The sequence below is a fragment of the Pseudomonas sp. fls2-241-R2A-110 genome, from assembly GCF_030209165.1.
Classification (GTDB): domain Bacteria; phylum Pseudomonadota; class Gammaproteobacteria; order Pseudomonadales; family Pseudomonadaceae; genus Aquipseudomonas.
Genome location: NZ_JARVSN010000003.1, coordinates 1 through 186,879, shown reverse-complemented (window position 1 = coordinate 186,879; position 186,879 = coordinate 1). Strand labels below are relative to the sequence as shown.

At 58.5% G+C, this 186,879-nt stretch carries 154 protein-coding genes and 3 pseudogenes; 65 read left to right on the top strand and 92 right to left on the bottom strand.

Annotated elements, in window-relative coordinates; translation table 11 throughout:
* Positions 1 to 232 precede the first annotated feature (232 nt).
* The 20 genes and pseudogenes from QRN31_RS02100 to QRN31_RS31510 form a co-directional block, all read right to left on the bottom strand.
* Entirely contained in the window at positions 233 to 1,732 is a 1,500-nt protein-coding gene (locus tag QRN31_RS02100) for an MltF family protein (RefSeq protein WP_285429891.1), read from the bottom strand.
* Positions 1,733 to 1,889: 157 nt separating this feature from the next.
* Complete coding sequence (locus tag QRN31_RS02095; RefSeq protein ID WP_285429890.1) at positions 1,890 to 3,542, bottom strand: arylsulfatase; 1,653 nt, start codon at positions 3,540 to 3,542, stop codon at positions 1,890 to 1,892.
* A 226-nt stretch (positions 3,543 to 3,768) separates the two neighbouring features.
* Complete coding sequence (locus QRN31_RS02090; protein ID WP_285429889.1) at positions 3,769 to 4,569, bottom strand: endonuclease/exonuclease/phosphatase family protein; 801 nt, start codon at positions 4,567 to 4,569, stop codon at positions 3,769 to 3,771.
* A gap of 216 nt (positions 4,570 to 4,785) precedes the next feature.
* Positions 4,786 to 5,544, bottom strand: a complete 759-nt coding sequence (locus QRN31_RS02085) for a PIG-L deacetylase family protein (protein WP_285429888.1) — start codon at positions 5,542 to 5,544, stop codon at positions 4,786 to 4,788.
* A 125-nt stretch (positions 5,545 to 5,669) separates the two neighbouring features.
* Entirely contained in the window at positions 5,670 to 6,329 is a 660-nt protein-coding gene (locus QRN31_RS02080) for a glycosyltransferase family 2 protein (RefSeq protein WP_285429886.1), read from the bottom strand.
* Complete coding sequence (locus QRN31_RS02075) at positions 6,326 to 6,925, bottom strand: SAM-dependent methyltransferase (protein WP_285429884.1); 600 nt, start codon at positions 6,923 to 6,925, stop codon at positions 6,326 to 6,328. The genes QRN31_RS02080 and QRN31_RS02075 overlap by 4 nt, the downstream gene beginning before the upstream one ends.
* Complete coding sequence (locus QRN31_RS02070; protein WP_285429882.1) at positions 6,922 to 7,680, bottom strand: PIG-L deacetylase family protein; 759 nt, start codon at positions 7,678 to 7,680, stop codon at positions 6,922 to 6,924. The genes QRN31_RS02075 and QRN31_RS02070 overlap by 4 nt, the downstream gene beginning before the upstream one ends.
* Positions 7,677 to 8,666 (bottom strand): acyl-CoA dehydrogenase family protein, encoded by a 990-nt coding sequence (locus QRN31_RS02065; protein ID WP_285429881.1) that lies wholly within the window; start codon positions 8,664 to 8,666, stop codon positions 7,677 to 7,679. The genes QRN31_RS02070 and QRN31_RS02065 overlap by 4 nt, the downstream gene beginning before the upstream one ends.
* 1 nt (position 8,667) lies before the next feature.
* Positions 8,668 to 10,827 (bottom strand): glycogen debranching protein GlgX, encoded by a 2,160-nt coding sequence (gene glgX / locus QRN31_RS02060; RefSeq protein ID WP_285429880.1) that lies wholly within the window; start codon positions 10,825 to 10,827, stop codon positions 8,668 to 8,670.
* 114 nt (positions 10,828 to 10,941) lie between these two features.
* Positions 10,942 to 11,268, bottom strand: coding sequence for a DUF2934 domain-containing protein (locus QRN31_RS02055; protein WP_285429878.1), 327 nt, complete (start codon positions 11,266 to 11,268; stop codon positions 10,942 to 10,944).
* A 21-nt stretch (positions 11,269 to 11,289) separates the two neighbouring features.
* Positions 11,290 to 14,067 carry a malto-oligosyltrehalose synthase gene (locus tag QRN31_RS02050; protein ID WP_285429877.1) on the bottom strand — a complete coding sequence of 926 codons (2,778 nt, stop codon included), beginning with the start codon at positions 14,065 to 14,067 and terminating at the stop codon, positions 11,290 to 11,292.
* Positions 14,064 to 16,142, bottom strand: a complete 2,079-nt coding sequence (gene malQ, locus QRN31_RS02045) for a 4-alpha-glucanotransferase (RefSeq protein ID WP_285429876.1) — start codon at positions 16,140 to 16,142, stop codon at positions 14,064 to 14,066. The genes QRN31_RS02050 and malQ overlap by 4 nt, the downstream gene beginning before the upstream one ends.
* Complete coding sequence (gene treZ, locus QRN31_RS02040; protein ID WP_285429874.1) at positions 16,139 to 17,935, bottom strand: malto-oligosyltrehalose trehalohydrolase; 1,797 nt, start codon at positions 17,933 to 17,935, stop codon at positions 16,139 to 16,141. Before treZ ends, malQ begins: the two co-directional genes overlap by 4 nt.
* Positions 17,936 to 17,950: 15 nt before the next feature.
* Positions 17,951 to 19,537 (bottom strand): glycogen synthase GlgA, encoded by a 1,587-nt coding sequence (gene glgA, locus QRN31_RS02035; protein ID WP_285429873.1) that lies wholly within the window; start codon positions 19,535 to 19,537, stop codon positions 17,951 to 17,953.
* 589 nt (positions 19,538 to 20,126) lie between these two features.
* Positions 20,127 to 21,080: a D-2-hydroxyacid dehydrogenase family protein gene (locus QRN31_RS02030; protein ID WP_285429872.1), complete on the bottom strand. Its 954-nt coding sequence runs from the start codon at positions 21,078 to 21,080 to the stop codon at positions 20,127 to 20,129.
* 13 nt (positions 21,081 to 21,093) lie between these two features.
* Positions 21,094 to 22,119 (bottom strand): alpha/beta fold hydrolase, encoded by a 1,026-nt coding sequence (locus QRN31_RS02025; RefSeq protein WP_285429870.1) that lies wholly within the window; start codon positions 22,117 to 22,119, stop codon positions 21,094 to 21,096.
* Between the two features lie 85 nt (positions 22,120 to 22,204).
* Positions 22,205 to 22,639: a YqaA family protein gene (locus QRN31_RS02020; protein ID WP_285429868.1), complete on the bottom strand. Its 435-nt coding sequence runs from the start codon at positions 22,637 to 22,639 to the stop codon at positions 22,205 to 22,207.
* On the bottom strand, positions 22,639 to 23,085 hold the full coding sequence (locus tag QRN31_RS02015; RefSeq protein WP_285429865.1) for a DUF411 domain-containing protein: 447 nt from the start codon (positions 23,083 to 23,085) through the stop codon (positions 22,639 to 22,641). Before QRN31_RS02015 ends, QRN31_RS02020 begins: the two co-directional genes overlap by 1 nt.
* A 209-nt stretch (positions 23,086 to 23,294) precedes the next feature.
* A pseudogene (locus QRN31_RS31515) lies at positions 23,295 to 23,822 on the bottom strand (methyl-accepting chemotaxis protein); the annotation flags it as partial.
* Positions 23,823 to 24,158: 336 nt separating this feature from the next.
* Positions 24,159 to 25,286: pseudogene (locus tag QRN31_RS31510) on the bottom strand (HAMP domain-containing protein); the annotation flags it as partial.
* 390 nt (positions 25,287 to 25,676) lie between these two features.
* Here QRN31_RS31510 and QRN31_RS02005 point away from each other — a divergent pair.
* Positions 25,677 to 26,207 carry a hypothetical protein gene (locus QRN31_RS02005; protein ID WP_285429863.1) on the top strand — a complete coding sequence of 177 codons (531 nt, stop codon included), beginning with the start codon at positions 25,677 to 25,679 and terminating at the stop codon, positions 26,205 to 26,207.
* Between the two features lie 43 nt (positions 26,208 to 26,250).
* Here QRN31_RS02005 and QRN31_RS02000 read toward each other — a convergent pair whose 3' ends face one another.
* Positions 26,251 to 27,246 (bottom strand): aldo/keto reductase, encoded by a 996-nt coding sequence (locus tag QRN31_RS02000; RefSeq protein WP_285429862.1) that lies wholly within the window; start codon positions 27,244 to 27,246, stop codon positions 26,251 to 26,253.
* Positions 27,247 to 27,364: 118 nt separating this feature from the next.
* Between QRN31_RS02000 and QRN31_RS01995 the strand changes: the two genes are divergently transcribed.
* Positions 27,365 to 28,291, top strand: a complete 927-nt coding sequence (locus QRN31_RS01995; RefSeq protein WP_285429861.1) for a LysR family transcriptional regulator — start codon at positions 27,365 to 27,367, stop codon at positions 28,289 to 28,291.
* Here QRN31_RS01995 and QRN31_RS01990 read toward each other — a convergent pair.
* From QRN31_RS01990 to QRN31_RS01965, 6 genes are all read right to left on the bottom strand, one after another.
* Complete coding sequence (locus QRN31_RS01990; protein ID WP_285429859.1) at positions 28,280 to 29,215, bottom strand: GNAT family N-acetyltransferase; 936 nt, start codon at positions 29,213 to 29,215, stop codon at positions 28,280 to 28,282. The genes QRN31_RS01995 and QRN31_RS01990 overlap by 12 nt on opposite strands.
* The gene (locus QRN31_RS01985) at positions 29,215 to 30,504 is read right to left on the bottom strand and encodes an AMP-binding protein (RefSeq protein WP_285429857.1); all 1,290 of its coding nucleotides are present in this window, start codon (positions 30,502 to 30,504) and stop codon (positions 29,215 to 29,217) included. The genes QRN31_RS01990 and QRN31_RS01985 overlap by 1 nt, the downstream gene beginning before the upstream one ends.
* A gap of 53 nt (positions 30,505 to 30,557) precedes the next feature.
* The gene (locus QRN31_RS01980; protein ID WP_285429855.1) at positions 30,558 to 32,960 is read right to left on the bottom strand and encodes an acyl-CoA reductase; all 2,403 of its coding nucleotides are present in this window, start codon (positions 32,958 to 32,960) and stop codon (positions 30,558 to 30,560) included.
* A gap of 1 nt (position 32,961) precedes the next feature.
* Positions 32,962 to 34,092 carry a LuxE/PaaK family acyltransferase gene (locus tag QRN31_RS01975; RefSeq protein WP_285429853.1) on the bottom strand — a complete coding sequence of 377 codons (1,131 nt, stop codon included), beginning with the start codon at positions 34,090 to 34,092 and terminating at the stop codon, positions 32,962 to 32,964.
* A 21-nt stretch (positions 34,093 to 34,113) separates the two neighbouring features.
* Positions 34,114 to 35,355 carry an MFS transporter gene (locus QRN31_RS01970; RefSeq protein ID WP_285429852.1) on the bottom strand — a complete coding sequence of 414 codons (1,242 nt, stop codon included), beginning with the start codon at positions 35,353 to 35,355 and terminating at the stop codon, positions 34,114 to 34,116.
* A gap of 264 nt (positions 35,356 to 35,619) precedes the next feature.
* Entirely contained in the window at positions 35,620 to 35,757 is a 138-nt protein-coding gene (locus tag QRN31_RS01965; protein ID WP_165557409.1) for a hypothetical protein, read from the bottom strand.
* Positions 35,758 to 35,914: 157 nt separating this feature from the next.
* On the opposite strand from QRN31_RS01965, the gene QRN31_RS01960 reads away from it, so the two are divergent.
* Positions 35,915 to 36,103 (top strand): hypothetical protein, encoded by a 189-nt coding sequence (locus QRN31_RS01960; protein ID WP_008024801.1) that lies wholly within the window; start codon positions 35,915 to 35,917, stop codon positions 36,101 to 36,103.
* Positions 36,104 to 36,120: 17 nt separating this feature from the next.
* Here the strand turns inward: QRN31_RS01960 and QRN31_RS01955 are convergent, their stop codons facing one another.
* The 3 genes from QRN31_RS01955 to QRN31_RS01945 all read right to left on the bottom strand — a co-directional run bounded on the left by QRN31_RS01955 (position 36,121) and on the right by QRN31_RS01945 (position 42,714).
* Positions 36,121 to 36,492, bottom strand: coding sequence for a fe2+ zn2+ uptake regulation protein (locus QRN31_RS01955; protein WP_285429849.1), 372 nt, complete (start codon positions 36,490 to 36,492; stop codon positions 36,121 to 36,123).
* Positions 36,493 to 36,759: 267 nt separating this feature from the next.
* Entirely contained in the window at positions 36,760 to 37,761 is a 1,002-nt protein-coding gene (locus QRN31_RS01950; protein WP_285429847.1) for a FecR family protein, read from the bottom strand.
* A gap of 96 nt (positions 37,762 to 37,857) precedes the next feature.
* Entirely contained in the window at positions 37,858 to 42,714 is a 4,857-nt protein-coding gene (locus tag QRN31_RS01945; protein ID WP_285429845.1) for a dermonecrotic toxin domain-containing protein, read from the bottom strand.
* Positions 42,715 to 42,941: 227 nt separating this feature from the next.
* On the opposite strand from QRN31_RS01945, the gene QRN31_RS01940 reads away from it, so the two are divergent.
* On the top strand, positions 42,942 to 43,982 hold the full coding sequence (locus QRN31_RS01940) for an Ldh family oxidoreductase (RefSeq protein WP_285429843.1): 1,041 nt from the start codon (positions 42,942 to 42,944) through the stop codon (positions 43,980 to 43,982).
* 78 nt (positions 43,983 to 44,060) lie between these two features.
* Here QRN31_RS01940 and QRN31_RS01935 read toward each other — a convergent pair whose 3' ends face one another.
* A complete protein-coding gene (locus QRN31_RS01935) occupies positions 44,061 to 44,378 on the bottom strand; it encodes an ElaB/YgaM/YqjD family protein (RefSeq protein ID WP_285429842.1) in 318 nt (105 codons plus the stop codon).
* 165 nt (positions 44,379 to 44,543) lie between these two features.
* On the opposite strand from QRN31_RS01935, the gene QRN31_RS01930 reads away from it, so the two are divergent.
* Positions 44,544 to 44,795 (top strand): hypothetical protein, encoded by a 252-nt coding sequence (locus tag QRN31_RS01930; RefSeq protein ID WP_008155229.1) that lies wholly within the window; start codon positions 44,544 to 44,546, stop codon positions 44,793 to 44,795.
* Positions 44,796 to 44,804: 9 nt separating this feature from the next.
* Here QRN31_RS01930 and QRN31_RS01925 read toward each other — a convergent pair whose 3' ends face one another.
* The gene (locus QRN31_RS01925) at positions 44,805 to 45,713 is read right to left on the bottom strand and encodes a LysR family transcriptional regulator (protein ID WP_285429836.1); all 909 of its coding nucleotides are present in this window, start codon (positions 45,711 to 45,713) and stop codon (positions 44,805 to 44,807) included.
* A gap of 85 nt (positions 45,714 to 45,798) precedes the next feature.
* Between QRN31_RS01925 and QRN31_RS01920 the strand changes: the two genes are divergently transcribed.
* Complete coding sequence (locus QRN31_RS01920) at positions 45,799 to 46,722, top strand: carbon-nitrogen hydrolase family protein (RefSeq protein ID WP_285429835.1); 924 nt, start codon at positions 45,799 to 45,801, stop codon at positions 46,720 to 46,722.
* A gap of 127 nt (positions 46,723 to 46,849) precedes the next feature.
* Here the strand turns inward: QRN31_RS01920 and QRN31_RS01915 are convergent, their stop codons facing one another.
* The 3 genes from QRN31_RS01915 to QRN31_RS01905 form a co-directional block, all read right to left on the bottom strand.
* Complete coding sequence (locus tag QRN31_RS01915) at positions 46,850 to 47,323, bottom strand: LEA/WHy family protein (protein ID WP_285429833.1); 474 nt, start codon at positions 47,321 to 47,323, stop codon at positions 46,850 to 46,852.
* Between the two features lie 58 nt (positions 47,324 to 47,381).
* A complete protein-coding gene (locus QRN31_RS01910) occupies positions 47,382 to 48,854 on the bottom strand; it encodes a nucleobase:cation symporter-2 family protein (RefSeq protein WP_285429831.1) in 1,473 nt (490 codons plus the stop codon).
* Positions 48,855 to 48,978: 124 nt separating this feature from the next.
* The gene (locus QRN31_RS01905) at positions 48,979 to 49,872 is read right to left on the bottom strand and encodes a LysR family transcriptional regulator (protein ID WP_285429829.1); all 894 of its coding nucleotides are present in this window, start codon (positions 49,870 to 49,872) and stop codon (positions 48,979 to 48,981) included.
* A 101-nt stretch (positions 49,873 to 49,973) separates the two neighbouring features.
* Here QRN31_RS01905 and QRN31_RS01900 point away from each other — a divergent pair, with 101 nt between their 5' ends.
* Both QRN31_RS01900 and speB read left to right on the top strand, forming a co-directional pair.
* A complete protein-coding gene (locus QRN31_RS01900; RefSeq protein ID WP_285429828.1) occupies positions 49,974 to 51,065 on the top strand; it encodes a polyamine ABC transporter substrate-binding protein in 1,092 nt (363 codons plus the stop codon).
* 13 nt (positions 51,066 to 51,078) lie between these two features.
* The gene (gene speB, locus QRN31_RS01895) at positions 51,079 to 52,038 is read left to right on the top strand and encodes an agmatinase (protein WP_285429826.1); all 960 of its coding nucleotides are present in this window, start codon (positions 51,079 to 51,081) and stop codon (positions 52,036 to 52,038) included.
* Between the two features lie 90 nt (positions 52,039 to 52,128).
* Here speB and QRN31_RS01890 read toward each other — a convergent pair whose 3' ends face one another.
* Entirely contained in the window at positions 52,129 to 53,181 is a 1,053-nt protein-coding gene (locus QRN31_RS01890) for an aldo/keto reductase (protein ID WP_285429824.1), read from the bottom strand.
* 203 nt (positions 53,182 to 53,384) lie between these two features.
* Here QRN31_RS01890 and QRN31_RS01885 point away from each other — a divergent pair, with 203 nt between their 5' ends.
* The 5 genes from QRN31_RS01885 (at position 53,385) to QRN31_RS01865 (ending at position 56,834) form a co-directional block, all read left to right on the top strand.
* Entirely contained in the window at positions 53,385 to 54,101 is a 717-nt protein-coding gene (locus QRN31_RS01885) for a helix-turn-helix transcriptional regulator (protein WP_222587002.1), read from the top strand.
* Between the two features lie 52 nt (positions 54,102 to 54,153).
* Positions 54,154 to 54,495, top strand: a complete 342-nt coding sequence (locus QRN31_RS01880) for a nuclear transport factor 2 family protein (protein ID WP_222587001.1) — start codon at positions 54,154 to 54,156, stop codon at positions 54,493 to 54,495.
* 26 nt (positions 54,496 to 54,521) lie between these two features.
* On the top strand, positions 54,522 to 55,640 hold the full coding sequence (zapE, locus tag QRN31_RS01875) for a cell division protein ZapE (RefSeq protein ID WP_285429821.1): 1,119 nt from the start codon (positions 54,522 to 54,524) through the stop codon (positions 55,638 to 55,640).
* An 18-nt stretch (positions 55,641 to 55,658) separates the two neighbouring features.
* On the top strand, positions 55,659 to 56,240 hold the full coding sequence (locus QRN31_RS01870) for a DinB family protein (RefSeq protein ID WP_285429819.1): 582 nt from the start codon (positions 55,659 to 55,661) through the stop codon (positions 56,238 to 56,240).
* A gap of 102 nt (positions 56,241 to 56,342) precedes the next feature.
* Positions 56,343 to 56,834 carry a GNAT family N-acetyltransferase gene (locus QRN31_RS01865; protein WP_285429901.1) on the top strand — a complete coding sequence of 164 codons (492 nt, stop codon included), beginning with the start codon at positions 56,343 to 56,345 and terminating at the stop codon, positions 56,832 to 56,834.
* 58 nt (positions 56,835 to 56,892) lie between these two features.
* Here the strand turns inward: QRN31_RS01865 and QRN31_RS01860 are convergent, their stop codons facing one another.
* The 3 genes from QRN31_RS01860 to QRN31_RS01850 all read right to left on the bottom strand — a co-directional run bounded on the left by QRN31_RS01860 (position 56,893) and on the right by QRN31_RS01850 (position 59,424).
* Entirely contained in the window at positions 56,893 to 57,102 is a 210-nt protein-coding gene (locus QRN31_RS01860; RefSeq protein ID WP_285429817.1) for a hypothetical protein, read from the bottom strand.
* 199 nt (positions 57,103 to 57,301) lie between these two features.
* A complete protein-coding gene (locus QRN31_RS01855) occupies positions 57,302 to 59,047 on the bottom strand; it encodes a phosphoethanolamine transferase CptA (RefSeq protein WP_285429816.1) in 1,746 nt (581 codons plus the stop codon).
* A gap of 194 nt (positions 59,048 to 59,241) precedes the next feature.
* Positions 59,242 to 59,424, bottom strand: a complete 183-nt coding sequence (locus tag QRN31_RS01850) for a DUF6026 family protein (protein ID WP_222586996.1) — start codon at positions 59,422 to 59,424, stop codon at positions 59,242 to 59,244.
* A 270-nt stretch (positions 59,425 to 59,694) separates the two neighbouring features.
* On the opposite strand from QRN31_RS01850, the gene gnd reads away from it, so the two are divergent.
* From gnd to QRN31_RS01835, 3 genes are read left to right on the top strand one after another with little or no spacing between them, the layout of a single operon-like run.
* Positions 59,695 to 60,675: a phosphogluconate dehydrogenase (NAD(+)-dependent, decarboxylating) gene (gene gnd, locus QRN31_RS01845; protein WP_285429815.1), complete on the top strand. Its 981-nt coding sequence runs from the start codon at positions 59,695 to 59,697 to the stop codon at positions 60,673 to 60,675.
* Positions 60,672 to 62,195, top strand: coding sequence for a glucose-6-phosphate dehydrogenase (gene zwf, locus QRN31_RS01840; protein ID WP_285429814.1), 1,524 nt, complete (start codon positions 60,672 to 60,674; stop codon positions 62,193 to 62,195). Before gnd ends, zwf begins: the two co-directional genes overlap by 4 nt.
* The gene (locus QRN31_RS01835; protein WP_285429813.1) at positions 62,192 to 63,022 is read left to right on the top strand and encodes an HAD family hydrolase; all 831 of its coding nucleotides are present in this window, start codon (positions 62,192 to 62,194) and stop codon (positions 63,020 to 63,022) included. Before zwf ends, QRN31_RS01835 begins: the two co-directional genes overlap by 4 nt.
* A 109-nt stretch (positions 63,023 to 63,131) precedes the next feature.
* On the opposite strand, the gene nhaB is transcribed toward QRN31_RS01835, so the two are convergent.
* From nhaB to QRN31_RS01820, 3 genes are all read right to left on the bottom strand, one after another.
* Complete coding sequence (gene nhaB / locus QRN31_RS01830; RefSeq protein ID WP_285429811.1) at positions 63,132 to 64,634, bottom strand: sodium/proton antiporter NhaB; 1,503 nt, start codon at positions 64,632 to 64,634, stop codon at positions 63,132 to 63,134.
* A 77-nt stretch (positions 64,635 to 64,711) separates the two neighbouring features.
* Positions 64,712 to 66,001: an NHL repeat-containing protein gene (locus QRN31_RS01825; RefSeq protein ID WP_285429809.1), complete on the bottom strand. Its 1,290-nt coding sequence runs from the start codon at positions 65,999 to 66,001 to the stop codon at positions 64,712 to 64,714.
* 236 nt (positions 66,002 to 66,237) lie between these two features.
* Positions 66,238 to 66,504, bottom strand: coding sequence for a hypothetical protein (locus QRN31_RS01820; protein ID WP_285429808.1), 267 nt, complete (start codon positions 66,502 to 66,504; stop codon positions 66,238 to 66,240).
* A 342-nt stretch (positions 66,505 to 66,846) separates the two neighbouring features.
* Here QRN31_RS01820 and QRN31_RS01815 point away from each other — a divergent pair, with 342 nt between their 5' ends.
* Positions 66,847 to 68,172 (top strand): sigma-54 dependent transcriptional regulator, encoded by a 1,326-nt coding sequence (locus tag QRN31_RS01815; protein WP_285429806.1) that lies wholly within the window; start codon positions 66,847 to 66,849, stop codon positions 68,170 to 68,172.
* Positions 68,173 to 68,271: 99 nt separating this feature from the next.
* On the opposite strand, the gene fapF is transcribed toward QRN31_RS01815, so the two are convergent.
* The 9 genes from fapF to QRN31_RS01770 all read right to left on the bottom strand — a co-directional run bounded on the left by fapF (position 68,272) and on the right by QRN31_RS01770 (position 76,622).
* The gene (gene fapF / locus QRN31_RS01810) at positions 68,272 to 69,552 is read right to left on the bottom strand and encodes a fibril amyloid transporter FapF (RefSeq protein ID WP_285429804.1); all 1,281 of its coding nucleotides are present in this window, start codon (positions 69,550 to 69,552) and stop codon (positions 68,272 to 68,274) included.
* Positions 69,553 to 69,598: 46 nt separating this feature from the next.
* A complete protein-coding gene (gene fapE, locus QRN31_RS01805) occupies positions 69,599 to 70,351 on the bottom strand; it encodes a fibril amyloid subunit FapE (RefSeq protein ID WP_285429802.1) in 753 nt (250 codons plus the stop codon).
* A gap of 32 nt (positions 70,352 to 70,383) precedes the next feature.
* Positions 70,384 to 71,064: a fibril amyloid maturation endopeptidase FapD gene (gene fapD, locus QRN31_RS01800; protein ID WP_285429801.1), complete on the bottom strand. Its 681-nt coding sequence runs from the start codon at positions 71,062 to 71,064 to the stop codon at positions 70,384 to 70,386.
* Between the two features lie 63 nt (positions 71,065 to 71,127).
* Positions 71,128 to 72,408 (bottom strand): amyloid-like fimbrin subunit FapC, encoded by a 1,281-nt coding sequence (gene fapC / locus QRN31_RS01795; RefSeq protein ID WP_285429800.1) that lies wholly within the window; start codon positions 72,406 to 72,408, stop codon positions 71,128 to 71,130.
* A gap of 51 nt (positions 72,409 to 72,459) precedes the next feature.
* Positions 72,460 to 73,032 carry a fibril amyloid subunit FapB gene (gene fapB, locus QRN31_RS01790; RefSeq protein ID WP_285429798.1) on the bottom strand — a complete coding sequence of 191 codons (573 nt, stop codon included), beginning with the start codon at positions 73,030 to 73,032 and terminating at the stop codon, positions 72,460 to 72,462.
* A 1-nt stretch (position 73,033) separates the two neighbouring features.
* Complete coding sequence (fapA, locus tag QRN31_RS01785) at positions 73,034 to 73,471, bottom strand: functional amyloid chaperone FapA (RefSeq protein WP_285429797.1); 438 nt, start codon at positions 73,469 to 73,471, stop codon at positions 73,034 to 73,036.
* 330 nt (positions 73,472 to 73,801) lie between these two features.
* Positions 73,802 to 74,326, bottom strand: a complete 525-nt coding sequence (locus tag QRN31_RS01780) for an AAA family ATPase (RefSeq protein ID WP_285429899.1) — start codon at positions 74,324 to 74,326, stop codon at positions 73,802 to 73,804.
* Positions 74,323 to 74,886, bottom strand: a complete 564-nt coding sequence (gene pnuC / locus QRN31_RS01775; protein ID WP_285429795.1) for a nicotinamide riboside transporter PnuC — start codon at positions 74,884 to 74,886, stop codon at positions 74,323 to 74,325. Before pnuC ends, QRN31_RS01780 begins: the two co-directional genes overlap by 4 nt.
* 101 nt (positions 74,887 to 74,987) lie before the next feature.
* The gene (locus QRN31_RS01770; protein WP_285429793.1) at positions 74,988 to 76,622 is read right to left on the bottom strand and encodes a methyl-accepting chemotaxis protein; all 1,635 of its coding nucleotides are present in this window, start codon (positions 76,620 to 76,622) and stop codon (positions 74,988 to 74,990) included.
* Positions 76,623 to 76,909: 287 nt separating this feature from the next.
* Between QRN31_RS01770 and QRN31_RS01765 the strand changes: the two genes are divergently transcribed.
* Both QRN31_RS01765 and QRN31_RS01760 read left to right on the top strand, forming a co-directional pair.
* Positions 76,910 to 77,740: an undecaprenyl-diphosphate phosphatase gene (locus QRN31_RS01765; protein ID WP_222586980.1), complete on the top strand. Its 831-nt coding sequence runs from the start codon at positions 76,910 to 76,912 to the stop codon at positions 77,738 to 77,740.
* Entirely contained in the window at positions 77,737 to 78,168 is a 432-nt protein-coding gene (locus tag QRN31_RS01760) for a DUF1294 domain-containing protein (protein ID WP_285429791.1), read from the top strand. Before QRN31_RS01765 ends, QRN31_RS01760 begins: the two co-directional genes overlap by 4 nt.
* 11 nt (positions 78,169 to 78,179) lie before the next feature.
* On the opposite strand, the gene QRN31_RS01755 is transcribed toward QRN31_RS01760, so the two are convergent.
* Both QRN31_RS01755 and QRN31_RS01750 read right to left on the bottom strand, forming a co-directional pair.
* Entirely contained in the window at positions 78,180 to 78,539 is a 360-nt protein-coding gene (locus tag QRN31_RS01755) for an MmcQ/YjbR family DNA-binding protein (RefSeq protein WP_285429789.1), read from the bottom strand.
* The gene (locus tag QRN31_RS01750; protein WP_285429788.1) at positions 78,536 to 79,444 is read right to left on the bottom strand and encodes a LysR substrate-binding domain-containing protein; all 909 of its coding nucleotides are present in this window, start codon (positions 79,442 to 79,444) and stop codon (positions 78,536 to 78,538) included. The genes QRN31_RS01755 and QRN31_RS01750 overlap by 4 nt, the downstream gene beginning before the upstream one ends.
* A 129-nt stretch (positions 79,445 to 79,573) precedes the next feature.
* Between QRN31_RS01750 and QRN31_RS01745 the strand changes: the two genes are divergently transcribed.
* Together QRN31_RS01745 and QRN31_RS01740 are read left to right on the top strand one after the other, a co-directional pair.
* The gene (locus QRN31_RS01745; RefSeq protein ID WP_285429787.1) at positions 79,574 to 80,185 is read left to right on the top strand and encodes an FMN-dependent NADH-azoreductase; all 612 of its coding nucleotides are present in this window, start codon (positions 79,574 to 79,576) and stop codon (positions 80,183 to 80,185) included.
* A 247-nt stretch (positions 80,186 to 80,432) separates the two neighbouring features.
* On the top strand, positions 80,433 to 81,470 hold the full coding sequence (locus tag QRN31_RS01740; RefSeq protein ID WP_285429786.1) for an alpha/beta hydrolase family protein: 1,038 nt from the start codon (positions 80,433 to 80,435) through the stop codon (positions 81,468 to 81,470).
* Positions 81,471 to 81,490: 20 nt separating this feature from the next.
* Here the strand turns inward: QRN31_RS01740 and QRN31_RS01735 are convergent, their stop codons facing one another.
* Complete coding sequence (locus tag QRN31_RS01735) at positions 81,491 to 82,678, bottom strand: MFS transporter (protein ID WP_285429784.1); 1,188 nt, start codon at positions 82,676 to 82,678, stop codon at positions 81,491 to 81,493.
* Between the two features lie 260 nt (positions 82,679 to 82,938).
* Entirely contained in the window at positions 82,939 to 84,528 is a 1,590-nt protein-coding gene (locus QRN31_RS01730) for an ABC-F family ATPase (RefSeq protein ID WP_080943075.1), read from the bottom strand.
* 495 nt (positions 84,529 to 85,023) lie between these two features.
* On the opposite strand from QRN31_RS01730, the gene lpxO reads away from it, so the two are divergent.
* Positions 85,024 to 85,923, top strand: a complete 900-nt coding sequence (gene lpxO / locus QRN31_RS01725; protein WP_285429781.1) for a lipid A hydroxylase LpxO — start codon at positions 85,024 to 85,026, stop codon at positions 85,921 to 85,923.
* 115 nt (positions 85,924 to 86,038) lie between these two features.
* Here lpxO and ku read toward each other — a convergent pair whose 3' ends face one another.
* The gene (ku, locus tag QRN31_RS01720) at positions 86,039 to 86,899 is read right to left on the bottom strand and encodes a non-homologous end joining protein Ku (protein ID WP_285429780.1); all 861 of its coding nucleotides are present in this window, start codon (positions 86,897 to 86,899) and stop codon (positions 86,039 to 86,041) included.
* 193 nt (positions 86,900 to 87,092) lie between these two features.
* Here ku and QRN31_RS01715 point away from each other — a divergent pair, with 193 nt between their 5' ends.
* Together QRN31_RS01715 and QRN31_RS01710 are read left to right on the top strand one after the other, a co-directional pair.
* Complete coding sequence (locus QRN31_RS01715) at positions 87,093 to 87,440, top strand: hypothetical protein (protein WP_285429779.1); 348 nt, start codon at positions 87,093 to 87,095, stop codon at positions 87,438 to 87,440.
* Positions 87,441 to 87,491: 51 nt separating this feature from the next.
* The gene (locus tag QRN31_RS01710) at positions 87,492 to 88,643 is read left to right on the top strand and encodes a PQQ-dependent sugar dehydrogenase (RefSeq protein ID WP_285429778.1); all 1,152 of its coding nucleotides are present in this window, start codon (positions 87,492 to 87,494) and stop codon (positions 88,641 to 88,643) included.
* A 27-nt stretch (positions 88,644 to 88,670) separates the two neighbouring features.
* On the opposite strand, the gene rimI is transcribed toward QRN31_RS01710, so the two are convergent.
* Positions 88,671 to 89,768, bottom strand: coding sequence for a ribosomal protein S18-alanine N-acetyltransferase (rimI, locus tag QRN31_RS01705; RefSeq protein WP_285429777.1), 1,098 nt, complete (start codon positions 89,766 to 89,768; stop codon positions 88,671 to 88,673).
* Between the two features lie 92 nt (positions 89,769 to 89,860).
* Between rimI and QRN31_RS01700 the strand changes: the two genes are divergently transcribed.
* The 3 genes and pseudogenes from QRN31_RS01700 to ilvA all read left to right on the top strand — a co-directional run.
* Complete coding sequence (locus QRN31_RS01700) at positions 89,861 to 91,435, top strand: RimK family ATP-grasp domain-containing protein (protein ID WP_285429776.1); 1,575 nt, start codon at positions 89,861 to 89,863, stop codon at positions 91,433 to 91,435.
* Between the two features lie 7 nt (positions 91,436 to 91,442).
* Positions 91,443 to 92,366 carry a magnesium transporter CorA family protein gene (locus tag QRN31_RS01695; RefSeq protein WP_285429774.1) on the top strand — a complete coding sequence of 308 codons (924 nt, stop codon included), beginning with the start codon at positions 91,443 to 91,445 and terminating at the stop codon, positions 92,364 to 92,366.
* Between the two features lie 325 nt (positions 92,367 to 92,691).
* A pseudogene (gene ilvA, locus QRN31_RS01690) lies at positions 92,692 to 93,687 on the top strand (threonine ammonia-lyase, biosynthetic); the annotation flags it as partial.
* Between the two features lie 30 nt (positions 93,688 to 93,717).
* Here the strand turns inward: ilvA and eco are convergent.
* Complete coding sequence (gene eco / locus QRN31_RS01685) at positions 93,718 to 94,200, bottom strand: serine protease inhibitor ecotin (protein WP_285429773.1); 483 nt, start codon at positions 94,198 to 94,200, stop codon at positions 93,718 to 93,720.
* A gap of 382 nt (positions 94,201 to 94,582) precedes the next feature.
* On the opposite strand from eco, the gene QRN31_RS01680 reads away from it, so the two are divergent.
* On the top strand, positions 94,583 to 94,855 hold the full coding sequence (locus QRN31_RS01680) for a DUF1652 domain-containing protein (RefSeq protein ID WP_285429772.1): 273 nt from the start codon (positions 94,583 to 94,585) through the stop codon (positions 94,853 to 94,855).
* Here the strand turns inward: QRN31_RS01680 and QRN31_RS01675 are convergent.
* Together QRN31_RS01675 and QRN31_RS01670 are read right to left on the bottom strand one after the other, a co-directional pair.
* Positions 94,852 to 95,247: a hypothetical protein gene (locus QRN31_RS01675; RefSeq protein WP_259157106.1), complete on the bottom strand. Its 396-nt coding sequence runs from the start codon at positions 95,245 to 95,247 to the stop codon at positions 94,852 to 94,854. The genes QRN31_RS01680 and QRN31_RS01675 overlap by 4 nt on opposite strands.
* A gap of 90 nt (positions 95,248 to 95,337) precedes the next feature.
* Positions 95,338 to 95,604: a DUF2790 domain-containing protein gene (locus QRN31_RS01670; protein ID WP_090184357.1), complete on the bottom strand. Its 267-nt coding sequence runs from the start codon at positions 95,602 to 95,604 to the stop codon at positions 95,338 to 95,340.
* Positions 95,605 to 96,110: 506 nt separating this feature from the next.
* Here QRN31_RS01670 and QRN31_RS01665 point away from each other — a divergent pair.
* Positions 96,111 to 96,407: a hypothetical protein gene (locus QRN31_RS01665; protein WP_208668412.1), complete on the top strand. Its 297-nt coding sequence runs from the start codon at positions 96,111 to 96,113 to the stop codon at positions 96,405 to 96,407.
* 73 nt (positions 96,408 to 96,480) lie between these two features.
* On the opposite strand, the gene QRN31_RS01660 is transcribed toward QRN31_RS01665, so the two are convergent.
* The 5 genes from QRN31_RS01660 to QRN31_RS01640 are packed head-to-tail and all read right to left on the bottom strand — an operon-like array spanning position 96,481 to position 103,167.
* Positions 96,481 to 98,610 (bottom strand): lipase family protein, encoded by a 2,130-nt coding sequence (locus QRN31_RS01660; RefSeq protein ID WP_285429766.1) that lies wholly within the window; start codon positions 98,608 to 98,610, stop codon positions 96,481 to 96,483.
* Between the two features lie 11 nt (positions 98,611 to 98,621).
* A complete protein-coding gene (locus QRN31_RS01655; RefSeq protein WP_285429764.1) occupies positions 98,622 to 99,416 on the bottom strand; it encodes a hypothetical protein in 795 nt (264 codons plus the stop codon).
* 1 nt (position 99,417) lies between these two features.
* Positions 99,418 to 100,278, bottom strand: a complete 861-nt coding sequence (locus tag QRN31_RS01650) for a hypothetical protein (protein WP_285429763.1) — start codon at positions 100,276 to 100,278, stop codon at positions 99,418 to 99,420.
* Positions 100,247 to 101,098 carry a DUF4123 domain-containing protein gene (locus QRN31_RS01645; protein WP_285429762.1) on the bottom strand — a complete coding sequence of 284 codons (852 nt, stop codon included), beginning with the start codon at positions 101,096 to 101,098 and terminating at the stop codon, positions 100,247 to 100,249. The genes QRN31_RS01650 and QRN31_RS01645 overlap by 32 nt, the downstream gene beginning before the upstream one ends.
* Positions 101,095 to 103,167 (bottom strand): type VI secretion system Vgr family protein, encoded by a 2,073-nt coding sequence (locus QRN31_RS01640; RefSeq protein ID WP_285429760.1) that lies wholly within the window; start codon positions 103,165 to 103,167, stop codon positions 101,095 to 101,097. Before QRN31_RS01640 ends, QRN31_RS01645 begins: the two co-directional genes overlap by 4 nt.
* 375 nt (positions 103,168 to 103,542) lie before the next feature.
* On the opposite strand from QRN31_RS01640, the gene QRN31_RS01635 reads away from it, so the two are divergent.
* On the top strand, positions 103,543 to 104,844 hold the full coding sequence (locus QRN31_RS01635; RefSeq protein ID WP_285429758.1) for an OprD family porin: 1,302 nt from the start codon (positions 103,543 to 103,545) through the stop codon (positions 104,842 to 104,844).
* A gap of 123 nt (positions 104,845 to 104,967) precedes the next feature.
* Here QRN31_RS01635 and QRN31_RS01630 read toward each other — a convergent pair whose 3' ends face one another.
* From QRN31_RS01630 to QRN31_RS01580, 11 genes are all read right to left on the bottom strand, one after another.
* Positions 104,968 to 105,906: a carbohydrate kinase family protein gene (locus QRN31_RS01630; protein ID WP_285429756.1), complete on the bottom strand. Its 939-nt coding sequence runs from the start codon at positions 105,904 to 105,906 to the stop codon at positions 104,968 to 104,970.
* Positions 105,907 to 105,919: 13 nt separating this feature from the next.
* Positions 105,920 to 107,416 carry a xylulokinase gene (gene xylB / locus QRN31_RS01625; RefSeq protein ID WP_285429755.1) on the bottom strand — a complete coding sequence of 499 codons (1,497 nt, stop codon included), beginning with the start codon at positions 107,414 to 107,416 and terminating at the stop codon, positions 105,920 to 105,922.
* A gap of 123 nt (positions 107,417 to 107,539) precedes the next feature.
* On the bottom strand, positions 107,540 to 109,015 hold the full coding sequence (locus tag QRN31_RS01620; RefSeq protein ID WP_285429753.1) for a mannitol dehydrogenase family protein: 1,476 nt from the start codon (positions 109,013 to 109,015) through the stop codon (positions 107,540 to 107,542).
* Between the two features lie 16 nt (positions 109,016 to 109,031).
* The gene (locus tag QRN31_RS01615; protein ID WP_285429751.1) at positions 109,032 to 110,135 is read right to left on the bottom strand and encodes an ABC transporter ATP-binding protein; all 1,104 of its coding nucleotides are present in this window, start codon (positions 110,133 to 110,135) and stop codon (positions 109,032 to 109,034) included.
* Between the two features lie 33 nt (positions 110,136 to 110,168).
* Positions 110,169 to 110,999, bottom strand: a complete 831-nt coding sequence (locus QRN31_RS01610) for a carbohydrate ABC transporter permease (RefSeq protein ID WP_007936731.1) — start codon at positions 110,997 to 110,999, stop codon at positions 110,169 to 110,171.
* A gap of 10 nt (positions 111,000 to 111,009) precedes the next feature.
* On the bottom strand, positions 111,010 to 111,936 hold the full coding sequence (locus QRN31_RS01605; RefSeq protein ID WP_414922281.1) for a carbohydrate ABC transporter permease: 927 nt from the start codon (positions 111,934 to 111,936) through the stop codon (positions 111,010 to 111,012).
* Between the two features lie 146 nt (positions 111,937 to 112,082).
* Complete coding sequence (locus QRN31_RS01600; protein WP_285429742.1) at positions 112,083 to 113,393, bottom strand: ABC transporter substrate-binding protein; 1,311 nt, start codon at positions 113,391 to 113,393, stop codon at positions 112,083 to 112,085.
* Between the two features lie 218 nt (positions 113,394 to 113,611).
* Entirely contained in the window at positions 113,612 to 114,517 is a 906-nt protein-coding gene (locus QRN31_RS01595; RefSeq protein WP_285429741.1) for an AraC family transcriptional regulator, read from the bottom strand.
* A gap of 293 nt (positions 114,518 to 114,810) precedes the next feature.
* Positions 114,811 to 115,677, bottom strand: coding sequence for a phosphatidylinositol-specific phospholipase C domain-containing protein (locus QRN31_RS01590; protein ID WP_285429740.1), 867 nt, complete (start codon positions 115,675 to 115,677; stop codon positions 114,811 to 114,813).
* A gap of 145 nt (positions 115,678 to 115,822) precedes the next feature.
* A complete protein-coding gene (locus tag QRN31_RS01585; RefSeq protein WP_285429739.1) occupies positions 115,823 to 117,118 on the bottom strand; it encodes a glycosyltransferase in 1,296 nt (431 codons plus the stop codon).
* A 97-nt stretch (positions 117,119 to 117,215) separates the two neighbouring features.
* Positions 117,216 to 117,572: a response regulator gene (locus QRN31_RS01580; protein WP_285429737.1), complete on the bottom strand. Its 357-nt coding sequence runs from the start codon at positions 117,570 to 117,572 to the stop codon at positions 117,216 to 117,218.
* A 261-nt stretch (positions 117,573 to 117,833) separates the two neighbouring features.
* On the opposite strand from QRN31_RS01580, the gene QRN31_RS01575 reads away from it, so the two are divergent.
* The 5 genes from QRN31_RS01575 to QRN31_RS01555 all read left to right on the top strand — a co-directional run bounded on the left by QRN31_RS01575 (position 117,834) and on the right by QRN31_RS01555 (position 124,379).
* Positions 117,834 to 121,325, top strand: coding sequence for a response regulator (locus tag QRN31_RS01575; RefSeq protein ID WP_285429735.1), 3,492 nt, complete (start codon positions 117,834 to 117,836; stop codon positions 121,323 to 121,325).
* On the top strand, positions 121,326 to 122,159 hold the full coding sequence (locus tag QRN31_RS01570) for a CheR family methyltransferase (protein WP_285429734.1): 834 nt from the start codon (positions 121,326 to 121,328) through the stop codon (positions 122,157 to 122,159).
* Entirely contained in the window at positions 122,156 to 122,749 is a 594-nt protein-coding gene (locus QRN31_RS01565) for a chemotaxis protein CheB (protein ID WP_285429733.1), read from the top strand. Before QRN31_RS01570 ends, QRN31_RS01565 begins: the two co-directional genes overlap by 4 nt.
* Positions 122,743 to 123,924 carry a hybrid sensor histidine kinase/response regulator gene (locus QRN31_RS01560; RefSeq protein ID WP_285429732.1) on the top strand — a complete coding sequence of 394 codons (1,182 nt, stop codon included), beginning with the start codon at positions 122,743 to 122,745 and terminating at the stop codon, positions 123,922 to 123,924. Before QRN31_RS01565 ends, QRN31_RS01560 begins: the two co-directional genes overlap by 7 nt.
* 77 nt (positions 123,925 to 124,001) lie before the next feature.
* Complete coding sequence (locus QRN31_RS01555) at positions 124,002 to 124,379, top strand: response regulator (protein WP_034146554.1); 378 nt, start codon at positions 124,002 to 124,004, stop codon at positions 124,377 to 124,379.
* Between the two features lie 30 nt (positions 124,380 to 124,409).
* Here QRN31_RS01555 and QRN31_RS01550 read toward each other — a convergent pair whose 3' ends face one another.
* The 3 genes from QRN31_RS01550 to QRN31_RS01540 form a co-directional block, all read right to left on the bottom strand.
* Positions 124,410 to 126,080: an ATP-binding protein gene (locus tag QRN31_RS01550; protein ID WP_285429729.1), complete on the bottom strand. Its 1,671-nt coding sequence runs from the start codon at positions 126,078 to 126,080 to the stop codon at positions 124,410 to 124,412.
* The gene (locus tag QRN31_RS01545; RefSeq protein ID WP_285429727.1) at positions 126,077 to 127,579 is read right to left on the bottom strand and encodes an ATPase domain-containing protein; all 1,503 of its coding nucleotides are present in this window, start codon (positions 127,577 to 127,579) and stop codon (positions 126,077 to 126,079) included. Before QRN31_RS01545 ends, QRN31_RS01550 begins: the two co-directional genes overlap by 4 nt.
* Positions 127,580 to 127,717: 138 nt before the next feature.
* Complete coding sequence (locus tag QRN31_RS01540) at positions 127,718 to 128,773, bottom strand: tetratricopeptide repeat protein (RefSeq protein ID WP_285429726.1); 1,056 nt, start codon at positions 128,771 to 128,773, stop codon at positions 127,718 to 127,720.
* A 183-nt stretch (positions 128,774 to 128,956) separates the two neighbouring features.
* Here QRN31_RS01540 and QRN31_RS01535 point away from each other — a divergent pair, with 183 nt between their 5' ends.
* The 3 genes from QRN31_RS01535 to QRN31_RS01525 are packed head-to-tail and all read left to right on the top strand — an operon-like array spanning position 128,957 to position 132,252.
* Positions 128,957 to 131,092, top strand: a complete 2,136-nt coding sequence (locus tag QRN31_RS01535; RefSeq protein WP_285429724.1) for an FUSC family protein — start codon at positions 128,957 to 128,959, stop codon at positions 131,090 to 131,092.
* Complete coding sequence (locus tag QRN31_RS01530; RefSeq protein WP_285429723.1) at positions 131,082 to 131,282, top strand: DUF1656 domain-containing protein; 201 nt, start codon at positions 131,082 to 131,084, stop codon at positions 131,280 to 131,282. Before QRN31_RS01535 ends, QRN31_RS01530 begins: the two co-directional genes overlap by 11 nt.
* A 4-nt stretch (positions 131,283 to 131,286) precedes the next feature.
* Positions 131,287 to 132,252: an HlyD family secretion protein gene (locus tag QRN31_RS01525; protein ID WP_285429721.1), complete on the top strand. Its 966-nt coding sequence runs from the start codon at positions 131,287 to 131,289 to the stop codon at positions 132,250 to 132,252.
* Between the two features lie 45 nt (positions 132,253 to 132,297).
* Here QRN31_RS01525 and QRN31_RS01520 read toward each other — a convergent pair whose 3' ends face one another.
* The 4 genes from QRN31_RS01520 to mexE form a co-directional block, all read right to left on the bottom strand.
* Positions 132,298 to 133,737, bottom strand: coding sequence for an ArnT family glycosyltransferase (locus QRN31_RS01520; protein WP_285429719.1), 1,440 nt, complete (start codon positions 133,735 to 133,737; stop codon positions 132,298 to 132,300).
* A gap of 352 nt (positions 133,738 to 134,089) precedes the next feature.
* On the bottom strand, positions 134,090 to 135,511 hold the full coding sequence (locus QRN31_RS01515; RefSeq protein WP_285429717.1) for an efflux transporter outer membrane subunit: 1,422 nt from the start codon (positions 135,509 to 135,511) through the stop codon (positions 134,090 to 134,092).
* The gene (locus tag QRN31_RS01510) at positions 135,508 to 138,699 is read right to left on the bottom strand and encodes an efflux RND transporter permease subunit (RefSeq protein WP_090184262.1); all 3,192 of its coding nucleotides are present in this window, start codon (positions 138,697 to 138,699) and stop codon (positions 135,508 to 135,510) included. The genes QRN31_RS01515 and QRN31_RS01510 overlap by 4 nt, the downstream gene beginning before the upstream one ends.
* Positions 138,700 to 138,714: 15 nt before the next feature.
* Positions 138,715 to 139,968 carry a multidrug efflux RND transporter periplasmic adaptor subunit MexE gene (gene mexE, locus QRN31_RS01505; protein WP_285429714.1) on the bottom strand — a complete coding sequence of 418 codons (1,254 nt, stop codon included), beginning with the start codon at positions 139,966 to 139,968 and terminating at the stop codon, positions 138,715 to 138,717.
* Between the two features lie 351 nt (positions 139,969 to 140,319).
* On the opposite strand from mexE, the gene QRN31_RS01500 reads away from it, so the two are divergent.
* The 3 genes from QRN31_RS01500 to QRN31_RS01490 all read left to right on the top strand — a co-directional run bounded on the left by QRN31_RS01500 (position 140,320) and on the right by QRN31_RS01490 (position 144,312).
* Complete coding sequence (locus QRN31_RS01500) at positions 140,320 to 141,267, top strand: GlxA family transcriptional regulator (RefSeq protein ID WP_285429713.1); 948 nt, start codon at positions 140,320 to 140,322, stop codon at positions 141,265 to 141,267.
* A gap of 267 nt (positions 141,268 to 141,534) precedes the next feature.
* Positions 141,535 to 142,746, top strand: coding sequence for a creatinase (gene creA, locus QRN31_RS01495; RefSeq protein WP_285429712.1), 1,212 nt, complete (start codon positions 141,535 to 141,537; stop codon positions 142,744 to 142,746).
* A 225-nt stretch (positions 142,747 to 142,971) separates the two neighbouring features.
* The gene (locus QRN31_RS01490) at positions 142,972 to 144,312 is read left to right on the top strand and encodes an MFS transporter (protein WP_285429711.1); all 1,341 of its coding nucleotides are present in this window, start codon (positions 142,972 to 142,974) and stop codon (positions 144,310 to 144,312) included.
* Between the two features lie 148 nt (positions 144,313 to 144,460).
* On the opposite strand, the gene cahR is transcribed toward QRN31_RS01490, so the two are convergent.
* The 3 genes from cahR to QRN31_RS01475 form a co-directional block, all read right to left on the bottom strand.
* Positions 144,461 to 145,477: a transcriptional regulator CahA gene (gene cahR, locus QRN31_RS01485; RefSeq protein ID WP_285429897.1), complete on the bottom strand. Its 1,017-nt coding sequence runs from the start codon at positions 145,475 to 145,477 to the stop codon at positions 144,461 to 144,463.
* A gap of 264 nt (positions 145,478 to 145,741) precedes the next feature.
* On the bottom strand, positions 145,742 to 147,121 hold the full coding sequence (gene gabP, locus QRN31_RS01480) for a GABA permease (protein ID WP_285429710.1): 1,380 nt from the start codon (positions 147,119 to 147,121) through the stop codon (positions 145,742 to 145,744).
* A 71-nt stretch (positions 147,122 to 147,192) separates the two neighbouring features.
* Positions 147,193 to 147,975, bottom strand: a complete 783-nt coding sequence (locus tag QRN31_RS01475; protein ID WP_285429709.1) for a creatininase — start codon at positions 147,973 to 147,975, stop codon at positions 147,193 to 147,195.
* Positions 147,976 to 148,390: 415 nt separating this feature from the next.
* Between QRN31_RS01475 and QRN31_RS01470 the strand changes: the two genes are divergently transcribed.
* Genes QRN31_RS01470 through QRN31_RS01455 form a run of 4 tightly spaced genes read left to right on the top strand, consistent with a single transcriptional unit; the run spans position 148,391 to position 152,386 of the window.
* Entirely contained in the window at positions 148,391 to 149,518 is a 1,128-nt protein-coding gene (locus QRN31_RS01470) for an extracellular solute-binding protein (protein ID WP_285429708.1), read from the top strand.
* A gap of 23 nt (positions 149,519 to 149,541) precedes the next feature.
* On the top strand, positions 149,542 to 150,471 hold the full coding sequence (locus tag QRN31_RS01465) for an ABC transporter permease (RefSeq protein WP_285429706.1): 930 nt from the start codon (positions 149,542 to 149,544) through the stop codon (positions 150,469 to 150,471).
* On the top strand, positions 150,468 to 151,265 hold the full coding sequence (locus QRN31_RS01460) for an ABC transporter permease (RefSeq protein ID WP_285429704.1): 798 nt from the start codon (positions 150,468 to 150,470) through the stop codon (positions 151,263 to 151,265). The genes QRN31_RS01465 and QRN31_RS01460 overlap by 4 nt, the downstream gene beginning before the upstream one ends.
* A gap of 32 nt (positions 151,266 to 151,297) precedes the next feature.
* Positions 151,298 to 152,386, top strand: coding sequence for an ABC transporter ATP-binding protein (locus QRN31_RS01455; protein ID WP_285429703.1), 1,089 nt, complete (start codon positions 151,298 to 151,300; stop codon positions 152,384 to 152,386).
* An 88-nt stretch (positions 152,387 to 152,474) separates the two neighbouring features.
* Here the strand turns inward: QRN31_RS01455 and QRN31_RS01450 are convergent, their stop codons facing one another.
* Positions 152,475 to 153,392, bottom strand: coding sequence for a LysR family transcriptional regulator (locus QRN31_RS01450; RefSeq protein ID WP_008156370.1), 918 nt, complete (start codon positions 153,390 to 153,392; stop codon positions 152,475 to 152,477).
* 269 nt (positions 153,393 to 153,661) lie between these two features.
* On the opposite strand from QRN31_RS01450, the gene QRN31_RS01445 reads away from it, so the two are divergent.
* From QRN31_RS01445 to pgm, 4 genes are all read left to right on the top strand, one after another.
* The gene (locus tag QRN31_RS01445; protein WP_222586895.1) at positions 153,662 to 154,684 is read left to right on the top strand and encodes a zinc-dependent alcohol dehydrogenase family protein; all 1,023 of its coding nucleotides are present in this window, start codon (positions 153,662 to 153,664) and stop codon (positions 154,682 to 154,684) included.
* 559 nt (positions 154,685 to 155,243) lie between these two features.
* Positions 155,244 to 156,722: a hypothetical protein gene (locus tag QRN31_RS01440; protein ID WP_285429693.1), complete on the top strand. Its 1,479-nt coding sequence runs from the start codon at positions 155,244 to 155,246 to the stop codon at positions 156,720 to 156,722.
* Positions 156,723 to 156,789: 67 nt separating this feature from the next.
* Entirely contained in the window at positions 156,790 to 158,190 is a 1,401-nt protein-coding gene (locus tag QRN31_RS01435; protein WP_285429691.1) for an aminotransferase-like domain-containing protein, read from the top strand.
* A 132-nt stretch (positions 158,191 to 158,322) separates the two neighbouring features.
* Positions 158,323 to 159,969, top strand: a complete 1,647-nt coding sequence (pgm, locus tag QRN31_RS01430; RefSeq protein WP_285429690.1) for a phosphoglucomutase (alpha-D-glucose-1,6-bisphosphate-dependent) — start codon at positions 158,323 to 158,325, stop codon at positions 159,967 to 159,969.
* Positions 159,970 to 160,108: 139 nt separating this feature from the next.
* Here pgm and QRN31_RS01425 read toward each other — a convergent pair whose 3' ends face one another.
* Positions 160,109 to 160,804, bottom strand: coding sequence for a pirin family protein (locus tag QRN31_RS01425; RefSeq protein WP_285429689.1), 696 nt, complete (start codon positions 160,802 to 160,804; stop codon positions 160,109 to 160,111).
* 279 nt (positions 160,805 to 161,083) lie between these two features.
* Between QRN31_RS01425 and QRN31_RS31505 the strand changes: the two genes are divergently transcribed.
* Positions 161,084 to 163,558, top strand: a complete 2,475-nt coding sequence (locus QRN31_RS31505) for a UvrD-helicase domain-containing protein (RefSeq protein WP_285429688.1) — start codon at positions 161,084 to 161,086, stop codon at positions 163,556 to 163,558.
* Between the two features lie 55 nt (positions 163,559 to 163,613).
* On the opposite strand, the gene QRN31_RS01415 is transcribed toward QRN31_RS31505, so the two are convergent.
* Positions 163,614 to 163,889, bottom strand: a complete 276-nt coding sequence (locus tag QRN31_RS01415; protein ID WP_027923219.1) for a DUF1652 domain-containing protein — start codon at positions 163,887 to 163,889, stop codon at positions 163,614 to 163,616.
* A 260-nt stretch (positions 163,890 to 164,149) separates the two neighbouring features.
* Between QRN31_RS01415 and QRN31_RS01410 the strand changes: the two genes are divergently transcribed.
* The 10 genes from QRN31_RS01410 (at position 164,150) to QRN31_RS01365 (ending at position 177,002) form a co-directional block, all read left to right on the top strand.
* On the top strand, positions 164,150 to 164,965 hold the full coding sequence (locus QRN31_RS01410; protein WP_285429687.1) for a nuclear transport factor 2 family protein: 816 nt from the start codon (positions 164,150 to 164,152) through the stop codon (positions 164,963 to 164,965).
* Between the two features lie 50 nt (positions 164,966 to 165,015).
* On the top strand, positions 165,016 to 166,422 hold the full coding sequence (locus QRN31_RS01405; RefSeq protein WP_285429686.1) for an NAD(P)/FAD-dependent oxidoreductase: 1,407 nt from the start codon (positions 165,016 to 165,018) through the stop codon (positions 166,420 to 166,422).
* Positions 166,423 to 166,452: 30 nt separating this feature from the next.
* On the top strand, positions 166,453 to 166,794 hold the full coding sequence (locus QRN31_RS01400; protein ID WP_285429684.1) for a cupin domain-containing protein: 342 nt from the start codon (positions 166,453 to 166,455) through the stop codon (positions 166,792 to 166,794).
* A 69-nt stretch (positions 166,795 to 166,863) separates the two neighbouring features.
* A complete protein-coding gene (locus QRN31_RS01395) occupies positions 166,864 to 167,949 on the top strand; it encodes a polyamine ABC transporter substrate-binding protein (protein WP_285429683.1) in 1,086 nt (361 codons plus the stop codon).
* A gap of 466 nt (positions 167,950 to 168,415) precedes the next feature.
* Positions 168,416 to 169,864 carry a serralysin family metalloprotease gene (locus QRN31_RS01390; protein ID WP_285429682.1) on the top strand — a complete coding sequence of 483 codons (1,449 nt, stop codon included), beginning with the start codon at positions 168,416 to 168,418 and terminating at the stop codon, positions 169,862 to 169,864.
* A 75-nt stretch (positions 169,865 to 169,939) separates the two neighbouring features.
* Positions 169,940 to 170,365, top strand: coding sequence for an AprI/Inh family metalloprotease inhibitor (locus tag QRN31_RS01385; protein WP_285429681.1), 426 nt, complete (start codon positions 169,940 to 169,942; stop codon positions 170,363 to 170,365).
* Positions 170,366 to 170,523: 158 nt separating this feature from the next.
* Positions 170,524 to 172,299 carry a type I secretion system permease/ATPase gene (locus QRN31_RS01380; protein ID WP_285429680.1) on the top strand — a complete coding sequence of 592 codons (1,776 nt, stop codon included), beginning with the start codon at positions 170,524 to 170,526 and terminating at the stop codon, positions 172,297 to 172,299.
* Positions 172,296 to 173,645 (top strand): HlyD family type I secretion periplasmic adaptor subunit, encoded by a 1,350-nt coding sequence (locus tag QRN31_RS01375; protein WP_285429678.1) that lies wholly within the window; start codon positions 172,296 to 172,298, stop codon positions 173,643 to 173,645. Before QRN31_RS01380 ends, QRN31_RS01375 begins: the two co-directional genes overlap by 4 nt.
* Before the next feature lie 2 nt (positions 173,646 to 173,647).
* The gene (locus QRN31_RS01370; RefSeq protein ID WP_285429676.1) at positions 173,648 to 175,012 is read left to right on the top strand and encodes a TolC family outer membrane protein; all 1,365 of its coding nucleotides are present in this window, start codon (positions 173,648 to 173,650) and stop codon (positions 175,010 to 175,012) included.
* Between the two features lie 136 nt (positions 175,013 to 175,148).
* Positions 175,149 to 177,002 (top strand): polyurethane esterase, encoded by a 1,854-nt coding sequence (locus QRN31_RS01365; RefSeq protein ID WP_285429675.1) that lies wholly within the window; start codon positions 175,149 to 175,151, stop codon positions 177,000 to 177,002.
* Positions 177,003 to 177,116: 114 nt separating this feature from the next.
* Here QRN31_RS01365 and QRN31_RS01360 read toward each other — a convergent pair whose 3' ends face one another.
* Entirely contained in the window at positions 177,117 to 177,341 is a 225-nt protein-coding gene (locus QRN31_RS01360; protein ID WP_285429674.1) for a YgdI/YgdR family lipoprotein, read from the bottom strand.
* Between the two features lie 236 nt (positions 177,342 to 177,577).
* On the opposite strand from QRN31_RS01360, the gene QRN31_RS01355 reads away from it, so the two are divergent.
* The 3 genes from QRN31_RS01355 (at position 177,578) to QRN31_RS01345 (ending at position 182,488) form a co-directional block, all read left to right on the top strand.
* Entirely contained in the window at positions 177,578 to 179,182 is a 1,605-nt protein-coding gene (locus QRN31_RS01355) for a VRR-NUC domain-containing protein (protein ID WP_285429892.1), read from the top strand.
* Entirely contained in the window at positions 179,179 to 181,458 is a 2,280-nt protein-coding gene (locus QRN31_RS01350; protein ID WP_285429673.1) for an ATP-dependent DNA helicase, read from the top strand. The genes QRN31_RS01355 and QRN31_RS01350 overlap by 4 nt, the downstream gene beginning before the upstream one ends.
* Positions 181,459 to 181,585: 127 nt before the next feature.
* Positions 181,586 to 182,488: a zeta toxin family protein gene (locus QRN31_RS01345; RefSeq protein WP_285429672.1), complete on the top strand. Its 903-nt coding sequence runs from the start codon at positions 181,586 to 181,588 to the stop codon at positions 182,486 to 182,488.
* Here QRN31_RS01345 and QRN31_RS01340 read toward each other — a convergent pair.
* Positions 182,469 to 183,224, bottom strand: coding sequence for a DJ-1/PfpI family protein (locus tag QRN31_RS01340; protein WP_285429671.1), 756 nt, complete (start codon positions 183,222 to 183,224; stop codon positions 182,469 to 182,471). The genes QRN31_RS01345 and QRN31_RS01340 overlap by 20 nt on opposite strands.
* A 146-nt stretch (positions 183,225 to 183,370) precedes the next feature.
* Between QRN31_RS01340 and QRN31_RS01335 the strand changes: the two genes are divergently transcribed.
* Positions 183,371 to 185,293, top strand: coding sequence for a hybrid sensor histidine kinase/response regulator (locus QRN31_RS01335; protein WP_285429669.1), 1,923 nt, complete (start codon positions 183,371 to 183,373; stop codon positions 185,291 to 185,293).
* A 111-nt stretch (positions 185,294 to 185,404) separates the two neighbouring features.
* Positions 185,405 to 185,941 carry a hypothetical protein gene (locus QRN31_RS01330; protein ID WP_285429668.1) on the top strand — a complete coding sequence of 179 codons (537 nt, stop codon included), beginning with the start codon at positions 185,405 to 185,407 and terminating at the stop codon, positions 185,939 to 185,941.
* Positions 185,942 to 185,996: 55 nt separating this feature from the next.
* On the opposite strand, the gene QRN31_RS01325 is transcribed toward QRN31_RS01330, so the two are convergent.
* A complete protein-coding gene (locus QRN31_RS01325; RefSeq protein ID WP_285429667.1) occupies positions 185,997 to 186,473 on the bottom strand; it encodes a PA2171 family ribosome-binding persister protein in 477 nt (158 codons plus the stop codon).
* Between the last annotated feature and the right edge of the window lie 406 nt (positions 186,474 to 186,879).

Sequence of the window (186,879 nt, the reverse complement as noted above, 5' to 3'; positions counted from 1 at the left end):
GGTTACTTGGCGCTTCTCCAAGTGACCCGCTGTAAAAGCGGAACCAATAGCCGCCGTCACCCCAAAAACGGATATGTACCCAACCCCAACCCCAACCCCAACTCCAAAACGATCTGAAGTAAACCGCATCACACGATTGGACATACTTAGCCCGGATCAGTTTTTTCAGTTCTCCAAGTTATACGCCGCTGTTGAAAGGGCTTAATACCTATCGCGCAGCAGCCACCTGCCATCATTGAACCGCTTTACCCGCCACAGAGGCTGATTTTTCTTCTACAAGTTTGTACGCCACGTAGTACTTGTAGATGTTGCCAACGTAATCCACCGTTTCCCGGCCCACCACCTGCGCCGCGGACTGCTCGACATTGCCAAACCAGATGTTCTTGTCCAGCCCGGATTTTTCGGCCAGCGCCCGAAACTTGCGCAGGTTGCCGGGACCGGCGTTATAGGCGGCGAAGGTCATCAGGGTTTTGTTCATCTGCGACAGTTGCGGGTCGTTCAGGTACTTGTCCGCGAGCAGGCGCATGTACTTGCTGCCAGCCTCGATGTTCTTATCAGCGCTCTTATCAATGCCGCCGATCCCCACGGTGGGGTCGTTGGCGGTTTTGGGCAGCAATTGCATCACGCCGACTGCGCCTCTCGGGCTATGGGCCGTCTGATCGAGTTGTGATTCCTGAAACCCCTGCGCCATCAGCATCAGGTGATCAAAACCATAGGTACTGGCGTGGCGGTTGAAGATCTCGACCATTTCCTGAAACTTCTTCATTTGCGCTTCGGACGTCGCGTTGAGCACCCGTTTGCTGCTGTTGGTCACGTATTTGGTGCGCAGGCTATTGCCGAACGTGGTGCCGACCTTGTGGGTTTTAACGAATTCGTCCAGTTGTTTTTTCAGTTGCGGGCTGTCTTTGCGAATAGCCCAGGCAAATTCTGAATTGTCGTGCACCTTGATGTTTTCGTGAATCTTCATGTCCGTGTACAGAGGTTTCCAGATAACAGCGATGTAGCGGTCAACCACGGTGGCCTTGAGCAATCCGGCATTGACCATTTGCAGCAGGTCTTCGGACTCCAGGTTTTCGTCGGCTGCCTTGAGGTCAATGGGTGCCAGGCCCTTTTCCTTGAAGGTGGCATTCAGCGCCTCAAGGTGCTCGTAATAGCTGCTCGATGCCCGAACGGTAATTTCCTGACCGGACAAATCTTCAATCTTTTCGAACGCCTGACTGCCGGGGCCGGTGACCAGCACCTCTGGAATACTGACGGCAAAGGGGTCGGAAAAATCCACCGTCTGCAGTCGGCCCTCTGTCACGGTGAGCCCACCAACAGCGATGTCGCCGACGCCTTTGATCAGCTTCGGCATCAGCTCATTACGGGCTGTCGGTATAAACATCACCCGCCATTGCATCGACTTTTTCGCATAAGGCTGGGTTTTGTTCAGCCAGGCTTCGAGGCCCTTGCCCAACTCATAGCTGAGGCCACGCTGGCGACCGCGATCGAGTTCGAAAAAGGTTTTGCTGTACGGCACCAGGACCCGCACCAGCCGGCGTTGACGCATGCCTTCGAAGTCACCGACCCAGTCTTCGGGCACCGGCAATACCAGGCTTTGCACTTCGGCTTCTTCGGCCGGGGTGAGTTCAGGGGCGGGCAGTTCGGTCAGGGTCGTGGCGAAGGATGTGCTGAGGCAGCAAAGAAACAGGTAAACAACCAGAGGCTGAAAAGCACAACGGCGAATGTTCATGTTGGCTTACCGAAGGCAGGGAATCAGGTCTAGATGAGTATGGCTTCAACTACGTTTTTTTCACGCCAGCGATAGCCAAGGGCGGTCGGTTGCATGGAGGTCAACGCACCCTGAATCCAGGAAAAAGCGGCAGCCCCGAAAGGCTGCCGCTGCATCGCTAGTTAGGGATTGGAAGGATAATGCCTTCTTTCTCCAGGTCTTCGCGCACCGACTGGAATTTCTGGTACTTGGACAATTCTATCGGGCCGTCATAGCTCATGCTTTGCAGTTTGCGCGGTGGATACTGAGCATAGGTTTTCATCAGCTTCGCAATCGCTGTGCTGATAGGAACCATCGTCCACGTATGCTCGGTGAAGTTGTTCATGAAGATGTCGTAGCGCTCCTGCGGGTCCTGAAGCAAGTCGAAGACTTGCGGCACGGTGGCCACGTACTTGGTGGGACCCTTCCAGCCCTGGTTGGTGTCGACGGCCAGGCCGCCTGTCGAGGCGCCATTGTCGCCACGCAGGTTGAACACCGCCTTGTAGTTGCCAACCCGGGCGGCGCCTGGCGACAACTCGTTTTCGGTGAAGTAGAACCATTCCTTGCGTGGGTCCGGGCCGGTTCCGAGCAGCACGGGTGTCATGTCGTAACTGTCGAAGATGATGGGCTTACCTTCGCGGTCTTTATCCGGCAGTTTGATCCCAGCCACGGAAGCGAATGTTGCCATCAGGTCGAGACCGCCGATGATGTCGTGGTTTTTGGCATTGGGTTTGATTTTGCCCGGCCAGGCCATGATCGCCGGCACCCGGTTGCCACCTTCACGCACCGTGCCTTTGGTGCCACGGAACGGCGTGTAGCCCGCATCCGGGTAAACGTCCTGCCACGCTCCGTTGTCGGTGGTGTAGACCACCAGGGTGTTTTTATCCATTCCCAGCGCTTTCAACTTGTCCATGATGCGGCCAATGCGCGTATCGAGTTCGACGATGGAGTCGGCGTATCTGGTCTTGGATATCGACTTGTGCACGAACTCCGGTGCCGGCATGTTCGGCTGGTGCACCTTCATGAAGTTGACGTTGATAAAAAATGGTTTATTGGATTTTGACGCGGTGTCGAGAAACTCCATCGTGGCTTTTTCGACATAGTTGTCGAAGAACGGAATACCGACCACACCGGGTTTGCCATCAATCACCGGCGTGTCCAAGTACTGTCCGTTGATCTTAAATTCTTCGACCGGTTTTTCCCCGGCTTTGGCCGACAGTGCGCCCCGCGTCACTTTGGTGAACATCGCCCGGGTTTCATCGTCCATGTCCGGGAACCAAGTAGGGTCCGCGTAGGTGTAGGCGTTCAGGTGATACAGGCCGACGTATTTCATCACGTCGTAACCTTGAGCATTGGGCAGTGCGTAATCGTCTTCACCCAAGTGCCACTTGCCGGTGAAGTAGGTGTCGTAACCTCCGGTCTTGAGGACGGAGGCCAGTGTCCATTCCGCTGCTGGCAAGCCACCCCCCTGACCCTGGAAGGCGACGGTGGTCATGCCGCTGCGGTTGGGGATGCGCCCGGTTTGCATCGCAGCCCGGCCTGGTGTGCAACTGGGTTGAGCATAAAACGAGTAAAACGTCGTGCCTTCAGCGGCCAGTTCATCGATGCTCGGCGTCGGCATGCCTCGGCCAACACCACCGCCGTAGGGGCCCAAGTCGCCATAGCCGGTGTCATCGGAGACGATGAAAAGGATATTGGGTTTTTCTGTTTGTGCTGCGTGGGCAACACCGTTGAGCGCGATCAGTAATGAACACGCGACGAAAAAACGAGTGCGGTGAGAGAGCCTTTTCATAGCTGGTTTCCTTTCTCGACGTTGATCCTTGCCACTCTTTAATAACAGTCTGAGTGCAAGACAAGGGTCTGAGGGTCCCCCAACTTCTAGCCCGGAAAGTGTTGGAAAGCTGCGAGTGTCTGGGAAGAATTCCCACTACTATTCGAGGCTAATGAGCAAGCCTAGTAGGGTTTTTTAAAGTGACAGGCCTTAGCTAGCGCTTTACGCGGCCATTCGTCGGCGATGCTCAGAGGTGCACTTCGACCGCCAACGGCAAATGATCCGACAAATGCGTCCAGGGCTTGCTGCCAAGAATGCGCGGATTATGGCTACTTGCGTTGCGCAGGTAGATCCGGTCGAGGCGCAGCAGTGGAAACCGCGCCGGATAAGTTTTCGCCGGTCGGCCATTGTGGCGTTCGAACGCTTCGTGCAGGTAATCGCGACGGGCGAGGGCGGTGTTGCCGTGCAACTGCCAGTCGTTGAAGTCGCCGGCGATGATCACCGGCGCGTCGGCGGGCAGGGATTCGAGCAGTTGGCAGAGCAGTTGGAGCTGTAACTGGCGATGGCTTTCCAGCAGGCTCAGATGAACGCAGATGGCATGCACTTCAGCGTGTCCCGGCACATCGAGGATGCAGTGCAACAACCCGCGTCGTTCGGGGCCGGTGATCGAGACATCGAGGTTGCGATGTTCGTGGATCGGGTATTTGGACAGCAACGCGTTGCCGTGATGCCCGTTGGGGTAAACGGCGTTGCGCCCATAGGCGAAATCGCTCCACATGCTGTCGGCCAGGAACTCGTATTGCGAAGTCTGTGGCCAGTCGTTGTAGCGGGACGAATGGCGCTCGTGTTCACCGACCACTTCCTGCAGGAACACCAGGTCCGCCGAGGTACTGCGCACGGCTTCACGCAGTTCGGGCAGGATGAAACGCCGGTTGAGGGCGGTAAATCCCTTGTGGGTGTTGACCGTCAGCACCCTCAATCGATGAATCGCCGGGGGCGTGTTCAAGGACTCGGATTTGACGGCGCGCTGCTCGGAATCGCTGGTCACGGTCACTCCTCTGAATCTGGGCTGCATCTCTATGCGACTGATGCAGCGCCAGGCAGTTCAGTTTGAGCGACACCCGAACTAATGTGGGAGCGAGCCTGCTCGCGATGAGGCCGTCAGCTTCAACATCTCTGTTGGCTGTCAGTCCGCCATCGCGAGCAGGCTCGCTCCCACAGTGGGGCAGTGGGGCAGTGGGGCAGTGGTGAATGGGGAATCGGGTCAGACGAAGACGATTTCGTAAGGCAAGCGCATGCGTTCAAGAATAACCCGGGGCAGCAGCGGCGCAATGCCAAGGGCGGGTTCGCCGCCGAGCTGACTGGCGTATGCATGGGTTGCGTGGCTTTTACGCGCGACGGTCCAGGTGTCGAGGCGCACTTTGCGGGCCCGGTGCCACGGCATCAGTCCTTGATCGCGACTTGGCCAGTGCCAGGCCCAGACCGGTACTTCGTTGAACGTCGCGCCGACCATGCTTGCCGCATTGGCGCTGGCGCGGCCGACGGCATCATGGTCACTGGTGCCGTCTTCGCGCCAGGTGCTGAACACCGCGTCGCCGGGACGCAGATAACGGGCGATGAACTGGGTCAGTTGAGTCTCCCGCTCGGCCAGGGCGTTATCGGTGAAGCCGCCGCGAATCCATTTCAGGCTGTGCATCGGCAAGCCGAGGCGGCGCAAGGCTTCGACGCTTTCCTGGCCGCGAAACACGCTCAGGCGCTTCTCCGACCATTGTTGCGAACCGGGGTGGCTGGCGCTGCCGTCGGTGATGGAGATCAATTGCAGGGGGTGTCCAAGGGTGGACAACAGTTGTAGCAGGCCGCCGCACATGACCACTTCATCGCCGGGGTGCGGCGCGATGACAACGGCGCGTGCGCCGGCGGGAATGAGGGTCTGGGTGTTGATGACGGGGATGTTGTCCAGTTGCAGGGCACTGTTCCAGATCTGTCCTGGCAGGCTGCTTTCGATGATGGAAACGGATTTCATCGGGCTACGTCCTTGTTCTGTTTAAAAACGATGTGCCGCGCTCCATACCCTGGATTGCCGCGCAGTGAGTATTGCTCAAGTCGCGCTATTCGTCGCCTCGCTGTTTCATCCGAGGCCGATTTTTTTTAATCGGCTTGTACCAGATCTCGCAAATAATCACCGAAACCACCGCGGGCACGACTGTCCAGGCGCGCGCTGGTGAGCACTTGCGGGCGGTGACTCCAGGCAATGTTGGCGCCGCAGCGTTCAAGTTGTCGCACCAGTTGCACATCTTCATCACAGGCCAGGGGCTCGAATCCACCGGCACGCTGATAAGCCTCGGCGCTGATGCCCAGGTTAGCGCCGTGAATGTGCCGATGGCCGTCGCGGGCCTGATAGTGCTGGTGATACCGAATCTGTGCCGACTCATCGAACGACTCGTGCCACGCCTCGACCGTCACCGTGCCACAGACCGCGTCGACATCCAGCGCCAGTTGCGCCACCAGCCAGTCATGGGCGACACGGCTGTCGGCGTCGGAGCAGGAAATCCAGCGCGCACCACGTTGGAGCAAAAAATGCGCCCCAGCGGCACGGGCCTGACCGACATTGCGCGCCTCGATTGCCAGACAGTGCACGGGATAAGTACTGACGATCTCTGATGAGCGGTCAGTGCAACTGTCGAGCACCACCAGTATCTCCACGGTTTCGCCGTCCAGCCGTTCGTGTTGCGCGGCGAGCAGCGCCGCTTGCAGACAGTCTTCGAGCAGGTCTTCTTCGTTATGCGCCGGGATCAGGATGCCAATCATCGCAAGCCCTCCAGCGCCGCCACAGAACGAGGTTCGCGACTCCAGAGTTCGAGCAGGAAATCCGCTTCCTGGTGCAGGACCAGACGCGGCAAATGCAGATGTTCGTGGAGCATGTCATGGACTTGCCGCGCATTGAGCGGGCAGCCGTCGATAGGCGGACGCCAGTGGCAGGCCAGGAGCTGGCCGTCAGCGGTCAATGATTGTTCGGCCTGTACGATCAGCTTTTTCAAGTCCTCGGCGTCGAGGTAATAGCCAATTTCGCTGATCACGATCAGGTCGAATTTTTCGTTTGGCCAATCCTCGGGCAATCGGCTTTGGCGAACCTCTGCGTGGTCGAACGGCCCGAGCCGCGTACGGGCGAGCGCTACGGCCGCCGCGGCCGTGTCGCAGCACAGCAAGCGATCGCAGCGGCTGGCCAGTTCAACGCTCAGCTCGGCGTTGGCGCAGCCGGGCTCGAAGATCGCGCGGTAGCGGGGGCGAGGCAGGGCGGCGAGGGTGATGGCGCGTTTGCGTTGTTCATACCAGCGTTGACGGAATGACCACGGATCATCGTTACCGGCAAACAAACCGTCGAAATAGCGATCCTCGACGCTCATAGAAACACCACTTCGAACGGTTGCAGCAATCGCTCCAGCACAAAAGGCGCCAGCACCGGCGGCAAGCCGATGTGCGGGTCGCCTTCCAGTTGGCTGGCGAAGGCCTGGATGGCGTGGCGTTTGCGAGCGACCAGCGCCGGGTCGAGGAAGATTTTGCGTGCGCGGTGCCACGGTACGAAGCTGTCTTCGGGCGCGGCCCAATGCCAGGTCCACACGGGCAATTCATGCAGGGTCGCACCGACGCGCATTGCCGCTGCGGCGCTGGCGCGGCCCACCGCCTCATGGTCACAATGACCGTCTTCGCGCCAGGTGGTAAAGACCACATCGTTGGGCCGCAGATGCCGTTCGATGAAGGCGCTCAGCTCGGCTTCGCGGGCGGCCACGTGGCTGTCAGAGAAGCCTGCGCGCAACCATTTCAGGTTGTGCAGTGGCAGGCCTAGGCGGCGCAAGGCTTCGGCTGATTCCTGCGGCCGGACCGTGCTCAGTCGTTCCACCGGCCAGCGCTTTGAGCCAGGGTGACTGGCGCTGCCATCGGTGACGGAGATCAGTTGCAAGGGGCGACCGGCAGCGGCGAGCAATTGCAGCAATCCACCGCAGCCGAGCACTTCGTCATCCGGGTGCGGAGCGATGATGACGGCACGGGCGCCTACGGGCACCAGGTCGAGAATGTCGATCACCGGCAGTTGCGCCAAGTGATGGGAGGTTTGCCATAAATACAGGGGCGTGCCCTGGCCGACAATGGGGTTTGCTTTCATAACGTCCATGTTCCGTTGAGGACCTGTTTGCCAAGCGCGGCGAGATCTCGCTCAGCGTGGCTTTGACGCAGGAACACCGGTAAATCAGCGATCAGTCGCGCGAACTGTCGGTCCTTGCAATACGGTCCGGCACCCAAGGCGTGACCGACGTGCTGGATGACCTGTTCGACCGCGTGCTCCACCACTGCGCGAACGCGCCGGGCGAGTATTTCAGCATCGTCCAGTGGCGCGGCGTCGATGGTCAGCGCGCTGACCCGCAACACCTCGGCTGCAGCGTGCAGCGCGCTGTCGACTGCACCCAGGTGGGCGAGGGCATGGGGTTCTTCATGTTGAGCACAATGCGTTCGCAGGCGTTCGGCGAGGCTCTGTGCCGCACCGTACCAGCAGGCGGCGATGCCGATGCCGCCGTGCCAGAAACCGGGTCGTTGCAGGTAGTCGCCGGGGTTGCCGATGGCTTGCGCCTCGGCACCGTCGAACGTCACCTCGACGCTGCCGGTGGCGCCCATGCCGACCGCTTGCCAGCCGACATCGGTGACAGTCACACCGGGTTGATCCAGTGCCACAGTGACCAATTGCTGGCGATCTTGCTCATCCCAGGCGGTGAGCAGCGCATGACTCAACACGGCCGCACCTGAACACCAGGCCTTGCGCCCGTTCAGCGCCACCATTTGGCCCTGAGGGCTGACCCGAACCTTTGCTTGCGGCGGTTCGGCGGCCCACATGCCCCATGTGCTGCCCGGCGTTGGCGAACCACCGAGTTGCTGGATGATCGCCAGCGCATCGGTATGGCCTTCGTACAATTTGCACAACCCCAAATCGTGGGCGCCAACCTCGGCCAGGCGCTGGAACCGCTCCAGCGTCCGGCCGCTACCCGGCAGCGGGAGCTGATCGAGACGTGCCTCGACCAGCGCCCGCAAGCACCGGCCTAACGCCCGAGTATCGGCGTAGTCCGGTGGCTGGCGACTGAGAAACGCCTGTAGGTCCATTTCACTCTTCTTCCTCGTGTTGCAATTCGAACAGCAGCAGCGAACGGCCGGTGACGGAATATTCGGCACCGAAATCGAAGCGTTCCTGGCCGCGAATCGACGGTTGGTTGGTGTCGATCATGCAGGTCCAGTGACCGCCATCAGGCACTTGCGGCAAGGTGAAGTTGACGATGTCGTGGTGCGCGTTGACCACCAGCAACAGGGTCGCGTCACCGCCCTTGCGGCGGATGCCGGTTTCCTGGGCGCGACCGTCAAGCAGCATGCCGAGGCATTTGCCGTGGGCTTCTTCCCATTGTTCGGAGGACATTTCACTGCCATCCGGCGCGAGCCAGGTGACGTCCTTGACGCCGATGTCCTCGTTGTAATTGCCCACCAGGAAGCGTCCGCGACGCAGGATCGGATAGGCCAGGCGCAGCTTGATCAGGCGCTTGACGAACTTGAGCAGGGCCTTGCCGTCTTCGCTCAGGTCCCAATTGACCCAGCCGATTTCACTGTCCTGGCAATAGGCGTTGTTGTTGCCTCCCTGGGTCCGGGCAAATTCGTCACCGGCCACCAGCATTGGCGTGCCTTGGGACAGCAGCAACGTGGCGAAGAAATTGCGCATCTGCCGCTGGCGCAGTTCGTTGATCTCGGGATCGTCGGTCGGGCCTTCGACGCCGTGGTTCCAGGACAGGTTGTTGTTGCTGCCGTCCTGATTGTTTTCGTCGTTGGCTTCGTTGTGCTTGTCGTTGTACGACACGAGGTCATTGAGGGTGAAACCGTCGTGCGCGGTGATGAAGTTCATCGATGCATACGGGCGACGGCCACGCTGGTTGAACATTTCGCCGGAGGCGGTCATGCGGCTGGCGAAGTCGGCCAGTTGACCCTCATCGCCTTTCCAGAAGGCACGCACGGTGTCGCGGAATTTGTCGTTCCACTCGACCCAGCCCGGTGGAAAGCCACCGACCTGATAACCGCCGGGACCGCAATCCCACGGCTCGGCAATCATTTTCACCTGACGCAAGACCGGGTCCTGACGACAGGCGACGAGGAAGCTGTGACGTTCGTCGAAGCCCTCGTGGTAACGGCCGAGGATGGTTGCCAGGTCGAAGCGGAAACCGTCCACGTGCATTTCCGTGGCCCAGTAGCGCAGGGAGTCGGTGACCATTTGCAACACGCACGGGTGGCTCAGGTCCAGGGTGTTGCCAGTGCCGGAATCGTTGATGTAGTAGCGTTTGTCGTCTGGCATCAAGCGATAGTACGAAGCGTTGTCGATGCCGCGCATGGACAGGGTCGGGCCTTGCTCGTTGCCCTCGGCGGTGTGGTTGTAGACCACATCGAGGATCACTTCCAGATTGGCTTCGTGCAGGTGCGCGACCATCTCCTTGAACTCGGCGATCTTGCCGCTGGCCAGGTAGCGCGGGTCCGGGGCGAAGAACGCGATGCTGTTGTAGCCCCAGTAATTGGTCATGCCTTTGTGCAGCAGATGCTGGTCGTTGACGAAGGCGTGAATCGGCAGCAATTCCACCGACGACACGCCGAGCTTGCGGATGTGTTCCAGCACGTCGTCGACCATCAGCCCGCCGAAGGTGCCACGCAGGTTCTCGGGGACGGAAGGGTGACGCATGCTGATGCCGCGCACGTGGGTCTCATAGATGATCGTCTTGTCCCACGGCACGCTGACGCGCTGGTCATTGCCCCAGGTGTGAGCCGGGTCGATCACCTTGCACTTGGGCACGAACGGCGCGCTGTCGCGTTCATCGAAGCTGAGGTCGGCGTCGGGGTGGCCGATGGTGTAGCCGAACAAGGCTTCGGACCATTTCAATTGGCCGACCAGTTGCTTGGCGTAGGGGTCGATCAGCAGTTTGTTGTGGTTGAAGCGATGACCGTTGGCCGGGTCATAGGCGCCATAGACGCGGTAGCCGTAGATCAATCCAGGATGGGCGTCGGGCAAGTAACCGTGGTAGATCTCGTCGGTGTATTCAGGCAGTTCGATACGCTCGAGTTCCACCTCGCCGGCATCGTCGAAGATGCACAGCTCGACCTTGGTCGCGTTGGCGGAAAACAAGGCAAAGTTGACCCCCAGACCGTCCCAGGTCGCGCCCAGCGGGAAGGGCAGGCCTTCACGAATTCGCGAGGCCTCGGCGTGAGGTTCTGGCGCGTCTTTTTTTGGACTGGTCATACAGGCTCCTGCTTAAAGGTAAGAATTCCGGGCTCTGATGTTTTTCGAGGACGAGCGCGTCCTCGGTGGCGAGCGGGCTCGCCACGAGGTCAATCAGAAATCGGTTAGGGCGCGTCAGACCGCAGGCGGTTTACGCGTCGCCTTAGGCTTTTTTTCCGTGGCTTTTTCGCCCGGCGGAATCACTTTGGAGGCGGCGGCAGGCTTGGCTTTGGCGCTGGCCTTTGGCTGCGCAGCCTTGCCATTGGCGCTTTTGGCCACAGGGGACTTGGCGCTCGCTGTTTTGCTGCCAGTGGCCTTCGGCGATTTGCTCGGGGCCAAGGCTTCTGCTTCAGCCAGTTTGCGAGCCATTTCCCAATGCCGGGTTTCCTGGCCCTCGGGTTTTCCTTCCGACTCCCAGATCTGATAGGCAAATTCGCGGATGCGTTTATCTTCGGTACTCATCGCAATACTCCTGAACTGAACTCAAGCTTGGGTAAACGTTTGAATAAAGAGATTGACCGGGAAATCCCCCAGCGCGGCGCTGATGTTCAGCTCCTTGTGGTGTGTGACTGCGGTGCTGGAAAAAAGTCCCTTCAAATTTTCGTCAGACGTGGCGAACGGTAATTTGACCCGCGTATCGCCCCAGCGCAGCGCTTCAACCTGAGGTTCTGCACTGTTTTCCAGCAACGCGGCGCAACGTATCGGGACGATCACGATGGCGCGTTTTCCCTCATGTTCTCGAGCAAAGGCCAACACCCGGTGAGCCTGACTGCCGACCACCTCAAGGGCTTGATACGTCCCTCGCTGAAACAGCTCGGCGTGTTCGGCCCGCAGGTTCAATGTCTGGGCGATCAAGGATTGCTTGATGCGCCCGTCACGCCAGCGGGTCAGCAGATCGGGCAGATTCACCGGTGCCTGCATGGCCTGTTGGCGGCTGGCGTAATCCACTGGCCGGCGGTTGTCCGGATCGACCAGCGAGAAGTCCCAGTACTCATTGCCCTGATACAGGTCCGGCACCCCTGGCACGGTCATTCGCAGCAAGGTTTGCGCCAAACCATTGAGGGCGCCAGGGACGGCGATGGTCTTCGCTGCGGTGCTCAGTGCTGTGCGCAGCGGTTGACCTTCGGGTGCTTGCAGCAGGCGTTGCAGGAATTGCTGAACGGCTTGTTCGTAAACCTCGTTCGGTGCACTCCAGCTGCTTTGCAGCTTGGCTTCGCGCAAGGCTTTTTGTTGCCACTGCCACACACGCTGAGCGTAGTCCTGCAGCGCCGACGGATCGTCGTCGCGCAAGTCCAGCGGCCAACTGCCGAGGATCGCTTGATACAAAATCAACTCATCGCCCGCCGACGGCATCTGCTCATCGTCACGCAAGGGGCTGGCGAGGGTTCGCCAGTGCGGAACCTGTTCGGTGTACCAGGCGCTGCGTTCGCTCAGCACCGCAAGCCGCGCCCGGGTGTCTTCGCCGCGCTTGTGGTCGTGGGTCGCGGTCGCCAGCAGGTTGTCTGGAAATTCGGCGAGACGGTTGGCGCAGACAGCATGAAAATCTGCAACGGGGGCGCTGAACTGCTCGGTGCTGAAGCCCACGTCATTGCGCGACAGCAGAACCGCCGAGCGATAGAACGCGGTGTCTTCCACGGCCTTGGCGGCGGCGGGTGAGGTCAATTGCTGGAAACGCACGCAGGCATGCTTGAGCATCTTGCGCGGGCGGCCCATCGGCCGGTTGCGCCACGGTTCACCGCCGAGCCATCTGGCCAGGCAGTCAAGCACCGGCCAATCGGCTTCGCTGAGGGCTTGCCGGGCACCTTCCATGGCCTGCTGGAAAAACACATCGTCTTCGCCAGAGCGACCGCGCGCACTGATGTAGGTGCGGTACACCGGGAAATGCACGATCAGTTCCTGCAACGCCCGGCGGATCGCACCGAGGGTCAGGTCGCGGGTCATCAGGTCATCGCGGGCCACTTGCAGCAACGCCTGGGCAACGCTTTCGAAATCCCCGGCGAGCGAGCCGTTAAGGATTTGCTGGCGTGCCAGTTGTGCTTCCTGACGGAAGTCGGCGGGCCGTTCGCTGTAGAGATTCCACAGGTTGCCCAGATTTTCGGCGCCTTGCGGGTCATGCTGCAACAGCGACAATTGGTTCATGAATTCATAACCGGTGGTGCCGTCCACCGACCAGTCGCGGTGCAGGGTTTCGCCTTCGCCGAGGATCTTCTCGACGAAGATCGGCAGGTGCCGGTCCGGCGACAACGTATCGACCCGACGCCGCAGTTTGCGGCAATAGCCGCGCGGATCGGCGAGGCCGTCGATGTGGTCGATGCGCAGACCGTCGACCAGGCCTTGCGCCACCAGCTCGAAGATTTTTGCATGCGTCGCTTCGAACACCGCCGGCCGCTCGACCCGCAGGCCCCCCAGTTCATTGATGTCGAAAAAGCGCCGCCAGTTGATGTCATCGGCGGCCGTGCGCCAGCTCGCCAGACGATAGCTCTGGCGTTCAAGCAGGTGGTGAAGGCGCTGGAAACCCTCGGGCATCAGCGAGTCGAATTGGCCGAGATTGTCCTGGATGCACTGGAGGATCGCGGGGTTGCTGGCGAGTTCGCGCAGCTCGGCTTTGAGCGGTATTGCCAGGCCATAAGCGTCCGTCTGGTAGCTCAAGGCGCTGAAACGGTCCGCAAGAAACTTCAGCGCTTCGTCTTCGGTTTTGAGCAGTTCGCCATAACTGGACGGACAGATCGGGAAGTGATGCTCGTAGTGCTCGACATAAAAGGCACCGCGTTGCGCATCGAAGCGCAAGGGCAGGGTGCCGTCCTGCAAGGCGACGCCGTAATCGCTGCCGAGGAAGGGCAGCAGCAACTGGCCTTCCATCAACGGGTCGGGCGAGTGCCATTGAATGTCGAAGAACTCGCCGTAAGGGCTCAGGCGTCCCCATTCCAGCAAGTCCAGCCACCAGGGATTGTCACTGCCGCCGACGGCCATGTGGTTGGACACGATGTCGAGGATCAGCCCCATCTTGTGCTCGCGCAAGGCAGCTACCAGACGGTGCAAGGCCGCTTCGCCACCCAACTCGGGGTTGACGGTGGTGGGGTCCACCACGTCGTAGCCATGCATGGAACCGGCACGGGCCGCGAGCAGCGGCGAGGCGTAGAGATGGCTGATGCCCAGGCTGGCAAAGTACGGGACCAGCGGGACGGCCTGGTCCAGTGTGAAACCTTTATGAAATTGCAGCCGCAGGGTCGCCCGTAGCGGTTGGAGGTCCGAATGAATCATTGGTCACGCTCGCCGGCCTGAAGTCGCGCGCAGGCAAGTAATTCCAGGCGCCGGGCGGCGTCCGGGTCATCCAGCAACGCCTCGCTGGCACCGGGCAGGCGCCGTGACCAGTTGGGATGCGTGTCGATGGTGCCGGGCAGGTTGGCCTGTTGTTCGACGCCCAAGGCATCTTCCAGCGGCAACAAGACCAGTGGCGCCCGGGTATGACCGAGGAAACGGATGGCTGCGTCGAGCACCTGATCGGTTTCATGGGATTCTTCGCGAAAGTTTTGCGGGTCCTCGCTCAACGCACGGCGCAGGCCTTCACGCTCGCGCTCACGGTGCTGGCGCCATTCGATTTCACTCGTGGCGTCGACCAGGCCCAGTCGGGCGTTCCAGTCGATATCACGGCCATGCCACCAGCCGTTGAGCGTCGGCAGGTCGTGGGTGCTGGTGGTCGCCAAGGCATTGTCCGGCCAGTCCAGTATCGGCTTGAAGTGCGTGTTGTCCTGTTCAAACAACAGCACACGCATGCCGAGGATCGAACGGGCAATGAGTTTTTCCCGCAGGCCTTCCGCCACGGTCCCGAGGTCTTCGCCCAGCACAATCGCCTGATGGCGATGGGATTCCAGGGCAAGCAACCGCAGCAGGTCGTCTACCGGGTAATAAAGGTAGGCGCCGTCGGCTGGCGGTGAGCCGTTGGGGATCACCCAAAGCCGTTGCAGACCCATGACGTGATCGATGCGCAAACCGCCGGCGTGGGCAAAGTTGGCGCGCAGCATTTCGATGAATGCGCGAAAGCCGTTACGCACCAGACCTTCTGGGGAAAACGCCGAAATGCCCCAGCCCTGGCCAGCGCGATTAAGGATGTCGGGCGGCGCACCGACCGTCAGCGAGGCAAGCAGTTCGTCCTGGCGACTCCAGGCCTGACTGCCACCGCCATCGGCCCCTACCGCCAAATCGGCGATCAGCCCAATGCTCATGCCCGCGCGGCGAGCGGCGGTTTGCGCACGTTCCAGGCAGCGGGCGATCAGCCATTGGCAAAAGGCGAAGAAGCCGATGCGTCCGGCGTTCTCTTCGGCAAAGTCGGCGAGGGCGGCGCTACGCGGGTTGCGCCATTGCTCCGGCCACTCGCGCCAGTCGAGGCTTTCGCCCTTGGCCAGGCGCGCTTCCTGAATGGCTTCGAAGCGGCAGTGATTTTCCAGGGCTTCACCCCCAGCGTGGCGGAAACTGCTGAAGTCTGCGTGCAGCGGGTGTTCGCCTTGCACAAACCCTTCGTACAGGGCTTGCAGCAAGCGGTGCTTGGCGGCGGCAGCCACGGGCCAGTTGATCAGCGCCTGTTCTTCCAGCTGTTGCAGCTCGCCGGCCAGGCCGGTGGCATCAATCGCGGCGCGCCATGCGCGTTCGCCGAGAATAGCGCCCGGGGCGGCGTACAGGCTGTTGAGGAACAAGCGGCTGGACGGCGAATACGGGCTGTAACGCTGGGTGTCGCTGCCGAACATGGCGTGCAACGGACTGATCGCCAAGGCTTCGGCGCCCCGTTCACCGGCGACCCGGGCGAGGTCTTCCAACGCCTGGGTATCACCGAAACCGCCATCACCGGGACGACGCAGCGAATACAGCTGGACGCTGAGGCCCCATGTTCGCGGGATCGGAGTGTCGACCGCATCGCCGACGCTGTAGCAGCGCTCGGGTGCTACCGCCAGGGTGAATGACTGTCCATCGATGCTGACATGCTGATAGCCGACCGGGATCAGTCCCGGCAGAACCGCCTGTGCATCGAGCTTGAGATTCAGCCGAGAGCCGTCTTCAAGGTGGACTTCGCAAGGGGTTTCGGGCTCGAAGTAATGCGCCAGGTCGAGGCCGACACCGACATCGCAGGTGAGCAGCGGCGGCAGGTGACGGGTCTGCTGCACTGCTTGCAGTTGCAACAGGCTGGCGTCGATTTCCTGAGCCGTGCTGGCCGGGTGGCCGAGGCCGGTAAGGACGGCGCGTAACACCGACGGGGCGACTTTTTGCGGGCGACCGTTGGCATCGATCCAGTCAACGGCCAGGCCTGCACGGCCGGCCAGTATTTCAAGTTGCGCGTCGCTCATTGGCGCTCTCCATCAGAGGGTAGCAAAGGGGCTGCAGCGGTAAGGCTGACTAGCGCGCAATACGGGGCAAGCGTGCCCTGGTCCAACAGGTCGGCAGACTGCGGCGGGTATTCGAACAGCAACGCAGCGCTGACCTGTGGGGTGTGGACCACAGGCGTGTTGCTGAGGTTCAGGTCAATACGCAGCTCACTGCCATCACCCAGACGCCAGCGTGCGCTGACCGCGCCTTTGCCCAGGACGTCGGCCCCCAGGGCTTGGGCCCCTGGCAGGCGCGGGATGATGTACTGGTGGCGCAAGTGCAGCAGCCGGCGATACAGCGCATACACCGACGATTGCTCCTGCGTTGACAGCGTTGGCCGCGATGCTTCAAACGTCTGGGGCGCGTTCGGGTCGGGAATCTGCTCGCGCTTGTGCGGGTCGGCAAAGGCACTGAATGCGGCAAACTCGCTGCGTCGACCTTCGCGCACCAGTTCCGCCAGTTCACCGTTATGACTGGTGAAGAACAGGAACGGCTCCTCGGCGGCGAATTCATCGCCCATGAACATCAGTGGGATCATCGGCGAGAGCAGCAGCAACACGGTGGCGGCTTTCAAGGCATCGGGCGGGGCCAGTTGATGCAGGCGTTCGCCGAACGCGCGGTTGCCGATCTGGTCGTGATTTTGCAGAAACAGCACGAACGCGCTGGGCGGCAAGTGCCCGCTGGGCTCGCCTCGAGGCGTGCCGTGGCGCGTCATATGGCCCTGAAACACGAACCCCTGGCTCAGGCATCGCGCCAGTTGTTCGGTCGGTTGTTCGGCATAGTCGGCGTAGTAGGCGTCGGTTTCGCCGGTCAGCAGAACGTGCAGGGCATTGTGGCCGTCGTCGTTCCACTGCGCGTCGAACCCTTCCTCCAGCAGGCTGGCCTGGTTGTGCTCGTTCTCGACCATGAGCCAGACATTTCGCACCGGGTCGGTCTGCTGACGCACCCGTTGGGCCAGTTCCTGGAGAAAGTCCGGGCTCTCGATGGCGTGCACGGCGTCCAGGCGCAGACCGTCGAAGCGGTACTCCAGCAGCCACATCAGCGCGTTGTCGATGAAGAAGTCACGGACCTCGCGCCGTCGGAAGTCGATCGCCGCGCCCCACGGGGTGTGCTTGTCTTCGCGAAAGAAGCCTTTGGCGTAGTGATGCAGGTAATTACCATCGGGGCCGAAGTGGTTGTAGACCACGTCGAGAATCACCGCCAGGCCCAGGCCGTGCGCGGTGTCGATCAAGTGCTTGAGTTGTTCCGGGGAACCGTAGGAGGCCTGGGGCGCATAGGGCAGCACCCCGTCATAACCCCAGTTCCGTTCACCGGGGAACTGCGCCAGCGGCATCAGTTCGATCGCGGTGATGCCCATCTCGATCAGTCGCGCCAGGTGCTCCTCGACGCCACTGAAGCCGCCGAGCGTGCCGACGTGCAGTTCGTAGATGACGGCCTCGTTCCAGGGGCGGCCTGTCCAGGCACTGTTTTGCCATTGATAGGCGAGGGGATCGACGACCACGCTGTGGCCGCCGATATCACCCGCCTGCGCGCGGGAGGCCGGGTCCGGCACCTCCAGCTCGCCATCAATGTTGTAACGGTAACGCGTACCCGCGGGGCAGCGAGTGTTGATCACGAACCAGCCATCGGCCTGAGGCAGTAGCGGCAAGGATTGTCCATCTTCCAGTTCGACACTGACATAAAACGCATCTGGCGCCCACAAGGCAAAACGCGTGTGTTCTGCGTCCAGCATAATTGCGCCGTGGGGCCAGGTCTCAAGGGTCCGTAACGGCATCTTTGAAAGCCTCTTTTACTGTTTCCCCGATTTTCCCAGGGCTTTGGCGACAAGTTGTTCGTAGAGCTCAGCGTAGGGTTCGACGGCTTTGCACCAGTTGAAAGGCGCGGCCATGGCGCGGCAACGCATGGCATTGAGCAGGCCCGGGAATGCAAATACCTTGAACGCGCGGCTCAGGGCTTCCTGGTAACTCTCGACCGTGGATTCGTCGAACAGGAAACCGGTCACGCCGTTCTCGATGGTGTCGGCCAGGCCGCCGGTATTGCGTGCGACTGGCAACGAACCGAAGCGCTGGGCGTACATCTGGCTCAGGCCGCAAGGCTCGTAACGCGACGGCATCAACAGGAAATCGCTGCCGGCGAACATGCGCCGGGCGTCGGTTTCATTGAAGCCAATGCGCACGCCGATCTGCCCCGGGAAGCGCAGGGCCAGCTCACGCATGGCTTGCTCTTCTTCCGGCTCGCCCCGGCCGATGATCGCGATCTGGCCACCGTTGTTGACGATGTATTCGGAGACCGCTTCGGTCAGGTCCAGGCCTTTCTGATAGACCAAGCGCGACACCACGGCAAACAGCGGGCCTTCGGACTCTTCCAGACCGAACAAGTCACGCACGTGGGCGGCGTTGACGGCTTTGCCTTCCCAATCACCGATGGTGAACGGGCAGAACAGGTGCGGGTCGGTGGCGGCGTCCCAGCTTTCATCGATGCCGTTGGGAATGCCACTGAGCAAACCTTGCTGGGTCTTGGCGGCCAGAAAACCGTCGAGGCCGCAGCCAAAGGCTGGCGTGGTGATTTCCTGGGCGTAAGTGGCACTGACCGTGGTGATGTGGCTCGAGTAGGCCATGCCGGCCTTGAGGAACGACATCTTGCCGTAGAACTCCATGCCTTCCTGTTGCAAGGCGTGCATGGGAATACCGAGTTCAGGGCACGAGCCAAGGCTGGTGACGCCTTGGTACGCCAGGTTATGGATGGTGAATAACGTCGGGGTGCGCTGTCCACGCCAGTGCATATAAGCAGGGGCGAGACCGGCAGGCCAGTCATGGGCATGCACCAGGTCCGGGCACCAGTGAATTTGTGCAAGGTTGGCAGCGATATCGGCGGCGGCAAGGCCCAGGCGGGCGAAACGAATATGGTTGTCCGGCCAATCGCGGCCGTTGTTGGCGCCGTAAGGCGAACCTTCGCGCTCGTAGAGTTCAGGGCAGATCAACACGTAAATGACCAGGCCGTCCGGCATGTCCATGCGGCCGATCTTGCAGGGCGGCAATGCAGCGTGCCCACCCAGTTCCCCAATGATGTGGATCGGATTTTCGCTGTGCAGCACTTGCGGATAGCCCGGGATCAGCACCCGCACATCGTGCAGTTGAGCCATGGCCCGTGGCAATGCGGCGGACACGTCACCCAAACCACCGGTTTTTACCAGGTCGGCAATCTCGGAGGTGACGAATAACACTTTCTTTCTATTCGGATTCTGACTGGCAGCCGGTGTCAGCGTTTTGGTCCCTGGTACGCTGACCGATTGAGCGCTCGGAGCAACCACGGCGCTCGATTCGCCGACCTGCTGATGAGCACGCTCTCCCTGAATATCTAAAGCCGCACTAATCATATGAATCTCCCGTGTTGTTGATCTAATTCTTAGGTCTGGCACAAACGGTGTCGTGGCCTAATCCTGTGGCCGGGCGCAAACGCGCGACGCATAGGTGAGCAAGTGCTGCCCAATGCGTTGAAGCAAAATGGGTGGAGGGGCCGTTGCAAGGAATGCACCAGTCGCTTTTGCCCTACCTTTAACCTGACCCATGGTCACGACCGAAAGTTTCGAGTTTCTTACCGCCAGATGACCGACCGGTTTTACCTCGCGAAAATGAGTCTAGGCCAGATCCTAGAGCGGGGCAGGTCATGTGGTGAAATTGTTCGACAATTGGTTGGAAGAGGGTAAAAGAACACGGCGGGAAGGGGGAGACGCACCGACGAAGTGCAGGTTTATTTTTTTTAGTGAGTCAAAACGGGACTGGTGAGTCACCGAAATGGGCGGGTTTGGCGGAGTGGCGCACCATTTAGGTGCGGGCGGAACGGGGATTGGTGTAGGTTTCAAGGCCCATCGCGGGCAAGCCCGCTCCCACAGGTGACCGCATTCTTATAGTAGGAACGCGATTCATGTGGGAGCGGGCCTGCCCGCGAAGAACGATGACTCGGTATCAGATCAGTAATCGAATCGGTTCTCCCGCCGACCAGGCCTGAATGTCCTCGATCATCTGCGAAAAGAACTGATGATAATTCTGCTGGCTGACATAGCCGACATGCGGCGTCGCCAGGACATTTTCCAGCGTGCGGAACGGATGATTCACGGGCAACGGCTCCACATCGAACACGTCCAGCGCAGCTCCGGCGAGCCGGTTTTTCTGCAGCGCCTTGATCAGCGCGGCCTCATCGACAATCGGCCCGCGGGCGGTGTTGACCAGCAGCGCCGAAGGTTTCATCCAGCCCAGCGCCTGGGCATCGACCAGTCCCCGGCTGCGCTCGCTGAGCACCAGATGCACCGACAGCACATCGGCTTGCTCGAACAATTCCTGCTTGCTGACATAGGTCACGCCCGCTTCTGCGGCGCGTTCGGGCGTGAGGTTTTCGCTCCAGGCAATCACCCGCATGCCGAACACCTGGCCGAACTGGGCGACGCGTTTACCGATGCTGCCAAGGCCAAGGATGGCCAGGGTCTTGCCGTGCAGGTCGCCGCCCAGGCCTTGCTGCCATTTGCCGGCGCGCAAGGCATTGGCTTCAACCACCAGATTGCGGGTCGCGGCCATGATCAACGCCCAGGTCAGTTCCGGCGCCGCGTGTTTGTAGCTGTCGGTGCCGCAGACTTGAATGCCGAGTTCGGCAGCGGCTTTGAGGTCCAGCGCGGCATTGCGCATGCCGCCAGTGACCAGCAGTTTGAGCTTGGGCAGTTGGCGCAGCAGGTCAGCATCGAATCGGGTGCGCTCGCGCATCACGCAGATCACCTCGAATGCGCCCAGGCGCTTTGCCAGGGTTTCGTTGTCGGCCGGGTAGTCGTGAACAAAGCTGACCTCGCCGATGCTGTCCAGCGCGGACCAGTCGACCACGTCACGGGCCACGTCCTGCCAATCATCGATCACCGCTATCTGCACTGCCATCAGCCTTGCCTCCTCAACGAACGGGATTGGTTTTGTTCAGCCATTCGAGCAGCGCCTGGTGGAACTTCGCCGGCTCTTCCATTTGCGGCGCGTGGCCCAGGCCAGGGAATTCGACCAGTGTCGACTGTGGAATCAGCTTCGCCACTTGCTTGCCAAGAACGTCGTAGTGACCGAGCTTCGCCTTGACCTCCGGTGACGCGATATCGCTGCCGATGGCCGTGGTGTCGGACGTGCCGATCAGCAACAGCGTGGGCATCTTCAAGTCCTTGAACTCGTAATATACCGGCTGAGTGAAGATCATGTCGTAGATCAGCGCCGAGTTCCACGCCACTTGCGTGTGCCCCGGGCCCTTGTTCAGACCGGCGAGCATGTCGACCCAGCGATCGAATTCGGGCTTCCAGCGACCGCCGTAATAGGTGTTGCGTTCATAGGTGCGGATGCCATCGGCGCTGAGTTTGAGCTCGCGTTCATACCATTGATCGACGCTGCGATACGGCACGCCAAGGGCTTTCCAGTCTTCCAGGCCAATGGGATTGACCAGCGCCAGTTGCTCGACTTGATCGGGGTATTGCAGCGCATACCGTGTGGCGAGCATGCCGCCGGTGGAATGCCCCAGCACGCTGGCCTTCTGGATGCCCAGGGCCTTGAGCAGTTGCTGGGTATTGGTCGCCAGTTGCTGGAACGAGTACTGGTAATGGTCCGGCTTGCTGGAGGTACAGAAGCCGATCTGGTCCGGCGCGATCACCCGGTAACCGGCTTCGCTCAATGCTTTTATTGAACTGTCCCAAGTGGCGCCGCAGAAGTTTTTGCCGTGCATCAACACCACGCTGCGCCCGTTGGGCTTGCCGTGGGCGGCGACGTCCATGTAACCCATTTGCAGGGATTGACCCTGGGACTTGAAGTCGAAATGTTTGACCGTGTAGGGGTAGGCGAACCCTTGCAGTTGTGGCCCGTATTCCGGGCCTTCGGCGTGGGCCAGGACAGGCAAGGCCGCCATCAGGAACAGGCCGGGCAGCCAGCGGGAGAGGGCAAGTGACATGGATGAACTCCGTAGAAAACCCGCCGATGCTGGATCGGCATGATTAGGGCGACATTAAGCACTGGCATTCCGCGCTCGTGATCGTTCAACCGATCCAGCCCAGTGTGGCCAGCGCGAGCACACCGTAACGCGCGCCCTTGGCGAGGGTGACGATCAACAGGAATCGCCCGAATGGTTCGCGCATCACGCCGGCCACCAGCGTCAGGGGATCGCCGATGATCGGCACCCAGCTCAGCAACAATGACCAATGGCCGTAGCGTTGATAATGCTGTCGGGCTTTTTCAAGATGGCGCGGGCTGACCGGAAACCAGCGCCGGTGGCGAAACCGCTCAATGCCGCGTCCCAGCCACCAATTGACCACCGAGCCGAGAACGTTGCCCAGCGTCGCGACGGCCAGCAACGACCACAGCCAGTATTGACCATTGAGCAGCAGCCCGACGAGCAGCGCTTCGGACTGCAATGGCAACAACGTGGCGGCGCCGAATGCCGCGAAGAACAGCCCGATGTAAGCGCCGGACATCAATGGGCGGGGTAGTCCGCCACCACGACATCGGTGCCATCCTTTTTCAGGCCGATGACTTGATAGGCATCGCTCATGCCATCCATTTCCATCCCGGGCGAACCCATTGGCATGCCAGGCGCGGCAACACCCAGCAAATCATCGCGTTTGCTCAAGGCCAGCACCTGATCAGCCGGCACATGGCCTTCGACGAACTTGCCATTGATCAGAGCGGTGTGACAGGACCCCAGGCGCGGTGGCACGCCGTGTTGTTGCTTGAAATGGCTCATGTCTGATTCGACGTGATCTTCGACCTTGAAGCCATTGGCTTCGAGGTGGCTGATCCATTTTTTGCAGCAACCGCAATTGGCATCGCGGTGGACTTCGATAGGGATCAGCTCGGCGGCCTGGGCCAGGGAGGAGATGAACAGGGCGCTCAGGGCGACCAGACGCAGGTGGTTTCGCATGGGGGATCTCGTCTCCGATGGCGGTCAAAAAGAGGCATTTTGAACACTTTAGCCATTAAAACGGAGCGAGATTGTTTCGAAGTAATTCGGAAACGCTGCAGTACCCCCTGTGAGAGCGAGCTTGCTCGCGAATGCGGTGTGTCAGGCAACATTAATGTCAAATGACACACCGCTTTCGCGAGCAAGCCCGCTCCCACAGGTTCGAATCATCAGCGAACCTTGAACCGGCCCATGATCGAGCTGACGCGCGCATTGGCTTCCAGCAGTTGGTGCGTATTGAGCTCGCTGGCCTGGCCGCTTTTGACCAGTTCATCGACCATGTGACGGATCTGCACCATGCTGCGATTGATCTCCTCCGTGACCGCGCTTTGCTGCTCGGCGGCCGTGGCGATCTGGGTGCTCAGGCTGTTGATGTGGCTGACCGAGCCGGCCATTTCATCCAGGCCCGAGTTGACCCGCGCCGTCGCATCGGCGGCGGACTGACAACTGGCCTGGGTGTTCTCCATGGCGCTGACCGAGGAACTCACGCCTTGAGTCAGGCGCTTGAGCATTTCATTGATTTCCGAGGTGCTGGCCTGAGTACGGGCGGCGAGGGCGCGTACTTCATCGGCCACCACCGCGAAGCCGCGGCCTTGCTCACCGGCCCGGGCCGCTTCGATAGCCGCGTTGAGTGCCAGCAAGTTGGTCTGGCCGGCAATGGCGCCAATCACCCCGAGAATCTCGGTGATGCGTTGCGCGTCCTGTTGCATGCTTTCGACTTTGTGCGTGGCGCTGGCGACTTCGTCAATCAACGCGATGACGCTGTTGGACGCCTCGCCGACCACTACCCGCGAACGGTCGGCGTTTTCATTGGCGCGCTGGGTGAACGCGGCGGTTTCAGCCGCGTTCTGCGCGACGCTTTCGGCGGTCGAGCTCATCTCGGTGATCGCGGTGACGGTCTGGTCGGTCTCCGAGGCATGACGCACCAGAATCTGACTGGTGTGGGCGGAGGTGCGCTGCAGGTTGTCCAGACTGGACGCCATGGCGCCGGTGGCCTGGGTGACTTCGCCGATCATGTTCTGCAAGTAGATGATGAACGCGTTGACCGAATGGCCAATGGCGCCCAGTTCATCTTCGGCACGGATGGTGATGCGTTTGGTCAGGTCGGCGTCGCCAGCGGACAGCGCGTCGATGTTGGCCTTGAGGGTTTTCATGCGCTGGATCAGTTGGCGAATCGCATAGATCTGCAGCAGCACCAGCAGAATCACCATCGGAATTTGCAGCAGGCTCAAGGTGCTGAGCACGTCATCGCGCTGGGCGGTAATCAGTTTGGTTGGCAGGGCGGTAGCGAGGAACCACGGCGTGCCTTCGATCGGCCGCATGAAAAAGGTGCTGGCCTCGCCGTTGTTGTCGAATTCGACCCGCTGCGCTTGATCACGGTTTTGCAGGCCTGCCTTCACTTGGCTGGCGAAGGGCGAGTTGCCGGCCAGCTCACTGATGTTCTTCAGCACAATCGGCCCGCTGATCCGCGAGCTGTTGCTGATGATCTTGCCATCGGCTTCGACGATCAGCATTTCTGCGCCGAGGTCTTTTTCCTTGCGTGCGATCAGGTCATTGAAGAAGCCCAGGGTCACGTCGATGGTCGACACACCGTACGCGGCGCCATTTTTCTGAATGGCCATGGCGCAGTTGGTGCGCGGCTCGGCGCTGGCGTCATCTTTATAGGCGGCAGCCCAGGCACATTGGCCGCGCGGCGTTTGCATGCCGCCCTTGTACCAGCTCTGGTCGTAATAGTTGGGGGCGGCGTCGCTGTTCCAGAAGGTGTTGACAGCCAACTTGCCCGAAGCATCGCGGTGCCAGAAGGTGCTGAATTTGTTGCGCCCGGCCTCACGCTGGCCAGGCAATGGCCAGATCCCGCCGCCAAAGACTTTCAACTCACCGTACTGATCAACCAGGCCCGGCAACACCGTATCGATCGCCGCACTGTCGAGCAGGGGAATGGTCTGGGTGATGCTGCGCTGTTGCGCCTGCACCTTGTTCAATTCGCCCTGGATTTGCTCGGCGACTTCGGCAATGCGGTTGAGGGCCACCTGTTCTTCAGTGTGGCGAAGTTTCGGGGCGACCAACTGGCTGATGCCGACGACTGTCAGCACGGACAGCAGAAGGATGAACAGGACCAGAAACAGGGTGTAGCGAGCCTGGATGGTGCGGAATGCGGGCATGGGACCGGTCCTTGTGCAGCGTTCTTATTGTGGTTTTCGCTTTGAAAATAGGCGCTTCGTAGGGGCTATCGGCCTGCTGATGGTGAGCTTTAGGTACGAACGTGCAAGAAGGAGGGGAGGTGACGGACGGTGCGTGTCTGGCGGGTATCGATCTTGATACAAATAAACTAACCAAGACGTACAAACTGCGGAATTAGTTGGCTATGCCAATTTCCTTAAGTTGGCATAGACCAATGAAACAGGGCCGTTTCGGCTTTGTATCTGAATTGTACGAGAATTGTAAAAAACACAAATACTTGTAGGTGTGGCTAGTTGCCAGCCTGATACTCGCCTGCACTAAAAGGTGGTTAAACAAGGAGTTTTTATGGTCACGCAGTCGGGAGTTCGTTCATGACTATCGGCTTAACCGGGGGCTGGACGGCCAAGGCAGGATTGCTGGTTCAGAACACGGGCGGCGGCAAAGTTGTCACGCAAAGCGCCCGAGTCAGGGAAATGCTGGCGCTGGTGGGCAATAATCCAAACGTGCTGAATACGGCGAAAATGGATGAGCTGAAAATCCACCGAAACGTAAAAGGTTTCGACCCGGAAAATGTATCGTCCAGACAATTGGGCAATCTCAGTGCCTTCCTGAGAGATAGAGGGCTGATTTCTGACATTACAGCGATGACGCTGATGAATGCCGGTGACAAGTTCGACCGCTTCGGCGTGCAGAGTGACCCGGATGCCAAGTTTAATGCCCTGGCGTATTTCGCCACGCAACTCGACACCATCCAGAGCAACAGTCTCAAGGGCGACAAGTACGCTGCCGGGTTGATCCCGGAATACAAGAAGGCCATCTACGTCCTGCAAAACCTGCAAACTTACGGCAAGGGCAACGGTACGACAGTGCCGACTGACAAAGGCGTCAAAGGCAAGGCCTGACGCTGCACTGGCCCACTCGGGTTACGGGTGGGCCAGATCGCAGTTAGCGGTCGAGCAACTTCATGACTTCCTCGGGATAACGCAAGCCTGCGGTGGCATGTGCGGGAAATATCGCTTCCAGCGCGTGCAACTCGTCAGGGCTTAACTTGACGTCCAGTGCGGCGACGTTTTCTTCAAGGTATTTACGCTGCTTGGTCCCTGGAATCGGGATCAGGTAGTCACCCTGCGCCAACACCCATGCCAACGCCAGCTGCCCGGCGGTCACGCCTTTGTCTGCGGCAAGGGCTTGCACCTGCCGCACCAGCAGCAGATTTTTGGCGAAATTTTCCCCTTGAAAGCGTGGGCTGAAGCGACGGTAATCGTCAGCGGCAAAGTCGTCCGGACTTTTCAGTGCCCCGGTCAAAAAGCCACGCCCCAACGGGCTGTAAGGGACAAAAGCAATGCCCAGGCGCTGACACGCGGCCAGGCAACCGTTTTCTTCCTGGTCGCGGCTCCACAGCGAATATTCACTTTGCAGTGCGCTGATCGGATGCACCTTGTGGGCGCGCTCCAGCGTGGTCGCCGACGCTTCGCTCAGCCCCAGATAACGCACCTTGCCAGCCTTCACCAGTTCGGCCATCGCCCCGACGGTTTCCTCGATGGCCACCTGTGGATCGATCCGGTGTTGGTAATACAAATCCAGGGTTTCAACACCCAGACGCTTCAACGTGCCGTCGATTGCTGCGCGAATGTACTCCGGCCGGCCATTGACGCCGCGTGCATCGGGGTTCGACGGATCGCGGACGATCCCGAACTTGCTGGCCAGAAATACCTGGTCGCGTTTGCCGACAATGGCTTTGCCAATCAACGTTTCGTTGGTGTGCGGGCCATACATGTCGGCGGTGTCGAGCAGGTTGATGCCCAGCTCCAGCGCACGGTGCAAGGTGGCGATGGCTTCGCGGGTGTCGACGCCGGTGGTGTAGAAATCGGTCATGCCCATGCAGCCCAACCCGATAGCGGAGACTTGCGGACCGTTTTTGCCTAATTGACGTGTTTGCATGAAATCAACTCCCTGTGGTGAAGACCCCTAGTGTTGACCTCGACAGAACCAAGATAAACCGGCTAAAACTGCTATCACTATTCGTAATTTCTAAATAAACAGCAGGATCGCCAGAGCAATGGATCGTTTTAACGCCATGCGCGTCTTTACCCGAATCGTCGAGTTGGGCGGTTTCGCCAAAGCGGCGGACAGCCTGCAATTACCCCGTGCCTCCGTCACTGTCCTGATCAAACAGCTTGAAGCTCATCTTGGCGTGCAACTGCTGCAACGCACCACGCGGCACATCAGCCTGACCCTCGATGGCGCGGCTTATTACCCCCGGTGCGTTCGCTTGCTGGCGGATCTGGAAGAGACCGAAGCGGTGTTCAGCGCGGCCCGTCACAATCCCAAAGGGTTGCTGCGCATCGACATGCCGTCCGGGATCGGGCGACTGTTGGTGATTCCGGCCTTGCCGCAATTTACCCGCCGCTATCCGTTGATCGAGTTGGACATCGGCTTGAATGATCGGCCCGTCGACCTGATTCGCGAGGGCGTCGATTGCGTGCTTCGCGGCGGTTCGGCGCTGGACGATTCACTGGTGGCCCGGCCGCTGGTGATGCTGGATCAGGTCACCTGCGCCAGCCCCGACTACGTGCAACGCCACGGCGCGCCACGCACTTTGGCGGAGCTTGAGGGGCATCAAATGGTCGAGTACTTCTCCAGTACGACTGGCAAGCGATTCGGGCTGGAGTTCATGGTCGATGATCAGGTCCAGGTAATTGACCTGCCCCGACACGTGTCGGTGAACAGCTCCGATGGCTACCTGGCGGCGTGTGAAGCGGGATATGGCCTGGTGCAGGCACCTTACTACCACGTCGCGCGTCAGTTGAAGGAAGGGCGATTGTGCGAAGTGCTTGAAGCGGTGCCGCCACCGGGAATGCCGTTGACGGCGTTGTATCCACCACACCGCCAGTTGTCACGGCGGGTGAGGGTGTTTGTCGACTGGTTGATAGAGCTTTGCGCACAGCCGGGTAATGACTTTCATCGAAAAGCCTCAGGCCGCTGAACGAGCGCTGCGCAGAGGTTGAGCGTTGCGTTGCAAGTCGTTGTGCAACTGTTGCATGTGAGGGCAATGCAGGCTCAGGGATCGAGGCTGCGCGCCGCGATGAAACAGGGCAAACCATCCATGGCTCCCGGGCGTGGGCGTCAGCCCGGTGAAGGCGAATCCGAGCATCGTCAAACTGTGCAAGGCTTCGGCAAAGTGCGCCGACAACTCGACCCTTGCCGAGATCAGCCAATGGCCGGGCAACTGCCGGATTTGCTCCAGCAAACGTTTATTCAAACGCTGGATGACGATTTCGAAGCGGTGATGATGCTGCGTGATCTGCAACGGTAGCGAAGACAGCGATGGCACATCGGCCTGCGTTCCGAACACCGAACACAAATGCTCCATGAAACCTCTGCAGCTCTCTGGCCATGCAATGTCTGGAAGCGGTCGAGTGTGCCCTTCGGCCAGGTAACAGCCCATCACGATCGTTTCCGCGAGCGGCTCGGCGAAGGGCGAGGGGACGTAATCGGGTAGCACTCCGGTGCTCTGGAAACCGATGGTGGCCGCCATGCGCTGGGTGTAAGGATGGTGAGTGACTTGCTTGATCACGACACTCGTTGACCCCAGCGTACCTGCCTGCTCCAGCAGTTCTCGCGACAGGCGGGTCGCGATGCTTTGCCCCTGCGCGGCGGGATGCACCACGCTGAGGGCCAGTTCCGTGGTGCCAGAAGGCAGGTCATGACACAGCGCCGCGTGCCCTAGCAGGTGATGATCGTCTACCGCCAGCATGGATATCCAGCGACCATTGGCATTGTGCTGGCTGATCATGTTCGGCAGGTAAACATCCGGCTGGACATAGAGATCGCCGTAGACCTCACGAAACAAATGGCTCACGGCCCGAGCGTCCGAGGAATGAAAGCGACGAAAAATCAGCCCGGTCATCACGCGGACTCCGGAGATGGGGTGTCATAGGTGCGCAAATCCAGCACACGCATCTGTTTGCCGGAGCGAGGGTGAAGCTTCAACTCCGTAACGGCGCAAGACAGGACTCGCAACTCCAGCAGGCCCTCTCGCGTCAGGTGCTCGATGGCGGGGTAGTGGGCCACGAGCGCTTCGTGTAACGCGCTGGATACCGCAACGGTGTTCACGTCCTGATCGCAAGGCACCCACTTCACGCTCACGATGTCCTTGAACCCCAGCTGCTCGATCCGTAATTGCCATTGGTCGCTGCCGGCTACAGTGCGGACCATGTGCAGCACTTCGTCGATCAGCAACGAAAACATCCCCACCCGAACCCGTTGGCTGTGGGCGCTACGTCCCTTGAGGGCAAATTTTCGCATGGGCGTGGCGCTGGGCTCTCGCCAGCAAGCAAGATCTCCCACCGGATAACGCAGCAGCGGCATGAGCCGACGGGTGAGGTTGGTCACCACCAGCATCCCGGTTCGGTCACATTCCTCGATGACTTCGCCGGTCAGCTCATCGACGATCTCAAGTACTGTCTGTGGTTCAAACATCCGGTGTTCGCCGAGCGCGCAATCACGGCTGGTCGCACCGATGAGACCCGCATCGACGCTGGCATAGCCGATGGAAGAAATGCGCACGTTGGGCAGAACCTCGCGCAGCAGGTCCAACTGCGATGCAAACAGGCTTTCGCCACCGTACAGCAAGGTGTCGACCCTAGGCAGAACTCGCTTTTGCTCCTTCAGGTAGGCGGCGAGTTGCAGCAGCTGCGCGGGTACTCCGACGAGCACGTTGATTCGGTGTCGGTCAATCGCATCGGCCAGAACGTCCATGCCGACCTGACCGGTAAAGGGAAACTCGCAGATCGAGCGTTTGACGTGCGCCAGTGCGTCATGGATGAACACAAAACTGGCATACAGATCACCGCAAAAGAACAGGTTGGCGATTCTGTCGCCGTTTTTCAGTTGACAGGAAACACTGTCACCGAAAGTACTGACCAGTGTTTGCCATTCACTAACGGTATACACCGACAACTTGCCATCACTGGTCGATCCGCCCGTTTTAAATACGACACCGTCGCTGACTTCAGCCGTCAGCACTGGCCAGCGATCCAGATCGCTACTGTCAGCCCAATAGTTGGCCACAGAAGTCAGCGGAAGATCTTTTAATGTCAGGGTTTCAGGTGGTACGTGTTGCAGGTGTTCCCGATAAAAGTTTGAATGTTTGCGTAGGTAAGGCACGAGTTGTTCAAGCGAGTAAGTTGATTTCACAAGGTTATTTTCCTGCCAGGCGTTCACGGTTATAAGTGTTGGCAATATTATTTTTATATTCTTTTATCAATGACCAGAGGCGTTTTGCCGCTGTGATTATTTCGTGCAAATCCGGATTCGGCGCACTGTTGAACTTCCACGGTTAACAGCTTTGCGTTCACGGCATTGGCAACGGGGGCGTGGGTCAAAAGTTGATCCAGTGCGCTGCTGGTCGTCGAGTTCGTTAACACCAGCATCCGCTCCCTGCCATCGGGGGCATGATCCAGTACGATTTGAACAGGCCCGCCGACGGCGTCCTGAAGCGCCGACGGTGAAACGAACTCGGTGCCAACTCGCAGCAGCTTGCCGTGGCGTTGCAGCAATTCGAATCGCGGTGAATCGAGCCCGCAAGGGCAGGCGCCGGGTATCCAGCGACCGGTGTCGCCCACCTCGTATCGGCGCACTGCCTGGCCCTGACGTGCTCTTGATGTGAACAACAAACGGCCGATTCCGGTGGCCTCAACCGGCAGATCCTCTTCGAGATGGACGATTTCCAGATGCTGCGTATCGCACATCAAATGAAACACGCCGTCCGCCGTTGCCGAGCAGGCATGCCCCAGCGGGCCGGCGTCGACCGAGCCATAGATCGCGGAGCGGACCAGCGAGACGCCGCAGCTTTCCATCAGGCGTATCGTTGCTTCTCCCGGATGTTCGCCGCCAAGGAACACTTTGGTGATACCGGCGTACTGGCGAAGAAGGGTTTGCTCGTTGAAAAACAGGCGGTGCAGCGTACTTGGCATGCCGATCAGCACGGACACGCGATGGTCCACGATCATCCGGGCAATTTCGCTGAAATCATCGTTGTGTGGCGCCCCCATGGGCAGGTGCGTTACGCCCATCTGTTCCAGCACTTTGGTGAAGCTCGAGAAGCCGCCATACAGGCCACCTCCATAAAACAGGTTCATCACCCGATCCGTCGAGGGATCAAGGCCAGCGGCGAACATGCCGTCTGCCGCGGCGCGCATTTGCCGCTCAAAGTCGCGATAGCTGAACCCGGACAGTGCCGGTGTGCCGCTGCTGCCCCCAGAGCGGAAATATAACTGTGCGGTGGCGCTCATCGGCTGGGTCATGAACGCGTTTTTGTCCATGATCGGGTCATGACCCGCAGCAGGGGCTGCAGGCGGCGCGTCGAGCGTCCCCCGACCACGTACCGCTTGCGCCGGCAGGCTCACCGAGAGACGGCGACTCAAGCGCGACAGGGCATAGACGCCGTCATGGGGTTCTCCGGGATAACCGTCGTGAATCAGCTCGCACGGTGCAATTCGCGTGACGCCGGCGTTGACCAGCGTGCGCGCCAGCCCAGGCGTTTGAGCCGCCGAGCAGATCAATGCACAGCTTTGCAGGACCGTGCGCCATGGCAAAAGCGTCTCGGCGAGCAGCTCCTGCGGCACGGGTTTGAGCAGCAATGTACGAAACAATGGCGACGGCGCGAGCGTTTGATGGTGATCCCAGATAATCCGCCACCCGGGACCGGCCCAGACCTGACCCGCCTGATTCGCAAAACAATGATCGAGTCGTGCCATGGCGACGCGGGTGGTGATCTCCGAAGCCTCTTGATCGGTAGGCGCCAGTGCCGGCCACCGTGAGGCTCGACGTGTGAACGACTCGGCCAGGCGTTCGCCCAGGTCCCGCAGGACAGCTGGATCGTTGCTGTCCACCAGTAACCATTGCGGGCTGGAACACGCTTGCTGGTCCAGGCTGCACACTTGATCCACCAGCGCATCGAGCGCCGACGGGTCGGCGGCTTCTGGCGTCAGGTAGGCAAAACTGATCTTGTGCCCCCAATCGATCCAGCGACATCCTGCCGGCAGGTGCTGGCGGATCGCTTTAAGGGCATTGACCCCGCCCCACGCGGCCACGCCATCGGCTTGCACGCAGAGTCGAGGAATCTGATCTGTGCTGACCGGCAGCACCGCGATGAAGTCGGCGAGCTTGCCGCTGGCGTCGCACTGCACAAGCGCTGCCAACAAGCGTGCGGTCAGGCCTTCATCGCTGGAACTGGGACGAAGCCAATTGATGTTGCCGGCCAGCAGGCTTTCGAGCACGGCACAAAACGCTAACATCGGCGCATTGCCGGGTGTCACGTGCACCACCAGTCCCAGAGGGTGCCAACTTTCAAAGCAGGCTTGCTGGTAGTCGATGCGGCGCAGCGAACGCGGTTGTACGCCCAGTTCGCGCTCGATTTTTGTGTGCAGAGTGCTGCGTGAACAGAAGTCGATGAGCCCTTGGCGTTGGTCGTCGTCCAGGGGCAGGTCGAGTCGGCGAGCGTGCAGTTGCAGGCTGAAACGAGCGGCGGCCTCGATGACGATTTCGCTGTCGACGGGTGCGTTCAGTAGATGCGGCAACTGTTCGTGAAGCTGTTCCAGCGCGGTCTCGAGGGTCACATCATCGCGTAATTGGCCATTGATCAAATACATGTCATACCCCTCCCAACAATTCTGATGCCGCCATCGCACAGCTTCGGCTGGCGGTGGTGCCGGCACGTCCATGCAGTTCGAACCAATCGGTTGCAAGGCCACACCCGCAGGCAGTGCCGGGGTGCAGCGTCGCCAGGTCGCCCATCACCACGGCATGTGCCGGGCTGGACGAAATGTAGGGCGACACGAACTCAAGCAAACCGGGCCGGCCATAGGGTTGAACTGTGAAGTCGGATGGATTGCGCACGAAGACCTTCGAGTACACCGGGACATGGAAATGCTGGTGGGCACATTGGATATAGGGCACTGCATGCTCGACGGCGCCATAGCCGTCGCGACAGCGAGACAGGTCAATGCCCAACTGGCGATTGATCCGTCCATACAATTGCGCCAGGGGAATCTCCTGCGCCGCCTGGGTTTTCCAGCCGCCGCCGAGAAAAACCAGGGATTGATCCGGCAACTGCAGATCCGCGACATCGGTGTCTTCCATGTGCTGCAACGCATGGGAAAGAAATGCCGGGAAGCCGAGAATGCGCACCGGCAAACCTTCTTCGGCAAATTCTTGCAATGCGCGAACCACTCCGAACACGTCGAACTCATGACCCGTGCCGGTCAGGCGCAATCCGTAGGCGACGCGGTTGACCGGCGCATAACGACACAAAAACTGATCGGTGTAGGCTGTGCCCAGGGTGATCGCAGCCTTGGGCTCGTAACTCAGGAGCAAGTAATTGCAGGGGCTGTCAGGGGTGTCCCAACCGTAATGGCGAAAAATATGACTCACCATCCCTTGCGCCGCGGCCATGCTGCGCGAGTCGTAACGCATTCGACTCTTCTGGCCACTGGTGCCCGATGACGTCAGTTCCAGCGCGCCTTCGCCCGTGGGCCCGAACAACAAGTGACGCTTGAAGAAATTGGCGAAGATCGGTGGCAATCTCGACCAGTCGTCCAGCGTCTCCAGGTCTTGCGTTCCGAGGCCATTGGCGTTCAACCAGCGTTCATAGCCGGGCGTGTGCTGGCAATGATAGAGGCTGATTTCCCTCATGGCCTGATCGAACAAGCCTTCGGGCACGGCCTCCAGGCAATAGGGTTGCGCTAACGCGCAAAGCGCATCGGTATGGGGTAAATGGATCATTGAGAAACCTATGGTGTTGTGTCAGACAGCAGGCACGGAGTGAGGGCTGCGCAGAAACAGTCGCAAGGGCAGCAGGCACATAAGCCCTGCGATGCCGGCCATGAGCGCGAAGGACTCGTGATTGTCACCGGCGCCAGCGGCTGCGATCAGCGATCCGCCGCCACCCATGACGGCGATCGACAGCATGCCGATCATGGCCGAAACCAGCCCCTTGCTGTCCTCGCTTGTAAACAGCGCAAGGCGATACAGCGCGGCATTGCTCATGCCAAGGCCGATGGCGTAGAGACTCAGGCAGATGATCAGCAAGGGTGTAGAGGCCGTGCTGAAACTGATGACGATCAAGGCGATGAGTCCGGCGCAAAACGGCCAGAGCGCGTAGCGGATCAGTTGTGGCAGTTCCGTGTGGGCAATCAATCGGTTGAGAATCAAATTACCGATGATGACGGCAGCAAATACCGGGATTTGCCAAAGGCCGTACTGCAAGGGTGTAAGGCCCTGATTGTGGATCAGCAAGAGCGGCGCCAGGCCGATCCAGGCAATCAATGGCAGGCTCATGACACCCAGTGCGACAGTGGCGCTCAGGAAGCGCGGGTTGGTGAGCAACGCCGCATAGCGCCGCATCGTGCCACCCCATTGAAATGGCACGGCCGCCAGCCGCTGACCGTCCTGGCGCACGGTCCCCACGGTTTCCGGCATGAACACATACAGCCCGAGCCAGACCACCACTGCGCCGATACCCAGCAGTAAAAACAGTTCTCTCCAGGAGAACCACTCCAGCAGCAGACTGCCAAGTAGCGGTCCCAGCAGCGGAGAAAGGAGCGCAATGTTTCCCAGCAACGCCATGATTTTTACCGCATCGACTTCGCTGAACACTTCCTGCAAGGCGGGATAGCTGACGGCGATGACAAATCCCAAACCGAGACCCTGAATCAATCGCAGGCCATTGAAGGCATAGATATGTTGCACGTTGAAGGCTGCTGCACTGGCGATGGCGAAGACCGCACAACCGATCAGCAAGAGTTTGCGTCGTCCGAAATGATCCGACAGCGGACCGATAAGCCATTGCAGAAGAATGCCGCCTGCCAGATAAAGATTGAAGGCATGGGGAACATGACTTGCACTGGCATCAAGATCTTGGGTGACGGTTAACATCGCGGGCATAATCAGGTCGCTGGCCATATAGGTCAGCAGTTCGAACAGTGTTATTGCAAGGCAAAAACCGAGCAGGTGGAAAGAACTGATGTGTATTAAAGGTTTGTGCATGACATTCCGGCTTTGTTGCTCACGGTTTAATAACGAGTTTGAAACGAGGCGCGCAGATTAAACGTCACAGATGGACAGTTCCAATCAACTATTGAGACTTAATGCTTCAATAATGTTCGTTATGTTTCGAGGAACAACAAGTGGCGGGAATAAAGTGTATTTGCGTGTAGGAAAAATGCCCGCAACAGGCGGGCATTTTTTAGTGAGGTGAGGAATTGGAAATAAACGAATAACTGTTAATGAATGATCCTTCCCGGCCCAACGTTACCGGTGTTGGTAATAACCGGGGCCGCCCCGGTCGTAATGGTGATCGCCGTGCCAGCCGCCGTGGGGGAAAACGATGCAGCCGCTAAGGGTCAGGAGAGCGAGAAGGGGAATCAGCAGTGTGATTCGACGAAACATTTTTAAATCCTCATGGTTATCGCCGTCATGAAGCCAAAACTCTTCATCGGCTGTAACATGAGACCCCGCTTGTAGCGTTCCATCCCCGCGAAAAGGTAGGCGCTTGGTATGCTTTCGGATACAAACCGGATACATTTTTCAGATTCAGGAACTCGCAATGACTCAGTCGCAACGTTTGAAATATTCGATTCTGATCTCCCTGGTGGTGCTGGGGATCATGTTCGGCCTTTCGTATCTGCAAAACGCAGGCGTCATCAGCGAGAAGCTGTTTCAGTACATCGCCATCGGTGTGGCGGTGATCGTGGTGGTCATCAATGGCGTGATGCGCCGCAAGGTCAAGCCTTGAGCGACGCCTTGGGCTGATTATTCGCCGCGAAGCATGGCTGCAGCGTGCGGATGCAGGCTGTAGCTCTTGTCCGGATTGAGAATGATCACGCCTTCGCTGCACAAGCGTTTCAACACTTCGCGCACGCTGAGAAAGGACAGGGGAATATCCAGGTCCAGCAAATATCCGTGCACGCCTCGTACTCCCAGGCTGCGCTCGCTTTCGGCGGCGGTCAGCAAGGCGTCGATGACTTTCAGGCGAATCAGGCTGGTTCGCAGGCCAAAGCTCTTGAGCAGCAATCTGATCCGCTCATTGCCATTGCGTTCGCCCCGTTGACTGAACATGCCGGAGCCCGCGCAAGCGTCTGTTGGCGCAAGGTTACCGTCCGTTGGCAGTTGCGAGTTGTACATGCAAAAACTCCTTTTCGGAACCGGCCAGGAAATGTGATGGGGGCTCTCAGTCATTAATACGAACGAGTACGACAAATCATGAAGGCCTGAATGTAGAAAATTTGTCGCCTGCGCGTGAGCGGCATGTAAGAAACCCGCGAAGAGTGTCTTTGGGCGGCTAAATTTTTGTCTTTCGTTTCGTTCCTGACGATCTGCGAGCAGGATGAAAGGCAGGGAAGGTCGCAGCGCAATAAACAATGAAGGCCGCACCCGGCAGGGTGGCGGCCTTCAGCTTTTCGGGACTTGCTGCGGGATTGAATTGAGGACGGGATTGCCCTTTTTATTGCGGGTCAGATAGACCGGCAACATTTTGGGCAGGGACGCCACCAGAGCGTTGAGTTCCTTGATGTTGTAGATGCCGCCCAGGCGAATCGAGCCCGTGTTCTGATCGGCCAACATCACCGGTTTGCTCAGGTAACGATTGATCAACGGCAGCGCGTCGTTCAATTCCAGATTATCGAGTACCAATTTGCCGCTGCGCCAGGCAAGTGAATTGTCATTGGCGTAGGTCTGGCTGATTTGGGGCGCGAAGTCACCACGTTTATAACGTGCCTGCATCGCTGGCCCCAGGCGCATGCCAGCCCCTGTAAGGTCATCGTTGCTGCTGAGCAGCACCGACCCTTCGATCAGATTGACGCGCACCTGGTCCTCATACATCCAGACATTGAACCGGGTTCCAGAGGCCCGAATCCTTCCGTCTGCGGCCCTGAGGATAAACGGATGGCCAGCGTCATGGCTGACGCTGAAGAAGGCTTCACCTTTTTCCAGCGTGACCCGTCGTTGATCCTTGTAATTGCTGAACGTGAGTTCGCTGCCAAGGTTCAATTCCACCTGGCTGCCATCGCTGAGGGTGACCTGACGGACAGTGTCGCGCGCTTCAAAATGCTGATACGAATTGGGTAGCCAGCCCATGTTCCAGCCACCGTACAGCGCCAGCGGCGCCGCGATGGCGCAAACGGCGGCAGCGATGCCGAGCGTGCGCCAAGGCATGACCGGACGGCTGTAGGCAATAGGCTCGACGGCGTCGTGACGAGGCAAATCCCCCGCGACTTCCCAGATCTCCAGCATGGCCTCGTACTCGAACGCATGCAGCGGATGAGCATCACGCCAGTGTTCGAAGGCGATCCGCTCTTGAGCGGTGCAGTCGATGGCGTGCAGACGCATGCACCAGTGCGCGGCGGAGTCGGCGATCGCGTCATATTCGGCTTGCGAGAGAGAATTGTCGGTCATTGACTCATCCTGAAGTCCCGCATTCTAACCTTGAGAGAAAGTCTGCGAGAACAACCGTCATGGCAATTACCCATCAACTGAGCACTATTTTTCTGGTCAAGGGGTATCGACGTGCAGTTGCCGCCCCAGATGACTGATCAGCCAGGCAACGCTGTCGGCGTTTGCCAGTTGCACGTTCAGCCTGATCAGTGCATCTCGCCTGAAAATGTGACGGGCACCGCTCAGGTTTTCGGCCCCGGTCAATGCCAGAACGCGCTGTTTTATCTTGCGGGTATCTTCAAAAAAAGTGCTGCCCAGGTCCTCCCACTCGCCGGTATCAGGGTCGAAGTTCATGAACAGTTGAGTCAGGGGTGTCTTGATCGACAGTGCTGTTTCCTGAGTGGTGGACAAGGCGTTCTTGAGTTCCGTGGCAATCGGGGTCGCTGTACCGATCAGCTCGACGAACGGCCTGCCGGGATCAAGGTAGGTAATGTCAATGGTGTCACAGGCAATATGCGAAATTTCATGAATAAGGGTGGTCGCTCGGGCATGGGCGCTGATCGGGAAGTGCGGATCAGAAAGATGCTGGCGGTAATGATTGAACCTGGGCGTAAAGAACCGTTCGGCCAGATAAATTTTGCGTTTGATGTCCGTCGGCACGGTGAAACCGAAAACGTTTTCGGTGTCCTGGATCGAGCCACCTATCACTAGCCGGTCGGAGTCCGGCTTTCTGAGCGTAGGGTCCAGCAGCGCTGCAAAAATTTCCTCGACGACTTTTTCAATCTTTTCCACATGGATGGACTCCACGTGCGTCACGCCCATGAAATCCATGATGATCTGATGCACCGGGGTGACTGTGCCTTTAGAAGTCTTGAGCAGTTGCAGGTTGCGAAAACTGTTCCAGGCGTAGGTCGTTGCCAGGTCCAGCGATTCGTCAATTTGACGGGCTTTGTGCGGAAAGAACTGACGGATCTCTCTCATCCCGCGAGCATCGACGTTCATGCCCTCCCAAACCGATAGCGCGGTACGCACGCGTTTGAGCAAGCTGAAGCGAGGGGCCGGTTTTTCCTCGGCCAGCACCCATTGCCTGGCAACGTTCTGTGCAAGCTTCGGTCCCCGTATGCCGGGGGCCGCGATGCGCCACTGAATGCCACGTTTGGCCACCGCATAGACCTTGCCCTCGACCGGAGCGTAGTGCTTTTTACTGACCGGGTGGGTGTAAAGCCCCTGCGCCGTATCGTGTGTCATGGACCCCAGGTCCAGATCAGTGCATTCGTGACGGCTCAATTGCGTGCGCTCTGGCGCGGTGATGTCGACGTGATGCAAGTCAAAGCGGCTGGCGGAGGTTTGCGCAGTGGGCACGGCCGGCGTCAAAGACAGGGACGTTTGCTCACCCAGCGATTGGCGCAACGCGGCCAGTTGTGAGATGCCGCTGATAAATTCTCTGATGGCGGCGGCCCATTTGTGGGTTTGAAGGTCCTCGGCAGATTGCTTGATATCGCGGTAACTGCGCCACACGGTCAGGGGGTACGCCAGCTTGCCCATGCAAAACGAAAAGGCCTCGTGCAGATCTTCGCCCAACACCTGCTTGATGATTGTCCACTCGCTGTGTTTTTTATCGTCGGACTGGCAGCCGAGCAATCGGGACAACAGCGCGGCGTTGTCATTGAAGAGGTGTTTGAACAGGTGGCCCGTCAGGGGGCTGGACACCAGTTTGACCTCGGCGGGGCGAGTGTCCGAATTCGTTGACGCGGCCCTGGCAACACGCTGAGGGTTGAGCATCATTCGGTATTCCAGGTGCATCCGCTCGGGCTGTGGCAGGTTCATGAGCACCCAGTCGAGCAACGGGCCTCGGCTTTTCAGCTCCGCCAGCAGCTGTGCTTCATTTTTGTATTCCTTCACGCTGTGCCGAGGACTGTGCGGGGCAATAAGCACCAGCGGTGCTGCGCTGTTGGTGGTCGAGCCGATCAGATAAACGCCGGGCACTTTGAGGGTCTGTGCCTGCTTGATACCGAACAACTCGAGCGGGCGGATGATCGCCTCAGCACCGTTGACCGCGGCGCGGGCGATGGCATCGGGCATGTTCATGACTTGCCGGATCAGTTCGAACCCTGTTTGGCTCAGTCGCTCCTGCAGTCGTTCCTCGTGGGCGTAGTGCATCAGTTGCCAGGGTAATTGAGTGTAAAAGCGCTTCCTGCGCTCAGCGTTCAGTGGGGTGTCTGCGAGGGCGTCGTTCAGTACTTGCTGCTGATGCTCCCCCGGTTTCAGGTCGCGGATCAGGTCTTTGATGTAGCGCTCATTCATCTCCTCGGGGACCGAGGTGGTATCCAGGGAAGCCAGTTTGAAACGGGCGTGCTCCAGATCCTTGATGTGCACCAATGCAAAATCAGTCAGGGTCTGGGTGCTGGCAGCCGACGTCGGGCGCGCGCTGATCTGGACCTGGACCTTGTCTGGATCAATGTTGAAATCGTCTGCCTTGAGTTGTTTCTCAAGCTCGTGGTGAGTGGTGCGTTGCAGCGAGCGGATGCCCGTGAGGTAGTCCTGATCGTTGTTGACGTTATCAAGGTATTGCTGAAGCAGCTCGCCATGCAGCATCAGGTCTTCGATGGGCGCTTTGGCCAGCCATGCCGGCAATTTTTGTTGCGTCGTCAGAGACTGTGCAATGTCCATCACGCGGTGCAGTCCGGTCTTGGGCTCACGCAGCGTCACCAGATTCAAGAGACTGGCGAGCGGCGCAGTAGGCAGCGTTGTTGCCAGCGCGTGGTTAAGGCTCGCCAGGTCCAGATGAATATGGGGTTTTTGCAGGTGCTCGAGAAAATGCCCTTGGATTCGGTGCAGCGGCGCCAACGTGGGCGTCTTGTCGGGGACGCGGTCGCTGCGGCCCAGGTTCTCCAGAAGCGTCGAGCGATGCTCGTAGTCGGCGAGGCGCGCCTCTAGCTCGGTCTGCAACAGGGGCAAGGTCTTGAAGGACTCGAATCCGCAGGCAGGTGTCCACAAGATCGCCTTCCCGGAATGCACGGGGTCCAGGCCACCTCGTTCGGTCAGCACGAAACAACTGGCCAGTTTCACCGGGTCGGCCACGCCGGCAATCTTCAATGCCAGGGAGAATACGTCCGGCAAAAAACCATTCAATGCCGCTCGCTGCAGATGGACAGGGGAATCGAGCACGGTCTTGATGATCGCCTGTTCGGTCGTGCCCAGCGTTCGCGAGACGGTGCGCAGCTTCAGTTCACTGCGCAGCGCCGTTGACAGGGTATGCGTAAAGCTCGATTGCAAGCTTGCCACGGAGGCGTCAACGAGCCTGAGTGCTTCGGTGGAGGAGCGGGTCGTAGCGGGAATGGCCGGGTGTTTGTCACGCAGTTGATCGAGCGCCTGCGCGACGGAATCGAGCGAGGCCAGCGCCTCTTTGGCCGACTCGGCACGCACGGTCGCCGGTTGCGCAATCCAGCGTTGATCCACCCGAGTGCTCCAGCGTCCCGCTGCTTGTGCAGACAACAGTCGGTCATCAATCAGCCCCCGGACATCCAGCGCTTTATCGAGCAGGGCGTGAGGGTCCAGCGTACCTTCGCTTTCACGGTAGCGGCTCAGTGCATGGCTCAGATTGTCCTTCTGCTTGTCCAGGATGTCGGACATCAATTGTTCGAACACATTGCCGATGATCGGGTGACCGACAATCACTCGCTCATCGTGCTTGAACGCCAGGAACCGAGCCCGTTCCACCAGGGACATGAAATTGAGCAACGCATCCTCATGCCCTTCACTGGCCATCATTTGCAGCACGACTTTCTTGAGGGCGGGCAGACTGCTTGTCGCCTCAATGCCTCTGGATTGGGTGTACAGAAAACCCAGGGTGTTGGCGCTGCCGATCATCAAGGTCGAGGCGAGCTCTGCGAAGTGCTCGAAGGGCGCGGTAACCCGCACCTTTTCAATACGAAGCGGGTCGTCAGGATTCGGCGCGAGGCTGACATTCATCAGCCGCACGTATTCCTGCGTCGTCAAGATGCCTTGCTGGCGATGGTGCAAAAGCCTCGTGTGGAAAGTATCGCGCAAGCTTTCGGCAAAGAACTTCAAGCGTGACAACCCGTTGTTCACGGGCGTATTCCAGAAGGTATCGAGCAGGCTGTGCAAGTGCGGCGTGAAGCTTTGTGCCGTTTCTTTCAAGGCGCTTTCCCACGCCTGGTTATCGGCATCGCTGCTGACGCTGTGCTCGGGGTGGGCAAAGACTCTGGAAACGCCGGCAGGCCATTGATTGGTGAGGTAAACGTGCAACAGGGCTTCACTCAATGACATCGCCGATATCGTGTGGTGATGGTCGCTCCCGTCAAAAGCTGAAATCGTACTGACAAAACTTTTCATCCGGGTGAGGCGCTGGTCCAGTTTGGGGAATGTCTTGTGCAGCGCATGTTTGAGGGTGTCGTCCAGCATCGATTGCAAGGTGGGCAGCTTGGCCAGCTCGCCGATCATTGTCTCGATGTTCTGTGCCTGATTGCCATCGAGGGTCAGTTGCTGGGCCTGGAATACCGCACCGTCAATGGTTTTGGTGGAGATTTCGAGGGCGGTGGCAGGGGGCAAAGCGCTGCGCTGTTCGATGGCAAGAAAGCGTAAAAGCTCCCGCTTCCCGGTGGCCCGGGCCAGCCAGTCCTTAAGCTTGCTTTTAAGGTCGGCCATGTCGGCAAACTTGATCAAGCCTTTCCACGGCGTGAAAAGCATGACCTCGGCGTCGTCGGGTCGGCTCATGGTAAATGCGCCGGCCAGTGGAATCTCCTGCATGCCGGTCGCACTGAGCATCAATTGGTCGACATGCATGGGGTTGGTTGGCGCGATGCGGGCCGTATGAGTGGCCAGGTAAACGTTCTTCAGCCACTTCAGGTCATCCATTGTGAAGTTCAGCGCTTTTTCGCGGTCGCCAGGCTGCCTGGCATTGGCTGCACGTTCTGCCTCGTCGAAAAAGTAGGGGAGGTCGGGCTCAGTCACGGTGTTTCCTCATGTGCTGCGATCAGTTGCCATCGCAGGCTGTCGGTTGAGGAAAAACTGTAAGACCCCGGAAGGTCTTCAGTGCGGTACATATTGCTTGCCCCGAACTGGCAGTCGAGACTTGACAGGACGCCGGTAGAACAGCGCTTAATCGACGTCTGCTGTGGGTTGCCATGCAACCTCGTTTCCCCTGGTGCCCGTACTTAATAATAAAACTGGAGCTTCAGATGACCGCAACGCCCGAAGTGGCCGTCAGTTCGACCACCCAATCGCTTGATTTCGACGCGCTCGTTCAATTGCTTGAGCAGGTTTTTCTGCGTCACGGTACGTCTGCCGACGTCGCCAAAACCCTGGCGCTCAATTGCGCCGGCGCTGAACGCGACGGCGCGCACAGCCACGGCGTATTTCGCATCCCCGGCTATGTCTCGACGCTCAAGAGCGGCTGGGTCAACGGCCAGGCAGTGCCGGTGGTCGAGGACGTTGCCTCAGGTTTTGTCCGGGTCGATGCCGGCAATGGTTTTGCCCAGCCAGCGCTCGCCGCCGCCCGTGCACTGCTGGTGGAAAAAGCCCGCAGCGCTGGCATCGCGGTGTTGGCGATCCGCAATTCCCACCACTTTGCGGCGCTGTGGCCGGATGTGGAGCCGTTTGCCTATGAAGGACTGGTGGCGCTCAGTGTGGTCAACAGCATGACCTGCGTAGTGCCGCACGGTGCCGATCGTCCACTGTTCGGCACCAACCCGATCGCCTTCGCCGCGCCTCGGGCTGACGGTGAGCCGATTGTCTTTGACCTGGCCACCAGCGCCATCGCCCACGGCGATGTGCAGATCGCCGCGCGAAAAGGTGAGCGCTTGCCGGTCGGTATGGGCGTGGACAGCCTTGGCCAGCCGACTCAGGACCCGAAAGCGATTCTGGAAGGCGGCGCGTTGCTGCCGTTCGGCGGCCACAAAGGTTCGGCACTGTCGATGATGGTCGAGTTGTTGGCGGCGGCGTTGACAGGCGGTAACTTTTCGTTCGAGTTCGACTGGTCGAATCATCCGGGTGCCAAGACACCGTGGACCGGTCAGTTACTGATCGTGATTGACCCAAGCAAGGCAGCGGGGCAGAACTTTGCCGAGCGCAGTCAGGAACTGGTCCGGCAGATGCATGGAGTGGGTCTCAAGCGTTTGCCAGGTGATCGGCGTCATCATCAACGGGCCAAGTCGGCTACCCAAGGTATCGAGCTGGACGCTCAGACCCTGGCCGATTTGCGAGCGTTGGCCGGGCAATGACGCCGACGTAATACGCAGGCATGCAAAAGGCGAGCACCAGGCTCGCCTTTTTTACGCGGTCGCTTGAAGCCAGAGCGCTTAACGACGGCCCAGCAACAACCCTACCACCAGGCCGAAACCGGCGGAGATGGCCACGGTTTGCCACGGGTGACCACCGATGTAGGTTTCGGTCGCGTCGACCACAGGTTTGGTACGGTCACGCACACTGCTGACCGAATCCCGAGCCTGCTGGAGCTTCTGTACGATTTGCCCGCGCAGGGTCTCAGCTTCCTCACCGACCAGTGAAGCGCTGCTTTTGAGCAGTTTTTCCGACTCTTCGATCAGGGACTGAAGTTCGCTGAATGCCTGATCCTTGATTTGGTCTTCGGCTATTTGTGCGGCGGTTTTCCGGGCCATTGGGTTACTCCTTGCAGATAAATGGGCAGTGAACAATGGAGTCTGTCACTGGCGAAAAAGTTGCACTCGATTTTCGCGTCGCGCCAACCCGGAACAAAAATCCCGGGTCGGACATTTCCTCCTACAGTGTAAGATGTCGCCTATTTTATGCAGCAGGTAACTCCCATGAGCTTCAATCTGGCCGACAAACCCCTTGCCGAGCGCGCGGCGCTTGAAGATGAAAAATCCCGTCTGTTCGACCTTTGGCAAAGCAACCTTGGCAAATCCAAGGGCGAAGCCGCGCGCTTGTTTGGCGAGCGCGCCAAACGTAAAGGCAAATGGGCTGAATGGGTTCGGGCCGAACTCGACGGCATGTCACCGCCGGAATTCGCGAACATGGTGCGCAGTGAAGTCAATCGGCTGATGGCTGCCAAGTAAACGCAGCCCTCAGGCAAAACTCTCGACAATGGCTTCACGTACTTTCAGCACCACCGGGTCGAGCTGAGTGCTGGTGCGCCAGCCCAGTTCGATCGGGTAGCGCGGTAATGCCAAGGGGCAGGGCAGCAGTGCCAGCCCGCTGAGCGCCGCGATACTTTGCGCGGCGTGCGCCGGAATGGTCGCGACCGCCTGGCTGCCCTTGAGCAGGTACGGCAACGCCGCAAAATGTGTTGTCGACGCACACACCCGCCGACTCAGTCCCAGTGCCGCCAGCCCTTCATCGGTGATCCCGATAAAACCGCCCGACGACACCAGAATGTGCTCGCGGACCACGAACTCTTGCAGGCTGATCGCCTGTTGTCCGGGCGCCAGGCTGCGCGGATCGGCAAGGCACAAGTAGCCGCCTTCCCCCAATACCTGACGACTGAGCAACCGCTCGGTGAACCCGCCCGCGGTGATCGCCAGATCAATGCTGCGCTCCATCAGCGCTTGAGCGACGATCTGGCTGTGGGTTTGCCGGAAGATCAGCCGCAACTTTGGCGCACTGACGGCAATGTGCTCGATCAATCGCCGCCCGTAGGCAATTTCGAAGTCATCCGACAGGCCCAGCGTGACCGAGCGTCCGTCGTAATGGTGGGCTGCCGGATCGACCATTGCCAGGCTCTGGCGGCACTTGTTCAACGCCTCGCTCACCACTGGTTTCAACTGGTTGGCCTTGAGCGTCGGCGCGAGGCCACGACCGGTGCGCACGAACAACTGATCGCCATACACCTCGCGAAGCCTTCGCAGCGCGGCGCTGACGGCTGATTGCGTCACCCCCAGACGCAACGCCGCACGACTGGCGCTGGACTCTTCATGCAGCGCTTCAAAGACTTTGAGCAGGTTCAGGTCGACGTCGGCGATATTCATTTGGCTCATATCAGTTAGCAGCGAACAGGGCTTTATTCATGATTGCGTGGCGCCTGAGAATGAGCAACACCTCATTGCTTTCGGAGTTACCGACATGCCCAAGTCAATCGTTGCTGCACTGCAAATCGGCGCCTTGCCCGGTGGCAAGGCGGAGACGCTGGAGCAGATTCTCGCCTGGGAAAACGCCATTACCGACTCCGGCGCCGAGTTGGTGGTCATGCCCGAAGCCTTGCTCGGTGGCTATCCCAAAGGCGAAGGCTTTGGCACTCAACTGGGCTTCCGATTGCCGGAAGGTCGTGAAGCCTTCGCCCGCTATTTCGCCAACGCCATTGACGTGCCCGGCATCGAGACCGAAGCGCTGGCCGGGTTGTCGGCGCGCACGGGTGCGAATCTGGTCATCGGCGTCATCGAGCGCGCCGGCAGTACGTTGTATTGCACGGCGTTGTATTTCGATCCGCAGGCCGGACTGGTCGGCAAACACCGCAAATTGATGCCCACCGGCACCGAACGATTGATCTGGGGCAAAGGCGATGGCTCGACACTGCCGGTAATCGACAGCCAGGTCGGGCGGATCGGCGCGGTGGTGTGCTGGGAAAACATGATGCCGTTGCTGCGCACCGCGATGTACGCCAAAGGCATAGAGGTGTGGTGCGCGCCGACGGTGGATGAGCGTGAAATGTGGCAAGTCAGCATGCGCCACATCGCCCATGAAGGACGCTGCTTTGTGGTCAGCGCTTGTCAGGTTCAGGACTCGCCGCAGGCCTTGGGCATGGACATCGCTAACTGGCCGGCAGAGCGGCCGCTGATTGCCGGCGGCAGTGTGATCGTCGGACCGATGGGCGACATTTTGGCGGGGCCGTTGCGCGGCGAGGCGGGATTATTGACCGCCGAAATCGATACCGACGATCTGGTTCGCGCCCGTTACGACTACGACGTCGTCGGGCATTACGCGCGCCCGGATGTGTTTGAGTTGATAGTCGATGAGCGCGCCAAACCGGGTGTCCGCTTCAATGCGTAAAGCCCTGTGGGAGCGAGCTTGCTCGCGATAGCGGTGGATCAGGCAACTGATTTGTTGAATGTGCCGCCGTCATCGCGAGCAAGCTCGCTCCCACAAGGGAAATTCATCGTTGCCAAGCTCTCCGGGTTTACCAAGTGCCAGTCGTAGACCCCGGCAAGCTCAGTTTGCCCGTATCTACAAAACGCATCGTGCCAAACAATCCGCCGGCCAGTTTGCCACGCAGCACGTAGGGAAGATTGTTCAATGTCTGGGTCCGGCCCAGGCCCAGCGTCTGGCGTATCACCGAGAAGGCCGAAACGCTTACCGGCACTGTCAGCACGGTTTCGGAAAAGCGTGCAATCGACCCCGATTGATCGCTGACGCCGGAGGCCAGCGGCTGGCCATTGACCTCCAGATCCAGTGCCACGCCGTTGTAGTCAATCGGCGTTTCGTTGGGGTTTTGCACGCGGATCTTTACCGCAAACCGTACTTCCATGTCCTGGCTTTGCAGCGGTTCGATGCCGACCACATTGATGTTCAACGGGTCGCGATGGGGGAAGAGGGCGCAGGCGCTCAGGGAGAGCAAGAGCAGGGAAAGGATGACGGCGTGGACGCGGCGCATGGACAGGCTCTCGTTCAGAAAAAGGGCTGAACCGCCAACGGCTCGGCCCTTGAGCCTTTTAGCGGGTCAACTGTGCGACCGTCGCAGGCGTTGCGGGTTCACCCTTGGCCGGGACATCGGGATTCTCCATGACCTGCAGAATCGAGGCTTCCGGATCGAAATCGTCTTCTTCCAGCTCGATGAATTCCTCGGGCAGGAAGATGTTCAGCACGATAGCGCACAACGCGCCCACGGTGATCGGCGATTCGAAGATGTTGTGCAACGCCAGGGGCAGCTCACGCAACACCTGCGGCACGGCCGCGACACCCAGGCCCATGCCGAGGGAAATCGCCACGATCAGCATGTTGCGTCGATGCAGGCCGGCTTCGGCGAGGATCTTGATCCCGGCCACCGCCACCGTGCCGAACATCACCAGCTCGGCGCCGCCGAGGACCGGTTTGGGCATCAATTGCAGCACCGCGCCGATCATCGGGAACAGCCCGAGCAGCACCAGCAGACCGGCAATGAAAAACGCCACGTAGCGGCTGGCCACGCCAGTGAGCTGGATCACGCCGTTGTTCTGCGCGAAGGTCACCATCGGCATGCTGTTGAACACCGCCGCCATGGCCGAGTTGAGGCCGTCAGCGAGCAGACCGGACTTGATCCGACGGATGTACACCGGGCCTTTGACCGGTTGCCGGGAAATCATCGAGTTGGCGGTCAAGTCGCCAGCCGCTTCCAGTGGCGACACCAGGAAAATCACCGCCACCGGCACGAACGCCACCCAATCGAAATTGAAACCGTACTTGAACGGCACCGGTACGCTCATCAGCGGCACGTCGGGCAGGCTGGCGAAATTGACGTCGCCCAACAACCAGGCCACGACGTACCCCAACGTCAGGCCAATCACAATCGCCCCGAGGCGCAGGAACGGCACGTCGACCCGGTTCAATACCACGATGGTTCCCAGCACCAACGCCGCCAACGCCAGATGACTGGCCGCGCCGAGGTCTGCGGCGCCGAAGCCGCCCGCGATGTCGGTCATGGCGACTTTGATCAGCGACAGGCCCATCAACGTAATGATGGTGCCAGTGACCACGGGCGTGATCAGCATGCGCAGCTTGCCAATGAACTGGCTCAACACCACTTCGATGAACGCCGCGAAAAAGCACACGCCGAAGATGGTCGAGAGGATTTCATCGGTGCCACCGCCCCGGGCCTTGACCATGAACCCGGCGCTGAGGATCACGCTGATAAACGAAAAACTGGTGCCTTGCAGGCACAACAAACCAGAACCCACCGGACCAAACCGCTGCGCCTGGACAAAAGTGCCCAGGCCGGACACGAACAACGCCATGCTGATCAGGTACGGCACTTCGCTTTGCAGTCCGAGGGCGCCGCCCATGATCAGGGTCGGGGTGATGATGCCGACAAAACTGGCCAGCACGTGTTGCAGGGCGGCGAAGACCGTGGCGGTGAGGTGCGGGCGGTCGTCGAGGCCGTAGATCAGGTCGGAACGGGGCTGGGGTTTTGCGTGTTCGGATGAGGTCACGAGGAAAGCGCCAGGGCCAGGTCAAAAAATGGAGGCGCAGGATGCCAGAAAGACTATTTTGTGGCGAGCGATGAGCCCGCCCCCTGACGAAAACCCTGTGGGAGTGAGTTTGCTCTCACAGGAATCAGCTGAATGCCGCCAGCAAATCCTCTTCGAACGCCTTCTGCGCATCCCCCGGCACTTGCGCACGATGACGCGCCAGGTGAAATGCCACATCGAAACTCATGTCGTCTCGACGCACAGCCCTGAGCAACCCTTTGTCTTCCCAACTGCGGGCAAAGTGATCGGGCAAATAGCCGACGTGTTTACCGGAAAGAATGAAGGCGAGGGTGCCTTCGACTTGCTCCGACCTTGCCGAACACCGTTGCCCCTGGAAGGGCTCATCGGCCCGCAGGAAACGGTAGGGATGATCGACCCGGTCACACGCCTGCAACGCTTGGTCGTGCGGCGCATCGTCGGTGAACAGCGGATGCCCGGGGGCGCAATACAGGTGTTGGGTTTCCGTAAACAACTGGCGGTAGTCAAACGCACGCTGCACCTGTGAGAAATAACCAATGGCCAGGTCCAGCCGTTGTTGCAGTAGCAGCCGTTCCATTTCCCCGGGCATGGCGCTGATCAATTCGATGCGCACCGATTCGTCGCGCTCACGAAAACGGCGGATCGCATCGGCCACGCGTTGCAGCACCGATTGATCCAGGGCTTCGGACAAACCGAGGCGCACTTCGCCGATCAAGCGACCGGCCACACCGTTGGATTGGTGGCGGAAGGTTTCGATGGATTCAAACAGGACACGCGTCGCTGTCAGCAGTTGTTCACCTTTGGGCGTGATCTTGAATCCGCCTTTGCCGCGACTGCATAACCGATAGCCGAGCCGGGTTTCGAGCTTGGCCATTTGCTGGCTGATGCTCGATTGACTCAACCCCAGCTCGCCCTGTGCCGCACTGAAACCACCGCACTCGACCACCCGGACAAACAAGCGCAGCAGCTGCAAGTCGAGGTCATGGAGTTGACCGAGCATCAAACATTACTCCGCAATAAAGTCAGGTTAACAAACTTGATATTTCGACAATGTATCGGAGCGCGCACGCTGCAACCACTTCCTCTGGTCAGGTGTTCGTCATGGCTCCCATGTTCAAGCTGTGTTTACCCGCGTTGTTCCTCGCCGTGGCCGTGTCGGCCCAGGCCGAGGAAAAGACCCTCAACCTCTACAGTTGGGCCGATTACGTAGCGCCCGAGACCTTGCAGCGTTTCGAACAGGAAACCGGGATTCACGTGCGTTACGACACGTTCGATGCGCCGGAAGTGCTCGAAACCAAACTGCTCACCGGTGGCAGCGGTTACGACGTGGTGGTGCCGTCGTCCAGTGTGCTGGCTCGCGGCTTGGCGGCCGGTGCGTTGAAAACCATTCCTCACGAAGGCTTGAAGGGCTACGCCAACCTCGACCCGGACCTGTTGGAAAAGCTCGCCGCCGTGGACCCCGGCAACCTCTACGGTGTGCCCTACACCTGGGGCACGCTGGGGCTGGGGATGAACGTCGAAGCGGTGCAGAAACGCTTGCCGAACAGGCCGCTCAACAGCCTGGATTTGCTGTTCAAGCCCGAGTACGCCGGCAAGCTGAAGGACTGTGGCATCGCGATCATCGATTCGCCCCAGGAAGTCATCGGTCTGGCGTTGCACTACCTGGGTAAAGATCCCTACAGCACCGACAAGAACGATCTCGACGCGGCGCAGACCGTGTTGCATCAATTGCAGCCAAACGTGCTGTACGTCGCCAGCGGTCGGCAGATCAACGATCTGGCCAATGGCAGTGTCTGCCTGGCGCTGACCTACAACGGTGACGCCAGCATGGCTGCCGATCAGGCGCGCAAGGCCAAAAAGTCCTACGAAATCGCCTACCGGATTCCCAAGGAAGGCACCCTCGTCTGGCAGGACAACCTGGCGATTCCCAAGGATGCGCCACATCCCGAAGCGGCCCGCCAGTTCATCGAATTCATGTTGCGCCCTGAATCCGTCGCTGCTCTGACCAACACGTTGTTCTTCGCCTCCGCCAACCAGGCTGCGACGCCGCTGGTGGATGAGGCGGTGCGCACCGATCCGGACATTTACCCGCCCGCCGACGTTCGCGGTCTGCTGTATGCCGACCGCACCATGAGCCTCAAGGACATGCGTCAGCGCACCCGCGTGTGGACCACTTTCCGTAGCCGCCAATAATAAGGAACCCGAGATGGACGTCCCTGTGCAAAACGATCAGGCCATGACCCGCGACAGTCTTTACGGCACAGCCGCCGAAAGCACCTACGCCGGCATCACCAGCTTCATGCGTCGACGCTACAGCCGTGACTTGCGCGGTGTCGATGTCGCGGTCAGCGGTGTCCCGTTCGACACCGCCACCAGCAACCGCCCCGGTGCGCGTTTCGGGCCGCGAGGCATTCGCGCGGCGTCCACCGGGATCGCCTGGGAACGCCACTGGCCGTGGACGTTTGATCCATTCGATCATTTGGCCGTTATCGACTACGGCGATTGCGACTTCGATTACGGCTCGCCGCACTCGGTGCCGGAAAGCATCGAGGCGCATGCCGAGCATATTCTCAACGCCGGCAGCGCGATGTTGACGTTCGGTGGCGATCACTTCATTACCTATCCGCTGCTCAAGGCCCATGCCCGCAAACATGGTCCGCTGTCGCTGATTCACTTCGATGCGCACAGCGACACCTGGCCGGACGAGGCGGGCAAGCGTGTCGACCATGGCACCATGTTCTGGCACGCGGCCAGGGAAGGGCTGGTCGATCCATCGCGTTCGGTGCAGATCGGCTTGCGCACCACCAATGACGATCACCAGGGCTTTCAGGTGCTGGATGCGCGGCAGGTGCACCGGCAAGGGTGCGAGGCGATTGTCGAGGCGATTCGTGCGCGGGTCGGCGATAACCCGGTGTACCTGACGTTCGACATCGATTGCCTCGACCCGGCCTTCGCACCGGGCACCGGAACTCCGGTGTGCGGCGGATTGAGCACGGTGCAGGCGCTGGAGATTCTCGGCGGTTTGCGCGGGATCAATCTGGTGGGGATGGACGTGGTGGAAGTGGCGCCGGCCTACGACAACGCGGACATAACCTCATTGGCGGCCGCGACATTGGCCATGGAAATGCTCTGCCTTTATGCGGCCAAACATAAAGTGGACCGGTAGTTCTATGATTCGCTGACGCCATCGCGGGCAAGCCCGCTCCCACAAGTACAGCGCAACACCTGTGGGAGCGAGCTTGCCCGCGATGCTTTTTCAGGCGACCGGGATTTTCGGAACGTCCAATGTTTCAGCCCCGGTAAATCGCGAATACGACCCGGCAATGGTTTCATGCGGCACACCCATCGCCACAGCGCTGACCTCATCCAGTCGCGACATTTGTTCGGCACTCAATTGCACCGTCAAGGCACCCAATGTCGCATCCAGTTGCTCACGCGTGCGCGAACCCAGGATCGGTATCAGCGCAGTCGTTGAACGCTTGGCCTTTTCTCGCAACCAGGCAATGGCGACGTGAGTCGGGCTGGCCGCCAGCTCTTCTGCGACGGCGAGCAAGGTGTCGAGCAGGGCGGTGTCCCGTGCGCTTGTTTCGGCATGGATCAGCACGCCAAGTTTAGCGGCGCGGTTGTCGCCGTCATTGCTGCGGTACTTGCCGGTGAGAAAACCGCCACCCAACGGCGACCATAACGTCGCGGCCAGGCCCAGGGCTTCGGCCATCGGCAGCTGCTCACGGTCAGCGCTGCGTTCGGCCAGGCTGTACTCGATCTGAATCGCGGCAATCGGCGCAAAACCGCGCACTTCGGCCAGCACGTCCGCCCGGGCGATGCGCCAGGCCGGGAAGTTCGACAGTCCGGCGTAGTGAATTTTTCCGGCACGCACCAGGTCGTCAAAGCCACGCAGGATTTCTTCCATCGGCGTCACGCCGTCACTCATGTGCGCCCAAAACAGGTCGATGTGATCGGTGTTGAGGCGTTTCAGGCTTTCTTCCACGGCGCGAACCATGTTCTTGCGGCTGTTGCCGGTGTGGGAAATACCGGCGGCGGGCGTGGTGCCCAGGGTGTATTTGGTGGCGATGACCAGGCGATCCCGTTCTGCGGCAATGAACTCGCTGAGCATGGCTTCCGATTGCCCGCCCTGATAGCCGTTGGCGGTGTCGATGAAATTGCCGCCGGCCTCCAGGTAGCCATCGAATATGCGCTTGGCTTCTTCACGTTCTGCGCCATGGCCCCAACCGGTGCCGAAATTGCCGGCGCCCAATGCCAGTTCCGAGACCCGCAACCCGGTTTTACGGCCGAAGACTTTGTAATGCATGAGATGACTCCTGAGGAACCGATGCGGTGAATTAGTTAAATGTTTGGCGACATGCATTGAATATTATGCGAGTAATATTTTACGTCAATCGGCTTTTTGATTTATCGCAAAAGGCCCGATTGACGGGGGACATTGCTACTGCCAGTTTCTGACAGCAGCCTCTGCTAAGCTCCGTCGACTTCTCAGGAAAGAGACTACGGATCGTGTCGCGTACCACACGTTTACTCACGTTGTTGCAGGTGTTGCGGGGCAAAAGTCGTCCGGTTACGGCGGCAACGCTGGCCAGCGAACTGGAGATCTCCGAACGCACGCTGTACCGCGACATCGCCGAACTGACCGCGCTGGGCGCGCCGATTTTCGGTGAGGCGGGGATCGGTTACGTATTGCGCAGCGGTTTGTTCCTGCCGCCCTTGATGCTCAATGCCGATGAAACCGAAGCCATCGTGCTGGGGTTGCGTTACGTCGATCAGCGCGGCGACGAGGTATTGAGCAAAGCCGCGGCGGATGCGCTGGCCAAGATTGCCGCCGTGCTGGCCCCCGAAGCCCAGGATGCATTGCGCAACCCGACGGTGCTGCCGGGCCCGCCCGGTTATGGCTATCCGCAAAACGCGGTGCCGCTGAATGTGTTTCGCCAGGCCATACGTGATCAATCCAAGCTCAACATCGACTATGCAGATGCCAATCAGGTGCCCAGTCAACGGATGATCTGGCCCCTGGCACTTGGGTTTCTCAATGAAGTGCGGATCATCGTTGCCTGGTGTGAACTGCGCGGTGCCTACCGTACCTTTCGCACCGACCGGATCTCGGCCGCCAGCGAGCAGGGCGAGCGTTATCCGGGGCGGCGCAGCGACCTGCTGCGCACCTGGCGCAAGCAGATGCAACTGGATGAAGCGGGGCGTTTCACTCCTGACAAGAACTGACACAGGCGTGTTCTAGGATGGCTCCAGAACCAACAAACAAGGAGCCGTAAACATGTCCAATCCAGCCTCTTCACTGGCACCCGCCATTGCCGCCTACATTGCCGCCGCCAATGCTCGCGACACCTCGCGGGTCGGCAGTTTTTTTGCTGAGGATGCCAACGTGTTCGATGAAGGACATCACCGGACCGGCACGCAAGCTATCGCCCAATGGATGCAAGACACCGCACAGCGCTACGAACCCCGGGTCGAAGTGCTCGGCGTGCAACAGCGCACCGGTAAAGTGCTGGTACACAACCGGATCTCCGGGACCTTTCCCGGCAGTCCCCTGGAACTGCGTTACATGTTCCGCCTTAACGAACAGGGCAAGATCGCCCGGCTTGACATCTCCTTGTAGCGCGAGTGCGTGGCATACTGCCGCGCATGAATGTCGACTCTCCCCTAAGCGCCTGGCAACACGCCATCGAACAAAAGGGCTTCGTCCAGGACGAAGCCCAGGAACATGCCGTGTGGGCGCTGCAAAAATGCCACGAAGCCTTGCACGAAGGGCGCACGCCGGTCACCGGGGTTTACCTCTGGGGCCCGGTAGGGCGCGGCAAGACCTGGTTGATGGACCAGTTCTATCAAACCCTCAAGGTCCCGGCCCGTCGACAACACTTTCATCACTTCATGGGCTGGGTGCACCAGCGCTCATTCCAGCTGACCGGCACCGCCGACCCGCTGAAGGCGCTGGCCCGTGAGCTGAGCGAGGAAGTGCGGGTGCTGTGCTTTGATGAGCTGTTCGTCAATGACATTGGCGATGCGATCATTCTCGGACGGTTGTTTCAGGTGATGTTCGAGCAAGGCGTGGTGGTGGTCTGCACCTCCAATCAACCGCCGGATCAGCTGTACGCCGACGGCTTCAACCGCGACCGTTTTGTGCCCGCCATCGAAGCGATCAAGAAACACATGCAGGTGATCGCGGTGGATGGCGGCGAAGACCATCGCCTGCACCCGGGCGCTGGCCTGCAACGTTATTGGGTGGCAACCGCCGGACAGCCCAGCGCACTGGCAGAAGTGTTCAAGGCATTGACCGTTGGCCAGTCGGTGTCCAGCGAGCCGATCACGGTCGGTTATCGCTCGGTCAACGTCGTGCAGGCCAGCAACAAGGTGCTCTGGTGTCGTTATGCCGATCTGTGCGAACAACCGTTTGCCGCCATGGACTTCATGGCGCTGTGCGACACCTTCAGCGCTATTCTGTTGAGTGAGGTGCCCAACCTGAGCGCACAAAAGCGTGCAGGACGCATCGCCCGAGGCACCGAAGACGCTGCCGAGCGTGTGGTGGCCGGCGATCGCGAGCTGCCGCAATTGTCGGTGCACGACGACGGTGTCCGGCGTTTCATCGCGTTGGTGGACGAATGCTACGACCGCAAGGTGCCGCTGTACCTCGAAGCGCAAGTGCCGATGGCGGCGTTGTACACCGAGGGTTACCTTGAATTCCCGTTTCGCCGCACATTGAGCCGTCTACAGGAAATGCAGCTGCAACGTTTCGCTGAAGCCTAATTGCACGGAGCCGCGAACATGAATCAGCCCCTGTCTCATCATTTGCTGACCATGGCTTATCAGAACGCCTGGGCCAATCACCGACTCGCCAAGGCCTGGGGCCAATTGAGCGCTACCGAACTGGTGGCGCCGCGTGTCAGCTTCTTCCCCAGCATCAGGGCCACCCTCAATCATATCCTGACGTGCGACTGGTTCTACATGGATGCGCTGGAGCGCGAGCTGCGCGGTGATGAGCCGCACCCTGATTGTTATGTGTTCTTCGCCCTGGACGAGCCGTTCACCTCGGGCCCTGACCTGCAGTGTGAGCAAGCCCACGTGGACCGTCGACTGATTGCCTACTGCGAACAGTTGCGCGATGCGGACCTAGGGCGAATGGTGACCATCGCCCGGGAAACGCCGCAGCATGACAGTCGTTTGCGCATGCTTTCCCATCTGTTCGAACACCAGATTCATCACCGTGGCCAGGTGCACGCCATGCTCAGCGGCACATCGGTCAAGCCGCCGCAGCTGGACGAATTTTTCTGCGCCGGAGAGTCAGATTTGAGGGCCGCTGATTTTGCCGAGCTGGGGTGGACTGAAACGCTGATCTGGGGCGTTTGAGGCTGGTTCGGGTTGTCGACGATTGCGTCTCGCGATAATGTCCGTCGACCTCCCGGCGCGAGAGACGCGTCGGGGCAACCAGATGGGATGTTGACGATGGAAATGGAAGCCCCAGAAGTACTTGTCCTTCAAGCCAGCTACACCAATCCGGTGCACGCCGAAGCGATCGGTGTCGTGCTCAATGCTTACGCCCAGGACCCGATGGGCGGCGGGCACGCCTTGCCCGAGGACATTGTGCTGCGATTGCCAGGTGAACTGGCCAAGCGTCCCCACGCCTTCAGTGTGCTGGCTTTTGTCGATGGCGAGCCGGCCGGGCTGGTCAATTGCTTTGAAGGGTTCTCGACCTTTGCCTGTCGGCCTTTGGTCAATGTGCACGATGTGTCGGTGGTGCCGAAGTTTCGCGGCCTGGGGCTGAGTCAGAAGATGCTGCGAAAAGTCGAGGACATCACCCGCCAGCGCGGTGGCTGCAAGATCACCCTGGAAGTCCTTGAAGGCAATACCGTCGCGCAGGCGTCCTACGGCAAGTTCGGTTTTGCCCCCGGCATGTTCGACCCGGCCCATGGCCGAATGCTGTTCTGGACCAAGGACCTTTAACCTCGCTTCTATCGAGCACAAAAAAAGGGCGTCCATCAGGACGCCCGTCTGCCATCGTTTATTTCGGCCTATAGGTTTCGGTGACCTGTGCGGTTTGATCGTCCGGAACCCTCAGCTCAATCACTTTGCGCTGGATGCCATTGGCCTGCTCTTGTTTAAAACGCAGGCTCTCGAAGTAATACCTCATGCGCTCGGCGCCACCTTCAGCCAAAGCAGCGGCCGAACCGAACATCAACAGACTGGCGAGGATCAGCGTTATACGTTTCATGGTGTGCCTCCCACTACGGATATCGGGTGCGTGTCTTCCATGAGTCAATGTCGCCGGGACATTATCCGCCGAATCGGTGAGTTGGGAATTAACCGCCGCAAAGCTTGCAGTCCAGGCTAACGAGAATTATTGATATTTTAGAATGTGTCCTGCCTGGCAGCGGACACAAAAAAGGGGCCGGAACCGGCCCCTGAAAGGATTACTGCTTGGCGACTGCCGGATCGGCCGGCGCGGCCTTGGGTTTCATCAGGCTGAAGTCGATCAGCGGACGCACTTGACGCTCGTAAGGGTTACCGATCATCAATGGTCGCGGCTTGAAACTGTCGCTGACCAGGCTTTTGCTGCGGTCCAGTTCATCAAAACTCAGGCCCGCCAGATCGGCCCAGGTATGGATCAGTTGCGAGCTGCTGTAAGGCCGCCCCAGGTCACCGGCCAGATTCCAGTCGTGGGTCTCACGCCATTTCGGCGAGGCCCATGCCATGAACGGAATGGTGTACATCGGTGCGGTCGGTTTGTTTTCGTTGCGGCCCAGTGTGCTGTGACCCGCTGAGTCGAATACGTCTTCACCGTGATCGGAGAGGTACAACAGGAAGCCGTTCGGATCGGACTTGGCGTAGTCCTTGATCAGGCTTGAGACCACGAAGTCGTTGTACAGCACCGCGTTGTCATAACTGTTGTACGTCGGCACTTGATCGTCACGCACACCGTCCGGCACACCTTTGCGGTCGGTGAACTTGTCGAAGGCAGGCGGATAACGGTATTGATAGCTCATGTGCGTGCCGAGCAAATGCACCACGATCAGCTTGCGCGGCGCGGCGTCTGCCAGGGCCTTGTTGAACGGCTCGATCACGTCGCCATCGTACTGGGCGGCGTTCTGGTTGCGGTTATTGTTCAGGTACACCTGCTCGTCAGCCTGTTCGGAGAAGGTGGTGAGCATGGTGTTGCGCTTGGTCATGGTCTGCTGGTTGGTGATCCAGAAGGTTTTGTAGCCTGCCTGTTTCATCATGCTGACCAGCGATGGCGTGGTCAGGTAGAGGTCCGGGTTTTCCTCATCGGCGAAGGTCAACACCTGTTGCAACGCCTCGATGGTGTAAGGGCGCGGGGTGATGACGTTGTTGAAGACCGCCAGTTGATCCTTGAGCTTGTCCAGTTCCGGCGTGGTTTCACGCGGATAGCCGTAGAGGCTCATGCGCTGACGGTTGGTCGATTCGCCAATCACCAGCACCAGGGTGGCGGGCTGGTTGGCCATCGTGTCCGTGAGGTTTTTGAGCGGCGCAATCTTGCTCGCGCTGTTGAGCATGTCTTGCATGCCGGCGAGCGTCTGGAGGTAACGGTGATAGGCCACGGCCATCTGCCACGGCACCGCCGGCTCTACGCGGGTCTCGAATTTATCGAAACCATCGGCGAAGCTGCCCGTGCGCGCGGTTTGTTTGACCAGCGGATAACCCACCACGGCTACCAGAATAGCGGTAGAGGCGACCCAGGCCTGCCAGCGCGGCAGGTACACCGGGCGCAAGCGCGTCCACAGGAAATAGGCGAACAGGGTGTGGGCGAGGAACGCCGCCACCATCCACCAGGCGAAATACTGGGTCATGTATTCGCCCGCTTCAGCAATGTTCGATTCGAACATGATGAAGATGACGCTTTGGGAGAATTCCTGCTGATAGATGAAGAAGTAACCGAGGCTGGCCATCGAGCAGGCCCACAACACTACGCCGATCACTGCAGCCATTACCCGTGTTTGCCGAGGGAACAGCAGCATCGGTGCGAGCCAGATGGCGCTCATCACGAAGGCCTGGCGGAACCCGCTGAAACCCGAGGTGCCCGTCAGTTGAATCAATAGTTGGGTGATGCCGGAAAAATACCAGAAGAACAGGAATAACCAGAGAAAACCGGTCCAATCAAAACCTTTCGCAGTCGTATTGCTGCGGTTAAACAAAGCCATTCAGCGCTCCAGCCAAGTATTCACTTCGACCGTCGAGCCTCCCTGCTATCGACGAGCGGAAGCCGCGCGCATACCGCGCGGCCATAGGGCGGCGGAGTATCAACAGGTAAATGTGAAAAATTCGTGAGTTTAAGGCTTGGCGGGTGCGTTGCATCGGAAACAGCAGGGCACTGTTTCCGATTCAGGCGAGCGGATCAGGCGTGGGGAGCACGCTGGGTGACGGGAAAATTCTGGGCGGGGGAGCTTTGTGTGAGTAAGCGCAGCTGCGCGAGCTCCTGCTTCAGCAGGTCGCGCTCTTCTTTCAACTGGCGCAATTCATCACGACGGATCGTGACATAGAGGGTTTGTGCTGGCCGTGCTGCTTGTACTGTGCCCATTGCTCACCTCGCAAATGGCTATCTCAACTGTAAATCCGCCCCGACGTCGGTGCTTATTTACTATCGGCCGTGATTTTGATTTCTTTTGCCCATGAATGGAACTTTTTTATTTTTCATGGTCGGTGTGTCTTCGGCGCGATTACCGACGTTATCAATCAGGATCGGGCACAATGCCCGGAAACTTAGCGCCAATGCTCTGGACTAACCCACATTGGTCGCGTTGGGCTATAACCTTTGACACACATTATTTGTAGTAGGGAGCATCAGCACATGCAACTCGGGATTATTGGACTGGGCCGCATGGGCGGCAATATTGCGCGTCGCCTGATGCTCAACGGGCACACCACCGTTGTCTATGACCGCAATACCGCCTTCGTCGACACCCTGGCAGCGGAAGGCGCCAAGGGCGTCATCGACCTGCCGGCGCTGGTCGCAGGCCTGGCCAAGCCACGTGCCGTGTGGGTCATGCTGCCCGCTGGCGCGCCGACCGAAGACACCATCACCGCCCTGAGCACCTTGCTCGAAGCCGGCGACACCATCATTGACGGCGGCAACACCTTCTATAAGGACGACATCCGCCGCGCGAAAATCCTGTCGGAGAAAGGCCTGCACTACATCGACGTCGGCACCTCCGGCGGCGTCTGGGGCCTGGAACGTGGTTACTGCATGATGATTGGCGGCGAAGCCGAGGTGGTGAAACGCCTTGATCCGCTGTTCGACAGCCTGGCGCCTGGCATGGGTGATATCCCGCGCACCAAGGACCGCAAATCGGACGACGATCGCGCCGAACGCGGTTACATCCATGCCGGCCCCGCAGGCTCGGGCCATTTCGTGAAGATGATCCATAACGGCATTGAATACGGAATGATGCAGGCCTTCGCCGAGGGCTTCGACATCCTCAAGACCAAGGCCAGTGAGCAACTGCCGGAAGATCAGCGTTTCGACCTGAACGTGGCCGACATCGCCGAAGTCTGGCGTCGTGGCAGCGTTGTGTCGTCCTGGTTGCTCGACCTGACCGCCGACGCACTCGCCAGCGATCCGAAGCTCGACGGTTACTCAGGTTCGGTGGCTGACAGCGGCGAAGGTCGCTGGACCATCGAAGCGGCCATGGAGCAATCGGTACCGGTTCCTGTTCTGTCGAACTCGCTGTTCTCGCGTTACCGCTCCCGTGGGCAAGGCACTTTTGGCGACAAGATTCTCTCTGCCCAGCGCTTCGGCTTTGGCGGCCATGTGGAGACTTCGAAAAAATGACTCGCTTGATCCGCAATAAATCCAAGGCAGAACCCGCTCCACCGACCACGCTGTTTTTATTCGGTGCCCATGGTGACCTGGTCAAGCGTCTGCTGATGCCGGCGCTGTACAACCTGAGTCGCGACGGTCTGCTCGGCGATGGTTTGCGGATCATCGGCGTTGACCACAACGCCATCAGCGACGAAGCCTTTGCGCAAAAGCTCGAAGATTTCATTCGCGCGGAAGTGGCGGCCAAGGTCGGCAAGGGCGATCAAGTCCTTGACCCGGAGTTGTGGGCCAAATTGGCCAAAGGCATCAGCTACGTCCAGGGCGACTTCCTGGACGACAGCACTTATCAAGCGCTGGCGGAAAAAATCGCCGCCAGCGGCACCGGCAACGCGGTGTTCTACCTGGCCACCGCGCCACGTTTCTTCAGCGAAGTGGTGCGTCGTCTCGGCGCCGCCAATTTGCTGCAAGAGACGCCTGAAGCCTTCAGGAGGGTGGTGATCGAAAAACCGTTCGGCTCCGATCTGCCAACAGCCGAAGCCTTGAACGCCTGCTTGCTCAAGGTCATGTCGGAAAACCAGATCTACCGGATCGACCATTACCTGGGCAAGGAAACCGTTCAGAACATTCTGATCAGCCGGTTCTCCAACAGCCTGTTCGAAGCGTTCTGGAACAACCATTACATCGACCACGTGCAGATCACCGCCGCCGAAACCGTCGGCGTGGAAACCCGTGGCAGTTTTTATGAACACACCGGCGCCCTGCGGGACATGGTGCCCAATCACCTGTTCCAGTTGTTGGCGATGGTGGCAATGGAGCCGCCGGCAGCCTTTGGTGCCGATGCGGTGCGCGGCGAGAAAGCCAAAGTGGTGGGCGCGATTCGTCCTTGGTCCACCGAGGAAGCCCGGGCCAACTCGGTGCGTGGGCAATACACCGCCGGCGAAGTCAACGGCAAGCGGTTGCCGGGTTATCGCGAGGAAAACAACGTCGCGCCTGACAGCAACACCGAAACCTACGTCGCGCTCAAAGTCATGATCGACAACTGGCGTTGGGTTGGCGTGCCGTTTTACCTGCGCACCGGCAAGCGCATGAGCGTGCGCGACACCGAGATTGTCATTTGCTTCAAGCCTGCGCCGTACGCGCAGTTTCGCGATACCGAAGTGGATGAACTGCAACCGACCTATTTGCGGATTCAGATTCAGCCCAATGAAGGCATGTGGTTCGACCTGCTGGCGAAGCGCCCTGGCCCGGCGCTGAAAATGGCCAATATCGAACTGGGTTTTGCCTACAAGGATTTCTTTGAAATGCAGCCGTCCACCGGCTACGAAACCCTGATCTACGACTGCCTGACGGGCGATCAGACGCTGTTTCAGCGCGCCGACAACATCGAGAACGGCTGGCGCGCCGTGCAGCCCTTCCTGGATGCCTGGCAGCAGGACGCGAGCGTGGAGCGCTATGCGGCTGGCGAAAACGGTCCGAAGGCCGGCGATGACCTGTTGACTCGCGACGGTCGCGTCTGGCACGGCCTCGGATGAGTGACGTCACGCCACAATCCATCCGTTTTCTGCTCAGCGACATGGACGGCACGTTGTTGCTGCCCGATCACAGCCTCAGCCAACGCACGATAGAGGCGGTTCGTTCATTGCGCGAGGCTGGCGTGCTGTTCAGCCTGGCCACGGGCCGCCCACCCAAAGCCATGTTGCAGCAGATTGAAGCCTTGGGTGTCGACCTGCCGACGGCGGCGTTCAACGGTGGCACCCTCGTCAATCCCGATGGCAGTGTGCTGGTCGCGCATTATTTGCCGGCCACGGCTGCGCTGACGGCGTTGGCATTGTTTGCCGATCTGCCGGACATCGAGGTCTGGGTGTTCAGCGGGGGCGACTGGCTGCTCAAAGATCCACACCGTCCAATGGTTCCCCGGGAACAACATGGCCTGGGCTATCCGCCCGTGGTGGTCGAGAGTTTCGAGCCGTACCTTGAGCGTATCGACAAGATCGTTGCGGCCAGTAACAACGCTGAGCTGTTGATCGAGTTGGAAGCGCAATTGTTGCCGAAGGTCGAGGGGCAGGCGCAGGTCTCGCGCTCACAGCCGATCTATCTGGACGTGACCGCGATGCAAGCCAACAAGGGCGCGGCGTTGGCGACACTGGCCGCGTTTCTCGGTGTCTCGCTGGAGCAGACTGCCGCGATGGGCGATGGCGGCAATGACCCGGCGATGTTTCATCGTGCCGGATTGTCGATTGCCATGGGGCAGGCGGAAGAGGCGGTCAAGCTTCAGGCCGATGTGGTGACGGGCGCCAATACCGAAGATGGCGCCGCGCAGGCGATCGAGCGCTATATTCTCCCTCGCCAGTTCACCTGAAAACCCATGTGGGAGTGAGCCTGCTCGCGATAGCGGTGTGTCATTCAACATCAATTTTGACTGACACAGCCTCATCGCGAGCAGGCTCGCTCCCACAGTGGGTCGGTGTTTACAGCCAGTAACTCACTGCGTACCAGCCAAGAACCCCCATTACGACGGTGTAAGGCAATGCCATCCACACCATCCGCCCGTACGACAGGCGGATCAGCGGTGCAATCGCCGACGTCAGCAGAAACAGAAACGCCGCCTGACCATTGGGTGTCGCCACGCTCGGTAGATTCGTCCCGGTATTGATCGCAATCGCCAGCGTTTCGAAGTGCTCACGGCTCATGTGGCCGGAGATGAACGCCTGTTTCACTTCGGTGATGTAGATGGTTGCCACAAACACGTTGTCGCTGATCGCCGACAGCAAGCCGTTGGCGATGAACAACATGCCGGGCTGTTGATCGGCCGGCAGCGCCAGCACCCACTGGATCAGCGGCGTAAACAGCTGCTGATCGTGAATCACCGCGACCACTGCGAAAAACACCACCAGCAATGCGGTAAACGGCATGGCGTCCTTGAATGCATTGCCGATGCGATGCTCTTCGGTAATCCCGGTGAATGCGGTGATCAACACAATCACCATCAACCCGATCAGCCCGACTTCAGCAATATGAAAAGCCAACCCGGCGATCAGGATCAACGCCGCCGCGCCTTGGACCAACAGGGCGGCGCGCTGACGTGAAGTGCGTTGTGCGTTGTCTTCGTCGGCGTAGTTGGCCAGCACCGTGCGCACGTTGTCCGGCAGCAGCGTGCCGTAACCGAACCAGCGCAGCTTCTCCAGCAGCACACAGGTCACCAGACCTGCAGCCAGCACCGGGAGCGACACCGGGGCAATCTTCAGAAAGAACTCGGAAAAGTGCCAGCCCATTTCGTGGCCGATCAGCAGGTTTTGCGGTTCGCCGACCAACGTGCAGACACCACCCAACGCCGTGCCCACGGCGCCGTGCATCAGCAGGCTGCGAAGGAACGCGCGAAATTGATCAAGGTCACCATGATGGAGTGTGGGCAGGTGCTGGTCATCGCCGAACTCGCTGTCCTGGCGCGGGTCATTGCCCGAGGCGACGCGGTGATACACCGAATAAAAGCCAACGGCGGCACTGATGATCACTGCCGTCACCGTCAAGGCATCGAGGAACGCCGACAGAAACGCCGAGAGAAAGCAGAACATCAAGGCCAGCAGCGCTTTTGAGCGCACGCCCAGCAACAGGCGCGAGAACAGAAACAGCAGCAGGTCTTTCATGAAGTAGATGCCCGCCACCATGAACATCAGCAGCAAGATCACCGGAAAGTTGTGCACCAGTTCATCGTAAAGTGCCTGCGCCGTGGTCATTTTCAGCAGCAGCGCTTCAATCAGCAGCAAACCACCAGGCATCAGCGGATAACACTTGAGCGCCATGGCCAGTGTGAAAATGAACTCCAGCACCAACAGCCAACCGGCCGCCACTGGCCCGACTGTCCATAACACCAATGCATTGATTATCAGGAAGCTGACAATGCTTGCTTTGTACCAGCGGGGAGAGTGGCCGAGAAAGTTGTGCGCGAAGGCCTGAGCCATTGAGCCGGACATCGGCTACTCCTTGTCTTAAGAAGCGCGCAAGTTGCCGGAAGCGACAGGGAAGATCAAGTGTGTAACAACAAGTTGGCTCAACTGAGATAACGAACGACAACCGCTCGGTAATTGCCGTCCAGCGAATAGCCGCCGACAACAATACCTCCGTCAGTTTGAACGGCCACGGAGGTGGCCATGTCCAGGCTAAGACCAAGAGGGGTACGGACCCAACAGGTGCCTTCGGCAAAGCCGGGGTCCGGCTGTCCAGCGGGTAGATACCGGGCCAGCAAAAAGCCGGCTTCAACCCCGTCGAGGGTGCCACCGACCGCCAGCACCCGGCCATCTGGCTGCAACTGGGCGGCGTTCCATTGGCTGGGGTTGCGGCCAATGTGCAGCAAGTGTGGCTGGCCATTGTTGCAATGGATATCCGGACGGCCGTTGCTGTGCACTTTCAGCGCCAGGCAATGCATCGGTTCGCGGCTGCTGCCAAAACACTGCAAATCGCCATTCTCCAGTTGCACGATCTGGCTGATGTGCGCGCTTTTACCTTGGATATCGAAGGTCATCAGACCATCGACGGCGAAGCGCTCATCCAGGCTGCCGTCGGGCAGATAGCGCGCCAGCAAGGCTTGTTCGGGGAAACTGATCGATCCGCCCACCATGATTCGGCCGTCCGCCTGCAGCATCAGACTGCTGAGCCAGGAATTCATCAGCAAATGCCTGACCATGACAAAGCCGCGGCCATTGAAGGTCGTGTCCGGTTCGCCCACGGCGTTGAGGCGTATCAACAGGCCAGCGTGATCGGCTTGTTCAAAATAGTGATTGGCCAGCAACAGGATCGCGCCGTCAGCTTGCACCTTCACAGCACAGGTCTCAGCCCCCGGTCTGCCAAAAGGCCCAGAGGCATCGCGCCGGCCTTGGGACAGATTCCCTGGTAGACGTATGACGCTGTAACCCTTGTCGCCAAAACCGTGGACCGGGCGGCCTTGTTCGTCGAAGAGTGCCAGGGCAGGCAGTGTTCGATGGGCATCTTCATAGTGCAGGCCGGCCAACAGGATGTTGCCGTTGGCCAGGACCTGAACGCTGCCCGCCATAGCTTCATGACCGCGCTGAAATGGCCCGATAACGCTCCCGTGAGCGCCAAAAGACAGGTCCGCCGAGCCGTCGGCCAGCAAACGGGCCAGGCCGAAGTAATGACCACTGCGAGTGCCGACTTTCGCCGCCACCAGCACACGACCCTGTGCATCAATCGCCACGCTGTTGGCGATGCTGTAAGTGCTGCCGGCGAAATACACTTGGGTTTTGCCAGTGCAGGCGAAGCGCTTGTCGAGTTGGCCGGCAGTGTAAGGCGATGCAGGCAGGGCAACAGCAGTCTGGTGTGGCATGCGCGCACCTCCTTGCGAGCTGACCTACTCCCGGGGGCGGGAGGGGAATGGCCAGTGCAAAACATTCAATCCTTGAATGATCGATAGCACAACGGTCACAACTAACTGGTGGAGGGTCGTTATGTGCCAGAACAGTGTCTTTTCGAACCAGTGGCAAGCCTGCCAAGTAATAAAGCAAAAAAGATCGTCCCGGCGCGGCCTGGACGATCTTTTTTTAAAGCATTAACACACGTTGTTTAGTGTGGCATCGACCACGATTGCAGTATGTAACCTTCCTGGCTCAGTTCGGTACGAGCCTCTTCAAGAAGGTGTTCCAATTGCGTCGGGTCGGTGTAGGCGCTGCTCGGGATCTGTGTGCGGCCCAGTGGGGTGCTGGTGCGATCGATCACCGTCAGGCTGAGTTCGCCGTTACCGTCTTGTGGCGCCCAGGCTACGCATTTAAAGGGCTTAAATGCGCGGTCGGCAATCAAAAGAGCTTCGTTGATACGGAGCGGGGCGGTCATGGGATCTTCTCTCTCTATGCCCAATCAGGTGACAGGCCGTCGGTTGGGCTTACCGTTCGGCTGGTTACTTGTACTGATGCCCGCAACCGGGGGGCAGGTCACACAGATTCGGCAGAAATTTCAACTTTCTTTCATATACTCATTGAGTGAGGCGTTTTTGAAAGCTTAATGAAAGGTTGAACTCGTTAGGCAACTAACAAAGCGCCTTCTTATAACTAATTAACTAACAACCCTATAGACAAACGGTACAAGGCACCGTCAAATTCTTGCTAATGTTACAGCCAGGCCCGCCAAACGACTGTTTTTAATAATATTTCTCAAATTTGGCGCCAAGGAACAGTCATGATCGAAACGCCCGCGTTGCGACGTCTGTTAGTAGTGGACCCGTGTGACGACTGCCATCGTCTGTTGCCGGGTTTACGCTCTGTCGGTTGGGATGTTGATAGCTGCACCTTGGAGAACGCGGCCGAGCGCACCTGCGACGTTGGCCTGTTGCGATTACAACCTTTTCATCTGGAACACCCGGAAGCCGTCAAAGAGCTGATCAGCCACAGCGGCACCGAGTGGATCGCCGTGCTCAATCAAGAAGTCCTGCGGCTGCAGAATGTCGGCGACTTTGTTTGCGAATGGTTTTTCGACTTCCATACCTTGCCGTTTGACGTTTCGCGGGTACAAGTCACGCTGGGACGAGCGTTCGGCATGGCGCGCCTGCGAGGGCAGGGTACGATTCATATCGATCAGCCCGAACACGAGTTGCTTGGCGACAGCAAGCCGATTCGCGAACTGCGCAAACTGCTCAGCAAATTGGCGCCTACCGAATCCCCGGTATTGATCCGCGGCGAGAGCGGCACTGGTAAGGAGTTAGTGGCCCGCACCCTGCACCGACAGTCCCAGCGCCACAACAAACCGTTCGTGGCGATCAATTGCGGTGCAATCCCCGAACACTTGATCCAGTCCGAATTGTTTGGCCACGAAAAGGGCGCGTTTACTGGCGCCCATCAACGCAAGGTCGGACGCATCGAAGCAGCGAACGGCGGTACATTGTTTCTCGATGAAATCGGTGACTTGCCCCTGGAACTCCAAGCCAATCTGCTGCGCTTCCTCCAGGAAAAACACATCGAGCATGTCGGCGGCAGCCAGCCGATTCCGGTGGATGTGCGGGTATTGGCGGCGACTCACGTTGACCTTGAGGCGGCGATCGAGAAAAAACGCTTTCGTGAAGACTTGTACTACCGCCTGAACGTGCTGCAAGTCGTCACCGCGCCATTACGTGAGCGCCATGGTGATTTATCGATGCTGGCCAACCACTTTTCCCATTTCTACAGCCATGAAACCGGCCGCCGCCCACGCAGCTTCAGCGACGACGCCTTGATTGCCATGGGCAAACATGACTGGCCGGGCAATGTTCGCGAGCTGGCCAATCGGGTTCGTCGCGGGTTGGTACTGGCCGAGGGCCGGCAGATCGAAGCCCGGGATCTGGGGCTGATCAGCCAGCACGCCATTCCCGCACCGATGGGCACGCTGGAGGACTACAAGACCCGCGCAGAACGCCAGGCCCTGTGCGACGTGCTTAACCGCCACAGCGATAATCTGAGTATTGCCGCCAAGGTACTCGGGATTTCCAGGCCGACGTTCTACCGTTTGCTGCACAAACACCAGATACGTTGAGTGGCCATTTTTAGTGAAAAGTTGTTGGTAAATGCTTTTTAACCCGTGTAGCGAGCAACAAAAAACCCGCCGAAAAGCGGGTTTTTTGTGGGCGCCGTATCAGAAGTAGTACGGGAATTTAAGGCTGAAGGAAAAGTCTGGCGAGTCTTCCGTCAGGCCAATGGCCAGGTTGGGAACAATCGTCAGCTTGTCGGTGGCGGCCAGTGTCATGCCGATGTTGAAGTTAGCCGAGTTGTAGTCGCTGTTGGTGATCGATTGCCACTCGCCACCGTTCGGTTTGATTTTGCTCTTGCGAGCGAACTGGTCGGTGAACGAAAAAGACATACTCATCTTCTCGTTCAAGGCGAACGCAATACCGGCGCCGACCTGCCAGGAATCGCCCAGTTTCACATCCCCAGGCACCTTGGAGTTGACCTGAGGGCTGATGTCGCTGAAAGAGTCCTGGATGTTGTAGGTATAGGCCAGGCTGCCGAACAGCACCGCCGGATCGAAGGTCTTGACCAGCGAGATTCCCGGAGTGACCGACCAGACACCATTGCCGGTAGGCAAGCTCTGGGGCACCGAAAGGTTATCGTTATTAGGGTCATTGACCAGCTTGATGCCGTAAGGGTCGTTACCGGTTGGTGCCTTGACGCGCAGTGTCACGACCGCGTCGGGCAGGTTGACCGACTCATCGAGAAACTTGTAAGCCACGCCGACGTTGACGTCACCGATGGTGGGGTCGCGGGTCACGGTTGCGTCAGACGTCACCGGGCCTGCACCACCAGCGCCACCGGAGGAATACGTCGATTCGCGATACACCACGGGAACGTTAATGTCGAACTGCCAACGTTGTGCCACGTTATAGCGAGCCGTCAGGTCCAGGGTCCAGTTGTCCGCCTTGATACGGTCAAGGTTGATGTTGCCGAGGAAAATCGAGTCCAGCGCCAGGAAGCCATTGAGCGTCAAGGCACGGGTGTCGTAGTGGGTGTAGGTCACGCCGGTTTCGAAACTGAACTTGCCACCCCCGAAGAAGCCGCTGGCTTCGTCATACAGGTTGGACACGCTTTGTGCAGGTTCAGAGTCGTCCTTGAGCGCCTGTCCATATGAACTGCCTGTGGTTCCCGGCGCACCGGTCGCCACCGTCTGACCGCCCTTGACCTTTTCGGCAGGGGATTTGGTCAGACGTTTGGGCGGTGGTGTCGCTGGTGTTTCTTCGACTTGGCGAACGCGCTGTTCAAGGACCATCAGCGCGTTCTGTTGTGCTTCGTAACGCTGTTTCAACTCCATGAGTTCTTGTTTTAATAATTCGACCTGAGGGTCCGGTGCTGCGTAAAGCAGTGTTGCCGGGGTCAGGCTACTTAAACAGACTATAGCTCTGAGCGTTAGCGATCGATGCATGGGTTAGCCGTCCCTTCAAATGACTTCCGATGAGACTGAGCGTAGATCAGAATCCGAGCGCGCGAAGACCTTTGAGTTGATCGAGATTGCCGCTCACCGATCCGGCTGACGGCACGTTGTCACGCAATACGACATTGAATGAGGTTAGATTACGGACCTGGTTGCTGCTACCCAGCAATGTGGTGTTCTGCATCAGGCCACCTTGGGCCAGGCGTTGAATGGTATTGCCCTGATTGTTATTGGCCACGATGTTGAGTTGCACACCCGAGCCGGTTGAGGAAACGCTCAGCGAACCCGCGCCGTTGGTGCCGGATAACGTCGAGCCTGCGGCCAATGCCTGGCCCTGTTGTTGCGTTACTGGCGCCTGGTTAGCCTTTGAGACGTTGATATCAACGTTGTTGTAGGCCGTGTTGTTGTCGCCGGCAGCGCGTACGACTTGAGTGACGCCTTCGGTGCTGTTGAGGCCGCTGCCGCCCGTGACGCTACCGGTACCGGTACCGGAGCTTTGTGAGTGCGTTGAACCACTGCCTTTTTCATTGATCATTGATACATAAAACTGTGGCTTGATGGTTGATTGTTGGATTTGCATCGATGAAGTAGCGCCGATTACTTCACCGTTGGCATTTTGCCAACTACTGGTCATGACGATGCCGAAACTGACGATTCTTCCCGGCATGACAAAGCGGCCGCGCAGGGTGGCCAGTTCCTGATCCTTCAGTTCGATGGGTTTGAAAGGTTGTGCCTGGGTTGGCAGGCTGGCGGCCAGACAGGCAACGGCCAGCCAGATTGGAGTCTTCATTGGATGCTCCCGGAGCTTCATGCTCCTTATCATTAGAAGAAATCGCTTTGGATGAATCCGAAGTCCATCAACTCGGCATCCGGCACCGGGCTGAAAGCGTTGATGCGGTTCTTGGCGGTCAGTGGCAGGGGTGGGTCGAGCAACGCATTGGCTTTGTCATAGCCCTGACCGATAACGGCAAATACGATGCCGTTCCAGCCTTTGATAAAGTCGTCAAGTTTGTAACGTTTATGACCCAGTACCGGATCTCCGATATAGACCCAGTCGTCATGAACTCTTTGCAAGACCACAAAATGTTTGTAGCCGCGGATATCCATGAGAACCACAACGGGGATTTTGATTTCGCTCAACGTTTCATTGGCTACCCGGTAGCCGCGGGCACGCATGCCGATACTTTCCACGTAATGCTTCATGTCGAGCATGGAGAAGCCCTGGACGCGGACAAGGTTTTGATCGGAGTGTGCCAACATGCCTTCGATGATCTGTTCTTCATTCACGTCCAGCCAATAGGCCTGGCGCAAAATGGTCGCGAGCGCAGCGGCACCGCAACTGAAGTCGGTTTTTTGTTGCACCAGGTCGGCAAATTTACGCTCACGTATGCTCTGGACCGGTTTGTACACCACCGCGCCGCCCGGCAGGACGGAAAGTGGCATTTGTGCAGCCTCGCTCACACTGGCTACGCAAAGCAAAAATGCCAAGATGATAATGCGCATGGTGGGGTGCCTTCAGGTTGTGGCTGAAAAAGGCCCCCGTAAGGGGGCCTCCACCGTCAGCAGTTAGAACGAGTTGTTGGAAATGGCCAGCGAGTTGCTTTGTTGGTTGCCCACACCGGCAGCTACGTTGACGCCGAGGTTGCCGCTGCCGCCATTCACCGAACCGCTCAGGGTTGCAGTGTTGGTCACAGGGTTGGCCCAGCCAGTTGGAGTCAGCACTTGATAAGAGTAGGTTTTGCTCAAATCATACGAGCTGCTTTCACTGAAGCTTTTCGATTTATCGTACTGGGACTCTTTCGATTTGCTGCCCGATTTTTCGAAGGAAGAGTTGAACGATTTCTCAAACGATTTTTCGTGAGATTTGTCGTACGACTTATCGACCGATACGTTGAGCGAGGCATCGAGCGATGCAGTCAGCGAAGCGTCAGAAGACGAGCTGCTGCTGCCCGAATGGTGATGGCCATAATCCCACGAAGCATTTTTCGACGCTTCGACCGCAGCGTCCAGAGTAGCGCTCAAGGAAGCGTTCAAAGAAGCGCTCGAGGAACCGCTTGCATGAGAGGAGCTAGAGCCACTGGCATCGAAGCTCTTCGAACCACTCACGTCAAAGCTCGAAGAAGAGCTGTTGCTTCCTTTTGCCTCAAACGACTTGTCCTTGGAGAAACTGCCGCTGGCTGTTTGGGTAACGGTCAGCGTATCTACACGGTAAGTCCGATCAGCGTTGTTTTCCACAACGAGGCCAGGGCCTTGTTGGTCGGCGGAGGCGGTAGCAGTTGCGTTACCCAGTGGAGCATTGGTATTGGCAATTGCCATGGTGTTTTTCTGTTGGTTCAGGTCGCCGCCAGCAATGTTGATACCCATGTTGCCGCTGCCGCTGTTGCCCGATCCACTCATGTTGGCAGAGGCAGTGCTGCCGTAGTTGTATACCTTGTTGCCGTTGCTGTATTGCTTGACGCTTGCGGTAGCGGAGGCGGTGCCGAACACGAAGCTGTTATCGGTAGCAGCGGCTGCGGCGTTAGCAATGGCGGCGGCGTTGTCTTGTTGGTTGCCGTCGCCGGCAGCCACGTTGACGCCGACGTTGCCGCTGGTGCCTGTGGCAGAACTGCTCATGCTGGCGTCGTTGACAGTCCCTTCGTTACGGATGCGATTGTTGGTACTGCTTTGGTTATCCCACGCATTCGCCGTCGCGTAGACCGGGATTTTGGTTGGAGGAGGGGTGTGATGACCATTATTGTGGCCATTGTGGCCATGATGGTGGTCATCAGTCTGTCCAGCTTGTACAGCAACAGCCATGACCGCAGCAATTGCGAAAACCAGAGGCTTGATTGCCATCGAAGGTTTCATGGTGATTCTCCGTACTTATTTTAGGTTAAGTGTTGTTTCTACCTGTTTGGGTCAATCCGCGACCCGTACGCTGAGGGTGTTTGCCATTCGATTACCCACCCCCGCGCTCTGATTCAACTGAATCACCCCACGGCTACCGGTGAAGGCCTGATCGCTGGTAGCGACCTGGCGATAGCCGGGTGCAGAGTCAGTTGCATCGGAGTTGTTGATCAGCGCCACGTTCTGTTGCTTGAGGACACTGTCGTCGATACTTTGCGGCTGCGTACCAATGCTGATGCGCAGTGCGTTGGCTTGCTGGTTGCTGGCGCCCGCGCTCTGGTTCACGCCCAGTGCGCCGTTGCCGTGGCTGAAGGAGTTGCCCTGGATGCTGGACTGAGCATCGATCCTGGGATCGACCACAGAGCGCAGCCGTTGGCGAATTTGTGTGGTCGCGTTGGCATCATGACCAATGGCAAAAGCACGGGCATTGGCCTGTTGCTGCTGGTCGCCCGCAGCCTGGTTGACCGTGAAGTTGCCTTGGTACTGAGCGCCCGATCCGTCGATGTCGGCGTTGTTGATGACAGGAGGTTGGGCGAATGTCGATGCACTGCAAAACATGGCGATAATCAGCAGCGAACGATTCATCTCAACGGTCTCCCGTTATGATTTTCAGAGCACCCAGGCCCTGCTGGACGTTTGAATTGACCATGTTGGCGATGCCGCTGCCCGAGTTTCCCGAACGTCCGGCAGGGAGGTTCGAAAGCTGACTCTGACTGCTGATATTGCCGCCCAGATTGTTGGTGTTTTGAGTGACCAGGCGGGAGATGCCTGCACCACTGGCGACATTGGCAAAGTCGCCGTCGCTCAGCTCGTTCGTTTGGCTGAGGATTTGTTTGGACGGGTTGGCGTTGACGGTTGTGGGGCTCGGGTCGGGGATCAATGGAGGAACGGTTGCGTTGCGGGGCTGGACATCACGTTTGATGGTGATGATGCCGTTGTCAGCCTGTACGGGCAGGCAGACACTTGAGCCCAGTGCGCATCCGATCAGCAAGAGGCTAAAGATGCTGTTATCAAATTTCCCCACGGCGGCAATTCCTTCTGTAATTGGACGCTGGCCCTTTTCAGCGTTGCGAGGTAGAGAGCAGAAGGTGTGCCGGTTTTTACTTTTCTTTTAAAAACAGCGGGTTGGGTTTAATTATCGAGACAGTCAAAAAAAATGTGTAAAGCCGCTGAAACAGAGCCACGCAAAAGCGCCGTCAATACTGGCGGCGCTGCTCGCTAAGGGCTTTGAATGCAGGTTGTATCAGCGGCTTAACATTTTTTTGCTGGCGTGAAGGGGCCGCTTTAAATCGCGGGTTTGCGCAAGCAGAGGTGTTTCAAAAATGGACAGTTGCGATAAGGCGGGCAAGCCCTGTCAGGCGTTGAGCAAATGCGTTACCGCCTCGAATGACGCTTGCTGTCGCTGTTTCCAGTCACCTTCCACTACCCGGCAAGGCTGGCGGTGCTGGTCAAGCCATTGGCGGCTGGCCTGGAAAAACGCCTGGCGTTCTGCCAATTGCGGTTGGCAACGCTGCCCGTCGTCATACCAGGCAACGGTTTCAGGACTGAGCAGCAAATGCAGGTCGTAACGCCGCGCCAGCAACGCTTGCTCAATCCACGGCGGGCAAGCGCCAAACAGCGTGTGACTCCAGAGGATATTGCTCAACAGGTGCGTGTCGAGAATCAACAGTGACGGTTGTCGGGCGCGAGCTTCATCCTCCCAGGTCAGTTGGCCATGAGCTATCACCGAGATGTCATCGTAGCGGGTTTCTCGGGCTTCGCTGTCGATAAAGTGCCTAACGTACTCACTGACCAATATGCCGCCAAACTTGGCGTGAATCTCGCTCGAAAGCCAACTTTTGCCGCTGGATTCCGGACCTGTAAGCACCAGCACTTTCATGTGCGCAACGCCGGGTCGGCGCGCCATTCACGCCAGCCTTGCACAGCCAGGAGCAGGAAAAGGGCGTAGAGCGAGGCGGTCAAGTACATGCCTTTATAGATGAACAGTGCGACGAAAATCACATCGACGGTGATCCACAGTGGCCAGCACTGCACGCGTTTTTGCGCCATCCACAGTTGCGCCACGAGGCTGAATCCGGTCAGTGCAGCGTCAAGCCAAGGCTGCGCGGCATCGGTCCAGTGCGCCATGGCAGCACCCAGCAGCAGGCTGCCGATGGCGCCGACCGCAAGGCCCGAGGCGATTGATTTTGCGTCGAGTCGACTGACTTGCCGACCGGCATTCGCCTCACCCGCGCGGGTCCACTGCCACCAGCCATAGAGCTGCAGCGCGGCATAGATCACTTGCAGGAGCATGTCCGAATACAGCTTCACTTCAAAAAAGATCCAGCTGTAAAGCAGCACCATGACCAGGCCAATCGGCCAGCACCAGGGGTTCTGTTTGACCGTCAACCAGACGGCGATCACGCCGAGGGCGGCGGCAAACAGTTCAAGCCCGGACATGGGGGTTCCTTGGGGAAATCGAAGAGGGGGCGGATTGTACCGGCAGGCGCTGCCAAGTAGAACCGCCTGTAGCAGCTGCGGCAGCTGCTACAGGGGCATTGCTACACGCGAAACTGCTTGAGCAATTCGTTCAACTGCTCGCTCAAGTCCTTGAGCCGAACGCTGGCCATACTCGATTGCTCGGCCGCCAACGCCGTGCTGTGGGACAACCCCGCAGCCTGCGTGACGTTCTGATTGATGTCTTCCACCACATGGGCTTGCTGCAACGTCGCACTGGCAATCGAGGCATTCAGTCCATTGAGATTGCGCAAGGCTTGCCCGATCGCATTCAGGCTGGCCCCGGCCAGGCCTGCCTGTTCAATGGTCAGTTGCGAGGCGCGGCTGCTGTCGCCGATCACTTTGACCGCTGCTTCGGAATGGTTTTGCAGGCGTTCGATCATCGACTGGATCTCTGCCGTGGACTTTTGGGTACGCTGGGCCAGCAGGCGCACTTCATCGGCCACCACCGCAAAGCCACGGCCTTGCTCACCGGCCCGTGCCGCTTCGATCGCCGCGTTGAGCGCCAACAGGTTGGTTTGCTCGGCGATGGAGCGGATGACCTCCAGGACACTCCCGATCTGCGTGCTTTCAGCGGCCAGGGTGCGGATCACCTCGACGGCTTGATCGATGGTGCCGGACAGTTTGTCGATCTGCTGCAAGCTGCCATCAATGTTGATTTGTCCCTGTTGTGCCTGAGATTCGGCATCGCGCATTTCGCTGGCCGCATGCTCGGCGTTCTTGGCCACATCCTGCACGCCATAAGTGACTTCGTTGATCGCGGTCGCCACGAGCTCCATTTGCTGGGATTGTTGCTGACTGCGTTGCTGGGCCTGAGCCGCGTCGTTGCCCAAGTCGCTCGACGACTGGCCCAGCGCGCTGGCGGAGACTTGCAGTTGACTGATCACCCCTCGCAGCTTGGCGGTGAACGCATTGAAGTGGCGAGCCAGTTGAGTGACTTCATCGCGGCCGTGGGTGTCGAGGCTGCGGGTCAGGTCGCTCTCGCCGCTGGCGATATTGGCCATGGCGTTTACGGTGTCCTGGAGCGGGCGCACGATGCTGCGCGCAATCATGATCACCAGCAACGCCATGATCAGCGCAATCACCAGGCCGACGACAGAAGCCTGCCACACCTGGCCATAGAACTCGGCCTGCATGTCATCGATGTAGACACCAGAACCAATCACCCAACCCCATGGTTCGAACAGTTTGACGTAGGAGGTTTTCTCGACCGGGGCGCTGGCACCCGGCTTTGGCCAGCGGTAGTTGATCGTGCCGGCGCCCTTGGCCTTGGCGACGGCCACCATTTCGTTGAACAGCGCAAAACCGTCCGGGTCGCGGATCGCCGAAAGGTTCTGGCCATCCAGTTTTGGGTTGGCCGGATGCATGATCATCACAGGCGTCAAATCGTTGATCCAGAAATAGTCATTCTGGTCATAACGCAACCCGCGAACGGCCGACAGCGCTTGCTTCTGTGCAGCTTCGCGGGTCAGCGTGCCGGCCGTTTCCAGGTCATGGAAGTAGCTTAAAATGCCGCTGGCAGTCTGTACCACATGCTGGGTTTTCTGAGCCTTGCCCTGATAAAGGTCGTCGTGGATCTGCTTGAGCATCAGCACGCCCAACGTCAATAGCATCACCACCGAGACGATCAGGATGAGCCACAAACGTCGGCTGATCGACACATTGCGCAAGCTGTTCATAACGCTGTCACTCCGGTTCTTGTTCTTGTAATAAACGATGGCCAGCATCCAACCACGCTTTGGCCTATCGGGCATATGCGACCCAAGTCTCATGACGCGGCAGCGTTATCGTGGCTTGTCTGATAGGATTTCGGCCCCGCGCGAAGAAACCTGAATCCAAGTTGATTTTTCACGGGATTTTTACCGGAGTGTCTGGATCCTCAGCGCGCGGACTTCAGCTACGCTTGGCGCAGTCAACGCTTAAAAAATTTATGGGGCACGCCTTTTCGCATGCCTTTGGGGGATTGATGGATCTGTGGACCGCCTTTCAGGCATTGATTCTTGGGGTTGTAGAAGGGCTGACTGAGTTTTTGCCCATTTCCAGTACTGGCCACCAAATCATCGTGGCGGATTTGCTCGACTTTGGCGGTGAACGGGCCATTGCGTTCAACATCATTATCCAGCTGGGGGCAATCCTGGCGGTGGTATGGGAGTTTCGCCGCAAGATCCTCGACGTGGTGACCGGTTTGCCGACGCAGCCCAGCGCTCGCCGGTTTACTGCCAACCTGCTGATCGCCTTTATGCCGGCCGTGGTGTTGGGCGTACTCTTTTCCAACCTGATTCATGAATACCTGTTCAACCCGATTACCGTCGCAACGGCGTTGGTCGTGGGCGGGATCATCATGTTGTGGGCCGAGCAGCGTCAGCATGAAGTACACGCTGAAACCGTGGACGAGATCACCTGGAAAGATGCATTGAAAGTCGGCTTCGCCCAGTGCCTGGCGATGATTCCCGGCACTTCGCGTTCCGGCTCGACCATCATCGGTGGCTTGTTGTTCGGACTGTCGCGCAAGACCGCAACCGAGTTCTCGTTTTTCCTGGCCATGCCGACCATGGTCGCGGCGGCGGTGTACTCGGGCTTTAAATACCGTCACCTGTTTGTGCCGGCGGATTTGCCGGTGTTCGCCATCGGCTTCGTGACCGCGTTCATCTTCGCGATGATTGCCGTCAAAGCCTTGCTCAAGTTCATCGCCAGCCACAGCTATGCCGCGTTCGCCTGGTATCGCATCGTGTTCGGACTGCTCATCCTGGCCACCTGGCAGTTCGGTTGGGTCGACTGGGCCGCGGCGCGCCCATGAGTGACTCCAGCGCGCGCAACAACCCCGGACGCCGGTCCGGGGGAGAGCGGGTCCAGTATCCGCGGTTGAAACTGCTGGTATTGGTGATCCTGTGCGCGCTGCCGCTGACCGGCTCGGTGCGGTTATGGTTGCGTGGGGTTTCGCTGATTCCCCTGGCGGCCTACGGCATCGTCAGCGTGCTGGCGTTCTTTCTGTACTGGAGTGACAAGCGCAAGGCGCGTGCCGACAGTTGGCGCACCCCGGAAAACGTCTTGCACGCGGTGGAACTGGCGGGCGGCTGGCCGGGCGCCTTGCTGGCACAGCAAGTGTTTCGGCACAAGACCCGCAAGGTCTCGTTTCAACTGGTGTTCTGGCTCATCGTGCTGATGCACCAGGTCTTCTGGATCGACCAACTGTTCCTCGGTGCGAACTTGTTTGCCCTGGGCTGAAAGAGCGGGCCTTACAGCAGCAACCCGATTTGGGTGCGCTTGGGCAGTTTGCTCACCACCAATTGGTGGGAACGTTGCAGCAACCCTTGCAGCTCTTCGCTAGCCAGCGGGTAGGGCGTTTGCATGATGATCCACTGCGCCCGCGCCAGATACGGCGCCGGGTGAATCCCCGGACGGTCGCAGTGCCCCAGGAACAGGTCCTTGTCGACCTTGAACGCCAGGGATTCGCCGCGCAGGTTCTGCAAGGCGAACATCTTGTTGCCTGCAATCGAAAACACCCGAACGCCTCCCCACTTGTAGTCTTCCCGAGCGCCGGGCAGCGCGAGACAGAATTGCGCGACATCCTCTTCGCTCATGCGTCCAGCCTTCATATCAGTCGGTCCCCACACATATTGAATGATTCGATCAAATGGTCGATCCAGGCGCGTACCGCCGGCATCACCCCGCGCCGATGAGGGTAGACCGCTTGCAGCCAGCCGCCAGGCAGCGACCAATCGGGCAGTAACTGCACCAGTGCGCCGTTTTCCAGCTCCTGCTCGCAATACATCATCGGCAGCATGGTGAAACCCTGGCCTGCGAGGGTACAGGCTTTGCGCACGATGAAATCGTCGATACCCAATCGCGCCTCCAGACTCAATTCAACACTTTTGCCCTGTTGATCGAGCATGCGGATGTGCACCAGGCGGTCGGCTTCCAGCGCGCCGAGCACGGGCAGGGTTTTCAGGTCATCGGGGTGGTTGATCGCGCGCCCATGCAGGAAGGCCGGGCTGGCGACCATCGCCATCTGCGCCTGGCGCAAACGCCGCGTCACCAGCAACGGATCCTCATCGCCCAGTTCGCGCACCCGCAGTGCGACATCGACGCCTTCGTTCACCAGGTCGACGCGGCGATTGAGCAGCATCACTTCCAGTTGGACCTGAGGGTACTTTTCCAGGAACTTGCTGATTACCGATGGCAGCATCTCGTGGGCCAGTCCGACCGGGCAGGACACGCGCAAGCGTCCACGGGGTTCGCTGGACATACTGGCCACGGCTTCATCGGCCATCTCGGCCTCCAGCAGCATGGCCTGGCAGTGGCGCAGGTAACGTTCTCCCACGGCGGTCAGCTTCAGTTGCCGGGTGGTGCGTTGCAGCAGGCGCGCGCCGAGGCGTTCTTCCAGCTCGGCGATACGACGCGATAACCGGGACTTGGGAATCCCCAGCAGTCGCCCGGCGGCAGCAAAGCCACCGGCTTCGACCACTTTGGCAAAATAGTAGAGGTCATTGAGGTCTTGCATGGATGGCGTCCGATTGTTCTATCAGTGAGACGAACTATCGCATTATTGCGGGCTAATCAGCTATTGGTTTCACCTGTAGGATCAACCCCATCAGATCGCCCCGTGGCGATCCTCACCTGGAGATCCCACATGAAATTGTTGCATATCGATTCGAGCATTCTTGGTGACAACTCGGCATCCCGTCAGTTGAGCGCCGAAGTTGTTAAAGCCTGGCAAGCCGCGGAACCTACTGCTGTCGTGACTTACCGCGACCTGGCCGCTGATGCCATCAGCCATTTCTCCGCCACGACCCTAGTCGCGGCAGGCACCACTGCTGAACTGCGCAACGCCGCCCAACAGCACGAAGCCGAGCTGAGCGCCACCACCCTGGCCGAATTCCTGGCTGCCGATGCCGTCGTCATTGCCGCGCCGATGTACAACTTCACCATCCCGACCCAACTCAAGGCCTGGATCGATCGCATTGCCGTTGCCGGTCAGACTTTCCGTTACACCGAAGCCGGCCCTGAAGGCCTGTGCGGTGGCAAAAAAGTCGTGATTGTCTCCACTTCCGGCGGCTTGCATGTCGGCCAGGCAAGTGGCGTTGCCCACGAAGACTACCTGAAGGTGTTGTTCGGCTTCATCGGGATCACCGACATCGAGTTCGTTCGTGCCCACGGCCTGGCTTACGGTGATGAAGTGCGCACCAAAGCCATGAGCGACGCTCACACGCAAATCAGCGAGCAATTGTTCGCCGCCGCGTAAAGCTTGCGTAAAGACGACAAACAGCTCAGGCAACCCCCAAAAAACTCTGTATTCTGATCACGCAAGTGTCAGATACGGAGTTTTTTGTTTCTGGCCGTTTCAGGTTGTGGCCCAGGTTATGCAGTCGAGGGTTAACGTCCCCGTTCTGTAACGTCCTTGGTAACTGCAATCGCGGGTTCAAGGCCGCTTTCTCGCTGTTTCGAGAAGAACGGGCTTTCCGGTCAAGTAACAAAGGGTAGGGCATCCAATGGTGCGTCTTTGTGCAACGTTACTGATTTGCCTGCTCAGCAGCCTGAATTCAGTGCACGCCGCGCCTGCGCCGCATCCTCACTGGAGCGTCGGTTTCCATGAGATGACTTTTCTCGACCCTCTGGATTTGCAGCCGATGCGCGCCATCGCGTTCTATCCCTCGAGCGACAGGGAACACTCCAGCCTGCTTGAGGGGTACACCGTCGAAGCCGGCGAAGACACCCGAGTTGCCATCGGGCGTTTCCCGATGCTGATGCTGTCCCACGGCAACACCGGAACCCCGCTGGCCCTTCACGACCTCGCGACCTCGCTGGCGCGCAAAGGGTTTGTGGTGGTGGCGGTGATCCATCCTGGCGACAACTCCAAAGACCATAGCCGTCTCGGTACGTTAAGCAATCTGTACGGCCGGCCTATCCAGATCTCCGAAGCCATTACCGCGACCCTCGGCGACCGGATGCTCTCGCCTTTCGTCAATGCCGACCAAGTGGGCGTGATCGGATACTCGGCGGGTGGCGAGACGGCGTTGATCCTGTCCGGCGCCACGCCTGACCTGGACCGTCTTCGCCGCTATTGCCAGGAACGTCCGGACGACCGCGATGCCTGTAACACTAAAGGTGAGCTGATCGTCGATCGCGATGACTTGCGGCCGGTGGCCGATCCACGCGTCCATGCATTGTTGTTGATGGCGCCGCTGAGTTTGAAATTCGGCCGCCAGACCTTGGCCGACGTGCATGTGCCCGTGCTGCTTTACAGTGGCGATGGCGACAAACTGGTGGCCTACGACAAAAACGCCGCGGCGCTGGCGCGCAAACTGCCAATCGCGCCCGACTTCAAATTGCTGGCCGGGGCAGGGCACTTCGTGTTCCTGGCGCCATGCAATGAAGAACAAATCATCGCCATGCCGGCCTTGTGCACCGATGCTGACGGCGTCGACCGCAAAGACATCCACCGCAACATGGTGTCCGAAGCCGATCGATTCTTCTCACATGCTCTCGGCAAGCCAAGCCGCGCCGGCATGCAAACCGCCGATCAATAGTTGTCGGGACCCCTATGGGGTCAGGTCATTGCGCGGCGTTTGAGCAATAGGGTCAATCCCAGGCCTGTCACTGACAGTAGCGCCGCGCTGAAGAAGATCCACGAATACCCCAGGTTCAAGGCCACCGCGCCCATCAGCGGCCCGGCAATCGCCAGCGCCAGATCAAAAAACACCGCATAGGCACTCAAGCCCGCGCCGCGACTGGCGTTGGGCACTTGCTTGATTGCCTCGACACCCAGTGCTGGATAGACCAGCGACAAACCAAACCCGGTCAGGCCGGCGCCGATCAACGCATAACCGGTCGTGGGCGCGAGCCACAGCAGCGCCAGGCCCAGGGTTTCGATGGTCATGCAGGCGATGGCCGAGGTGAAGCCGCCGAAGCGGCTGATGCTGGAGATGAACAGCAGCCGCGCCAGAATGAAGCAAACACCAAACACCGTGAGGCAATAAGCGGCGCCGGCCCAGCCGCGACTTACGTAATAAAGCGTAATAAAGGTGGTCAGGGTGCCGTAACCGATCGAAGCCAGGCTCAGGCTCGCACCAAACGGAGCGATCCGCCCGAACACCGCCCAGAACGGCAGGCGCTCACCACGAATCACCGGCACTGAAGGTTTGTTGCGGATCAGCAGCAACGCCGCCAGGGCCAACAGTGACAGCACAATCCCCAGGCTGGCGAAGCCATATTCACTGACCATCACCACGCCCAAAGGCGCGCCAATGGCGATGGCACCGTAGGACGCGATGCCGTTCCACGAAATCGACCGGGCCGTGTGTTCGGCGCCGACCTGGCCCATGCACCAACTGATTGTGCCCACGCCGATCAATCCTTGTGCGATCCCCAGCAACAAGCGACCGGCAATGAGGATCAACAAACTTGGCAACGGATAGCTTTGCAGCAACGTTGAAATCAGCGTCAGAACGCCGCTCAGCACGATCCCCGACAACCCGTAGACAATCGCCCGTTTGGTGCCGATGGTGTCCGACATGCGCCCGGCCATCGGGCGACTGAGCAGGGTGGCCAGGTACTGCGAGCCAATGGTCAAGCCCGCGATGATCGCGCTGAAACCCAACTGCTCATGGACGTAACCCGGCAACACCGCAATCGGCAGGCCGATGCAGAGGAACGCAATAAAGGTATAGAAAACGATAGAGACGATCTGCAGGGTGATCGCCATGGAGCTTTGCGGGGGCAGTTGCTGCGCAGACATGAGGGCTCGTTCGCGGGCGGCGGTGGGAGAACTGCATCATGGCGTGGGCCTGAAACAAAAGAAAGCAGGCTAACTATTATTTATTGGCTTGAGGGCCTCATTGCGAGCAGGCTCGCTCCCACAGGGGAACGCGGTCAACTGTGGGAGAGAGCTGGCTCCGGGCGGCGTTCCGACGATGGTTTCAGCACCAGAAAAACTGTCGATCCTGAAATGCAAAAAGCCCCGTCACATGGACAGGGCTTTTCAGTTTCAGCAGCTATTTAGAACACAACGCCCTGGCTACGCAGGTAGTCGTCATAGGTGCCGCTGAAGTCGATCACGCCGCTAGGGCTGAGCTCGATGATGCGGGTGGCCAGGGACGATACGAACTCACGGTCGTGGCTGACGAAGATCAGCGTGCCCGGGTAGTTCTCCAGCGCCAGGTTCAGCGCCTCGATGGATTCCATGTCCAAGTGGTTGGTCGGTTCGTCCATGATCAATACGTTTGGCTTTTGCAGGATCAGCTTGCCGAACAGCATGCGACCTTGCTCACCACCGGAGATGACCTTGACCGACTTGAGGATCTCGTCGTTGGAGAACAGCATGCGGCCGAGGGTGCCACGAACGATTTGCTCGCCGCCCTGGGTCCATTGGCCCATCCAGTCGAACAGGTTGCAGTCGTCTTCGAAGTCATGCGCGTGGTCTTGGGCGTAGTAGCCCAGTTCCGCGGCGTCGGTCCACTTCACGGTGCCGGCATCCGGGGTCAGTTCGTTGACCAGGGTGCGCAGCAGGGTGGTCTTGCCGATACCGTTCGGGCCGATGATTGCCACGCGTTCGCCGGCTTCAACCTGGAAGCTGAAGTCCTTGAACAGCGTCTTGCCATCGAAGCCTTTGGCCATGCGCTCGACGATAACTGCCTGACGGTGCAGCTTCTTGGTTTGTTCGAAACGGATGAACGGGCTCACACGGCTCGAAGGCTTGACCTCGGCCAGCTGGATCTTGTCGATCGCCTTGGCGCGGGAGGTCGCTTGCTTGGCTTTCGAGGCGTTGGCCGAGAAGCGGCTGACGAACGATTGCAGTTCCGAGATCTGAGCTTTCTTCTTGGCGTTGTCCGACAGCAGCTGCTCGCGGGACTGGGTCGCCACGGTCATGTACTCGTCGTAGTTGCCCGGGAACAGGCGCAACTCGCCGTAATCCAGGTCAGCCATGTGGGTGCACACGCTGTTCAGGAAGTGACGGTCGTGAGAGATGATGATCATCAGGCTGGAGCGCTGGGTCAGAATGTTTTCCAGCCAGCGAATGGTGTTGATGTCCAGGTGGTTGGTCGGTTCGTCGAGCAACAGCACTTCAGGATCGGAGAACAGCGCCTGGGCCAGCAAAACGCGCAGTTTCCAGCCCGGGGACACTTCACTCATCGGGCCAAAGTGCTGCTCGATGCCGATACCCAGGCCCAGCAGCAGTTCGCCGGCACGGGATTCGGCGGTGTAGCCGTCCATTTCGGCGAACTCGGTTTCCAGTTCGGCCACGGCCATGCCGTCTTCTTCGGTCATTTCCGGCAGCGAGTAGATGCGGTCGCGCTCGGCCTTGACCTTCCACAGCTCTTCGTGACCCATGATCACGGTGTCGATGACGGTGAATTCTTCGTAGGCGAACTGGTCCTGGCGCAATTTACCCAGACGCACGTTCGGCTCGAGCATGACCTGCCCGCCGGATGGCTCAAGGTCGCCGCCGAGGATTTTCATGAACGTCGACTTGCCGCAACCGTTGGCACCGATCAGGCCGTAGCGGTTGCCCGCGCCGAATTTGACCGAAACGTTTTCGAATAGCGGCTTGGCGCCGAACTGCATCGTGATGTTAGCTGTAGAGATCAAAGGTTTTTCCTGCGAAGCATTCAGAATAGCTAAGGGTGCGGCAGTACCGATTCAGTACCCGTTTCCGGTTTTCGAACCACAGGAAATGCATCCCGGTCAGAAGCGGAAGGTCCATCTGGCAATAAGTGGACAGCAGCAATGGAGCGCTTGGCCCGAGTCGAAGTGCGCTGAGACGGGGTTCATTCCCGTCATCAACCAAGGGGGGCGCGTAATGTTTGGCGGCGATTGTACTGGTCTGGCTCTTTAAACGATAGGGCGTTAAGACTCCGCGGGCACTTTGGTGGCATCAGCGGACAGATTTTCACATTTGCAAGCTAACTATTTGTTACAAATAGTGGCTAAAATGCCACCTATCGAGCTTTTGCCGACAGTCGGCGCAGGCTCAAGAACGCATCATTGAGACCGCTGTTGTGTATTCAGACGCTGCACACAACCCCAGGGGCGCGAGGCCACCCGGGGACGCAGTTTGTTTACTTCTGACGTGTGACGATTTCCGTGAAACTGATAATTGGCTTTATATATGTTGTCTCCATTGCGTACGTCCACCTGCGCGGTCGGGTGCGCCATAAACTGGGTCGTCAACTGAGCGATCACTCGACGTTTCTGGCGCCGATCAATTGCTTCCTCTACTTGTTCTCGAAAATCCCCAACAAGCCTTACCTCAATCCGGCCGATTTTCCTGATCTGAGTCCGTTGCAGGATCATTGGGAAGAAATCCGCGCCGAAGGCCAGAACCTGCTCCAGAACGGCGAAATCAAGCGTTCGAACCAATATGACGATGTCGGCTTCAACTCGTTTTTCAAGACTGGCTGGAAGCGTTTCTACCTGAAGTGGTACGGCGACAGCCATCCTTCAGCCATGAAACTCTGCCCGCGTACCACTGAACTGGTGCAGGGTATTGGCTCGATCAAAGCAGCGATGTTCGCCGAACTGCCGCCAGGCTCCAAACTCGTCCGTCATCGCGACCCGTATGCAGGCTCGTATCGTTACCATCTGGGCCTGAACACGCCAAACGACCCCGGTTGCTACATCAATGTCGACGGCCAGAACTACCACTGGCGCGACGGCGAGGCGGTGATGTTCGACGAGACGTTCATTCATTACGCCGAAAACACCACGCAGCAGAACCGCATCATTTTGTTCTGCGACGTTGAGCGACCGATGAAATACCGCTGGGCAGCCGCCTTCAACGCCTGGTTCAGCCGTAATGTAATGTCGGCCGCCGGTGCGCCGAACGATGCAGGGGACAAGACCGGCGGGATCAATCGGTTGTTCACCAAAATCTACAAGATCCGCTTGCGGGGCAAGGCGCTGAAGAAGACTAATCGCAAGCTGTATTACTTGGAGAAGTGGGCGCTTTTTGGTGGGTTGCTGGCGGTTATTGTGCTGATCTGAGAGATGCATGCGGCTTGCCATGCTTTCGCGAGCAGGCTCGCTCCCACATTGGATTGCGTTTAATTGTGGGAGCCAGCCTGCCGGTGAAGAGGCCCTGACATTCGCCGCAAAACTATTAGCCACGAGAAGTCTTCGTGGCTTTTTTCTGCGCAGTCGGTTTAGTCGCCGGCTTGGCCTTGCCGGCACTCTTGCCGCCCAGGCTACGTTTGAGCAATTCAGTCAAATCGATGACATCAGCGGTTTTACGTTCCTCTTCCCCGGTCGCCGTCTCGACATCTTCGATCTTGCCCTCATTGGCTTTCTTCTCGACCAGCGCCATGATCTTGTCTTCAAAGCTGTCGCGGTAGTCCTCGGGGCTCCAGTCGCCACTCATGTCCTGGACCAGACGCTTGGCCATATCCAGCTCACCCTTGGCCAATTCGGGTTTGGTCACTTCAGTGCCGAGTTCCAGCGTATCGAGACTGCGCACTTCGGCAGGCCAGCGCAACATCACCAAGACCATCGCCGATTCCAGTGGCATCAGCGCGGCCAAGTGCTGCCGGGTGTGCAGCACAACGTGCGCCAGCGCGACTTTATTGGTCTTGCTCAGGGTTTCACGCAACAGCGCATAGACTTTGCCGCCGCGTTTGTCCGGCGCCAGGTAATAGGGCGTGTCGATGTTTTGCAGGGGGATCTGGTCGCTGTCGACAAAGGAAAAGATGTCGATGGTCTGCGTCGACAAGGGGTGTGCCGACTTGATTTCCTCTTCGCTGAGGACCACGTAGCGACCCTTCTCATACTGCACACCTTTGACGATGTGCTCTTTGGTGACTTCCTTGCCAGTGACCTTGTTGACGCGCTTGTAGCCCACCGGCTCCATGCTGCGACTGTCCAGCCAGTCAAAATCCACGCCTTGGGAAGACGTCGCCGAGACCAGCGCCACAGGGATATGCACCAGCCCGAAACTGATTGCGCCTTTCCAGATTGCACGTGCCATGGTCGTCTACTCGCAAGTGATGTGTTCAGGTGACCTGCATCGCTGCGCAAAAGTTTCAGCGGGCTGCGGCCCGGTTTTGCTGGGCGGTCACCGGGTGTTACATCTTGTGAAGGAGGTTTTGGTTAACAAATCCGCACCCCCGGCGTAGCGTGCTATCGAAGACCCTATCCACGCTGGTGTCGAGAGGCTCCCAATGAACAGACTCGTGTTCGGCTGCACCGTATTGGCATTCAGTGGCCTGCTGGGCAGTCTGGCCCAAGCCGCGCCACCTTCATCAATGCTGCTCGCGCAGAGCCCGACGGGCACGTCGAGCAACCCATATAACAGCCCGATTCGTCGGGCCAATCCCAATAGCATGCAAGGCACGCAACCGAGCGCCCCGGCGATTCGCGGACCGAACACAGTGCCGGTGCCACGGCCGCCGACGCTCGACAATGGCGGCATCGGCAATCGCTACCCGCAGGATCGGTCGCCGCCCGCCAGCCCGCCGAAATTCATTCCCAATCCGCCGCATCGAGACGACGACACCAGTAACCGTTGAATGGCAGGACCGTGTTCTTGCCAGCTATTCAAACGACAAAAGGATTCGTGCATGTTGCGTAAAACTCTCCTGGCCACTTTTTGCGCCAGCGTACTGATCACCGCCACGGCGCCCGTTATTGCGGCGCCGGCCCAGGACATGAAAAGCGAGCAGGGCACCCTCGAAGTCACGCCGATTGCCAAAGGCCTGGCGCATCCATGGTCTCTGGCGTTCCTGCCCGATCGCAAGGGCATGCTGGTGACCGAACGGCCCGGCAACCTGCGGGTCGTCGATTACGAAGGCAAGCTTTCAGCTCCGATTGATGGCGTGCCGAAGGTGTGGGCCAAGGGGCAGGGCGGTTTGCTGGATGTCGTGCTGTCGCCCGACTTCAAGCAGGATCGTATGGTTTATCTGTCTTACGCCGAGGGTGGCGGCGCGGGTGACAAGGCCGGCACGGCCGTCGGGCGAGGACAATTGTCCGAAGACCTGAAAACCCTGAAGGACTTCAAGGTGATCTTCCGCCAGGAACCCAAGCTCTCCGTTGGTAATCACTTCGGCTCACGGTTGGTGTTTGATCGCGATGGCTTCCTGTTCATCACCCTGGGCGAAAACAATGACCGGCCAACGGCTCAGGACCTCGACAAGTTGCAGGGCAAGGTGGTGCGGATCTACCCGGATGGCAAGGTGCCGGACGACAATCCCTTTGTCGGCCAGGCCGGTGTACGCCCGGAAATCTGGTCCTATGGACATCGCAACCCTCAGGGTGCTGCGCTCAATCCGTGGGCCGGGACCCTCTGGGAAAATGAGCATGGTCCTCGGGGCGGCGATGAAATCAACATCATCGAGCGCGGCAAGAATTACGGTTGGCCGCTGGCGACTCACGGCATCAACTATTCCGGCGAACCCATCCCGGAAGCCAAAGGCAAGACCGCCGAAGGCACCGTGCCCCCGCACCATGTCTGGGAAAAGTCCCCCGGCCTCAGCGGTATGGCGTTCTACGACGCTGATCGCTTCACGCCCTGGCTGCACAACGTGTTCATCGGCGCGTTGGTTAGCCAGGATCTGATCCGCTTGCAGCTCGAAGGCGGCAAAGTGGTTCATGAAGAACGTTTGCTCGGCGAACTGGGCAAACGCATTCGCGATGTGCGGCAGGGGCCGGATGGCTACTTGTATGTGCTGACTGATGAGGACGATGGCGGGTTGTACAGGATCGGCCTGAAGTAGCACGTTCTGCGGCTGTGATTATGAGGCTCATGAGCGGGCATACAGGATCACTGCCGCGCGCAACTTGCCGCGCCCGAAAGTGCACATTTTCTCGAATTCCCCACGGCTGACCGGCAAGTGCTGGCAGTCCATCGGCTGACGATGTTGGCTGTGGTCCACATCCGGGTCATGCAGGTAGACGAACTCGTCATCGCAATCGGTGACGATAACCCAATGCGGCGCCTTGGAGCGAGTCAACCGATAGCTGCTGATCAGCACCAGCGGTTGCCCACCATCGTGCAGCAAATGCGCAAGATCCAGCGGCCCACCGATCACTCGTTCCACATCGGTTTCTTGCAATTGCGTAGTGAACTCCTCGTGCACCAAGCGCATTACGTCTTTTTTATGTTCATCGCGCACGCCATCGAGAAACAATGGCCCTGCCATGCTCAGCTGCAACTGCACCCGAAACCCCCGTCGCCACGCCGCCAGCGCCAGACCCTGCGGGCTGCAACCACCGTGACCAGAGGTCATGAATACCGTCGTCGCCTCGCGCCAGATTTGCAGTTCCTCGCGACGCTCCAGTAATCGTTCGCCTTGCAGCGCTCCCATCGCCATCAGCAGGCAGGCCGGGCCACAGGTGAAATCGGTGGTTTGCGAGTAATAAGGGACCTTGATGTTGCGCGAATCGCGGTGTTGGAGAATGCGTTTTTCCAGCCGCAGCGCATCGGCATGGTCCTGGTAATAGTCATGGATCAATGCGAATCGCCGGTAGCCGTTGCGCTCATACAGGGCAATCGCTGCCGGGTTGTCGGTACGCACCTCAAGCCGCAGGTAGGCGCAATCATGCTCAAGGGCGCAGGCCTCGATGCGTTCGAGCAACTGCTTGCCCAGCCCGCCGCCGCGAGCATCAGGGGCGATCGCAATCGAGTAAAGCCGCGCCAATGAGGTGCCCCGGTGAAACAGCACCACGGCGTAACCCAGCAGCTGCTGACCTCGCTGGGCCACCAGCAACTGACCGTTAGCCCGTGTGATCATCCACTGAAAACTGCGGCTGTTAAGCCGATCGGTGGTGAAACATTGCTGTTCCAGTTCAAGTAGCGTTGGCAAGTCTGCAAGCGTTGCCAGGCGAAAGACAGTGTTCATATGACCGCCGTAAAAGTTGCGTAACTAAACGAGACTTTCGAAAAAGTTCGTGCTTAATAGGAAAGGTCTTGTTCTCCAACGGATCAATCACTATGTCAGCGGTACAAGGTCATTGGCGCGAAGTATCCGAGCAAACTTTGCCGGCAGCAACTTATTTAAGTGATGCAAACAAACCTTCAAGTCAATTGATTATCATCGTCGAACGCAAGGAAGACTGGGCGTCGTATTTCCCCAGCGAGGACATCGTCAGCGCCCAGGAATACCTCGAGCAGACCCGAGACAACGGACAGGGCAAGCGCATACAGGTAATCAACCTGTGCCGCAGCTACAAGTACCTGGGGCACGGCTATTACTGCTCGTTGCTGGCCGAGGCCCGTGGGCACAAGGTCATTCCGTCGGTGCGGACCATCAGCGAGCTCACCAGAAAGTCGTTGTATGGCTTGGCCCTTGACGACTTGGATAAGCTTCTGGAAAAAGCCCTAAGCAATCATCTTTACAGTGATACCGAAGGCTTTACCCTGACGCTGTACTTTGGAAAAACCAATATCGAACCGTTGCAGGATCTGGCTCGACAATTGTTTGAAGTGTTTCCTTGTCCGATATTGTTAGTTGAATTCAGAAAAACCAACGGCTGGCACATCGAAGGCATAAAGTCTGGTGCCCTGCATAAGTTGCGCGAAGATCAGGAAGATCAGTTTGCCCACTCTCTGGACAGTTTCAGTCGCAAGATATGGCGTGTGCCGCGCTCACCACGGCTGGCCCGTTATGACCTGGCCATCCTGCATGACCCACAGGAAGCGTTGCCGCCCTCTAACGCCAAGGCGCTGGACAACTTCGTACGCGTGGGCAAGACGTTGGGCATCGATGTGGAGTTGATCGAGCGTAAGGATTACTCGCGTATCGCCGAATATGACGGCTTGCTGATCCGCGAGACCACCAGTGTCGACAACCACACCTACCGCTTCGCGAAAAAAGCCGAAAGTGAAGGGCTGGTGGTGATGGATGATCCCGCCTCGATCTTGCGCTGCACCAACAAGGTGTATCTGACTGACCTGCTCAAAAGTCATCAACTCGGCATGCCTGCCACTGAAATTCTTTACAAGGAACGACCGGAAGATTTCGAACGGGTCGGCGAACGCCTGGGCTTTCCGTTGGTGTTGAAGATCCCGGACGGTTGCTTCTCCCGTGGAGTGATCAAGGTCGAAAGCCAGCAAGCCTTGCTGGACGCCACGGCCGAACTGTTCGAACACTCCGTGCTGTTGCTGGCACAGGAATTCTTCTACACCGAATACGATTGGCGCATCGGCGTGCTTAACCGTAAACCGATCTTCGCCTGCCAGTACTTCATGTCCAAGGGCCATTGGCAAATCTACAACCACAAGGCTAAGGGTCAGGACATCAACGGAGAGTGCCGTACCCTGGCGGTCCACGAAGCCCCGCGAGCCGTGGTCGAACTGGCCGTGAAAACCGCCAACCTCATCGGCGACGGTCTCTACGGCGTCGACCTCAAGCAGTCCGGCGACAAGGTGGTGGTGATCGAAGTCAACGACAACCCGAACATGGACGCTGGCATCGAAGACGCTTATTTGCAGGATGATCTATATTCGCTGGTACTCGAAGAGTTCGTCCGTCGGCTGGAACTGAAACGTCGCGGCCAGGCCTGGTGATCGGCCGATGATCAAAAGCTTTCAACTGGCCGGCGGTACCTTACATGCGGTCGAGCGGCTGGATGCCGAGGTGATGTTGTTCAGCAACCCCGACGCGGCGGAACGGGATCTGCTGCACAGCCACTTCAAACTTGATGAACACGCCCTGGCTTCGGCGCTTGACCCTGATGAGGTGTCGCGCATCGAGTTTCACCCCGATAACCTGTTCCTGATCTGGAAGCGGCCGGAAAATTATTCCGGAGCAGGAAGCCTGGCGTTTGAAGTGTCGTCCTGTGGCCTGCTGTTTTCCGCACAGCGCCTGCTAGTGATCGCTACCGACGACTCGCCGCTGCATGGGCTAGGCGCCCGGCAGCCGTTGAATACGCCGCTGGATGTGTTGCTCGACCTGCTGTTCCACAACATCCATCACTATTTAGGTCACCTGAAGGTGATCAAGATGGTTGCCCGGGAGTTGCAACAGAAATTCAACGCATCGATGCAGAACCAACACCTGATCCAGATGTTCAACCTCAGCGAAAGCCTGATCTATTACATCAACGCGATTCACAGCAACGGCGCAGTCCTGACGCGGTTGCGCAATCACGCCGCAAAGGAACACTTCAGCGGCGAAGCCATCGGCCTGATCGACGACCTGATTATCGAAAACAACCAGTGCTACAAACAGGCGGAAATCTACTCCACGGTGTTCTCCGGCTTGATCGATGCCCGGGGCAACCTGATGAACAACAGCATGAACAACCTGTTGCGCAAGCTGACGTTAATCAATGTGGTGTTTTTGCCGTTGAATCTGATTGCGAGTATTGGCGGCATGTCGGAATTCAGCATGATGACCCGGGACACGCCGTGGTGGGTGTCCTATCCATTGTTTTTGATGGCGATGATGATCGGGGCAGGGGTGATGGTGCTTGGGCTCAGGCGGTTGGCGAAGTGAATGTGTCGGTATTCAGGCCGCCTTCGCGGGCAAGCCCGCTCCCACATGGGTTCCATGGCGCACACGAATCCCTTCTCCCGATCAGGCTTGCTGGCTGCATCGACGCATTTCTTACTACAGAGACCGAAGGAAATTGACCATTGACTTGCCATCGGCACCCGGCTAATTTCCAGTCATGACTTTCACCGTACTGCGCTGCCAGCCAAGCATTATTACCGCCATTCCTTATTTGGCGGGCTAGCTCACGACTGCAGCACCCAACCCGCCCTAGAGGCGGGTTTTTACTTTCTGTCTCATGGGTTGCGATCAACGTCAGGAGACGACCATGAGCACTACACCCGCCCAGCAGACCTTGCTTGAGCACTACGTAAAAAAGATCCTTGCCGCGCCCGTGTATGAACTGGCGGTGCGTACGCCGTTGCAAGCGGCGCCAGCGCTGTCCGAAGCCCTGGGTAATCAGGTCCTGCTCAAGCGCGAGGATTTACAGCCGACCTTTTCCTTCAAGATTCGCGGCGCCTACAACAAGCTCGTGCAGCTAAGCGATGAGCAAAAGGCTCGCGGCGTGATCACTGCTTCGGCGGGTAATCATGCCCAAGGCGTCGCGCTGGCCGCGCGAGAGTTAGGAATTGCGGCCACCATCGTCATGCCCTGCACGACACCGGAATTGAAAGTGCTCGGGGTGCGCAGTCGTGGTGCCGATGCCGTGCTGCACGGCGAAAGTTTTCCATTTGCCCTCGAATACGCGCTGAGCCTGGCCGAACAAAGCGGTCGCACCTTCGTTTCTCCCTTCGATGACCCGGACGTGATCGCGGGGCAGGGCACTGTGGCCATGGAGATCCTTCGCCAGCACCAAGGGCCGCTGGATGCAATCTTTGTCCCAGTGGGCGGTGGAGGCTTGATTGCCGGCATCGCGGCGTACGTCAAATACCTGCGCCCTGACGTCCGCATCATCGGCGTCGAGTCAGAACACTCCGCGTGTTTGTACGCTGCATTGCAGGCGGATGAACGCGTGGTCCTGCCCAAAGTCGGCACCTTCGCCGATGGCGTGGCCGTTGCGCAGATCGGCGCTTATGGATTTGAGGTCTGCCGGTTTTGTGTCGATGAAGTGCTGACGGTTTCCAATGATGAGTTGTGCGCCGCCATCAAGAATATCTACGACGATACCCGCTCGATCACCGAGCCTTCCGGCGCGCTGGCGGTAGCGGGGATCAAAAAGTATGTCGCGCAAACTGCTGTGCGAGGCCAGACGCTGGTGGCGATTGACTCGGGCGCTAACATCAACTTCGACAGTTTGCGCCATGTTGCCGAGCGCGCCGCGTTGAGTGGCGCCCCGGCATGAAGGAGAGGGTTGTTATTCCTGAACGGCTTTTTCGACCTTGCTTGATGCCGACCAGATCCGATAACGAACTTCGACGTCCTTGGGCACGTAAAGCACGATTGGCAGCTTGCTGTTGTAACGCAACATGAAGCCGTCGCCGACCACCGGCACGAAGTCCTGTTTGCTTTTGCCATCAGGACAGGCCATCAGCGTGCTCATCGGGCCAATGACTTTCTCCAGGCGGTAGAAGGGATATCCCCAGCCTTCGAGGTTTTTTTCTTCAAGGATACCGCCCAGACGCTGGCGGTTGCAGTCCACGGTGAGGGTCTTGCCGGCCAGCACCTCAACCTGGAAGTTTTCTTCCTGCGGTTGTGGGGCGACGTGTATGACCTGGCGGGTATAACCACTCTCTGGCTTGGGAAACGGTGCGACGGTTTCCAGTTTTGCGGCATGAGCCACAGTCGACAGGCCAGCAACAATCAGCCCGACGGTATTGATCAAGGTCAAAAAACCCATGATGCCTCCTTGCGTGTGAGTAGGGTCAGCGGATACTGAAATCATTGGGCGCATTCTTACTGTCGCCAACCGCTAATGCAAACCCGCTCGGGAATATGCAAATTGCAGGGCTGAACCAGGCTCTCCTTGCATATTGCATGAGGCCATTTCTTGGCTGTTTCGCTAAATCATTGATTTGCCGATGAGCTGCACGGCGAAATTCCCGGCATGTTTTATGCTCAATCAGGTCTTAAGTTGACTAGGACAATATTGAGTCAGCCTGAACAAGAAAACGGTGCGTTGTTGAGACATAGAAGCCCCGCAAAGGAAGTAAAGCGAGAGATCTCAGCACCCATCGACGTTGAAATTCGATTGGCAGTCTCACATTTAGGAGAGGGTCGCCATGTTTCTTTCTGCCTTGGAACTTCGCAATATCGTTGAAAGCAGCTTTCTACCCAGACGCTGCCAATGCACGGTGTCGCCGGACCTGTCGTCAATGACCGTCAAGGTGTACTCCGACCGTAAAACCGATCACGCCGATTTATTGGTGACCGGAATAAATGCCAGACAGCTCAACGGTAGCCGGGAAATCAACGACCTGATTGCAGGACTGCGCTCTGACTTGGCGAGTAGATCCGCCAAGCAGACCCTGCATCCAGACAGGAAAGCGCTTTAGCCTGCAGTCTCGAGTTCTGCCGATGCGCGCCGGGTCTGGACGAATCCCAGTCCCAGCGCCAGCTCGACCAACACTGCCAGCAAGATGGCTGGACCGGCATGGCCATTAAGCCATTCGCCGAAGCCCAGTGTTGCCAGGCCGAAACACCCGACGGTAAACCCGGTGCTCAGTGCGCCGCGAGTAACGGAGGGCGCCTCGTTTCGGACCAGGTAGAAAATAACCCCCAGCGCTGCAAACAGGACCGCACTGCGTCGTGCCACAAATCCGGTCGCCGATGAATATTCAATGCTCCAGATCGCAAGTAATACGTCCGGTACGAAACCCCAGACCAGGGCTAGCAGAAAACACAAAAGGGAAGTGAAGGTCGACAAGGTGCGAAACGAAAACTGCATGGCCAATCCTTGCGGCAGTGAGGGAGGCGCAAAGCATAGCGCCAGAACCCCTCACAGGAATACCGCAAAGTGTTAAATCAGACTTTTCAGTCAGTTCTGATAACTGCAAGCGTCGGAAAGTTTCCGGTAGCTGATTTCCTCAGGCTTGCCGGACGTATCGATGTACTTCATGTCGGCGGTTATCACTTTGCACTCGAGCGTCTGGGGCTCAGTCAGGGCAACGACCTTCTTGATATTCAGCGGCATGCCGTAGTGGTAGGGCACGGCTTGCGAGGAGGAAGTGTCATTGGCCTGGGCCAGCCCGGTGAACGCGGTGCAGGCGAGGGCAGAAGTAACCAGCAGTGTGCGGATGTTCATGTGACGATCTCCCGTGCAGACGTTAAGTCAGCTCGACGGATTGGCGTCGAACCTGCCGCACTGGGCGTCAGAGGGCTCTGAGGGCGTGCGGTCCAGTAAAGTTTTGGACCGCGGGGTTAAGCGATGGTTAACTCGATTGAATGCCGCCTGTCGTGAGGCGTTTCTGTCAGAAGTTTCATGTGGGAAACGATCTACGGGATGTTCGGCTTGGTCCTACACGGTCAGATGACTTGTCGACTTTCGCCTGATGGGCTGGGCGGTTAGTGTTTGGGCTCGCTGCAAAATCAGCGATCGGGTTTGGTCACCTGCCTAACACTGCACATATTTGTGCCATCATTCGCGCTGCGGACTTTTACGTCTCGTAGTGCGTTGCAATGGTGGCTGTGTGCAGGACGCTTTCGGGCGAGCCGTTTTGAGTGTTAGCGGTTGACCAAACCTGTACATAGCCGCCTCCATCGTTTGGTCACGGTGCTGGCGATTACTAAATTAATACTCGAGTAATTACTATGCCAACGCTAAATCCGTTCCCAGATCGCTATCGTTCAATCAACAGCGGCGTTACCGACTCAAGTCCGTTGTTGATCGACACAGAAGCCAATCCCCAAGACATTCTCGAAGCCGCGCTACAGCGCATCCGAGCCTCCAGCCAGCTACTCGAAACGCTGCACTGCCAATGCTTCAAGCACGGCGATGTTCAAGACATTCCACACATTACGCATGCGGTTTACTTGCTGACTCAGGATGGTTTTGATCTGTTGCAGGTGGCTCAGCAGCGGATGATGGGGTGGAAGGCGCCGGTCTGAAGCCACTGAGGTACAAAACAAGCCAGTCTCCTGACTGGCTTGTTCACATGCAGCACCAATGATTTCCTGAAAACTACGCTGTCCTCAGGTCACTGCTGTTTGCATCAGGAATCATCGCGAGCTGGACCTCGACACTGTTTTCTTTCTTCGCCATCCAGCGATCCACGTTGAGTTTATGTTCCGGCGTCTGAGTGGCAGAGCCGTAAACGTCCTCGGGCACCAGTTTCAGATAGCTCAGGGTATGAATTCGTTGTCGGGAGGTATCCAGCCGTCCTATTTCCGCCCTCAACACATTCGCCTCTTGCTGGGACTGCCGACGGTCAGACTGAACGGCGAATCTTAGTTCGGTTTCCTTCGCCTTCAGCCGGTCCTGCATCTCTTGCAATTGGTAGTAAACCTGGTCGTACTCTGTTTTGGTAACCACCGTGGTTCCGCTTTCCTGGGTTTGCTGCCAGCGGCGTAATGTTGCCCAAGCGTATGGAATGTAGGAGGGCACCATGTAGTGATCGCTCATCTGGAACAGTTGCATCACAAAAGCATCTCGATCGGGCATGTCGCCGAACTTTTTCAATGCCTTGGTGCAAGCCGCCTCTTCGATGGAGTCGCAACCTGGGTCCCAGAGAACAGCGGATTGCTCGCGTCCTTTAAAATGAACGGGCATGAAATGGTGCAGATTACCCTGGTGTTCGTAGGGCGCACCGCCGGTTCGCGACAGGCCTATAGCGAAAATTAGTGCGCCTAAAGGCGCGGTGATAAAACTGAGGACCACGCCCGGCATCCAGATACTTTTGCGAGTGTTCATCCATGGTGCGGGAACACTTGGAATAGGGTCGTTGCTGTTGACCATGCGGTGATGGGCCAAGTCTGCCGCGCCGTTTACGAAGTCAGCGTCGCCGGCTCGTGGGGAGCCGTAGGTGTAGAGAAGGACGTCGTATTTTTTGGTATCGCGTCGTAGCGCTTCAGCGAGCAAAGTCGCAATGGCGCCGCCGAGGCTATGACCGCAAATAATGACTTTTTGGTCTACGTGGAAACTATCGAGATAGGTAAGTATAAAAGTACTCATCGCTCGGTAGGCATCGTAAAAGCCCTTATGCGCTTTACCTATACCACCCGTAATAGGAACTTGCTCTGCATCTGTGTCTCGCACGAAGTCCACTAGTTCTAACGTTCCTCGAACGGAGATTAGAATAATTTCGTCATGGTGGGTTATGAAGGCCTGAGTATTGGTGCCGCCCTCGGCTTTGCCATCATCGAAGAAGTGCCACGTGGCGGGATGCTCTTGATTTGGGCCTAATTCGCGTTTGTTTTTTTCGTATAATGTGGGGTCGAACGGTAAAATCTCGAAACGCTTGGAGTAAGGCACATCTTCATAAAGTGGATAGTAAGCTAATGTCTGGGCTGAGTTGATTTTCCAAGACTCTGTATAACTGGCAAGGCTATTACCAAACATATGCCCGACGCTCGGGTCCAATGGAAACGTTACAGTGTCGATTGGTTTTTCGGCAGGCACTTGACCAAAATTACAGTAGCTCAAGCTTGAAAATAGAGACAGTTGATACAGGTTCAATGCGCTGAATGCGTTGTCTTTCGAAAGCATTGGGCGGAAGGCGCGCAGTGGGCGTACTTCAAGAACGGTATGTTTGTTAGGTAATAGGCCAATTCCATAGAGTTCCGATTCTATTGGTCCGAACCCGAGGTCGCCCATGGCTTTCATTAAACTTTGGTTTGGAGGGTATTTCCTTGGAGAGTAGGGTGGCAGATGAGCAGTAAATTTCACCAAGTCTTTCACTTCGACATGAAAAAACTGGTCTGCGTTTTCCTTTGCAGGATTTTTCTCAACGCGTAAGCCGTCTTTCCGTACAAAACGTGTTTTCTCGGCTTTTACCTGAAATTCTGTGATAGGTATGGGGTAGCTTTCTCGCTGCGAAAGGGCAGAATAAAGATCATCAGTTCCTATATAAGGGGCGTCAAGGGTCAGTACGACGGGGCCTTGATAATGGTTGAAAACCTTCGCTTTTCCATCGGCGTCCAGTACTCCGGGATATTTTTGATGCGCACTATCCTGAAGGACATAGGAGAGCCCAGCGTAAGGCTTGCCATCGCCGGTTTCATCTACTACTTGAAAACTAATCCAGTCGCCACGCAGTGGGCATGCTCCTGATTTTTCACTTAAGAGTGGATTGCAAGGTGCCTTCTGCTCCATAAAAAATATCCTTATTCAGTACAGGTGGGATAAACGGTGCAATCACGTCCATCTGGCATTTTAAAGGGCTTAAAATCGGTAGTATTGCCCCGACAAAACGCATAAGGATCTTCAAGGCTTTTCCCCATGCACCGTTTCCAGCCTTCAGGAAACTTAACCCATGTATCTCCCATGTATGGGGTTTCTTCCGTAGCAATTGAAAATACAACTTTGATCGTTTTTCCCGCGAGCTGTACTCGTTGTATGGGACCATTTTCGGCTTCGTCACTCACCTCGTTGGGCGCTGTGACAGATTTACATTTCAAAATTTTCACAATGTAGCGATCGGGTCCAGCGGTGCGAAACAACCATTGGCACTGCTTTTGCTTTATCAAGATTTCGGGAGGTCTTGGTCTTTCTACACTTCCATCCTCAAACGAAACCCCTGTGTGTGCCCTACCCACATTCCGGAAGTCAGCACCATATTTGGCATCTACCTCATACGCAAAGGTATCAAGCACCAACGGGCACCCCCCTTCGATGCTGGTTAGCGGTACTTCGAATTGCGCTTTCTGGGCGTCGTTACTAAGCTTTTGCTCGAAGAACTTCAATCCGGGGTAACTTCTGCTTTTTCGAGGTGGGACTGTACAACTCTCTCCCGTTCTAGGCACATAGGATGCTTCGCCTTTAATGCTGAATCCGGGTGGCAGTTCAGTGATCAGCGTGAAGCTATCCTGTTGTGCGACGGAACAACCTGTAGCCCCGAACGTTCCCAAACCGATGGCGGCGGCTTGAACAAGTCCAGTGTAAAAGCCTCGATAACACATTTTATAGTCCTTGTTCGGTGCAGTTGGGGTAGACAGTGCAATTACGTCCATCCGGCATTTTGAAGGGTTTGAACTCGGTTGTATTACCATTACAGAATGCATATGGGTCTTCCAGGCTGTCCCCCATGCAACGCTTCCAGCCAGACGGAAATTTTACCCAGTTATCACTTACGGCTGGGCTCTCTTCGCTTGAAATAGCGAAAACTACTTTAATTATCTTTCCTGCGAACCGAGCACGTTGCATGGGACCTTTGTCATCTGTGACAGTTGCCTGATCCGAAGTTTCTACAGATCTACATTTCAGGATTTTTACAATGTAGCGTTTTGGTCCTGCTGTACGAAAGAACCATTCGCACTGTTTTTGCAAGACTAGTACGGGAGGAGGGGGCGAGCTTTCTACACTTCCGTCCCGAAACGAAATTCCTGTATGGGCCCTACCTACATTTCGAAAGTCAGAACCATATTTGGCGTCAACCTCGTATGCGAAGTTATCAATTACCAGCGGGCAGCCACCTTCATTACTGGTCAGTGGCACTTCGAAATGCGCTGTCTGACCTGTGTTATTAAGCTTTTGCTCAAAGAATTTTAAACCTGGGTAGTTTCTTCCTTCGCGAGCCGGAACTGTGCAGCTTTCCCCCGTACGTGGCACATAAGACGCTTCACCTTTAATGCTGAACCCGGGTGGCAGCTCCGTCAGCAACGTAAAACTATCGGCAGGCTTGACTGCCGAACAGCCAGAAGCCGCCATCACAACCGCCGCCGCGAAGAAAAAAGGCAAACGTCCAGAAAAGTGTTCAGCCACAAACACTGTCGCGCGAGCCGCCACAAATTTACTCACGCTCTGATTTGCCCAAACTTGCATCAAACACCCGCTGACACCGCGCAAAATGCTGCTCTGGGGTTTCACTCGGCAATGGCTGCCATGCCACGTCTTCCGCGCACTTAGGATCAAGTCTCAGACTGAGCATGAATTCGCGTTGTTCTGGCGTGTTCCATTGCCAGGCTTCGAGCAGGTCCATTTGCTCTTCCAGCCATTCGCGGACATTGCGGGTTTCGGAGAGTTTGGCGGCGGCCTCGACGTGGTGCACCAGCAACCATCGTTTCAGGTTTTCGCGCAAGATGCTGCGGGTACGCTCCGGTGCGTTTGGAATTCGCAGCCACGGCGCGGGGTTTGGCACTGGGTACAGGCCGGGTCTGGCGTTATCCACGCTTTTCCACTGCTCCTCATCCCAATACAGCACGCTGCTGATCGGGCCCAACAATAAGGGGCGTTCTGCTTCGCTCAGATTGGCGAGGCAACGAGCCATCACCCGATTATCCTGAAAGCGAAACAACGAACGCTCCCCATCTTCCTCTATCACCATCCGCGCTTGCCAATGCTGAGTCAGGCCGTCGAGGTCGGCTTTATCCATGCTGCCGATCCAGCCCCAATTGCGCTGCGGATCGTCCAGCAGTTTGCGGAAGGCATCGGCGTGGGGTTCGTGCAGTTCGGTCAGCCAAGGGCTGATGGCGGCGAAGTCGGCATATTGGGTGCGTCGATAGAGCTGCACCGAGCGCTTCATCAATCCGGCGCTGTAGAGCGAAGTAACCGGGCTCGGTTCGGCAAGGCTGTCGAGGGCCAGGATCAGCACGCGATTGAGTTTTGCCTGTTCGCCGAGCCAGTTGTTAAGTGCGTCGCTCATGCTGCAGTCCCCAGGTCGCACTTGCCTTCACGGCAGGCTTCGCAAATCGGGCAGCGTATGTCGCCTGCCGCACGGGCGGCTTTGGCCATGGCCATTTGTACGGCGGCCGGGACGAGCAGGGCGCCTGCTTTGTCCTGGGCGGCGGCCCATGGGATGACGGGCGGCAGAATCTGAATCCCGGTCCCCACCCCAGGCGAGCCCCCAGTATTCACCTTCACCTCACCCCCACTAATCGTCACACCCCCCGCATCCACCTTGACGAAACTCCCCCCGGCCTTGGCCGTCAGCTCCATCCCACCCTCAATCACGACCTTCTCACCAGCGTGGTAATGGATCTCCTGACCCGCCTCGACAAACTGTGCGGTGCCGACCTTCACGTGCTGGGTCTCCGCGACCGTCAGGTGATCATCAGTGCGCGCCTCCACCTTGCGGTCAAGCTGCGTAATACGATGCTCTTCAACCTTGAACTCGCTGAAAACATTGGCTTCAACCGTGTCATGCCGTTCATTGCCGACACGAATCTTCTGGTCATGCTCGATGTTTTCATCCCAGTCGCGCTGGGCGTGCAGGTAGATCTGTTCCGCTCCTTTTTTATCTTCGATACGAAACTCGTTGTAACCGTTGCCACCCGGCGAGCTCAGGGTTTTGAAGGTGCTTCGGGTCTTGTTGGCGGGCAGGTCGTAGGGGACGACGTTTTCCTTGTGGAACAAGCAACCGGTGACCAGCGGTTGGTCGGGGTCGCCTTCGAGGAAGGTGACGAGCACTTCCATGCCGACGCGCGGGATGGCGATGCCGCCGTAGGCGCTGCCGGCCCAGCCGGTGGCGACGCGCAGCCAGCAGCTGGTGTTGTCGTTGGCCTGGCCGTCGCGGTCCCAGTGGAATTGCACTTTGACGCGGCCGTATTCGTCGCAGTGGATTTCTTCGCCGGGCGGGCCGGTGACGATGGCGGTCTGGCTGCCCAGGACTTTCGGTTTGGGGTGTTCGAGGGCAGGGCGGAAGTGCGCGTCCCATGGGGTGGCGAGGAAACGGTTGCGGTAGCCTTGATGGAAATCGTCTTTGTTGTGGGTGACGTCGCTGGTGACGTTTTCGCCCAGCACCTGCGGCTGCTTGCCCTCGTGCACGACTTCAAGCAACAGCCAGAGGTCGTTCCACTCGGCGCGCGGGTGTTCGCTCAGGGCCATGAAGTGGCCGCTGACGAGTGTGGGCTCGTCGCTTTTACCTTCGGCCAGTTGGTAGTCGCTGCGGTGGCGTTCCAGGGCACGGGTCGCCAGTTGTTTGCCACGCGCGCGGTCGGTGAATCGGCCGGGATAGTCATAGTCTTCCAGGTCCGGAGCGAAGGCGCTTTTGGCGGCGCCTTCGGGCAGGATTCCGGGTTTTTCGAAGTCGTAATCGCGGCGGCTGACGCGGGTGGTGCGGGTTTCCAGGCGCAGGTTGAAGCGCTTGATCACCGGTTTTGTCGCGGCCATGCCAGAGTCTTGCTGGTAGGCCACGGGCGCGAGCTTGCGGAAAACCGTCTGGTCATCGCCGAACACCAGCGTGTGGCCGCTGCTACTGTGCTGGAAGTGGAAGTGGATGCCTTCCTCTTCGCACAGGCGCTGGATGAAATGCAGGTCGGATTCGTCGTACTGCACGCAGTAATCGCGTTCCGGGTAGATTGCGCCGAGCTGGAAGCTGTACGCGTCAGACAGAATGCCGCGTGCTTCAAGCACCTGGGCAATGATTTTCGGAACATTTAAATGCTGGAAGATTTGCTGGTCATGGTTGTGGCGCAGATAAGCCAGTTGCGGCACCAGGCTGATGCTGTAACGCGTCAGGCTTTTGCCGGAATCGCCTTGTTCGATGCGATACACCAGACCGTGGATGATGCCTTTGCCGGTAGCGCCGAAGGTCAGGCAGCCAGGCTTGTGCAGCAACTCTTCGAGTTTCAGGTCGGGGCGGGCGCTGACCAGTTCGATGTCGAAACAGAACGGCTGATTGAGGGTTTCACGACCGACGAAGCTGAGCACTTGCAGGTCAGCGGAAACGCCTTCCAGCGTCAGGGAAATATGGGTAGCGTTCGCGTCCAGCATGCCTTTAATTCCGTCCTTTGAATAAGCAGGTGCGGATGGTGCAGCATTAAACCGCCCCGTTCAAGGCGCAAATGCCGTAGGCACCGGGGCTTGCAAGCATAGGGAAAACCCTTAGAGAGAAGGTTTCGGCCAATGAATACGGGGGTTGTTGCTGCATGCTGTGCAACTCACCGTTGCGCCACAGGATCGTCGCAGCCAGAAACTGGCAGTCATTTTCAGACTAAAGTCGCCTGTGGCCGCTGAAAGCCTTCTGCCATCATTGTCGATCACCCCCGTGTGTCTGCTTCACCCTGGCCATTTACATGGCCGGGGCGAGGGCTATTTCTTTGGCTTATTGCGCCTTGCGCAAACGCTGCACTGTTGGAGCTTTTTTTCATGCGTCCCCCATTTCTATTCATCACTGCGCGCCAGTCTTCGGGCTTCGGCGCTGTAGTCCTGTGCGCCGGTTTTACTGCCCAGGCTCTCGCGAGCGGTTTCATTGAAGACACCAAGGCGAACATCGAATCGCGCACGGTGTATTTCAATCGCGACTTCCGTGACGGGCATACGTCCACCGAGCAGGGCGCTTCGAAGCGCGATGAGTCGGCTCAAGGCTTTATTCTCAATCTTCAATCGGGTTACACCGAAGGCACCGTCGGTTTCGGCGTGGATGCACTGGGCATGCTCGGGCTCAAACTCGACTCCAGCCCCGACAGCAGCAACAGTGGCTTGCTGCCGTCCACGGGGCAGGACCCACGCGGTTCCAAGGATCAGTACGCCAAACTCGGGCTCACCGCCAAAGTGCGCGTGTCCCAGAGCGTCTTGAAGTACGGCGCGCTGTTGCCGGATGTTCCGCTGCTCAAGTACAACGACGGTCGATTGCTGCCAACGATGTTCAATGGTGCGATGCTGACCTCCAAAGAGGTCAAGGACCTGACCTTCATGGCGGCGCGCCTGGACCAATACACCGCGCGCGATTCCACCGATGCCCAGGACATCCGCGTTCACTGCAAGAACAAGCGCTATGCCTGCAACATCACCGCCGATCATTTCGACATGTACGGCTTCGACTACAAGCTCAACGAGCGCCTGACCGCCCAGTATCACTACGCCGAACTGGAAGACATCTACCGTCAGCATTTCGTGGGATTGCTGGCCAACCAGCCATTGGGCGATGGCGTTCTGAAAGCAGACATGCGCGTGCTCAAGAGTGCCGACAGCGGCGATGCCAAGGCCGGTTCTATCGATAACCGTGCGCTGAGCGGCGTGCTTGCTTACGCCATCAGCGGCCACACGTTCAGCGCCGGTTGGCAGCGCATGAATGGCGACAACTCGATGCCGTATCTGGATGGGACCAATCCGTACCTGGTCAACTACGTGCAGGTCAACGATTTCGCGGCGGCGCAGGAGCGTTCGTGGCAGCTGCGTTATGACTATGACTTCAAGGCAATCGGCATCAATGGATTGAGCTTCCTGACCCGTTATGTGAACGGTGATCACATCAAGGTGGTGGGCAGTGACCAGGAAGGGAAGGAGTGGGAGCGCGACAGCGAGCTCAAGTATGTGGTGCAGAGCGGGGCATTTAAGGATGTCAGCCTGCGCTTGCGCAATGCGACCTACCGGACCAACTATGAGAAGTTCGCCCGGGACGTGGATGAGACCCGATTGATTGTGAGCTACAACTTTTCGGTGTTGTGAACCTGATCGTTCCCACGCTCTGCGTGGGAATGCCTCAAGGACGCTCCGTGTTCCAATTCGTGAAAGGGACGCGGAGCGTCCCGGGCTGCCCCACGCAGAGCGTGGGAACGATCGGTCGAACGATCAGGTTAGCTGGTGCCGATACGGCAAATCCGGCCCGGTCTTGCTGCACGTCAGCGCCGCCGCCTGCGCCGCAAACTTCAACATCCCGTCGATTTGCCCGCGCTCAAGCGATTGCACACCCTCAACCGAATCCAGTTGCTGCTCCGTCAGCCAGGTAATCAGCGCTGCCTGAAACGTATCGCCAGCGCCCACGGTGTCAGCAATTTTCACCGCACACGCCGGCACCGACCACGAGCCATACCCCTTGCTGAACACCGTCGCGCCTTCGCCGCCACGGGTCAGGAACACCAACTGACAGCGATGTTGCAACCAACCTTCAATCACTCGCTGCGGATCCTGCTCGGGGTACAAAAGGCTCAAGTCTTCATCGCTGACTTTGATCAGGTCGGCCAGCTCCACCAGCGTGGCGATGCGCGAACGCCAGAGCTCGATGTTCGGCTCAGGATTGAGCCGCACGTTCGGATCAAGGCTGATCAGGCGTTTGCCGCTTTCGCGCTGCACCAGCGTCAGCAAGGTATCGGCAATCGGCTGCACCACCAGCGAAAACGAGCCGATGTGCAAACCGCGTACCTCAGCCCCCAGCTCCGGCAGGTGCTCGGCTTTAAGTTGTCGATCGGCGCACCCTTCACCACGAAAACTGTAATGCGGCGAGCCATTGGCGCCGACGGCGACCATCGCCAGGGTGGTCGGCGCGGCGAAATCCACCAGGTAGTCCGGGCGTACGCCTTCATCCTGTAAAACCTGCTGCAAGCGTCGTCCCAGGTAATCGGTCGACAACCCGGCAAACAGCGCAGCGTCCACGCCCAACCGCCGCAAGCCGACTGCCACGTTGAACGGTGAGCCGCCGGCAATTGCCTTGAAATTCACTTTTGAAGCCAGGCCGCTGGCATCGTCTTCACTGAAGAAATCGAACAGCGCTTCGCCACACACCAGATACATAGTTGTTCGCTCTTTAAAGGGTTGCGACATGCTGTTGATAGCGTTCATAGGCCTGCTGAAAGGCCGCCACGTTGTCGGCAATCGGCAAGGTTTCACTCGTCGGGTCGAGCTTCACGCAACGCGCACAAAGTTCGGCCAGGCTGTCCTCGTGGCCGCTCGTCCAGGACAGGCACCACGCCGCCTGAATCGCTGCGCCGAGGGCGGCGGCTTCGCTTTGTTCGGTGCAGATGACCGGGGTGTTCATGATGTCGGCGACGATCTGGCGCCACACCGCACTTTTCGAGCCGCCGCCGATCAAGCAAATGCGCAGGCTTTGTAAGCCATTCTGGCGCAGCAGGTCCAGTCCATAACGCAAGCCGAAGGTGGTGCCTTCGACGACAGCGCGGCACAAATTGGCCTGGGTCAGGTTGGTCATCGTCAAGCCCAGCAGGCTGCCGGTGGCATGGGGCAGGGCGGGGACGCGCTCGCCGTTGAGGAACGGCAGCATGCACACGCCATCGGCACCGATAGGCGCCTGATCGACCAAGTCGTTGAAGCGGTCGAGGCCAAGGTCGAACAAGTCGCGAATGCCCCCCGTGGCGTTGGTCAGGTTCATGGTGCAGATCAATGGCAGCCAGCCGCCGCTGGAGGAGCAGAAGGTGGCAACCGAGGCGTCCGGGCTGACTTTCGGTTGGTCGGCGTAGGCGTACACCGTCCCCGAAGAACCCAGGCTCATGGTGATGGCGCCGGGCTTGATGTTGCCGGTGCCGATGGCGCCCATCATGTTGTCGCCACCGCCGCTGGAGACCAGTGCCTGCGGGTTGATGCCCAGGTGTTCGGCGATGCCCGGAAGGATCGTGCCGACTGCTTCATGTGCCTCGATCAGCTCTGGTAGCGCGGCTTGCAGGCGTCCGGTCGGGTCGATGTCGCGCAGTAGCTGCACATCCCACTGTCGGGTGCGCACGTTGAAATACCCGGTGCCGGATGCATCGCCGTACTCGCTGCAACTGCGGCCGGTGAGCCAGAAATTCAGGTAATCGTGGGGCAGCAGGATGCGAGCGATTCGGGCGAACAGTTCCGGGTGCTGTTCTTGGGTCCACAGCAATTTGGAAACGGTATAGCCCGGCGCGATGACTACGCCGAGACGTTCCAGCGAACCTTTTTCGCCGCCGAGTTGCGCCAGCAGACGGTCGTTTTCGGGCGTGGATTCGGTGTCGCACCAGAGCTTGGCCGGGCGCAGCACCTGGCCTTGATCGTCGAGCAGGACCAGCCCGTGTTGCTGGCCGGAGACGCCGATGCCGAGAATGTCCTGGCCATTGACGTTGGCGGCTAGCAGGGCGTGGCGGGTGGCCGACGCGAACGCTTCAAGCCATTGATTCGTGTCTTGTTCACGACGACCGTTGGCGCCGCTGATCAAGGTGTGCGCGGCGGCACCCTGGCCGAGGACCTGGCCGCTGCTCGCGTCGAGGATGATGGCTTTGGTGCCCTGGGTGCCGCAGTCGATGCCGAGGAATAGTTGTTGGTTTGCCATGAATCCCCCTGTAGATCGTTCCCACGCTTTGCGTGGGAATGCCTCAATGGACGCTCTGCGTCCGCTTTTTGGATGGGACGCGGAGCGTCCCGGGCTGCATTCCCACGCAGAGCGTGGGAACGATCAGTCAGCCAGCACCCGCTCCAAAGTCCGCGTCACGCCGACATCCCGCAGGCTGTTGCAGCACCATTCGAACGCCGCCACAAACTCCGGCGAATGCGCTATCGCCGTGCCAAAAATCTCCTCGACGCCCAGCAACTGCTGAGTGATCAACGCATCATCGGCCACCAACGCCTGACAGAATGCCGCCCGTGGGTCTGGAATCGAATAGGTGTCGCCATTCTCGTCCACACCTTTCAAGTACAGCGCCCAGGCCGCCACCACCAGCGCCGCTCGCTTGGTCTCGCGACCATCAGCGATCAGACGGTTGATCGTCGGCACAGTGAACTTGGGAAACTTCGAGGAACCGTCCGAGCACACGCGCTCCAGTTGATCGGCAATCGCCTGATTGGAAAAGCGCTCGACCAGGGTGTTCTTGTAATCAGTCAGATCAATCCCCGGCACGGGCGACAGTTGCGGGGTGACATCCAGGTCCATGTAGGCGCGCATATAACGCACAAACAGCGGGTCATTCATGGTCTCGTGGACAAAACGATAACCCTTCAAAAACCCCAGGTAGGTCAGTGCCAGGTGACTGCCGTTGAGCAGTTTGATTTTCATCTCTTCGTAAGGCGTGACGTCGTCGGTGAACTGCACCCCGACCTTTTCCCAGGCCGGTCGACCATTGACGAATTTGTCTTCCAGCACCCACTGCACAAACGGTTCGCACACCACCGGCCAGGCATCGTCGACGGCGTGTTTGTCGGCCAGTTGCAGGCGATGTTGGGTGCTGGTCATCGGCGTGATGCGATCGACCATGGCGTTAGGGAAACTGACATGACGGTCGATCCAGTCGCGCAGGTCGGCATCACGCAAGGCGGCGAAGGCGAGCAAGGCTTTGCGGGCCACTGCGCCGTTGTGCGGCAGGTTATCGCAGGACATCAGGGTGAACGCGGGCGTGCCGGCGGCGCGACGCTTGGCCAGCGCCGCGCAAAGATAACCGAACACGGTCTTGGGGGCATCTGGATGAGCCAGATCATGCTGAATCTGTGGCAAGTGCGCCATGAACTCGCCGTTGCTGTCGTCGATGCAATAGCCGCCCTCGGTGATGGTCAGCGAGACGATGCGAATCTCTGGACTGGCAAGTTTGTCGATCAGCGCAGATGCGCCGTCCTCGGCGAGCAACATGTCGCGAATAGCGCCAATAACGCGGACTTCGGTGTCGTCGGTATCGCCCAACTCGAACAGGGTGAAGAGGTAATCCTGCTCCTTCAGATCGTCCCGGGCGCGGCGGTCTTCAGGACGCAGGCCGACGCCGCAAATCGCCCAGTCCAGGCCTTCGCCCGTATTCATCAAGGCGTCGGTGTAATACGCCTGATGGGCGCGGTGAAATCCGCCAACGCCGATGTGGGCGATGCCTTGGCGCGTGTCGCTCAGGGCATAGGCGGGCAGGATCACCTCGGGGGCGAGATGGTGCAGGTTCTGTTTATTGAGTTTCATCACAGGCTCTCTGAAATCAGGCCGCTGCGCGCAGTGGGCGGGTCAGCGCCACACCGTCGGCATCGAATAAATGGCAGTGTTCGGCGTCCAGGTGCAGGCTCAATGTTTCGCCATAACGGCTGGCCAGATCGCCGCGAACACGCATGGTCAAGGCTTCGCCGGAGGCGGTCACGACGTGGCAAAAGGTGTCGCTGCCCAGGCGTTCGCTGACGTCGGCGGTGACTTGCAGGGTGCAATCGCCGGGTTGCGCCAGTTCCAGGTGTTCCGGGCGAATGCCCAGCGTCACCGCGCTGCCGACACTCAGGTTGGCGCTGCTCAATGGCAGGCTGATACGGGTGCCGGCGTCCAGCTGCACTTCGCAGCTTTGGCTTTCGACGCGGGTGACGTTGCCCTTGAGGAAACCCATTTTCGGCGTGCCGAGGAACCCGGCGACAAACAGGTTGGCGGGCTGGTGATACAGGTCCAGCGGCGAACCGACTTGCTCGACTTTGCCGCCATTGAGCACGACGACTTTGTCGGCCATGGTCATGGCTTCCACCTGATCATGGGTCACGTAGATCATCGTGGCTTTGAGTTCTTTGTGCAGGCGTAACAGTTCCAGGCGCATCTGCACGCGCAGGGCGGCGTCGAGGTTGGACAGCGGTTCGTCGAACAGGAAGATTTTCGGGTTGCGCACAATCGCCCGGCCGATGGCCACGCGCTGGCGTTGGCCGCCGGACAGTTGCTTGGGCTTGCGCTCCAGCATCGGCCCGAGTTCAAGGATGCGTGCCGCCTCGCCGACTTTTTTCTCGACTTCGGCTTTCGGTACGCCAGCCAGGTCGAGGGCGAAAGACATGTTTTTCTTCACGGTCATGTGCGGGTACAAGGCGTAGGTCTGGAACACCATGGCCAGGTCACGCTTGGCCGGGCTGACTTCGGTGATGTCGCGGCCATCGAGTTCGATGGTGCCGCCACTGACTTCCTCAAGGCCGGCAATCAGGCGCAGCAACGTCGATTTACCGCAGCCCGAAGGGCCGACGAACACCACGAATTCCTTGTCATTCACTTCCAGGTCGATGCCTTTGATGATGGAAAAGCCTTCGAAGCCTTTTTGCAGATTCTTGATTTTCAGGTTGGCCATGGTGGCGCTCCTTTTGTGCTTATTCTGTGAGGGCTATTTCACGGCGCCGAACGACAGGCCGCGGACCAATTGTTTCTGGCTGATCCAGCCGAAAATCAGGATCGGCGCACAGGCCAGGGTCGACACTGCCGACAACTTGGCCCAGAACAACCCTTCGGGACTTGAATATGAGGCGATCAATGCGGTGAGCGGCGCGGCTTTCGACGAGGTCAGGTTCAGTGACCAGAACGCCTCGTTCCAGCACAGGATCAGCGACAGCAACACCGTGGAAGCGAGGCCGCCCTTGGCGATCGGCAGCAGCACCCGGACCATTTCCTGCCACAGTGTGGCGCCGTCCAGTCGTGCGGCTTCGAGGATGTCCTTGGGGATGTCCTTGAAGTAGGTGTAAATCATCCAGACCACGATCGGCAGGTTGATCAGCGTGTAGATCACGATCAGCGCGATGCGTGTATCGAGCAGGCCGAAGCTCTTGGCCAGCAGGTAGATTGGCATCAGCACGCCCACCGGCGGCAGCATCTTGGTGGAGAGCATCCACAGCAGCGTGCCTTTGGTGCGCTGGGTTTCGTAGAACGCCATCGAATAGGCCGCCGGCACCGCGATCAGCAGACACAGAGCAGTGGCGCTGAACGAAATCACCACTGAGTTCCAGGCGAAGCTGAAGTAGTCGCTGCGCTCGTTGATGTGCAGGTAGTTCTCCAGCGTCGGCGTGAAGATGAACTGAGGCGGCGTGGCGAACGCGTCGATTTCGGTTTTGAAGCTGGTCAGCACCATCCAGAAGATCGGGAAGAAAATCAGGATCGCGATGGCCCAGGCCAGCGTGCCCAGCAGCAGGCTTTGCAGGCGACGGGATTGTTGAAGAGTCATGGCGCAGGCCTCAGGCTTTGTCTGTCAGGTTTTTGCCGATCATGCGCACCAGCACGATGGCCGCGATGTTGGCAATCACCACCGCGATCAACCCGCCGGCGGACGCCATGCCGACGTCGAACTGCACCAGCGCCTGGTTGTAGATCAGGTACGCCAGGTTGGTCGAGGCATAGCCGGGGCCGCCGTTGGTGGTGGTGAAAATTTCGGCGAACACCGAGAGCAGGAAGATGGTTTCGATCATCACCACCACTGCAATCGGCCGCGCCAGGTGCGGCAGGGTCAGATGCCAGAAGATCGCGATGGGGCCAGCGCCGTCGAGGCGTGCGGCTTCTTTCTGTTCCTGGTCGAGGGATTGCATGGCGGTCATCAGGATCAGGATCGCAAAGGGCAGCCATTGCCAGGACACGATGATGATGATCGACAGCAACGGGTAATGCGCCAGCCAGTCCACCGGCTGGGCGCCGAACAGTTTCCATACGTAGGCCAGAATCCCCGAGACCGGGTGGAAAATCAGGTTCTTCCAGATCAGTGCACCGACCGTGGGCATGATGAAGAATGGCGAGATCAGCATGACCCGCACGATGCCGCGACCGAGAAACTCGCTGGCCTCCAGCAAGGCACTGATCAACACGCCGAACACCACGCTGATCAGCAGCACGCTGCCCACCAGCAACAGGGTGTTGGTGGCGCCGGGCAGGAAACCGGAATCGCTGAGGAAGTAGGTGAAGTTCTCCAACCCGACGAATTGGTTTTCACCGGGGTTGAGCAGGTTGTAGCGGATCATCGAGAAATAGACAGTCATGCCCAGCGGCACGATCATCCATAGCAGCAGCAAGGCTACCGAGGGGCTGACCAGAAACCAGCCGGGATTGGTCAGCCGGCTTTTACGCACCGGCTGGGGAATGTCCATGTGAGCTTTGGCAGTTGAAGTATTCATGGTGATCACAACCGATGATGAACTGGTAAACGAAGTTCGACTGTGGGAGCCAGCCTGCTGGCGATAGGGCCGGTACATCCGGCGCATCGCTGATCGCTTGACTACCGCTATCGCGAGCAGGCTCGCTCCCACAGGTTGAGTGGCGGTTACTTGGGATAACCGGCGCGCTTCATTTCACGTTCGGTGGTTTGCTGGGCGGCAGCCAGGGCCTGGTCGACCGTGGTCTGGCCGATCAGCGCCGCCGAGAACAGCTTGCCGACTTGCGTGCCCACACCCTGGAACTCAGGAATGGTCACCAGCTGGATGCCGATGTAAGGCACAGGCTTGAGCGTCGGTTTGCTTGGGTCTGCCGTTTTAAGCGATTCCAGAGTGATCTTGGCAAACGGCGCGGCGCTCATGTAGGCCTCGCTGTAGGTCGAAGCTCGAGTGCCGGGCGGCACGTTGGCAATGCCGTCTTTTTCCGCCACCAGTGCACCGTATTCCTTGGACGTCGCCCAGGCGCTGAAGGTTTTTGCAGCGTCCTTGGCCTTGGAACTGGTCGGGATCGCCAGCGCCCAGGAATAGAGCCAGGCCGAACCTTTGTCGGTGGTCTGGTGCGGCGCATAAGTGAAGCCGACGTGGTCGCTCACTTTGCTCTGAGTCTTGTCGGTCACAAAGGAACCGGCGACGCTGGCGTCCACCCAGATCGCGCACTTGCCGCTGTTGAACAGCGCCAGGTTTTCGTTGAAACCGTTGCTGGAAGCACCCGGCGGGCCGGATTTTTTCATGGTCTCGACGTAGAAGTTCAGCGCGTTTTTCCACTCTGGACCGGTGAATTCAGGTTGCCACTTCTCATCGAACCAGCGCGCGCCATAGGCGTTGGCGACCGTGGTGATCAGCGCCATGTTTTCGCCCCAGCCAGCCTTGCCGCGCAGGCAGATGCCGTACTGTTCCTTGTCTTTGTTGGTCAGTTTGCTGGCGAATTCGCCGATCTGTTCCCAGGTCGGATGCTCAGGCATGGTTAGCCCGGCGTCCTTGAACAGATCGGTGCGGTAATAGGTGATCGAGCTTTCTGCGTAGAACGGCAGGGCATAGAGCGAACCCTTGACCGACAAGCCTTCACGCACCGAAGGAAACACGTCGTCCAGGGCGTAGGAGGCCGGCAAGTCCTTCATCGGCTCCAGCCAACCCTTTGCCCCCCAGAGTGCGGCTTCGTACATGCCGATGGTCAGCACGTCGAACTGCCCGCCCTGAGTGGCGATGTCGGTGGTCAGGCGTTGGCGCAGAACGTTCTCTTCCAGCACCACCCAATTGAGCTTGATGTCCGGGTGCTCGGCCTCGAAGGTTTTCGAGAGCTTTTGCATGCGGATCATGTCGCTGTTGTTGACGGTGGCGATGGTCAGGGTCTGAGCGCCGAGACTGACGCTGCTGAGGGTCATGCAGGTGAGGGCTAGCAGAGCTTTTACAGAAGGTTGCATCGTGCACTCCTTTTCTGCACCCGCAGGGATACAGAAGGACAGTTATTGTTTTTGTGTCTTCCGATGACAGGAAGAATGTGCGCTGATTACAGCCTTCAATTGATGATCAGACAAATCATCCATAGCACTTGAATCGATACTATTTTGCACTGGTATTTGGCGGGGGAGGCTTAGGGGGCAGCCTGCAAGTGATGGCGCAACATCGGATATGTACAGGTTTAACCCATGTTTTGCTCGGTCAACCGCTGCACCGCCAATCGCCGATAGTGAGAAGGGGTCATGCCCTTGAGCTGCTGGAAACGCCGATTAAAATTCGAAATATTGTTGAAACCCGACTCGAAACACACATCAGTCACCGGTTTATCGCCATCGGCCAGCAGTTCGCAGGACTTGCTGATGCGCAGGCGATTGACGAATTCGATGAAGCAGCGCCCGGTAGCCTGTTTGAACACCCGGCTGAAATAAGTCGGTTTCATGCCCAGGTGCGCGGCGACTTCCTCGAGCGGCAATTCCCGGGCGTAGTGGGTGAAAATGTAATCCACCGCCCGGTTGGTGCGATCAATGTTGTGTTCATCGGCCAGTTGCGGCGTCGTGGCTCCCGACAGCAATTGAAAATCATCAGAGGCTGCCAACAGTTCCAGCAGGATGAAGAAGTGCCCGAGGCGGGTCACGCCCTGGGTGTCGGCAATGCGCTGCATCAGGGTCATGGCCTGGCGAATGGTGCGTTTGCAGCGAAACTCGATGCCGTATTGCGCGCGCTCAAGCAACGGGGCGAGGGTCTTGAGTTCAGCGAATACCTGATGACCGCTTTCGAACAACTCATCGGTGAAATTGACCAGCATGTCGCGTTTAGGCACCACCTCGTCTTCCGCGACCTGGCTGATCCAGTTGTGTGGCAGGTTAGGGCCGGTGAGGAAAAGGCTTTCGGGGTAGAAATTGCCAATGTAGTCGCCGATGAACACCTTGCCGGAGCTGGCGACGATCAGGTGCAGTTCGTATTCCTTATGAAAGTGCCAGCGCACCAACGGACACGGGAATCCGTGTTGGCGATAGATGATGGACAACCCGTTGTGGTCGTCCATCAATTCGTAGGAGGGGTCGGTGACTCTGGCTGTTCGGGTCATGTCTGGGCACTTTTTATTGTCATTGCGTCCTGATCATGCCTCTTTCCGAGCGATTAATGCCAGCGTGGAGCACTGCGGCGTCAGGCCGGTGCCCTCTCATGCAGTTTTGTTTGTCCAGCGTGGTGCCTGTGTTGTGGGTCATGACAGTTCCCTGGGGGGCAATGAAGCTCGTGTGGTGTGGTGGCGTTCCACACCCGTAAGAACCCTGTTCATGACCCAGCATAGAAGTGCGCGACAGCATTGCCAGTCACGGAAATACCTGCACAAAAATAGCCCATTGATATCACGGCGAACTACTTGGCTCGCTTCGCGGCCTTTTTGAGGTTGGCGGTTCGGCAATACGACACAATATTGCTCTCTTCAATGAAGTCGACGTTGATAATGTTGCACTGGGTCGCCCAGTCGCTATTGTTCGGATCAAACCATCTATTAAGTTCGTTATGAATATCCACTGGGCCACCCAGCGCGCTGTAACTTGTCGCCGAGAGGGACCACGGAGCCCAGGCGCCTGGCGGGTATCGCAGCACCTTTGTAATGTGCTGCTGCAACTCGGCGACACTGGTGGTGGCGATGCCGGACCATTGATGTTCGATTTGCCGAATGAACACGTTGCTGTCAATTGCCCGGTGCCGCGGCGCAGCGACCACAATGCGCTGGTTGGCGCTGAGCTGTTTGAGTTGGCCAAGACTCAAGGTGTGATTCTGGCTGGGAATGAGGCGGTGCCCAAAAAAGTGCATCACCATCTTATTGAAGTAGGCAAAATCAAAGGCATCCCCGCTCAACTCGTGAAAGTCCAGAATGATGAATTCATTCGGGTTTTCTTGCAGAAACGTTTCCACGTCACTGGAAAGATGCCCAAACGTACGCCCATTGCGATAGCCATTGTGGTGAATGCATAACTTGCCGAGGCCCTGTGCAGTGGCGTCATAGGTCAAGCGCACGTCAAGCACCCGGGAGCCGTGGCGCAGTTGGGAATAAAACGATTCGTGCTGGCAGGCCAGCCAATGGGCGCCGGGGATGAGCGGCCAGGATGCCTTCCAGTCACTGCCGGCATTATGAGTGCCTGGCAATGTCAATTCAGCGAGTGACAACGTATCAATGGCTGGCGTAGCGGTCATCCAGTTGTGACGGGCGTAGTTGTTCTGAACAGTGGTGTCCATTCAATGCTTCCTTGCAAAGTTAGATAGGTATTATTGGTTAGGCGAAGAAGTATCCGTTACTAACTTCGCCAACCCTTTATAAGGAGAAACAGTAAGGTGATCAACAGAGTGGTAATGCAAAATATGTAATGTTGGCGTGCACGGCTTACAGTGGGATTTTGTTTTTGGCCTCGATCCATTGCGCCATGTATTGCGTACTCTTGTGATGGTGATGGCGCAGCATGCTGCCCATAAAGTTATGACTTCTAAGTTGTGCCAAGTGCTGTTGGCAATGAACTAGTTTTTCGATCAGCGCCGGGCCATGTTCCGACTGTCGATAACGATCAGCCAGCAACGTCTGCCCGTGGGATTGGGCTTGTGTCCACAGCGCTTCATCCTTGTATAGCTGTACTGCACCGTCAGCCACTTCCCGAGCCGTGCGGGCCACGGCGCCGGGCCAGGGGTGGTTGCCGTGCATCGCTTCGGCCCCGATGGGGGTGGTCACGGAGGGCGTGCCACACAACATGGCGTCGACAATCTTGCCTTTGATGCCTGCGCCGAAGCGAAGCGGCGCCAGGCACACGCGTGCTGCCGACATCACCTGTAACGCATCTTCAGCCCAGTTCATGACATGAAAACCCTGCGCCGGGTTGTGCAGTGCCGTGGCCTTGGGCGGCGTGTAAGCACCGTAGATATGCAGCTGAGCCGTGGGCAGTTGTTCGCGAATCAACGGCCAGATGGCTGTTTTCATCCAGAGCACCGCATCCCAGTTCGGTGCGTGGCGAAAGTTGCCGATGCTCAAGAAATGCGCCCGGTCTGCGAATGCCGTCGGCGGCGCAACCGGCACATCGACCATCAGCGGACACCAATGCAATACGTTGCGCGGCAACTTGAACTGCTCGACCAGCAATTCGATTTCCACTTCAGAGATCATCAGGTTCACGTCGCACCGGTAAAGCGCCGCGATCTCCCGTTTGGCCAGATCGCCGTCAGCCATCAGTTCGAACTCTTCGCGCAACGCCGGGGCGAACAACTGGCTGAAGTCATTGGTATCGTCGCTGTGTTTCAACCGTTCTTTGAGCCGATGATGACGAGCGTGTCGCAGGCTTTGCAGATCCGATGTTTCAAGCACGCGTAACGCATCAGGACAGTGCTTCTCTACGCGCCAGCCGAACTGTTCTTCCATCATGAACTGGTCAAACAGGACGATGTCCGGGGCGAGGTCGCTGATAAACGCATCGAAGCTGCTGTTATTCAACTCGATCGGCACTTCGCGAATGCCCAGCGCCGTCAAGTCTGCTCGATGTTCGCCCGTGCCGGCAGGACTGCTGAACGTGATGTCCCAGCCCTGCTGCAAGAACGTATCGAGGATTTGCATCACATGCCCGCTGGCCGCCGAAGAGCGGGGCTCGGGCCAGACGTAACCAATGACCAGGACTTTGGTTGCGCGGGGCTGGATCATGTAAAGGTGTTCCTTGAAGCGAAAAAAGGCGGGGGAGAGAATGCAGGCCGCCATTAAACCACAGCCACAGTGCTTTTCAGTCCACCAGCCCTTTGGGTCAAAGCATGCTTTTGACCTTGTCTCGCAACTGATCGATGGAAAATGGCTTGCCGATCACCTGCATGCCTTTAGGCACATCAATGCTTTCGGCATAACCGCTGGCGAACAGGATTGGCAGCTCGGGGCGCAGCATCCGCGCCTGCTTGGCCAGCTCGCGCCCGTCCATCACGGGCAAGCCGACATCGGTCATCATCAAATCGATGTATTGGTCTTCATCGTTGAGGAACTCAAGGGCCTTCTCGCTGCCGTCCGCCTCAAGCACTTTGTACTCCAGCTCCTCCAGTACATCGACAATCAGCATGCGCACGATGGCATCGTCTTCGACGACAAGAATGGTGGACGCGTTGGAGGACATAATAGGGCTCTCAATAGTGGGTTCGCGGGTGCCGGACTTACAAAATTGCCGGGCTCTTGCATGAGTAAGTGACGGATCCCGACAAGTTCCCAACGCTGTGCAAAAAAGTATAGCGGTACAAGAACGCGCAAGGATAACCGCTCCTTTCAAACGGGCGCAGCTAAAAGCAGCGGTTTGCGCGCCAATCGCGCAGAAAATTAGATCAATACAGCCGTTTTGGGGCAAACTCCCTGGTTTTGAACAGTTCGACAAGGCCTTCCCATGACCACGGTGTCTTCGGTTGATGAGCAACGATTTCGCAAACTCCTGAGCCGCAACGTCAGCCTGCCACTGGGTGTCGGTGTCATCAGTGCGGTGTTCTTTGTCTCGTTGATCACTTACTTGCTGTCGGTGATCCAGTGGGTCGAACACACCGACCGGGTGATCAATAACGCCAACGAAGCCGTGAAACTGACCGTCGATCTGGAAACCGGCATGCGCGGCTTCTTGCTCAGTGGCGACGAGCATTTCCTGGACCCTTACGAAACGGCCAAGCCGAGAATCGCCGTCGCGCTCAATACCTTGCTCGAACTGACCGCCGATAACCCGGTGCAGACCGATCGCTTGCGCCGGCTCCAGGCGTTGCAAGGGGAATGGGCCACTTACGCGCAAACGATGATCGATTTGCAGCGTAACAGCGGCGATTATCGTAGCGCGGTCAGCGCTGGTCGCGGCAAGCGCCTGACCGATGAGATCCGCAAGCAGTTCGAAGACGTGATCGACATGGAGCAGCAGTTGCGCACTACGCGCAACGATGAAGTGCGCCGCACCACGATCTGGAGCATCTCGCTGTACCTGTTTTTCATCGCCGCCATCAGCGCATTGCTGGCGTACATCGGGCGTCGGGATCTGCTCAACCTGTCGCAGAACTACAGCGCCAACCTGGCGGCGCAACAATCCGCCGCTTCGCGACTGGAGCAGCAAGCCTGGCTGCGCAATGGCCAGACTGAACTGGCCGAGCAGGTGCTGGGGCAGCTGTCGCTTAATGTGCTGGGGCGCAACATTCTGCAATTTTGCGCGCAGTACCTGGGCACTGCGGTGGCCGCTATTTATGTTCGTGAAGAGCATGGCAGTCTGCGGCGCATCGCCTCCTACGGTTTTTCACGCGAACAGGAAGAACGCGATCAGCACATTTTCAGTGATGAAGGGATCGTCGGCCAGGTGGCGAACCGGGCCCGCCTGATTCGCCTCGATGACGTACCGAGCGACTATTTCAAAGTCAGTTCCGGCTTGGGTGAGGGCCTGCCATCTAGCGTGCTTGTCGTACCAACCAGCGATGACGACCGGGTTAATGGCGTGATCGAACTGGGATTCCTGCGACCGCTGACAGAGCGTGATGTCGAGTTGCTCCAACTGATTGCCGGCAACATCGGCACCTCGATCGAGGCCGCGCGCTACCGTCAACGCTTGCAGGAAGTACTGGCCGAGACCCAGCAACTCAACGAAGAGCTGCAAGTCCAGCAGGAAGAGCTCAAGACCGCCAACGAGGAGCTGGAAGAGCAATCGCGGATTCTCAAGGAGTCCCAGGCGCATCTTGAAACCCAGCAGGTCGAGCTGGAACAAACCAACGAACAACTGGCCGAGCAGGCGCAGGTTCTGGCCGATCAGCGCGATGCGATGGACTTGAAGAACACCGAGCTCAATCAGGCCCAGGCTCAGCTTGAAGAGCGCGCCGAAGAGTTGCAGCGCTCCAGCAAATACAAGTCTGAATTTCTCGCCAACATGTCCCACGAACTGCGCACGCCGCTCAACAGTTCGTTGATTCTGGCCAAGTTGCTGGCAGAGAACCCTCAGGAAAATCTCACGGCCGAGCAGGTGAAGTTTGCCGAATCGATCTATTCGGCCGGCAACGACTTGCTCAATCTGATCAATGACATCCTCGATATTTCCAAGGTCGAGGCCGGCAAACTGGAGATGCGCCCCGAGAACACCAGTGTTGCGCGTCTGGTGGACGGGCTGCGTTCGATGTTCGAGCCGATGGCCACCAACAAGAAGTTGACGTTCGAGGTCGACTTGCAGCCCGGTTCGCCGATGATGCTGTTCACCGACCGCCAGCGTCTGGAGCAAGTCATCAAGAACCTGCTGTCGAACGCGGTGAAATTCACCGAAAAAGGCACGGTCAGCCTGACCGTGGCGTCCCAGCCAAACGACGGCATCGCCTTTATTGTTCGCGATTCCGGGATCGGCATCGCCGCCGACCAGCAGGAAAGCATTTTCGAAGCCTTCCGCCAGGCTGACGGCACCACCAACCGCCGTTATGGCGGCACCGGCCTGGGCTTGTCGATTTCCCGGGACCTTGCGGCATTGCTGGGTGGCTCCATCAGTGTCACCAGCGAGCCGGGGCAGGGCAGTGTGTTCACGCTGGTTTTGCCGCAGCAGTATGTCGAACCGGGCGATCAGCCGGTTGAGCCGATGCAGGCCACTCCGGTTGCCATGACGCCACGGGTGGCAGCCACTGTGCCCGTGCCACTGATCGCCGAAGTCGACATCCCGCGTTTTGCCGATGACCGCGCCAAGGCGCCGTTCGCCACACGGTGCATTCTGGTGGTGGAGGATGAGCCGAACTTTGCGCACATCCTTTACGATCTGGCGCATGAGCTGGGTTACCAATGCCTGGTTGCCCATGGCGCGGACGAGGGTTACGACCTGGCCAAAGAGTACATCCCCGACGCCATTCTGCTGGACATGCGCTTGCCCGATCATTCCGGGCTGACCGTGTTGCAACGCCTTAAAGAGCACGCCGCCACCCGCCACATTCCGGTGCATGTCATTTCGGTCGAAGATCGGGTCGAGGCCGCCATGCACATGGGCGCTATCGGCTACGCGGTCAAACCGACCACCCGCGAAGAGCTCAAGGACGTGTTTGCGCGCCTCGAAGCCAAGCTGACCCAGAAGGTCAAGCGCGTGCTGCTGGTCGAAGATGACGATCTGCAGCGCGACAGCATTGCGCGGCTGATCGGCGATGAAGACATCGAGATCACCGCCGTCGGTTTGGCGCAGGACGCACTCGAGCAGCTGCGCACGACGAATTTCGACTGCATGATCATCGACCTCAAGCTGCCGGACATGCTCGGCAATGACTTGCTCAAGCGAATGTCCACCGAGGATATCTGCTCATTCCCCCCGGTCATCGTCTACACCGGGCGCAACCTTACGCGGGACGAAGAGACCGAGCTGCGCAAATATTCGCGCTCGATCATCATCAAGGGCGCTCGCTCGCCCGAGCGTTTGCTGGATGAGGTCACACTCTTTCTGCACAAAGTCGAATCCAAGTTGTCCCATGAACGGCAAAGGATGCTCAAGACCGCGCGCAGCCGCGACAAGGTCTTCGAGGGTCGGAAAATACTGCTGGTGGATGACGATGTGCGCAACATTTTCGCCCTGACCAGCGCGCTGGAGCACAAAGGCGCTGTCGTGGTCATTGGCCGCAACGGTCGCGAAGCGATTGAAAGATTGAATGAAGTCGAGGACATCGACCTGGTGCTGATGGACGTGATGATGCCAGAGATGGACGGTTACGAAGCCACTATCGAGATCCGCAAGGACCCGCGCTGGCGCAAGCTGCCGATCATTGCGGTAACGGCCAAGGCCATGAAGGACGATCAGGAGCGTTGCCTGCAGGCCGGTTCCAACGATTACCTGGCCAAGCCCATCGACCTAGACCGTCTGTTCTCGTTGATTCGAGTGTGGTTACCGAAGATGGAACGTATCTAAGTGGAGCGCAATTGTTCAGTGGAGCGAAATAGCGAGATCGAATTGCGGCTGTTGATCGAGGCCATCTACCTCAAGTACAGCTATGACTTCCGTGATTATTCCGGCGCATCGATCAAACGTCGGGTCAATCATGCGCTGAGTCAATTCGAGTGCAGTACCATTTCGGCCCTGCAAGAGAAAGTGCTGCACGATCCCACCGCGTTCATGCAATTGCTGCAGTTGCTGACGATTCCGGTCAGTGAAATGTTTCGTGACCCTTCGCATTTCCTGGCGATCCGCAAGGAAGTGGTGCCGCTGCTCAAGACCTACCCGTCGATCAAGATCTGGATCGCCGGGTGCAGCACCGGCGAAGAAGTCTATTCGACGGCGATACTGTTGCGCGAAGAGGGCTTGCTCGAGCGCACCATCATCTATGCCACCGACATCAATCCGCGTTCGCTGGAGAAAGCCAAGCAAGGGATTTTCTCCATGGAGAATGTCCGCGCCTACACTCAGAACTATCAGCAGGCCGGTGGCCAGCGTTCGTTCGCCGATTACTATACGGCGGCGTATGGTTACGCCATTTTTGACAAGAGCCTGTGCGAAAACGTGACGTTCGCTGATCACAGCCTTGCGACCGACAGCGTATTTTCAGAAACTCAATTAATTTCGTGTCGCAACGTATTGATTTATTTCAATAAAAAGCTTCAAGATCGTGCCTTCGGCCTGTTTCATGAATCCCTCTGCCACCGCGGATTCCTGGTGCTGGGCAGCAAGGAAACCCTGGATTTTTCGGCCTTTGGCAATCAGTTCGAGGCATTGGTCAAACAAGAACGGATTTATCGCAAATCATGAACGATGCTGCGCGATTGCCTACAGTGGAAGCGATTGTGATCGGTGCCTCGGCCGGAGGTGTCGAGGCGTTGCTGAATATTCTCAGCCCGCTGCGTGAGGGGTTCGTTCTCCCGATCATCGTGGTGCTGCACCTGCCCGAAGCACGCCGCAGCCAATTGGCCGAAGTGTTCGCACGGCGGGTCGCCATGCCCGTCCTGGAAGCCATCGACAAAACGCGGGTTGAAGCCGGAACGCTGTATTTTGCAGGCCCCGGTTATCACTTGTCGGTGGAGCAGGATCGCAGTTTCTCCCTGAGCCTGGAGCCCCGCGTGCATCATTCACGGCCGGCGATCGATTTCCTGTTTGAGTCGGCGGCCGATGCCTACGGTCCGACGCTGGCAGCGGTGCTGTTGACCGGTGCCAACCAGGATGGCGCGCGCGGACTGGCCCAGGTCAAGCAACGCGGCGGGCTGACCATCGTGCAGGATCCGGACGAAGCTCAGATTGCAACCATGCCGCAAGCTGCGCTCGATCTGCACCAGCCAGACCACATTCTCCCTATACGCGGCATCAGCCGTCTGATTGTCGAGCTGGAACAAATAGCATGCTAAGTAACATCCAAGCCAAACTGCTGATAGTCGACGATCTGCCGGAGAATTTGCTGGCGCTGGAAGCGTTGATCAAGCGTGAAGACCGCATCGTCTATAAAGCCTTATCCGCCGATGAAGCCCTGTCGTTGTTGCTTCAACACGAATTTGCCATGGCCATTCTCGACGTGCAGATGCCGGGTATGAACGGTTTCGAGCTGGCCGAGTTGATGCGCGGCACGGAAAAAACCAAGAATATCCCGATCGTGTTCGTCAGCGCCGCCGGTCGTGAGTTGAACTACGCGTTCAAAGGCTACGAAAGCGGCGCCGTGGACTTCCTGCACAAGCCGCTGGACATTCATGCGGTCAAGAGCAAGGTCAACGTGTTCGTCGACTTGTATCGCCAGAGCAAGGCGATGAAGCAACAGGTCGAAGCACTGGAACAAAGCCGTCGGGAGCAGGAAGCATTGCTCAAGCAATTGCAGGCGACCCAGAATGAGCTCGAACAAGCCGTGCGCATGCGTGACGACTTCATGTCCATCGTTGCCCACGAACTGCGTACGCCGCTCAATGGCCTGATCCTCGAGACCCAGTTGCGCAAGATGCACCTGGCCCGGGACAACGCCGCGGCGTTCACCCTGGACAAGATGCACGCTATGGTCGACCGGGACGAGCGGCAGATCAAAAGCCTGATTCGCCTGATCGAGGACATGCTCGATGTGTCGCGAATCCGTACCGGCAAGCTATCGATTCGTACCAGTCAATTTGATCTGGTGAAATTGGTCAGCAATCTGCTGCAAAATTTCGCACCGCAGATCGATGCAGCCGAGACGTCGGTGACGTTTACCGCCGACCAGCCAGTTGTCGGTAATTGGGACGAATTTCGTATCGAACAGGTCATCTCGAATCTACTGACCAACGCATTGCGCTATGGTGGCAAGGGTACGATTGATGTTCGCGTGTTTCCACAGGATGGCCAGGCGCGGGTCGAGGTTCAGGATCGTGGTATCGGTATCAGCGAAGAGAACCAGCGGCGCATTTTTCAGCAATTCGAACGGGTTTCCGCCAAGACCGTCGTTGCTGGATTGGGTCTGGGACTGTTTATTTCGGAGCAGATTGTCGCCGCCCACGGTGGCTCCATCACCGTCGAGAGCCGGATTGGCGAAGGCGCCTTGTTTCGCGTTTGTCTGCCGTTATAGGAAAACAGCCGGATAAACGCAACCTCTGATCGACCTCATGGTCGTATCAGCAGCTATTGACCGAACAAAGGCTTCCCATGAGTGAAGATGCACAAGATGTGGTATTGATCGTCGAGGATGACCCCTCGATCCTGATGGTTTTATCTGCCTATCTTTCGGGGGAGGGGTACCGGGTGTTGCAGGCCGAAAACGGCGAGCAGGCGTTCGAAATCCTTGCGAGCAAACCGCACCTGGACATGATGATCACCGACTTCCGTCTGCCAGGCGGAATTTCCGGGGTACAGATCGCTGAACCTGCGGTGAAGCTGCGACCGGAACTCAAAGTGATTTTCATCAGTGGTTATCCGCAGGAAATCCGCGAGACCGATAGCCCGATCACGCGCAAGGCCCCGATCCTTGGCAAGCCGTTCGATCTGGATGTGTTGCAGGAAATCATGCAGGACATGCTGTCCTGACACGCCCCGAAGCCCCGATCAGCGGGGCTTTCAGATTCTGATCATCTCGCGCACTTTGGCCGTCAGCAGGTCGAAGGTGAATGGCTTAGTGATCAGCTGCATGCCTGGGTCGAGAAACCCCCCACGCACCGCGGCATGTTCGGCGTAGCCGGTGATGAACAACACTTTTAGATCCGGCCGGTATTGGCGACCAATTTCCGCCAGTTGCCGGCCATTCATCCCCGGTAGCCCCACATCACTGATCAACAGGTCGATACGCTGGCCCGAATCCAGAATCGGCACCGCGCTGTCGGCATCGCCGGCTTCCACGAAGGCATAGCCCAATTCACTCAATACCGCGCTGACCAGCACGCGTACCGCCGGGTCATCCTCGACGATCAGCACTGTTTCACCTTCCAGGGCATGCGGCATGTGTGCGACATCGACCTGCGTGTCCTCATCCAGCTCGCCCCAGCAACGCGGCAGATACAGGCTCACCGTGGTGCCGTTGCCCACTTCACTCTGGATGGAGACGTGACCGCGAGACTGCTTGCTGAACCCGTAAATCATCGACAACCCCAACCCCGTTCCCTGGCCGATCGGCTTGGTCGTAAAAAACGGATCAAAGGCTCGGCTGATGGTGCTTTCCGGCATGCCACAACCGGTATCGGTGACTCGCAAGACAACGTAGTCACCGGGCTGCAGATTGCCATTGGCCTGCGCGACGGTCGTGTTCAGTTGCTGGTTGGAGGTGCTGACCACCAGTTTCCCGCCCGCGGGCATGGCATCACGGGCATTGAGCACCAGGTTGAGCAGGGCGCTTTCCAGTTGATTGGGATCGGCCTCGGCCACCCACAGGTTCTCGTCCAGCTGCATGTCCAGCTGAATGCTTTCGTTGAGGCTGCGTTGCAGCAGCTCACCCATGGACACCACGAGGGTGTTCATTTTCACCGGCTTGGAGTCCAGCGACTGACGCCGGGAAAACGCCAGCAGACGGTGGGTCAGGCCCGCCGCGCGGTTGGCGGATGTCACCCCAAGATCGATCAGGCCGTCCAGGTCTTCGGTGCGACCTCGCGCCAGGCGTCGGCGCAGCAGTTCAAGACTGCCGATGATACCGGTCAGCATGTTATTGAAGTCATGAGCGATGCCGCCGGTGAGTTGGCCGACCGCTTCCATTTTCTGCGATTGCCTGAGCGCTTCTTCATTGTGGCGCAATTGGGCAGTACGCTCTTCGACCTGTTGTTCGAGGGTTTCGAGCGTGGTTTGCAGGCGCAATTCGCTTTGAGTCAGGTCGATCATCCGGTCCCTGGCTTCGTACTGTCGTCGTCGCCCCCGCAGCGCCGTGGTGACCAGGCTGATCAACGTCACCGGATGAAACGGGCGCTCAAGGAAGGTCACGTTGCCGAGCTGCGGGCCGAATCGCGAAGCGGGATTCTGCTCGGGGCCACCGTGGTGGGTCAGCAGGACGATCGGCAAGTCCGACCAGGCCGGTTGTGCTTCGATCAGACGCAGCAGAGGGGCCAGGTCACACCCCAACAGCGCTTCCGAGGAAATCACCAGCAGGCCGGCGCCTCGTGCCAGTTCCTCGCACAATGTGATCAGGTCAGCGGCCACAAGGCCTTCGAATCCCGCCTCGTTAAGCATCATCAGCGCAATCTGGCTGTCGCGTCCCAGCGGCGCGAGAATGATCGCGCGCTCGGACTTAGCCTCGACACTATTCACGGTGCATCATCCTTGAGCAGCGGCTGGCTGGCGCCGAGGTAGGTCGGCACGCCACGTAATACACCCTGGAAAGCATCCAGCGGCTCTCCAATCGTCATGCCGCGGCTACCGATGCGGTATTCGCGAATGGTCGATTCGTGGCTGCCGGTACGTTTCTTGATGATCGAGATCGCCCGGCGAACCTTGCCCAGGGCTTCGAAGTAACGCAAAAGAATCACTGTGTCCGCCAGATAAGTAATGTCGACCGGTGCTTGCATGTCACCGACCAGACCATGCTGGGCCACGGTCATGAACGTTGCCGCGCCTCGGCGATTGAGGTAAAGCAGCAACTCATGCATGTGCAACACCAGCGCGTTTTCCTCGGGCATCGCAGCCTGATAGCCGTTGATGCTGTCAATCACCACGGTTTTGATTTGCTGCTCATCGACACAACGACGAACCCGGTGTGAGAACTCGCCCGGAGACAGCTCGGCGGCGTCGACTTGTTCGATCAGCAAGTTGCCGGTGTCTTGCAGGGCCTTTAAGTCGATGCCCATGTTTTTCATGCGCTCGAACAGCAGGCCCAGCTCTTCGTCGAAGATGAACAGCGCGGATTTTTCACCTCGCGCCACGGCGGCCGCGGCGAAGATCATCGAAATCAACGATTTGCCGGTACCGGCGGGGCCCAGAATCAGCGTACTGGAGCCGGTCTCGATGCCGCCGCCGAGCAGGGCGTCCATTTCCTTGATCCCGCTGGTCAACTGCTGGCGGGTGTATCCGCCGCGGTGCTCAGCCGCCACCAGGCGCGGAAACACATGCACGCCATCGCCCATGATGGTGAAGTCATGGAAACCGCCACGGTATTTCTGGCCACGGTATTTCACCACGCGGATCCGCCGCCGTTCCGCGCCATAATTGGGCGTCAGTTCTTCAAGGCGAATCACGCCGTGTGCAACGCTGTGCACGGTTTTATCGAGGGATTCGGTGGTCAGGTCATCAAGCAACACCACCGTGGCGTCGTAGCGCACGAAGTAGTGCTTGATGGCCAGAATCTGCCGGCGATAACGCAGGGAGCTCTGGGCCAGCAAACGGATTTCGGAAAGACTGTCGAGGACGACACGGGTCGGTTTGACGCGCTCGACCACTTCGAATATCTGCTTGGTGGCTTCACCCAGCTCAAGGTCGGAAGAGTAGAGCAGGCTCTGCTGATGCTCGGCATTGAGCAGGCTTTCAGGCGGTGTCAGCTCGAAAATGTGGATGTTCTCGTCCAGGTCCCAGCCGTGGGACAGCGCGCCCTGGCGTAGTTCGCGCTCAGTCTCCGACAGGGTGATGTACAACGAGCGCTCGCCGGCACGAGCGCCGGCCAGCAAAAAATGCAAAGCGACTGTGGTTTTGCCGGTTCCGGGTTCACCCTCCAGCAAAAACACATGACCTCGGGACAACCCACCGGCCAGGATGTCATCCAGACCCTCTATGCCGGTGGCGGCTTTTGCACTGAACAGCTCGTTAGATGTAGACAAAAAAAACCCTCTCATGACTAGGGGAAGCGAGGCAGCAGGCTTGAGGTGCCTGAATGGACTGCCTGATCACTTGACCTTTTGCCGTGGCGACGGTTCAACCTTTTGTGTTTGTCTGTGAGTGGAGGCGCATAAAAACGATTAGAGGCCTTGCTGCAACGCTGGGTCGTCCGGGTTAAGTTGTTCCAGCTGTGCCAGCAAAATCTGCACGTTCTGCAACTGGCCGCTTTCCTTCCAGTAATTGATCAGCAACACCCGTGCCTTGCGATCGGCCGGGTGGCGCTGGACGATCTCCTGCAACTGCTTTTGCGCAGCCTCCAGCTCTTGCTCGTCGTGCAAAGTGGTGGCCAGGTCGTAACGATAGTCTTTGTTGCCGGGCTCGAGCTCTACGGCTTTCGAGAGCCCTAGCAGTGCAAATTCACTTTGCCCGTGATGCAACAACCACAGGCCCAGGGCATGTTGAAGATAGGCGGAGTTGGGTTGTGCCTTTAACTGTTTCGCCAGTAATTGCTGGGCTGCATCGCTTTGGCCTTGCTTATCCAGTACTTCAATCTGCATGACCAATGCCGGCAGATTCGCCGGGTCCAGCTGCAAGGTGCGCTCCAGCGCCTGCTGCGCCTCTTTCAGTTCGGCGTTGTGCAGGTGCAGACGTGCCAGTTGGTATTGGGTTTCGGCGCTTTCGGGTTGGCTCTGCAGGACCCGTTCCCAGGCATCGATGGCTTGTTGCAGCGGTCCGAAATACAAGCCCAGGTCATCCGGCGACAAGCCCAGCAAGGCGTTGATGGCGGCAAAGCGCACACTTTGTTCGCTGTCCTCCAGCAACGGCCCGATCAACAGGCTGCGCTGCCCGTTGGGCACCAGCCCGCTGATGCTCCTGATCGCCGCCACGCGGACTTCGGGGGAAGGGTTTTGCAGGTCTGCATCGGCCAGTTTCAGGGCTAGCGGGCTCGGGTAGTTGGGCAATTCAGCGTGCAGCCAGATACGGCGCTTGGCCGACAGGTCGGGGCGAGCCAGTTGCTGATACAACACCCGCGCGGCGCCGGGTTGCCCGGCACGTGCCTGGGTCAGCGCCTCGCTATAGCCGCGCTTGATGGCCTCCGGCACGACCGGGACAGGCGTGCGCAGGAAGAACCAGGCAAGAACAATGGCGAGCAGGACACAAAGGCTGATGAGCGCGTAGCGGCGGGACTGGGGCATGCAGGAATCCGGGGGCTGGCAAGCTTGTGCAAAGCTGTCAGCTTCGGTCAGGTGGGGCTGTGAGTCAAACCCTGACTCGGTTCAATAACGACGATTTTGCCTACAGGTCGTGTCGACATTGAAACCCGTCGCGGCGCTGAAGCAGTGACTACGCTTGCTGGAGATAACTCCACGAGTATTTCAATGCAACCGTTTCTGCAGTACTTCAAAGCGATGCTCAACCCCGGGCCAGGGGTGCTGCTCTTCGCCTTGAGAACCATCACGGCCGGGTTGCTGACGCTGTACCTGGCCTTTCTGTTCGACCTTGACCAGCCCAAGTGGTCAATCATGGCGGTGGTCATCGTCAGCCAGCCATTGGGTGGCATGGCCCTGGCCCGCAGTTTCGGCCAAGTCATCGGCACCACCCTGGGCGCGGCCGTTGCGGTGTTGATCATGGCGATCTTTCCGCAGGCGCCGTTGCCTTTCATCATCACGTTGGGGTTGTGGCTGGCGTTGTGCACGGCTGGCGGCACTTTATTGCGCTACACCAGCTCCCAGGCATTTGTGCTGAGCGGTTACACGGCGGTGGTGGTCGCCTTGCTGGCGGTGCCTGATCAGGACGGTACATTCCTGCTGGCCGTCACTCGTGTCACCGAGACGCTGCTGGCGGTCGCCTGTGTCTGCGTCGTCAGCCTCCTGACTGCGCGCCCGGAGGCCGTGGCCCGGGACTACTTTGCCAAGATCGATCAAGTCATCAAGCTGCTGGCGATCCACGCTGCTGCCGTCATCCGCACCGAGGAAAGCGAGGCGGACTTTCATCGGCGGCAGATGCAATTGCTTGGCGCGATCAGCGCGCTGGAAGGGGTTCGCCGGCATCTGTATTTCGATGCGCCACGCCTGCGCAGCGCCAACGAGCTGGTGCAGTTGCTGGGCAATCAACTGGTGCTGCTGACCTCGCGCCTGACAGCGCTGCGCCACCAACGGGAATTGCTGACCGAGCGCTGGGAAGGCGCGTTGCCGCTGGAAATTCAGCATCTGCGCGCCGAAGAGCTGGCCTTTCTTGATGATCTGGCGGTGCAAGGGCGCTCGTTGTCGGCCGACGCTCGACATCATTTCGCAGCCTTGCAACAGCGTTTCGATGACCAGGCCTATAAGGCCGAGCAACTTACCGAAGCGATGCCGGCCACGCTGCGGTCACTGGCTTGGGCGCTGCGCTGGGAACAAGCGCGGATGCTGGAACAACTGGGGCAAATCCTGGAGCTGAGCGACGCGATCCAGGAGGGACGGCAAGCCAGTTGCGTGTTCCGCGGTCAGGACAATCCGCTGCACCTGGACTTCACTTTGGCGGCAATGAACGCCATCCGCGCATTCAGCGCCTTGATGGTCGCCGGCCTGATCTGGATCGAGACCGCGTGGGACGGCGCTCGTGGCGGGATGATCGTGGTCGGGATTCTCTGCTCGTTGATGGCGACGTTCCCACGGCCATTGCTGGCCAGCCAAAGCTTCGCCCGGGGGCTGGCGCTGGCCTTGGTGGTGTCGGCCTTGTACCTGTTCTTGCTGGTTCCAATGATCAGCGACTTCGAGTTGCTTGCCTTGTTATTGGCTCCGTTGCTCTATGCCGTCGCGGTGGGGTTGTCCAGTCCGCAAACCACCGGCACGGGCATCGGACTGGGGCTGACCACGATGTTGTTGCTGGGCCCGCAAAACGTAGGCGTTGGCCAAAACACTGCGATTGCGTGGTTCGAGTTCGCCGGTGCGTATATCTGCGCCGCCACGCTGGCATTGAGTGTCTATGCCTTGATCTTTCCGTTCAGGCCCGTTCTGCGGATTCGCCGACTGTTCAAGGAGAACTGTGAGCAGGTCTACGCTTTACTGAAGACACCGGTGACAGATGAACAGCAGTTTGCCTTTGAAAGTCGCATGGTCGATCGCCTGACGATGATGTTGGGGCTGTTGCCAGCGGCACAGGACGAAAAATCCAGCGAGCTGTTCGAGGTCAGCCTGGGGTGCATGGCCCTGGGTGTGGCGTTGAATCAGCTCAGGCAACAGGGGCAAGGCAACACGCTACTCAGTACCGAACAACAAAATCGCCTGATGGCCGCCGTCCGTGAGACAGGGCGATTGATCGCAGGGCGGCCCGGAATCGACGTCAATCCGCTGCTTGCCAACCTGCATGCCCTGGGCGACGAAATGGACGACCTGCAGCGGGTGGTTCATGAGCACCTGTGGTCGGTGTTCAGGATGCGCGTGGCGCTCCTGATCGTGGTGTCGTTTCTGGAGCGGCATCGCCAACACTTTCTACCTGCCGAACCCAAAGGAGTGCCGGCCCTTGCCCATTGATCTGGAAATAGGAGGCGTGTACCTGCCGCCGATCGCCCAGGCCCTGTTGCTGGCGTTGCCGATTTTCCTGCTGCTGGACTGGATCCTGCGCCGTCTCGGTGTGCTGCGTTTCGTCTGGCATGAAGCCCTGTTCGAGGGCGCGTTATACGCCTGTGTATGCGCCACCCTGATTCTGGTGATGGGAGCCTGATGCCTTGAAGAAGATCTTCGCCCGACTGACGACGGTTGTATTGGTGGTGCTGGCCTTTGTCCTCGGTTGGTACGCCTGGGAACATTACACTCGCGCACCCTGGACCCGTGATGCTCGGGTTCGCGCGGACGTGGTGACCTTGTCCGCCGATGTCTCGGGGCGCATCGTCAGCCTGACGGTGCACGACAACCAGCATGTCGATAAAGGCCAGCTGTTGCTGGAGATTGACCCGGCCCGCTACAGGCTGGCGGTGGAGCATGCCAAGCGTTCGGTGGAAGTGGCGAAAGCCTCTTTAGGGCAATCCGAAGCGACCATTGTTTCCAGCCAGGCGCTGCTCAGGCAGCGTCAGAGCGAAGAGCACCGGCGTCGCACACTCAAGGACCGTGCGGCGATCTCTGGCGAGGAGTGGGAAAAGTCCAGCACGGATGTGGCCGTGGCGCAGGCTGAATTGCTGCGCAACCAGGCCAACCTCGGTTTGGCCCAGGCTAATGTGCAACTGGCCATCGCCGCATTGACCCAGGCTGAACTCGACTTGCAGCGCACCCGGGTCGAAGCGCCCGTCAGCGGTTACGTGACGAATCTGCTCACCCGACAGGGTGACTATGCCGCTGCGGGTGGCGCGTTGTTGGCGTTGGTTGATAGCGACTCGTTTTATGTCAGCGGCTACTTCGAAGAAACCAAGTTGCCGCGAATAGAGGAGGGCGATCGCGTCAGGATCGAGTTGATGAGCGGCGAGACGTTCGGCGGCACCGTCCAAAGCATTGCCTTTGCCATCGCCGACCGGGAGAACCTGCCCGGCGGACGATTGCTGGCAAACATCAACCCCAGTTACACCTGGGTCAAACTGGCGCAACGGGTGCCGGTGAGAATTCAGATAGACGCCGACTATGTCGCCAAAAATCGCCTGCGTGCCGGGACCACGGCCACCGTGACCGTCATGGAAGACCACAAATCTCAAGACCAACCCTAGTCTTCCCACAGTGGATGGTGGTGCATAAGTACTCGGTGGACTTTTTTATTGCCCGACGAAGTAGTAATGCTGTTCCCCGACCTTCATGGATTTGAGCAGTTTCAAGGGCGCGGGTGGTTCTGCATCGGCCGCCATGACCGCTACATTGGAGGGCGACGCTGTCAGAAACTCATGTAGCTGCGCCTCGGTATCCAATCCTTTGAGCACGCGGTGGGTATAGAACACGCTGGCGCCGCCCAGGCGTTCGTTGGCTTGATACAGTGCGACTTGTTGACCGTTGGCTTGCAGGGTCTGGATGTGCTCGGTCAGTGGCAGGAACGACAATGTGCGGTCGGCGTGGGGTAGCGCCCATTGTGCGGCGGCGAGGTAGCCGCCGATCACCACCGCCAGCGTGCCAAACGCGACGCTGCGGCGATGGCGGGTAACGCTGGCTGCCAGGGTGGAGACGTTTTGTCGAGCCTTCAGTTTGGCGTAAAGGACGCTCGCGTACTCGGCAGCGATGACGGCCGCCGCCGGCGTCATCGACATCAGGTACACCGTGCGTTTACTTGAAGCCAACGTCAGCATGAAGAACTGCGCCAGTATCCATAGGGTGAAGAACAACAGGTAACGATTGGCCATCAGGCTTTTGCGGAAATGCCACAACCCCAGGTACACCAGAATGTTCCAGGGCAAAAACGCCTCGGGCAGTTTGGCCAGGTAGTAGTAGAACGGTTCGTAATGACCGGCTTCCACGAAGGAGCCACTGAAGCGTCCGACGCTATTGGTCAGCAGCACTTGCGTCACGGCCTGGATGCCGCCGCGTTGATACAGCAGCGCCAGCCAGATCATCAAGGGCAGCAATCCCAGCAGTGTCAGCAGGCCCGGACGTAGCCAGTGCGAGAGGCAAAGGCGCTTGTCCATCAGGCTTTCGGCCAGCAAAAAGGCGAAGATCACCACCCCTGGCATCGCCAGTCCCAGAATGCCTTTGCTCAAGGTGGCGATGGAGATGCCCAGGGCAAACAACAACGCGTTGCCGGGACTCGATTGTCGATGTCCCTGGAAGAACGCCAGCAGCGCCAGCGTCACGCCGAGGGCGAGCAACGCGTCTTCGCCGACGCCACGCACATTGCTCCAGTAACTGGCCATGGTTGCCAACAGCAATGCCGCGGTCCAGGCCAGGGCTGTTGGCCGGCCGAAGCGTCGCAGCATCGCGAACAACAGCATCACGCTGAGCAAACCGGCACAGGCCGAGGTCAGGCGTACCGCCCACGGCGTGCCGCCGAATGCGCCGATCGCCCCGGCGTCGAGCCACAGGCTCAGGGGTGGTTTTTCCAGGAAGGGTTCACCGAACAAGCGAGGCGTCACCCAGTCGTTGTCCAGGTGCATTTCCATGGCAATGCCGGCGACCCGCGCCTCGGTGGAACCTTGCAGTTGGTGATTGCCCAGGGCGAAGAAAAACAGCAGCACGGCGAGCAAAAACAGTGAGGAAGTAGAGCGCGACATGGGCTTTCGGAGACCGGGGAGGGGGTGCGGGCCCGAAGCATACGAAGCGAATCCTTAACAAAACGTGAACGAGGTGTGAAAGCTTAGGAAAACTGGAGACAAAGGCCTGTTGTGCCAGGCGCGAGCGGATTTTTTCGGCCGTGTAGTGATCGTCGGGCCGAACCGGCGACCACGGGTCGAGGTGAGCCTGGTTGCGCGGGTAGAAGTCGGCAGGGAGAGGATTGTCATTGGGTGCTCCGGATTACGGTTGACGATGACCCATCTACAGGCAAAAAAAAGCCCCGTGACCGAATGAGGCACGGGGCTAAAAAACTGGCTGGTTGCGACCAACCAAAAGGAGCGCTTTAAAACATTACTTGCTGGCCACCGTCTCGGGTTGCCAGCCTCCGCCAAGGGCTTTGTAAATCGCGACAATGCCGCGATACAAATCAGTTTCGGCCAGCGCCTGGGTATCTTCTGCCGCCAGACGCTCACGCTGGGCATCCAGCAGGACGAGGAAGTCCACGGTGCCTTCGCGGTAGCGAATTTCGGCCAGGTCCGCGGCGGCACGGCTCGCTTCGCTTTGACGAATCAGCGAGATCAAGCGTTGCTGGCGTTTGCCATAGTCGCTGAATGCGTTTTCCGACTCTTCCAGGGCCAGCAGCACTTGCTGCTCGTAGGTGGCCAGCGCGCCTTCGGCATTGGCATCGGCGGCGCGCAAACGTGCCCGCACGCTGCCCAGGTCAAATGCCGCCCAAGTAATGCTTGGGCCCAGTGCCCAGGCATTGGCGGCCGAGGAACCGATTTGCGAACCACGCCCGGCGGTAAAGCCAAGGAAGCCGCTGAGACTGACCTGAGGGAACAAGTCGGCCTTGGCCACGCCGATACGGGCCGTGGCGGAGGCCAGTTTGCGTTCGGCGCTGCGGATGTCCGGACGACGTTGCAGCAATTCGCCGGGATCACCGATCGGTAAAGCCTTGGCGATGGCCGGCAAGCTCTTTGGACTCAGATCGACGGTCAATTTGTCCGGACGCTCACCCAACAGGGTGGCGATACGGTTTTTCTGCCGAACCTGTTCAGCCTGCAACTGAGGCACGCTGGCTTCGACCGAGGCGAGGCGTGCATCGGCACGCTCCACGTCCAGTTGGTCGCCGACGCCGGCATCGCGCAGGCTTTCAGTGATCTTGCGCGACTCCTGCTGGTTGTTCAGGTTGGCCAGGGCGATCTTTTCACGCAGTTGCGCACCGCGCAGTTGGCCATAGGAATCCACCAGTTCGGCAATCATGCTGACTTGCAGTTGGTACAGATCGGCTTCAAGCGCTTGCTGTTCGGCGTCGGCCGATTCCAGGTTGCGCTGGATACGGCCAAACAGATCGATCTCCCAGGCCATGTCCAGGCCCAGGTCGTAGCGTTCGCTGTTGACCCGTTGGTTGGTCTGGCCCGGAATCTGTCCCTTGGCCAGGTCGCTGCTGGCGCGGCTGGTAACGGTCGGCATGGCGTCATTGCTGACGTCATCACGAATCGCCCGGGCGGCTTTCCAGCGGGCGAAGGCCACCCGCAAATCACGGTTGCCTTGCAGCGACTGAGTCACCAACTGATTGAGCGTCGGGTCTTCGAACTGCTGCCACCAGATGCCTTCGAAGCGCGAGCGGTCGAAGTTCTTCTGACCGGCAGCGCCATCGGTGGCGGTGGTGATATTGGCCGGTTCAGTGGCTGGGGTCTTGTAGTCCGGGCCGACGGCACAGGCACTCAGGGCCAGTACCAGCAGGCTCGGCAGGAAGGCTTTCAGGCTCATTGTTGCGCCTCCAGTTGCTTTTGATGATTCAGCGCCTTGGCCGCTTTGCGCGCTTCACCGCGCTCCACAAAGTTACGAATCAGTACGTAGAACACAGGCGTCAGCAACAGGCCGAAGAAGGTCACCCCGAGCATCCCGGAGAACACCGCCACACCCATGGCGTGGCGCATTTCGGCACCGGCACCGCTGGAGAAGACCAGAGGCACCACGCCCATGATGAACGCGAAGGAGGTCATCAGGATCGGACGCAGACGCAGACGGCAAGCTTCCAGAACCGCCGCCAGCGGGTTGAGGCCTTCCTGCTGTTTATCCTTGGCAAACTCGACGATCAGAATCGCGTTCTTACAGGCAAGCCCTACCAGTACGATCAAACCGATCTGGGTGAAGATGTTGTTGTCGCCACCCGAGGCGATCACACCGGTAATGGCCGACAGCAAGGTCATCGGTACGATCAGGATCACCGCCAGTGGCAGGCTCCAGCTTTCGTACTGTGCGGCGAGCACCAGGAACGCCAGCAAGACGCAGAGCGGGAACACGAACAACGCGGTGTTGCCGGACAGAATCTGCTGGTAGGTCAAGTCGGTCCATTCGTAGGTCATGCCGTTAGGAAGTTCATCCTTGAGCAGTTTCTCGATGGCCGCCTGAGCCTGGCCGGAGCTGTAGCCTGGGGCTGCCGCGCCGTTGATTTCAGCGGTGATGAAGCCGTTGTAGTGCATCACGCGGTCCGGCCCCGAGGTGTCGCTGACCTTGATGAAGGTCGCCAGCGGGATCATCTCGCCTTTGTTGTTGCGCACTTTGAGTTGACCGATCTGGTCCGGCTCGAGACGGAACTGCTGTTCAGCCTGAACGTTGACCTGATATGTCCGACCGAAGCGGTTGAAGTCGTTGGCATACAGCGAACCCAGGTAGATCTGCAGGGTGTCGAAGATGTCGCTGACGGCCACGCCGTGGGTCTTGGCTTTCTCGCGGTCGATAGCAGCATCGACCTGCGGCACGTTCACGGTGTAGCTGGTGAACAGGGCGGCCAGTTCCGGCACGTTGTGGCTTTTGGTGATGATGTTCATGGTTTCTTTGTACAGCTCGTCGTAGCCGAGGTTGCCCTTGTCTTCGATCTGCAGGCGGAAACCACCGATGGTGCCTAGACCCTGTACTGGCGGCGGCGGGAAGATCGCCATGTAGGCTTCCTGAATCCCGGCAAACTGACCATTCAAGGCTCCGGCAATCGCACCGGCGGACATGCTCGGGTCTTTACGCTCGTCGAACGGTTTCAGGGTCACGAACACGATGCCGGCGTTAGGACTGTTGGTGAAGCCGTTGATCGACAGGCCCGGGAACGCCACGGCGCTTTCCACTCCTGGCTGTTTCAGGGCCAGGTCGGACATGCGTTTGATCACGTCTTCGGTACGGTCCAGGCTTGCCGCATCCGGCAGTTGCGCGAAGGCCACCAGGTATTGTTTGTCCTGGCCGGGTACGAAGCCGGTCGGGGTGTGGGCGAAACCGAAGAAGGTCAGCACCATCAGGCCTGCGTACAACAGCAGTGCAATACCGCTGCTGCGGATAACCCGAGCTACGGTGCCGACATAGCCATGGCTGGCGCGTTCGAAGAACCGGTTGAAGGGACGGAACAGCCAACCGCCCAATAGTTTATCAAGCACTTTGGTAAAGCGATCTTTCGGTGCACTGTGGCTCTTGAGCAGCACGGCGGCCAGGGCAGGGGACAGCGTCAGCGAGTTGAACGCCGAGATCACGGTCGAGATGGCAATGGTCAGGGCAAACTGTTTATAGAACTGGCCGGTGAGTCCGGAAATGAACGCCGCCGGGATAAACACCGCACACAGCACCAGCGCCGTCGCAATGATCGGCCCGGTCACCTCTCGCATAGCTTTCTTGGTGGCTTCTACGGGCGTTTCTCCCAGCTCGATGTGCCTCTCCACGTTCTCCACCACCACGATGGCGTCGTCCACCACGATACCGATGGCCAGTACCAGTCCGAACAGCGACAGCGCATTCAGCGAGAAGCCGAACAGGTGCATCACGGCAAACGTACCGATCAGCGAAACCGGCACCGCCACCAACGGAATGATCGAGGCGCGCCAGGTTTGCAGGAACAAAATCACTACCAGTACAACGAGGATCAGTGCTTCGAAGAGGGTGTGGACCACCGCCTCGATGGAACCGCGCACGAAGATCGTCGGGTCATAGACGATGCTGAAGTCCATGCCTTCCGGGAAGTTCTTCTTCAGTTCGGCCATCTTGTCGCGAACTTCGTTGGAGATCTCGATCGCGTTCGAACCCGGACGCTGGAAGATCGGGATCGCTACCGCCGGCTGGTTGTTCAGCAAGGAGCGGAGGGCGTATTGGCTGGAACCCAGTTCAACGCGAGCGATGTCTTTGAGGCGGGTGATCTCACCGTTATCGCCGGAGCGAATGATGATGTTCTCGAACTCTTCTTCAGAAACCAGACGGCCCTGGGTGTTGACCGACAGCTGGAAAGCAGTGGCATTCGGCGCAGGCGGCGCGCCCAGTGCACCGGCGGCCACTTGACGGTTCTGCTCGCGGATCGCCGTCACGACATCGGTCGCAGTCAGGTTGCGCGAAGCGGTCTTGTTCGGATCGAGCCATACCCGCAGGGAGTAATCGCCCATGCCGAACAGTTGCACGTCACCGACACCGCCCAGACGCGCCAGCTCATCCTTGATGTTGAGCAAGGCGTAGTTGGACAGGTAGAGCATGTCGTAGCGTTTGTCCGGCGAGGTCAAGTGCACCACCATCGTCAGGTCCGGAGAGGCCTTGTCGACGGTGATACCGATGCGCGTCACTTCTTCTGGAAGCTTGGGCTCGGTGCGGGTCACGCGGTTCTGCACCTGGACCTGTGCGTTGTCCAGGTCAGTGCCCAGCGCAAAGGTGATGGTCAGGGTGATCTTGCCGTCAGCGGTGGATTGCGAGGACATGTACAGCATGTTCTCGACGCCGGTAATGGCTTGCTCAAGCGGAGCTGCCACGGTTTCACCGATGACTTTTGGGTTGGCGCCCGGGAAGTTGGCACGAACCACCACCGTTGGTGGCACCACTTCCGGGTATTCGCTGATCGGCAACTGGAACAGCGAGATGGCGCCGGCGATCAGGATCAGCAGCGAGAGCACCGCTGCAAAGATCGGCCGTGAAATGAAGAATTGGGAAAAATTCATCGGAGTTGTCGTCCCTTAACCGCGTGGAGTCGCAGCAGCCAGTTTCACAACCGAACCCGGCGCGACCTTGGCAGGTGCGACTTGGGGCAGGTTGCTGGCTTCCAGCGCTTGTCGTTGTTGTGCGAGTGCCGCGAGGGTTTGTTCACTGGCCATCGGGATCACTTCGGGGGTGACCGGCGAGCCAGGGCGAACCCGTTGCAGACCCTTGACGATGACGGTGTCATCCTTGTTCAGGCCGCTGCGCACGATGCGCAAGCCTTCGATCTTCGGACCGAGCTCGACCGCGCGATAGGCTGTCTTGTTGTCGGCATCCATCACCAGCACGAATTTTTTACCGAGATCGGTACCGACCGCTTCATCGTTGATCAGCACGGCGGAGTAGGTGCCGCTGCCGACCAGTTTCAGACGGGCATAAAGGCCCGGGGTGTAGGTGCCGTCGGTGTTGTCGAATACGGCGCGACCGCGGATGGTGCCGGTTTTCGGGTTGACCTGGTTGTCGACGAAGTTCATCACGCCCTGGTGCGGGTTGCCGTCTTCGTTGGACAGGCCGAGGTAAACCGGAGTGGTTGCACCGCGTTTGCCCTGGCGAGCGAGCTGGGTGTATTTGAGGAACACACGTTCGTCAGCGTCGAAGTAGGCGTAGACCTTGTCGGTGGAAACGACACTGGTCAGCGCGGTGGTGTCAGCGGTGACCAGGTTGCCGGCGGTGATTTCCGCACGGCTGACGCGACCGCTGATAGGCGCGGTGACGCGGGTGAAACTCAGGTTCAGTTTGGCCAGATCCAGTTGCGCCTGAAGGGCGCCGACGGCGGCGCGGGCTTCTTGTGCGGCACTGGTGCGCGAGTCGGCGAGTTCGGCGGAGATCGCGTTGCTGGTACGCAGGCGTTCGCCACGCTGGGCTTCGTTGTCGCTGCGGTTGGCATTGGCGCGGGCCTGGGCAACCAGGGCTTCGAGGCGGCGGACTTCAGCCTGGAACGGACGCGGGTCGATCTGGAACAGCAAGTCGCCTTTCTTGACCAGTGCGCCTTCAGTGAAGGCCACTTCATCAATCTGGCCCGAGACCCGTGGACGAATTTCTACGGTTTCAGGCGCTTCGAGGCGCCCGGTGAATTCGTCCCACTCATTGACCGGTTGTTCCAGCACCTTGGCGACGCTGACTTTTGCCGCCGGCATGGTAGCGGCAGACTGCGGGGCCTTGCCGCACGCGCTCATCACCAGTACGGCCAGCAAGGCCAACGGGAAGCGCAAATGTTTGAGTGACTGTTCCATGGATGCATCCGCCAATGTATTGAGAATGGACGGATGATGCTCGGGGGAGGGTGTATCTCACGAATCGAATGAACCAAAGGTAACTATCATTCGGAATGATATAAGACTGAGTCGAGCCCTCTAGCATGCGCCTTCGGTTAGAAAGCGATCAATCGGGTTGATAGCAATTGTGTGTTGCCTGAACTGCAAAGGTCCAAGCCAGGGCCGCAACCGCAGTAATGTCTATGGCCACTGGTTGACCTTTAGCCCCCAAGTGGTAGCGACGAACACTTTGGGGTCGATTTTTGACACTTCTGCATGGACCGTGTTGCCGACAATTGGTGCCTGACAATCTCGAATCGGAGCGCCGACATGCTGACACTGACTGAACCTTGCCGGCAACAACCGCCAGCGCTGCGCATCGGCTTCTGGTTGCTGGAAGACTTTGACCTGTATGCGCTGGCCAATGCACTGGAACCTTTACGCCTGGCCAACCAAGTGGACGGACGCAGCGTCTGCCAATGGCAGATTGTCAGCCTGGAGGGCGGGAATCTGAACGCCAGCAACGGCATTGCCACCGCCACCACCCGACTGGATCAGGCACACCCACTGGATGTGTTGATCCTGTGTGGTGGCGACAACCCGGACACTCCAGCGCAGTCTCAAGAACTGCGCCAGCAGTTGCACCACTGGGCCGCGCAGCCCGTGGGCCTGGGCGCATTGGGCAAGGCTGGTTGGCTGCTGGCGCAGATCGGCGCGCTGGACGGTTTTCGGTGCAGCCTGCCTGAACCCGGGCCTTCACCGTCGTTTTGCGCTTCCAGCGATTTGAGCCCGGTAGCCGCCCCATTTTGTGTCGACCGCCAGCGACTGACGTGTGTCGGACCGCAAGCCGTTCAAGGGTTGATGCACGAACTGCTGGCCCGGTCTCACGGTCGCGGCTTGGTACTGCGGATGGAAAAACACACAGCCCGTCAGGCCAGGCCTCTGCAATCGGTGCACAACGCGCCAGCGAAACTTCAGGCGACCCTGGCGTTGATGAATGATCACCTGACCCGCACATTGGCTATCGACGAACTGGCCGAGGCCATGGGTATTTCCCGCCGGCACCTGGAGCGCCTGTTCAAACGCAGCCTGGGATGTTCGCCGTCCCGGCACTATCTGGACCTGCGCTTGCAACGGGCACGTCAGTTACTGCAGACCAGTCAACATCCCATGACAGATATCGCTCAGCAGTGCGGATTTGTTTCGCTGCAGCACTTCTTCCGCTGCTACCGCCAATACTTTGGTGCGCACGCGCGCGATCATGTGGAAGCGGGATAACCCGCAGTGAGGCCCTGAGAGGCCGTCAAACCGCAATCGCGAGCAAGCTCGCTGCAATGCCCCCGCCAAGTCACCTTCATCGGTGTTTGCCGGGGGCATTGTCGTTTCTGCCGGATCGCTTTTTGCGTCACGTTGGCAAAGAGCGGATCTGATCAACTACAGGTCGGATTCGCGCAAAAAACCTCACCTTGCATCTGTTCGAATGATCCTCAGCGGCCCGCCAGAGTGGCGCTTCCCGTCGATCAATCACTGACAAGGATAAACGCTATGCAAATGCCAAAAACCATCCAGATCAAGAACGGCGAAAAAGTGACACCGACGTTCTCGGCTCAGGAATATGCCAATCGCCAGGCCAAATTACGGGCGTATCTGGCTCAGAACAATATCGACGCGGCAGTCTTCACGTCCTATCACAACATCAACTACTACAGCGATTTCCTCTACTGCTCGTTCGGTCGCCAGTACGCCTTGGTCGTGACCCAGGACAGTGCCGTGACCATCAGCGCCAACATCGATGGCGGTCAACCTTGGCGCCGGACCATGGGCACTGAAAACATTGTCTACACCGACTGGCAGCGTGATAACTATTTCGTCGCGATCCAGCAAGCGTTACCCAAGGCCGGGCGTATCGGCATTGAGTTCGACCATTTGAATTTGCTCAACCGCGACAAGCTGGCCAGTCGTTACCCGCAGGCCGAACTGGTGGATATCGGCGCGCCCTGCATGCGTATGCGCATGATCAAGTCCGCCGAAGAACACGCGATCATCCGTCATGGTGCCCGCGTGGCAGACATCGGCGGCGCCGCCATCGTCGAAGCCTTGCGTGATCAAGTGCCGGAATACGAAGTGGCCCTGCACGCCACCCAGGCGATGGTGCGCGAGATTGCCCGCACGTTCCCTGACTCCGAGCTGATGGACACCTGGACCTGGTTCCAGTCCGGCATCAACACCGACGGCGCCCATAACCCGGTGACGTCGCGCAAGGTCAACAAGGGCGACATCCTCAGCCTCAATTGCTTCCCGATGATCGCCGGTTACTACACCGCACTGGAACGTACCCTGTTCCTGGATCACTGTTCAGACGAGCATCTGCGGTTGTGGGAAGTGAACGTCAAAGTGCACGAGGCCGGTCTGAAGCTGATCAAGCCGGGCATGCGCTGCTGCGATATCGCCCACCAATTGAACGAGATCTTCCTGGAACACGATCTGCTGCAATACCGCACCTTTGGCTACGGCCACTCCTTCGGCACGCTCAGCCATTACTACGGCCGCGAAGCCGGGCTGGAATTGCGCGAAGACATCGACACGGTACTGGAGCCAGGAATGGTGGTGTCCATTGAACCGATGATCATGCTGCCCGAAGGCCTTCCGGGTGCCGGCGGTTATCGTGAACACGACATTTTGATCGTCAACGAACAGGGCGGGGAAAACATCACCAAATTCCCATATGGCCCGGAACACAACATCATCAAGAAGTAAGGCCTGGCGCCGCACAGTGAACCTGTGCGGCGTTTTGCGTTAAGGAGTGGCAAAAAATCTTCCCGGTGGCTCAGGTAAACCGGAAAAAACAACGCCTGCACGCCAAAAGCGCGCAGCCTCTACTGACCCTTAACCCTGCCAAGTAAAACAATAGAGGGTATTTGTCATGTTCTTCGTCCCGACTTCTTTTCTCGACAACCGCGCCTTTCACACCGGAGGTGCCCAATGAGCACCCACAGCGCAAGCCTGACGCCGACCCTGGCGCAAAAACTTGAACAGACCGCCGAGCGCAAAGCCTTGCGGCGCGCAGCCAGTGCCAGCTTCATGGGCAACTTTGTCGAATGGTTCGACTATGCGGCCTACGGCTATCTGGCCACCGTGATCGCGTTGACCTTTTTTCCGCAGACCGACAAGGCGAGCGCGCTGCTGGCGACCTTCGCGGTGTTCGCGTTGTCGTTCATCGTTCGCCCTTTAGGAGGCTTGGTCTGGGGCCACTTCGGTGACAAGTACGGGCGGCGCAGTGCGTTGTCCTGGTCGATCCTGATCATGTCGATCTCGACCTTCTGCATCGGCATCCTGCCGACTTATCACCACATTGGTCTGTGGGCACCGGCATTGTTGCTGCTGATTCGCTTGTGCCAGGGCTTCTCCGCCTCGGGTGAGTACGCCGGGGCATCGGCCTTTCTCGCCGAGTACGCCCCCGAGGGCAAGCGCGGTTTGTACACCAGCATTGTTCCGGCGAGCACGGCGGCCGGCCTGTTGTTTGGCGCGGTGTTCGTGGCGGGGCTGCATGCGTGGATGAGTGTCGACGACCTGCACAGTTGGGGTTGGCGGCTGCCGTTTTTGCTGGCCGCGCCGTTCGGGCTGGTGGGGCGCTACATCCGCATGAGTCTGCAAGACACGCCCAAGTTTCTGGAGATGGAAAAGCGCCTGGAAGCGAAGGAGTGCGCGACCCACGCCCCCGTTCGCGAGTTGCTGACTGTCCATCGGCGTAGCGTCATGATCGGTATTGGCGTGACCTGCCTGAACGCCGTGGCGTTTTACTTGCTGCTCAGCTACATGCCGACGTACCTGTCGACCGAAATGGGCATGAGCGAGCGTGATTCGTTCCTGGCGTCGACAGTGTCGCTGGCGACCTACATCGGCCTGATTTTCCTGATGGGTAAACTGTCGGACCGATTCGGCCGCAAGACCATGTTGCTGACCGCCTCGGTGCTGTTCCTGGCGCTGACCTTTCCGCTGTTCGGCATGCTGGAGAACCAGCCGCTGATTGTGATCTTGATGATCCAGATTGCCTTCGGCGCCATCCTGGCGATGAACGACGGCACCTTGCCGTGTTTCCTCGCCGAGATATTCCCCACCCGCGTACGCTTCAGTGGCTTTGCCTTCAGCTTCAATATCGCTAACGCGGTGTTTGGCGGCACCGCACCGTTTATCGCGACCTGGCTGATTCAACTGACCGGCAACAAAATGGCCCCGGCCTGGTATTTGTTGGCGGCAGCGGCGGTGGCGTTGGTTGCCATGCTGGCGAGTCGGGAGACGGCGCATAAGGCGTTACAAGACTGATCTGCACTCGGCGCGTTGAAGGACGCCATCGCGGGCAAGCCCGCTCCCACGGTTGACCGAGTTGTCCAGGAGGGCACCGTTCAATGGGGGGGGCGGGCTTGCCCGCGAAGAGGCTTGCTCAGGCTATCTCAATGTCGAATGCCGGCACTCAATGCACCGCCGCCACTTGCTTGCGCTCACCAATGGGCGATACGCCGAAGAAGCGGCTGTAGCACTTGGAGAAATGCGCTGGCGAAACAAAGCCGCAGGCGAGGGCGATGTCGCGCACTTGCGACTCACTGCGCAGCAATAACTGTCGAGCCCGTGACAGGCGCAGTTCCAGATAGTACTGGCTCGGCGTGCGTTGCAGGTGCTTGTGAAACAGCCGTTCCAGCTGCCGCACCGACACCTCGTTCAAACGCGCGAGCTCCTCAAGGCTCACCGGCTCTTCGAGGTTAGCCTCCATGATCGCCACCATCTGGCTGAGCTTGGGCTGGGAGGTGCCCAGTTTTTGCCGCAATGGCACCCGCTGTTGCTCCTGCGCGCCCCGCACCCGATCGCACAACAACAGCTCGGCTGCATGGGCCGCGATGTCCCGACCACCCGGTTCGCGGGCAATCAATTGCAGCGTCATGTCCATTGATGCGACGCCACCGGAGCAGGTGTAGCGATCCCGATCCAGCTCGAACAGCTGGTTGGAAATGATGATCCCCGGGAACCGCTCCTTCAGCGCTTCGATGTCTTCCCAGTGAATCGTGCAGCGATAGCCCTTGAGCAAATCGGCGCGCGCCAATAAATGACTCCCGGTACAAATCCCGCCCAGCGGCACCTGGTCATGTGCCAGCTTGCGCAGCCAATTGAGCAACGGTCGGCTGCTGTGGTTGGAAACGATCGGGTTGGAGCCGACAACGAACAGAATGTCGAGCTTCGGGGCGTCGTTGATGGTGTAGTCGGGCAGGATGCGCATGCCATTGCTGGCAGTCACCGGATCCAGGGTGGCGGCGATGATCACCGTACGGAACATCGGTTTGCGCGCTGCCATATTGGCCATGCGCAAGGTCTCCACGGCGGAGGCGAAGCCGATCGTGGTGAAGTTGGGGATGACCAGAAAACCCACGGTTTTTACCGGTCGTTGTTCATTAGCCGAACGTCCTGCAGCGGGTTTCGCCACTTGGAGTTTCGCCATCATTACCGCTCCTCAACTGCAAAAGTGACGCGCTCTTCGGCAAGCCGCCGACTCGGCAACATCATCTCGTTTTTATGGTTGTCGACCCTGCTGGCGGGCATGGGGATATTACACCGTGTCCCGGATCAATAGGCATATCGGGGAAGAAGAAGGGGGAGAAAGAAAGTAAAAAAACGGCCCGCTCATCGTGGGGAGCGGGCCGTAAAGAGGTGAACGGTCAATCGGTGGCGCGGTAGGTCAAAGAAGGTCCAAGGGTTTAGGTGTTCACGCCAGTTCAGCGTTGCGCACCGTGCTCTTCCTGGCGTTGAAAATGGCACTCATACAGACGATGGACAGGGTGAGCGCACCCGTGGCAATCACTTCCATGCGGTGCTCGGGCAAAATCAGCATGACAATCAGGATGCTCAAAATACAGAAGATAACCAGGTAGCTGAGCCAAGGGTAAAACCACATCTTGAAGACGATCGGTTGTCCCGATGCATTCATCTTCTTGCGAAGCACCAGTTGAGAAACGGCAATGGCCAGATAGACCAGCAGTGCAACCGCGCCAGAGCTGGCCAGGAGGAAGGAGAACACTTCGTCGGGGGCAAAATAATTCAGTGCCGTGGTCAGGAAACCAACCGCAGTACTGGCCAGCACGGCAATGTAGGGCACCCCTGAAGCAGAGGTCTTCTGCAGGATTCGAGGACCATCCCCGCGCTTGCTCAGTGAAAAGACCATGCGTGACGCCGTATAGATGGCTGAGTTAAGGCAACTGGCGACCGCAATCAGGACGACGATATCTACAATCATTTTCGCGTGTGGAATGTTCATCAACTCAAGCGCTCTCTGATAAGAGCCGACTTGCATCAGCATCGGGTCGTTCCAGGGCACGATGGAGATGATGAGGAACACCGAGACGATGTAGAAAATCCCCATGCGCCAGACGACGGAGTTGGTTGCGCGGGTGATCTGTTTGGAAGGGTTTTGCGATTCAGCCGCGGCAATGGTGACGATTTCCGTGCCCATGAAGCTGAACACGGTGGTGAGCATGGCACCGACAACGGCGGACATGCCGTTGGGCATGAAACCACCGAACTCCTTGCTTAATTGAACGACGCCACTGACGTTCGTATCCGGTAACGCGCCGGCCAGGGCCAGCGCGCCAAGCGCGATAAACCCCAATACCGCAATGACTTTGAGCATGGCGAACCAGAATTCGAACTCGCCATAACGAGCGACACTGAACAGGTTGGTCAATGTCAGCAGGCCGGTGACGGCAATCGCGAACTCCCAGGTTTGTATCGAGGGAAACCAGGCATGCAAGATCGCGGCGGCGGCAATGGCTTCGATGGGAATGACCAACACCCAGAACCACCAGTACAACCAGCCAATGGTAAAACCGGCACTGCGTCCCATTGCCCGCTCGGCATAGGTGGAAAATGAGCCTGTATCAGGCGATGCGACGGCCATTTCTCCCAGCATGCGCATGACCAGCACCACCAGGGTGCCGGAAAAGATGTACGCCAGAATGGCGGCCGGTCCTGCGGAGGCGATGGCGTGGCCTGAGCCGATGAACAGGCCGGCACCGATGGCACCGGCAATGGACAACATGGTGACGTGACGCTGCTTGAGGCCTGGGGCCAGAGTTGAGCTGCTGGACATGAGACTTACCCTTTTTATTATGCTTTGGAGGGTTGACGGCGGTTAGGTGTTTTGGCGCGTCCTTGTGCTCGTTATGTCTCTAAATAAAAAGCCTCTCGTACGGCGGCGCTGATACCCGCGACGCAGACTTCAAGAATCAACTCGCCTTTCTCGCGACTCGAACCTTTAGGGGATGACAGGGTTCCGCAGGCAGGTGTGCGCTCCGGGATGATGGGGAAGACGTCGTAAGGCGGGAAGGTCGCTGGCGGGTGATCGACGGCACGGCTCAGATCGACCTTGTCGGGGTGAAGAGCGAGCATCAAGGACGTTTCGAAAATACCGCCATGTTCTATATCCCAGCCGAGGAAACCATCGGGATACAGTTTTGCGATGACGCCAGGATCGTTAACGAAGTCCCAATAGGACAGCACCACCACTTTGAAGTCATCGATGCCGCCGTAACGAAGTTCACGCAGCGCAAGGTCGATGCCCTCGACGATGAACATCGAGTTTTCATAGTGACCATTCATCATCACCAGCTTGCGTGCGCCGTGGCGCGCCAGTTCTCTGATGATGTCCTGCACCGTGTGGGTCAACGTGGCGCCATCGAGACTGGTCGTTCCAGGAAAGTGGTTGCCGCCTCCCGATTTCTGCTGGGACTTGTAGCCATACGCGAGTGCAGGCAGCACCAGGCCGCTGACGGTGTGTGCGACCGCTTTGCATATCGCGGTCGGCAGCAGAACATCGACCTCCATGCACATGTGATGGCCATGCTGCTCAAGTGCACCCACTGGCAGAAAGATCGGGCAGCCGGTAGCGACCTTCTCGGCGTACTCCGGCCAGGTCAGCTCTCCAATAATCACGCTGTTGTTCATCTACACACCCTCTGAAAGTGATTGACCGCTGGGTGACTGCTCACCGGTGGATGGGGGCCGTTTGCCTGCTGTCTGACCCGCCTTTTGGAGGGCAGGAATCACAGGTGGCGCGTAAAACAATTCGATCAGAGGGGGAGGGTGCCGATTTGTCTAAATCCGACCCGTAATTGACAAAACGTCCTTCGTTTTGTCGTTTGTGTCCGGTTATCGGACTGGGATTAGCCGCTTTTGGGTGAAAAGGTGCCGGGGTCGGATCTGACAAAGTCCGGGTCGGACGCGTACAAAAAAGGGTGATGGCGATCTGCTGCAATGCATCACGTCAGCCAATGGAGCTTGGGGCTGGCAGCGGCAGCAGGAGGCAACGCAAAAGGATGAAACGGACAGAGGCACTTTCCATCACCCGGGAGAGACAATAATGAAAAATCGCATCGACCTTTCACGCCGTACTTTTCTCAAGACCACTAGCGTCCTGGCAGGCACGGCTGCGCTTAGCGGTCTCCTGCCTTTGAGAAGCTTTGCCGCAGCGGAAAAAGAACTGGTCATCCTGGCATGGGCCGGGCACGCCGAACCGGACATCGTCGCCGATTTCGAACGCCAATACGGGGTCAAGGTCCGGGCCAAGTACTACACCGGTGGCGACAACATGCTGGGGCTGATCGCGCAATCCCCGCCCGGCACCTTCGATTTGATCCTGTCCGACGCCGAATATGTCCAGCAACTCAACGCCGCCGAATACATCGAACAACTCGACCCCGCAGACTACCCCTTCGACGACTTCTACCCGGAATTCCGGCATTTCCCCGGTCACTGGCAAGGTGACAAGCTCTATTCGGTGCTGATTCGTTTTGGCTTTCTTGGCATTGCCTACAACACCCAGCTGGTTCCCGAAGCCAAAGTCCGCAGCTATGACGTGTTCTGGGACCCCAGCCTCAAAGGCAAGGTCGGGCACTTCGACTGGCACCTGCCGAACCTTGGACAGATCAGTTTGCTCAATGGCAACGCGCGCCCTTACGACATCGATGCCGCGCACTGGCAATCGGTGCAGCAGAAGATGATGAGCCTGCGCCCGCAGATCGGCGGCTTCTTCGATTACGGTGGCACCTTTTCTTCGCTGAAAAACGGTCAGATCCATGCCATGTGCGGCATCGGCGACTGGATTACCGGTGTCTTGCAGCGCGCTGGCGCACCGGTGAAAACCGTGCTGCCGCAGGAGGGCGGGTTGCAATGGACGGAGTCCTACTGCATCGCCAGAAAAGCCCACAGTCCGGACCTGGCGAAGAAGTTCATCCAATACATCACCTCACCGCAAGGCCAGGTCAAGTCGGCGAAGATGGCCGCTTATCCCGCGCTCATCCCCAGCAAAAAAGGCTGGGAGCTGCTGAACCAGACCGATCCTGGCGAAGCAAAGCGCCAAGGCATGGTGCTCGGTCAGCGCAACGTCATGGATGACATCCGCGATGGTCGCATCAAGTACCGCGAGCTTCCGATCCAGCAGGGCCTGGAGGATTGGAACGACTTCTGGTCGCAATACAAGGGCGCTTGATGAGACGCGTGGAGGTGGTCGCAATGCTTTCAGACAAGTTAAAGACTTCGCCGCCGGTGCTCACCGATAACGCGGCTGGCGAGACGTTGATGCGTCAGGGTTCCGGCAAAAAGGTGTTCCGCATGCCTTGGTACGGCCTCAGCTTCTCGATGCCGATCCTGATCTGGCAGTTGATCTTCTTTTTATTCCCGCTGGCATTCCTGGTGGCGATCAGCTTCTGGGTGGTGCGTAACTTCCGAATGGTGCCAACGTTCGAGTGGCTGAACTGGGGCTATATGCTTAGCCGTGGCTTTTTTTGGGACGCCTATGTTCATACCCTGGCGATGGCGGCGGGCGCCACCGTACTGATCAGTCTGGTGGCGTTCCCCTGCGCCTACACGATCGCCTTCAAGTTCCGCGAGTCGACGAAGCAGTTGCTGGTGTTGCTGCTGATCACGCCGTTCTTTACCAGTTACCTGGTGCGCACCTATTCGTGGCAGGTGTTCCTTAGCGACAACGGCATTTTCAACGCCGCGCTCGGGCTGCTCGGGTTGGAGCCGATGGCAATGCTGAACACCGCGTTCGGCACCTATATCGGCTACTTCACGCTGTGTCTGCCACTGGTGGTATTGCTGCAACTGTTCAGCCTGATGTACATCGATCGCTCGTTGATCGAGGCGGCGCACAACCTCGGCTGCGCACGCCTGCAAACGGTGTGGCGGGTGGTGATTCCGTCCGCGCGAATCGGCATTGTCGTCGCGGCTCTGTTCTGCTTCATCCTGACCTTCGGCGATTTCGTCAGCCCGCTCTATCTGGGTGGGGGGCAGCCGCCGACATTGAGCACCTTGATCACTGACACCACCAAGTCCGGTCAGCAATGGCCGCGTGCAGCGGTGATCGCCACCCTGATGATCGTGACGCTGCTTATCGTGGCCTTTGGCGCGGTTCGTTTCGCTTACCGGAGGCGCGCATGAACGAGCATCGATTGATCAACTTCTTGCTGCGCAGCTTTGTCGTCCTGGTGTTCGTTTTCATCTTTACGCCGATTGCCGGCAGCTTCGTATTCTCGTTCAACATCGACCGTTTCCCGTCGTTGCCATTGGGTGGTTTCAGCCTGCACTGGTACGAAACGATCGCTGCCGATCCGGCAGTCTGGCAGGCGTTCAAGAACAGCCTCACGGTGGGCGTGGTGGTGTCGCTGGTATCGACCGTGCTTGGATTCACCGCGGCCTACACGGACTATCGCTACCGTTTTTTCGGCAAGTCGATGTACATGGCGCTCGCGATGCTGCCGCCCACTATTCCGGTGGTGATCATGGGGCTGGCGATGCTGGCTTTCCTGTCGCGGGTCGGACTGTCTGGCGAGATCTATGCGGTGATGATCAGTCACATCGTGATGTGCGCGCCGTTCGCGATGGCGGTGATCAGGATGCGTTTGGCGCAGATGGACCCCAACATCGAGGCCGCTGCCTGGAACCTGGGGGCCCATCAATGGAAGGCCATGCGTCATGTGATCCTGCCATTCACCGCACCGAGCCTGTTCGCCGCGTTGTTTGTGACCATGGCCGTGTCCTTCGATGAGTTCGCCGTTGCCTGGTTCGTGTCGGGGCTTAACGAGACGGTGCCCGTGCGCATCCTCAACACCTTGCAGGGGCAAGTGAGCCCGACCATCAACGCGATCGGCACAATCGTCTTCATTACGACCATGACGCTGGTGATTCTGGCGCAACTGCTATTGATGCGGCGGCGCAAGCCGGCACGCGCCTGATACCGCCCTGACACTCTTTCGAGGATTCAGCCATGACTCAACCGCTGGTGGTATTCGACAACGTGGTCAAACATTTCGGCAGCTACCAGGCCGTCGAACGCATGAACCTGGAAATTTACAAAGGCGAGTTCGTCGCGATCATGGGGTCGAGCGGCTGCGGCAAGACCACAACGCTACGCATGCTGGCCGGCCTGGACAAACCCAGCGAGGGCGAAATCCGACTCAACGGCGAGCGCATCAACGACCTCTGCTCCTGGGAACGGGAGACGCCGCTGGTCTGGCAAAACCTGGCGCTGTTCCCGTTTCTCAACGTGCTGGAGAATGTGGAGTTTGGCCTGCGGATGAGGGGCATGGCCAAGGCCGAGCGCCGCAAGAAAGCGTTGCTCTGGCTCGAGCGGCTGGGATTGCAGGACTTCGCCACGCGCGATATCAGCCTGCTCTCGGGTGGCCAGCGCCAACGGGTGGCGCTGGCCCGTTCGCTGGTCACAGAACCGCCGATCCTGTTACTGGACGAACCGCTGAGCGCGCTCGATGCTCACTTGAGCGTGCGCATGCAAGGCGTGCTGACCGGGCTGCAGAAAGACCTTGGCATCACCTTCGTCTACGTCACCCACAGTCAGTCCGAAGCCTTTTCGATGGCCGATCGCGTTGTGATCATGAGTCAGGGCCGGGTCGAACAGATTGGCTCGCCCCAAGAAGTCTTCCTAGAGCCACACAACCGTTTCGTCGCCGAGTTCGTTGGCGGCAAAAACATTCTTGGCGGCACTGTCGTCGGTTTCGATCATGGGGGATTGGTCCGTCTCGATTCGCCGCACGGAGGGTTTCTGGCAAGGCTGCCGGAGGGTAAGTCGGTGGCGCCCGGCGAGTGCGTCACCGTCTGTGTCAGTGCCGAGCATATCGATTTGACTGCACAGCCTGTGCGACGCAACCGGCTCGCCTGCACCGTGGTCGGTGAAGAATTCATCGGTTCGATGGTCAATATCTACCTCGAAGCCAGCGACGGGCTCGAACTGCAGGTGCAGAAACCGCACGCCGATTACAACCTGCTTGGCATCCACAGCGGGCAAAAAATCTTCGCTGAGTGGGAGGGCACACATGCGCTGATTCTGCGCGGTGACTGAATATCGGGCAGGCAAGCTGCTGGCGGGTGGGTATACCGTTGAACCGTGGCTCAAGTGATGAGCCACGGTTCAACCGGATTGGCGCGGCTTATGCCAGGCTGTCCGGGTCGCCAAAGAACATCTGAATCCTGGATCTGAGCCAACGCTCACCCGGGTCATTGTCCTGCGACCCGCGCCAGGCCATGTGCAACTCAAAGCTGCGCACCGGCAGCGGCGGGTCTTCAGCCCGCACACCACCGGCCGCCGTCAACGCTTCAGCGGTGTAGTCCGGCACGGTCGCGACGATGTCGGTGCCGCTGATGAGCGTGCTGAGCCCGTTGAACTGCGGGACCGCGAGCACCACATGACGTTTGCGCCCGAGCTTTTCCAGTTCTTCATCTATAAAGCCGCTCAGGTCGCCGGCGAATGACACCAGTGCATGTGGTCGCGCGCAGAAATCGTCCAGGCTCAATGGCCCGGGCACCGTGTCCGCCCGCAACAGCTTCGGCATGCTGCGACGCAAGACTTTTCGCTTGGCGTTGGCCGGCAGGTCGGCGGTGTAGCTGACGCCGATGGAAATTTCGCCTGAGGCGAGCAGGCTCGGCATCAGGATGTAGTTGGCCCGACGCACCACCAGCACGATCCCCGGTGACTCGGCGCGCAGGCGCTTGAGTAGCATCGGCAGCAGGGCGAACTCGACATCGTCCGACAGCCCGATGCGGAACACCGCCGTGCTGGTTGCAGGATCAAATTCCGCCGCACGGCTGACCGCGGTAGAAATCGAATCCAGAGCTGGAGAGAGCAGGGCGAAGATTTCTACCGCACGGGCGGAAGGCTCCATGCTGCGGCCGGTGCGCACAAACAATGGATCATCGAACAGCCCACGCAGACGCGAGAGCGCCGCGCTGATGGCCGGCTGGCCAAGGAACAATTTCTCCGCAGCACGGGTCACACTGCGTTCGTGCATCAATGTTTCAAAAACGATCAACAGGTTCAGGTCGACACGACGCAGGTCATTACGATTCATCTGGAGTCCTGGCAGAGTCATCAAGCTTGACGAGAGCAGCCATATGAGAACAATGGCCGGCATGAATATTAAGGGCAAAGGCTGCTACTCTGCACCGAGTAATTCAGTTTTTCCAAGAAAGGCTGCTTCGGTTTTCATGACATTTGCGAATGTCACCGTCGCTGCGGAATCAATGACAGGCATGTCGACTATTAATAGCCACTGATAGTCTTGGGTAGAAAGCCCAGATAGAGTTCAGGGCATTAGAGGTTTCTTTGACGAGGTTTGCGATGTCCCGCACGATCCGTTTTCACAAGTTTGGTCCAGCCGAGGTGCTCAAATGCGAAGAGCATGCGGCCGCTCTCCCTGCGCCGGGCGAAGTGCAGGTGCGCGTCGAGGCGATTGGCATCAGCTGGTACGACATTCTCTGGCGCCAGAACCTGGCCTCATCCCATGCTCGTCTGCCTTCGGGCCTTGGCCATGAAATGGCAGGCATCGTGACGGCGGTCGGCGAGGGCGTCGATGACTTGGCAGTCGGTGACAAAGTCGCCAGCTTCCCGGCTGAAAGCCCCAACGACTATCCGGTCTACGGCGAGCAGATCGTGCTGCCACGCTCGGCACTGACCCGCTACCCTGACGTGCTCAGCCCGATCCAGGCCAGCGTGCATTACACACCGCTGTTGATTGCCTACTTCGCCTATGCCGATCTGGCGCGGGTAAAACCAGGGCAATTCGCCTTGGTGACAGACGCCAGTCACTGCGCCGGTCCGTCCTTTGTACAGTTGGGCAAGGCGTTGGGTGTGCGAGTGATTGCCGCTACCAAAACGGCAGAGGAACGTGAATACCTGCTGTCGCTGGGTGCCGAAAAAGTCATTGTCACGGAAGAAGAAGATCTGCTCATGCGGATCAACAAAATCACTGACAACCGCGGTGTGGATGTCGTGTTCGATGGCCTTGGCGGTCCGCAGATGTCGCTACTTGGCGACGTGCTCGCACCGCGCGGCAGCCTGGTGTTGTACGGCCTGCAAGGCGGTAATCAGACGCCATTCCCGGCTTGTGCGGCGTTCCAGAAGAACATTCAGTTCTTCGTGCACTGCATCGGCAACTTCACCGGCAAGCCGGAACTGGGCATCATCCAGGACCAGGTCGCCTTGCAACGTGCCTTGCGCGACATCAACCAGATGACCGCCGATGGCGTGCTGCTGCCACTCAAGACTCGGGTCTTCCCTTTTTCCGAGTTTGTCGAGGCACACCGCTACATGGACGAATGTCCATGCCGCGAACGGGTCGCCCTCCAGGTCGAACCTGCGTAACACGCCTGAAAAAGTCCGTGCTTGCACGGACTTTTGCATCTCCCCCCGCCGACACCCTGAGACACCCTTCAATCAGTGAGGGGACGGTTCAGCAACTGAACTGGTTTTTGCTCTCAATCTGTATCTTCTAATCATCATGTAAGCCCCGATAATTGAATGATTACTTTCATCTCAAGGAATGAGCCATGTCCGGGTATCGAACAGGTACTTCTCAACGCGCTCTGGCAATACAAACTCGACAAATAGTCTGTTATCGATCAGTTGGCGAAAACCCAAGGGTAACTTCTTTCTTTATTTATCGTGCTACTTGTCTGTGGGACGCTGTGGGACGTTTCCTAGGATCTCCCATGCAGGGGCAAGATGCCTGCGCTGCGGGGGTTTGCTGAAAACTCTCGCCAAAATGGCATCTTGCATCGCGATATCATTTCAAATAATTACTAAAAACTAAGTGTTAGCATTTGATATTCAGCAAAACACTCTAATCATGCCAGGCAACCGATTGCGCATTGCATAGAGTTGTTTGCGTGATATCGAATCTATGAGTAACAGGTAAACAATGATGACCCATACCCATGATCAGGCAATGAACTATGTTTATCAGCAAGTATTGCAGCGATTGCTGAGTTTCTTTTCACGTGCCGAACGTACCGCCTTGCAACTCATGATTCAACGCCTGGTGGTGGCCGCCGGCGGCATGGAGCGTATCGGCGATTACAAGGTGTTGGCGGTCCAGTCCGGGACTCGCGACAGTTGTTACACCCTGGCGCTGCTGCGCGCGGCGCAATTGAGCATTGCCGGCCGTGCGCCGGCGACGTTCCAGTTGAGAGTGGCGACCTTGCGCTCGAACGGGGCAAGCGCCATGGCCCTTGAAAACATCCATCGCACGTGCAGCGCGTTGTTTCTCTACGACGATCCCCGGGTCGGCATGCTGATGGTCGATAACCGTGAAGTCCTGCCGTTCAATCACCTGGCGCCGATTTCCGATGCCGGTCGCGAGTCCAATCGCCTCAATCTGTTGATGGTGGGGCATCGCCGTGACAGCAACGGACCGCTCGATCTATGGGACGAAGGCTATCTGGCAACCGGCGAATTTTACGGACAGATTGCCCGTTGGGACCGAGGCGTGGACGCACTGATCAGCAGTGAAACGCCTGGTCAACAAAAGCAGTTCCTGGAAAGACTGAACCGTGCGGCGGTAAGGGCAGGTCTTAAAGCATTACACCCGCCTGAAACAGGTTTCGAAGAGCTGTTCTCCCGGCTCGATGAAATAGGCGGCGATTACTACCGCGAGTTTTACCCGCAAGGTGCACAAGCCGTGTGGCGTCCAGCGGAGCGTTTTGAGGCTTGCCGTCGTACAACGTTCATCGATATTCACGACATGCTGGTCAGCAACCTGGAAGAGCGTTGGCCACTGCTCACCGATTTCCTCAGGTTCCAGCAGGACGAACTCTCGGTTCAGCTCCGCGATAACGAATACGTCAGCCTGACGATTTGCGCACACCTGCGTGGGTTGCAGAGTGGCTTCGTTGAGGGCCGCAGCTACGAAACCGGCGTCGCCGAGTACGTGCAACGGACATTGGTCCTGATGCGCCGCAAACAGATGCCCGAGCGCTTTTGCGAGCAGGTCATGGAAAGGCTTGGCAACCCGGCGGCAACGGCAGACCAGCGTGCGCTGGCCTCGGCCGAGGCGCAAAAAAGCCTTGGATTGACTGAATCTCAGCTGGTGTGTTTGTTGTTCGCGCCCTTTGTCGATAACGGCGCGTCGCTTGAGCGTTTCCTGCGCCAGTGTCACCCCGGCATGCTCGTCGCCTTGCCCGATCTGCACCGGGCGATGCAGGGTTATCCGGCTCCCGAGCAAGTGCTGCAATGGATGGTCGACGTCAGCGGTTTGCCCGTCAGCCTGATCGCGACGCTTTACCGCATGGGGCCGGTGGCCGCAGTACCTGACGCGGAAGCAGACCCTACGGTCTCGCACGCAATGACGCCGGATATCGATGCTGATGGCTCGGTGCCAGTCGAACGGTCTACGGGCCGTTGAAAGTGCCTGGTTTGGCAGTTTTCACCCAGGGGCGCCGCGCTGCGCGTACCGTGCTCGGCCATTTCCCATGAAGGGGCCGCGAGAAACCGACTTCGCTTACCAGGCGGTGTACCGCTACCTGACGAACCTGATCAGCGAGCCGGTCAGCGACGCGCGTGTCCGTCTTCCTTCGCTGCGGCAATTGGCGGACCGTCTTGGCGTATCGATCTCGACCATTCAGTACGCCTACTCGCTGCTGGAAAAGGAAGGGCGCGTGTACTCGGTCGCAAAATCCGGTTACTACGCGTTGCCGGTGTCGTCCGTTCGCCCGCTCAGCAGTGGCAATGACCTGCTCGAAACGCTCTATGTGAATGCCAGGCGCCCGGGAATGCTGGTCTTGAGTGCCGATGAACCGGCGTTACTGCAACCCCTGGACAGCCCGCTGTTGCTGCTTGAGCGAGAACTGTTGCGCCAGTATCCACGTCAGCCGCAACCGGTGTCACAACCCTGCGGTGAACTGGAACTGCGCGCCGCCCTTGCGGCACGCTACACCTCATCTCCGGCGCGCTGCTGGCACGCCGACGATGTCTATATCGGCGCCGATTTGCGTGGTGTACTGGAAATACTGATCACCGTGCTTTGCCTGAAAGAGGCCATTGTTGTGGTCGAGTCGCCCTGTGACTGGGCAATTCTGCGTCTGCTCCAGGACGCCGAGGTTCAAGTCATCGAGCTGCCGTTGCAAGCCAATGGCAGTCTTGACCTGGAGCGGCTCAAGCAACTGCTGGAGACCGAACCGGTTCGGCTGGTCATGCTTTCATCTGGTCTCAACATGCCGCGTGGCAGCGTCGCTTCCCACAGCAACCGGCAGTCAACCGCCCAGTTGCTTGAACGTCATGGCAGCTGGGTGCTGGAAAATGACAGCCATGGCGAACTCGAATTCGAGCCCGACGGTCAGCGGTTTCGCGATTTTCTGGACCCGGATCGACTCATCGTGTTTTCCACTTTCGAAAAAATCATCGGGCCTGAGGCGCCTTATGGCTATTTGCTCTCGCGCCAACTGCATGCCGAACTGCAGCGGCATTTTTTGCTGCGCTCGTTCCGCCTGTCGCCGATCCGCCAGAAAGCCATCGCACGGCTGTACGGCAATGGTCGCATCGATCAGCACTTGATGGTTCTGCGCAGGATGCTCAAGGACCGCAAGGTGCAGATGACCCATCTGCTGCAAGAACGCCTGGGTGATGCATTGCACTTCGTCGAGCCTCAGGGCGGGGCGACAGTGTGGGTACGGTCATTGCGCCCCGTCGATGTCCGCCGGGTATTCCAGCGCCTGCTCAACCATCAGGTGGTAATCGCACCGGGAGAATTGTTCAGTCTCCAGGGGCTGCATACACAGCACCTGCGATTGAGTCATAGCTTTGGAGGCGATCATGACCTCGCGGCGGCAATGGGCCTGCTGGGCGACGCCTTGCGTCTGGAATCGATCGATTGAGCCAAGCCGCTAGCCGTTCCTGGCCTGTGGAGGTGGATAACATCATGCATGGGATCGATAACGTCGCGCTGCGGTCAAACTGCCAGTAAACTGCGTTCCTATTCCTGAACCACTCTATCCCAGAGGTTTTGCATGACAATCAGTCCTTTTGCGGGCAAACCGGCACCGGCAGAATTGTTGGTCGACATCCCGCGACTGGTAACGGCCTATTACACCGGCCAGCCTGATGCCTCCATCTCGACCCAGCGCGTTGCCTTTGGCACGTCCGGCCACCGAGGCAGCTCGTTCGACCTGAGTTTCAACGAATGGCACGTTCTGGCAATCAGCCAGGCGATCTGCCTGTACCGTGAAGCCCAAGGCATCGATGGCCCGTTGTTCGTCGGCATCGATACTCATGCATTGTCCACGCCGGCCGGTGCCAGCGCCCTGGAAGTGCTGGCGGCGAACGGTGTTACCGTGATGATTGCCGAAGGCGATGAGTACACACCGACCCCGGCGATTTCCCACGCCATTCTTTGCTACAACCGTGGCCGTACTTCCGGCCTGGCGGACGGCATCGTCATCACGCCGTCCCACAACCCGCCGCAAAGCGGTGGCTACAAATACAACCCCACCAACGGTGGACCGGCCGATACCCACATCACCAAGTGGATCGAAGCCAAGGCCAATGAGCTGCTGACCAACAAGCTGGCCGGCGTCAAACGCATCAGCTACGAGCAGGCCCTCAAAGCCAGCACCACGCATCGCCACGACTACCTCAACACCTATGTCGCCGACCTGATCAACGTGATCGATTTCGACGCCATCCGTGACGCGAAGCTGCGTCTGGGTGTCGATCCGCTGGGCGGAGCAGGGGTGCGCTACTGGTCGGCGATTGCCGAGCATTACCGTCTGGACCTGGACGTGGTCAACAAACAGGTCGATCCGACGTTCCGCTTCATGACAGTCGACTGGGACGGACAGATCCGCATGGACCCTTCCTCCAGCCACGCCATGCAAGGCCTGATCGGCCTCAAAGAGCGCTTTGACGTAGCATTTGCCTGTGATCCGGATCACGACCGTCATGGCATCGTGACGCCATCCGGTGGTTTGCTCGCGCCGAACAGCTACCTCGCGGTGTCCATCGATTACCTGTTCCAGAACCGTCCGCAATGGCGCGCCGACGCGGCCGTGGGTAAAACCGTGGTCAGCAGTGGCTTGATCGATCGCGTGGCCAAGCGTTTGGGACGGCGCCTGTACGAAGTGCCGGTCGGCTTCAAATGGTTTGCCGACGGTCTGTTTGACGGTTCTCTGGGGTTTGGCGGCGAAGAAAGCGCCGGCGCATCGTTCCTGCGCAAGGACGGCGGTGTCTGGAGCACCGACAAGGACGGTTTGATTCCGGCCTTGCTGGCCGCAGAAATGACCGCTCGCACCGGCCGCGACCCGAGCCAGGCCTACCGTGCATTGACCGACGAGCTCGGCGAGCCGTTCTCGGTACGCGTCGATGCCAAGGCCAACCCTGAACAGAAAGCCTTGCTGAGCAAGCTGTCGCCCGATCAGGTCACCTCGACTCAACTGGCCGGCGAAGCGATCCAGAGCATCCTCAGTCACGCCCCGGGCAACGACCAGGCCATTGGCGGCTTGAAAGTCATGACCGAGAACGGCTGGTTCGCGGCGCGTCCTTCCGGGACCGAAGACATCTACAAAATCTACGCCGAAAGCTTCGTGAGTGACGACCACCTCAAGCAGTTGGTGGCAGAGGCTCAAACACTGGTAGACGGCGCGATTTCTTCGAAGTGATTGAGAGCGGCCCTTCGCTCCCACAAGGACTGCGCAAAACCCTGTGGGAGTGAGCCTGCTCGCGATAGCGTCACCCACATTTATGAACGAAAAAAGGGCGACCATACGGTCGCCCTTTTTTTGTCCGACGTTTACAGCCTCAAGCCAGGTCCACCAACACGATTTCACTGTCCTCGATCGCGGTGACGCGCAACACCTGCTCATCGGCCACTGCGATACCGTCTCGAGCTTGTGCGCGCAAGCCATTGACTTCAATGACGCCGGTGGCGGGAACCAGGTAAGCGCGACGGCCTCCGTCCAGACGGTATTCGGCAGTTTCACCGGCTTTAAGGTTTGCTGCCACCAACCGTGCGTCGGCACGGATCCGCAGGCTCTGATCATCACCGGCCTTGCCACTGGCCAGGGTCACGAACCCTTCACGCTGGCCTTTCGGGAAAGGCCTTGCGCCCCAGGACGGTGCCAGGCCGGACTCGTTAGGGATAATCCAGATCTGGAAGATCTTGGTTTCGCTCGTTTCCAGGTTGTATTCGCTGTGGGCGATGCCGGTGCCCGCGCTCATTACCTGAACGTCACCTGCTTCGGTGCGGCCCTTGTTGCCAAGGTTGTCTTCGTGGGTAATGGCCCCTTCACGAACGTAGGTAATGATTTCCATGTCGCGGTGCGGGTGTTTCGGGAACCCGGTGCCGGCGGCAATCACGTCGTCGTTCCAGACCCGCAGGTTGCCCCAGTTCATGCGTTTGGGATCGTGGTACTCGGCGAACGAAAAGTGGTGATGCGCATCCAACCAGCCATGATGGGCGCCGCCCAGGGAGTTGAAAGGTCTGAGTTCAAGCATGATCGTCTCCTGAAAAGGTTCGTCATGGGGCAGAGCGCCTGAGCCACGAAACTAGAACCGGTGGTTGATGACGAGCATCTTCTATCAGTCACCCATCGATAAAAAGCGTAAAAAGTGCCTCAATAAGATCGAATATATCGATGTTGAATAACGTCGAAATAGTCTCATCCAGCCTTCACTTCATCGCATAAGCCAATGACCTGTAAGCATTTCACTAGAACTCAAAGACAAATACAGACACCATAACCGCAACAGCCTCACACCCTGGAGTCAGTCCGCGTGCCGCAACACACCCCCGATCTTCCTCCCGAACTCCGTCCATTGGCCGAGATGCCGCTGCTCAAGCGCCTGGCCGCCCGATTCTTTGGCCATGGCCTGACCCGCTTGCGCGCTCAGCACCGGGCGTCCTGGTTGCACGGGCAAGCCGACGGTTTTCGCAGCGGGCACAGCGCCGGGGTGGATTACGGCTATAAAGAAGGAAAGCTCGAGGGGCTGGAAGAAGGTCGGCAAGTACTGTTGATTCGCGATTCGCGCTCGACCGAACACCGGCCGCCCAACGTCGATGACAATCTGTTCGATGATTGGCGCTTGCCACTCAGCGCCGACGTGAAGAAGCGCATGAAGGCCGATGTCGCTCGTCTGCTGCCACCGCATGCGCAACCCAGCGTCGCCCAGTGGAAGATGATATTCAGTGATACGCCTTCGACCTCGGTGATCGCCGGGGCGGGCGCGGGCAAGTCGACGACGTTGGTGTTGCGTATCTTGCTGCTGACCCATTACCTGGGTTTCGAACTGGGCTCGATGACCGTCGTGACCTTCACCCGTGAGTCGCGCAAAGACTTCATTAATAAGCTGATCGAGCTGTTTGCTATGTGGGGACGGATGTTGAGCCTCAAAGAGGCGCGAGACCTGGTGCGTACCTTTCACTCACGCATCCTGCCAATGGTCCGCAGCCTGCCAGGTTTCGAACGCTTGCAAGCGTTTGAGAACCTCAGCAATCGCCCGCAGAACGGTGATGAAGAGGTCGATAGCAATCCTTTCGACCTGCGAATCAACGACGCTCAGCGCCAGCAACTCAATGCCTGTTTCCACAGCCTGCACACTCAAGATGAGCGTTTTCGCGAACTGATCAAGCCGTTGTCTCGGCATGCCTTGCAACTCAAGGAGCTGGAACGCGATCACCCCGATGTGCAGAAGCGCATGGCGGTGACCGAGTTGGCTGCCAAACGTGATGAAGAGCTGTGCGACACAATTGAAGACCTGTGGTTTCGCGCTGGCGCCTGGCCAATCAAGGGTATCGAACCCAATCGCCAGACATTCGACATCAACGGCTCGACGTTCCATTGCCACGGTTACATCCCGACCCTGGACGCTTGGGTAGTGCTTGGGTTCGACTCGGGGGAAAATCCGCAGCTCAGCCGTCCGAATGCCAAGTTGACGGTCCGCGCAGAATGGGCGGTTAAGCGCACCCTGTTTCAAGCTTTCTGTCGTAAGCCTTTGATATGGCTTGATAGTTATGAGTCTTCGAAGCGCGTATTAGCCTCATTGGCCGGTGATGCCAGCGCCGGACCTGGCTTCGACTACAAGGTCAAAGGCGAGCTCGGATCGGCGCCGTTGCTGGACTGTTTTGTTGCAACCGCCGGGTTTATCGAAAACCTGGGGCTGGACGTGCCGAACGCCGTGGCTCAGATGAGCTTCGCCAAAGACGATCCGGACCGGTTTTTCTTCGAGGCCTTGAGCCTGTTCTGGCGTGCCCTGGAAGATCATCTGCTTGATCAAAAGCCACCGGTGATGACCTACAACCGGATGTTTGCCTTGTTCAGCGAGCATTCACCGGAAAACCTGAAACTGCTGAGTGATGAGCAGTTGAGGCCTTTGTCGCATTTGATGATCGACGAATTTCAGGACGTTTCGCCGCAGATTGTTTCCTGGATTCGTGCCAGCCTTGCCGAAATCCGCAGTCGCGGCCCGGCGATGCACGTCGGACGCGGTGCGCAGCATTCGTCGCTGCTGTGTGTCGGCGATGACTGGCAGTCCATTTATGGTTGGCGTGGCAGTTCACCGACGTACTTCATGGAGTTCAACAAGCAGTTCCTGTCGCCGAGCACCACCAAGGTCATGCTCAGCGACAACTATCGCAGTCATCAATACATCATCGATGCCGCCGAGCACATCGTCCGCGCAGCCCCGGCGATCGCAGGCAAGAAGGCTAAGGCGAGTGGCGAAGCCAAGGCCGTGTTGCCGGTGAATGTCATGGATCGAGACGACCAAGGCATGGCCCAGCTCCTTATCGAGCACTACCGGCGGGGCGATTCGATCTTGATGCTTTATCGAAAAAGTAGCGATAAGTTATTGATAGAACAACATATTCAGTCTGTAGTTAATGTTGATTCTAGCTTGCCGTACGAAGCGCGCCGACTGAAACAGCTGACCTATCACAGCGCCAAGGGCCTGCAAGCGGACGCGGTTTTTCTGCTGGGTGATTGCCAGCACCTGACACTTTCGCCTTACAAGAACCAGGTCTACCGCATGGCTGGCCTTGGCAAGGCAGGCGACACTGAGCCCTATGACAACGCGCAGAAAGACGAGATTCTGCGTCTGGCCTACGTGGGCATCACGCGTGCAGTGAGTCATTGCTACTGGTATGTCGACGGTCAGGACACTCAGGCTGCGAACATGCCCAAGGCGTCCGATCGCATCGGCAAGGGCAGGCCGTACTTCGCGGATCATCGTCGAGGGCAAACCCCGGGCTGACCCGTCGCCCACAAAAAAGCCCACATAATGTGGGCTTTTTTTGTGGGATTGGCCTTCAGGCGTAACTTCTGAGGGCCACGGGTGGAATGAAAGCCTCAAGCTCGTCTTCGACGGCTTCGATTATTCGCTCTACATCCGCGGCATTCATGACGGTTGCGCAAGGAATGCCTGCAATGGCGATCATGGTCTCGCCACTGGCGCGGTCAAACAGACGGGCAATCATGCTGCCCGGCGCATCCATGCTCGCCTCGAATCCCATGGGATGAAAATGCCAGCGCATCAGCTGGCAGGCGTTTGGAAATGTAACTTTGCTGAAAGAACCTTTATTCATATGTTGCCCGCCTTCTTCATCGAGCGCTTCCATTAGCTCATGTTAGGAGGGAAGAACCTTCAATGGCTCAACCGGTGACTGCCTTTAAAAGTAGCATCGAGATGTGAAAGTCATGTGATTTTTTCAGTCCGTTTGGCGATTGCCAGCGGATTTTTTGATGTGGATCACGTGTCGGACGGGTCTGGCGTTGGGCTGATTCCGACCATTTATTGATGCTGAGACAGAATTTCGGCAAGCTCGCTTTTTTTGTCGAGTCCTTTATGCACGCCGATGATGATGGCCCGCTGCAAACCCAGACCACGGGCGAGACGGTCATGCGCTACCACTTGTGCTGGAAACACCGGGATCTGGATGGCGTCATGGCGCTTTATCACCCGGACATTCAGTACAACGATTTTTTCCAGAATCGAGTCATGGGTCTCGACGAACTGCGCCAGTACGTGCGTGACAGCATGCCGCGCAATCCGGACGAAGCGCTTGAACACTCGGATCGCATTCGCCTGGACGGCAACACCGCGTTTATCCAGTACCAAATGACGTTGCGCGGCAGCGAGGGACTGGTGTCGTTCCGTTCCAGCGAGGCAATCACGGTGAGGGACGGTTTGATCTGGCGCGTCAACGAATACGCCTCGCTGGTGCGCGAACTGTCGCAAAGCCATGCGGCGGCGAACTTGCGTCCGGCGGCCAGTCGCCTTGGGCTTTCACCGCGCCAGTTGAGTTTCATGGCGCAAGACCTGCAACAGTATTTCGAGCGACAACAGCCTTATCTGGACCCCGAACTCGACCTGCAGCGGGTGGCGAAGGAGTGCGGCTACAGCCGTAATCAGATTTCCTACCTGCTTAATCAGGTGCTGGGGCAGAGCTTCTACCGCTACGTAAACCGGGCAAGACTGCAACATTTGCTCAGCGCACTGGATGCCGCCACGCCCCCCGTGCGTATCGATGAGCTGGCGTTTGCCGCCGGTTTCAATTCGTTATCGGCGTTCTACAGCTGTTTCCGCCAGCACACCGGTTTGTCACCCAAGGCCTACGCCAAACAAATTTCTTTGCGTGCACGCGCGCAAGACAGTCCCTGAGCCCACGCACTAGGATCGACGCCATCGAAGTTTGAGTGGCGGAGTCTGGCATGTCGGCGTGGCGCACAATCAGTTTGTGGATGGATCAACTCGACGAGCCGTTGCTGGCACGTCCCGCGCTGGAGCGCGATCTGGACGTCGACGTGGCGATCATCGGTGCCGGCTACACCGGTCTCTGGACTGCGTATTACCTCAAGCGCCAGGCGCCCAGCCTGGAGATTGCCATTGTCGAAGCGCAGACCGCCGGTTTTGGCGCTTCGGGCCGTAACGGCGGCTGGCTGATGGGTAACCTGTTGGGCGAAGACCGCCTGCTGGCCGAGTTACCCGCCGAACAGCGCCGCGCGTCTTTCAACTTGCTGCACAACATTCCGGATGAGGTCGAAATTGTCATCGAACGTGAAGGCATCGACTGTGATTATCTGAAAGGTGGGGTGCTGTACTGTGCGGCCCGTTATCCCGAGCAGGAAGTCAGCCTGCGCCTCTATCTGGACAAGCTCTACAGCCAGGGCCTGACGGAAAGCGACTATCGCTGGCTCAGTCCCGAGCAACTGGCGCAACAGATCAGAGTTGCCAAGCCTTATGGCGGTATCTATGCACCGCACGTTGCGACCATTCACCCGGCAAAGTTGGTGCGAGGACTGGCCAGAACGGTGGAGCGCATGGGCGTCAAGATTTATGAAAACAGCGCGGTCACCCAATGGCAATCGGGGTCGTTGCGTACAGACAAGGCGCAGGTCCGCAGTCGCTGGATCGTCCCCGCCGTAGAAGGGTACGCAACGACGTTGCCGCCACTGGGCCGCTATCAGCTACCGGTGCAAAGCCTGATGGTGGCCACCGAGCCATTGTCCGCCGCGACCTGGGACGAAATCGGTCTCAGCCGCGGCCAGGCGTTCAGCGAAAGCAGCCGTCAGGTCACTTACGGCCAGCGCACGGCGGACAACCGATTGGTGTTCGGCGCCCGTGGCGGTTATCAGTTTGCCGGCAAGCTACGGCATGACTTCAACCTGACCACCCATGAGGTGGATCTGCGGCGCTACCTGTTCAGCGAGCTCTTCCCGCAGCTCAAGAATGTGCGGATCACCCATGCGTGGGGCGGCAACCTGGGCATGTCCCGACACTTCAAGCCGCACATGCTCTGCGATCACGCCAGCGGCATTGCCTTGTCTGGCGGTTATGGCGGGGAGGGCGTTGGTGCCAGCAACCTGGGCGGCAGAACGCTGGCCGATCTGATTCTGCAGCGTGATACCGAATTGGTCCGCCAGCCGTGGGTCGTGCCACAAGGACGTCTCGAGACGCTCAGGACCTGGGAGCCGGAACCCTGCCGCTGGCTGGGCTACAACGCGATCATCCGCAGCTTCGTCCACGAAGACCAGACCCTGGCCAACCCGGCCACTGCCCCGTGGCGTCGCAAGCTGGCCAGCAAGGTGGCGGGGTTCATGGAAGGTTTCATGCAGTAAACGGCGTTTTCTCAAACCACAGGTAATCCCATGAGCATCACGCAATTCAAAAACACCGCAACCTTGAAACTGCAAGAGTCGAACCCGGTCGCCGTGCCATTGGGAACGCCCGTGGCAGTGGCTTCGACCACCAGCGTCGAGCGCGACGATGGCGTCGAAACCGGCGTCTGGGAATGTACGCCCGGGCGCTGGCGGCGGCAGATCGTTGCCCAGGAATTCTGTCACTTCATTCAAGGCCGCTGCACCTTTACCCCGGACGGCGGTGAAACCCTGCACATAGAAGCCGGTGACGCACTGATGTTGCCAGCCAACAGCCTCGGCATCTGGGATATCCAGGAAACCGTGCGCAAGACCTACGTTTTGATTTTTTGATTTTTGATCCTTTGATTACCTGCCAATAGCGCTCCAACAAAAACAAACAGCCCATACAGGAATCGACTCATGATCCGAAAGACACTGACTCTAGCCCCCCTTGCGCTCGTTGCGTCCCTCAGCCATGCGGCCGACACCGTCAAGATTTACAACTGGTCCGACTACATTGCCCCCGACACCACTAAAAACTTCCAGAAAGAAACCGGCATTGCCTTCAGCTACGACGTCTACGACAGCAATGAAACCCTCGACGGCAAGTTGATGACCGGTAAATCCGGGTATGACGTGGTGTTCCCGTCCAACCACTTCATGGCCCGGCAGATTCAGGGGGGCGCGTTGAAGAAACTCGACAAGAGTCAGTTGCCGAACTGGAAAAATCTTAACCCGGTATTGCTCGCCGCGTTGCAAACCAACGACCCCGGTAACGAACATGGCTTCCCGTACCTGTGGGGCAGCACGGGCATCGGCTACAACATTGCCAAGGTCAAAGCCGTATTGGGTGATAACGCGCCGGTGGATTCCTGGGATCTGATTTTCAAACCCGAGAACATGGCCAAGCTGCAAAAGTGTGGCGTGGCGATCCTCGACAACGGTCCGGAACTGCTGCCGGCCGCGCTGAATTACCTGGGGCTGCCGCATCACAGCAAAAACCCGGAAGATTACAAAAAGGCTGAAGCGTTGCTGATGAAGGTTCGGCCGTATGTCAGCTATTTCCACTCATCCAAATACACCAGCGACCTGGCCAATGGCGACATCTGCGTGGCCGTCGGCTTCTCTGGCGACATCCTGCAAGCCGAGAACCGTGCCAAAGAAGCCAAGAACGGCGTGGACATCGGCTACTCGATTCCCAAGGAAGGGGCCGCGATCTGGTTCGACATGGTCGCCATGCCCGCCGATGCTCCGGACGACAAGGCCGGCTATGCCTTCATGAATTACCTGCTACGCCCCAACGTCATGGCCGACATCAGCAATTACGTGCACTACGCCAACGGCAATGAACAGGCCGACAGCCTGATCGACCCTGCCATCAAGAACGACACCAAGGTTTATCCAAGTCCGGAAATGATGGGCAAGCTGTTCGCGCTGGAGGCGATGCCGCTGAACATCGATCGAATTCGCACGCGGGTGTGGAACAAGATTCGTACGGGCAGCTAAGGGCGGCAGGCTGACAACGCTGTGGATTCCTTGCCTCCTTTCAATGGTCAGGAGGCAATGGAATGCCTTACTACTCGAATGCTGGTCGCCTGCGTATTGGCCGTTTCCAGAATCCCTATCAAATATAAATAAACTGATATCAATTCACTGGCACTGATACTAATAAGTCCGAAAAAACCGAGACGCCTTAGTCATAAAGCAACTTAGGTCTATTTAATATTTAAATACGTAATTGTCAGACAATCTCCCCGAAGCCCCCTGTTTACAAGATTATTTCGACAGCGCACGCATTGTTTCCGGGTACTTGCTGGAACAACACAATTTGACGTCAAAAAAACAGTAGACGTTTGATTTCGAATTGTGTCAGTTTTCTTTCGCCTTCATTGGGCGAGTGATAGGACGATCTCGCCAGAGATTGTCGCTATCTGAAAAAAACTGTTCCATTGCTAAACAAGGAAGTGTGTTTATGTCTAATGTAAAAGACAACGCTGTCGGTCTTGCCGAACAGGCCTTTTCACCATTGGCTGCACCGAGTTCGGCTTACAGTCAGATCAACAGTTTCAGCCATCAGTATGACCGGGGTGGCAATCTCACGGTCAATGGCAAACCCTCCTATTCCGTCGACCAGGCAGCGACCCAATTGCTGCGCGATGGCGCTGCCTACCAGGATAAGGATGGCAGCGGCAAAATCGAACTGACCTACACGTTCCTGACCTCGGCATCGTCGAGCACCATGAGCAAGCACGGTATTACCGGCTTCAGTCAGTTCAGCTCGCAACAAAAAGCCCAGGCGGTGCTCGCCATGCAATCCTGGTCTGACGTTGCAAATGTCACCTTCGCCGAAAAGGCCACAGGCGGCGACGGTCACATGACCTTCGGCAATTACAGCGGTGGTCAGGACGGCGCAGCGGCGTTTGCCTATCTGCCTGGCACGGGTGCAGGTTACGACGGTTCATCGTGGTACCTGACTAACAGCAGCTACACGCCGAACAAGACCCCCGACCTGAACAATTACGGGCGTCAAACCCTGACTCACGAAATCGGTCACACCCTGGGCCTGGCCCATCCCGGCGACTACAACGCTGGTGAAGGTGCGCCGACCTACAATGACGCCTCCTATGGGCAAGACACCCGCGGCTACAGCGTCATGAGCTACTGGAGTGAAAGCAATACCAGCCAGAACTTCAGCAAGGGCGGTGTCGAAGCCTATTCGTCCGGGCCGTTGATGGACGACATTGCCGCGATCCAGAAACTCTACGGTGCCAACACCACCACCCGCACCGGTGACACCACCTACGGCTTCAACTCCAACGCCGGTCGCGACTTCCTGAGTGCGTCTTCGTCGTCGGACAAGGTGGTGTTCTCGGTGTGGGATGCGGGTGGCAAAGACACGCTGGATTTCTCCGGTTTCACCCAGAACCAGAAGATCAACCTCAATGAAGCCTCGTTCTCCGACGTGGGCGGCCTGGTGGGCAACGTGTCCATTGCCAAGGGCGCAATCATCGAGAACGCGATTGGCGGTTCGGGCAACGACCTGCTGATCGGTAACGGCGTGTCCAACGAGCTGAAGGGCGGTGCCGGCAACGACATACTCTACGGCGCGGGCGGTGCGGACAAGCTGTGGGGCGGTGCTGGGTCGGACACCTTTGTGTTCGCGGCCAGCAGCGATTCAAGACCAGGGGCTTCCGACCAGATCCTCGACTTTGTCAGCGGCCTGGACAAGATCGACCTGACCGGCATCACCAATGGCGCCGGCCTGCATTTTGTGAATTCGTTCACCGGTGCGGCGGGCGATGCGGTGTTGACCTCCTCGGGTGGTAACAGCCTGTTGTCGGTGGACTTCTCCGGACACGGCGTGGCTGATTTCCTGGTCAGCACCGTTGGCCAGGCGGCGTTCTCGGACATCGCGGCGTAATGTGAGGCAAAAGGAGGGTGGCGCCGATGCGCTGCCCTCTGCGCAACAAACCTGCAAGCCGGAGTACAACAACCTATGGCTGACAAGGCCTTGATCCGTCGAACAACCGCGTGGCTTCTGGCGACGTTCATGATTTTTATTGGAGAGACCGCCATGGCAAGTAGCTTGAAATTGACAGATCCCTCGGAATTGGCTGGCAAATGGCAGGCAACCTTGAGTGCCAGGGATAACTCCTCAGAGTCCCTGGTTTTGCAGGACGAACAGTCCAAGGTGTGCATCATCGACTTCCAGTTGCAGCAGACACTGGGTGACGGTGCAGAGTGTTTAAGCGCATGGCTGGCGGGTGAAAAAGCGATCGGTTGGTTCACTGAGCCGGACGGTATTGCGATTACCGGTAACGAAGGTTCAAAGATTCTGTTTCTCAGCCGCCAGCGTGACGGCTCTTATACAGCCATATTGAAATCTGCTCTGGTCATAACACTTGTGCGTCAGGCGCAGTAATAAACAGACAGCGGTCATTATGTGATAAGCCCTAAACCAGATTAAAAGTTGTTATTGGTTTGTAAGCGCTAGTGCGTCAAACCTATAGCCGCCTCTGCACGAACAGTTACTGGAAACTTCGTCAGGTATGACGGGGAATAACACCTCAGGAAGAACCCATGAAGATGGCAAAGAGCCCAGCCACCGCACCACTATTAAAAGCCTTGGGCGACTACAAGAGCATCCTGATCAGCGTAGGGTGTTTCACCGCGTTAATTAACGTGTTGATGCTGGTTCCGTCGATTTACATGCTCCAGGTCTATGACCGCGTGCTGTCTTCGCAAAACGAAACGACCCTGGCCATGTTGTCGCTGATGGTGGTCGGGTTCTTTGTCTTCATCGGTTTGCTGGAGATCGTGCGCAGCTTCATCGTTATTCGCATCGGCAGCCAGTTGGAGCGGTGCTTCAATTTACGGGTGTATCAGGCCGCGTTCGAACGCAACCTGTTCAAAGGCGAAGGCAACGCCGGGCAATCCCTCGGGGACCTGACCCACATTCGCCAATTCGTCACCGGCCCTGCGCTGTTCGCGTTCTTCGACGCGCCGTGGTTTCCGGTGTACCTGTTCGTTATTTTCCTGTTCAACGTCTGGCTCGGCGTCTTGGCCACTGCGGGCGCGGTGTTGCTGATCGGCCTGGCATGCCTCAACGAGGCGATGACCAAAAAGCCGCTGGGGGAGGCGGCGGGTTTTTCCCAGAGGTCGAGCCAACTGGCGACCAGCCACCTGCACAATGCCGAAACCATTCAGGCGATGGGCATGCTCGGGGTGTTGCGCAAGCGTTGGTTCCAGGTGCACTCGCGCTTCCTCGGTCTGCAGAATCAGGCCAGCGACACCGGCGCTGTCATCAGTTCCCTGAGCAAAACCTTGCGCCTGTGCCTGCAATCCCTGGTGCTGGGCCTGGGGGCGTTGTTGGTCATCAAGGGCGACATGACCGCCGGGATGATGATCGCCGGGTCCATTCTGATGGGCCGCGTCCTCAGTCCAATCGATCAGTTGATTGCAGTCTGGAAACAATGGAGCGGCGCCAAGCTCGCTTACCGTCGTCTTGATGAGTTGCTGCAAGCTTTTCCGCCGAGTGACGAGGCAATGGCCCTGCCGGCACCGAAGGGGCAGATCAGCTTCGAACAGGTCAGTGCCGGTCCACCGGGGCGGCGCGGCGCGACCTTGCACATGGTCAATTTCAGCCTGGGTGCCGGTGAAGTCATGGGCGTGCTCGGCGCCTCCGGCTCCGGTAAATCGACTTTGGCGCGGGTGCTGGTCGGCGTCTGGCCAACCCTGGGCGGCACCGTACGGCTCGACGGCGCCGACATTCATCGCTGGAACCGCGACGACCTCGGCCCGTACATCGGCTACTTGCCGCAGGACATCGAATTGTTCAGCGGCAGCATCGCCGAAAACATCGCCCGGTTTCGTGAAGCCGATCCGCAAAAAGTCGTCGAGGCCGCGCAACAGGCGGGCGTGCATGAGCTGATCCTGCGTATGCCACAAGGCTACGACACGGTGCTGGGCGAGGACGGCAGCGGTCTGTCCGGCGGTCAGAAACAGCGGGTGGCCTTGGCGCGTGCGCTGTATGGCAATCCGAGCCTGGTGGTGCTCGATGAGCCCAATTCCAACCTCGATACCGTGGGCGAAGCCGCCCTGGCTGGCGCCATCGCGCACATGAAAGCTCGGGGCACCAGCGTGATTCTGGTGACACATCGTTCTTCGGCATTGGCCCAGGCCGACAAATTGCTGGTGCTCAACGAAGGCCGTTTGCAGGCCTTCGGCCTTAGCCAAGAGGTGCTCAAGGCACTCTCCGGTGCTCAGGAACAGCAACGTGAAAAAACTGCGCAAGCACCGGGCGGGCTCAACATGAGTCGCCAGTATCAGCCCACGACAAGGAATTCGGGTGTATGAGCAGCGCACGCATGAACACTGAAAACGAAGCGACGATGGAACACGATTACATCACCGCACGCCCGGAGCGCGATGCGCGTTTCTTCGCTCGCATGGGCTGGGTCCTGGCCATCGTCGGCGCCGGCAGTTTCTTCACCTGGGCCAGTCTAGCGCCGCTCGATCAAGGCATTCCGGTGCAAGGCACGGTGGTGGTGTCGGGCAAGCGCAAGGCCGTGCAATCGATGAGCAGCGGCGTCGTCAGCCGGATTCTGGTGCGCGAAGGCCAAGTGGTGAAGCTCGGCCAGCCGCTGTTCCAGCTAGACCAGACCCAGGTCGCGGCCGACGTGCAATCGTTGCAGGCGCAATACCGCATGGCCTGGGCCAGCCTGGCGCGCTGGCAGAGCGAACGCGACAACCTCAAGCAAGTGAATTTTCCCGCTGAACTGAGCAACGATCCCGATCCACGCCTCGCGTTGGTCCTCGAAGGCCAGCGGCAATTGTTCAGCAGCCGCCGTGAAGCATTTTCCCGCGAGCAGGCAGCCTTGCGCGCCAGCATCGAAGGTGCCGGCGCGCAACTGGCCGGCATGCGCCGCGCACGCACGGACCTGACGGCACAGGCCAGTTCACTGCAAAAACAGTTGAGCAATCTGCAGCCCCTGGCGGACAACGGCTACATCCCGAGTAACCGGTTGATGGAGTATCAGCGTCAGCTGTCGCAAGTTCAGCAGCAATTGGCGGAAAACACCGGCGAAAGCGGGCGGGTGGAGCAGGGCATCATTGAATCGCGCCTGAAGCTGCAACAGCACATTGAGGAGTACCAGAAAGAAGTCCGCACCCAGTTGGCCGACGCGCAACTCAAAAGCGTGACGCTGGAAGAACAACTGACTTCCGCCGGCTTCGATTTGCAACACAGCGAGATCATCGCCACCGCCGACGGCATCGCGGTCAACCTTGGGGTGCACACCGAAGGCGCGGTGGTGCGTCAGGGTGAAACCTTGCTGGAGATCGTGCCCCAAGGCACGCGGCTGGAAGTGGAAGGGCACCTGCCGATCAATTTGATCGACAAGGTTGGCACCCACTTGCCGGTGGACATCCTGTTCACCGCGTTCAACCAGAGCCGTACACCGCGGGTCCCAGGCGAGGTCAGCCTGATCTCCGCCGACCAGATGGTCGACGAGAAAACCGGTGCGCCGTACTACGTGCTGCGCAGCAGCGTCAGCGATCAGGCGATGGAAAAACTCCACGGCCTGGTGATCAAGCCCGGCATGCCGGCGGAAATGTTCGTGCGCACCGGTGAACGTTCACTCCTCAACTATCTGTTCAAACCGCTGCTCGACCGGGCAGGCTCCGCGTTGACCGAGGAATAAGGATGTTCGGCTGTATGAATAAGCTTTCCATGCTCGCGGCAACCCTGGCGTTGCTGACGTGCGACAGCGTGATGGCCATGGGGCCGTTCGATATCTACGAGCAAGCGTTGCGCAATGATCCGGTGTTCCTCGGCGCGATCAAGGCGCGCGATGCCGGCCTTGAGAACCGCATCATCGGCCGGGCCGGCTTGTTGCCAAAATTGGGTTACAACTACAACAAGGGCCGCAATACGTCCAAGGTCACCTATCTCAACGAGCGCGGGCAAAACCAGAGCGATGACCGCAACTACAACAGTTACGGCTCGACCTTGACCCTGCAACAACCCTTGATCGATTACGAGGCCTACGCGGCGTATCGCAAAGGTGTGGCGCAATCGTTGTTTGCCGATGAAGCGTTTCGTGGCAAGAGTCAGGAGCTGCTGGTGCGCGTCCTGGAAAACTACACCAAGGCGCTGTTCGCCCAGGATCAGATCGACATTGCCCTGGCCAAGAAAAAGGCCTTCGAGCAGCAGTTCCAGCAGAACGAGCAAATGTTCCGCCAGGGCGAGGGCACGCGCACTGACATTCTTGAAGCCGAGTCCCGTTACGAGCTGGCAACCGCCGAGGAAATCGAGGCGCGCAACGAACAGGACGCGGCCTTGCGTGAACTGGGCGCGCTGATTGGCGTGCAGGCCATCGACATCACCGACCTGGCCCCGCTGGCCCAGAACTTCCAGACGTTCAGCCTGCAACCGGCCAATTACGACACCTGGCACGAGATGGCCGTGGCCAACAACCCGAACCTGGCCTCCCAGCGCCAGGCGGTGGAAGTGGCGCGTTATGAAGTCGAACGCAACCGCGCCGGGCACTTGCCTAAAGTCAGTGCCTACGCCTCGGTGCGCCAGAACGAATCGGAAAGCGGCAACACTTACAACCAGCGCTATGACACCAACACCATCGGCATCGAAGTCAACGTGCCGCTGTATGCCGGCGGCGGGGTGTCGGCGTCGACCCGTCAGGCCAGCCGCACCATGGAACAGGCCGAATACGAACTGGATGGCAAAACCCGGGAAACGTTGATCGAGCTGCGCCGCCAGTTCAGTGCCTGCCTCTCGGGTGTGAACAAACTGCGCGCCTATCAAAAAGCCCTGACGTCCGCCGAGGCGCTGGTGGTCTCGACCAAACAAAGCATTTTGGGCGGTGAGCGGGTCAACCTCGATGCGCTGAACGCCGAACAACAACTGTTTACCACTCGCCGGGATTTGGCCCAGGCAAGGTATGACTACCTGATGGCGTGGACCAAGTTGCATTACTTCGCCGGCACCTTGAGCGAACAGGATCTCGCCAAGGTGGACGAGGCGTTCGGACAGGGCCCGAAGACTCGATAGCGATTTGGGGCGAGGCTCGATCGCATCACATTTGGGTAAAGGCTACAGGCACTGAATGCTCCGGGGCGCTTTGTGAAGGAAGCGTCCTGGTTGTGAGCTATCTCTGACAATTCCAACAAAAAGAGAGGCAATACCAATGGGTGTGTACGACTACAAGAACTTCGGCGCAGCAGATTCCAAAGCGTTATTCACTGACGCGATGGCGATCACGCTGTATTCCTACCACAACCTCGACAACGGCTTTGCCACTGGTTACCAGCACAACGGCTTTGGTCTTGGGTTGCCGGCGACACTGGTCACTGCGTTGCTGGGCGGCACCGATTCCCAAGGGGTCATTCCCGGCATTCCATGGAACCCCGACTCGGAAAAAGCCGCACTGGATGCCGTACAGAAAGCCGGCTGGACGCCGATCTCCGCCTCGCAACTGGGCTATGACGGCAAGGTCGATGCGCGCGGAACGTTCTTCGGTGAGAAAGCCGATTACACCAGTGCGCAGGTGGAGATCCTCGGCAAGTACGATGCGCAGGGGCATCTCACTGAAATCGGCATCGCCTTTCGTGGCACCAGCGGTCCCAGGGAAACCTTGATCAGCGACTCCATCGGTGACGTGATCAACGATCTGCTGGCGGCGTTGGGTCCCAAGGATTATGCGAAAAACTACGTTGGCGAAGCCTTCGGCAATTTGTTGGGCGATGTCGCGGCGTTTGCCCAGGCCAATGGCCTGTCGGGCAAAAACATCCTGGTCAGTGGCCACAGCCTTGGCGGGTTGGCGGTCAACAGCCTGGCGGACTTGAGCACCGGCAAGTGGGGCGGGTTCTACCAGGACTCCAATTACATCGCCTATGCGTCGCCAACCCAGAGCAGCACCGACAAAGTGCTCAACGTCGGTTACGAAAACGATCCGGTGTTTCGTGCCCTCGACGGTTCGTCCTTTAACCTGTCGTCGGTGGGTGTGCACGATGCCCCCAAGTACTCCACGACCGATAATATCGTCAGCTTCAATGACCACTACGCCTCGACGGCGTGGAATGTGCTGCCGTTCTCCATCCTCAACATTCCTACGTGGATCTCGCACCTGCCCACCGCCTATGGCGACGGCATGAATCGGGTCATCGAATCGTCGTTCTACGACCTCACCGGCAAAGACTCGACGATCATCGTCGCCAACCTCTCGGACCCGGTGCGCGCCACGACCTGGGTGCAGGACCTGAATCGCAACGCAGAAACCCACAAGGGCAGCACCTTCATCATCGGCAGTGACGGCAATGACCTGATTCAGGGCGGCAAGGGCAATGACTATCTGGAGGGCCGTGACGGCAACGACACCTTCCGCGATGCGGGCGGCTACAACATCCTGCTCGGTGGCAAGGGCAACAACGTGCTGGACTTGCAGCAGTCGGTTAAAGGGTTTGAGTTTGCCAACGACGGCGCCGGCAACCTGTACGTGCGCGATGCCCATGGCGGCATCAGCATTACCCGCGACATTGGCAGCCTTGTCACCCAGGAACCGGGGGGCTTGTGGGGACTGCTCAAGGATGAGGTGACCCACAGCGTGACGGCAAGCGGGCTGGTGGCGGGTAATAACCTGACACAGTACGCGTCCTCGGTGAAGGGGGGCACGGGTGCCGATACGCTCAAGGCCCAGGCGACAGGCGACTGGTTGTTTGGCCTGGACGGTAACGATCATCTGATCGGCGGCAAGGGCAATGATGTACTGGTGGGCGGGGCGGGGAACGACCTGATGGAGTCGGGCGGCGGGGTCGATACGTTCCTGTTCAGCGGCGCGTTCGGTCACGATCGGGTGCTGGGCTATCAAGCCAACGACAAGCTGGTGTTTCTCGGGGTGCAGGGCGTGACGCCCAGCGATGACTATCGCGCACATGCCACGGCAGTGGGGCACGACACGGTGCTGACGTTTGGTGCTGATTCGGTGACGCTGGTCGGGGTTGGGCTGGACAGTTTGTCCGGCTCAGGGATTGTGATTGCCTGATAGTTCTGTGGCGCCGGTAGGGGCCTCATCGCGGGCAAGCCCGCTCCCACAGGTTGCAAGTCGAATGCATAACTGTGGGAGCGAGCCTGCTCGCGATGAACGATAACGCGGTTTTCAGTCTTCCTTGCGAACCGTCGCCACGTCGTTGGCGTTGACCTTCACCTTCGCGCCGGAAATGTCCTCAAATTCGTAAAAGCCGTCCTTGGACTTGGTTTTCGGCATGTCCTTGGTCAAATACTGGGTGCCGTTCTGCAAGGTCACGACCGTGGGTGTAGAGCAACCGGCCAGCGCCAGAAAAGCTACCGCGGCCAGTGGCAAACTCAGAATCCTGATATTCATAAACACCTCTAACAATGCAAAAAAAAATCGTCTATGTCGGTTGGTGCCGTGGAACAAAGGAAAGTTCGATAACCAGCGCAAATTGCCAAATAGCGCCGCCGCTTATCCCTTTCCGTTTGCACCGGGTACGCCTTGGCTGGTATCTGTACGCATAACCAGTACTCACTTTCCAATGGCGCTGTTTTTCTGTGACTGAAAATCCGCTCGACGATCCGTTCTATTACTTGAACAACTTCATGCAAGTGCTTGATTGGCTTGAACACCGCTATGGCGATGTGCTCAGCGTCGAGGAGCAGGCCTTCGTCCAGGATTTCCGCCGACAACCCCGCGAGTCCCGCGCACTGCTGGTCAGGATGGTGATGCGCAAGGGCGTGCATTTCAGGGCCGGCAAACTGAACTACCTGGAAATTGGTGACATTGCCCGTGCTGCCGAGCCGTTGTTGGCGGCAGGCTGGATCGACGAACACTCGCCCTTGCCGATCGCGGAGCTGTTCGAGGTGCTGCTCAAGGCGGAAATTCTCCAGTGCTTTGGCACGCTCATCGAACAGCCCAAAGGCAAGAAGTCCGATTGGCTACCGCCGTTGAGCGAACAGTTATGCGATGCCCGAAGCTTCAACCAATGGTGCCCGCAAGTCGATGACCGACTGTTTACCTTGACCATCATGGGCCTGTGTGACCGATTGCGGTTGATGTTTTTCGGCAATCTTTATCAGGACTGGTCGGAGTTCGTGCTGGCCGACCTCGGCATTTTTACCTATGAAAAAGTCGAGTTCTGCGCCGAGTCCCGGGGCCTGCGCTGCCGTGAAGACGTGGACGCCTGCGTATTCCTGCACCAATGCCAGCAACGGTTCGAGGCGGGTGAGGCGGTGGCGGACATCGTCGAGCAAGTCAACGCGCTGGAACTCAGCAACCCGTGGCTGCAACGACGCCGGGGCAAGCTGTTGTTCCAGATCGGCCAGCACTGCGAACGCCTGGCGGATTTCTCCACCGCGCTGACCATTTACCGCGACTGCGCCTATCCTGGCGCACGGGTCCGGCTGATTCGAGTGTTGGAGCGCTGTGGTGAGTATCAACTGGCCATGGACTTGGCGACTGACGCAGAACAAACGCCTGAAAGCGCGGCCGAGCATCAACATCTGTTGCGCGTGCTGCCCAGGCTTCGGCGCAAACTGGGCGGTCCGGCGATGAAACGGCCAGCGCCTCGGGACATGCAGCGCCTGGACCTGCAATTGCCCAGAATCGATCCAGCGCTGTCGGTGGAATATTACGTGCAGGCCCATCTGGCGCAGGATTTGGCGCCAGTGCATTACGTCGAAAACAGCCTGATCAACTCGCTGTTCGGACTGCTGTGCTGGCCGGCGATCTTTGCCCCGTTGCCAGGCGCTTTTTTTCACCCGTTCCAGCGCGGGCCGGTCGATCTGCTCAACGAGGACTTCCATGCGCGTCGGGCCGGGTTGTTTGAGGCGTGTCTCGCCGAACTCGATGACGGGCGCTACGTACAAACCTTGCGTGAGCGCTATGTCGCCAAGTGGGGCGTGCAGTCGCCGTTCGTGTTCTGGGGCGCGTTGAGCCAGGAACTGCTGGACCAGGCCCTCGATTGCCTGCCGCCCGAGCACCTCAAGCACTGGTTCAATCGGCTGTTGCTGGACATCAAGGCCAACCGCGCCGGCATGCCGGACCTGATCCAGTTCTGGCCGCAAGACAAGACCTACCGCATGATCGAAGTCAAAGGCCCCGGCGATCGCTTGCAAGACAACCAATTGCGCTGGCTGGAGTTCTGTCACGAACACCAGATGCCTATCGCCGTCTGTTACGTGCAATGGTCGGAGCAAAGCGCTTGAGCTACAGCATCGCGGTGCGGGCGTTGTGTGAATTCACCGCCAAGGTCGGCGACCTGGACCTGCGATTTACCCCGTCACCCACGGCGCTGGAAGGCATCGTCGGGCACCGTACCGTCGCTTCACGGCGCAGCGAGGGTTATCAAAGTGAAGTTGCCCTTGAAGGCCTGTACCGAACCTTGACGGTGAAGGGCAGGGCAGACGGTTACGACCCAGCGCAAAACTGCCTGGAAGAGGTCAAAACCTATCGCGGCGACCTGAGCAAACAGCCGGCCAACCACCGCCAGTTGCACTGGGCACAAGCGAAAATCTACGGCTGGCTGATGTGCCAGAAGCTGGAACTGGCCCGGATCAATCTGGCGCTGGTGTACTTCGACATCGTCAGTGAAAAGGAAACCTGCCTGGTCGAAGCCTTCAGCGCTGCGCAACTGCAGCAGTTTTTCGAACATCACTGCGGGTTGTTTCTGCACTGGGCCGAGCAGGAAATGGCCCATCGCGATGCGCGCAATCACGCGGCGCAGCAGTTGGCATTTCCCCATGCCAGCTTTCGTGCGGGGCAACGGCATCTGGCTGAGTCGGTGTTCAAGGCGGTCAGCACGGGACGCTGCCTGATGGCTCAGGCGCCGACCGGAATCGGCAAGACCCTGGGCACGCTGTTCCCGATGCTCAAGGCCCTGGCGCCGCAGCAACTGGACAAGGTGTTCTTTCTTACCGCGAAAACCCCGGGGCGCAAACTGGCGCTGGACGCCGCGCAAGTCATCCTTCAAAGCACCGCTGCGCCACCGTTGCGGGTATTGGAGATGATCGCCCGGGACAAAGCCTGCGAACATCCGGACAAAGCCTGTCACGGTGAGTCCTGTCCGTTGGCCCAGGGGTTTTATGATCGGTTGCCCGCCGCTCGCCAAGCTGCCAGCAAGCTGAGCCTGCTCGACCAGGCTGCCGTTCGCCAGGTTGCCCTGGCGCATGAGGTTTGTCCTTATTACCTGAGCCAGGAAATGGCCCGTTGGGCAGACGTGGTGGTCGCTGACTACAACTATTACTTCGATTTCAGCGCGCTGCTGTTCGGGTTGGCGCAGGCCAACAACTGGAAAGTCGCGGTGCTGGTGGATGAAGCCCACAACCTGGTCGAGCGCGGCCGGCAGATGTACAGCGCCAGTCTCGAACAGTCGACCCTCGATGGCGTGCGAAAAAACGCTCCAGAGGCGCTGAAAAAGTCGTTACAGCGGGTCAATCGAGAGTGGAATGCCCTGCACAACCTGCAAACGGCGCCGTATCAGGCGTACGACAAGGCACCGGAAAAACTGCTTCAGGCGTTGTCTTCATGCAGCGCGAGCATTGGCGATTATCTCAACGATCACCCCCAGGGCCTGGACAGCGCCTTGCAGGGTTTCTACTTCGACATGCTGCAGTTCTGCCGGGTGGCCGAACTCTTCGATGAACAGTTTCTGTTTGACATCAGCAAGCGTGACCTCGACCGCAAGCGTCACCTGTCCCGACTGTGCCTGCGCAACGTGGTGCCCGCCGGTTTCATTCGCCCACGCCTGACGGCCGCACGCAGCACGGTGATGTTCTCCGCCACCCTCAGCCCTCGGCATTACTACGCGGACCTGCTGGGAACCCCGACGAACACGGTGTGGATCGATGTTGAATCACCGTTCCATGCCGACCAGCTGAAAGTGCACATCGTCAGCCAGATATCGACCCGATACGTCCACCGCCAAGCGTCGCTCGAGCCGATTGTCGAGTTGATTGCACAGCAATTCACCCAACGCCCGGGCAACTATCTGGCATTTTTCAGCAGCTTTGATTATTTGCAGCAGGTGGCGCAGTTACTGGCCGAACGACACCCACAGATCACTCTGTGGTCGCAGTCCCGGGGCATGGCCGAAGATCAGCGTCAGGCTTTTCTCGATCAATTCACGGCGCACAGCCAGGGTGTCGGTTTTGCCGTGCTGGGCGGAGCCTTTGGCGAAGGCATCGACTTGCCCGGCGCACGCCTGATCGGCGCGTTCATCGCCACGCTGGGGCTGGCGCAACTCAATCCGGTCAACGAACAATTGAAGCACCGCATGGCCGCCATCTTCGGCGCCGGTTATGACTACACCTACCTGTTTCCAGGGGTACAGAAAGTGGTGCAGGCGGCGGGACGGGTGATCCGCACGCAACAGGATCAAGGTGTGGTGATGCTGATCGATGACCGGTTTGGCGAGAGTAAGGTCAGGCAGTTGCTGCCGCGTTGGTGGGCGGTTGAACAAGCGCCTTTTCACTCTATGGCGTAGGAATTTTTACTTTAAAAACAACGACATATCTTGAAAGACACGCGCATTTGAACAAACGCTGAAACAGGGCTTTATTCAGAGGGCCGGCCATCACTTTCCGCCGGCTCTTTGATAAGGAAATCAAGGTATGTCAGTCGCGCCAAATTACACCTACACCCCTGAGCAGGTCACTGCAGCGTTCAACGAAATCAAAGCGACGCTGTTTCGCGGTATCACTGCCGAGCAAACGCCGAAAATCCTGGTGGTTGCCGGGCTTCAAGGGTCAGGCAAAACCTTCCTGCTGGAAAAGCATCTGTTGCCTTCAAAGCGCTACGACAAATACGTTCGTCTCTACCTGCCCGAATACCGACAGAAACATCCTCAATACGCAGAGATGATCAAACTCGGCGTCTTGCACGCCTACGAGCACACGGCAGCCTTTGTAGAGGAAGTCAGCAAAAAGATCTTCACTGAAGCCTTTACGCTCAAATACAACATCATCATGGAGTGTGCGTTCGACAGAATCGCTTTCGCCACGTTTCCACCCCTGGCCACAGCAGCAGGGTATCAATTCGAAACGCATATCGTCGGCTGTACGCAGGAATTCGCCCACGTATCGAGCATCAAGCGGGCACTCAAGAGCCTGGAAAATCGGGAACTCGAACGCTTTGTCAGCTACGCGGACCTTGATGCCAGCATGAGTCTTGCACAAGCGATCATCCTGGCCTGTGAGGTCGCCTCCAAAGCAGTCGACGGCTCACAAATCACCTTGTATGAGCGCGGGCCTGGAGCGTTGAAAGAGCGCCTCCAGCGTGCTCATTTCAGCTACTCAAAAGCTGACGTTCCCGCATCCACGCCCTCCACGGCACCGACGCCGAACAGCACCTACGCCAACATCATCAATAACCATGTCTGCACCCATCGAGAACGTGACGAGATGGTAAAAGACTGCCATTTGGCGTTGCTCAAAGCCCAAACCTACGCCCAGTTTGTCCCTGACGTTGTCTACAACGATTTGTACGCTTACATCGTCAAATACGTTTACCGATAAGAAGTCGGACCCATTCAGCGGCGAATCGGTGGCAGTCTCCTGGCCAGCGAGCGGTCAGCAACTGACCATCACGCACGACAAAGCCTCGATGGGGTTCGTCCGCTGAATCACGGAGCGCCAGCAACGGACCTCGCTGAAAATGCGCAGGGCTGGCGAGGGCGCCCGTGACCTCTGCTTCAACGGTTTGCGGATAGGTCCGGTAATAGCGTCCAAGCCAAGGGGCGGTGATTATCCAGGCCGGCAACTCCATGGTGCTGGCCAGCAGGGCAGTGACGTTGCGTCCGTGCAACACCGAATGCCGGGTATCCGGATTGATGGTACGAGCCAGTAACAACACGCCGTGACACACCGCAGCCACGGGTTTGTCAGCCTTGAAAAAATGCAGGGCGATCCGTTGCGCCCGGTCTGACTCCAGCAGACTGCGCATGCCTTTGGCATGGCCGCCCGGAATCAGCAGTCCGTCGTACTGATCGCAGTCGACGTCGGCATAGGCCATCGGTTGGCGAAACCATTTGTCTTCGATCATGCGGGCGTAATGGGCAAGATCGGTATCACGGGTCATCAGCAAAGGGTTCAACGGACCGAATCCAATGTTCACCAGGCGTGAGTCGGCGTAGGCAGGTAGACCTTGGGGTGTTGCAAAGCGCACTTCGATACCGGCCTGGCGCATGGCTTGCCACACGACGCTGCTTTCGGTGGGATCGTAGTCAGACGTGGGTAACAGAATCAGAATCATCGGAGTGCCTTGTATCGGCCGGGGTGGCAATTGGCGTCGAGAATAGGCTGTGCGAGCGTTATGCTCCAGTTCTCAACCGTTTTCGTGCTTCCCAAACCCACGGTTTGTCGCATACTCCATAACAATGATAATCACGGGTGTGATCGATGAGTGATAACCAGCCCAGAACCTATTCCGTCGAGGAGATGCGCTTTCGTCTGCTGATCGATGCCGTGGTGGACTATGCCATCTACATGATTGATCCAGACGGCATCATCACCAGCTGGAACGCTGGCGCCAGGCGCTTCAAAGGGTATGAGGAAGCGGAGATTCTTGGCCAGCACTTCTCGCGCTTCTATACCGAAGAAGATCGCCAGGCCGGTTTGCCACAACGTGCGCTGGACACGGCAATTCGTGAGGGGCGTTTCGAGGGCGAAGGCTGGCGTGTACGAAAGGACGGCACGCATTTCTGGTCGCACGTGGTGATTGATCCGATTATCGACCCATCGGGCAAGCTGTTGGGTTTTGCCAAGATCACCCGCGATCTGACCGACCGCAAAATGGCCGAAGAGACCCTCAAGCAAAGCGAGCAGCAGTTTCGCTTGCTGGTGCAAAGCGTCACAGATTACGCCATCTATACACTCTCCCCGGATGGCCGCGTGACCAACTGGAATCTGGGCGCCCAGCGCATCAAGGGTTATCGCCCCGAAGAGATTATTGGTCAGCATTTTTCGCTGTTCTACACCCCTGAAGACCGAGCGGCCGGTGAGCCGCAACGGGCGTTGGAGATCGCAACGCGCGAGAAGCGCTTCGAAAACAAAGCCTGGCGCGTGCGCAAGGACGGGACACGGTTTATGGCACATGTGGTGGTCGACCCGATTTGGGGCGATACCGGCACGTTACTCGGCTTTGCCAAGATCACCCGTGACATCACCGAGGCTACTCAGGCGCAGCACGACCTTGAGCTAGCCCGCGAGGCGTTGTTCCAGGCGCAGAAGATGCAGGCCATCGGTCAACTCAGTGGGGGGATTGCCCATGACTTCAATAACCTGCTGACCGTCATCCTCGGCAACCTGGAAATCGTGCGCAAGCGCGTGGGTGACGACCCGAAAGTCACCCGTCTGCTGGATAACGCGACTCAGGGCGCCATGCGCGGCGTGTCGCTGACCCAGCGCATGCTGGCGTTTGCGCGACGTCAGGAACTCAAGTTCGAATCAGTCGATTTATCCGAGTTGGTGCAAGGGATCAGCGGACTGTTGCGTAGCTCGCTCGGGCCTTCAGTCATGCTGGAAACACGCTTTGAACCCGGGCTCGTCCCTGTCATGGCCGACCTCAATCAGCTCGAGCTGGCGGTGTTGAACCTCGCTACCAATGCCCGCGATGCCATGCCCAAGGGCGGTCAAATCGTCATCAGTGCCAAGACGGCAGACGCCTGCGACCAATCCGCCTTGCATCTGGCGCCGGGCGATTATGTTTGCCTCAGTGTCAGCGATTCGGGTGAAGGGATGGATGAAGCCACGCTCGCGTCGGCGAAAGACCCGTTCTTCACCACAAAAGGCATCGGCAAAGGTACGGGGCTGGGGTTGTCGATGGTTCATGGATTTATCGAACAGCTGGGCGGGCGATTCATTCTCAAGAGCAAGAAAGACGTCGGCACGACCGCCGAGCTCTGGATACCTGCCGCCACGACCGCGTCGGTGGTCAAATCCGTCGTGGAGTCGGCGCAGCCGCCTCCAGTGGAGCAGTTGTGTGTGTTGGTGGTGGACGATGACAGCCTGGTGCTGACCAGCACCGTCCTGTTGCTCGAGGATCTCGGGCACCGGGTCATCAGTGCGACATCGGGGGCACAAGCACTTGAGCAGTTTGATAACGAGCCGAACATCGACTTGCTCATTACCGACATGGCCATGCCGCAGATGAATGGCGCGCAACTGGCTCAGGCCATACGGTTCTTCAAGCCCGGCCTGCCGATTATCCTCGCCACAGGGTATGCCGAGCGCCTGGAAGGCTTCGCCACTCAGCTTCCGCGCTTGTCCAAACCCTTTACCCAACTCAACCTGGTGGAAGTCATCGCCCTGGCCATGAAGTGAGCAGCGCTCAATGTGCCGCTGGAAGAGTACAGGGGAGGGCGCTCTGAGATCCGGCTGAACTTTGCCTGGGTACGTTTCTTCTAAACGTTTTCCCAGACTCATGTGATTGTCGTGCCAAGAATACTGACCGAACCGCCGGCTGAAGAGGCCCTGACCGAACACAATGCGAAGATGTTCGGCTCACCCAAGGAACGCCTGGATTTTTACCGCCGGGAAATCCAGTACGAAACCAGCATCCTCGCCAATCGAACCGACGCTTATCTGGCTGCGCAATCGTTTTTGGTGATTGCCTTTGCTTCCTGCATGTCCAACCTCAACCCGGAGTGGGGAAAACTCTTCACGCTGGTGGTACCGCCGTTCCTGGCGTTACTGGGGCTGCTCAGTTCACTCAACGCCTGGCCGGGCATCCGGGCCGCCTATGACATCATCGATCATTGGCATTTCAAACAGAGTGAATTGCTGCGCGCCGAGCCTTTGATGGGGTTGGCTTACGATGAATCGCCGCTGTTCAGCGAGATGGAATCGTCCCACAAGGGGTATCGCAAGTCGTTGCTGTTTTCCGTGCGCACGCCGTGGATTTTTGCCACGTTCTGGGTGCTGCTGGGCTGCTACGCGGTGTACATCCAGGTCACCAATCCCGGCGGTTGATTTGCGCAATAAAAAGGCCCGGCTGTTGCCGGGCCTGGTGAATCAATGCACTTCATCACGCTGCCATGTTGGACGCGCTCAGTTCTTTCTTGTATTGAACCTTGAGCGTTTCCATCTGTGCACCCAACTCATCCAGAGTAGCGTTGCCCAGCAGCTTCTTGGCTTGCGGGAACATTTCCGTTTCCTCTTCCTCGATGTGGTGCTCCAGTAATTCCTTGACCACTTTGACTCGACCTGCGAATTCCGGGGTAGAAGGGTCAGTGACTTTCAAGTCGGGCAGTACCAGCGAATCAACGGTGCGATGTTCTTCCTTGGCTTCGTAGTACATGACCTCTTGTTCCTTGCCGCCCGCTTTTTTGAACGCGGGGTACAAGACTTCCTCTTCGAGACGGGTATGGATGGCGATCTCCATTTCAAGCTTGGCCAGCAGTTCGGTGCGTTTTTTCACGCCCCGTTCGGTGGACTCGCTTAGTTGGGTCAGGATGCCTTTTACGCGTTCATGGTCGGCTTTCAACAGGTCGATGGCGTTCATGGTCGAATCTCTCAGGTAATCATTGGGGGGGCGCTATCGGTCTCAAGGCCGAAGTCGCTTCCTGTCCTTGAGCATTTGTCGTGCCTGTTTTCTAGTTCGAATAATTTTGATGTAAAACAATGAGTTAAGCGTGCTGCTGGAGAATTGTATTCGTGCAGCCTGCATGAGTCTGGAGTTTGATTCATGCACTTCGCGGCACTAAAAAGCCCGGCAATCAGGCAAAGTTTTGGGGTTGGGTACATATCCGTTTTTTGGGTAACGGCGGCTATTGGTTCCGCCTTTACGGCGGGTCACTTGGAAGAGCCTGCGCGGCCCGGCGCCAAGTAACCAAGCGCTTGCGCCCCTGACGTCCGGTGCCTCGCCTAGGCTCGGCATTCCCTCACTCCGGTCCTGCTCCGTGGGCCCG

Bases quoted from the DNA above. Each gene is read 5' to 3' on its own strand.
- QRN31_RS01470 (WP_285429708.1), top strand. From the start codon at position 148,391: ATGAAAAATCGCATCGACCTTTCACGCCGTACTTTTCTCAAGACCACT.
- QRN31_RS01680 (WP_285429772.1), top strand. From the start codon at position 94,583: ATGTTTCTTTCTGCCTTGGAACTTCGCAATATCGTTGAAAGCAGCTTT.
- QRN31_RS01970 (WP_285429852.1), bottom strand. From the start codon at position 35,355: ATGCACAAACCTTTAATACACATCAGTTCTTTCCACCTGCTCGGTTTT.
- QRN31_RS01650 (WP_285429763.1), bottom strand. From the start codon at position 100,278: ATGCAAGTTTGGGCAAATCAGAGCGTGAGTAAATTTGTGGCGGCTCGC.
- QRN31_RS01635 (WP_285429758.1), top strand. From the start codon at position 103,543: ATGCGTCCCCCATTTCTATTCATCACTGCGCGCCAGTCTTCGGGCTTC.
- QRN31_RS01860 (WP_285429817.1), bottom strand. From the start codon at position 57,102: ATGAAACGTATAACGCTGATCCTCGCCAGTCTGTTGATGTTCGGTTCG.
- QRN31_RS01820 (WP_285429808.1), bottom strand. From the start codon at position 66,504: ATGACCGCCCCGCTCCGTATCAACGAAGCTCTTTTGATTGCCGACCGC.
- QRN31_RS01535 (WP_285429724.1), top strand. From the start codon at position 128,957: ATGCAACCGTTTCTGCAGTACTTCAAAGCGATGCTCAACCCCGGGCCA.
- QRN31_RS01890 (WP_285429824.1), bottom strand. From the start codon at position 53,181: ATGCATTACAAAGTCTTCGGCCGTAAAACCGGGTTGCGGGTCTCGGAA.
- QRN31_RS01610 (WP_007936731.1), bottom strand. From the start codon at position 110,999: ATGACTCTTCAACAATCCCGTCGCCTGCAAAGCCTGCTGCTGGGCACG.
- QRN31_RS01770 (WP_285429793.1), bottom strand. From the start codon at position 76,622: ATGAACAGCTTGCGCAATGTGTCGATCAGCCGACGTTTGTGGCTCATC.
- QRN31_RS01465 (WP_285429706.1), top strand. From the start codon at position 149,542: ATGCTTTCAGACAAGTTAAAGACTTCGCCGCCGGTGCTCACCGATAAC.
- QRN31_RS01395 (WP_285429683.1), top strand. From the start codon at position 166,864: ATGATCCGAAAGACACTGACTCTAGCCCCCCTTGCGCTCGTTGCGTCC.
- QRN31_RS01735 (WP_285429784.1), bottom strand. From the start codon at position 82,678: ATGTCTGCGCAGCAACTGCCCCCGCAAAGCTCCATGGCGATCACCCTG.
- QRN31_RS02080 (WP_285429886.1), bottom strand. From the start codon at position 6,329: ATGATTGGCATCCTGATCCCGGCGCATAACGAAGAAGACCTGCTCGAA.
- QRN31_RS01640 (WP_285429760.1), bottom strand. From the start codon at position 103,167: ATGCTGGACGCGAACGCTACCCATATTTCCCTGACGCTGGAAGGCGTT.
- QRN31_RS01630 (WP_285429756.1), bottom strand. From the start codon at position 105,906: ATGTATCTGGTGTGTGGCGAAGCGCTGTTCGATTTCTTCAGTGAAGAC.
- zapE (WP_285429821.1), top strand. From the start codon at position 54,522: ATGAATGTCGACTCTCCCCTAAGCGCCTGGCAACACGCCATCGAACAA.
- QRN31_RS01370 (WP_285429676.1), top strand. From the start codon at position 173,648: ATGTTCGGCTGTATGAATAAGCTTTCCATGCTCGCGGCAACCCTGGCG.
- fapC (WP_285429800.1), bottom strand. From the start codon at position 72,408: ATGAAACCTTCGATGGCAATCAAGCCTCTGGTTTTCGCAATTGCTGCG.
- QRN31_RS01540 (WP_285429726.1), bottom strand. From the start codon at position 128,773: ATGCCCCAGTCCCGCCGCTACGCGCTCATCAGCCTTTGTGTCCTGCTC.
- QRN31_RS01400 (WP_285429684.1), top strand. From the start codon at position 166,453: ATGAGCATCACGCAATTCAAAAACACCGCAACCTTGAAACTGCAAGAG.
- QRN31_RS01445 (WP_222586895.1), top strand. From the start codon at position 153,662: ATGTCCCGCACGATCCGTTTTCACAAGTTTGGTCCAGCCGAGGTGCTC.
- gnd (WP_285429815.1), top strand. From the start codon at position 59,695: ATGCAACTCGGGATTATTGGACTGGGCCGCATGGGCGGCAATATTGCG.
- QRN31_RS02020 (WP_285429868.1), bottom strand. From the start codon at position 22,639: ATGTCCGGCGCTTACATCGGGCTGTTCTTCGCGGCATTCGGCGCCGCC.
- QRN31_RS01615 (WP_285429751.1), bottom strand. From the start codon at position 110,135: ATGGCCAACCTGAAAATCAAGAATCTGCAAAAAGGCTTCGAAGGCTTT.
- QRN31_RS01960 (WP_008024801.1), top strand. From the start codon at position 35,915: ATGACTCAGTCGCAACGTTTGAAATATTCGATTCTGATCTCCCTGGTG.
- QRN31_RS01655 (WP_285429764.1), bottom strand. From the start codon at position 99,416: ATGTGTTATCGAGGCTTTTACACTGGACTTGTTCAAGCCGCCGCCATC.
- QRN31_RS01595 (WP_285429741.1), bottom strand. From the start codon at position 114,517: ATGACCCGAACAGCCAGAGTCACCGACCCCTCCTACGAATTGATGGAC.
- QRN31_RS01590 (WP_285429740.1), bottom strand. From the start codon at position 115,677: ATGGACACCACTGTTCAGAACAACTACGCCCGTCACAACTGGATGACC.
- QRN31_RS01675 (WP_259157106.1), bottom strand. From the start codon at position 95,247: ATGCAGTTTTCGTTTCGCACCTTGTCGACCTTCACTTCCCTTTTGTGT.
- QRN31_RS01870 (WP_285429819.1), top strand. From the start codon at position 55,659: ATGAATCAGCCCCTGTCTCATCATTTGCTGACCATGGCTTATCAGAAC.
- QRN31_RS02055 (WP_285429878.1), bottom strand. From the start codon at position 11,268: ATGAGTACCGAAGATAAACGCATCCGCGAATTTGCCTATCAGATCTGG.
- fapE (WP_285429802.1), bottom strand. From the start codon at position 70,351: ATGAAGACTCCAATCTGGCTGGCCGTTGCCTGTCTGGCCGCCAGCCTG.
- QRN31_RS01665 (WP_208668412.1), top strand. From the start codon at position 96,111: ATGCCAACGCTAAATCCGTTCCCAGATCGCTATCGTTCAATCAACAGC.
- QRN31_RS01710 (WP_285429778.1), top strand. From the start codon at position 87,492: ATGTTGCGTAAAACTCTCCTGGCCACTTTTTGCGCCAGCGTACTGATC.
- QRN31_RS01645 (WP_285429762.1), bottom strand. From the start codon at position 101,098: ATGAGCGACGCACTTAACAACTGGCTCGGCGAACAGGCAAAACTCAAT.
- pgm (WP_285429690.1), top strand. From the start codon at position 158,323: ATGACAATCAGTCCTTTTGCGGGCAAACCGGCACCGGCAGAATTGTTG.
- QRN31_RS01670 (WP_090184357.1), bottom strand. From the start codon at position 95,604: ATGAACATCCGCACACTGCTGGTTACTTCTGCCCTCGCCTGCACCGCG.
- QRN31_RS01755 (WP_285429789.1), bottom strand. From the start codon at position 78,539: ATGAAGGCTGGACGCATGAGCGAAGAGGATGTCGCGCAATTCTGTCTC.
- QRN31_RS01780 (WP_285429899.1), bottom strand. From the start codon at position 74,326: ATGAAAGTGCTGGTGCTTACAGGTCCGGAATCCAGCGGCAAAAGTTGG.
- QRN31_RS01825 (WP_285429809.1), bottom strand. From the start codon at position 66,001: ATGCCACACCAGACTGCTGTTGCCCTGCCTGCATCGCCTTACACTGCC.
- QRN31_RS01380 (WP_285429680.1), top strand. From the start codon at position 170,524: ATGAAGATGGCAAAGAGCCCAGCCACCGCACCACTATTAAAAGCCTTG.
- QRN31_RS01345 (WP_285429672.1), top strand. From the start codon at position 181,586: ATGTCAGTCGCGCCAAATTACACCTACACCCCTGAGCAGGTCACTGCA.
- QRN31_RS01425 (WP_285429689.1), bottom strand. From the start codon at position 160,804: ATGCTTGAACTCAGACCTTTCAACTCCCTGGGCGGCGCCCATCATGGC.
- zwf (WP_285429814.1), top strand. From the start codon at position 60,672: ATGACTCGCTTGATCCGCAATAAATCCAAGGCAGAACCCGCTCCACCG.
- QRN31_RS01580 (WP_285429737.1), bottom strand. From the start codon at position 117,572: ATGTCCTCCAACGCGTCCACCATTCTTGTCGTCGAAGACGATGCCATC.
- QRN31_RS01600 (WP_285429742.1), bottom strand. From the start codon at position 113,393: ATGCAACCTTCTGTAAAAGCTCTGCTAGCCCTCACCTGCATGACCCTC.
- QRN31_RS01905 (WP_285429829.1), bottom strand. From the start codon at position 49,872: ATGCTCGGTCAACTCCATGACCTCGACTTGCAGCTGCTGCGCTTGTTT.
- QRN31_RS01745 (WP_285429787.1), top strand. From the start codon at position 79,574: ATGAAATTGTTGCATATCGATTCGAGCATTCTTGGTGACAACTCGGCA.
- QRN31_RS01475 (WP_285429709.1), bottom strand. From the start codon at position 147,975: ATGAACAACAGCGTGATTATTGGAGAGCTGACCTGGCCGGAGTACGCC.
- QRN31_RS02070 (WP_285429882.1), bottom strand. From the start codon at position 7,680: ATGAAAGCAAACCCCATTGTCGGCCAGGGCACGCCCCTGTATTTATGG.
- QRN31_RS01375 (WP_285429678.1), top strand. From the start codon at position 172,296: ATGAGCAGCGCACGCATGAACACTGAAAACGAAGCGACGATGGAACAC.
- QRN31_RS01955 (WP_285429849.1), bottom strand. From the start codon at position 36,492: ATGTACAACTCGCAACTGCCAACGGACGGTAACCTTGCGCCAACAGAC.
- QRN31_RS01605 (WP_414922281.1), bottom strand. From the start codon at position 111,936: ATGAATACTTCAACTGCCAAAGCTCACATGGACATTCCCCAGCCGGTG.
- eco (WP_285429773.1), bottom strand. From the start codon at position 94,200: ATGGGTTTTTTGACCTTGATCAATACCGTCGGGCTGATTGTTGCTGGC.
- QRN31_RS02065 (WP_285429881.1), bottom strand. From the start codon at position 8,666: ATGGACCTACAGGCGTTTCTCAGTCGCCAGCCACCGGACTACGCCGAT.
- QRN31_RS02005 (WP_285429863.1), top strand. From the start codon at position 25,677: ATGACTATCGGCTTAACCGGGGGCTGGACGGCCAAGGCAGGATTGCTG.
- QRN31_RS01335 (WP_285429669.1), top strand. From the start codon at position 183,371: ATGAGTGATAACCAGCCCAGAACCTATTCCGTCGAGGAGATGCGCTTT.
- QRN31_RS01435 (WP_285429691.1), top strand. From the start codon at position 156,790: ATGAAGGGGCCGCGAGAAACCGACTTCGCTTACCAGGCGGTGTACCGC.
- QRN31_RS01460 (WP_285429704.1), top strand. From the start codon at position 150,468: ATGAACGAGCATCGATTGATCAACTTCTTGCTGCGCAGCTTTGTCGTC.
- QRN31_RS01390 (WP_285429682.1), top strand. From the start codon at position 168,416: ATGTCTAATGTAAAAGACAACGCTGTCGGTCTTGCCGAACAGGCCTTT.
- QRN31_RS01930 (WP_008155229.1), top strand. From the start codon at position 44,544: ATGAGCTTCAATCTGGCCGACAAACCCCTTGCCGAGCGCGCGGCGCTT.
- QRN31_RS01410 (WP_285429687.1), top strand. From the start codon at position 164,150: ATGCACGCCGATGATGATGGCCCGCTGCAAACCCAGACCACGGGCGAG.
- QRN31_RS01940 (WP_285429843.1), top strand. From the start codon at position 42,942: ATGACCGCAACGCCCGAAGTGGCCGTCAGTTCGACCACCCAATCGCTT.
- QRN31_RS01700 (WP_285429776.1), top strand. From the start codon at position 89,861: ATGTCAGCGGTACAAGGTCATTGGCGCGAAGTATCCGAGCAAACTTTG.
- pnuC (WP_285429795.1), bottom strand. From the start codon at position 74,886: ATGTCCGGGCTTGAACTGTTTGCCGCCGCCCTCGGCGTGATCGCCGTC.
- QRN31_RS01500 (WP_285429713.1), top strand. From the start codon at position 140,320: ATGCTGACACTGACTGAACCTTGCCGGCAACAACCGCCAGCGCTGCGC.
- QRN31_RS01760 (WP_285429791.1), top strand. From the start codon at position 77,737: ATGAGTGACTCCAGCGCGCGCAACAACCCCGGACGCCGGTCCGGGGGA.
- QRN31_RS01520 (WP_285429719.1), bottom strand. From the start codon at position 133,737: ATGTCGCGCTCTACTTCCTCACTGTTTTTGCTCGCCGTGCTGCTGTTT.
- gabP (WP_285429710.1), bottom strand. From the start codon at position 147,121: ATGTCCAGCAGCTCAACTCTGGCCCCAGGCCTCAAGCAGCGTCACGTC.
- QRN31_RS01920 (WP_285429835.1), top strand. From the start codon at position 45,799: ATGCCCAAGTCAATCGTTGCTGCACTGCAAATCGGCGCCTTGCCCGGT.
- glgX (WP_285429880.1), bottom strand. From the start codon at position 10,827: ATGACCAGTCCAAAAAAAGACGCGCCAGAACCTCACGCCGAGGCCTCG.
- fapF (WP_285429804.1), bottom strand. From the start codon at position 69,552: ATGCATCGATCGCTAACGCTCAGAGCTATAGTCTGTTTAAGTAGCCTG.
- QRN31_RS01450 (WP_008156370.1), bottom strand. From the start codon at position 153,392: ATGAATCGTAATGACCTGCGTCGTGTCGACCTGAACCTGTTGATCGTT.
- QRN31_RS01750 (WP_285429788.1), bottom strand. From the start codon at position 79,444: ATGCAAGACCTCAATGACCTCTACTATTTTGCCAAAGTGGTCGAAGCC.
- QRN31_RS01965 (WP_165557409.1), bottom strand. From the start codon at position 35,757: ATGTTTCGTCGAATCACACTGCTGATTCCCCTTCTCGCTCTCCTGACC.
- QRN31_RS01515 (WP_285429717.1), bottom strand. From the start codon at position 135,511: ATGAGCCTGAAAGCCTTCCTGCCGAGCCTGCTGGTACTGGCCCTGAGT.
- xylB (WP_285429755.1), bottom strand. From the start codon at position 107,416: ATGGCAAACCAACAACTATTCCTCGGCATCGACTGCGGCACCCAGGGC.
- QRN31_RS01880 (WP_222587001.1), top strand. From the start codon at position 54,154: ATGTCCAATCCAGCCTCTTCACTGGCACCCGCCATTGCCGCCTACATT.
- speB (WP_285429826.1), top strand. From the start codon at position 51,079: ATGGACGTCCCTGTGCAAAACGATCAGGCCATGACCCGCGACAGTCTT.
- fapD (WP_285429801.1), bottom strand. From the start codon at position 71,064: ATGCGCATTATCATCTTGGCATTTTTGCTTTGCGTAGCCAGTGTGAGC.
- QRN31_RS01850 (WP_222586996.1), bottom strand. From the start codon at position 59,424: ATGGGCACAGTACAAGCAGCACGGCCAGCACAAACCCTCTATGTCACG.
- creA (WP_285429712.1), top strand. From the start codon at position 141,535: ATGCAAATGCCAAAAACCATCCAGATCAAGAACGGCGAAAAAGTGACA.
- QRN31_RS01865 (WP_285429901.1), top strand. From the start codon at position 56,343: ATGGAAGCCCCAGAAGTACTTGTCCTTCAAGCCAGCTACACCAATCCG.
- malQ (WP_285429876.1), bottom strand. From the start codon at position 16,142: ATGAGCGACGCGCAACTTGAAATACTGGCCGGCCGTGCAGGCCTGGCC.
- QRN31_RS01855 (WP_285429816.1), bottom strand. From the start codon at position 59,047: ATGGCTTTGTTTAACCGCAGCAATACGACTGCGAAAGGTTTTGATTGG.
- QRN31_RS01815 (WP_285429806.1), top strand. From the start codon at position 66,847: ATGATCGAAACGCCCGCGTTGCGACGTCTGTTAGTAGTGGACCCGTGT.
- QRN31_RS01385 (WP_285429681.1), top strand. From the start codon at position 169,940: ATGGCTGACAAGGCCTTGATCCGTCGAACAACCGCGTGGCTTCTGGCG.
- QRN31_RS02030 (WP_285429872.1), bottom strand. From the start codon at position 21,080: ATGGCAGTGCAGATAGCGGTGATCGATGATTGGCAGGACGTGGCCCGT.
- QRN31_RS02000 (WP_285429862.1), bottom strand. From the start codon at position 27,246: ATGCAAACACGTCAATTAGGCAAAAACGGTCCGCAAGTCTCCGCTATC.
- QRN31_RS01620 (WP_285429753.1), bottom strand. From the start codon at position 109,015: ATGAAACTCAATAAACAGAACCTGCACCATCTCGCCCCCGAGGTGATC.
- QRN31_RS01765 (WP_222586980.1), top strand. From the start codon at position 76,910: ATGGATCTGTGGACCGCCTTTCAGGCATTGATTCTTGGGGTTGTAGAA.
- glgA (WP_285429873.1), bottom strand. From the start codon at position 19,537: ATGATTAGTGCGGCTTTAGATATTCAGGGAGAGCGTGCTCATCAGCAG.
- QRN31_RS01935 (WP_285429842.1), bottom strand. From the start codon at position 44,378: ATGGCCCGGAAAACCGCCGCACAAATAGCCGAAGACCAAATCAAGGAT.
- QRN31_RS01835 (WP_285429813.1), top strand. From the start codon at position 62,192: ATGAGTGACGTCACGCCACAATCCATCCGTTTTCTGCTCAGCGACATG.
- QRN31_RS01695 (WP_285429774.1), top strand. From the start codon at position 91,443: ATGATCAAAAGCTTTCAACTGGCCGGCGGTACCTTACATGCGGTCGAG.
- QRN31_RS01455 (WP_285429703.1), top strand. From the start codon at position 151,298: ATGACTCAACCGCTGGTGGTATTCGACAACGTGGTCAAACATTTCGGC.
- cahR (WP_285429897.1), bottom strand. From the start codon at position 145,477: ATGGCGAAACTCCAAGTGGCGAAACCCGCTGCAGGACGTTCGGCTAAT.
- QRN31_RS01405 (WP_285429686.1), top strand. From the start codon at position 165,016: ATGTCGGCGTGGCGCACAATCAGTTTGTGGATGGATCAACTCGACGAG.
- QRN31_RS01510 (WP_090184262.1), bottom strand. From the start codon at position 138,699: ATGAATTTTTCCCAATTCTTCATTTCACGGCCGATCTTTGCAGCGGTG.
- QRN31_RS01950 (WP_285429847.1), bottom strand. From the start codon at position 37,761: ATGACCGACAATTCTCTCTCGCAAGCCGAATATGACGCGATCGCCGAC.
- QRN31_RS01325 (WP_285429667.1), bottom strand. From the start codon at position 186,473: ATGAACGCCATCGACCTGTTGAAAGCCGACCATGAACGCGTAAAAGGC.
- QRN31_RS01660 (WP_285429766.1), bottom strand. From the start codon at position 98,610: ATGGAGCAGAAGGCACCTTGCAATCCACTCTTAAGTGAAAAATCAGGA.
- QRN31_RS01365 (WP_285429675.1), top strand. From the start codon at position 175,149: ATGGGTGTGTACGACTACAAGAACTTCGGCGCAGCAGATTCCAAAGCG.
- QRN31_RS01355 (WP_285429892.1), top strand. From the start codon at position 177,578: ATGCAAGTGCTTGATTGGCTTGAACACCGCTATGGCGATGTGCTCAGC.
- QRN31_RS01715 (WP_285429779.1), top strand. From the start codon at position 87,093: ATGAACAGACTCGTGTTCGGCTGCACCGTATTGGCATTCAGTGGCCTG.
- QRN31_RS01740 (WP_285429786.1), top strand. From the start codon at position 80,433: ATGGTGCGTCTTTGTGCAACGTTACTGATTTGCCTGCTCAGCAGCCTG.
- QRN31_RS01565 (WP_285429733.1), top strand. From the start codon at position 122,156: ATGAACGATGCTGCGCGATTGCCTACAGTGGAAGCGATTGTGATCGGT.
- QRN31_RS01415 (WP_027923219.1), bottom strand. From the start codon at position 163,889: ATGAATAAAGGTTCTTTCAGCAAAGTTACATTTCCAAACGCCTGCCAG.
- nhaB (WP_285429811.1), bottom strand. From the start codon at position 64,634: ATGTCCGGCTCAATGGCTCAGGCCTTCGCGCACAACTTTCTCGGCCAC.
- QRN31_RS01360 (WP_285429674.1), bottom strand. From the start codon at position 177,341: ATGAATATCAGGATTCTGAGTTTGCCACTGGCCGCGGTAGCTTTTCTG.
- QRN31_RS02075 (WP_285429884.1), bottom strand. From the start codon at position 6,925: ATGAGCGTCGAGGATCGCTATTTCGACGGTTTGTTTGCCGGTAACGAT.
- fapB (WP_285429798.1), bottom strand. From the start codon at position 73,032: ATGAATCGTTCGCTGCTGATTATCGCCATGTTTTGCAGTGCATCGACA.
- QRN31_RS02015 (WP_285429865.1), bottom strand. From the start codon at position 23,085: ATGCGAAACCACCTGCGTCTGGTCGCCCTGAGCGCCCTGTTCATCTCC.
- QRN31_RS01915 (WP_285429833.1), bottom strand. From the start codon at position 47,323: ATGCGCCGCGTCCACGCCGTCATCCTTTCCCTGCTCTTGCTCTCCCTG.
- QRN31_RS01560 (WP_285429732.1), top strand. From the start codon at position 122,743: ATGCTAAGTAACATCCAAGCCAAACTGCTGATAGTCGACGATCTGCCG.
- QRN31_RS01995 (WP_285429861.1), top strand. From the start codon at position 27,365: ATGGATCGTTTTAACGCCATGCGCGTCTTTACCCGAATCGTCGAGTTG.
- QRN31_RS02050 (WP_285429877.1), bottom strand. From the start codon at position 14,067: ATGATTCATTCGGACCTCCAACCGCTACGGGCGACCCTGCGGCTGCAA.
- QRN31_RS01990 (WP_285429859.1), bottom strand. From the start codon at position 29,215: ATGACCGGGCTGATTTTTCGTCGCTTTCATTCCTCGGACGCTCGGGCC.
- QRN31_RS01585 (WP_285429739.1), bottom strand. From the start codon at position 117,118: ATGATCCAGCCCCGCGCAACCAAAGTCCTGGTCATTGGTTACGTCTGG.
- rimI (WP_285429777.1), bottom strand. From the start codon at position 89,768: ATGAACACTGTCTTTCGCCTGGCAACGCTTGCAGACTTGCCAACGCTA.
- QRN31_RS01490 (WP_285429711.1), top strand. From the start codon at position 142,972: ATGAGCACCCACAGCGCAAGCCTGACGCCGACCCTGGCGCAAAAACTT.
- treZ (WP_285429874.1), bottom strand. From the start codon at position 17,935: ATGCCGTTACGGACCCTTGAGACCTGGCCCCACGGCGCAATTATGCTG.
- QRN31_RS02095 (WP_285429890.1), bottom strand. From the start codon at position 3,542: ATGAAAAGGCTCTCTCACCGCACTCGTTTTTTCGTCGCGTGTTCATTA.
- QRN31_RS01925 (WP_285429836.1), bottom strand. From the start codon at position 45,713: ATGAGCCAAATGAATATCGCCGACGTCGACCTGAACCTGCTCAAAGTC.
- QRN31_RS01900 (WP_285429828.1), top strand. From the start codon at position 49,974: ATGGCTCCCATGTTCAAGCTGTGTTTACCCGCGTTGTTCCTCGCCGTG.
- mexE (WP_285429714.1), bottom strand. From the start codon at position 139,968: ATGGAACAGTCACTCAAACATTTGCGCTTCCCGTTGGCCTTGCTGGCC.
- QRN31_RS01975 (WP_285429853.1), bottom strand. From the start codon at position 34,092: ATGATCCATTTACCCCATACCGATGCGCTTTGCGCGTTAGCGCAACCC.
- QRN31_RS01980 (WP_285429855.1), bottom strand. From the start codon at position 32,960: ATGTATTTGATCAATGGCCAATTACGCGATGATGTGACCCTCGAGACC.
- QRN31_RS01340 (WP_285429671.1), bottom strand. From the start codon at position 183,224: ATGATTCTGATTCTGTTACCCACGTCTGACTACGATCCCACCGAAAGC.
- QRN31_RS02025 (WP_285429870.1), bottom strand. From the start codon at position 22,119: ATGTCACTTGCCCTCTCCCGCTGGCTGCCCGGCCTGTTCCTGATGGCG.
- QRN31_RS01555 (WP_034146554.1), top strand. From the start codon at position 124,002: ATGAGTGAAGATGCACAAGATGTGGTATTGATCGTCGAGGATGACCCC.
- QRN31_RS02085 (WP_285429888.1), bottom strand. From the start codon at position 5,544: ATGAAATCCGTTTCCATCATCGAAAGCAGCCTGCCAGGACAGATCTGG.
- QRN31_RS01575 (WP_285429735.1), top strand. From the start codon at position 117,834: ATGACCACGGTGTCTTCGGTTGATGAGCAACGATTTCGCAAACTCCTG.
- ku (WP_285429780.1), bottom strand. From the start codon at position 86,899: ATGGCACGTGCAATCTGGAAAGGCGCAATCAGTTTCGGGCTGGTGCAT.
- QRN31_RS01440 (WP_285429693.1), top strand. From the start codon at position 155,244: ATGACCCATACCCATGATCAGGCAATGAACTATGTTTATCAGCAAGTA.
- QRN31_RS02100 (WP_285429891.1), bottom strand. From the start codon at position 1,732: ATGAACATTCGCCGTTGTGCTTTTCAGCCTCTGGTTGTTTACCTGTTT.